The following is a 230,686-nucleotide window of genomic DNA, read 5'->3' on the forward strand; positions in this document are numbered from 1 at the left end:
CGCCGCAGCTGACGGAATTCTGCCGGTGCCGCTTGTCGTCGTGAACAAGCCCGGATCATCGGGCATCACAGGGGCAACCGAGGCCGCAGCCGCGCGTCCCGACGGCAACACGGTCATGGTCACCTCTGCCGGGTCGTTCCTGCTGACATCCATGCTGCGCGAAACGGATGTGAACCCCTTCGATAGCTTCGACATCATTGCCCAGATCGGCAACCTGACACCTGCGATCATCGTGCCCGCCAACAGCCCGTTCCAGTCGGTTCAGGACTTCGTTGATGCCGCCCGCGCAAACCCTGGCAGCCTGCGGTGGGCCCACAACGGGCGTGGCGGGTTTCATCAGGTGGCGGGCCAGAGCTTTCTGAACCGCAACGCGCTTGAGGCTCAGGACGTGCCGTTCAAAGGCGGCGGGCCGACCCGCGCCGCCGTGATCGGAGAGCAGGTCGATTTCGCCTTTGTCGGCATTCAGCAGGCCGCAGGATTCGAGAATGAGTTACGCGTGCTGGCGCTGGTGGCACCCGAGCGTGACCCGATCCGCGACGACGTGCCGACGCTGGAAGAGCTTGGTTTTGACTATGTCGCGGTGTCCTCGCCCATCGTGTTCTTTGCGCCCAAAGGCACCGATCCAGAGATCATCCAAGGCATGGAGGCGGCATTGCAACAGATCACAGAGACGCAGCAGTTCGCCGACCTCATGCGCGAGCGCGGCAATGTGCCGGCCTTTCTGAACGGCGCCGAGACCGAAGCCCGCCTGCGGCAGATGCAGGCAGACACGCGGCCCGTCATCGACGTGCTGAAAAGCCAGGGCTGAAACCAGTGACCCTAGGGTCTTCTCCTGCCCCTCGGGTGGTCGGTATGGCGCTGATCCTCATCGGGATCGGCGCCATGGCGACATCCATGGGCATACCGCTGGATCAACAGGGCCGATGGGGTGCCCGGTTCTTTCCGCTGGCCGGATCGATCACGCTGGTCGTACTGGGCGCGGCCGAACTGCGCAAAACCGCTTCTGCCAGCCAGATGGACCCGCGACATCTGCCCGCCATAGCTGCGTTGCTCGCGCTGGCGGTCGTTTATGTCTGGTTGATCTCTGCTGTTGGATACCTGATCAGCACCGCTCTCGCAGCGCCCGTGGCGCTCTGGATCTTCGGCCTGCGCACCCCCCTTGGTCTGGGCGCGGCGACACTCCTTTGCCCGGCAGCCTACCACCTTGTGTTCTTCAAACTCCTGGGCGTTTTTCCACCCCTTGGTCGATATTTCGACCTGCTGGACGTTCTAGGGGGGTATTGAACGCATGGATATCTTCCCCGCTCTGATCAGCGTCCTGACCGACCCGGTGCTGCTGGGCTGGGTTTTGCTGGCGGCGGTGGTCGGGATGGTCGTTGGTGCGATCCCCGGTTTGACGGCCTCTGCGGCCATTGCCATGCTGTTGCCGCTGACCTTCTACATGGAGCCGCTGCCCGCGCTCGCGTTTCTCTATGTCATCGGCAAATCGGGTCGCTATGGCGGGTCCATCGCCGCGATCCTGTTCAACACGCCCGGCACGGCGGCCTCCGCCGCAACCCAGATCGACGGCTATCCGCTGGCGCGGCAAGGCAAGGCCAGCAAGGCGATGAAGGTCGCCACGATTTCCTCCATCATCGGTGATTTCACGGGTGAGATTCTGCTGATCGTTGGGGTCGCGTGGATCGCAGCCCTTGCGCTCAAGCTTGGCCCGCCGGAGCTGTTCGCCGTTTATTTCGCGGCCTTCATAGTGATCGGGTCGGTCATTGGCAAGTCGGTGACACGTGGTCTGGCGTCTGCGGCGTTTGGCATTCTGGTGGCCATGATCGGCCTTGATCCGATCAGCTCGACCGAGCGCTTCACCTTTGGCAGTTTCGATTTGACCAACGGCATCGGGCTTGTGCCGCTGATGATCGGGATTTTTGTGCTGGGCGAGGTATTTACCCAGATCGAGGAGCGGGGCAACGCCCCCTTAATGGCTGACAGCGGTGATGACGCCGCGCGCAACGGGCTGACCTGGGCCGAGTACAAGCCGTGCCTCCCCCACGTGGTGCGATCATCGTTCATCGGCGCTTTCATCGGCATGTTGCCCGGACTGGGATCGGCCATCGCCGCCTTTGTCGCCTACGGTGAAGGCAAGCGCCGAGCCAGCAACCCTGATGCCTGGGGCAGGGGGGCATTGGAGGGCGTCGCGGCCCCAGAGGCGGCTAACAATGCGGTCAGTGGCCCGTCGATGGCCCCGCTTTTGACCCTGGGAATTCCCGGATCGACCATCGGCGCGATTCTGATCGGAGTGTTCCTGATTCACGGCATCCAGATCGGACCAACCCTGTTCCTCACCAGCCGCGATCTGATCTACGCCCTGTTCGCCTGCGGATTGATCGGCATCGTCATGTACGGCGTGATCGGCTATTTCGGAGCCGCCTTTGTGGGCCGGTTCATCATCCGGCTGCCGACGCATGTGCTCTACCCGATTATCTTTCTGACGTCTTTTGTCGTTGCCTACACGTCCCGTGGCAATCTGTTCGATGTCTACGTCATGGTCGCGGCGGGGTTTGCGGGTTGGGCGATGCGCAAGCTCGATTTTAACCCGGCTGCCTTCGTCATCTCCTTCGTTTTGGCAGGTGGCGCAGAGGAGGCGTTCCGTCAGGCGCTGTTGCTCTCTGACAATGGGTTGATGATCTTTGTAACCCGACCTGTCGCATTGCTGTTCCTGCTGATTGGGGCCGCGGCGCTTTTCATGCGGGTCCGGAGCTTGAACCGACAGGCGCGCGACAATGCTTTGGGGTCTGCGTAATGGTGGCCCCGCTCAACGGTATCCGGGTCATTGACTGGACCCATGTTCTGGCCGGGCCTGCCTGCGCTTACTACCTTGGCCTTTTGGGGGCAGAGGTGATCAAGGTCGAACGGCCCGGGCGCGGCGATGCGATGCGCCACCGGGGCGGGACGGACAAAGCGCGCGCGGCGGAGGGCATGAGCACGGCCTACATGACGCAAGGCGCGGGCAAGCAATCGCTAGCACTTGATCTGTCGAGGGAGGCAGGGCGAGACGTCTTTCATAGGCTCTTGAAAACCGCTGACGTGCTGGTCGAAAACCATCGCCCGGACACGCTGGCCCGCCTCGGCCTGACCGAAAACGCTACGCGCGCGGTCAATCCCCACCTCATCCATTGCGCGATGACCGGTTACGGACGTGGCAACGACATGGAAGGCGCACCGGCCTACGACCTGAATATCCAGGCAATCAGCGGGCTGATGGCCTTGACCGGTACCGAAGAGACCGGCCCCCTGCGCACCGGCGCGCCGATCGTCGACTATGCGACCGGCCTCGCCGCGGCGCTTGCAACCACATCCGCCCTTATGCAGCGCGAGAAGACCGGGACGGGGTCGTTCGTCGATATCTCCATGCTCGAAACCGCTTTCAGTCTCATGAGCTCGACCATTACGGATTACCAATTGACCGGAAACGCCCCCAGACCGCGCGGGAATGCGGCCAACAGCCGGTCGCCGTCATCGGGCGTGTTCGCCTGCGCTGAGGGTAAGATCAGCCTGGGCGTGAACGAGGAAGCGCAGTTCCGCGCATTGGCAAGCGCGCTGAACCGCCCCAACTGGCTGACCGATCCGCGGTTCGCTGACCCCGTGACCCGCGACGTTCATAAAACCGACCTTGGCCAGGCGATCTCGGATATTCTGTGTACACGCTCCGCGCACGAATGGGAGGGCATCCTGATGGCAGCCGGTGTGCCCTGCGCACGATTGCGGAGCCTGCCGGAAGCGCTCGATCTGCCGCCAGCGACGCAACGCGACTTCGCCCGGCGCGGCGCGGCCGGTTTCTGTGGCCTACCGTTCTCAATGACGCATGCGCCTAACCTCGCTGACAGGCTGTCGCCACAGAGGCTTGGCTCAGGAACGTATGAAATACTGCATGAGCTTGGTTACGGTGAGGCCGAGATCGAGACCTTCGCAGAGCAGGGCGTCATTGGACTCACTTAAGCAGGGTAAAGACGGTAGATCGCGGATCAGCAAGAAGGGATTGCCCTCTCTGATTTATCCCAAAGTTGATGGTGATCCCCATCATCACTTCAAGCACATGTGGAAGATTTGGGTGCTGCGGCTCGTCCCTCTCCAAAGCACGGCGTATGCCCGGCCTGATTTCAAAGTATCCGCTGCCGCTCTGCTGCCCCGTGGCAGCCCTGGATGGCAGACACCCATCTTCGGATTAGCTTCATTGTGAACGCTGCCTTTCGTCCTTGGTCAGCCTCATGCGCTTGTCATTGCATGACCAAATCAATAGGGCGATCATCGTTGCCGGATAAGCAGCTTATTAGGGAATGCATGGTGAAACTCTTTTGGCGCGGTCTATTTCTTTTCTCAACCTTTGGCGTGGCCTACCTTCTGTTCTGGCCGATACCGATCGATCCCGAAGCCTATGAACCCGCCCCTGATCCTGGGTTGTCGGGGGCTTTTGCGCCAAATAATCTGCTGGGCAATGCGCAACGTCTGATCTTGCCCGAGGGTGCCGATGGGCCGGAAGACTTTGCGGTTCTCCCAGATGGCCTCTACACCGCTGATGTCAACGGCGGTCTTTTTCGGCTTGAAGGCGAAAATTTCATAAAAGTCGCGGATCTTGGAGGGCGGCCTCTTGGTTTGGACGAAGGGCCAGATGGCGCGCTCTATATCGCGGACAGTTTCCGTGGCCTGATGCGCTGGACCAAGGACGACGGCCTGACCTCGCTGGTCACCGAAATCGATGGTGATCCGGTGGTCTATGCAAACCAATTGGACGTGGCACAGGACGGAACCATATATTTCTCAAACTCCACAGATCGTTTTGATCCCGAAACGTTGGGCGGCACCAAGCCAACCTCGGTCATGACGATTTTTGAACAATCACGCACCGGCTATGTCGCCCGCCGCACACCTGACGGTACCGTGGAAAAGATCGCCTCGGGTTTTGTGTACACCAATGGTGTCGTTCTTTCGCCGGACGAAAGCTATCTCTTGATTGCGGAAAGCGGTCGCGCGGCGATCCACAAGCTCTGGCTGACGGGAGATCGGGAAGGTCAGCTCGAGCCCTTCCTGACCGGCTTGCCGGGATATCCAGACAATCTGGAGCCAGGTAAAGACGGCACATTCTGGGTCGCCTTTGCTTCGCCACGGGTCCCTGCAGAGGCTCTGATGCCGTACCCGTTCCTGCGCAAAGTGGTCTGGCGCTTGGGGCCCTATGTGCGACCCGCGCCGATCGAGCATGGTATGGTCGCGCAATACGATAGCGACGGAAAGGTTCTCCGCGTCTTGCAGGACGCAAACGGCACATTGGGTATCACCACGGGTGCGCGAGTGATTGGGGATCATCTTTATGTCACGATGCTCGAAGGTCGGTTTGCCGCACGTATGGTTTTGGAAACCCCCCGCTGAGAACGAGGTTGGCTAACGGCTATTGGGCTTTCAAGACTTTCCGTCCACGGTATTCCACCAATCTCCTTTCTTAGCAGGTGCCTCTCCTTAAGTAGGCAGCATAGCGGCATCATGGTATGTCGCTGAATGTCTCATGTAGGCTGCCACCTGACAATCGACCAGAGCGGTCAGATGTCAGCCTTAGGACCCTTTTATCTCATTTGACGAACCGCAGCGAAGGACCGCATTATGAGCATATCGATCGTGGTTCCCGGACCTGAACAGGCGTATTCATGAAGCATGCTGGCAGTTGTCACTGCGGAGCAATCCGCATCGAACTCGAAACGTCTCGTGCTCCCCAAGATCAGGTCTTGGGGGCTTGTCAGTGCTCATTCTGTCGCAAACACAACACCAGAGCCTTCTCCGATCCATCGGCAAAGGTGGTGATCACGGCGGACAATCCGCACGCCGTGCAACTCTATGAGTTTGGTCTGAAAACGTCAAAACAGGTTATCTGCAATCGCTGCGGTGTCTACGTTGCCATGATCCTGATTGACGGCGAAAGGGTGTTCAGCGTTCTGAACATCGATACACTTGATGACCGCGCATTGTTTACACAAAGCGTCGAAGCTCGCGTCTACGATAGCGAGAGCGCAACCGAACGAATTGAGAGACGAAGGAAGCGATGGACGCCCACGACGCTGGTTGGTTGGCCAAATTGACCTCTCAGCTGCTCAGCTTCCAAGGTTGCAAAACACCCATGCTGAAAGGGTGCGCGAATGCTGGAAGCGTGGCATCAGACTTATGATTAGCTGTACATGCTGCCGTCTGAGCGATTCAAAAGAGTGTCCCCTTTGGCTATCATGAGAGCGCTCGGTTTTCTGTTGCAGGCATGAAAGGACAGGACAGTTTTGGAGAAGTTCTCTAATGATATTGGAAGCTTATCTCGAAACAGTGATTTGGGCATCTTGGCGGCCGCAACCTCTTGTGTGATTGCCGGGATATAGCTCATACGTTTGAAAACAGAGAAATGCTAGCATCTTATTCACTTGGGCTAGCAATCGATGAGCGGCGCATTAGAAGAGGAAATGGATAGTGCGTACTGCCCTTTGACAGGACGGCTTCGCCAAACCGGTTGACCCAGACTGGAAGTATGTTGGAGGGCAACGGGTCGCTCTTTCTGACCTTGGAGAACAAGTTTATCAGCATAAGTCCGGCCAAATTGGAGCCCTCGCAAACCCCTAGCGCAAAGGGGAGGTGCTTCAAGACATGGATACGCGCGAGAGCAGCTATCCGGAAGCTTCTCTTGGCGTTCTCCACGCGGCGGCGAAAACTCGCCTGAACTCAAACCTCACCGGCGAAACCAGAGTTTTTGGCTATACTAACGTTGCGTAAGGTCTCCTCGGGGACCACCTAGTGTTGATCATCTTTCAAGTTTAACCAGTTTCACGGATAATCCTTTTGTCAACAAAACCAGCAAACTCAGACCCGCCCCTGCACGTGGTCATGCCAGCAGGTCTTGAAATCTCCTTCTTCGGCGACCTACGGGTGGCTCGGAACGGGACAGAAGTCCCTCTCCCGGCGTCACGCAAGGCCCGTGCCCTATTGGCCTTTCTGGTCGAAACCGGCCGCCCCCATCGACGGGAACGCCTGTGCGAGCTTTTTTGGGATCTGCCGGATGATCCCAAAGCGGCCCTGCGCTGGTCGCTCAGCAAACTGCGCAAGGTAGTGGATGCGCCCGAACGCGTTCGGATCCTTGCGGACCGCGAACGGGTCGCCATCGACGGTGAAGGGCTATCGATTGACATTCTGGAGGTTCGCGCACAACTGCGCGGCGGCGGAGAGAACTTGTCGGTTGTCGAATTAGAAGGTCTGGCCCGGCGTCTTGACGCGGTTCTCCTGGACGGCCTTGATGAAGCAGGAGACGGTGCTTTCCGGTCATGGCTTGCAGCAATGCGGGAGGATGCCAGCGCCGCGCGGAAAAAGGTTCTTCAGCTGCTGGCCATGCGTACTGGCGACACGTCCAAATGGATGCGTCTCTGGCGCGATGCCGCGCCAGAGGATGCAAGGGCCTTCGACCAAACGCGGCAAAATCCGGGCTTTGGTGAGGAACAGGATGCGCTCGAAGCGCCCACCGGGCAAACGTCCGACCAGCTTGCACCATCAGACCACCGCTTGGCTCGACCAAGAAACGCCGAGGCGCTGCGCGCGCAACGCATCGGGTTTTGCGATGCCGCCGATGGGACCAAGATCGCCTATGCGCTGATCGGATCCGGCCGCCCCATCCTGAAAGCCGCCAATTGGCTCAACCACCTCGAATTTGACTGGGCGACACCGATCTGGGGCGAGTGTTTCGCAGAGGTCGCGCGGGATCGGACCCTGATCCGCTACGACGAACGGGGGTGCGGCCTGTCGGATTGGGAGGTCGAAACCCTCAGCTTTGACGCATTCGTGGAAGACCTCGAAGCCGTTGCCGACAAGTTGGAGCTGGAGCGTTTTCCACTGCTTGGTATCTCGCAGGGCGCGGCGGTCGCCATCGAATATGCGGTGCGCCATCCCGAACGGGTTTCGGGACTTATCCTTGTGGGCAGCTATGCTGCAGGGTGGCGACACCTTGCCAGCCCCGAGGAGCAAGCGCGTCGCGAAGCGGTACGCAATCTGACCGAGGTGGGATGGGGCACGGAAAACCCTGCGTATCGGCACATCTTTTCCAAGACGTTCATGCCTGATGCAGAGGTTGACGACCTCGCCTGGTTTGATGAATTCCAGCGCCAGACCACCTCGCCGCAGAATGCCGCGCGCTTTCAGGACGCCTTCGGCGAGATCGACGTGCGCCACAGGCTGGATCAGGTCAAGGCCCCCACAATCGTGCTGCATTCCAAGGGGGATCAGCGCATTCCTCTGGCGCAGGGGCGTGCGGTCGCGTCGGGTATCCCGGATGCGCGCTTTGTGCCGTTGGAGAGCCGCAATCACGTTCTGGTCGACTATGAACCTGCGTGGCGCACCGGCATGGATGCGATCCGGGACTTCATGCGGACGCATGGCTTGTGATCATTCATATCGTTTGCGGCAGGTTTCAACGGCGGCGCAAACAACGAGGTCCTATCAAAACCACAGCGACCGTGCTGATCACAGACGCTGGCGGCGAGGATTTTCCTGACCTGGCGGCGACCTGATTAGTTCAGGCCAAAACCGCCTGTGAGCGTCTGAAAGGGCGCTCACTTGATCCAGCTATCCCGACGTCCAAAGTGCAAATTACAACGCTGCCGGGCGCGAATACAACGACATTACAACGGTAACGACAACGCTTTGGCCAAGGCGCTTCGCCTATAAGAGCCCGGGGATAGATTCGCCCCACCGGTACCCTCTCCCTCAATACGGGTGCCGGGCCGAACAGGATTTAGGGTGACCCGTTTGTCACCCGTAATAGTAGTTAACGAGTACGCAAAGTTATTTTTGACCAAAAGGCCCGGTGCCGGATTTTTTGAAAGGCACCGGGCATTACTTTCCCCTTCCACCAACCAGCTTTGCCCCGGCTCTTACTTTCGAGAGGGCCCGGTTCCCGCGCAGTCACTCTTTTAGGAGCATCACAGATGAAAACAATTCTCTCTCTTAGCGCCGCGGCATTTTTCGCCGCCTCCACGGCGCAGGCTGCCCTTGTCGCCAATATCTCGGGTATCCCGGGCAGCGGACAAACCACATGGACCTTCAGCGGAGTGGCCATTGCAGTCGGATCGGGGTTTTTTGAAGACGGAAACGATTTGGCCAATAACGACACATGGCGGAACTTTGGCGAATACACTTCAATCAACGATTTCGAGAACTTTAATGTCTTGGGTGATGCCGGATTGACGATCGACGGAATGACCCGTTTGATTGACTTGGCCTATATCAACGATGGCGCCGGAGGCGCTCCTGACGACTGGGGCGTTGGGGTCGAAGGCGACACGGACTTTGAGTTTTTCGCGGGCTTCGAGATCAGCTGGACGAATAGCCTGACAGTCATTGGCTGCGACATCAACGATCTGAACAACAGCGGCCTGCCGATCTCGTTCCTGACCTCAAACTATGGTTCCAATGGCGACGGAACGCGCGACCTGGAACTGACCATCGCAGCAGCCGACATCGCGCCCGTTCCAATGCCCGCAACCACCTGAGCCAGACCGACGCAGTCATCAGTGTCGCACCGGGCGGAGAGGTTGTCACAACGCAGGCTGAAGAGCCGGGCGACGTGGTGATCGACGATGGCGCGGGCCTGCGGGTCATCCTCAAAGGGGTCGACATCGATGATCTGAGTGCCAGCAACTTCTTTTTCAGAGGGCGCGATCTGCGGTGTCTCCTCTTCGACTGCAGGCCGGATACAACGCCAAAGCCAGACAACAAAGGTCGTGACAACGACCACTTTTCAGATCGCGCAGACGGGTCCACCGACCGGCACAATCCTGTGACTGCGCCACACACTTGCACGACAAAAAAGGAAATTTCAAATGACCACCCCTCAAGTTCTCATCGCCCCGATCTTGACCAATACGACCGCTATCGTGGCCAAGTCGAAAGTCGTGGAGCTTTCGAACGGCAACATCCTTGTCACCTACATCTCCGAGCGGGGCGGTGACCCTGACAAGGACGGGTTCTTTATCCACGGCCAGCAGTTCGATGCCCTTGGCAACAAGATCGGCGGCGAAATGCTGTTCGAGTTTCCAGAGGAAACGGATACCGAAAACTTCGACATCATCGCGCTGCCTCAGGGCCGCGTTGCGATCCTGGCGGATCAGGACAGCCGCCGTGGAGCTAATCCCAACAATGACGACCCTTTCCTCGGTGTTTTTCAGGTCAATGGGTCCGGAACGGCCACCTTCCTGCCAGGAGAAAGTGAGGATGCCTCGGGAACCGGAACCAGAAATTTTGATTTTGCGCTGACAGAGCGGGGGGACGACGGATGGATGGCGCACAGTCTCGCAAGCGATTTTGGCGCTGATAGAATTTTTCAGGACTCCGATATTCAGGGCGTTGAACTTGTTGAAAGGACGGGCTTTCGCGGCACCCGCAACGGCGAGCTTGAATCGACCACATTGGAAAATGGCACCCAAGTTCTGCTGCTTGATCGGGATGCCCGGGACAATAGAGACGGCGATCTCGAATTCAGGATCATCGGGCTCAGTAGCAATGTGGTGAAGAGCGGCCTTGTCGGCGGTAACGCTGACGACCGGAACAATGAAGGGACAGTGCAGGCGTTGAAAGGCGGCGGGTTTGTCATCGCCTGGACCGAGCGGGATGCGGACACGGACGTCGTTTTCAAGATGTTCGACGCAAGCGGCAACCCCCTCAGTGCGTCCGTCACATTCGTGGGCAGCAAGAGTGGAACCACGGACAACAACAACGAGCCCGCGATTGCGGCGCTGCAGGACGGCGGTTTCATCATCTTCTTCGACGACGACACCTCCGGGGGCGGAATCAAGGGGCAGCGATACGATGACCAGGGGGGTGCGGTCGGTGAGATTTTCACCGTGTTCCCTTCCACCTTCCCCGAAGAGATCGACGCGACGCTCCTGTCGAACGGCAATGTCGCGGTCTCCTTCACCATCTTCAATACCATCCATACCACCATCGTAAGTGTGGATGGCGACCTGCCCGATGGCGCGATCATCGGCACCGGTGGCAATGACACGCTGACCGGCACGCGCGATGATGACGTGATCTTTGGACTTGGTGGCGATGATACGATGAGCGGCGAGAACGGTGATGATACGCTCGACGGTGGCGCGGGCGACGACCGCGTGATCGGCAACCGGGGGAATGACATCCTGCGCGGCGGGGCGGGCAATGACAGGCTGCAGGGCTTTGGGCAACGTGACACGCTCGACGGCGGCACGGGAAATGACAGGCTCAGCGGCGGCACGGGCTCCGACACCTTCATCTTTCGCGATGGGGATGGTCGCGATGAGATCACCGACTTCAACCCGTTTGATGCAAACGAAAAGATCGATCTGTCGGATGTCACCGCGATCACAAATTTTGCCGACCTGCAAGCCAATCACCTCGTGCAGGGCGATCAGGGTGCGGAGATCGACGATGGCAGAGACCTGACGATTATTCTGACAGGTGTGGACATCGCCGACCTTGACGAGAGCAGTTTTATCTTCTGAAGGGCAATATCTCCGCGATCTCCACAAAGGTGACAGGGGCGTAGGTGGCGCGCCCACGTCCCGTTTTCACTATGATGTACCCTTCAACTTGAAACGAACGGAGGAGCTAGAAACAAATCGGTAAATCGTCAGCACGTTCGACGCGCAAGACTTTTACATCAGCGTTTCATTCTTGATCATCAGGTGAGGTTGATCGAAAGTCTGAGAGTAATATTGATCTCAAATGGGCAAGCCAAACGAACATGATACCGAGCAACATCCAGCGAATTCACGGCCCGGCCAAAGGTCGCAGCACAGTTTCGATCTTTTCCGGTCTTGTATTCGCAGTTGCTTATGACCCGGATATGGCAGCCGACATTGTCGATCAGACCAGAAATACTCTCGCTTTCCTGGACAAGCACCTTGTCGACGCCGGCAGCGACAAGAGTGCCATCCTGCAGGCGACGGTTTATCTTTGCGATATGTCGATGAAACCCAAGATGGATGCTGTCTGGGAGGAGTGGATTGGTCCGCCTGAGAACTGGCCTCAGAGAGCGTGTGTAGGTTCCGATCTCGGCGAGGGGAGTTTGATCGAAGTTGTTGTGACGGCAGTACAAATCACCTGACGGCCGTACCAAAGTATGAAACGTTGTATCGTTTCATCCGCGACGTGGGGTTTGATCAAGTAGTATCGGGAAGTTTCGACGGCGGAGAGGGTTTGATTTTCGAAAGGCCAGATAGCTAGGTGCGCGGTGACCCCGCCAGTTCTCCGAGGTAGGCCGTCAGAGTTTCTTGGTTGCCGCCCTCCGCACCAAGCATGATTGTCTGCCACGCCCAAGTCTCATACTTGACGATATTGAGCTCCCAGATGCAGCCCACGACCTCCTGAACGCCATCTTTGAAGGTCGTTGGATCGTCATAGCCTGCTCGCATTTGGCCCATTTGCGCCAGAACGCTGCCCCACTGCCAGTAGAATACAGGTGAGACGACGGCGACCTCTGCGAAGTGGATGATCTGGAAGCCAATGCTATGGTTTCCGGCAGAGTTCTCAAGAGGCCCGGCAGCAGGAAGGCGGCGCATTGCCTCCTCGGTCGCTGCTGAAACAACGCCCTCGGCAAAGGCTCTGCCGTCAGCAACAATTGCATAACGCTTTAGACTCCAACCGTGATCCTGCGCCAAGCTCAACGGCAGGACGGTGCGGGGTGCGAACGGTTTCAGATGGTCCATTGATACCTCTCTTTTAAGGGCCGCATCATAGCTCCAGGATCAGCGGGCAGTGGTCCGAAACCTCTGGATCATGGATAACGTCGAACGTCTTCACGGCCTCCACGTCGCTCACGAGCAGATAGTCGGCAAACCGGCCTGGTTTTTTATATTGCGTATTCCGGGTGCTTTCAAAACCGCGCGATGTGACCATTTCGATCAGACCGGCGCCTTTGAGCATATTCAACGTTTCGCTGTCCGGTTCCACGTTAAAGTCGCCGCAGATGATGCGGAGATCGCCCTGTTCCGATACGGCATCCGAAAGCGCGATCAGCCGACGCGCCTGCGCTGCGCGTTCTGGTGTGTCCATCTTGCCGTTCAAGTCCCGAAGACCATGCATATGTGTGATGCTGACGGCACGATCAGACCCATAGTCGAAGACCCGAACCGCATGTGCGCTGCGGGATCTGGGGTGATCGCCATAGCCAACCGGCGAAAAATCTTTGTGAACGAAACCCTGCACCTGACCAATCACCGGCAAGGACTGATGAACGAATGTTGCAAGGCCCCATTGTGAAGGAACTTCCGTTTCCTCGTCCCACAAGACGCCTTGGGCGGCTGGGCAAAAGGTCGGGACATGATCAGGTAGGGCGCGGCAGACATCGCGAAAGAAGTTGGCTCTCTGAGGAAGAATATGGTCGCCATCCCGGTAGGTCAGCCAGTCCAAATCCGTGGCTGGGCTATGAACGACTTCCTGCAGGCATAGGATATCGGGTACCATCTGAGAAACGTAGGGCAGAAGCTCCTGATTGAGCGTACCGCCCCAGCCATTCAGGCACATGACTCTCATTGGTTCGCCTCCTGCAATACCGATACTCCCGCAGCAATGATGGGCGCGGTCTCCGCCCTTACCAATAGATGAGGCTCGATCTTATGCAAATTTGGACTGCCAATTCTGGGTACTTCCTTCGTTGTAGCCCACTCGTGTCTGGGAGAAATGCCAACTCCCTTATATTCGTACATCTAGGTGGTACGAGTTACGGGCCTTCAGCAGGGTTCTTGCTTCTTTTAGCTCACGTTTGATGTGGTCGCGTACTACCAGCATGCGGTCAATCGGGTTTTGGCTTCGATTTACCCATAGCACTTTGAACCGATACGCCTTGGCAGCAATGGTGTCACAACCCTTTGATAAGGCAAAAGGACTTCGGTCCCGTCAGATTGCAAAAAGCTTTCGAAAGATAACATGCACGGGTATCTGGCTTGAAGACACCCGTGCTTTCAACACTCGCGATTGCATCCAAAGCTGTGTCCCATTTTGCGCATTTTACGATCCGGTTCAGCATGTCTTTGCGTGATCGCAGGTAGTCAGGAAGGCTGACGTCACTTTGCTCAAGGCGTCTGCCGAGGCCGCTGCATTTGTGGGCTTTTGCTCGCCCGTGCTGAGAAGCCAGCAACTGCGCTCGGGTGTGAATTAACGGCCCCATTTACCAATGGCGACCGGAATGATGCCTTGCGGTTGAAAGACAGTTTTGTGCTTTTGTTGTCGGGTTAAGCTCAGATAGGGCTGTCGCCTTCAATGATCTTCAGCATTTGCAGGTCTGTTGCCTCGGGGTGCACCCCCGCTGCTGTCAGCATGGCATGCACTTGCCCCCTGTGGTGCGTTTGATGATTGATCATATGGGCCAAGTTGAAGCCAAAATTGGTGACGACCTCCTCGTCGCCTCTCATCCATGACACATCGCTTGCCAGTTCTGCCTCGGTCAGTGCGTTTGCCCAAGCTACGATTTCATCATCCAACGCGGCACGATCAGCAACAAAGACTGACCAATCGTTTGGGTCGTCGGTGTATGGATGGCGAACACCTATCCTTGCTTCATTGCTTCTGTCACCACGAAGCCTCGCCAACCAGATGCGGTCGTCCCAAAGGATATGGTTCAAGGTCTGTGCAATCGATCCAAAGAATGCCCCGCGATTTTTCCACCTTTCTTCATCACAAAGGCTGTCGGCGGCGGTCACCAACGAACGGTTTTGCCAACGATTGTAGCGCGCCATGGTGCGAGCGAATTCAAGGGTGATCATTGCGAGGCCTCCGATAGTCCCAAGACAGAATATGGGACAAACCAAAACCCGTCATTCTTGTTTTGCGTAGCGTCGTTTAAGAACGGCGCGCTCTCGACCCACGCCGCGCGGTAGTCTGACGGTTGGCTCACCAGTCGGAGCTGTCGTTGCATCGGTTCAGCCTAAGCCTCGCAGCCATGGGCAAGATCAAGCCCCATCTGGTCTCCCGGGTTGGCCCCAGCGGTTCGAAGCCTAATTTCTTATAGACCGCTATCGCGCGTTCATTTTCTGGATGCGGATCAGTGGCGATGACGGGCGCGCCGTTATCAAAAAGTGTTTGCATTCTCATGCCGATAAACGCTGATCCATGCCCAACGCCGACCATTTCGGGATCTCCGATGTATTGATCGATTCCCCGCGACCCTTTGGGCAGACTGGCAAAATGGTGCTCTTTCCATCCATGCACTGTATAGTCCTGCATAAATGCAAAGGGCCGTTCTGCGATTGAAACGATCCAGCGAGCCACCCGAGGATCAGCCAAATTCGCTTCGTTATACGGCTCATCTGTGTCCCACCATGCGCGAACATGTGGGTTCGACTGCCATGCTGTAAGCAAAGCGAGATCATCCAGGGCCGCTTTGCGAAAACTGTACTGATTTGTCGCGAACATTTGACGAGGCTAGCACATCATGCTCGGGCAGGGATGGGCTCTCCTACGCTGTTCGCTGCGGTCGCAGGGAATGACGGTTTCGGGGTGGGCGAGTTTCTGTTGCCGTTCGAGGGGTCAGCCGCTGAGCGGGACGCAGCCGACTTTGTTCCCATTGCTATGATTGACCGTTTCGGAACTTCAGAGATATTTCGTCGTAGCCCAATGACCTTGCCACACGGGCTCCGAGACACGCGTGACGGTTTTGTCCTGTGCTATGTGCTGAGAAGAGCGATATCGCAGATGCCACCAGGCTGCCGCGCGCTGCCAGAGCGTTCGACTATCAGGGTATTGAAGGATGATGACGCTGCCCTCTTGCTTTTCGCCCCACGCCCTTTCCTTCAGGTCGAGGTTTCTGAAGACAATTGCTTCGATCTCCTCATTGGGCATCGCGGGAACCGGCATGTCTGACAGGTGTGGTTCAATCTTTTGATGTTTCATGGCTTGTCTCCCGACATCTGCCGATAGATTGACATACCGATATTTAAATTGAAAACTCAGAATCCTAATAGGCTATATTGGAAATACTCATATGCTCACACACCGGCAGGTCAGATACTTCTTGGCTGTTGTCGATGCGGGGCAGGTTTCGGCGGCGGCGCGTGCTTTGAATGTCTCACAGTCAGCGGTGTCTCTTTCGATAAAGGATATGGAATGTGTGCTTGGAACAGATTTGTTCGAGCGCTTGCCAACTGGTTTAAGATTGACCAAAGCCGGGCAGCAATTCCGGCACCATGCACACGACATCGCTGCGTCCTTCGAAGCAGCCGTCAAGAGCGTAGAGACCGGAAGCGATCAGGCCACGGGTGAAGTCCGCCTCGGGATGAGTTGGACGCTGTCCAGCTACTTTGCCTTTCCGGTTATCGAACATTTTGCGCGCCAGCACCCCCAGATCGAGGTTCAGCTTGTCGAAGAAACCCGCGAGACACTTGAGCAGGCACTGGTTGAAGGTCAGCTCGATCTGGCGTTGGTTCTGACTTCGAACCTGACTGGCGGGGCCGGACTGAAGAGCAAAACACTGCACCGATCGCACCGCAGGCTCTGGACAAGTCTCGACCATCCGCTGACCGGACAGAAATACGTATCTCTCGCGGACGTGGCGCAATATCCCTACGCGGTGCTGCGATCGGACGATGCCGAGAAACAGGGATTGGCATATTGGACAGATCAAACAGGTCAGCCGGAAATCAAGCTAACCTCGACCTCCATCGAAGCCGTGCGCAGCCTTGTGGCCTCGGGTCAAGCGGTGACGATCCTGAGTGACGTTGTTTATCGCCCCTGGACACTCGACGGTCGGCGGGTCGAGAAAATTGATCTGGTCGAGACTATTCCGACCATGGACGTAGGCATCGCCTGGTCTTCGCAAGCCGTACTCGATCCTGCCGCGAAACTGCTGCGCGAAACGTTTGATCGATCAATACCAAGGAGTTAGCGTTTTCGATGTGTTGGCCAATGCTTCACTGATGCGCGCACGGGCAAAAGCGAATAGATGGCAGTTCCCGACACATTATATCAGACGCAGCGAAGTCACGATTTGCGTTTTCTGGATGATCGGGTGCCTTGCATTCTCCATCGGCACTACAGTTGCGCCGCGTGAACCGACCTTTATGTCTTTCAGCTGCTTTTTTTCTTGGATCGAAATGCTACGCGCTTCGTGGTGATCCCAAAACGAGTTTGACACACCTTGCTAACCTAATATTAGCGACAACCCTACAAATGCAGCCACGCCAAGGCACATTGTCGCAATGACGTGGTTTGTTGCAATTGCCACGCCAAGAGCAGCAGCTGCTGCCATCCACATGTGCAAGGGTTCTCCCGCCAGGGATGCAGCAATTAGACTGACGATGATCAAGCCGGGCAGGTCATCCAGCATCCATACATGTCGGGAAGCTTTTATCCTGTTCCCCGCAAGAAGTCCTGTGACCCTGATGGCAAAAGCGGCTATGGCCAGAACGAGAATGAGAAGCCAGTGAGAACTGGTCATTGCAGAACACCCTTGGCCTGCCGGATCAGGTGTGCAGCAAGCAGCCCACACAAGGTACCGACAACAATGGCGTAGGCCTTGGGAAGCCCACAACCTATCGCGGTGACTGCCGCGCCAAACGCGACCACCCACGACAACGCATTTGCTTGCCCCGGCCACAATCCTCTCGCCATGGCGATGAAGGCTGCGGTGAAAGCAAATCCTAGACCAAACCTTTCCAGATCGGGTAGGAGCATCCCGACCAAGGCACCGGAGGCTGTGGAAACTGTCCAGACGCTAATCATGACCAGACCTGATCCGATCAGGAACGACGCTCCGATGTCTTTTGACTTCACCCGCTCCGACATCGTGAGCGCCCAATTCTCATCACCGGTGATGTGGATCGCGATCAGCTTTGCCCGAAGGGGCAGAGAGGCTAGAACATCCGACAAGGACGCAACGATCCCAATATAGCGCAGGTTGAGGGCAGCGCCTGCAAGCGCAGCTCCAAAAACCGCTGATGCATCGGCATATTGTTCGACGGCGACGATCTGCGATGAACCGGCGTGAACGGCCGCGCTCATCAAGCCAATGCTCCACCATGAGAAGCCTACCTGGGCTGCCAGCAAGCCAAATGCAAAGCCATAGATTGCAGCCCCGACGGCAAGCGGAATGATTGCGATAGCCCCGTGTTTCATGAAGCCGAAGATAGACAGCTCTGGCAATATGAAATAGTGACAATATGATGTATTTATGATCGGGTTAGGTCGAAAAATCAGCAAAGGTGATACGTACACATCATGGATGCGATTGATAAGAATTTGCTCAGAGCCGTACAGCAAAATGTGAAGCTCTCGATTCAAGAACTATCGGAAAAATCCGGGATTTCTACCGCATCCGTGCAGCGACGCTTGAAAGCGTTACGCGACGCCGAAGTGATTCAGCAGGAAGTTGCGGTTCTTGATCCCAAGAAGGTTGGTCTGGGTGTGACCGCAATTGTCGCTGTGGAATTGGAACGAGATAGGCTTGACCATATTGACGCATTCAAGCGGAAGGCCCGCCACGATCAGCAGGTTACGCATTTCTACTGCATCGCCGGGGATGCAGATTTTCTGATGATCGTGATGGCCAAGGATATTGAAGACTACGAGGCCTTTACCCACCGTTTCTTCTTTGCCGACAAGAATGTACGCAAATTCAGGACTTCTATTGTGGTCTCAACGGAGAAAGCGACGCTTGAGATCCCCATCTGATGACGCATTGCAGACAGCCGCTGTACCGCAAAAATTCGTGCAGGTCGATATTTGCACCGTTGAGGCAATGACGAAATTGCAATTCCGCTTGCAAAACTAAGCTAACGATATCTCTCTGCGGACCGCCCGGGAAATCCCATGGCGTTCCAAGCGATATTCTGAAGGCCCTTCAACGGTCGGCGTTTCCCTTGCACACCATGTCAAGCAGCGTTCTCAAACCAGCGACGTGTTACCTCATCAGCCGGCAACAGCGTCTCGATCCGAAGATCATCAAGCATGGCATCCATGCTCATCCCTATGGTCGCGATCAGCGAGAACAGGCGCAAACGCGCCCCATCGATCAGGAATTCGATAGAGAGCACCGGGGCCGGATGCTCATTCGGGCGGTGTGCGATTGCGTCGGCCACCCCGGGAAGTGACTTGAGTTGCTCTACCAAGGCTTTGCCTTCGCTATCATGCGGGCGGCGTGCGACCTCGAGGTCTAGGAGCCGGAACAATGACCTTGTGACGTCCTCCCAGTTCACGATGTTGTCACGCAGCCTCCCGGGTGACATGACATCCAGGAGGACATTTGGCTGACCGGTTCCACCCGCGACCGCGAAGAATCGCAGCGCACTCTTGTTGGCCTTTTGCAGGGTCCAAACGCGGTCGATGGAGATCGCCGGATAAGGGTCATGCCCTTTGAGCACGTGGTCAATTGAGATGTCCACGGCCATCCGTACCTCGGCATTCCAGCTTGCATCAGCACCCTGTGGCGCAAAGCCCGCGGAAACCAACATGAGATCGTGCTCAGCAGCAGGCATCTCAAGGGCTTCGCATATCTGCCGCACCGCATAGCGGCTGGGCTTTGACCGGCCCGTCTCAAGAAAGCTGATATGGCGTTGCGACAGGCCAGCCTCCATGGCCAAATCCAGTTGGCTGATGTGTCGCCTGCTGCGCCAGGACTTCAGCAGCGCGCCGAACCCGTCCTGGGGTCTGTTCATTGTGAATGTCATTCCCTGTTATCGCATCTCGCGGCCCGTCATTCTATTACATCCGGCGTAATTGAGATGAACCCAGACGCGTGAGATGGATGCCGCGAACACACATGTGAGGAGCAACCATCATGACCGCGACATCAACTGCGCGCCTCTTTCTAAAGCTCAACAGCCAATACTCCGCGTTATGTGGGGTCGTCTTGGTTTTTGCCGCGGGGATGCTCGCGCCGCATTTATTCGCCAATCCTGTCGACTGGGCACCTTTGGGACTGCGTAGCTTGGGTGTCGGTTTGCTTGGTTTCGCGGCGGCGCTGTATTTGCTGGCCAAGAACAAGTTCATCACGAAGGGCGCGGTCATTGAAATCGTTGTGCTCGACGGCCTTTGGGTCTTGGGCAGTGTCGTTCTTGTCGCATTCTTCGCAAACATCTTCACGACCACGGGGATCGCGGTTGTCACCCTTGTCGCGATGGTTGTGGCCTTTTTCGCTGTGATGCAGCACGCCGCAAGTTCAAAAATCGAGCAGCCCATTCCCGTGGTTGACGTACGCCTTGAGGATGGAACCCTCATCGCGACGGTCAAACGCACCGTGAACGCGCCGACCAAGGCCGTTTGGGACGTGATGACGGATCACCCTGCTTATGCCGAGGTCGCCGACAACATCTCAAAAGTCGAAGTCCTGTCAGGCGAGGGTTTGGGTATGAAGCGCCGGTGCTATGGGCCAAAAGGCGAGAGCTGGGAGGAGACATGCGACCTTTTTGAGCCCGGACAATCCTATGGCTTCGTCATTCATACAGAGGCAGAGGATTACCCCTATCCCTTCGCAGAATTGTCCGGTCGATGGCGCGTTGAGCCACGTCAATCGGGATCTGAATTCGACATTAGAATTGTCGCCAAACCGAAGGGAAATGCCTTGGCAAGATGGCTGTTTGTCATGATGGCGAAACAGCAGTTCAAAACCATTCTGATCGACCTTGCGGATGCCTGGGCAGCGCGCATGGAAAACGAGCGACGGACCTAATATAAAAGTGCATGTGGGCGCACTCGTGCGCGCCGCCACCCAGTACTCGCGCCACACAAAATGATGAGATCGCTGCATGCCGATGCCCTGGACATATCACCATGCGACAAAGGAATTCAGGTCCTTCCTATCGGATGCCAAGGAGCGGATGAGCCTTGTGTCCGACAACAGTACCTACACCGCCGTCGACGCTGTGTTTCAGGTCTTCCGACGGCGCTTGACACCCAAGCAGGTGATCGCCTTTGCCGACATCCTGCCGTCCATCCTGCGCGCCATCTTTGTCTACCGTTGGGATCCGGAAGCGCGCCAGGTGCCCTTTGCCAGCGTGGAAGAACACACGCGCGAGGCGCAGGCCATTCGCAAAGATCATAATCTCACCCCAGACAACGCCATCGAAGCCACCGCCTGGGCTCTGCGCAGGCATGTGAATCAACATGACCTGGATCGTGTTCTGGCTCAGTTACCGCAGGGCGCTATTCGCTTTTGGGAGGTTGACGTCTCAGACCCCAAGGAATTGGAACAACGCATTATCTGAAGCCATCGCTAGGGTTTCAAACCCGCGCAGAAACAAGGGGGCACTTGCACGATTGGCACCACCACCGTGGGACCCAATGATCTTTTCAGCGCGATAAAACTATATGATGCGCTATCAGGATCCACTAGCATTCACCCTCTCCGGCGGCGCGGATCGATGGCTGCTAGGGGGTGATTTCCGGATGAAGGGGCACTCTGTGTGGCACAACCTTTAACGGCGAGTTGGCGATCGCAGGAAACGGTGCGATGGTCGTATTGAAGAGGCTCTCAAGAAAGGGCTTGAGTGTTTTGCACGCCAAATACCTGGAAGCCAGTGGGATGGATGCGAGACCACCGGGAGCCCGGGCAGATCAGAGGTTCTATGGCGCCTATTTTCATGATCTGAATACGAATAAGCTCAACGCTTGCGTGCCCGCGCCATGAGGGAAACCACCATGAAGGCAAAACGTATGAAGCCACACATCGTCTTCGCGCGGTTGAACACAATATCGCCTTACGAGATTGCCGCGCACATGTCTGACCCATGCGTCGCCGAACACATGCCTCTTCTCACATCGGCATGGGACGAGACAGCAGCCAATGAATTTATAACCATGAAGGAACAGCATTGGCGCCGCGACGGGCTGGGGCATTGGGCGATATTGGTGGATGACGCGTATGCGGGCTGGGGAGGGTTTCAGAAAGAGGGCGATGAATGGGACTTTGGCCTGGTGCTGAAGCCCAGCTTCTTCGGTCTCGGTATGCGCATTACCGCTAAGGCGATCACTTTCGCGCAAGAAGATGAACGTATCCCCTTCGTAACTTTTCTTCTGCCTCCGTCCCGAACAAATTTGAGCGCCTTGAAGCGGCTTGGGGCCGAGTATGTCGGTCGGGTGACGCATGAAGGCGCTGATTTTCTGAAGTACCGGCTTGAGACCGAATGAATGGTTTCCCGCAAGATCGATAGTTGAGCGAAAACGAAGCTGTCGAGGAGCAGGCCCGTGTCTGCGACGCGTGACGCAACCGCCGTCAGATGAAGATCGGCTGGGCTATGCCTCTGCTCTACCGCGCGGGTTTGAAACTCTTGATCATGCTGGATGCGAGGAAAATCAATGCCGCGACGCAAACGATGGATGGCCCCGCTGGTGTGTCAAAAACATAGGCCGCGCGCAGACCAGTGACGGCCGACAACGTCCCGATGACACCCGCAGCGATGGCCATGCCCTCAGGGGTCCTTGACAGGGGGCGGGCAGCGGCTGCGGGGATGATCAGCATGGCAGCGATCAGCAGAACCCCAACGACTTTGATCGCGACCGCGACGGTGATGGCCAGTGCCAGGGTCAATACAAGTTGTTCGCGCTTGGGGTCGATCCCGCTTGCGTGCGCCAGATCTTCGTTCAGTGTTGAGGTCAACAGGGCTGACCAGCGCCAGCCGACCAAAGCAACGACAAGGGCAGCGCCGCCCCATATGACCGCGAGGTCCCCGCGCGAGACGGCGAGAATGTCGCCGAAGAGATAGGCCATCAGGTCGATCCGCACGCCGGAGATGAAGGACACTGCGACAAGCCCGAAGGCGAGTGCCGAATGTGCGAGCACCCCCAGCAATGTGTCCATTGCGTACCCCCGACCGGATAAGACACTGACCGTAAGCGCCATCAGCAAGGCCACAGCCATCGTCCCGATGAAGATCGACATCGAAAACGCCAGCGACAGCGCAACGCCCAGAATTGCGGCATGGGCAGTGGCATCGCCAAAGTAGGCCATGCGCCGCCAGACCACGAAACACCCCAAGGGTGCGGCAGCAATTGCCACGCCAATCCCGGCCAGAGCGGCACGCACCATAAAGTCATCAAGCATTACTCAGCGGCCTCAGTGTGGTCGTGGGTGTGATCGCCATGATCATGCCCATGGTCGTGTTCATGCCGGTAGAGAGCCAATGCGCCGCCGGTGCCGGTCCCGAACAGGGCGCGATACTCCGGGGCGGATGCGACAACCGCCGGTGTGCCTTCGCAGCAGACATGGCCGTTGAGGCAAATCACGCGGTCAGAGGCACTCATCACCACATGTAGTTCGTGGCTGATCATGAGGACGGCGCAGCCTGTATCCTGCCGCACGCTCTCGATCTGTTGGTAAAAGGAGGCCGAACCACGTTGATCCAACCCCTGCGTCGCTTCATCTAGCAACAGCAGATCAGGCTTCCCGATCAGTGCACGCGCCAGCAACACCCGTTGAAACTGCCCGCCCGACAGCTGCGACAGTTGCGCACCGGAAAGGTCAGGCACCCCTGCCTGTGTCAACGCCTGTTGGATGTCTGCGGCTGCGACGCCCCCCGGCAGCTTCAGGAATCTCGAAACGGTAATCGGCAGCGTTTCATCAATATGCAGCTTTTGGGGAACGTAGCCGACTTTCACCCCATTGCCGCGCGTGACCTGGCCCCGGAACGGCTTCACCGCGCCGATAATCGCGCGTAACAGGCTGGTTTTGCCTGATCCGTTCGGGCCAACAATTGTGACGATCTCACCGGGTTCGACACAGAGCGATACATGGGACAAGACGGTCCTTGCACCATAACGGACGCTGAGGTCTTCCACCCGAACAAGGCTCATACGTCGGCCTTATCGACACAGGCAGGGCAAACGCCCTCGGCTTCAACAACCGTGCGCTCAATGCGAAAGCCGGTCGCGCGGGCGGCATCACCCAACGCCCCGCGTGCCGGGGATGATTGCGTTTCTGCGACGGCATCGCACAACCGGCAAATCATAAACGCAGGCGCATGAGAGTGACTTGGATGGGCACAGGCGATAAATGCATTCAGCCGCTCAATCTTATGAGCCAGCCCATTCACGACAAGAAAATCAAGCGCGCGATAGGCCACGGGCGGCTGCGATCCAAATCCTTCCTCACGTAGTCGATCCAGAATCGCATAGGCACCAAGTGCGCGATGCTCCTGCAACAAAATCTCCAACACCTTGCGACGCACAGGCGTAAAGCGGAGCCCCTCAGTCGCACATCGGGCCTCGGCCGCGGCAAGCGTATCGCTCACACATGCCGCGTGATCATGATGCGCAAACCCAAGCGGGCCGTCGTCAGTATCGCCGTTTTTGGAGTCACTTGTCATGTTATCACATTTTGTCTATCCAGTGCGAAATGTTATACAATCACATGGAGACTTCGATGTCCAGAAAGCGTCTTGCCCTCTCTCTGACGGTCACATTGATGGGAGGAGCCGCTTTCGCAGAGGTGCCTCAGGTCGCTGTTGATATTGCCCCCGTGCACTCATTGGTCGCACGGGTCATGGAGGGTGTCGGAACGCCAGATCTGATCGTTCAACCGGGTGCCAGCCCGCATGAATATAGTTTGCGCCCCTCTGAAGCGAAGGCGCTGCAGGACGCCGATCTGGTATTTTGGATTGGCTCTGGTCTGACGCCATGGCTGACGGATACGATTGCAACGCTGGCGCCAGATGCTGCCGTGACCGCATTGCTGGAAGCGGATGGCACGATTGAATTAGAGTTCCGGGAAAACGCATTGTTCGAGGCGCATGACCACGAAGAACATGGTGACGAAGATCACGCGGACCATGAGGACGACCACAAAGACCATGACGATCACGCTGACGAAGCACATAACGACCACGATGAAAAACACGACGATCATGCCGGCGAAGAGGCAGGACATGACGACCATGATCATGAAGATGAGGTAGCCGGGCACGAAGGACATGACCACGGCGCGCATGATCCACATGCATGGCTTTCACCGAAAAATGCGATGACCTGGCTGAATGTGATTGCCGGTCAATTGTCCGCCGCTGACCCTGACAACGCCGGTACCTATTTTGCGAATGCCGCCGCAGGCCGTACCGAGATCGAAACCCTGATTGACGAAGTGAAGGCAACTCTGGAGCCGGTGCGCAAAGGACAGTTCATCGTTTTTCACGACGCCTACCAGTACTTTGAAACGGACTTCGACTTTCCCGCCGCCGGTGCAATCTCTTTGAGCGACGCGTCCGATCCGAGCCCGGCACGGATTGCCGAAATTCAAGCGCGGATCGCTGAGGAGAGCATCGACTGCGTTCTGGCAGAGCCACAGTTCAACCCTGGTCTCGTGGCCACAGTTCTGGATGGCACAGAGGCTAAAACAGGGATACTTGATCCCCTGGGCTCTGATCTGGAACCGGGATCGGCGCTTTACCCCCAACTTATCGGGAATCTTTCAGCGGCCCTCGCGGATTGTATGTGATCGCATAAGCCCTCCAGAGGCCCTGAAGCTAAATCTGGGGTGTGATGGCGGCGTATTACGCATCTAATGGAGTGTGTGCTTGCTTGCGGTGTCTTGTGAGACGGGGCCAGTACACATCCGCTTGTAGGGGGGCGATACAAGATCGGCATTCATAAAGATATGCGACACACTCTCCCTTCACGTTAAGAGCGTCGGCATCCATCATCTTGCCTCTTCTAGTGTCGGCCTTGCCTTAAACCCACCGCATATCCGGACGTATGCCATAGCTGCGTCTGTTGCCTTCATGTTTTTCCTCAGTTTGTCAGCCCGGCAATGGCAAGCCCAATGCTCGCGGTGCGGGCAGCTTCTTCATCGCAGTGTGGTGGATCGGGGTCGCCGGGTCTGCGCATTGCCATCCAGACCAGCATTTCCAGTGCCGCGCGCGAAGCCGCAGCAATATCGAGATCACGCCGGACATGACCTGACCTGGCGAGACGATCAATGCAGGCTTCGAAATCCCTGAAAAACAATCTGCGCTGACCCTTTGTATAGAGCCGTTCAAGTAATGCGGTCTCCTTGGAACACTTGTCTAGCAAGGCGATAAGCTGGTGCTCGCGCCTGAGCATGTCATAGGTCTCGGACAAGACTGCCGACAGCACGTCAGGGCTCGGCGGTGCGTGCAGCGCGGCCTTCAGCGCTGGCCAATCCAGCCTTTCGTCAAGGGCGCGCGTCGCAGCTTTCTTCAACCGCGCCGCACTGAACTTCACGGGCTTTCCGGCGTCCGGTAGATCGAACCGCGCCGCGTAGAGAAGTGCGAGTTCGATCAGCGCTTCTTTCTCAGCGACATAGACATAAATCGTCCCCGCCGCGACATCAGCGGCGCGCGCGACATCAGCGACCTGGGTCAACCGCGGCCCGTTGGTCGCCAGCACATGGCGCGCCGCACGGGCGATGGCCTTAAGCTTCGCCGGGCTTCGCTGGGGGCCCCGACGACTTGAAGATTTTTTTATTTTCTGCTTATTATGAATGAATGATTCGCTCATTATTTAGGAGTGCCTGAAAGTGATCGCGCTGTCCAGTCCCCCGCGTCGAAATGATGTCGATACGCTGCGCGCCGTGGTGGTATTGCTTCTGGTCCCCTTTCATACAGCCCGGCTTTTTGATGCTGAGGTCTGGCATATGAAAGACATGAACGCGCCATACTGGGTCGCAGACTTTCTGATCCGATCTCTCAATGTCGCGCAAATGTCGCTTCTTTTCCTGCTTGCAGGGATGAGCGCGGCTTGGGCCTTGGAGCGCCGCAGTCGGGTGGCATTTTTGCAAGAACGTTTCGCCCGGCTCATCGTGCCACTGCTGATCGGCACTGTGGTGTTGGTTGCGCCGCAGGTTTGGCTGGAACGGATCACGCCCGATGTGCCACTTCGGATGAGCCCGATCGACCACGAAGGTGGCCATTGGGCTTTCATGGTTACCTATTTTCGCTGCTGTTATCCCGCGGCCAATTTCTCGTGGCATCACTTGTGGTTCCTGCCTTACCTCTTCACGTATTGCCTGCCGCTGGCTCTTCTCGGCAATGCCGCTGTTGCTCAGCGACTTGCCCGATGGATAACCAAAGCGCCTTGGCGGCTGTTCCTGCCGGGCCTGATCCTGATTGGAATCGAGGCCGCGCTGCGCCCATCCTTCCCCAGTACGCACAACCTTGTCTGGGACTGGGCCAACCACGCGCATTACGGTTTTCTGGTGCTCTTCGGATGGTGGCTCGGGCGCAATCCGGATGTGGAGGCATCGATCTGCGACATCCGGCAGATCGCGCTGTTCTTGGCGGCGGGGTTGGTTGCACTTTGGTTTGCGACCCTGCCAGTGGACGCTGGTGGGTTCGGTATGATTGAAACGTCGCACACCATTCGCCATATGATCCGGTTTGCCGCAGAATGGTGTCTGCTGCTGACCCTGCTGGGTTACGGAAGGATCTTGTTCAGCCGCCCAATTCCAATCCTGAAAGCCTTCGCGCCAATTGCGCTGCCCTTCTATCTGTTTCATCAGACGATCATTGTGCTCCTTGCTTGGCTCTGGCTGGATTGGACTGGAATGCCGCTGCTGAAAGCAACCGCTGTGGCAGTCCTGACGACCATCTTGAGTATCCTGCTTGCCTGGGGCGCGGCGCATTCTTCGGTGACGCGATTGGCAACAGGTTTGCCGTTTCGCCGCAAACCTCGCTTCCCACTGAGGTCCTCAGAGGCGATCTGCATACGTTGGCTGGCAAGATGGTAGGTGTTGGTGATCGGTCCCGCGCTGCCAGCGCAGCTGAAGCAGGAAAGGGCCAAATCACCGGATGTTGTGTCTTGCCCAAAGGCCTGCTTACAGGCGTTTTTTGCCGCCATTTGCTTTGATCTGATTTGCACGTGATTTTGGCTAGAACTGCGCAGCAAGGGTCCGCAGCGGTGCCATTCTGTCTCTCGTCCCAGGCTGTGCGATAATCAGCTAGTGGACAAAGCTGATCTTACCCGACAATAGCTGCGCGTTTCATATGTCACTTCAGACCACCCAACCGAAAATATATCCCGCAGAAAGTGATCCCAGAACCGCAAGCGCGAGATAGAGCAAAAATGGTTTCAGTCTGAGAACCGGCGCAATTGCCATCGCGCCCCAGATGCTGACCACACCACCCGAGACCAAGAACGCCATCGCGGCGCCTTCGGACATGCCATTGTCAATCAAGCCGCGTGTAAGCGGAAGTGCTGCATAACCGTCGATGTAGGCCGGAGCGCCAACAAAAACGGCGGCGGGTATGGCCCACCATTGATCTTCGCCCACATATGCTGCAAGCGCCCCTGGGGTCAGCGCGGCATTGAGGGCATATTCTGCGGCAAATGCAGGGATCAGGCAGATCAGGATGAGCCGCGCGGTTGCCGCGAATTGAGTGCCAAAGGACCGCCGACGCGCTTGCGTTCGCCAGACCCATGGATCGAAAGTCTGAACTGCTCCAAATCTTGCAGCGCTCAACTGGCGCGCCAATCCGTTGTCGCGCAGCGCGTTCAGTGCCCAGGGTGTCTTGGCAAACAGTCCAGTGACCGCGCCCCCGAATAGACCCAAGCCGAAGGCTGCGAGAGTTTTGCCAATTGCGAAGCTGAGGCCGAGAGTTGCAGCCGTTGTCGCGAGCATAGCAGGGTCCGTGATCGGGGATGACAACCAGAATGCCATGATCGGCGCAAGCGGCACGCCTGCCGCCAACAGACCTGCCATCAAGGGCAGAACTGTGACACCGCAGACTGGCGTAATGGCCCCGATCAATGATGCGGCCGCCACTGTGCGGAGCGTCCTGCCCTCGAACGCGCCAGCGATATGCGTGTCGGCTCCGCTGGCGATGATCCATGCCGCAAGAAGAATGCCCGGAATGACGATGGGGGCGACAACAACCAAACCCCATATCACGAATTTGGCGGCATTCATGGCATGTCCCGGCCACGCAAGACCAATGCCTATGAGCGTGAGAAGACACACGCCCCACAGCACCGATTTCTTGTTTGATCGCTGGCGGGAAACTGTCTGATCCGTCATGGTCTACTCCTCTGGCCTTGAAAAATAGCGGCTGGAAAGGCATGTGTGAAACGAATAGTATCAATCTCTGGTATTGGAAAACCGAATGGAAAGCCTTGACAGCGACTTGCTTCGCACCTTTGTCGCCGTGGCTGAGGCGGGAAGCGTCACGGATGGCGCCGCTCGCATTTACCGATCGCAATCCGCCACCAGCCTTCAGATTAAACGCCTCGAAACCATTCTCGGCCGACCCGTTTTTGAAAGGCATGGGCGCGGCGTTGTCTTGAGCGATACGGGCCGTCGGCTGCTGCCCGTCGCGCAAGATGTAACCGCCCGCCTAGACGCAGTGTTGCGGGATATTTCCCAAGACGTCGTGACAGGCAAACTGCGCCTGGGCATCCCAGACGATCATGGACAAGCGAAGCTGACGGAAATCATCGCTGCTTTCACGCGTCATCATCCGAAGGTCGAATTGGATGTGACATGCGCTTTGAGCACGGGATTCCCAACTGCGCTCGACAAAGGATCGCTGGATCTTGCGATTTATGAGGTAGAACGTCCAAAGAAACATGAAGAAGTGCTCTTCGAGGACCCTACATGCTGGATGTCATCCGTGCATCGGGACTTCTCAGCCGAAGAGACCTTGCCGGTGGCCGTGTTCGATCATGCCTGCTGGTGGCGCGACGTCGCAATCGCCGCTCTCAAGGCCCGTGGAAAGCCCTATCGGATCGTTTATTCCAGTCAAAGCGTCTCCGGTGTGATCGCAGCAGTTGATGCCGGGATCGCAATTGGCTTGCTGGGCCGCTCATCGCTTCACCCGGGCCTGTCAATTGTGGGGAAGAGTTTGGGCTTCAAAAGCACGCTGGCCTCGAAGCTTGTGATGGCTGAAAATGGAACGCTGGAGACCGGACCACAGAACGCCATGAAAGCAGCTATCCGCGCCGCGTTTCTCGCGAAGGTCTAGGCGTGTAGCCGTTCGAACGGTCCCAGCGCATTGCGTAACTGGGCATTGATCAAGACAGTTGTCGCACAGGTAGCGAATGGCTGCTTCTCTCTTGATTGCGCGGATCCGATCTCGAACGATCAAGCATCTCTTTTGGATGGATGAAGCGAAGGTTGCAAAGCAGCATGTTTCGGAAGCCAGCACATTTACTAAGCCGGTCATGGTCATTTCTGCTTGGAATAGAGATCTGCTTGGGGTGGCTCACGCCCGTCTGAACATCTGTTGTGTGACACCATTGTCTAGAACCCGGAAGTCATGCAGCGCGTAACACATGAATGCTGAATTCTCCCCAAAGAGCCGCTTTCCTGATCCCACCACAACCGGAAATGTCCAGATACGAAACTCATCGATCAGGTCATTGGCCTGCAGTGTCTGGATCAACCTTGCGCTGCCATGAACCTGCAAAAGCGGCCCGACGTCGGATTTTAGGTTTCGGACCCCCTCCACAATATCGCCTGTGAGCGCATAGGAGTTTTCCCAACTCAACGCATTTGACGAAGACGTCGCCACATGCTTTCGCGCAGAATTCAGTATCTCAGCGACATCAGACTTCGGCGCGGTTGGCCAATGGCTTGCAAAGATGTCGTAGGTCTTGCGACCGAACAGAATATCATAGGGCGCTGACATTGCTGTCCGCGCTACTTCGGGCATCACCTCTTCCCAATATGGCGCGGCCCATCCGCCACGCGCGAAGCCGCCGGATGTGTCCTCCTCCGGTGCGCTTGGCGCCTGCATGACCCCGTCGAGGGTCACAAATGAAAGAACTGCAAGCTCGCGCATTTCAACCCCGCGCGCTGGTCATAGACCGGGCCAGTGCGTCCAATTTGTCAAAGGCCTGGTTCCATCCACCTGCGCCAGCCGTGCCTTCGGCGACGCCAACATGGACGATGACCATCCGCGTTTTCTCACCAACGTCACTCAGCTCAACGATGACCTCAGTAATGTCAGGAAAGTTGTCCGGCATTCCCATGGTTTGAGGTGGGATCAGCGTGCCATCCGCGTCACACATGCTTTCGGTGTAGACGAGACGTCGGGGCGCGCTGACTTCCTTGTAGACGCCGGTAAACCACATTTCCATCTGTCGTTCTGGCGTCTGCATCGACATGCAGATTTTACGGGTGCCGCCGACGGTTACATCCATCTCGGCAGTTGGGACAGACATGCCATTTGGTCCGTACCATTGCTTGAACAAGACCGGGTCAGTCCACATCCGCCACACCATATCGATTGTGGCGTCAAATTCCCGTTCAATCCGAACCCATTCTTGTACGTCATTCATGACTGCGTTCCCTTCGTATCGTTGAGCAGCGTCTCCATTACGTCAAAGCGCGCTTCCCAGATGTGTCTGTATTGATCTGTCCAACGCGCGATGTCCTGGAGCGGTCGCGTGTCAATCGTGCACGGGCGGAATTGAGCGTCTTTCCCGCGTGTGATCAGCCCGGCGTCCTCCAATACACGAATGTGTTTGGAGATTGCTGGGAGCGACATGTCAAAGGGCTCAGCCAGGTCATTTACCGTGGCTGTGCCTTTGACCAACTGCGCCAAAATAGCCCGCCTTGTGGGGTGTGCTAAAGCGGAGAACACCGCATCCAGCTTATCACTTTCATCCATAGGATTATTATTAAACTAGTGCGTTAATTAATCAAGAGGTTTAATATCGGTAATAAGAATACAGTCAGTGGTAGCCATGGACGATGCCATTGGGATGAGGGCGCCTTGCGTTTGGGTCGGGCCTGTCGCCCGGTCGCTTTGACGGAGCAATCAAGCGTTTGTTTGCGTCATCAATGTATCTGAAAAGCTTAGGTAGCTTTATGCCCCAACGCTGGTTTTTTGCTTTGCCAGGTTTTGAATGAGGGCCCCAACGGTCATGAACTGATCGCTCAGCGGGCTTGCTTTTCGCCAGATCATGCCAATTGTGCGCGACGGCACCGGCTTTGAGAAGCGCGCGACACAAACGTCCGCCGATCGGGTTTCATAGGGCAAGGCCATCTCTGGGATCAGCGTGGCACCGATCCCGGCACCCACCAGTTGGACAAGCGTGGAGAGCGAGCTGCCCTCCATAATGTGTTTGGGTTTGGCGCCCGAGAGTTCGCAAAAAGACAGCGCCTGATCACGAAAGCAATGGCCTTCTTCGAGAAGCAGCAGTTGCATCGTTTTAAGTGTGGCCGCGTTGGGAACCGGCATGTCTGCTTCAATGCTGGGTCGGACCAGGTAGAATTCCTCCTTGAACAACGCAAACTCGCGTAGGGAAGGCTCGGATATGGGCAATGCCACGATCGCCACATCAAGGTTGGAGGACATCAGGTTTTCAAGCAATGATTGTGTCACGGACTCGCGCGGTTGAAGCTCAAGATCGGGAAAGTACGTGTTGAGGGTCTGAATAATGCCGGGGAGCAGATAGGGGGCCGCGGTTGGAATGATGCCGAGCCGCAGGCGACCGGTCAGCCCGTCTTTGGAGGAGCGCACGAGTTCTTCCAAGTCATCCACACGGACGAGGATGTCCTGTATTCGGCCCAGGAAATCTTCGCCAAGCGTGGTCAGGTGCATTTTGCGCCCGGTGCGTTCAACCAATTGCCCACCAAGCATCGCCTCCAGCTCTTTCATCTGAAGAGACAACGCGGGCTGCGAAATCGCACAGGCTTCCGCCGCCCGCCCAAAATGCAGATGCGTCGCCAGCGATTTGAAGTAACGCATGTGCTTGAGCGTCAGACCGATCATAAGCCTTACTTATCGTTTTGTTTTGGAGATTCAATTGGAATAAATGTTCCTGCCAGCGTAAATGTGTCCCATCGGAAATCACCCAAAAATACAGGAGAGCACAATGGACGGAAGCCACGTACCCCCCGGAACCGGCTGCCCAGTGATGCACGGCGGCAATACCGGTATGGATAACGCAGTGACCAAATGGTGGCCGGATGCGTTGAACCTCGACATTCTGCACCAGCACGACACGCGCACCAATCCTATGGATGCAGACTATGATCATCGCGAGGCGGTCAAGGCGCTGGACCATGAGGCCGTTAAGGCAGACGTTCACGCCCTGATGCGTGACAGCCAGGACTGGTGGCCTGCGGATTGGGGCCACTATGGTGGCTTGATGATCCGTCTGGCATGGCACGCCGCCGGGTCTTACAGGATGGGCGATGGCCGTGGCGGGGCAGGCTCTGGCAACATTCGTTTCGCGCCGCTGAACTCCTGGCCGGATAATGCCAGCCTCGACAAGGCGCGGCGTCTCTTGTGGCCCGCGAAGAAGAAATACGGCAACGCGCTCTCCTGGGCCGATCTGATCATCTTGTCCGGCAATATTGCCTATGAATCCATGGGGCTGAAAACCTTTGGTTTTGGTTTTGGCCGTCAGGACATCTGGGGTCCCGAGAAGGACGTCTACTGGGGGTCCGAGAACGAATGGCTTGCGCCGTCCGAGAAGCGGTACGGGGATCTGGAAACACCATCGACGATGGAGAACCCGCTGGCCGCCGTTCATATGGGGCTGATCTACGTCAATCCCGAGGGCGTCAACGGCAACCCCGATCCGGCTCGGACAGCGCTGCACGTGCGTGAAACCTTCGCACGGATGGCGATGAACGATGAGGAAACCGCAGCACTGACATGCGGCGGTCACACTGTTGGCAAGGCCCACGGCGGCGGTGCGCACGATCAGATCGGAGCGGAGCCGGAAGGCTGCCCGGTGCATGCGCAAGGCCTTGGCTGGTCGAACCCCGGCCATGACGGCAAAGCGACAAACGCATTCACATCCGGCATCGAGGGCGCTTGGACCAAAGAGCCGACGAAGTGGGACATGGGGTACTTCGACTACCTGTTTGACTACGAATGGGAGCTGACAAAATCCGCCGCCGGTGCCAATCAGTGGCAGCCCGTGAACATGCCGGAAAACGAAATGCCGGTTGATGCGACCGATCTTTCGAAGCATGTGAAGCCGATGATGACGGACGCCGACATGGCCATGAAGGTCGATCCGATCTACAACGAAATCTGCCAGCGTTTCCGTGCGGATCCTGACTATTTTGCCGATGCGTTCGGGCGGGCGTGGTTCAAACTGACCCACCGCGACATGGGCCCACGCGCTAACTATCTTGGCCCGGACGTCCCCGCGGAAGATCTGATCTGGCAGGACCCGATCCCGGCTGGGTCTACCTCTTATGACGTGGACGCGGTCAAAGCGAAAATCGCGGCAAGCGGCCTGTCTGCATCCGATATGATCGCAACCGCATGGGACAGCGCGCGCACGTTCCGTGGCTCGGACAAACGCGGTGGCGCAAACGGTGCACGTATCCGTCTGGCTCCGCAGAAAGACTGGGCGGGCAATGAGCCGGAGCGTCTGGCGACAGTGCTTGGCGCGCTGGAACCCATCGCGGCCAACAGCGGCGCGTCGATCGCGGATGTGATCGTGCTAGCGGGCAATGTCGGTTTGGAGCACTCGATCAAAGCTGCAGGTTTTGATGTGGCCGTGCCCTTCACCGCCGGGCGTGGCGATGCCACCGACGCACAGACAGACGCGGACAGCTTCTCGGTGCTTGAGCCCTTGGCGGACGGCTTCCGCAACTGGCAGAAAGAAGCCTATGCGGTGTCTCCGGAAGCCATGATGCTGGACCGGGCGCAACTCTTGGGCCTGACGGCTGCTGAAATGACCGTTTTGGTTGGCGGCATGCGTGTTCTTGGGGCAAACCATGGTGGTTCGTCGCATGGTGTGTTCACTGATCGGCCCGGCACGCTGAGCACCGACTTCTTTGTCAACCTGACGGATATGGCCCTGTCCTGGAGCCCTGCCGAGGATGGCACCTATACGTTGAATGATCGCGCAACGGGTGATGTGAAGTTCACAGCAACAAGCGCGGATCTGGTGTTCGGATCCAATTCGATCCTGCGCGGATATGCGGAAGTCTATGCACAAGATGACAATGCGGAAAAATTCGTACGTGATTTTGTGGCCGCCTGGACCAAAGTGATGATGAACGATCGCTTTGATCTGTTGAGCTAAACAGGATCGGGCACAGCACTTGGCGTGCTGTGCCCATCACACCTCCAAAAATCGGGGAAGCCCAACGTCCCGCCTGCGGTGGGCTCCCTTCCCTTTGTGTCTGCTACAGCCTTCGCGGGTGGACATATCGCAATCGCGCAGGACCCACCCCATCTTCACAGTTTGATGACACGATCAAGACCTATGCGGTCAATGAATGCACTGTCATGGCTAACGACAAGCAGCGCCCCGTCGTAGCCACGTAAGGCGGCTTCCAAGGTCTCCGTCGCCTCTATGTCGAGATGATTGCTTGGTTCATCCAGGAGAAGAAGTTGGGGCGGCTTATTGCGCCCTAATACGCATGCAAGGCCGGCCCGCAGCCGCTGGCCACCGCTGAGCGTTCCGACGATCTGGTTTGCCGCCCCTCCCCGGAACAGGAAGCGGGCAAGAACGGCGCGATGCTCGTTCTCACTGGCGTCGGGGTCCAGGCGCGCGAAATTGTCAAGGACGGTCTCGTTGGGGTCGAGTATGCCGATGTCCTGGTCAAGCAGTTCCGCCGAGACGTGAAGGGAAACCGATCCGTGCCACGGCTTCAACGCGCCCATGATGCAGGAAAGAAGTGTTGATTTGCCTGCGCCATTGGCACCTTCGACAAGCAGGCGCTCCGGGCCACGGACCCTCAGTGATACGCTTTTCAGAATGGGGTAGCGCGGGTCATAGCCGACTGACAAATCCACCACGTCCAAAACATGTCGGCGCGACACAAGCCCGCAGGTTGGCACATCGATGCGCAGCGGTTCCAGGGCCTCGACCTTTTCCCGCGCTTCTTCCATCGCTTTGGCCGCATCGGCCACACGGCTGTCTTGCATACGCGCCGTAGCGCCACCTGAGTTCTCGCTGCGTTCTTTGCGCGCGTCGAGAAGGATTTTTGGTTGTCCGCCAGATGCCCGCAGTTTCCGCCCCTGACGATCTGTCCGTGCCTTGCGCTCGGCAACCACTTGCGCTTGCTTCCTGCTCTCAGTCCAGACGCGTTCCGCATGGGCAAGCTCATGTTCCGCCGCCGCGAGTTCGATGTCCTTCTGTTCACGGTAAGCGTCATAGTTTCCGCCATAACGTTTAGCACCAAGGCCCGTCAGTTCGACGATCGTATCCATTTCGGCGAGCAGGCTGCGGTCATGGCTGGCGACGACCATACCACCTTGCCACGCCCGCAGCGCACCGATCACGTGCTGGCGGCCATCGCGGTCCAGGTGATTGGTCGGTTCGTCAAGCAGAAGCATGTCAGGATCACAGAAGAAAAGCGCCGCGAGGCTCGCACGTGTTCGCTGGCCGCCGGACAACTCGCTGACCGGCACATTGAGGTCGATGTGGTCGAGACCGACACCGGCCAAAGCACGCTTCAGGCGATCTTCCAGCGTCCAGTCGGCCGCCGCAAGATCATCCTCAGTTGCCTCGCCGTCGGCTGCACGTGTCAGGATCGCAAGCTGGGCGCCTACGCCGAACAGGTCTGCGATCCTGTCATCTGGGCGATGTTCCGGGTTCTGACGAAGAAGCCCGACGACGGCCGGCCGCGTGATCGATCCTGAAGCTGGTTCGGCCTCGCCCGCCATCAGGCGCAGCAGGGTCGTTTTTCCGATCCCATTACGCCCGACGAGACCCGTGCGTTCGGGGCCAAAAGTGGCATCAATATCGGAAAGGATCAGGTTACCGGCGGGAGTGGCCCAACTGAGGTTGGCCAAGACGATGGAAGACATGGGTACAGCTCGACATTAGAGAAACCTTGAGGGTTCAAGCGGCGAGCGTGTGATCCATTATTCCAATCCTTGGCCTGCTGGTCTCAAAGAAATAGTAATTTTCGACGAATGTCGCAACCATCTGGAACAAATGCAGCGAACCTTTGCGTGAGTACGGCAAGGGTCGACTTTTGTCCCATGGCTTTGCGGCCCACAGTACGGGCCTCTTTGACGCGCCAACATATGTCGATGTGCCGAAAATATGGAACCGTAGCTTATCGTATCGATCACAGATCGAAATCTTTGCTTGGGTGCTTTCAAAAAGGTCAAATGGCGGGCGGCAAGGCACCTTAATTCAATCTGTTGGGAGGTTGGGGGCTTTACAGCAATTGGATGTTTCAAAGATGCAGGGCATTGCAGCGCAACCCACTACGGAGCGACATCTACGCCCTCGAACAACAAGGCTTTCTTCAGTTTTGCGTCTCGGCGACACAGGGTGAAATCTTCTTCGGTGAGGCGTCCCTCGGGCGCACCCGCAATTTCAAAATGCCCAAATTCGTCATCTCCGCTGACCAGCGCCACTAGAGGCCGACCGCCTGACTGCTGCTTCATCGACGGCTTGATGTAGCGAATGGCGGCTCCGATACGTCGATCATCCGTGGCGTTGGGGCCGGAACTGTGAAACAAATGTCCATGATGCATGGAGGCCTGCCCGGGCTGCAGTTCGGCGGCGACGGCCTCATCCTCATTCACGTCCACTGCGATTTCCTGACCGCGCGACAACAGATTGTCATCGGCGAAGGTGTCCACATGCGGAACGATCTGTTCGTGGTGGCTGCCGGGCACAAATTTCATACACCCGCTTTCGACCGTCGCTGGTGACAAGGCAAACCACAGCGTTGTTTCTTCGGCGTCATCGAGCCCCCAATACGTCAGATCCTGATGCCAGGACACGATTTTGGGCGAGCGCGCCTCTTTGATGAACAGGGCGGCACTCCACACCATGAGATCAGGACCCAGTGCAGCAGAAGCTGCGGAAATCAGCGCGTCGTGACGGATCAGCCGGTCGAATGACGGCAGCACTCGATCTGGATAGCTGTAGAGCAGCGCCAGTTTTTCGGGATCACCCGCCAGTTCGGCTTCGGCCTTTTCCAAGTCGAGGCGCAAGGCATGTGCCGCGTCGGGGTCCACAATATCGATCGGGGCGATGAAGCCATCCCGCTCATAGGTTTCAGCCATGCTTTGAGCGTCGGTCGGCATCACGTGAGCCTGTGTCATTTTATCGATCCCTGTGTTGAGCCACTGTTTCCTGCCAGTTTCGCCAGATTGTATAAATCTGTAAAATGGGTTTTATTTGCATTCAGTCATCGATTTCATGGATACTTAAAATGCGCCTGAATGGGTTCGATCTGAACCAGATTATCTGCCTTGATGCGCTGCTGAGTGAGCGAAACGTCACCCGTGCCGCGGAGCGGGTATATCTCAGCCAGTCGGCTCTGAGTACGGTGTTGGCCCAGCTGCGCAAACACTTCGACGACCCTTTGCTGGTGCGCTCGGGTCGGTCGCTGGTCCTGACGCCCTTCGCCAAAACGCTGGTGGCGCCGCTGCGGGAGGTGCTGGGAAAGGCGCAGGTCTTTTCAGCGATGCGGCCCAACGCAACTACGGATGTCATCGATCGCGAGCTCAAGATCGTGGCGTCAGATTATTCCATGTCCAGTTTTCTGGCCGATGCGATCAGGGACAGCGCGGCCAACCAGCCCAAGCTGCGCTTTGATATCCTTCCGCTATCGGAACGTTCGGCCCAACTGCTCAGTGCCGGAGAAATTGACCTGATGTTCGCGGGTCAGGTGCTGGATGTCGGTGTGCCGCCAAATACATCCCTGTTCGAGGATCATTTTGTCTGTTTGGCGTGTAGCGAGACCTTTGCCGCAACAGAACAGATATCTCAGTCCGAGTATCTGGCACAAACCCATGTGGTCGTCCGTTATTTTGATCACCAACTGGCCTTTGAAGACGAAGATGCGTTGCGCAAGGCAGGCCTCAGGCGCGCGCGGCATATTTCAGTGTGGTCCCATTCCATGGTGCCGTCATTGGTTTGCGGAACATCGATGATCGCGACGGTTCCGTCGCGTATCGCCCATCAGATTGCCCAGCGTTGGCCCGTCAGGATATTCCCGTTCCCAGTAGAGAGTGAGCCCATTCGCGTTTTCGCTTACTGGCATCCCAGTCGCGACGAAGACATTGTGTTGAAACGGTTTGTTGCGTCGATATCAGAGCGCTGAGCCATCTTCGGAGGCGCCCGCGCCCAATTGCCGCGAGATGTCTTGTCCCGCCTGGATCAACAACCCGATGGACGCCTTGATGTCCGGGCTATTCGATCTGGTTAGCCGTTTCACAAACGGGATTGTCAGCGCCGCAATCGCCTCGCCCGAATAGTTGAAGATCGGTGTTGCGATATTGTGGACCCCGACGATCACCTGCGAGGGGCTGTCGCAATAATTCTGCGCGACGACCTGATCGACCAATGTCTCAAAGAAAGCGATCCTTTCGTCGGTTGCCTCAGGTGAGCGCGCGTAGATGTCCGCGCGACGCCTTTTGCTGGTTTGCGCCAACAAGACGGCGCCCGAGGCCGTATAGACAATGGGAATGCGCGCGCCGAGGCGAACAGAGGTATTGTTGTTACAGGGCGCGTCGGTCTGGGCGATCACGAGGATCTCTGCACCGTGAATAATGGCAAGATGTACGGACTGGTCCAGATCGCTGGCCAGCTTGTCCATCACATGTACCGCAACGGAGTTCAGCCGCTTGATCGGCGGGTGACGATGCGCCAACTCGAACATTTTTTGCGTCAGCGAAAACCGCTCTGTAACGGGGTCGTAGGCCACGTAGTTCCGGTCGGTCAGCACCGCCAGCATCCGAAAAATCTCGCTCAGAGATCGATCCAATGCATTTGCAACCTCGGTTTTCTTCATGCCAGTGCTGCGAGAGGCCAAAAGCTCCAGAATATCAAGGCCCTTGGACAGGGCAGGGGCGCTGTATTTTTCTGTCTTGGGGCCACTTTCCGATATGTTGGATGATGTGGGAATTGGTTCGCCTCCTGGGTCGTTTATCCTGGCGATGCCGCGCTCATGACAGCGCGCTTAGATGCGCCAGAGCCGTTTGGCGTTGCCCTGATAGAGGGCATCACGCTCTGAGTGTGACCAGTCATGTGTCAAGGCGTGCGTCACTGCAACCCATGTCTCCAACCCACCGCCCAAATCGCACACCGGGTTGTCGCTGCCCCAGATGATCCGTTCTGGGCCAAATGCGTTGACGGTATGATCAACCCAGGGCCTGATGTGATCCAGCGACCAGTTCTCTGCATCTGCATAGGCGATGACACCCGATATTTTGCCAACGACATTCGGGCGTTGCGCGATATCGGACAGGTGTTCGCGCCAGGGGGACATCTCCCCCTGTGCAATCGCGGGCACCCCGCAGTGATCAAGGATGAACTGAACGTCGGGGCAGTGATCGATCAGGTCGGCCATGAGCGGCAGCTGATGGGGCAGCGCGCACAGATCAAAGGTCAACCCCGTCCCAGACAAGCGTTTGATATTGTCGCGAAACAGGCTGTTTTGGCTGACCTCGTCCGGCACCACATGCAGGACACGACGAAACCCCAGAATCACCGATTTCTCGCGCGCCCAGTCGAGGAATTCAGGGAAATCGGCGGCTTCCGGACGGCAGCTCGAAATGGCACCCAACATCAGGCTGTCGGTCTCGCCCGCGAGCCCTTCGATCAGCTCCGATTCTGCTTTGATCAGGTCCGGCGCGACATCCACCTCCATATGCAGGCAGCCGCTGATCCCCAGCCGTTTCGCCCGACGGGTGTAATCGTCAAACCGGCTGGGTTTGTTCAACGCCTCAAACCCGTCAAGCCAGGGGTAAGACAGCTTTTCCGGGTAGATCAGATGGAGATGCGTATCAATGAACATAGTCGATTTCCGAAGGTTGCATCGTGAATTGACTCTCTGACTATTATATATGAAAGTCAAGTTCACATCCAAAACATCAACGCGGGTAAACCGCGCGGCCAGACGCGACAACAACGTTCCTTGGGAGGACATCATGAGACTATCGGTTCAAATGGCGCTGAAGGGCGCGACGGCCGGGGCGGCCTTGTTTGCGGCCCTGCCTGTATCAGCGGGCGAATTCGACGGCATCACGCTGCAGGCCAAGCTGATCGGCGGCCAGCAATACGAAGCACTTTATGCGCGCATCGCCGAATGGGAGGCCGACACTGGCGCCACCGTTGAGGTGATTTCGAAAAAGAACCACTTCGAACTGGATAAGGAATTCAAATCCGACCTTGCGGCGGGCACGCTAGGCTGGTGCGTTGGGTCGAACCACAGTTCCTTTGCCTCGCAATACCCAAGCCTTTACACAGATCTCACACCCTATCTGACGCCGGAGTTCATTGCGGAATATGTGCCCTCCAACGTAGCCGCATCAAAGATCGGCGATGCCCTGGTCATGCTGCCGCGCGCCCAATTTGACGTCTCGGCCCTGTATTATCTGAAATCGCTTTACGAAGACGAAGGCAACCAATCCGCGTTCAAAGCCGAATACGGCTACGATCTGGCCCCGCCCGACACTTGGGACCAGTACAAGGATCAAGCGATATTCTTCACGGATGCGCCCAACTTCTATGGCACCCAATATGCGGGCAAAGACGAAGCGATTGTCGGCCGCTTTTACGAAATGGTGATTGCCGAAGGCGGTCAGCTTTTCAACGATGACTGGTCGCCCGCTTTCAATTCCGATGCGGGCAAACGCGCGCTGAGCTGGTTTGTGGATCTCTACAAAGCCGGTGCGGTGCCTCCGGGCACAACCTCATATCTTTGGGATGATCTGGGGCAGGGCTTTGCCTCTGGCACAATCGCGCTGAACCTCGATTGGCCCGGCTGGGCGGGTTTCTTCAACGGGGAAGACAGCTCAAAAGCCGCTGGGGATGTGGGCGTCATCGTGCAGCCACAGGGCAGCGCAGGGATCCGCACCGGATGGTCCGGGCACCACGGGTTCTCGGTCACAGAATCCTGTGATCACAAGGACGCCGCCGCGTCACTGGTCGCCTTTCTGACCAATGAAGACAGCCAAAAGCTGGAATCCTCTGCCGGGCCGCTCCCAACCCGCACCGCCGTCTGGGATCACGTGGTCGAACAATCGAGCTCGGACCCCTATCGGTCGGAAGTTTTGGTGGCCTTTCAACAAGCAGCCACTCATGCGTTTCCCGCCCCGCAGACACCCTATTGGATCGAAGCGACCAACGTGATTTTTCCTGAACTTCAAGCCGCGATCTTGGGGGACAAAACCGTCGATGAGGCGCTCGAAACGGCGGCGGAGGCCGTTGACGAGATGATGCAAGAAAACGGGGTCTACTGACCACGTTCTCCCCGGGCAAGGGCGGCTTCGGCTGTCCTTGCCCACCTTTGGGCTGCAATGGAAAATCCATACTCTATGTCTCGTCTGAAATTGCCCCAGTGGTTTGTGTTGTTGCTGCCGGCGATCATCATTTTGTCCGCTGTGGTGCTGATCCCGTTGCTGCTGTCGCTTTACTCAAGCTTCACGCCTTACCGGCTGACGCGTCCGGAAACGCTCTACAAGTGGATCGGGACCTTCAACTATGAAAAAGCCATCACAAACGCCAACTTCTGGGCGGCCTTCGGGCGTACCGTTCTGCTTTTGACGATTGCCCTGAATGTCGAGATGCTACTTGGCCTCGGGCTTGCGCTTTTGGTCAACAGGGTCACCTGGGGCCAGCGCGGGTTGCGCACGCTGATGATGTTTCCAATGATGTTCTCGCCCGTGCTTGTGGGCTTCCAGTTCAAGTTCATCTTCAACGACAATGTCGGCCTGGTGAACAACGCGCTGCAATCGCTGGGCTTTTCGGATGTTGCGATCCCATGGCTTGTCGATGCAAATCTGGCGATGTTCTCGATCATCTTCGCCGAGGTCTGGACCTCCACCAGTGTCTTTGCCATCCTCATCCTTGCAGGTCTATTCGCCATTCCGCGTGACCCGCTGGAGGCCGCTAAGGTCGACGGGTGTACGCCCTGGCAGACTTTCCGCCACATCACGCTGCCCTATCTGATGCCCTTTATCTACATCGCACTCGCGATCCGCAGCCTCGACGTGGCGCGCGCCTATGACATCGTGCAGATCATGACCAATGGCGGCCCCGCGCGCCGCACTGAGCTGATCTGGACCATGATCGGACGCACAGGTTATGTCGATGCCAAGATGGGTTACGCCAACGCCATGGGGTACATCTCTATCTTCCTTGCGATCTTCTTCACCATCTATTTCTTCAAGAAGCTCAATGCCGCGCGCACAGAGCTTGGGATGGGCGGGTAAGCGATATGGATATCAACCTGCGCCACCGCATCCGGGCCCGCCTTTTGAAGGCGGCACAGATGGTCACCCTGTTCATCGCCATGTCGATCATCTGCATTCCAGGGCTTTGGGTCGTGCTCAACAGTTTCCGTCCCACGGTCGAGATCATGGCAAAGCCGCCGGTCTGGATCCCCAATGAGCTGAACCTCGATCACTACCGCGCCATGTTTGGCGGGGTCGGTCAGGGCGGGGTGCCCGTGCTGCAGTATTTCACCAACTCGCTGATCATCTCGATCACCTCGACCCTCATTGCGATCCTTGTCGGCATGGCGGGCGGCTATGCTTTCGCGCGCTATCGGTTCAAGGGCAAGGGCGCGATCTTTATTGGCCTTATGCTGACCCGCGCCGTGCCGGGTGTGGCCCTGTCCCTGCCGCTCTTTATCGTGATGGCCCGGACCGGGCTGATCGACACGCATATCGGGTTGATCATCGTCTATGTTGCTATGAACGTGCCCTTCACGATCTGGCTCATCGACGGTTTCTTTCGACAGGTTCCGCGTGAGCTGGCTGAGGCGGCAGAGATTGACGGCTGCACGCGCTGGCAGGCCTTCTGGAAGGTTGAATTTCCCGTGGCGCGTGCCGGTGTCGCATCGGCCGGTATCTTTGCCTTTCTGACGTCCTGGAACGAATATGCGCTGGCCAGCCAGCTGACGCGCTCGACATTCTCCAAGACCATGCCGGTGGGTCTGCGCGACTTCACGTCTGAATTCACAATCAACTGGGGCGGGATGTGCGCACTTGCCGTGCTTATGATCATCCCCGCGCTCATCCTGACATTCCTCGTACAAAAACACCTGATTGCCGGACTGACCTTCGGCGGGGTGAAAGGGTAGCTATGGCGCAAGTCCATCTGAAAAATGTGTCCAAGAGCTATGGGGCGCTGGAGGTGGTGCATGGCATCAACCTTGACATCGATCACAATGAATTTGTGGTGCTTGTCGGCCCCTCAGGCTGCGGCAAATCCACAACGCTGCGTATGATCGCCGGGCTGGAAAGCATCACGGGCGGCGATGTTCTGATTGGTGAAAATATCGTCAACGACCTGCCCCCACGCGACCGGAACATCTCCATGGTGTTTCAGAATTATGCGCTTTATCCGCATATGACCGTGGGCGAGAATCTTGGCTTTTCGCTGAAAATCGCAGGCAAGTCGCAAGATCAGATCGACGCAGCGGTGGCCGAAGCGGCTGCAATCCTCAGCCTTACCGAATATCTTGAGCGCAAGCCCGGCGCGCTGTCCGGCGGGCAGCGTCAGCGGGTCGCCATGGGACGCGCCATTGTGCGCCACCCGGACGTCTTCTTGTTCGACGAGCCGCTGTCCAATCTTGATGCCAAACTGCGCGCGCAGATGCGGGTGGAGATCAAGAAGCTGCACCAGAAGATCCAGACAACCATCGTCTATGTGACCCATGATCAGGTCGAAGCCATGACCCTGGCAGACCGGATCGTGATCATGCGGGATGGGCATATCGAACAGCAGGGAACCCCGCTTGAGGTCTTCGAAGCCCCTGCCAATACCTTTGTTGCGACCTTTATCGGATCGCCCCCGATGAACCTGCTGGACGGGATCGTTCAACAGGACGGAACGTTGCAGCTGGGAGGGGGCGTGACCCTGAACGTGCCCCAGCAATACACCGCAAAAACGCGCCCCGGACAAAAGGTGGTGCTGGGCTTTCGGGCCGACAACCTGATGCCGTGTGGACATTCCCTGCCGATGGAAGGCGAAAGCGCCGAGATCGAGATGACGGTCGTTCTGTCTGAGCCATTGGGCACCGAGACATTGCTTTTTGGCGCCCTTGCTGGCCAGGAGGTGCAGGCCAAAATGCTCAACCCGCGCCCGGTGAGCAATGGTGAACGCATGATGTTCAACCTGGATCTGACCCGCGTGCATCTTTTCGATGGCGAAAGTCAGAAGAGCCTGAGGTAGCCATGGCCCGTATCGTTTCAGCTGAAATTCTGATGGTTGACCTTGAACCCAAGGTCAAACGCACGGATGCGATTCAGTCTTTTGAAAGCCAGGAAACCCCGATCGTGCGGATTGTCGACAGCGACGGTGCGGAAGGTGTCGGTTACGCCTATACGATTGGGCAAGGCGGGCCCGCTGTCATGTCGTTGTTGCGTGATACGATGGTGCCCCGGCTCATTGGACGCGAAGCCGAGGACATCGGGCGCATCTGGCGGGATCTGTTGTTCGCTACCCATGCGACGGCGGTCGGCGCGATCACCTCGCTGGCCCTTGCGGCCATTGACACCGCCTTGTGGGATTTGCGTTGCCGAAAGGCCGGTTTGCCGCTGTTCCGCATGCTGGGCGGTGCGAAGGACAGCGTGCCGATGTACACCACCGAAGGCGGCTGGCTGCACATTTCGACCGAAGACCTCGTGGCGGATGCGCTGGCCGCACAGGCCAGGGGGTTTGCCGGCTCCAAGATCAAGATCGGTCGACCGCATTTGTCTGAGGACCGCGAAAGACTGAAAGCGGTGCGCGCGGCTGTGGGGCCGGGCTATGAGATCATGGTCGACGCCAATCAAAGTATGTCACGTGCCGAGGCCACGCGCCGCGCGCGCATGCTCGAAGAGTTCGACATTGCCTGGTTCGAAGAGCCGATGCCCGCCGACGATGTGATGGAACATGCGGGCCTCGCGGCCAGCACCTCTGTACCGATTGCGGTGGGCGAAAGCATGTATTCGCTCAGCCAATTCAAGGACTATCTGGTCACCGGCGGCGCCAGCATCGTGCAGGTCGATGTCGCCCGGATTGGTGGCATCACCCCCTGGATGAAAGTCGCGCATCTGGCCGAAGCGCATAACGTACCGGTCTGCCCGCATTTCCTGATGGAACTTCATCTGAGCCTTGTCTGCGCCATCCCGAATGCGCCATGGTTGGAATACATCCCGCAATTGGACGGTCTGACGCGCACACAGATGAAAGTCTCCGACGGGCGCGCTTACCCGTCGACCGCGCCCGGTTTGGGGATCGACTGGGACTGGGACGCGATCGATGCGGCTCGGATTGACGGTTTGACCGCAAAGTTTGGCTAGGGAGGTCTAAAATGCAACGTATGGGCATGGTGATTGGTCTGAATGCTGAAAAGCTAGAGGAATACAAACGCCTGCACGCCGATGTCTGGCCCGGCGTGCTCTCCATGATCACGGCCTGCAACATCCGCAACTACTCGATTTTTCTGCGTGAGCCGGAAAACCTGTTATTCGGCTACTGGGAATACCATGGGACCGATTTCGAGGCGGATGCCGCCAAGATGGCCGCCGATCCGGAAACCCAGAAGTGGTGGGATGTTTGCATGCCCTGTCAGGTGCCACTGGAAAGCAGACTTGAAGGCGAATGGTGGGCCATGATGGACGAAGTGTTTCACTTGGAGTGAGGATGTGATCGAACTTCAGCAGCATTGGCCCAAGGCCACTACCCCCAAGCCCATCGTGATCTTTGGCGCGGGTTCCATCGTCCGGGATGCACATCTGCCTGCCTATGCACAGGCAGGCTACACCGTGCGGGGGATCTACGATCCTGACATCGTGCTGGCGCGTGAGCTGTCCCACGATCATGAGTTTGCTGTCTACGAAACCTTGCAGGACGCGGTCGCGCAGGACGATGTTGTCTTTGACCTTGCAACACCCCCCGACGCCCATGCCGAGGTATTGCGGGCTCTGCCGCGGGGGGCGCCGGTGCTGATACAAAAACCCATGGGCAGCGATCTGGACGACGCGACCGAGATTTTGCGGATTTGCGAGGAGCGCGCGTTGCGGGCTGCGGTGAATTTTCAGCTGCGGTTTGCGCCGATGATGCTGGCGCTTCAGGATGCGATCGCGCAGGGGATGTTGGGCGAGGTGGTGGATTTTGACGCTTGGCTGGCGCTCGATACGCCCTGGGGTCTGTGGAAGTTTCTGGAACCCCTGCCGCGCGTGGAGTTGTCACTGCACTCCATTCACTATCTCGACATGGTGCGCGCGCTTTTGGGGGAACCGCTGGGCATTCATGCCAAGACAATCGGCCATCCCGACAGCAAGATCGCCCAGACGCGAACGGCGGCCATTCTGGACTATGGCGCACGGGTGCGCTGTGCGCTTTCGATCAACCACAACCACGGCTTTGGCCGACGCCATCAGGCTTGCGAATTCCGCATCTGTGGCACCGAAGGCGCGGCTTATGTTCAGCTCGGCGTGAACCTTGATTATCCGAAGGGCGAGGCTGACATTCTTGAGATCAAGACCGGCGATGCGCCATGGCAAACCGTTAACCTGACCGGCGCCTGGTTTCCGGAGGCCTTTGCCAGCCGCATGTCGCAGTTGCAACGGTTTGCATCGGGCGAAGAGGATCAGTTGATCAGTTCGGTTGCAGACGCATGGAAAACAATGGCCGTCGTCGAAGCCGCATTTCAAAGCAGCGCGGCACCGGCAACACCGATCCGATCCATGTCTTAACCCTTCAAGTCAAAAGGTTTTGTTTCTCGGCTCCCAGCGCCCAACGCAGCACTTTTAAACACGTCAAGATATCCCTGTCTGACGGTAACTTGGTGGTTGGAGTTAAGAGCTGTGTCCCGCTGGAAGTATCCGTGCAGTGGACTCGCGGATCACCAAACTACCCTCCAATAGCACGTCCTCCAGGGGGGAGGAGCTTTCGTCCAGCACGCGTTCCACTGCTTTTTTTGCCAGTTTCTCGGTCGGCTGGGCAACGGTCGTCAAGCGGGGGACGACCAGAGACGCAAGGGTCGTGTCATCAAATCCGACGACAGAGACGGATTGCGGGACCGAGATGCCCATATCACGCGCTGCGCGCAACACCCCGATTGCCATCTGATCGCTCGCCGCAGCAATCGCGGTGGGGCGTTCTCCCTCTGATTGCAGCAACAGCTTTCGCGCAAGGATTTCACCACTGTGAAAGTCGAATTGACCATTATGAATCTCAAGCTGCAGCGCAGCGTTCTGCGCATTGTGAACTTCAAATTGTCGGACAAACCCAGCCAGGCGTTGCCGTCCAACCTCGGTATCCTGTGGTCCTGCCAGATATGCCAGCCGTTGGTGCCCAAGGCTGATGAGATATGTCGCGACCTTGGCTGAGCCATCAGCATGGTCCGTGCTGACCAATGGAAAGGAATGAAAGCGGCGATCCAAAGAAAGAACGCGAACTTCGGAGCTTTCCAGCTTTGCGCTGGTGTCATTACAGGCCGCAACGATCAAACCGCGGGGTGACCTGTCCAGCAAGGCCGCGATCTGTCGCCCTTCGGTCACCGTGTCGTCATGCGAATTCGTCAGCATAACCGTGTGACCGCGCCGCGCGGCCTCCGTTTCGATGTTCAAGGCGAGTTGTGCAAAAAACGGGTTGGTTATGTCAGGCACAACAAGTCCAATGATGTTGAATTTGTTGGTGCGAAGGGCGCGTGCGGCCATATTCGGTCGGTAGTTCAGATCTGTAACGGCCTGCAAAACACGCTCACGCAGCGCGACCTTAACGGTTTGGTCTTCGGAAAGTACCTTGGAGACGGTTCCGACTGATACGCCAGCGTGACGTGCAACATCTTTTACTGTTGGCATATTGGACCTAAGGGGCTGTGCAGTTACTCAAGCGAACTCATACGCGGCTGGATTCTAGAGGGTTCGATCCCAAAGTTGTACCGAATTCGTAAAGCTCGTTTGCTGTTGGCGTTGCTTCCGCCGCCCCATGCCGCGTGGTGGCGAGCGCAGCCGCGTAGACAGCGCGCTGAATAGCGTCACATATTTCGGCGCCTTGTGCCAAAAACGTTGCCAACGCGCCGTTAAAGCAATCTCCGGCGGCCACTGTGTCGACGGTTGGCACGGTCGGTGCGGCCATTGAGCCGCGTGACGTTCCGATGCTCCAACCCACGCCTAGACCGCCCATGGTTACGATTGCGCCGCGTGGTCCGAAATCGCGTAGTTCTTCAGCCGCCCTTTGTGCTTCGGAGAGAGTTTGGGGAAGCGCGCCGAGGATCAGATGCGCTTCATGAGCATTGGGGGTAATGACGTCGAAAGCCTGCAAGACATCTTTGGACCAGAAGGGCACCGGCGCTGGCGCAGGGTCCATAATGACACGTACGTCATGTGCCCGCGCAATTTCCGCCGCCCGCAAAGAGGTTTCAATCGACACCTCGTTTTGCAAAAGCAGTATTTTTGCATTCGCAATTGTCTTGGCGTTGGAGTCGATGTGTTCGGGAGAGAGGGTTTGGTTTGCGCCTTCCGCCAACCGGATGATGTTGCCTCCCTCCGGGCCTACGTCAATGAATGCCATGCCGGTCGCTTCGGTCTCTGCAGGCGCCGGTATGAGATGTACATTGGCCCGCCGCAACCGGTCTAGAGCGTCCCGTCCGAAGCTGTCTGAGCCAATTGCCCCAATCAAAGCGACCGAACTGTCCAATCGGGCAGCTGCGACGGCCTGATTGGCCCCTTTGCCGCCCAACCCTATGCGCGTATCGATCGCGGTGACCGTTTCACCGACCCCGGGCCATCGCGCCAGATAGCTCGTCATGTCGACATTAATGCTTCCTACGACGACGACATCGGTCAAAACGGCACTCCGCTTACAAGGATCAGATTGGAATAGGGGGTGAAGTCGCCGGTTCGGATGATGGCCTTCACAGTCTGGCATCGGGTCTTGAAATCCGCATGCGCCAACGTGCCAAAGTTGACCTGCTTGTCCCGCGCGGTCTCCCCGGCTTCCAGCGTTTCAGCCATACGAGTTGCAAGGTCTGCGTCACATTCCTCCGCGCGATGCGCCGCTTGCACAACCATTTCGCTTTTGAGGGCATCCATCACCTGAAAGAGAGTGGGCAGGCCTGGTCGCACAGCAAGATCAATCACCGGAACGCCGCAGGGTGCAGGCAACCCTGCATCTGCCACCACAATTTCATCCAGATGCCCAAGCTCTGCAACCAACGCGCTCAGATAGCGGTTGAGAAGGTGGGTCCTTTTCATGTTGCCGAATACTTTGCACGATAGTGATCAAGGATGACCGCAACCACAATGACGACGCCTGTGATCATCTGGCGGACAAAATCGCTCAACCCGATCAGGATGAGCCCGTTTGCAAGCACCCCGATGATGAAGGCGCCCAGCAAAGTGCCGATGACAGATCCGCGCCCGCCGCTCAGGCTGGTGCCACCGATGATCACTGCGGCAATCGCGTTCAGTTCAAATCCGATCCCAGCGATGGGCGAGGAAATGTTCAATCGCGCCATATAGATGATCGCAGCAATTCCAGCCGTCAGCCCACAGATCGAAAAAGCGGCGACTTTGTACCAAAACACCGGATGCCCGGCGAGGCGCACAGCCTCTTCATTGTTTCCGATACCATAGATCAGACGCCCGAAAACTGTCCGGTTCAGGATAAACCACGCCACCACAACGAGGCTCAGGGCCACCAGGAAGACGACGGGCACGCCAAAGATGAGCTTTGAGCCGAATTCCTCGAAAGCGAAGGGGAAGGAGTAGATCGTCTGGGCCCCCGATATCTGCAAACCTGCCCCGCGCGCAATGTTGAGCATGCCAAGAGTGATAATGAAGGATGGAAGCGACCAGTAGGCACTGACGGCACCATTGATAAAGCCACAGATCATTCCGGCCATGAGGCCGGCCAGGATCGCGAGAATAATCAATTCCGTAGCGCCCATCCCCGGAAGCGTGATGGCTTTGCCCGCAACAACGGCTGCAAAGGCCATGACAGACCCCACCGACAGATCGATGCCACCGATCAGGATGACAAATGTCATACCCACAGCGAGGACCAGGTTAATCGTGATCTGCGTCAGAATGTTGGTGATGTTGTTTGCAGACAGGAAGTGCTCGCTCGCGACCGAAAAGAAGATGATCATGAGCAAAAGCGCGAGTCCGATGCCTGCGTTATTGATGATGGATCGAATGGACAAAGGGCGTCTCCCTGATGCGGCTGGAAGGTTCTCAGCGGTGCTCATGCCGATTTTCTTTCTGATGATTTCTCTTGCCCGTAGGCGAGTTGAAGGATGCGTTCTTGCGAATAATCCGCACGGTTCAACATGCCCTGGATCTGATGCCCGGCCATGACCAGAACACGGTTGGTCAGCGTGATCAGTTCCGGCAGTTCAGACGATACGACGATCATCGAGACGCCTTGAGCTGCCAAATCGCGCAAAATGCTGTAGATTTCGGCCTTGGCCCCTACATCCACGCCCCGTGTGGGCTCGTCTAACAGCAGGACATCCGGTTGGCAGGCCAGCCATTTGGCCAATACGACTTTTTGTTGGTTTCCACCCGACAGACTGGATACCGCGTCAGACAATTTTCCGTACTTCAATCTCAGGCGCGTGCCACCCTGCGTGGCCATCTTGCGTTCGGATGAAAAGTCCAGCAGGCCGCGCCGCGAAATGGATGCGATATCGACCAATGAGGTATTCGCGGCAATGGGCATGTCGAGGATGAGGCCCTCTTCCTTGCGATCTTCGGTGACAAATCCAATGCCAGCGGCGATCGCATCCCTTGGGGTGCTGATTTTCAGTTCGGCAGCGTCTTTTGTGATGTGCCCCGCGATCTTGGGATCGGCACCGAAAATGGCCCGCAGGACTTCTGTGCGGCCTGCTCCAACCAACCCGGCAATGCCCAGAATTTCGCCTTTGCGCAAATCAAAATCGATGCCCTGTGCGGTTGTGTTGGCAGTTGTGACCAGGCCCCGAACCGATAGGGCAATGGCGACATCATCCTCAAATCCAGCACCCGAATCCGATCGTTCTTCGAGGGTGCGTCCTACCATGTAGCGCACGACATCGGGGGGCGCTACATCCTTGATATTCTCGGTAATGATGGTTTTGCCGTTCCGAAAAACTGTAACGCGATCACAGATGCCGAACACCTCGTCCAGGTGATGCGATACAAATACGACGGTCACGCCCTTGATCTTTATCGACGTCACGATTTCAAAAAGACGGTCCGTTTCGCGTTCCGTCAGCGTGGCAGTAGGTTCGTCGAGGATCAGAATCCGGCTATCGCTTTGCAAGGCACGTGCAATTTCCACCAACTGTCTGTGTGCGATGCCCAGACTGCGCACGGGGGCGGTCACATCCACATCGCTGAGCCCGATGGCATCAAGCGCGGTGCGCGCCCGGCGGTTCATTTCGCGTCGGTCCAACAGACCAAACCGGGTGCGGGGAAGCGCTTCAATGGAAATGTTCTCGGCGACGCTCAGATCATTCAGCAGGTTGAATTCTTGATGCACAACCTGAATGCCGGCCAATTTGGCCGCGTGGGGTGATGCGGGTTGATAGACTGCACCATCGATTTTGAGCGCCCCGTCGTCGAACATGTGGACGCCGGACAACACTTTGATCAAGGTGGATTTCCCGGCCCCATTCTCGCCGACCAGCGCGTGAACTTCTCCGGCCACCAAATCAAAGCTGACCCCGTCGAGTGCATGGATCCCGCCGAAGGATTTGCGTAGGCCGCTCACAGAGAGAAGGGGAGAGGTGCGTGAATTCGACATGATCGTCATTCTCCGGTGGTCAGGTTCGCGGGGGCATCCGATGCGTTTCACCAGATGCCCCCGGGGAGAATTATTTCCCGCTGACGAGCTCAATGGGCGTTTTGACCCAACCTTCAAGCGCCGGTCCGCCGGCAACGACTTCCAGCGCAAGGTCGATGGAATTGGCGGCCATCTCTTTGCCGAACTGATCAACAGAGGCGAGCAAACGACCGTCTTCGATCATCGGAAGTACCGCCGGGATTGCGTCAAAACCCACAACCTTGATGTCCGTCCGACCTGCCGCTTCAAGCGCTTTGACAGCACCAATTGCCATTGAGTCATTGGCCGCCATCACACCCTGAATGTCCGGATTGGCGGTCAGCATGTTTGCCAGCAACTGGTTTGCCTCTTCGGTTTCCCAATGGGCTGTGCGGCTGTCCAGAAGCTCCAGTTTGTATTCAGCGACCGAGTCTTCGAACCCCATGCGGCGCTGGGTAGCGTTGTCCGCGCCGGGGTTGCCCTCAATGATGACGACCTTGGCACCTTCACCCAGAGCCTGCCCCAGGGCATCCCCTGCCAATTTGGCACCCCCGCGGTTGTCGGGACCGACGAAGGCCAGTTCGACGCCCTGTTGTTTCTTCGCGCCTTCATCGAGTGCAACGTCGAAGTTCACGACGACAATGCCAGCCTCCATGGCCCTCTTAAGCGGGCGCACCATTGCTTTGGAGTCGGCTGGTGCAACGACGATGGCGTCCACCCCTTGGGTAATGAAGTTTTCCACCGCGTTGATTTGGGATTCAAAGTCGGTTTCGTTTTGCATGCCAACAGCGCGCAATTCGTAGTCCCCGCGCGCTTCAGCGTGGGCTTCGGCCCCCTCCAACATGTTCTGAAAGAACTCGTTCGCCAATGATTTCATGATTAACCCGACAACGGGCTTCTCCTCGGCGATTGCGATTCCAGTAGACAAAAGAATTCCGGTCGCTGCCGCAGCAACGAATTTGATGAGCTTCATGAGAGCCTCCCTGATAACTTTGTTGGCCTTATCTGCGCAGAAGTGCGGCTGTTTTCCGGCCTGCTTTCAGTGGGTCACGGATCATGATTCGTGTCAATATGAAACGTTTCATAAATGAGAAGGGTAAATCTCTGAACTGCATGGATAGGCGAGATATCGACTTATATCTCTGTTAAATATAATAAAAAATTTAGATCGAGGTATTTCTGGAATGGCGATTTGAAGCTGGTCATGGATTTAATTCATCTCATAATGAACCGAATATTGATCCGTTCATTCGATTTGCCATTCCTCGTGCGCTACCGGGATCGCGCTTTGGCGAAGCCATTAAAGAGCGGATCATGCTCAGTTTGGCGCCCAAAAAAGCGCATATTGAAGTACGAGCACTGACGCGCCAAGCTTCAGATCCAGCAGGCCAAGAGTTCCTCACCGTAACGAAACTGTTTCGCGCGCCAGACCGTCGCGACAAGAGCAGGTGCCGTAATCGGCCCAGCACCCCGGCATTTCTGTCTCTTATGGCGCGCGCGCGATCAACCCTTCATAGATGGCGCTGATTTTCGAAACATGTTTGTCCGTGCCGTAGTTTTCCAACACATCCGCCTTTGCCGCAGACACAATCCGTGACTTGAGGTCCGGATTTTCTTTTAGCTTCAATACGGGCTCGACGAAAGCTTCGGGATCATCCTTGTCGACGAGAAAGCCGGTTTTACCGTCTGTAATCGCCTCGGGGTTGCCGCCGTGATTGGTCGCGATAACAGGTGTGCCGAGGTACATTGCTTCTATCAATGTGCGCCCGAAGGGTTCGTTAAGCGCTGGCACCAGCATAGCATCGATGCCCGCCATGTACGCATGTATCGGACTGCGAAAACCCATCAGCTTGACGCGCGCCCCAATCCCCAATTGGTTTGCCAGCGCCGGAACGGTTTCGTCCAGACGGGATTCCGGGCGCTCCACCTCTCCGAAAATGAGGCCGTAGACAGGTGTGTCCGGCACCTGGGCCTGAATGGCGGCCACGGCGCGCACAAAATGGTCGGGCCGCTTTCGGACGATGATTGTGCCAAAATATCCCAGAATGAGCGCATTATCTTCGATACCCAACTCCGCGCACAAGGCAGCGCGTGCAGCGTTCGGGTCGGGCGGATCCATATCAAAATCGAAAGGGCTGTGGACGACGTCACATCGCTTTTCGATGCTGCGAAGTGGGTTGTTCGGCTTGGCATATTCGGACACGGTTACGATCCTGTTTGCCAGGAGTGGCGCAATTTTGTTGATGCCAAAGCCGTCCGGATCCTGTCGGTGGTGCCAGAGATGCGCCCGTCCGGAGAGACGGGTCGGCAGTGACCAGTTGGAATGCATCCGCCCGTCGTTCGTGTGGACAATGTCTGCGTCAATGCGCTTCAGGACAGCGCGCAGGGCTGGCAATGATTGGCGCAGATACCCCACCGCGCCTGTGGAATTGCTGGAAGCCAGCGTTCTCTTGGAGCCGAGAATTGGAATGTCCGGAATGGCATCGAACGTATCTCCATTCTGGGTCAGCATATCAGCGAAAGGCCCGGCAGGATGGTGGATCAGGATACGCGGTTCAAACAGATTGGGGTCAAGGTTGCGGATGAGCATCATGGCAGAGATATGACTGCCGCCGATCTCGTTTCCGCCAACGAACGGAAAAAGAACGCGAATGCGATTGTTTGTTTTGGTCATCGGTCTGATTGTCCTGCTCATTCGGTCGGAGGGGTCGTTGGCGGCTGGGTAACTGTTAGCAGATCGCCTGGCATTGTCGGTGAAGTCGGCTTTGCGACTTCCTTGCTGTCGCCACTATGTCTTGTCATGCGATAGGCGGGCGGGGGTAAAGGCGGAGGTGCAGCAGGGGAAGAGGCAGCCATAGCTAAATGGCCGTGATAGCAGGCTCCGCTGGGCGCAACATGGACCGCAGCAACCGGACCATGCGCGATAGCTTCTACTATTGGTAAACCAGTTCGCGGCAACGTACATTGTACTCTGGTCCGTTGTGGCACAATAAAAACCCTAATTCCGAAACAGCAAAACCGCAGCGCACAACGTGCAAAAAAAATTCCAAACAAACATAAAGACCGTGGTGTTCAAAAATGCAAACATATCCGTCGTTTCATGAGTTTGCGACTCAAAGCTACTGGCCGGAGTGCTGAGACATGTCCCATCCGTAAGAAGCAGGAGCACGTATCATGCTTTGGTGCTGACGGGGCGGCTGAAATCATCAAGCGTCTCTCAGTTAAAACATAGCGATGCAGTATTCGGATCGCCAATGAATTGGGAATAGGTCAAACCGCGCGGGTGGAGCTGCGCGTTTTGCATCCCCTCGGCAAGCTCTGCAGACCCTGTGGGCGTTTCGGGTTCGGTTCAAATCGGACATTTGCATAGCTCACACCGGTCGTTTCGGCGCGTGAACTAGGGCGCGCACTTCTCTATCTCGTCACACCTTGCTGCGCGCGTTTTCGGGAATACTGTCTTCTTGTCGGCGCGTCGGATCGGCGGCATCGTCAAAGGATGCGCGGTCCTCATTCAGGATTGCCCGTGCCGCTTGAATTCCGGAAAGACTGGCCCAGTCAGCGCCTGGCCGATTGACGTGATAAATCGATTTGAGTTTTGAAACTTCGCCGAACAAGGCGGTTCTGTAGGCAGTTTGCTGTTCTCGCCAGCTGGCCGCTGCGTTCGTGCGTGGGAAATGCAAAACCTGTGACCCGATCAAATCGCGTGGGTTCAATATCCCGGCAGTTTCCAGCTCTGAAATCGCAAGTTTTACCTGCTCTTCTTCGGTGTAACCAAGGATGTCCGCTTGACCGGAGCAAAAGAACTCCACACAGTAGGCAGCCTTTCCTTCGGGCACCATCCGGCCCCCAAAAGCCCCGAAGTTCGTGATCCTCCCGCACTTCAAATCGGGATCGTTCACTTCTAGCCACGCATGCGGGAATTGGTGTGGCACACCCAGAAACAAGTAGACAAGAAGAACTGACCGGTCCGCTTCCGCCCCCGGTTTCGGCATTTTGATCGATGCAGTATTGCGCTCGGGTAGCCTGTCCCAAAGCTGCTCAATCGACATGCTTGAAACAACCTGGCGGGCTGTTTGGACGGTTGTTTTGCCGTCAACGGCATAGGTGACCTTCACGCTACCGCATGTTTCGGGCTGCAAGTCGGTAACATTCGCTCCAAAGACAGTTCTTCCACCCAGGGCCGCGTATTCATCGGCAAGCCGTTCAAAAAGTTGCCCGGTTCCTGCTTTCGGATGCCGCCACGCAACCTGACGCGACACGCCGCCTCGCGATGCCATCGCAATGGCGTTTTTCGCGGTCGCCATTAAACCGGTACCCCTGGCTTGACCAACCGGGTTGTCGTCAGGCGGTGGCAAATCAGACCAACGTACGCCGCGAAATTTTTCCCAATAGCCCTGCGCGAGGATGCCGGCGAACGTTTGCCCGACCCGGAACTGCCAGAAGTCTTCGTAGGTTTTGGGAGATCTGAAGGCGCTGGTCATCCAGCCGCGCAGAAGATCGATGCCACCTAGTGCGAGCCAGCCAAGTGGCATGGCCCGCATAGGCCCGTGATACTTGCCGGACATCTCGACGATGCGCCCTTTGTACAGGCTGCCGACCCGATGCGGATATTCCGCATAGTCATCGCCCACGGCATTGCGCCACAGGGCATCGATTTCAGGAAACCGCGCATAGAGCTCCTTACGCCCAAGATCCAAAGTGAAATCCTGCCAGCGCGGAGATCGCATCATCCCGCCAACTTCCTGCCCTTGTTCGAGCAACAGGGGGCTGTGTCCGCCTTTCTGCAACTCCAGAGCAGCACTAAGGCCCGATGGTCCGGCACCGATTACAATTGTCTCGGTGGCATCCAAATTAAAGTTTTGAGAATCCATGTTTCACACACCAAATAAACTTTTCGTTACAATAATCAGTTACAAGAAGACTGCGATTTGCTAGGATTTACAAAGTTAAATTACATAATAGTCCTAGTTACTCGAAATTGCACTAAAATCAATGGTATATGCGCAAGATGATAGTCGATTTTCCAGCGGTGGATTTGTTCTTTCCCTCGATCTGGAACTCATGTGGGGCGTCTACGGCACACATTCCATAGACTCATATGGCCCGAATATTCTGGGCGTGCGTGAGGCTGTTCCCGCATTGCTTGATTTGTTTGACACCAACGGGTTGCATGCAACTTGGGCGACCGTCGGCATGTTGATGTTCGACAATCGCGATGAACTTTTGGCCGCACTGCCGCACCGAAGGGCGCAATTTCGGAACCAGCGAGACAATAACTACGCTTTCATTGATACGGTGGGTGAGGATGAGGCGTCAGACCCCTATCATTTCGGACTGTCAATTGTTCAGGACATTGCTGCTCGGTCGACCCAGGAGCTGGGGACACATACGTTCTCGCATTATTATTGCCTCGAAGAACCGCTGGACATCCCCGCTTTCACAGCAGACATCGACGCAGCCATTGCCGCGTTTCAGCGCCTTGGCATGCGACCTCGGAGCATTGTTTTTCCAAGAAATCAGGTGACACCTGGCGCTTTGGACGTATGTGTGGCGCGTGGCGTCGATGTCTACCGCGGGCCAGGTCCATTTCGTGTGGATCGTCCTGCGGCGCGCGCGCAACAGTCCAAGGCGCAGCGTGGTCTGCGGCTGGCCAACAGTTACGTTCCGCTATGCGGCAGCGCGGTCGTTGATGCCAGTTGGCGTGATGGGATTGGGAATGTCCCCGCGAGCCGGTTCTTGCGGCCCTATGCCGGCGGCTCGGCGGCAGGCGCTAGGCTTCAGCTTGGGCTGATCAGGCGGGAAATGCAGCAGGCGGCCCAGCAGAACCGTATTTTTCATCTATGGTTCCATCCGCATAATTTTGGAACTTATACCAAGGAAAACATATCTGTTCTGAGCGAGATCGTCGCGTTTTCCGGTGAGTTGAGGGACACTTTTGGGTGGCCGTCTCTGACGATGTCCGAAGCGGCAGATGCAGCCAAAAGAGCCTCCGCTCAGATGTCTGGAGCGGCGTAATGCTGCGTTCAGCCACATATCGTCAGACCGTCGATTCCGAGAGCAGGCGAACTTTCCAAGGGCTTGAAGGAAACGAAACGGTCATCGAGCATCGGCGAAAACGTGTCATCGTTTTGGCAAGCCTGACCGCATCGCTTGTCGGGTTCCGCTATGATTTGTTGAAATCGATGGCGAAATACGCGGATGTTTTGGCATGTGGCCCGAATTCTGACCCTGTGTCAGAGGCGCGGCTCGCGGAGATTGGTGTTGCATTCAAAATTGTCCCGATGGACCGAACAGGGCAAAACCCCTGGCAAGATCTGAAGACCTTTTTTGCATTGGTCCGCGTCTTCCGCGACTTCTCCCCGGACATCGTCTTTTCTTACACCATGAAGCCGATCATTTATGGCGGCCTTGCTGCGCGCTGGGCCGGTGTCGAAAAGGTGCTGCCGATGTGCACGGGCCTTGGCTATGTGTTTGTCGATGAGCACTGCAGCCTGCGGAAACGGTTGCTGCGCAGAGGATCGATACAGCTTTATCGGCACGCGTTAAAAAAGGTTGATGAAGTGATTGTCTATAACGAAGCGGACGCCGCTGAGTTTCGCAGGCATCGGTTGGTCAGACAAGAATGTCCGGTCAGTGTTATTCCCGGGTCAGGGGTAAATTTGGATCGATTTGCCCAGCACCCTGTGCCAAAAGGTCCGCCGATTTTTCTGATGGTTGCACGCCTTTTGAAGGACAAGGGAATTTGTGAGTACGTGGAAGCCGCCCGTCGCCTGAAAGCGCGTTATCCCGACGTACGATGTCAACTCTTGGGCCCATTGGATGCCAATCCCTCGTCGATCAACGCTGAAGAGGTCGAGGCGTGGGGAGCTGAGGGCGTAATTGAGTATTTGGGGGAGACGCCGGATGTGCGTCCATATTTGGCGGCCTGCAGCGTTTTTGTTCTTCCCTCCTATCGCGAAGGCGTGTCGCGAACAGTGCTTGAGGCGATGTCGACCGGACGCGCGATTATCACGTCTGATGCGCCGGGCTGTGCTGAGCCTGTAGTCGATGGCACCACAGGTTTTGTGGTTTCCGTTCGCAATGTCGACGAGTTGGCGGACGCGATGGAAAGGTTTGTGACCGATGGCAAACTGGGTATGAGATTGGGCGCCGCGGGGCGTGATCTTGCGACGGCGCGGTTTGACGTCAGAAAAGTGAATAAAATCCTCTTGGCCAAGCTCGGCCTCTCCGCTGAAAAGTCATGCGAAAAAGCGGACTGACATTTGAGAATGTCATTGAGACCCCTAATCATTCAAAACGGGTGGCCTTGATTGGGTTCGAGTGTGTTGGCCCTGGCATGATCGCCTGAACAAATTCGCGAACTGGCGAGTGTCCATCGCTAGTTAGGTCGGTAAAATTGCCGAATTAAAATTTCTGCAGGTTTTAAAATGCTGTTCAGTTTACTTAGCAGGTCCCCTGACGCGTCCTGTTATAGATCATAAATCGAATAGATTCCTTGATTTGCATAGCGGCACAATATCGCTCACTGAGCGCCACGATAGTCAGCAATAATCTCTTTGGCAGAGATCGTGTTTGAGGCTTTCCTGCCCAAAAAGAACACGCCGCTTGCGCCATCGACGGCGTAGCTTTCCGGAATGAGGTGATCCAGGTAACGCAGCCAGAAGAATGCGAGCTTCGCAAGGCTGCCCGCTTTACGGGATCGAAACAGTCCCCGGAATAGGTAGTCGATCGACCAAATCATCTGCGTACCAGGCCCCCCGCTTGAACCGGACTTCACGCGATGGAAGCGGCGGAACAGATAGCGGTGACCGCTCTCCGTAAACCGTGTGAAATCGTAAGGGCCCTCGTGCACCTGCTGCATGAAAGGCGTTTCGGCATAGACCAGCCCTTCTGGTTTTAATACGCGCCAGATTTCTTCAACCACAACCTCGGGTCTCAGGACATGTTCCAGGACCGCTTGAACGACAACACCATCAAAGGTGTCGTTTTGGATCGGGATGTTGTGCGCATCCGCAACGAAGTGGATGTTCGACGAGGGATAGATATCAAAGGCAACCAGCTTGATTGCTGAATCTTCATATACTACGTCCATCCCTTGTCCGACCGTGCCGCCGCCGATGACTAATACAACCGGCTCCGGGTTAAGGGCTTTGAGCGCTTCTATGAAGTTTTCAGAATTCTCCACCGTCGATTTTTTGATGGGGGAAACCAGGCGTTTCAAACGGCTGATGATCCCTGAGTAGGAACGACGCTCGATCTGCCCTGCGTCCTCTCCCTTTAGATCTTCGATGTCGATCACCGAATTTGCGAAATCGACATAGATCGGTAACCCATCGGTTTGTGTTGCTGGGGTGGTGCCTTTGCCTGCGACATTCGTCCGTGCGTCTGGCCATTCAATAAGGTCTTCGACAAATTTACGATCTACTAGTGGCATCTCTTTCTCCAACAGGGCGACTAATTTACGCGGCTGTATCCATTAATTTTTCGGTTCGTGCACGGTCCTGAAACGGGGGGGAAACCTGAAGTTATTTGTGTATGTGACATTGGGGTCTTAAGCCATTCGCGGCAAGCTAAGAGAAGATCGTCATACATTTCGGGCTTCTCAAAGGAATTTTGCAGCTTGGCGCGCGCGAACGATATGCTCTCCCGCAGCGTCCGTGAGAATGACGGCCCGCCCCTACGCGACCCTGGTAGTTCGTGCGACGGGAAAGGACAGTCCTCGTATCGGCTAAAAAGCTCGAAACGGCCGGCAAAGTTCTTGTCCGGTGCCGAAATGGTGTAGTCTAGGTTGGCGATTTGGAACGTCATTTCGGGACTTCTGTAGCCTTGTTCACCTGAATCTGAAGCTTTACTTGCACGCGCGATGAGTGGCATCGCATGTCGTCACCGCTCGGACTTGAAACAGACCCAGTCGCGACGGTGTTAGAAATAGCCAAAGGATAATCGGCGCAGAGAGCGCGCAAAAAGCGGGTTGCAAGGGTCAAGTGAACACCGATCCGTATGCTGCTTTTGCCCTGACCAGATGGCAGCTGGTTGTCGCGTCACTACAATTACTCATATCCAAATACCCTATAAACAAAATACTAGCCCCCTATTCGGGTTGCCAACACTATACAAATGATATGCGCCTACATCGAAAAATCGGAAACTGCTGATACCTGCGCAGAAATTACTCGTTTGTGCTTTGTCTTTCTCATTCGTGCAAAATATGTCCAAAAGCGCTTTGATCTTCAAATTTTGGGCTCACCATCCTATCGTTATTCAAAAGTGTTTAATGATTTCGGCTCCACGCGTCCAAGCAGGCTCCAGCGACCACTTCGCCAGACTCGCTTGGGTAAAGGAAATCTCACTTTGGCCAAGCGCGGCCGGGGACGAAATCTTTGCCATAAACTATATGTAGGATGTTCGACGAGGGAAGTGGTTTATTGGCGTATTTCTGCAATCTGCGTCCGCGTGCAAACTTATGTGTTATTTTTCAGTACTTTAGTGAGCGATCACATTGATGGATGAATGCCCTCTTGATTGGGAAGTGAAAAGCGTTCTCTTTGAAGTTGCGTAGCTCTGTATTGGATTCCCTTATGGAGGGCAGCTTTCGACTCGAACCTTGCCTTCCAAGGCTTAATGCGAATCGCTAAAGCTATGTTTTGGCGTGCTAAAAAGTGATCTGTGTCTATTCCTAAACATTGTTTGCTTTGTCAGAACCTATCAAACTTGTGCTTCATGATTGCGCTTGGATCGCGCGGACCGCTGGGTCAGGGCTGACAAACTCTTGAACGTCCTGCAGGTTCATCGGCTTGCCGAACAAAAAGCCTTGCACAAAATCACAGTTCTCCGCTTGCAGAAAGGAGAGTTCCTGCTCATTTTCAACGCCTTCCGCAAGAACAGGGATACCCAAGGCTTCGCCAAGAAGTAGCGTTGATCGGACAATTGCCGTACGATATCGATCCTGGTTCACGTCCTGGATAAAGCTTCGGTCGATCTTAATCTTGTCAAACGGGAAAGCTTGCAGCGCAGCCAAGGACGAATACCCGGTCCCAAAATCATCCATTGCAATCCGCACGCCCATCGCCTTGATTTTGTGCATTACCTTGAGCGTATAGGCCTGGTCGTCGATAATACTGGACTCCGTAACCTCTAATTCCAGGCGTCCAGGCGGCAGTCTGCTTTCGATCAAAATATCGGACAGCTCCTCAATAAACGAGGGCTGAGCGAGCTGTTGAGGCGCTACATTGACCGCTACGCTCAACGGCTTTGCCCATTTTGCGGCTTCAAAACATGCGGCACGCAAGACCCATATACCAATCTCTCGGATCAAACCGGTTTCTTCGGCAATTGGAATAAACTCAGCAGGCGAGACCATGCCGCGCGTTGGATGGTTCCACCGCAATAAAACCTCAAAACCGATTGGTTCCAGCGTTTTCAGATCGTTCTGAAGTTGAAATGCAAGCTCAAGCTGACTGCTGGATGTCACTTGCCTGAGGTCATTTATCAAAAGCAGCCGATCCCTGCTTTGCCTGTCCATTTCCGCGTCGTAGATGCAAATATTGGCCTCCGTTTGCAGCTTGGCACGGTACATCGCCAGGTCGGAGTTGTGCTGTAGATCGTCAAGATCAGAGCCATCACTTATGCTGGTCGCAATCCCGATGGAGGACCCTATGGATAGCGAGTATTCTTCGGTATCAACAGGTTCTGACGTCAGCGCATGCAACCTTTCCGCGAATGAAACGACTTCCTCTATCGATTGAAAGCCCACTTTCAGGGCAACGAATTCATCCCCTCCCGTGCGCGCAACAAATTCATGTTCTTGGCATGCGGTTTTTAGTCGGTTTGAAATTTCCTTTAGAAAGCGATCTCCCACGGCATGCCCGCGAAGATCATTCACTTCCTTGAATAGGTCGAGGTCGATCGTCAGAACTGCAACCTTTAGGTTTTCATCTCGCGACATCAACTCCTTGCACTCGTCCATTTTCCGGCTGAGCTGCAACCTGTTCGGTAGCTTGGTCAGATGATCATGCGTCGCCGTATACTCCAATTTCTCCAAGGCTTCTCGTTCGAGGTTGGTCTCGATGCTCAGCGCAGCAAAACCCACAACCAAAATCAAAATCGTCACAGCGAATATGAGCAGACCAAGCGTTGCGTCCGGCATGAACTGTTGCGGGACTTCATAGTAGGGGCTCAACTCCACGGAAAATGCTGCCATCCCGGTGAAGTGCATCGAACAGATGGCCAAGACCATCAGAACGGCACCGCCGAGCCAGCAATACCGTGTGATTGGGTAGGCAATTCTATGATAGGCAGCAGCCCCGAGAAGGCAGCCCAGGAGCAGCGACATCAATACCATCGATGGGTCCCAACGGATCTCACCAGGCAAGAGGTACGCCGACATTCCGATGTAATGCATCATTGAGACTGAGAGACCGAAGCCTGCCCCTGCCGCGATAAAATGAAATTTTCCGTCTCCGTAGGCCAGCAGCGCGTTGGCTGCGAGCATTCCGAAAACGGCAACGCCCAGTGAGACACCTGTCAGAACCGGTTCATATCCATGTTCGAAACCGGGCTCATACGCCAGCATCGCAATGAAATGCGTCGACCAAACCGTTGCGCCGCTGATGAGGCTGCTGAGAAACAGCTGTATCCGTCTGCGCAATCCGGTTGCAGAGAACAATCGCCTTGAAACAAGGACAGAGATACACGATCCAATAACGCACACGATCGCAGCCACTGCGACAAGCCAATGGTCATGTTCTTGAGACAAACACTCTATTACGCGATACAATTGATTAGTCGTCCTTGGGCCATTCTATTCGCGGGATATCACGACAGTCGTTAATGATGCGTCCCGTTTGCCTTGAGTATCTGCCTCTTATTCGCGCAATTTTTCAGGAAATTAGAGCGATCCCACGATCTGAACTGGGGCCGGCTTTGCTTCTTAAGGATATGAATATTATAGAATTTTAGTCGTCCTGCCCATTTTGGTTTTCGGCGCTTATGCTCAAAAGGTTTTTGATCATGTAGCGTGTCATGAATTGAAGCTTGTGGGGAGATGGCCGCGTTTCGACCATTGGATTTCTTACAAAATAAATAAGCGCCAGGAGTGTAAGCTGTGGGTCCTATCTGACGAGTAACTTCACGCTCTCGACCGCTTCCTTCGTTCGGTCCAACCCCCGCGCTCAGAATCCTGGTAGGGCAGTGGAAAGTCGCGTTCGAGGCGCGGACGTGTCATTCTGATCGTGCCGCATCACACAGGGCGCCCCAATCATCGCAATCATACGCGATGACTTCCAAGAATGGTCGCGTGCGGGGAGCAAGCTCCCATCTACCAACCGCACAGTGCTTCTGATACCTTCTCAGCATGAGTGCTTGGCATATTCACATCATGAACGCCCGCAACCAGCTGACCGAGTTGCTCGAAACGCTCACCTCTGCAGTTTCAGACGCTCAGAACGGCTGCATAAATGTTCACGACCCCGTTGCTCTCGACCTCACGGTTCGGGGCACGAATTGGCCGATGCCCAAGGCACTTCGCGTGAGCGGGTCGGCATATGGTCCGGGCCGAATTGACATCGTGATTGATATGTCGGCTGGGTTCAGCGGCGAAGAACTCCATCAGGCAATGCTGCGCACGATTTATCACGAGTTTCATCATGTATTGAGATGGGATGGTCCCGGATATGGGCAAACACTTGGCGAAGCACTCGTTTCCGAAGGGCTCGCACAACACTTTGTGCATGAGATGATGACCTGTCCGGCTGAGCCTTGGGAAAACGCTATTGATGGCGCTGAATTGCTGGAGGCGCAAAGCCTCGCCGCGCAAGAATTCGACGCGAAGCCCTATGACCACTCAAAATGGTTTTTTGGCCGCGGCAAGCTTTCGCGATGGGCGGGCTACACCGTGGGGTTTGAAATGGTCGCAAAATACCTTGCTGAACAATCGGATACGACGGCGCTCCATAACGCAACGACTCCAGCGTCAGAGTTTGCGCGATTTCTGAGGTGAATTTGGAAACCAGCTCCCCTGCGACGCTTCGAAGGGGAGCCGATATGACTTGCGATGAGGTGCCGTCTTTCAAAATGCATCCTTTCGGCATGAATGTTGCGCCGAGTAGTCTCTATGTACGTTTGATCGCAGCTTTGCGCCGTTTCTACACGCGATCACCTGTTGAAGTTCCGCGCTCTGCCGTGGGTTTTGTATCGGCGGGGCGGTTGATGCCAAGCCAATCGTTTAGCGGGCGCATCAGCATGCCAAGCGCCACGCCGCAGCAGATCTGGAATACGATATTTGCCAGTTTTGCAGCCGTGGAATCACCTGCCAGACTGCTGAAAACAAAGTCAGCGGCAGAATGGGTCAAATAGATCATCAGCGAAAAGGCAGCCACGGTGACCACAATTTTTGCCAGCAGACGTGGCAGTGGGACATAGGGAAAAACCGTGCACAGAAACAGGGCCAGGATCCACCAGAGTTCCGAGTGATTGGTCAGCAGAGAATGCGTGAGCGCGAGATGGCATAGGACAAACCCGAAGCTGATCACCTGGCGGCGGAAGGTATCTGCTGCTGCGACCAGCGCACCGAGGGCGAGAAACGGCAGCAGCGTCGTTGGCGATCTGAAGAGCAGGCGCGCGCTGGCCAATATCTCTCCGTGATGAAGCGCTGCGACCAGAATTGTGCCGATCGCCACCACCTCGGTCAGCACAAAGAAAATGGCCAGGCTACGCCATGGGTTTGCCGATAGCTGCCGCCGTATACCGGGAAAACAGAGCAACACCCCGATGGCCAGGAACATCTGCAAATAGACATGCAAAAACCATAGCCATTCCAGACGATAGGGGATCCACCTCTGGCCCAGGAAAACAACATCAAAGAAATTGACCAGGTTTCGATAAAACAGCAGGGAGGATAGCTCGACGTTGTTGCCGATATAGAAATGCCAGCTGAAATACAGCAGCGAAACTGGCACTAAGGGCACAAGAAGCCGCCCCAGCAAAGCCCAAACACGCCGGGCGTGGCCGTCTTTTAGCACGGCAGGCAGTTGCAGGTGCCCAAACGAAAACCCGGCGAGTACGAAGAGCACAATCGACATCCCGCCTGTCAGCTTGAAACCTGCATGAAAGGCCACGATCTCAACGATGGCGAGACACCTGAGCAGCACGAAGGTTTCGACCCTACTGATCTCAAAACGCGGCGTCGCCGCCGGAGTTTCTGTTGACGTTGAGGGGGCGAGCGCGGCCAATTCGGTAATGGTCATCCACGGCCAGTTGGTAGGCAGGTTCAGACCAAGCGCCTCAAGATCAAGGCGGGTTTCGATTGTTGACAGGCTATCGGCGCCCAGATCAAAGAGGGACTGATCCCGCGTGGCAAACGCGCGACCGGAGTGTTTGACGAGTATCTCGGCAATCGATGTCTCGGCAGACCCTTCTGGCGCATCGGATGGCGCAGCGGCATCGGATGTTTCGATGTCCTGCGCCAACTCCGCAAGGGCATCCTTGTCGATCTTGCCGTTCGGAGTGAACGGAAAGTGATCCATGACCACGATCCGGGCCGGCATCATGTAGGTCGGCAGATTGCTGAACAGCGCCGCCCGGATTTTCTTTTCCGTGACCTCTGCGACCTCTGACAGCGCAAACAGCAGCAGCCGGTCGTCTGAGATAAGCGCGCAGGCCCGCTCGACGCCCGGCACCGCTTCGGTGGTGGTTTCGACCTCGCCCAATTCCACGCGGAAGCCGTTGATCTTGATCTGCCCGTCCCGGCGTCCAGCAAAGTAAATCAGCCCATCCGGCATCTGGTACCCGATGTCGCCGGTGAAATGTCGGCAGGCCGCGCCGGTTTCGGGCGGGATCCGTTGATTGACCCCCGCCACGGGATCCGCCAGATCGGCGACAATCTCACCCACTTCCCCGACCGAAACCGGGGAGCCGTCGTCGGCGACCAGTCGGACACCGGTCCAGGGCAGGGTGCGGCCGATGGCAATGTCGCGGGTGCGTGCCGCCCCTTCCTCGATTTCATTGATCACAAAGGCCTGGGGCGTTTCTGTCGTGCCAAAAACGTTGAACTGGCGCACGCCCGGCACCAGATCGTGCCACTGCTCGACCACCCGTGGCGGCAGCCTTTCACCGCCCCAAAAAATCGCTTTCAGGCCATCGAACCCGTCCTCTGACGCCATATCCGTTGTCAAAAGGCGCGCCGATGTCGGACTCAGGCGCAACACATTGCAGTGCGTTTTCGCGATCAGGGCACGGAGGCGTTTGGGGTCCATCATCTCGCACGGACTTGGGATGGCGATTGTGCCGCCATGGGACAAAGGCAAAAAGATGTCGCGCGGCGTTGGATCATGCGAGAGCCCGGCCATCATGGTTGTTGTGATGCGGCCTGGCAGCGCAAGTGTGCGCGACTGCCATGAGATGAACCGTTGTAAGGTCTTGTCGGGATGGGTCGTCAGCTTTGGCTGGCCGGTCGTGCCCGAGGTAAAGAGGTGATAGGCCGCATCCCGTGGCGCGCCGTTCACGATGTTGGGGAGCCGATCCGTTTCGCGCATCGGTGTGATGCGCGTCACTTGCCCGGCGATCTCAGCGGGCAGATCGACACCTGCCTCAATGACATAGCGTGTTCCGAGCTGATCCAGCATCCTTTCGATCCGCGACACGGGATAGGTCGCATCGACCAGCGCAAAGGAGGCGCCGCTGGCGGATACCCCCAAAACGGATGCAACCAGATCAGAATTGCGTTGCGCAAAAATGACAACCCGGTCCCTGGGCGTGACCCCAGCGGCGTGCAATCCACCGGTTATGGACCCCGCGCGGTGGGCGAGAGCGCGGTAGGTGAGCGTCTCTTTTGAGGTGATGATGGCTGCAGCATCAGGTTGCCGGTCCGCCCACTCAAAAAAAGCTTCGTGAATCCGCCGGGTCGGTTCAGGCTCCAGCGTGGATTGCGGCACGACGACCTCACGGCCCTTGCGCGCACGCTTGAGTATCTCCCGGCAGGTTTGGTGTGGGTTTTCAAGGGCGGCCTCAAGGATCCTGCCTTGCAGATCAAGGAAGAGTTCCGCGCGTGTCTCTGACAGTTGTGCGGCGTTGTAAAATGCCCGCGCCTTCAGAACGCTCCGGTCCGTCGACCATATGAGGTTCAGATCATATTCCGTCCGCCTGTCAAGAAACTCGCGCGGTCCGACGTCAAGCTCACCTGCCGTGATCCGGGCTGCGGGCGGGAACATATTGATGGAAACACTGGGTGCCTTTTGCTCGGAGATCACAAGGTCCAGAACCGGCTCATTTTCCAGAGCAACAGTGTCGCGCGTCTGCGCCGATACCGCAGTCGAAAAAGCGGCAAATTCCTGATCGAGATCCACGCTGAGGTTCAGGGGCAAGGTGTTGGAAAACGGGCCAATGACCGAATTTGGGGCGCCGAGCGCCTTGCGTCCTTCGGTCTGGAAAAAGCTTGAGACCGCTTCTTCTCCGGAATAGCCGTGCAAACCGAGGGCGTAGGCGGCTGCAAGCACGCCGAACTGCGTGGCACCGATTGATTTGCCCAGTGCGCGAATGGGTTTTTGCACATCCTCGAAACTACGTTCGACGTAACGGCCTGCCGCAGCAGCCTCTTCGTCATGGACGCCGTCACCCACCAGCCGCACCGGTTTTGGCAAGGAGCGCACCAGATCCTTTACGTCGGTTGGCGCGCGGGCATCGTCCATCCCCGTTGCGGCAAATTCGTAGTAGGACCTGGCGGGCGGCAATGTCTCCCCTGCGTAGAGCTTCAGCAATTCCTTGGTCATGACGCCTCGGGAAAAACCATCCGTGACCGCATGGTGCGCCGCAATTGTAAAGCGCCAGCGTTCCCCTAGATCCGCCACAAGAAACCGGATCAAAGAGCCGCTTTTAAGGGGATCAACATCGTCAAACACAAGAGGCAAGGCCCAGCTCCGAAAGGCAGACAAGCTCTGATCGGCCATGTCGCAATGGTGAAGCTGAAGGCTGGGTATTTGTGAGACCACGGCGCTGACATGGCCGCCGGAAATTTCAAATCGTGTCCGTAAGGACTCGTGGCGTTGCACCAGGTTTTTGGCCGCCGCTGAAAAGGCATTTCTGTCAAATGGTCCCTCAACCAGATGACCCAGCGGGATCATATATGACCCTGCGCCCGCGAGTTCGGCTTTTACATATCGGCTCTGATTGTCGCTTGCTGGAACGCGAACCTCTGTCGCGCTTTCCACGCGCAGTGACGTGCCATCGGAAACTAAATACTGTCGCATGTGACCATGCCTTATGAGTTACGAAAAAAATCAGCGTATCGAGAAAAGAAGAAAAATATGTCAATTCTGAGGGACTTATGTAGCAATATCCCAAAAATCTAGGGCGTGTCATCGAATATGGTTTAATTTCAACTCTGGCGTGAGAAATACGCGGAATCAGCGCGAAAATTGTTGATCAGGACCGCGATGGCGTCAGATCGTCGGCCTTCGATCCCGCGTCAGATGCGCGTGACTTGATCGGTTATCGGCGCAGCACGGCCTCTGCTTCTATTTCCACGCGGTACCCGCCAATCAACCCGGCAACGACGACCAGGGTGTTCGCGGGCTTGATCTCGCCAAAGACGCGCCCATGCGCCCGTGAGATCGCCTCAACATCCGCCTCATCGACGATGTAAATCCGGGTGCGTATGACGTCTTCGGCGCAGGCGCCCAGCGCTTCCAGCGCCGCAAGGATCTTGTCGATGACAAAGATCGTCTGCGCCCCCGCGTCCGCCTCAGCGACAATGCGATCTGCCCCCGCTGTCGCTGTCGTGCCCGAAACGAGAATGCGATCGTCGATGCGCTGGGCGCGGGTGTAGCCGGCGATATCTTCCCACTTTGACCCGCTCAGGACGCGTTGCTGATCGTCTCTGCCCGCCACATCTTTGGCGGTGAAGGGCAACGGCATCGTATCCAGGTGATGGCTGAGATCGCCGGAGGCTGTCAGGAAGGGCGGACGCCGGTATTCGTCGCCGCAATCGCCGGGCACCGGGCGGGTGGTTGAAAAAGCCTCCTCAAGGCGCCCGTGATCTTCCGTGTCGAGCTGAAATGAGAAGAGCCGCAGATTGTCCCCGACATGCATCCGCTCGCCCAGTCTTGCGCCAACAATGACACCGGCAACGGCGGAATGCTCTAGCACCCAGCGGGTCGCGACGTTCGCAATTGACACTTCATGCTTTCGGGCAATTTTATCGGCGGCAGCAAGGATGCCCTGAAACGCTTGCCACCCGCCGGTCACCTCAATGAAACGTTTATATTTCATCTTCGACCAGTCGTTGATGTCCTCGGGCTCGGGCTGTCCCAGCCAGCGTTCGGATAAAAATCCACCGCAGAGGGTGCCATAGGCCAGAAGCTTTGTCCCTCTGCGATGGCACAGATCGGAAAGCGCCCCCGCAGCACGCCGGTCGACCAGCGAAAATGAGACCTGATTGGTCAAGAGCGGCACGCCGTCGGCCAATGCCAGATCCAGATGGGCTGCATCAAAGTTGGTCACTCCGAGCTCGGCAATCAGGCCCTCGGCGCGCAGTTGCGTCAATTCATGCAGCGCATCGAGCCAGGCTGGATGCTGAAAGCCCCACCAGTGAAATTGCAGCAGATCGATACGGTCCACCCCAAGACGCTCCAGCCGCGCCTCGACGCCTGCGTGCACCACATTACGCGTCATCGGACCGGGCGCAGGGCACCATTTGGTGAAAGCAAGCGGGCGGGGCGTGTCGGATCGGGCCAGCAGATGGCCCGTAATGATCTCCGCGCTGCCATAGTGGTCCGCCATATCAAAGGTGTCGAAGCCCTGATCGGCATAGGCGGCCAGCCACGCCGCCCCGGTCTCAGGGTCGATGGTGGCGCCGCCTTTCTCAATATCCGCAACCTGCCACAGGCCGGTCAGGACACGGGAGATCTCCAGATGATCAGAGAGACGCAAACGATCCGGTCGTGTCGAGTAGGTCATGTCAGGGCGCATCCTTTTGTCCGGGCGATTGGTCCTTGAGAGCCGCGCCACTTCCGTTAACATGTCCCAGATACTAAGGGCGGCGGCATCCGTCCAGCGGAAGGGACGCAATGGGAACCAGGGAAGGTGATCGGGGCTTCTGGCTTTACGATCTGAAGGTCGAGACGGTTCTGGACGGGCGCACGCCGGTGTGCCGCCACATCGAAGGCGACAGTTTCCGGGTTGAAGGCGAAACGCTAGTGTTCGAGCCGGGGGCGCGGGTGTCGATGTATGCGCTGGCGGGTTTGCTGCCCTTGTTGCCGGTGAAACAGCGCGATACCGACCCGGAAGATTGGGTCAGCACCGATGCCGAGGTCGCCTGTCCTGATCCGCATTGCGGCGGGCGGTTTCGGATCACGCGGCTGAAGGAACGGCGCTGGTTCACGCATGCGGCCACGACGGGGTTGCCTGCTGAACGCGGCACGCCCTACTGGCAGGAAGGTGGTCGCGAATGATCCCTGAGACCGCAACTCTGCGCCCGGGCTACGACATTTCCCGCGTGATCAAGGGCGGCTGGCAGCTGGCTGGTGACCACGGCGCGGTCGACCGCAAGGATGCCGTGCGCGACATGGAAGCCTTTCTGGATGCGGGGATCACCAGCTTCGATTGTGCCGACATATACACCGGCGTCGAGGAAATGATCGGCGATTTCATCGCAGAAGTGCGGCTGCGGCGCGGCGCGGAGGTGGCAAACCGGGTGCACGTGCACACAAAGCTGGTCCCGGATCTTGGGCTGCTGGCCAATATCAAGCCCGAAGATGTCGAAGCGATCATCGATCGCTCGCTGAAACGGTTGCAAATCGATCGCCTGCATCTGGTACAATTCTATTGGTGGGATCTGTCGATGGGTGATCCGCAGGCCGGGCTCGACGTTCTGAAAAGATGCCAGGAAAAGGGTAAAATCGCCTATCTCGGCACAACCAACTGGGATGTGGCGGAAACCCAGCCCTTTATCGATGCCGGGTTCGATCTGGTCTCAACCCAGGTGCAATATTCTCTGCTGGACCGGCGTGCGGCGTGCGGGTTGGCACAATGGACCGCCACAAGTGACATGCAATTGCTGTGCTACGGCACGCTGGCGGGGGGATTCCTGACGGAAAAGTGGCTGGGTCAGTCCGACCCGGGGTTTTCCTTTGCAAACCGCAGCCTCGTCAAATATCGCCTGATCATCGATGAATTCGGGCCCTGGGAGCGTTTTCAACAACTGCTTGGCGTGTTGCAATCGATTGGGGCGAAACACGGGGTCTCTTTATCCTCGGTCGCCACGCGCTGGGTGCTGGACCAACCGCAGGTCGCTGCCGCCATTGTCGGTGCGCGCTACGCACGCCATCTGCCGCAGACGCTTGAGGTGTTCAGCTTCGCGCTGGATGCGGATGACCAGGCCGCCATCGGGTCAGTTCTGGAGGCGGCACCGGGGCCCGCCGGTCCGGTTTTCGCCTTGGAGCGGGACCGTAACGGGCGGCACGGTCGGATCATGAAATACAATCTCAATACACGCCCCGATGATCAGGTGTTGGGGGCAACGGGTGGCTGAAGCGATCCTGACGACGCAGGGCCTGAGCCGCAGCTTTGGGCCGCTCAAAGCGGTGGATGCCGTATCGTTGCAGATTGCCCGGGGGTCCATTACCGGCCTGATTGGCCCAAATGGCGCGGGTAAGTCGACATTCTTCAACCTGCTGACGGGGGCATTGCACCCCGACGGCGGGGCCGTGCATCTGGAGGGGCGGGACATCACAGGCCTGTCCCCTTCCAAACTTTTCGCGCTGGGATTGGGCCGGACGTTTCAGATCCCCCGCCCCTTTGCACGGATGAGTGTTCTGGAAAATGTCATGCTGGCCCCGACAGAGCAAATCGGCGAGACGGTGTCAGGACCGTTTATGTTCCGCAAGCGCATGCAGGAACAGGAAACGCGCATCCGAAAACGGGCCATGGAGGTGTTGGATTTCGTGACGCTGGGTGCTTCGGCGGACCATCCGGCGGGCAAGATATCGGGCGGTCAGATGAAGCTTCTGGAGCTGGCGCGCGTCCTGATGGGCGATCCTGACCTGATCCTGCTGGATGAGCCGGCTGCCGGGGTGAACCCGGTCCTGACCGAAACGCTGATCGGAAAAATCGAGGAACTGAACCGTCAGGGCAAAACCTTCGTAATCATCGAGCATGATATGGATTTTGTGATGCGCCATTGCGATCCAGTGATCGCGCTGGCCGAAGGGCGCGTGGTTTTTCAGGGCAGCGCAGAGCAGGCGCTCGCCGATCCGGTATTGCTGGACGCCTATCTCGGGACATCAGTTGATGCCTGATCCGGTGCTGACCGCTTCTGACATCACGGCGGGCTATGTGCCTGACCTGCCCATTTTGCGAGAGGTTTCGATCACCGCGCGCGCGAGTCAGATCACGCTGATCATCGGCCCGAACGGTGCAGGCAAATCGACGTTGATCAAGGCGATTGCCGGGCTGATCCCGGTCAGTGCAGGCCGGGTTGCGTTTGAAGGGGACGACATCACGAACATCCGTCCCGATCAACTGACCGCCCAGGGCATCGCCTATGTCCCCCAGACTGACAACATCTTTCGCAGTCTGACGATCCGCCAGAATCTCGATCTGGCGCTGCGCCGGGCTGGCGGCGACGCAGGCGCGCGGTTGGCGCGTCTCTTCCAACAATTTCCAGCGCTTGCCGAGAAACACCGTGACAAGGCAGGCACCCTGTCAGGCGGGCAGCGTCAGTTCCTCGCCATCGCGATGGCGCTTGCGACCGATCCGCGGGTGATCCTGATGGATGAACCCTCCGCAGGGCTGTCGCCGAAAGCCACTCAGGAGGTGTTGGAACACGCCCAAGCGCTGGCCGCCACTGGCGTGTCCATCCTGCTGGTGGAGCAGAACGTCAATCAGGCGCTGCGTCTGGCTGATCATTGCTACATCCTGGCGGAAGGGCGCAATCAACTGGACGGGGCGGCGCAGGACCTGCTGGGCAACAAGGTGGTGGGCGAGATCTATCTTGGCGGGCGACGGGTCGGGGCGGCATGATCCAGAATCTGATCGACGGCATTCTCACCGGGTCCTATCTGTCGCTTGGCGCCATCGGGCTGACGTTGGTCATGCATATCCTGCGCTTCGCCAATTTCTCGCATGCGGAGCTTTTGTCGCTCGGGGCCTATTGTGCGCTGGTTTTTGATGCGCTTGTCACCGCTTTGGTTCCGGGCCTGGCGGCAAAACTGGGGCCCTTGTCGCTGACCTGGGCGCTGATCCTGGCAACCCTGATATCGATGGTGCTGACCGGCCTTTCGGCCGCGCTGATCGACCGGCTGGTCTTCAAACGTGTCCGGGAAAAGGGGCAGGAGCTTTCCATGGTCTTCGCCAGCTTCGGCATGGCGCTGGTGATCCGCAACGTGATCGGCTTGATCTTTGGTCTGTCGCCAGAGCTCTATTCCAAGGACATCGCCTTTGCGACCATCCTCAGTCGGGACCCGCTGATCCTGGTCAAACCGGATCAGGTTTTCGTTCTGGTGGCAGCACTTTTGCTGATGCTGATCCTGCATCTCATCCTGTCGCGCACGACCTTTGGTTATGCCTTGCGGGCGGTCGCGGAAAACCCGTCGCTGGCGCAGGTCAATGGCGTCAACCTTGCCCGCACGATCATGGCCGTCTGGCTCATCGGCGGCGGGCTGGCCGCCGTGGCGGGCGTCTTTTACGGGCTCAGTCACCAGATCATACCGGTCATGGGCCGCGATCTGGTGCTGCCGATCTTCGCCGCCACCATCGTCGGCGGTATCGGCAGCGTTTACGGCGCGGTGCTGGGCGGTTTCATCGTCGGGATCGCGGGCAATCTGGCGCTGGTGATCCTGCCGTCGGGCTATACGCCGTCGGTTCCCTTCCTGCTGATCCTGGTTGTTCTGCTGATCCGACCGCACGGGCTTTTTGGCGAGGCGCGGGCATGATTGGTGTGATTTCCTATCTGGTGTTCTTCGCCACCACCGCTGCGATTCTGTCGATTGCGGTGCTGGGGCTGAACCTGCAATGGGGCAATACCGGGCTCTTCAATGGCGGTGTCGTCGCCTTCTTCGGGGCGGGCGCTTACGGGACGCTGATCCTGGGCGGCACGCCGCAGGACGGGCATCTGGGCGGTTTCGGGCTGATCTACCCGGCGGCCCTGCTGGGCGGCATGGCGCTGGCCGGGCTGATGGCCTGGGTCGTCGGGCTGCTGACACTCAGGCTCCGCCATGACTACCTCGCCATCGCCACCTTCGGTGTCGCAGTCGCCTTTGAAAACCTGATGCGCAATGCGGAATGGCTGGCAGGCGGTGCCAAAGGCGTGCGCGGTTTTGAGCGACCCCTGCGCGCCGCCCTTGGGGACGGGTTCCTTTATAATCTGCTCTTTTTCATTGTTGTCCTGCTGCTGCTGATTGCGGTTTACCTGTTTCTGGAACGCCTTGTGGCCTCGCCATTCGGGCGGTTGCTCCGCGCCATCCGCGAAGACGAAGAGGCCGCACAATCGCTTGGCAAGAGCCCCGCACGCATCCGTCTGACCGCCTTTGTCACCGGTTCGGTCATCCTCGGCCTCGCAGGTGGGCTTTACGGCACATTCTACGCTTTTGTCAGCCCGCAAGACGTGTTGCCCACGCTCACCTTTCAGATCTGGGCGATGCTGATCGTGGGCGGTGCGGGCAACAATCGCGGTGCGATCTTTGGCGCTTTCCTCATTTGGGGCGCCTGGACGGCGTCCGGTTGGGCACTTTCGCGTTTCGCGCCGATTGAGGCGCAACTCTACACCGGATCGATGCAGTTTGTGTTGATCGGGGTCGTGATCGTCGGCATGCTTATGTGGCGGCCTCAGGGGCTTTTGCCGGAGCGGCTGGTCGTATCACAGAGGGGAGCAACCCCTTTGGCTAAACAGGGAGAATAACATGTCCATCATGAAACTTATCTGGGCCGCGGTTGGCCTGGCCCTTGGGCTATCTGCGCTGGCGGGTGCCGTTCACGCGCAGGAGTGCACCACCAAGATCGGTGCGGTTCTGCCAACCTCGGTGGATTGGGGCCGCCCGATTGCGGAGACGGCGCAATTTGCTGTCGATCAGGTGAACGCCGCCGGGGGTGCCGCAGGCTGCGCCATCGAGATGGTGCTCCGGGATACGCAGGTGGACCCGAAGGTGGGCGTCGATGCCGCCAAGGCGCTGGTCGATCTGGAGGGGGTGAAACTGCTGTTGGGCGCGGTCTCTTCGGGCGTGTCGATGCCGATCCTCACTTCCGTGACGGTGCCAAGCGGCGTGGTGCAGATGTCGTGCTGCTCCTCCTCGACCGCCTTCACCAAACTGTCCGAAGAGGGCAAGACAAGTGGTCTTTGGTTCCGCACCTTCGCCACGACGGGTGTGCAATCGGCAATCGGGGCGAAAGTCGCCAAGGACAAGGGCTATGGATCGGTAGCAATCCTCTACAAGAATGACGACTGGGGGCAGGATATGGCGCGGCTGATTGCAGCTAATTTTGCCGCCGTCGGCGTTGAGGTCACAGCATCGGTTGCCCTGAATGACGGCCAACCCTCCTACCGCGCCGAGGTGACGGAAGCGCTGACCAGCCAGCCAGATGCGCTCTACCTGGCACTTTACCCGGCCGAAGGCACTGCAGCGGTCCGGGAATGGATCTCGCTTGGGGGCAGCCAGAACATGATCCTGGCCAACTCGCTGAAATCGGATGAATTCCGCGACAATGTCGGCATGCAATATCTTGGTGCAGCGGTTGGCACCGACACGGCCTCACCCCGCTCGGAAAGCGCCGATGCCTTCCGCGCCGCTTATGTGGAGCGTTTCGGGTCTGAGCCGAACGGTCCCGGCCTAGCCAACAGCTATGACGCGACCATGATCGCACTTCTGGCGATGGAAGCGGCGGGCAAAGACGCCACAGGCGCAGACATTGCAGCCGCTATTGCGAAGGTGACCGACGCGGATGGCACGCCGGTCAGCGCCGATACGGCAGGTTTCCAGCAGGCCAGGGAGGTCCTCGCGGGCGGGGGTACGGTGATGTATCAGGGCGGCACGGGTGACGTCCGCTTTGACGCCAATGGGGACGTGTCAGCGCCTGCGGTGGTCTGGTCCTTTACGGACGCAGGTACGCAAGAGGTTGAATACCTGTCCCTGAACGAGGTCGACGCATTCATCGCATCGCTCAACTAGGCGAAAACCGGAGACTTGAAAGATCGGCCGCCACGATAAGGGGGTCGATCTTTTCGTTTTAAGGAGATCAGCGTTCCATCGGGCGCGATCCGCCGAGCACATGATTGACTGACGCCGCTATCTCAGGGCGCGGTTTGCAATGTCCCGTACGGTGTCGGCCAGTTTGGCGGTGCGTTCGGCGTCCCACGTCGTGTCGACAAGGAACGCCAAGCTGGTCTCTCCCAACGCTTGTGCGACAGGCAGCGGTGCCTCTGGCGCCAGTCCCCGGCTAGTGAAGGTCTCTTCGCGGTAAATCTCTGAGCAGCTGCCGGAAAAGGCCGGGAATCCCGCCTTTGATATCTCTGCCAGAACCCGATCGCGTGACCAATCCGCGGCAAGCGCCTCGGGACGCACAAAGGCATAAAACCGATACCAGGCATGCGTGATATCCGAGGGCGGCATCGGCACGCGCAAGGCGTCACACCCCGAAAGCGCGCCGCTGAGAATGCGGGCATTCCGCTCTCTGTGCGCCCGCCAATCGTCAAGATGCGACAGCTGTATGCGCCCGATGACGGCGGCGGGTCCGGCCATCCTGAGATTGGTGCCCGGCCCGGCATTGTGCAACCACCGAAACCCCGGGGGGTGATCGGTGTCAAAGACATTGGCATGGCCCTTGCCGTGATCCTTGTGGCTCCAGGCGCGGCGCCACAGATCATCGTCATTGCAAAGCAGCATGCCGCCTTCGCCGCCTGTGCTGATGATCTTGTCCTGACAAAAGGAGAACGACCCGAAAGTGCCGATGGTACCGACATGCCGATCACCCAACTGCGCCCCATGCGCTTGCGCGCAATCTTCGATGACCCACAGGTTATTCGCCCGCGCCAGATCCATGAAACCGTCCATGTCGCAGGGCCACCCGGCGAGGTGTACTGGCAAGATGCCGCGCGTCTTGGGCCCGATCAGGGGGGCCACGGTTTCCGGCGTGATGTTCCCGGTGTCGGGGTCGACATCGGCAAACACTGGCACGCCACCGGCCAGCAGAACGCAGCTGGCAGAGGCCATGAAGCTCCGGGGGGCGACGATCACCTCGTCGCCCGGTTGCAGATCAAGCACATGCAGGGCCGTATCCAGCGTCACTGACCCGTTGGCCATGGCGATGGAATGGCGGGCGCCTGTGTAGTGACAATAGGCTTTTTCAAAGTCGCCGACATCCGGGCCGGTCCAGGCATTCACCTTGCCGGAGCGCAGCACGGCGGCGACGGCTTCAATCTGTTCGGTATCGTAAACGGGCCACTGGCTCATGCTAGTTCCTTTTTCAGACGACGGTTCTGACGAGGACAAATCCTTCTGCCGCAGGTCTGTGCACGGTAGCCCCCCGCAGCGTGGCCAGCGCGCGCAGCGCTTCAACCGATCTTTCGTGCGGGGCGGGGAAGACCTGGCTGGCAAATTTCCTAAATGCCGCGATTTTCTGGTCCACGGTGTCCGAGATATCGATGAAGACATTCGGCACAAAGGCGGGGGTCAGATAGGGCGCGTTCCAGTTGGTTTCCGACAAGGTTTCATAGGCCAGAATTGTGGCCGGATAATCTGCTTGGTGCGGCCTGCTGGCGACCAGCGTCGACAGGAAACTGAGTTGATGGTCGAGGTGGATGTCGCCTGGATGCGGTGCTAGGATCAGCGCGGGCGCCACCTCGCGCACCAATTTCCCCAAGCCTGCATTGAGCGCGCCATGCGGTTCTTCGGCCAGCGCGGCCGCGGGAAAATCCAGCCAATGTGTCTTTGTCACGCCCAGCAGCTCATGCGCCGCGGCAGCTTCGGCCTTTACGGTGCGGATCTGTTCCGCATCGAATTTTGGCGGCTGACCACTGGTGACAATGCCGATATGAACCTCCCGACCTTCGCTGGCAAAGCGCGCAATTGTGCCGCCCGCCCCCAGCACCTCGTCGTCCGGATGCGGTGCGATGACCAGAACAGGGCCCGTCGAGGACACAAGGTCGCTGGGGTTATGGGTCATGGCCAAAGTCTTTCAGCTTGCTGTGAAGGGGCGGTGGTTTGTCAGAGCCGGACCACTCAAGAATATCGAGGCATTTCCCATCACCACAGGCCACGGTGAAGGATCGTCCGTTGATGTCCTGAATTTGCCCGGGCAGGCCAATAAACCGCCCCGCTTCAGGTGTGTGCCGGACAGCGGTCAGCGTGATCTGCGCGCCGTCCCCTGCATAGGTGAACGCACCGGGGTAGGGGGGACCCACCGCCCGGATCAGGCGGTGAATTTCCGCTGCCGGACGGGTCCAGTCGATGCGCCCGTCTTCGGGCCTGCGACGGGCGCAGATGCTGATGCCGTCGTCTGGTTGCGGTGTGGAGGGAATGTCACCCGCAGCAATGGACGTCAGCAGTGGTGGCAACATTCCGGCAAGCGCCTCCAGCACCCGGTCATAGAGTTCACGCGCCGTCACCGTGTCGGGGTCGATTTGAAACCTGGCCTGTGCAGCGAGGGGGCCATCATCGGCACCCGCGCCCAGCCAGAACAGGCTGGCGCCGACATCCCGTTCACCAAGGAGGATGGTCCAGGGGAGCACGCCACGCCCGCGAAGTTTCGGCAGGGCGGTGGGGTGAAATCCGATGCATCCCAGTTTCGGAATTGCCCTGAAGTCCGGGCCGCAGATTTGCGACCAGCCAATGACCAACGCCAGATCTGGTTCGACACCCTTGATGGCCGCCAGCGCCTCCGGCGCGTTGATCTGCGACGCGTAAAGCACCGGTATGTCATGGGCGGCAGCCACCGGGTCCAGATCGGCAAAATCCGAATGGCGTTGCGCCAGATCAGGGGGCAGGGTGACGATCAGCGCCGGTATGTGTCCCGCGGCGCACATGCTTTCCAAGGCCGCGTGTGATCCTTCCACAGCACCCACAAATACCGTTCTCATGCGGATACTCCGGCGGAGTTTTTCGGCAGATGCGCATTAAGCCAGCGCGTTGCGTCCTCCAGACGCTCTGGCCGACGTTTTTCGCCGAAAAGAGCGACGCCAAGCGTTTCCCACAGAATGCGCAGATCCAGTGCCGTGGACCGGTGGGACACATACCACAGATCCAGCCGCAGCTTTTCTTCGTTCGACAGAGTGGTATTGCCGCTGACTTGCGACCAGCCTGTCAACCCGGGTCTGACAGCACTACGCAGACGTCCCGTTTCGCCAAATTCATCGATGGTTTCCGGCAGCAGCGGTCTGGGCCCGACAAGCGCCATGCGACCGAGCAGGATGAGCCAGAGTTGCGGGATTTCATCCAGACGCAGCCTGCGGACTAGCACGCTTATCCGTGTCTGTCGTTCTGCGTCTGGAAGCAATGTGCCGCTCGCATCCCGTTCTTCCCGCATCGTCCTCAGTTTGGCGATGTCGAAGGTTTTACCGGATTTGCCCGATCTGGTCTGCCAAAACAGAATAGGACGGCCGAGATCGACCCAGACCAAACAGCACGCAAGGAGGAGGACTGGGAACGCAAAAATGCCGACGAAAAGGCAGATCAAGATTTCAAACAGGCGATTCATAACACACAGTGAATACTTTACCCTAAAAACCGCCGAACTCTCTGCCCGACGCGTTCAAAAGAGCGACCAAGGCTGTTTCAACGGCAACCAAAAATGCCAAAATATTAAGCAGCTTTCGCCGCAGAACTTAAGAATTACGTCCGAATCTCAGGCGAAATTACACGTAATTCCGCAATTTCCAAATAGATTCTCGGCATCGGTCAAGTTGGAATTCAATCGGGAATTGCAATAAGTTAGGCGATTTCCCGGAATGGTATGCATTCCTCTTTGTCTCAGGAAAGTTTACTTGTAATGCCAAAAAAAAGTAAGAACACTAACATTATGATTATTGTTCATTTTATCACCAGCACGGGAGTGGGTGGTGCTCAAATTATGTTAAAGAGGTACTTGGCTGCGCTCGGACCGGAGGCCAAAAACCACAGTGTGGTTTCCCTGACCGGCATTGGATCGATTGGGCGAGATATCCAGAATATGGGCGTTCATGTTGAGCCGCTTGGGCTGAAGCCCGGGCGCGTGAGCCTGTCAGCCATCGCGAAAATGCGAAAGATGCTGCGGCAGCAGCCGGTCAGCGTCGTTCATGCCTGGATGTATCACGGATGTCTGGCATCGATCATCGGATTGGCGGGCAGGTTCGGCAAAAAACCGGGACTGGTTTGGGGTGTGCATCACTCCTTGCAGGACATCAAAAAGGAAAAGTTTTCCAGCCAGATGATCATCCGGATCATGGCGGCCTTGTCGGGGAGTGTCGGGCGCATCACCTATTGCTCCGACGTGTCCCGAAATCAGCATGAGGCAATTGGCTTCAATGCAAAGAAATCAGCGCTCATTCCCAACGCCGTCGATACCTCGGAATTCAAACCTGACCCTGCCGCGCGTGACAGGCTGATCGAGGTTCTTGGTATTCCGGGTGATCGACTGATGGTGGGGAATGTATCGCGCAGCCATCCGATGAAAGACCATGTCTCCATGATGCGGGCCACCGCAAAGATGCTGGATGAGGGCCACAACGTTCAGGCTGTTCTGATCGGCGAGGGCCATACAGGCAGTGCCGCTGCGGTAGAAGCGCAGTCTTTGGGAATTGCCGATCGTGTGAGCATTCTGGAGATGCGCCACGACATCGCCAAGCTGGTGCCAGGTCTGGATGTTTTTCTGCTGTCGTCAGCCTGGGGTGAGGCGTTCCCCCTCGCGGTGACGGAGGCGATGTCGGCAGAGGTGCCCTGCGTGGTCACGGATGTCGGGGATTGCGCAAAACTCGTCGGGGATACCGGCACTGTGGTGCCGCCATCCGACGCAAATGCACAGGCATCAGCTGTGGGCGCATTATTGTCCGCGGGTGAAGAAGAACGGGCGCGCCTGGGCAGGGCCGCGCGCCTGCGTGTTCAAGATAACTTTTCGATGAATCAATACGTACAACTTCATAGAGATGCCTACCATTCGGTGCAGTCAGGCCGACCGCAGGCGGCGCATAATATCCGCTCGATGTCTGCCTGAACAAGAATTGTGTTAAGCGCGGCTCAGGCCGCCGTTTGGAATTAGTTTAAGCAAGGGACCCCTGCGCGTGCGCATCGGGAACCGATGCGGGAGTGATGAATATGACAGCACAAGGGCCGATTTCGCAATTGGGTCAGACGGAGCCGGAGGGCAGGGTCGGGCTTGATGGCGCCTGGAGCATCGTTCGCCGCCATTTGTTGATGGTCATCTTGATTGTCACTGCTTTTGTCGGGCTTGCCTATGCCGCCGTCAGCTATTTGCCGGAGGAGTACAAGACCCGGTCGACGGTGATCTTGACCTTGCTGGAGACGAGGGTCAGCGCCACGGAAGTGGAATTGGAGACATTTGAGCTTTCACGCCTGGTGATCGAGACCGAGCTGGATATTCTGCGCTCTCGTGACTTCGCCGTGGAAGTCGCGGAAGCGCTGCAATTCTTTGACGAACCGACGTTTGCGGGCGAGCCGGGCGTTGCCGAGGATCCAAACGATCCGGTTTGGCGTGAAAAGGTCATTGATAAAACTTTGAAATCCTACACTGTTTTCCGCCAGGGGGAGAGTTTGGCAGTTGAAATCGTGGCGGAATCGACCGATCCCCGCATGGCCGCGAACATCGCAAATCAGGTTGCCAGATCGTATATTGAAAAATCCGTTCTCAAACGCCGTGAAGGCATTGTGCAATCCATTGAGTTTCTGCGCGGGCGCGTCGATCAATTGGGCGAAGAGCTTTCGCAGTCTGAGCTGAGCCTTGCAGCCTTCATCCGCGAGAACGATCTTGATGATGAGAACCTTTCCGATCAGCTGCGCGCCGATGTGGACCGGCTTGTTTCCATCGAGAGCATTTTGTCAAAGGATCCAACCGCGCAAGACGAATTCGAAGCGACGACACAGGACCTGCGGGCTGCCGAAGCTGCACTACATGATCGCACGCGGTCGCAGCTGTCGCTGATGCGGATGGAGCGCTCGATGGAACTGCTGCGCGCGCGCTATCAAACAGCCATCGAGAAACTGAACGAGCTTGAAAACCAATTGCAATTTGTGTCCCAGGGTGCTCGGCAGGTGTCTGTGGCGCGGGTTCCGATTGACCCATTCTGGCCCAACAAGCGCACGACGCTTGCGGTCAGTGTGGTGGCGGGTCTGGCGCTGGCCTTCATCGCGGCCCTGCTGCTGGAAGGTCTTAACAACAAGCTTTGGAACGAAGATCAGACGATCGCAGCCTCCGGGGTTCCGAATTTCGGGTTTGTGCCCAAAATCAAGAAGAAGGGTCTGTTTTCCCGAGAGTACTCACCCATCTGGTTTCTCCACGCAAACCCCAACTCGGGATTTGCGGAGGCGCTGCGCAGCCTGATCACCCTGTGGTTCAACCTGGCTGCCGGAGGGAAAGTGGTGATGGTCACCTCTGGTCTGCCAAACGAAGGAAAATCGACATTGACCGTGGCGCTGGCGGCTGCTGCGGCCAATGACGGGATGAATGTACTGGTTCTCGACCTCGACAGCCACCGCCGCGGGGCGTCTAAAATGCTGGGCTCAACTGAAAAACTGGCAACATTTCAGGATGTTCTGTCCGGGAAAACCGTTGGCGTGCCCGCCTATGTGGATGGCGAGGAAGTGACGGGCGTGCAGGTTCTTGGCCTGCAAACGCGGCACAAAACGTCACCGCAGGATCTGAAACAGGATCTGCAGGCTCTGAACAAGAAGCTGAGCGCGGACTATGATCTCGTGTTGGTGGATACACCGCCGGTGCTTGTCGTGGACGAACCCTGCCGTTTTGGTGCGTTGGTTGAATCGACGCTGCTGGTTGTCAGGTGGGGTCGCACGACCGACGAGGTGCTGCGGGATACCGTTGGGAAACTCGCCAGCAACGGTATCGAAGTTTCCGGGACCGTCATCAACAACGTCGACCCGCGCAAACAGCGCAGATACGGATACGGCGGATATGCGCATTACTACAGTTACGGCGCATCAGGGTATCACTGATGTTACACGCCGCCGCTGTTTTATCGGTTCTCTTGCTGATGCCCGAAGCGTCGGGCGCAGGTCCTGCTGACGGGATTGCGTTCCCGGGTGCCGATGGGTTTGGCGCGGTCGCAACCGGCTGGAAAGGTGGCGAAATTCACAGGGTTTCATCTTTGGCCGATGACGGCCCCGGCTCATTGCGTGCCTGTGCGGCGAGCAGCGGGCAGCCGCGAATTTGTGTGTTTTCGGTGAGCGGCACCATCGAGTTGCGCGGTCCGATCAAACTGCCATCCAATATATATGTTGCCGGGCAAACCGCACCGGGGGATGGCATTCAGTTGCGACTGGTTGGTGGCAAGCACGGGCCGCTGATCCTGAAGAATGTGAATGATGTTGTGGTGCGTCATCTCAAGGTGCGCCCCGGGCCGAGCCCGACACCGTCGCCGTCCGTGGATGCGATCACGGTGGAGAACGGGCAACGGATCTATCTGGGCAACCTGTCGATGGCCTTTGCCACGGATGAAACATTTAATGTCCACGTATCGGGAGCGACGGCGGCAGATATTACCCTTGCCGACAGCATTCTGGCTTATAGTTTGGACCGCTCTAATCATCCGAAGGGACGACACTCGAAGGGCGCGTTGATCTGCTCAACCGAGAACGTGAACAATGCTTGCGGGCGGATTTCGCTGCACCGCAACCTGTTTGCCCACCACAGGGATCGGCAACCTGACGTCAAGGGTACCTCCATCGGTCCGGTGGAGGTGATCAACAACGTCTTTTACAACCCGGTCAGCCAGTTCGGCGAGTTTTACGATCTGATCGGGGATGCAAAAATTGCCTATCTTGGCAATGTCGCGTTATCCGGACCAAACACCATTCGGAAAACGCCCGAAGCCGTGCAGGTTTTTGAGTGGGAGGATGCGTTTCACGTTGAGCTTTTGGCCGAGGACAATATCGCGACATCTGCGCAGGGGTGCCGCGTGCGGCAAATGCACGTGCTCGACCCCATTGCGCAGCAGCAACAAGTCGCAGCACCGGGATGGCAGACAAACATTGCGGCCCGGCCCGCAGCGCAGACCCTCGGTGATGTCCTGGGGATAGCCGGAGACCAGATCCTGGGCAGACGGGCTCCCGACGCGCTGGATCAGCGGGTGGTGTCTGATGTCCGAAACTGTGGTGGCGCGATCATTAACGAGGTCACGCAAGTCGGTGGCTGGCCGTCGATTGCATCAGCCGATCCAGCGTCACAAACAGACAGCGACGGTGACGGTTTTCCGGACCTGTGGGAAGCCGGCCAAAGCGGGCTGGACCCAAACGAAGCGGATGATCCCTGGGAGGGTAATCCCCAGACCGGGCTGAGCCATGTCGAAACCTGGTTGGCGGCGCTCGCTGGGGATGGGAGTTAGGTGATGATCGGAATGTATCAGCTGCTGAGCGAAATTAGTGGCGGGACCGATGGCTTAGGCTTGCGCGCGGGTCCCAAGCTTGACAGGGGTTTCGGAGCGGATAGGTCGCGCCGTCAGACATTCAGCGGGCCATTGCATCTGTGTTGCGATGCACAACTCAATGCCCCAAGAGCGGAATTCGTCGGAAACAAATTCCCCGCATTCCAAGTCTTGTCTTCCAAAGTTGCAGGAGAGCTATCGGCAATGCCGACAGTCTCCCAATTGTTCAATGTGTTTGATTTCCGGAGGAAATACCCGTGAAACGTCCTGTGCTGGTACCCTTTCTTATCGCGGTTTTTCTTTGGCTCTCCGCGCCATTTGCGATCGCACAGACATACACGTTGACCGGACAGGACCGTGTCCTGATACGGGCCATGCAATGGGACAGAACCACCGGCTCATATTCACAATGGCCCGGCGTTTCCGGTGAATACGTCGTGTCAACAGAGGGGCTGATACATGTCCCGCTGGCTGGCCAGCTTGAGGCCAAGGGAAAGACGGTCGGGGCCTTGTCCGAGCAATTGCAACTCAGGCTGCACCGCCTGATCGGAACCTCGGAGCCGCCGCAGGTCGCGATGGAAATCATTGGGCATCTGCCGGTGTACGTTTTGGGAGACGTGCAAAACCCGGGAGCTTACCCCTATCGGCCCGGTCTCACATCACAACAAGCGCTCGCGGTGTCGGGCGGTTTGCTCCGGATCATCGATGCAGACGCTCCAGGCAACGCTTCGGAACAGTTGAGGCTGGCAGGCCAGATACGGGTTGCTGAAGACCGGATCAGAGCCCTTCAGGAGGAGCGCAACCGCCTCAACTGGGATCTTGGCGCATTGGGTCGGCAGCTCGAAACGGGTTCGGATGCAGCCTGGCCGACGGGGAGAGAAGGCGAGATCCTTGCTGCTGTGCAGACCGCGCGGGCCGCTCAAAATGCGCGGATTCTCGATCTGCAGGCCGTGCTGAAAGAGCAGATTACCCGCCTAAGCTCTCAGATCGCGCTACGGGATGAGCAGATCGCCCTGACAAAAGCGGAGCTCGAAAACGTCAGTTCGCTGAAAGAGCGCGGGCTGACCGTGAACACACGGGTATCAAGCCTGAACAACGCGCTCAACGATCTGGAGGCGAAGCGCCTGCAGTTGGAGATCGGCCTGCTGACCGCGCAACAACAGCTCAATCTGGCAGAGCGGGAAGAGTTGACTTTGCTGGACGATGCAAAATCGGGCGGCCTGTCACGGTTGAACAACGTCGAGCAGGAAATCGCAGCCCAGCAGATCGGCCTGACAACCCTTCGCTCATTGTATGAAGAGGCGGTTGCAGCCAACCCCTCCGCCGTGGTTGATCCGCTGACCGAGCGGGTGACGAAGTATTTTGTTACGCGCGGGTCGGACCCGACCGTGCTCGAATTGACCGCGACGGGTGAATTGCTGCCGGGCGACACAATCGAAATCCGCCGCGTCTCGATAGGTGAAAAAGCTGCCAATTAGATATGAGCGAAATGAAAATCGAATGCATTGGAGACCGCGACAAACAGCCGTTGTACACCGCTGAAATGATAGTTTGGAGATTACGTTTTTAAGCCACCAACCTTTGCGAGAACTTCGGGATTTCAATGCCCCGATCCGCATAATCGCCCGGAATTTAATGCCAGTATGAACAGATGAGGTTTTGATGCCGACCCCAGATTTAAATGTTGATTTTTTGATAATCGGTGCCGCCAAATGTGCCACAACCTGGCTGCAGCAATCGCTTTCTGCCAACAAATCCCTGTATTTACCCGAACCGGAGCTACACTTCTTCTCACGTGAGTATGACCGCGGGATCGCCTGGTATCAGGACCAGTTTTCCGGGTTCGGACGCGATGTCACAATCGGAGAAAAATCCAATTCCTACCTCACCGAACCGCAGGCCGCCGACCGCATTGCCAAACACTATCCGGATGTTCGCCTGATCGCTCAACTGCGCGACCCGGTGAAACGCGCCTACTCTGACTACTGCATGCTACTGCGCCGCGGTAGTGTATCGACCGACATCTGGCGGCATCTGGATCCCGAAAAAGCGGCCGATGAAAGGTTCCTTATCGACAGCCGGTACGGGCATCACCTGACGCGTTTCAGGAATACCTTTCCCGAAGAAAACCTTCTGATCCTCGACTTTGATGACGTCACGCGGGAGCCTGAAAAGCAGCTGCGCCGTGTTGCGGATCATCTTGGGGTAAAGGGCGCGCTGCATCCGCCCGTGCAGGAGCGTGTTAAAGACAAAAATGCGCCCACTGTGCCGCATAGATTTCGACGTGCGCTGGCCCCCTTGCGGCCTATGCTCGATCCGTTGCGAGACAAATGGCCGGTCCGCGCCATCCGTGACCGGATTGCCCGACCGGTGAAATATCCGCCTTTGCATCCCGATCTCGCCAAAAAGATGAGGGATCACTTCCTGCCAGATATCGAGTTGCTGCAAAAATTTGAGCCAACAATATCAGCGCATTGGCTTGGAGAGAGGTGATGGATCGCAGCGGTATCACGCGCAAGGAGAGAGCGGAAACCGGCGAATCGTCGCCGATTCGGGCTCGAATTCCGGTGAGAATCATCAATGAGGCGCTGTTTGCACGAATTATGTTGCTAAAAAAATCATCACAATTCGTTTTTTTGCGCATTCAATTTATGCGAGAGGTTTTAGTAAATATATGATTTTAAACCAATAAAGTCGAAATTATGTATCTTTTGTGACATCTTCCCGCATAGGTAGACCGCATTATGATGGAAATCAGCGCGGTCATGCATATAATTATTAACAATAGGTTAACACGTCTTAGTTGTAACGATTGCAAAAGTTTTTTTATCCCGGGCGACACTGGGAAAGACGCAATTCAAGCGTTTTTTGAGTACGAAAATGAAGTTTGGTGAAGTGGTGTTAGGAGGCTTTGAATTGAATTTTTTTGAATGTTGCCGGGGTTTGTTCATCCCGTGACAAAATTAGCTTTAGCCGGGGTTGCGCTGGCTGGCTGAGCACAAGGAGCGGTGATCCAAGATTTCCTGGGCGCTCCAACTCTAAAATTTAAGACGTACCGACGAACCAACGAACGTGGAGCGTTGCGCATGACTGATTATATTTCGACCGGTGATGATGACCGGGATGGTATTCATTCGACACCTAGTTTCCGACAAAGCGTTTTGTCAGATTTTGAGTACTGGTTCAAACAGACGATTGCAGAGATCAAGGCCAATTGCCGGTTGGTTGTTGGCGACATTCTGTCTTCCGCTTTATCGGGCGCTTTGGCGCTTTTGCTGGCGTTTGGTGTCGTCGCCCAACCTCATCTGCTCAATGCGCTGTGGCCTGTGGTCCTGATGTCCTGCGTCACCGGCATTCTGGTTTATCCGCTTGCAGGATTTTACCGTCGTCACACGCGGTCCACGTCTCTGCGGGATGTGACGGTGATTGTGCGCGGCGCTGTTTCCATGGTCGCGGTGTTGGCCATTCTCTCCACGTTCCATGCAACAACCGCGGCGGTGCCGGTTGCGGTATTTGTCATTCAATTCTTCCTTCTCGTGCCCGCGCTGGGGGCATTGCGCGTGGTGGCGCGGGGTCGCGAGATGTCACGCCGCGCGCAGCGGCTTGGTGATGTCGCGACCGACAGGGTGCCGGTGTTGATCGTGGGCACGGGCACGTCCAGCGATCTGTTCGTGCGCTCCCTGCGCAACACGCAGACGAAGTACCGGCCCATCGGCATCATCGATGATGCGCGCAATACCAACGGCCTTTATTTCCATGATGTGAAGATCATCGGGTCGCTGCGGGATCCGGAGCCGATCATCGCCCATTTCAAGACGTCGGATGAATTGCCCCAGCGGCTGCTGCTGACCGAACCGGTGACCCATTTTGACGCGGACGGGATCCGCAAGCTGACGGATTGGGCCGAAGCCTACGGCATCAAAGTGTCGCGTCTTGCCGGTCTTGATGAAATGAAATCGGGCGGGACGACCGAAACCACGGAGCTGAAAACCGTCGACCCTGAAGATATTCTCAGCCGCCCGCAAAAAATCGTAGAGAGGTCTTTGCTGCGCAAGCTCTTCGAAGGCCGCCGGGTTCTGGTCACCGGCGCTGGCGGGTCAATTGGCAGCGAGTTGGCACGGCAGATTGCCTCCTTTGAGCCAGCAGAACTGGTGTTGGTCGATAACTGCGAATTCAACGCCTATTCGATCGATATGGACCTGTCCCGGCACTTTCCCGACGTGTTGCGCCGGGTCTATGTGGCCAGCATTCGCGATGAAATGCGTGTCAGGTCCATCTTTGGCAAGCACCGCCCGGAAATTGTGTTCAATGCGGCGGCGCTGAAACATGTTCCGATGGTTGAATTGAACCCGTGCGAGGGTGTTTTGACCAATGTCGTTGGCACCCGGAATGTCGCCGACGCGGCGCGTGATGTCGGCGCGATTGCGATGGTGCAGGTGTCCACGGACAAGGCGGTGAACACCACCAATGTCATGGGCGCAACAAAGCGGGTCGCGGAATTTTATGCTCAGGCGCAGGACCGCATCACCAATGAAACCGATGAGATGACGCGGTTTTTCTCGGTGCGTTTCGGCAATGTGCTGGGGTCCTCCGGCTCTCTTATCCCGCTGTTTCAACAACAGATTTCCAAGGGGGGGCCGCTGACCATCACCGATCCGCAGATGGAGCGGTATTTCATGACGATCCGCGAAGCGGTCCAGCTTACGCTGGTTGCGGCGGCAAGCGGGCTTGAGCTGGAGACAAGCCATGGCGAGATCTTTGTTCTCGATATGGGGCGCCCGATCAAAATCGTGGACCTTGCGAAACGTATGATTGAATTGGCGGGGCTGAAACCCTCCAAGGACATTGCCATTGAATTCATTGGCAAGCGCCCTGGTGAAAAGCTGTTCGAGGAGTTGTTCGACGCCACCGAAGAGCGCAAGGAATGCGGCATTCCGGGTGTAAGTTCGGCCCAACCCGAGGGTGTTCCGATTGCACGGTTGCGTGCTGCGATACTGAAGCTGGAACATGCCGCGCGCCGTGGTGATGAGCTGACGGTCAAACGTCTGCTCAAGAATCTGGTGCCGGGATACGGGATCAACGGTCTGCGATCGGTCGAAATTCCGGAGGGCGACACCGGTGTGTCAAAAGGCCAGGTTCCCGTGGTGCCTGCCAACCAGAACCCCGATGCCGATGAGTTGTTAAGGACCGGTGTATGACAGCCATGCCGACAATTGTGGATGACGCATTTGTGCAGCCTGCGGATGATCGCAAGCTGCACAAACGTCGTGCGATTGTCATTGGCAGTCTGGGGTATTCCCTGGTGAATTTCCGGCTCGACCTGATGCGACGGTTTCAGGAAAACGGCTACGAGGTGCTGGCCCTGGCGGCGGAGATCGACCCTGCGACGGCACAGATCCTCGACCGGCATGGCATTCGGCATCGTGAGATCCCAATGCAAAGAACGGGCACGAACCCGTTCCAAGATCTAAAAACGCTGCGGGCCCTGGTGTCTGAACTGCGATCCGAAAAACCGGATATTGTTCTCACCTACACGATGAAGCCGATCATCTACGGATCGTTGGCGGCACGGATCGTCGGTGTGGGCGCCTGCTTTGCCATGTTCACCGGTCTTGGGTACGCCTTCATGGAAGATGCGCCGCACGGGCGCCGTCGTCTGGTACGCGATATTTCAATCCGACTTCACCGTCCTGCACTCAAGCGGATCAAGGCAGCTTTCTGCTACAACGCCGCGGATCGGCGCGACATTCGCCGTTTTCGCATGATCGACGATGCCACGCCGCTTTATGACGTGCCCGGATCAGGCGTAGATACGGTGCGCTTTGCCCCCAAACCGATCCCTCAAGACAAGATGCGGTTTTTGTTCGTCGGACGTCTGCTGCGCTCCAAAGGCCTTGAGGTGCTGGCAGCGGCGGCGGCGCTCTTGCGTGCTGAAGACCTTGAATTCGATGTTCAGGTTCTCGGGCCACGCGACAGCAACCCCGATGCGATAAGTGATGCCCAATTGGCCGATTGGCAGGCGCGCGGGCTGCTGACCTACGCCGGTGAAACGGATGATGTTGTTCCGTTCCTGCAGTCCTGCGGCGTCTTTGTGCTGCCCACGCAATTGCGCGAAGGTATCCCGCGCTCGATCCTCGAGGCGATGTCCTGTGGGCGCGCGGTGATCACAACGGATGCGCCCGGATGCGGTGAAAACGTGGCCCATGATGAGTGCGGTCTGGTTGTGCCACGCGGGGATGCAGCCTCTCTCGCAGCGGCCATGCGGCGCTTCATTCAACTGCCGGAACTGGCGGTTTCGATGGGCAAGGCAGCGCGCGCGCGTGTGTGCCTGCACAATGACGTCCATGCTGTGAATGGCCGTCTCATGCGTCTGATGGGTATCGAGGATCCCCTTCATGCGGAATTCAAGCCCGACGTTGTCGAGCATAAGTTTCGCGGCGAAGTCGAGTGTGTGTCGACATGATGTGCGATGAAACATCCACAGCGATGCCCCAGGCATCCAACACGCGGACCCGCGCAATCCGGTTCCTGGGAACGGGCGTGGTCAATACGATGTTTGGCTATGGCGTTTACGCCTTGCTGGTCAGTCTTGGCGCCCATGTTCAGGTCGCACTGGCGGCGCAGTTTGCGCTGGGCGTGATCTGGAACTACGCGCTCCACGCCAGATTTGTTTTTGGCGTCAGCGGGTACGACAAGTTGCCAAGATATTGCCTGGCCTATGTCAGCGCCTACCTGTTCAACGCCGTCCTGCTCCAGATCCTATCGAACGCCGGGATGAACCCCTACGCGGCGCAGCTCTTAGCGCTGGTGCCAACCGTGATTTTGTCCTTCGTTCTGGTTTCTTACGCGCTTGGCGCCTCGCTTGATGTCAAGGGAGGTCGCAATGAGCGTCTCTGACATGCATGGCCCTGCCGTCAAAAGACGGAACATGACGGGTACCGATGCCCCGCATCAGCTGTCGCGGATGCTGATTAAGGGGGCCGTGGCGTTTTGCGGGATCATGCTGTTGGCGGGTATCTACGGTCGGCTGATGAACTACGGGCTGCGTCGTGACGAGATGATGTTTGTACCGCCAGCGGCTTTTTTGCCCGGCTGGGACCTCTACCAGGATTTCTTCTATAACCACGTGCCGAACTCAGCCTGGTACTTCAAGGGGGTCAATCTGTTCTTCGGCGAGGCAGGGTTGCTTTTCGCCGCCCGTTTCGGCGTGTTTCTGGGATGGCTGGCCCTTGTGGGCAGTGTTTTCTGGGTAACGCTGCGCATCTCGAAAAACCGCCTCTTTGCGTTTTTCTGTGCGGTTGCGATGCTGACCGCCGATCCTTTGCTGGGTGAGGCGGGAATGGCCGCTTCCAACAACTTGCTGCCGCTTCCCTTTGCCGTATTGGGTCTTGGGCTCTTCATCATGGAGACCCTGAAACAACAGGTGAATGCGCGCCTTCTGTTCTGCGCCGGTGTCTGCCTTTCCATTGCTGCCGGTATGAAAATCAGCGCGGTTATTTTCATCCCACCGGTGGCAATTGCCGCCTTCCTTCTACCTCTGCACATGGGGTTGGCGGATCGCTTCAAACGTGTCGTTTTCCCGTTGCTCGTTGGCGGGCTGATCGGTGCCTTGCCGCTCTTTTGGTATCTGATTTCCGATACTGAGCTTTTCCTGGCGCATGTCATTGGATTTCACCTGGGCCCACACATCGCCTATTGGGACGCCAACGCCTATACGGAACCGAACCTGGCCATGGGGCTCGGCGGTAAACTTCTGCTGGCCTATGGCGGATGGCTGGCAGGTGTGCCGCTGATCATGGGCGTGGTTGCCACCTATCTCGTCTGGGTGGCATTGCGCGACAAAAGCACCGGGCACGTCCGCGAAGAGGGTTACTTCGGCCAGCTGCTGGTGTGTTTCGGCGCGATTTGTCTCGCCATTCTGATGAGCTTCTCTCCGACACCGGGGTTCCCGCAATACTACGTCCTGCCACTGGTGTGCCTGCCCATCTTTTGCGCCGTGGTGTTCCGCCGCATCTCTCCGGACTCGCAGCGCGCGATCGTGCCGCTTCTGGGAGCCAGCATGCTGGTCATGATGGTTCTGGCGGCACCGCGCCTGGGCGCTGGCGTTCTTGCGTTGACCCAGCCCGACAAGCTGACCGTGTCGCGCATCTCCACCGATGCTCAGCGGCTCAACCAGATCATCGTGCAGGATCATGGCCTCACCGGGCCTGTCGCGACCTTTTTGCCAATCTATCCGCTTGAGGCTGATCTGCCTGTCTATGCGGAATTTGCGTCGGGGCAATTTGCCTACCGCATTGTCCCCTACACCGCCCCTGAGCTTGCGGCGCATTACACGATGGTGGGGGAAGACGGGCTCGATGCGCTTTTTGCGCAGACGCCCCCGGCGGCATTCCTGCTCGGATATGCCGAGGCCCTCGAAGGCCCCATGCTCCGCTACGCACAAGCCAACGGGTATCAGCTTCTTGAAGCGGAGCGTTTCGAGAACCGTTACGGTCCGGGTCAGCTCTATATTCGAACGCGGGGAGGGGAGTGATGATCCATCCTTGCCATACCGCCCGGCACGATGTGCCAATTCGGTCAATTCTTTCGACCGGTCACCAGTTAAGCATTTGTAAACATTAGTTACTACGAGGGAGTTTGATATGAAGACGATACTGCTTGCAGGGGGACTTGGGTCCCGCCTTGCCGAGGAAACAGTAAAGATTCCAAAGCCCATGGTCGAGGTGGGCGGGCGCCCGATCATCGCCCGCGTCATGGATATCTACAGCCATTTTGGTCACCGCGATTTTGTGGTCGCGGCGGGGTATAAGGCGCTTTTGCTCAAGCAATTCTTCGCCAATTATCACCTGATTGCGAACAACATCTCGGTCTCTGTCGATACCGGCAAGATGAAGCTGGTGCCGACCACGCCCGGCGGCTGGAACGTCGCAGTTGTCGACACCGGTGCGGATACGATGACCAGCGGGCGCATTCGCAGATTGCGCGACTGGCTGCAGCCGGAAACATTCATGTGCACCTATTCCGATGGTCTGGGGAACATCAATGTTGACGCGCTACTCGACTTCCACCGGTCCCACGGCAAGCTTGCAACGGTTACCGCCGTGCAGCCACCGGCGCGGTTCGGCAACATTGAGCTGAAGGGCGACCGGGTGGATGCGTTCACCGAAAAGGTCCGCTCGGGCGATACCTGGATCAATGGCGGATATTTTGTATTCGAACCGGGCGTTCTGGACTACATGGTCGATGATACGGAGCCGCTGGAGCAATCACCGCTGACGCAGATGGCCCGCGACGGTGAGCTCATGGCCTATCGTCACCACGGTTTCTGGCATCCGATGGATACGATCCGGGACCGCAACACACTGAACGCGCTTTGTGACGAAGACGTGCCGCCGTGGCTCAACTTCGACGAAGAGTTGCCCGCAAGCATGCCGGCGCTGGCGATCTGAAGTTAAGCTAATGGATAGTTTTTACTCAGTGGATTTCGGCCAGGTATTTGCCGGGCGCCGCGTTCTGGTCACCGGGCATACAGGCTTCAAGGGGGGCTGGTTGTCGGTATGGCTGCAGCGGCTTGGCGCGCATGTTACGGGCCTTTCGCTCCCGCCCGACGAGGGGCCGGGGTTCTTTGACCTATGTGGTGTGGAAGGTTTGGTCGATAGCCGCATTGCAGACATTCGCGATGCGGACGCCGTGCATGAGACGCTGCGCGACGTGGATGCAGAGATCGTATTCCATTTGGCCGCGCAACCACTGGTGCGGTATTCCTACCGGCATCCGGCGGAAACCTTTGCAACCAATGTGTCGGGCACAGCCCATGTGCTCGACGCGGCAAAATCGATGGACTCTCTGCGCACGGTTGTCGTGATCACCAGCGACAAATGCTACGATAACCGCGAATGGACATGGGGGTATCGCGAGAACGATCCTCTGGGCGGCACCGATCCTTACAGCGCGTCAAAGGGCTGCACCGAATTGGTGGCGAACGCTTACGCCAACGCCTTCTTCTCCGAACCCGACGGGCCACGCCTGGCCACAGCGCGGGCCGGAAACGTCTTTGGTGGTGGCGACTGGGGCGAGGACCGTCTGGTCCCGGATATCGTGCGCGCTGCGTTTTCCGGAACGCCATTGGACATTCGCAGCCCTAGCAGCATCCGGCCCTGGCAGCATGTGATGGAGCCGCTTTCGGGATATCTGATGCTGGCCGCCGCACTGACCTCGCAAGGTCGGAACTATGCCGGGGCGTGGAACTTCGGGCCCGATGTATCGGGCACGGTCAACGTGCGCGAACTTGCCGGAATGATCCAGAAATTCTGGGGTCCGGAAGCGCCCAAGCTGATCTTTCAGAATGAAGAGCACTCCGCAGAGCCCAAGCTGCACGAAGCTGGCATTCTGCGTCTGGACAGCACCAAGGCGCAAACAGGGTTGGGGTGGAAACCACGCCTGAACCTGCCCGAAGCCATCAATCTGACCACCGAATGGTACAAGGCGCAGTTGGACGGCGCTGACATGCTGAGCATCACCCGGTCGCAGATCGACCATTACAACAGTCTAATGTCCGAAACGCTTTTGAGTGATCAAGTTACCGCGGCCCAATAGCCGCCTTTTATCGAATAGGGAGAATACCATCATGAGAGTCAACTACGGCCAGACGGTTCATGGACAAGAAGAAATTGATGCGGTCGTCGAAGTTCTGCAGACCTCGACGCAAATGGGGCCGCGCGTACGCAAGATGCAGGAACGTGTTTCCTCCCTGTTTTCAAAAGATCACGGCATCATGGTCAACTCAGGATCTTCGGCGAATTATCTGGCCGTTGAGATACTGGACCTGCCCAAGGGCAGCGAGGTCATCACCCCCGCTTTGACCTTTGCCACCACGGTTGCGCCGCTGGTGCGTCACGGGTTGGTGCCGACCTTCGTGGATGCCGCTGAAGGCACCTATAACATCGACGTAGACGCCATTGAGCGGATGATTTCGTCATCGACCTCGGCGGTGATGATCCCCTCGCTGATCGGGAACCTGCCGGATTGGAAGAAGATCCGTGAGCTTGCGGATGCGCATAATCTGAAGGTGATCGAAGACAGCGCCGATACGCTGGGTGCAACCATGTCCGGCACCAGCACCGGGGTCTATTCCGACGTGTCGACAACCAGCTTCTACGGCAGCCATGTGATCAATGGCGCGGGCAATGGTGGCATGCTCTGTGTCAATGACCCCGATCTTGCACGCCGTGCGCTGCTCTTGCGGTCCTGGGGACGCAGCTCGTCGCTCTTTGTGGAATCCGAGTCGATTGAGAACCGGTTCAACGTGCACCTCGATGGCATCGAATATGATGCCAAGTTCCTCTTTGAGGATCTGGGATACAACCTCGAGCCATCTGAAATCAGCGCGGCGTTTGGCCTGGTGCAGCTTGGAAAACTTGATCACAACATTGCCGAGCGGGAAAAGAACTTCGACGCACATGTCGCGTTCTTCTCAGCCTATGAGGACTGGTTCATCCTGCCAAGACAGCTGGAAAACTCGCGCACCGGCTGGCTGGCTTTCCCGCTGACCATCCGCCCCGATGCGCCGTTCACCCGCCGTGAATTGCAGATTTTCCTGGAAAAGGCGGACATTCAGACACGCCCGGTCTTTACCGGCAACATCCTGCGCCAGCCCGCGATGAAAAAGGTCGCCTACCGTGCGGATGACGCGGGCTATCCGGTTTCGGATCACGTGATGCGCGGCGGTATCCTCCTGGCCTGTCACCATGGTCTGACCGATGCGCATGTCGATTACATGCACCGGACCTTCGAAGATTTCGCGCAACAGTTCGGCAGCCGGAAAAAGTCAGCATGATTTTGGCCCGCCGGTAACCCGGCGCACTCTGGTTTCGTTTTACAAAGGAGTTTGTTTCCATGAATTTGCCTTTTAACCCACCGTCATCGCGCACGCAGTGTCGCACGTGCAAATCCGAAAACCTGATGATGGTTCTGAGGATGGGGGATCATCCTCCCGCGAACATGTTTGCGCGCAAGGAAGACGTTGGCAAGCCGCAAACGGCGTTCCCGCTGAACTGTCAGGCCTGCCTGGACTGTGGCCTCATTCAGGTCGCGGATCAGGTGCCACCGGATTTCTTCACCGATTACCTTTATGTTCCGTCAGGCGCTGCGACGATGCACACCCATTTTGCCGAACTCGCTGAGGTTGCCGTGGCCCAGGCGGATGGTGAATTGATCGTGGACATCGGCTGCAACGACGGGCTCATGCTGTCGCATGCCAACCGTCTGGGGGGCCGCACGCTGGGTGTCGATCCGGCGGCCAACCTGGCGAAAATCGCCGAAGAGCGGGGCGTGCGTGTCCATGTCGGTTTCTTCAACGCCGAAACGGCGAAGGGTCTGCGGGAAACTGAAGGTCCCGCACGCGTCATCACCACGACCAACACGTTCAACCATATTGATGACCTGCACGGGTTTACCCGTGGCGTGCTCTCGCTTCTCGCGGATGACGGCGTGTTCGTGATCGAGGTCCCCTGGGGCAAGGAAATCCTGGAAACCAACGAATTCGACAATGTGTATCATGAACACCTGTCCGAACTCAGCTTGCTGTCCATCGTCCGTCTGGGTGAGGGGGTCGGCTTGGATGTGGTCGACGTGACCAAGCTGCCAGTGCACGGCGGATCAATGCGCGTCTTCATGAAGCCTGCTACGGCAAATGCGCCAAAGGCACCGATCGTTGCGCAAATGCTGGCCGAAGAGGCCGCCGCTGGCGTGACCGACCGGGACAGCTATGAGCAGTTTTCGCATCGCGTTCAGAATCTGGGGGAAGACCTCGTCAAGCTGCTGGCGTCGCTCAAGGCAGATGGCAAGACCATCGCGGGCTACGGTGCGCCAGCGAAGGGCAACACGCTGCTCAATTACTTCCGGATCGGGACAGAGACGCTGGATTTCCTGGTGGACCGCAACCCGCTGAAACAGGGGCTCTATTCCCCTGGTATGAACATCCCTGTTCTGTCTCCAGACGTGGTTGCCGAGCGACAGCCAGACTACCTTCTGGTTCTGGCCTGGAACTTCTTTGACGAGATTCGGGAACAAATGGCGGATTTCGAAGCGCGCGGCGGCAAGTTCATCGTGCCACTGCCAACGCCGAAGATCATTCCATAGGGGACACTCATGGCGCGCGTTGTCATCACAGGAGCCACCGGCTTCATCGGATCACATCTCGCCCGCGCCTGTCTGGCGCGGGGGGATGATGTGACCGTGATGGCGCGCCCATCTTCATCATTGGAGCGGCTCGAAAGTCTGGCCGGGCGGCTTGACGTGCGTCGGCTGGACCTTGCGGATACGCCTGCGGTGACCGCCTGTTTGAACGCATCCCGGCCGGAGATCATTTTCCACGCCGGTGCCCGCACACGCTACGCGGCCCCTGCCGATCTGACGGACATGGCGGAAAGCGTTGATGACAACCTGACGCCATTGTTTTCCTTGCTCTCCGCAGCAGCAAATGCGTCGGACCCCCCGCGGGTTCTGGTCCGCACCGGCACAATTGCGGAATATGGCGACACCGAGCTTCCCTATACCGAAACCCAATGTGCATTCCCCAGGAACGCTTATGGGGCATCCCTGCTCGCCGGGACGCAATATATGTCCATGGCCAGATCCCGCCTGCCCTTTGATGCGGTCACTGCCCGCCTGGCATTGACCTATGGGCCCGGGCAGTCACGCGATTTTCTGATACCACATCTGGTGGACCAGTTGCTCAAGGGCGAAGCGGTCACCATCGCGCGCCCGGATGACAGGCGTGACCTTATCTATGTCGATGATGTCGTGGCGGCGCTTCTGCAGATTGCGGAAAACCCAGAACCCGTCGGGCCCATGGTCAATGTCTGTTCGGGTGAGGCTCCAAGAATGGGCGAGGTTGCCTTGATGTTGCTGCGCGCGACCAAGGCGGCACGTGACCTTGTGGAAATTTCGCAACAGACATCCCAGCCCGTGGAACTCGTGTGTGATGGTGGGCACATGGCCGAAACCCTCAGCTGGTCCGCTGGCGTGCCTCTCTTCGACGGTCTTGAAAGGACAGTGCAATGGGCAAAACACAAATCTCAACTGCTGCACCCCTCAGAACAGCGTTTGGCGGCGATATGACGACGGTCTCGATCCTGATCCCGGCCCTCAACGAAGAGGACAACGTTCGCGATGTCTATCAGCGGGTGCTGCGTGTTTTTGAGGGTCTGAACGACTATGAGCCGGAGATCATTTTTACGGACAATCACTCTGATGATCGTACCTTCGAGATCCTGTCAGAGATTGCGGCCGACGACACCCGCGTGCGCGTCATCCGGTTTTCGCGCAACGTCGGATATCAGGCCTCTGTGCTGACGGCCTATCGCTCTGCCAAGGGTGCCTGCGCCATCCAACTCGATTGCGATCTGCAGGACCCGCCGGAGCTCATTCCGCAGATGCTCGATACCTGGAAACAGGGGTATCACGTTGTCTACGGCGTGCGTCGCAGCCTACCGGATGGGCCGATCATTGCAGGTTTGCGTCGGGCGTTTTACGCGCTGATCGACAAGATCAGCAACGATGATCTGCCGCGCAATGCCGGCGAGTTTCGACTGACAGATCGGCGTATACTGGACGAGTTGAAGCGGGTTGATGACCGGTCACCCTATGTGCGCGGATTGATCAGCGGGATGGGGTTCAACCAGATCGGATTTGAATACGACCGACAGGCCCGTACCGCAGGCAGTTCCAAGTTTCCGATGCGGGCGATGATTTCGCTTGCCGTGGATGGGCTGATCAACCACTCGCTGATCCCCTTGCGTCTGGCCTCCATGATCAGTCTTGCGGTCGGATTGATGACATTTCTTCTGCTGATTGGATATGTGGTCGGGAAGGTTGTCTTTGGACAGGATTGGCCAGCCGGATTTGCAACCACCACCATTCTTTTGCTGTTGTCGATGACCTTAAATGCCATGTTTCTCGGCATTCTTGGAGAGTACATCGGACGGATTTTTCTCCAGTCGAAAGATCTGCATAGGCCACTCATTGAGCATGATTTGAACCGACCGGATGATGTCGAGGGCACTCCAACGGTGCGCTCGCATGCCGCTGAGTAGGGAAAGGAAATTCAATTGCGACTTCTACTGATCCAGGGTGGTTTTGGTGCTGGCGGCGCTGAAAAGAACGTCGCCGCCATCGCGGCAGATCGTGCCCGACAAGGGGATGAGGTTCATGTCGCCGGCCTGACAATGCCTGAAAGTGGCCCGTTCTTTTCCTATCCGGATACCGTGACGCTTCATCCGATCATAAACCCGGACACGGCGCCGGGATATGGCGCACAGCATAAGCGATTGCTGCACATTCGCCGCACCATCAAGAAAGTGCGGCCCGACGTGATTGTCTCGTTCCTGACCAAGGTGAATGTGCTGACACTTATTGCGACGATCGGTCAGCGTGTGCCGGTTGTCATTTCCGAACGCAACAATCCGCGGGTTCAAGGTGGCCATCCGCTTTGGTACCATGGACAAAACTGGCTTGGGCGACATGCGACCGCGATAACCGTCCTGACGGAGCGTGCCAGTGAAGATATGCCCAAAGCCTTGCAAAGAAAGGCGGTTGTCATCCCCAACGGCTGCTCGCCTTATCCGGTCAGTGCGGCCTCCAATACAAAGGATAGCATAAAGCTTGTCGCGGTCGGTCGCCTGGACCGGCAAAAGGGTTTTGACATGCTGCTGCAGGCAATGGCCAAGGTGCATGACAAGGTGCAAGGCGCGCATCTCACCATCTGGGGGGAGGGCCCAGAGCGCGCAAGCTTGGAAGCCCAACGAGAGGAACTCGGTTTGACGGATTGCGTCACCATGCCGGGTAATTGCCCGCCCGGAACCTGGATGAGCGATGCGGATATGTTGGTGTTTTCCTCGCGATACGAAGGTTTTTCCAATGTGGTTGCAGAGGCCACGGTGAGCGGACTGCCTGTTGTATCCTTTGATTGCCCCTATGGACCGCGCGAGATGATCCGTGATGGTGACAACGGCATTCTGGTGCCACTCGAAGACGTGGATGCGCTTGCCGCTTCCGTGATATCTCTGTGCCACGACGACGCATTGCGCGGCCAGATGCGCTTGCGTTCAAAGAAATGCCGCGAATGGCTTGATCCCACGCGTGTCCTTCAACAGTGGAGTGAGGTCATTGATCGGGCAGCGCTGAGCGCGAATATCCCGGTGGGACGAAAGGCTCAGCTGGGCAAAGCTGCGTCCAACTCGTCCATACTCTGAATTTCGATCTGAGCGGCATGGTCTAGATCCGGCGCGAGAGGCGAATGAATGGCGCCGGTACGTCGGATCTGAATGGTCAACCATCCCCGTGCCTTTGGCGTGATGAAATCCTTGGCCGGATTGTCCGCGATATACACCATCTGAGCCTTCGGTGGCGCCAGTTGTTCCATTTCTTCGAACGCACGGGGATGCGGTTTTCCGAAGCCTTTGGGCCAGCTACCTGTCGCACGAATGTGCTGAATGCGTTGATCCAGCGCCAAGGCTCGGACTTTGGCCATCTGTGTATGTTCAGGGCCGTCGGTGATTAATCCAAAAGGCGACGCATTTTCTGTTCGCGCCAAAAATTGATCGGCGTCCGGGCATAAAGAAATCTGAGGGGCATGTCCGCGGTACTCAGCCACTAATGCCGCAATCAGACCGGGTGTCGCGGATATCCCATGTGATGCGCAGGCCCGATCAAAAATATTGCGCCGCTCCCCGGAGGCAAAGAGCTCTCGACATGTGGCGCCAAAACCGGGGAGGCCGTGGTTGTCCGCCACCCAGGCGTCGACATGCCGGTAGCCACTGAAAGCGAAATCTCTTTCCAGGTAGAGCGTATCGTCCAGATCAAATACGATCATCAATCAACGTAAACGGCGCTGTCATACCGCATCATGCGAACGCCTTCCCTCCAGTTATCATGGGCTGTGCAGGGGCGCCCCATCGTTTCTTCCAACAGCCACTGTGCAAAGGTTGCGCCCGCATGGTCCGCAAGGGGATAGCCGCCACCGAAGCGAGCATTGATCTCAATGACGCAAGGGCCGTGGATGTCATCCTCAAGGGTTTGGAAACAGGCAACACCTCGCAGATCTGGTAGGGCTGAGACGATGCCTTCGGCAATGTCACGCAGGTCCTGCCGACGCCGCGTGACGCCTTTTTCAACCTCACCGGCTCGAATGCTCTTGCGCAGGTGCGGGATAACGGTGCGTAAAACGCCATCCGCATCCACAAAGATGTTAACCGTGAATTCCGGACCCCTGACCAGATTTTGAAAGATCATCGGCTCGGGGAATTCGGTCGGAACGTCCTCTATTCTGTCAAAAACCTGAAGACCGCGGCTCGCGCTGCCGCCGCTGGGCTTGGCGAAAACGGGCCAATTGAGCCTGTCAGGAGTTGCGCGCAGTTCGTCCAATGAAAGCGTGCTTGGTACCGGAACGCCTGCTGCGGCCAAAACTTCCGCCGTGAGTCTTTTGTCGCGCACGATGTCGAGGACATGGGCAGGTGATACATGCAAACGGGCGCCCGCTCGCGCGAACTCTTCATGGGCCAAAGCCAAAGGTTTCAAATCCGGATCAATTGTCGGGACGACCAGATCAATTGCGTTTTCCTTCACCGCCTGCAGGACCGCCGCCGCATATTCGGGCGCATCCGATCTTGGCATTTTCAATGCAACGTCAGCGATGGCGCAGGCCGCAGCTTCGTCCGGGACAAGGTCGCTGGCGTAGACCTTGAGATCAATGTTCAAGCGCTCGGCTGCAGATCGAAAACACTGGATCAACCCGACCCGCCGTCCTGCAGAACAGACAAGGATACGCATGCTGTTCTGTGACATAAAACTCTCCCGAAACCATACATTAACCAATGCTTCAGACTAACATGGTTTTCACAAGAATGCGTTCAAAAATAAGGTCTTGAGAGTAAATTTTTCCAGCAACATTCACGGCGGATTTTGCTTATTTATAGGCTGTGCGATGTCTTGGAAGTGTGATCAGCGGCGCTTGGGTCGCCTCAAATTGGCACCGCACAAAAATGCGAGGAGGATGGCGGCGCCTAGGGACCTGTCGTGCCCAAGCGTATCTGCCGCCATCCAAACCGTAAGAGTTACGGCGATTTTTTCACGCTCATTACGCGATCAGCGTTCCATCGTTCAGGTCATCCGCCAATAGATCATTCATCCATTCGGCGACTTCGTAGATGGACCGATTGCCGTTACCATCTTCGTCTGCGAGGCGACTGCGTCCAAGCATTTCGAACCCCAGATGATAAATGCCGTCCGCCACCCGATCGACAGCATTTGAACCGTATAAAAGTGTTCTGTTGCCGTTGCCCTGAACAAGGTGGAACCCGGTTTCGACACCGGTCTCGTCGTCACCATGCAATTCCGACCACTCATCAGCATAGTTTCCCAATAGGAACCGATTGAGGGTCACAATATCAGACGATTGAATAGCGCCGTCCTCAGCCACGCCGGTTGAAAGAATGCCCTCGACAATCAGCGCATTCATCGCAGCCGCAGCTTCTGCACCTTCCTCGATGTTGTCCAGCGGCGTCCCCTGTGCGAGCTTCTTGTCGTTCAGAATAATATCGACGAGGGTGTCGAGACCGGTACCCGTCAGCGCAATGTCGTCTGGCACCTGCGGCGGTTCCGGTTCAGGACGGGGGTTATCAACCGCGGGCATTTCGGCAACCGTGGTATATTCGCCATAGTGCGCTTTGGAGTCGTTGTAGATCTCGTCGCCCACCAAAACCGCATTCAAAACCGTGATTGTCCCAAGAACATCTCCGTCATGCGCGCCGTTTGGGCTGCCGGTGAAATTACCATCACGATCTACGCTATAGCCGCCCTGATCCGACCAGACGTTGATGATGGTGTCTTCTTTGCCATTGTTGTCCACGTCATCATAAGACAGCCAGAAGTTGGTGGTATGGCCAACGACCTCGATTGTGTCTCCCTCGTAGGCTTTGAAATCAAGGACGGTATCGTCACCGCCATTGGTGACCCAGTGATCGTGCACATTCCCGTTTTCACCCGCAACATCATGCCAGGCGATGGTGCCGTCAGCCTTCAGGTTTCGGGCCGCGATTTCCGGCGTTGTGTTGATGTTAAACTGGAAACGGAACACATCTGCGCCATCGCTGCCGGAGACGAGGTCATCACCCAAGTCGAGATCATCGTCATAGTAGGGCACGAAACTCGGATCCTGATAGGGGATCGGTTCTCCGGAATTGGACACGGTGAGAACCACTTGGCTGCCACCTTGCTTGTCGCTTTGCAGCGAACCATCCGCCAGATCGTCAGCAAGCAACTTGTTCAACCAACCTGCCACCTTCTTGGTTGATTGATTGGCCTCGCCGTCTTCATTTCCGAGCCGGGACCGACCGATCATTTCAAACCCGAGGTGGTAGATGGAGTCCGCAACCCGATCGACCGCGTTTACACCATAAAGCAATGTCCTGTTCCCGTCGGATTGAACCAGATGAAACCCTGTTTCGACGTCGTCTTCGTCATCGCCGTGGAGATCAGCCCAGGTATCGGCATGATTTGTGACAAGGTAATCGTTGATCGCAACGACATCGCGTTTTGAAAATTTGCCGTCATCGGCAACGCCGGTCGATTTGATGGCTTCGATGATGAGAGCGTTCATCGCGGAGGCTGCTTCCATTCCGGCCGTAATATCGGCTGTCGAAGTCCCCTGCGCCAGTTTGGCGTCACTTCCGATTATTTCAATCAGTTTATCAAGCCCGGTCCCGGTCGGGGCGGGTATGGAGATGTTAGTCAATTTCTTAGTCCTTCAGTTGTATTTCCAGTTTCTTGTCGCGGCGATACTGGCACCTCCTTGAAACAATCATCTGCCACGCACATGTCATACACGCTTAGCGTGTTGTAGCCATTGGGACGGGGGCGGCGAATTTCCTCTTGTTTTCAGCGCGCAACCATACGTCAGCGAATTGTTGCTCGTCAAAACGCCCGCATCGGCGGAAAAAATTCGAATCTCGTGAATTGGTGAAGTGATTTGTTTTCGGTAACCAATTGTTAACCATTTTATTAGTGGTCGTTTTTTAGTTTGTGTTCTGCGCTTAATTTGAGACTTCAGCTGTTTTTGAGAAGCTGTCCGGCGGCAATCGCCACATCATCTCGCCAAAAAAGGTAGACCTAGTGATCGGACTAGGCACACCGGCTCCGTCAATTCGATGCCAAGATCAATGGGTGTGGGCGGACTTGCGCTAAAATGTCGATGTCAAGTATCGACCACTAAGCTTCACCGCCACCAGGGCTTCGGCGTGATTTGCTCTTGTGAGGGGAGACCCACTTTGAAAGCGCAGCGCGCCAGTTTGAAATTCTGAACGCAACAATCTGGGATTGATATGATCTTGGCGGTTCTATCATGCGTTGCTTCAGCGCAGTGTTTAACGTCCAATTCCCAGAAAACCATCGGTTTGCGTGATTTCACGCTACGCACATTTCGCAAAAGCCGATAGAATATAACCCATTGTCAAGAACGCCATTTCTGTCGCGCCCAATTTAGTTGATGAGTTAAAATGACTTTGTTTCGCCCCCAACCCGACCGAGTGAAATGCTAATTTATCGCACGAAAACAACCGTTTTTTCGTCGGAGACAGGCTGTTTATCCATGGCGCCAGTTCACATGGGATCGGTCCAGTGATTGCACGGTTTGTCACGAAACTCCGCGACGAGCCCATTTCCGGGCGGCTGCTTAAAAATCTCAAATGGATTTTCTCGTCCCAAATTATCATTGCTTTGCTGGGCCTTGTTTATTTGACGATTGCGGCACGTGCCCTCGGGGCCGCGGGATTGGGCATGTTGGCCATTCTGGAAGCATACGCTCGTATTGTGGCGCGACTGACGCATCTGGAGCCCTGGCAAGCTGTTATCCGTCATGGCAGCGATGCCTTGGAACAGCAGGATTCACATCGATTTGGTCGGCTGATCGGATTGTCGGTCAAGCTTGATCTCGTGGGCGGTCTCCTCGCCGCTGCGGTTGTTTTGCTGCTGGCCCCTTTGGTCAAAACGCACTTCGGCGTCAATGCGGACTGGATGCCATATGCCGCTGCACTGGCTGTTTTATTCTCGCTGCACGCCACTGGGATTTCATTACTTCGTCTCTTCGACCGATTTGATATTTTAGCCAAAGTGGACGCAGGGATGGCGGCGTTACGCACAGCCCTGGCCGGTGCGGTGCTGTTTCTGGGGTTGGGCCTGCCTGGGTTTGTGGCGATCTTTGTGGGGATCAGCCTCATGCAAGGGGCACTGACCTATGCCGCCGGTGTTCGGGAGATGCGGCGCAAGGGGCATCGCATCGAGATGCATGGCACACGCACCTCGCTCTCGGAAAACCCCGGCTTTCTCAGGCTCATGATCAACAGCAATCTGGCAGTTATTCTACGGCAGACGACGCAGCGTCTGGATGTATTGATCTTGGCGGTGCTGGTGACCCCGACCGCGGTGGGATATTACCACCTCGCACGTCGGTGCGGCGAGGCTGCCTTGCGCATTGGCCGTCCGATCAATCAGGCCGTCTACCCGGAACTGACCAAACTTGCGGTCCGCCGTGAATTCGACCGTCTCGCGCGACTTGTAAAGGGCATCGGACTGGGGTTTGCGGGGGTTCTGGCGGTGGTCTTGTCGGGTGTCATCTGGTTCATCGATGCGATCGTCATCGGTCTTTTTGGAGCCGAATTTGCGCCTGCTGTACCGGTGGTGACGATTCAGGCGGTGGCGGTTGGGCTCTACCTGATTGGCATTGTGCTGGGACCAACTCTCCTGAGCCTTGGCGAAGACAAGGCGCTTGTGCGGGTCGGAGCACTCACGTCCGCATTGTTTTTTGCGTTAATCATTCCACTAACCACGCTCTTGGGCGTGTCCGGTGCCGCGCTCTCGCACCTGATATGTAACGGCGTGTGGTTGCTGCTTTGTGTTTTCCTCGTTCGCCGATCCTTACGCGCCTTGAAAGACCAGACGACATGAAGATTCTGAACTATGAGTGTTCGCAAACTTCGCGGGGCTAAAAACCACCCCGGCAAGTCGTGACTTAATGTTTGGGTGCCGCGCAATTGTCGCGGTCGGTCCATTGCGTCAGCAGACCCTAAATCTCGGAAACATCTTTCGCGTAGATTCTTCGGCTACCTGGGTCGCGACGCCGCGACTAACTGGGATAGGCTCACGCTCATTGCCAAAAGCAAGGGGATCGCCCAAAAGCGTGCATAGATATGCGCGAACCCGTTCAGCGAAAGAGCAAACAAGCAGACATAAGTGATGGTGAGCGCACCTGATAAATGCGTATGTCGGCCAAAGAACGCGCGCCACCCGATGTAAAAAGCTATTGCCGGTAGGCAAATCAGTCCGATAAGCGATATCAACCCACCTTCGGTTAACGTGAGCAGATAGGTGTTGTGGACCGGGGCACCATGCGCGCTCACAACGCGATACTGTTCAATGCCTAAACCGATCCAAATGGTCTCGCGCGCCATTTCCAATGCTTCTTGGTTGAGCGCAAATCGGTCCTCAAAGGTCCCTGCTTGACTGGTGTCGCCGCTTTGTAACGCACCGTATACGCGTTTAACGAAAATTTCTGGCAGGAAGTATTCGCCCCAAAGTGCCACAACTGCCAAAACTGCGAAGGCCACCACGATGGAGGCAGCAAGCAACCGCATCGATCCGCTCAGGAAAATCAATAAAAAACTGCCGATTAGCGCGAGAAAGAACCCCGTGTTGGAGCCGGTGAGCAGAATGCCATAAGCGATTGGCGCGCTGAGCAGCAGCAAGACAGCTACGGATATTTTTCGGGAGAAATACAGCCATTGGCAAAAGACAAGTGCCACCGCTCCCAGCGCACCGGTTGCATTTTCCCGTTCCACAAGACCGTACATGCGACCGCTTCGGCTGACAAACCTCACGTCCTCGGGGTTGAAGGCCATCATGAAAGCGCCGTGCAGCATGATCAACGCGACCGAGACGACGAAGATCTTCACCAGAAAGATGATCTCGCTTTGCGGGCGGGCGCAAATGGCCATCGGAAGCAAAACGAATGAAAAGATATATTGAGCGAAAACGGTTGTCGCCGTTGTCGGATTTCCCTTTACCAGCGAGCCTAGCATCAATCCGAATAGAAAGAGCGCCACCGCCGCGTACCAGCTTGGCGTTTGTCTGCCGAAGGGTTGCGTTGCCAGTCTTCGGGTTGCCAGCATCAAGAGCACGGTTGCCAGCGCAAAAAGGTCGCTCAGGGTAAAATAAATCAGATCTGTGCGCAGATAATTCATCGGCGAAAGAAAGACTGTGGCCGAGATCAGAAACATTTCCAGCCTACCGGATGTGGTGTGGGTAGAGCGGGGTTTTGCCGTTCTGGCGGCGCGCGGAGGCTTGCCAAACACAGCGGAGGCTTTCCCGAATGGGGCTTTCGCGGATGCCATTGAACCTCCTTTAAATTGTCCTAAAACCGCACATGAACCTGCGGCCTGTCACCATTAAATAGTCGTTGTCGTTGAAGCGATCTGTTCTGAACGCGATTTTAGATAATAAAATGAGACCATTGGTAAATTAGGGCGCTGGTGTGTTGATGAGTCAATGACATTATCACGTTTTGGATCAAATATTTAGATGGTCCAAGCAGAGGTTGTATGAACTTCGCCTGCAGCGGGCAGAAAACCTCCCATTTACTTTTTCAGACCGCTGGCCGAAGCCGCTGTTCAGCATCCTCGAACACACAAAACGGTCCTGCGCCTGCCCGCGCGGTGGTCAACCATCCGACGGCCATCACGGCAATTGAGCGATGGTCCCGGCAAGGTTCAAGATACCGTCCCCGTAACGCGCATTCCAGCCCTTGCCCGCGCTGCTATGTGACCCGTCGCGTAGGGCCTTGCGCATCTCGGCGGGCGAGACCGCGTTCATGGACCAGCCCTGGCGCAACGCCGCGACGGCCCCTGCTACCACAGCCGAGGCCCCGGAGGTGCCCGCACTTCTGAGATGCGCATTGGCGTTCTCAACGAACCAGCTTGGCGCGCATACATCCGGTTTTTCAGGTCGGCCAGCCCCGGTGTCAAAGCCGCCTGGTCCCGGGCCTTGCGACGCCGCACCAACCCAAATGCCATCGCCGCGTACGGCACCGACACAGGTTACATCGGGCAACCCGTTGGCGCCCCAAATACTGCGGCCGGGGCCGCGGTCATACCCGCTTGATCGCGGATCGCCACAGAATTGCCCGCTGTTGCCAGCCGCAAAAATCACGTCGTGATGGCACCCAAGCTCGCTCAGATAGCTGTTCAGCGCGTGGTTTGGATCGTCGGTGTAAAAGCCGCGCAGTTTCTCTGAAAATCGGTCAACGATGCCCCAGGCGTTGAGGATGACCCAGGGGCCGTTGCAGGACAAAAAGAAGTAGTTCAGGAATGCGAAGGCAAAAAGCGCGCGCAGCGAAAAGTTTTCAACCTCTGTAATGCGTTGCGGCAAAAGCGGCAGATCGAAATATGTCGCGTCGGGCGCAATATCAACGAGTGATCGTAACAGCATTGCGCCATGCCCCTGGGGGACTGGCGCATGGGGTAGCTGCATTTCCCCCGGCACTTGGGATTTGCCATCAGCTGTCCAGTACATGCCCCCGCCATAGGTGCCCCCGAGGGTTTCGAGGTAGTGCCTGTTGATGCCCTGATCGACGACAAACACATTGACGCCAGCACCGGTGAGTTTGCAGGCCTGTAGGCTTTCCACCTCGATCAACCTGTTTGCTTGTGCGCGTCCAGCAAAGTGACGGCCCATTCCATCACCTGCACACCAATGTTGATTGGGTTTCGCCGATGTCATCGACAGCGGGGTCAGATCGATCCCGAGAATGCGGGCAATATCGGGTCGATCACTGCCAAAGGCGCGCTCGCGGAAGCGCCCCAGAAATTCGCGTGCGACTTTTTCGTTCTCGGCCTCCAGGGGAATGCCGTACCCAAGGCCGGGTTGTCCGGGTTGCGAGAGCCGCTCGCCATACCGGTCTCTGGCTTGCCAGGGGTTGTTGCTCGGTCCCGGGGGAAGCTGATAGTCCTGAGGGCCAAATTCAGCGACCAACCTCTCCAGATCAAAACCAACCGCTTTGAGGTTTTCTTCAAGCCTGCGCTTGCTTGTGTCAAAGAGATAGAGCTTCACTCGCATGTGTATCCGCCTTTCATCACCCACCATTCAAAAAGCACGTCACAGGTTTCTCTGTATCGGGGACGATGTACTGACACCACTTCAGTTCTGAACGCGTATTGGCACAATGATATGTCTCACGTTAACTTTTAGTCCGAATCGCTCAATAATGCACCTGAAAGGTCAGTTAGTGGTGAGATCATTTTGATTGGGGGCGCACCTATGGCGGGACAACCGCCCTGGCAATCGAGCATCGATAGTTGCAGTCAATGATGCGTGGTACGACAGCCCGGCTCTCTGAGAGCGGCGGTGCTCTGCCACCGGGCGCGGGACCGGTGGGACATAAAGAGCGCGGTGATCAGGAGAACGCAAATCATCTGTGCGTCGCCTTTGCGGATGTCGTCGGGTTTTCCGCGATGATGCATGAAGACGAACAGGGGACTTTCCAGCGTTGGACGGGCCTGCGGGAAAAAGTTATCCTGCCCCTTCTGGAAAAATTCGACGGCAAGCTGGTGAAATCAACCGGCGACGGCATTCTTGCGACTTTTGATGATGCTGTTGCGGGCGTGAAATGGAGCCTTGAATTGCAATCGCAGGCACGCAAGCGGCGTCAGGGCCTGTCGCTGCGCGTCTCGCTGAACTATTGCAGCGTGCTGCGGGACGGAAACGATCTGCTCGGCGACGGCGTAAATGTCGCGGCCCGTTTGCAGGAGCATACATCGCCGGGTGGGGTGATCCTGACGCAATCCGTGCAGGATGAAATCGAAGGCCTCGCCACCTATGAAACGACGTCTGTAGGCCCCCTGAAGCTGCGAAAACTTGGGAAGTTATTTTCGGCGTTTCAGTTGAAAACGGATGGTCGTCACCTGCAGGACCCGACGCCCGGGGTTACGGATTTGCCATCGCTTGCGGTGATGCCCTTCGTGAACCTAGGCGGAAATCAGGAGGATGATTATCTGGCGGCAGGCATCGTGGAAGACATCGTGGTGTCTCTGTCAAGTCACCGGGATCTCACGGTAATTTCGCGATCCTCGACGCTTGCATTTGCACGGCAACCGATAAACCCGAAAGAAGTGGGAGAGGTGCTGGGCGTTCGCTATCTGATCACCGGCACGCTGCGTCGGAGCAACGACCGTATTCGGATTTCAGCGCAACTGCTCGACACGGCGATTGGCAAACAGCTCGCCAGCCTCCGACGGGACTTCAAGGCGCGGGACATGTTCTCAGTGCAGGATGAAATTGTCGAAACAGCTCTGGTCCTGTTGCTGCCCGAGATGCATTCCGAAGAACGCCGCCGGGCGTTGCGCAAATGGCCTTCGTCATGGTCCGGGTATGACAATTATCTGAAGGCGCTGGATCTGATCGGGAGCCTGAAACCAAAGTCTTTTGAACTGGCGCGCACCCACCTCAATCGTGCGATTGACACCGATCCGGGGTTTTCATCGCCACTGGCCTGGGCCGCCCGTTGGTACAGTTTGCGGATCGGTCAGGGGTGGTCGAAGGACCCCAGACAGGATTCCTCGACCGCCGCCGATCTGGCGTTGCAGGCCATCAGGATCGACGAAAACAATGCGTTGGCGCATGCCACTTACGGGCATGTGCGCTCATATTTGTTTGGGGATTTCGACACGGCGATCGAACATCTGGATCGGGCGCGCAAGATCAACCCAAACAGTTCCACCGCGTCACTGTTGTCCAGTGTCACACTGTCGAGCATGGGCCGCTGCGACGAGGCGGTCACCGCTGCTGAGCGCGCCTTGCGGCTGTCTCCTTTTGATCAGTGGCTGTTTATGCATTATGTTTTTCTGGGTATCGTTCATTATGACGCGGGCAATTATGAACAGGCATTATCTTGGCTGTCGCGCGGTATCGCGGAGAATGATCGTTATACAACCGCGTTTCGCGTTCTGGCCGTCACCCAGGTTGCTCTTGGCGATGAGCTTGAGGCGCGCCGTACCACGCAGCGGTTGATGCAACGCGAACCGAATTTTCGGTTATCAGACTACAAACACACTCACAAACTCTATCAAGACCCGCATAGAGCTGAGCAATTTAGAATGCGCCTCCGGCAGGCGGGTGTGCCGGATTGATGATGAAACCTATTTGACAGGAGATTTCCCATGGCTGGATCCAACGGACCGATAGGCACTTTTGACGCGCGGGACGCCAGAGATGCGCGCGATGCACGGGACGCGAGAGATGCCCGCGATGCGAGGGGCAGCGCGCAATATGGCGGTGGCCCAAGCTATTTGGGGATCGGCATATCACCCGACACCAAATATGAAGGTGAAGCTCAGGTGCCCCCCAATCCAGCCATATCCGTAGAAGACCGCTGGTGGCCCGGCAATCAGTGGCCAGCAACGTCACCGGAGGCTTTGGACGCAACAGGCGACCCGCAGCGTTTGCACAGTATCTACAAGTATTACAAATCCGCGACGTTCAAGAATTGGTCCCCGGGGAATGAGGCGATTGCCTTTCTGTCCGAGTTCTCCGCCTTGGACAGCACCGCATCGGGCAAACCGGATTGGACCGACATCAGCGTGCCGACCCCGGCCCGGACGCTCACCAACAATACCGACATCACGACATTTCCTTCCGGCGCCTTGTGGGATCTGGATGACGAATTGACGGAGCTTGTTGGACTGATCGAATATCGTCCCGGTGCGATGAGCGAAGCCTTGCAACAGCGCGACACAGTCATCGGGTATTATCAGGCAATCCTGTCGTTCACCTATCTATCGCATCCGCATACTTTCAGGCTCTGCCATGTCGCGCTGGTGGTTGGTCAGTTCCTGGCCATGCATTTCAAAGCGCGGTTCAATCGCCCCAGACCTTCGCAATTGCACCCGGCGCTATTGCCGCCGATTGATGTGCCGCAACACGCCGCTTACCCCAGTGGCCATGCGACCGAAGCCTGGATGATCGCCTATTGCCTTGATGAGGTGATGCGGGATGGGGATGGCGGTGACAGCAAGATCATGGAATTTACCCACCCCAATGGTCAGCTGCGCAATCCGCTACACGATATGGCGAAACGCATCGCCCGAAACAGGGAAGTGCTCGGCCTGCATTATCCGTCCGACAGCGAGGCCGGCAAAACTCTGGCGCTGGATGGCTTCGATGTTTTGAAGCTGTGCCCGTCAATCGGTATGCTTGGTGGCAGCGGCCTTCTTGAAAAAGCGCGCCAGGAGTGGGTCGAAACAAAGATTTCCGTGCCCTAAAGCCGTGGCGCGCCCCAGGACAGGCGATAAGCCGAAAGACATCCGGGAGGCCACCGTCGGCGAGATTGCGTCCACCGGATCGACCGCCGTGTCCGTCAACAAGATCGCCGTGCGCGCGGGCCTCTCGGTTGGCACCCTTTACCGGTATCACGAGACCAAGGATGATCTGCTGTTCTGGGTGTTCCTCGAAGTGAAACGGGACATTCATCGGAGCATGATGGATGCCGCGCGTGAGTGTGTGGGGCCCGCGGCGCGACTTCGTGCAATGTGGTTCGCTCTGGTGGCCTACGGGTTCAAGGCGCCGCAAGAGTTCCTGATGGCCGAGATGATGAGCGCCGAAATCCGCGAGGATATTCGCCAAAGCGGCCAATTACGAGACATGCAGGACGCAGTTTTGGCGGAGATCCAGGCGGGTATCGATCAGAAGGTGCTGGTGCAAACCTCGGTCCGAACCATCGAAACGATACTGGCATCAATAGCGATCACGCTTGCGCGGCGGGCGTCCTTGGGCGGGTCGCCAACAGGGCAGGAGGAACTCGACCGGATTTTCACGCTGATCTGGCGTGGGATCGCGCGGGCTGATGGACTGTCAGATAAGATCTAGGAGTGGTAACCGGGCGTGTGGACGGTTGGTTCCTACACGCGCACCCTCTAATGTCCCGAGATTTGTCACTCATCGTGCGCCATTTGGCGCCCCAGCTGCCAGGTCATCAAGCAACAGAAAACTGCGGCAAGGGCGGATATCAGTAAGGGCAGCCTGAAACTATCGCTCGCGTCGAACATTGCGCCACCCGCCCAGGGCGCGAAAAACCCGGCAACCCCCCAGGCCGTAAAGATGAAGGAGAAACGTTTCTGAAACCCAGCTGCGCCAAACACGGATCTGGTTACAACGGGCACCGTCGATGCAACGATCCCATATCCAGTGGCGATCAGGATCAGGGCGACGCACAGCATCGCGGGTCCGGCGTGAAACACGGCAGACAAAAGACCGCAAAGGGTTATCGCCATTGCCAGAAATAGGCATTGCTCAAGCCGCAGGTGGCTGGAAAGAAAGGCAACAGACAATCGCCCTGAGGTATTGCCAATGGCGATGCCTGCAAGGCCCAAGCTGGCCAAGGTCAAACTGGTTTGCGCGGCGTCCATCATCTTGGAGGCGAGCCCTAATACCATCAACCCGCCGAAGGAGCCGAATGCGAATACCGCCCAAATCACCACCAGATTTTTGCGGGAATGACCTTCGCTGGGGTGTGCCGCTGAGGAGCCAGCGGGCGGCTGTGCCTTTTCCGATATCGCCGGGGCTGCGGCAAATGCGGCGCAGGTTGAGGACATAAGAAGCCCGGCTGCCAACACAGACAACCCGCCCATTCCAACCCCATGTGCGTCCATCACGCGCCACACCGGCCCGAAAACCGCGCCGCCTGTCCCAAAGGCCGCAACCATGGCGGGGGTCGCGATCCTATGCGCCGGTGTCAAAGCCGCGACACCCAGTGCCGCGATGTAGATGCCACCGCTCGCGGCGCCAAATCCGCCACTGAACCAAAGCAAAAAGGGCACATACCCCTGGGCCCGAGCGGCTGCAAAAACACATACCGCTCCAAGGATACCAAAACAGGCGACAGCCCGCGGTGTCGATGTCTGCCAAGGCAGTTGCGGTGTCAGGATAACCGACAGCGTAAAGCTCGCTATGGCCAATGAGAAGACGAGACCAGTTTGCGCGGTCGAAACACCATATGCCGCTTGCAGGGGCGCGATGAGCGCGCTCCAGCCGTAAAGACCGCCAGCGCAGAAACATACCAGGCCAGAGGCCAAAAGAGCGCGCCAGGTCAAAGTGATTTCCTTGCTTGAACATCACTGCGGCACCGCGAAAACCCACACAGGTCGCAATAGCGCAGCGGTAAAATCAACTTGTATCTACAAATATGTTAGGTCAAAGTGAGGGTGCGATCCAGCCAAATGTGGGTGCTCCAGCAAGATGCAAATCAGTGACGTCATGGTGACAGGTGCCGCACTTACGCCATTCAACCGGCGCAGGGATGGGACCGGCTTTCGCGATTGGGTGGTGTCCGCATTTGGAACTGCACTGGAACTGTCTGGGTTGGACAGATCCGATATTCAGGCGCTCTACGTCGCCTCGGAAAGCGATTTCTTTCATTTGCAACTGAACCCAGCCTCCGTTCTGGCGACGGAGCTCGGCTTGACGGGCGTTGCAGCCACCCGCTGCGAAGGGGGCGGTGCGTCCGGTCAGATTGCTGTGCACACCGCCGCGCGCGCGATTCAGGCCGGGGCGGCCAAGCATGTGGCTGTCGTTGGGGTGGACCCATCTGCGTCCAGCCTGTCGGGGGACGCGATCCGTGAACTCTACGGGTTTTCATTTGATGCCTGGACAGACGGGATGACGGGTCTGACCTCGACCGCGCTTTATGCTCTATCCTATCAAGTTTTCGCCGCCGAACATGGAACAACCGAGGCTGATCTGACAACTGTCACCTGCCAGAACCGGTCGAATGCCTGCCACAATCCCGGCGCGCATTTGCACCGTAGGGATGGTCCGCAGGAGATCACAGACAGCCCACCCATCGCGATACCCTATCAGCGGCTGCATTGCTCGCCGCTGTCAGATGGTGCCGCCGCCCTCATCTTATCGCGGCGGGATGCGATGCCTGCCAATCGCGCAACGGCCCCAACGCTTGCGGGTATGGGGGCGGCCTCCGATCACATGCATCTGGGCGCGCGCGAAAATGCGGGCAGTTTCGCTGCCAAGACCCAAGCGATGCAGCGCGCCTGCGCGGAGGTCGGGATTGGCCCCGGTGAAATTGGCATCGCAGAAATCTATGATGCCTATGCCGGGGCGCAGTTGCAGGCGATAGCGGCATTGGGGTTAAGCGCGGAGGTATCGCGGGACCTTCAGGCCGGTGCTTTTGCACCCACGGGGCGTTGCGCGATCAACCTGTCCGGCGGATTGATGGGGCAGGGGGCGCCGGTTGGCGCAACCGGTGTCGGGCAAACTGCAACCTGCGCCTTGATCCTTGAGGGGCGATATCATCCAGAGCTACAGCCGCAAACCCTGCCCCGCTACGCGCTGGCCGATACCCATGGCGGCGTCTGCACCCTGGCGGCAGTGACGATCCTTGAACGCGGGAGTAGCGCGTTATGATTTCCCATCGGCTCACCCTTGAGTATACGCTGCACCCGGGCTGGCTGGCCCCGTTTGTCGAAGGGATTGCAAGTGGCAATGCCATGGCGCGACGCTGCAAGAGTTGTGCCGGCACCAGCTTTCCGCCGCTGCGCGTCTGTCTCTGCAGTGAAACGGAGGGCGAATGGGTAAAGCTATCCGGTATGGCACATATCCTCTTTCGCACCTCAGGGCAGGATGGCGATTTCGGTCTCGTGCAATTCGACGGGGCCACAACCAAAACCACGCTCCGCCTGATTGACATCGCTGACGAAGACACCTGCGGCGTGATTGCAGCGCCGAAAAGCAACCTGCCGATGTTATGCCTGACCCGCCTCCCCTCCGGACGCTCGACATAACCGCCGGGCTCGATATCCCGTCAGCGCTGCTGCCGCAGCTGAACCTGCATCGGGAAGGGGACGGGTATCGGATTCGCTGGCCGGATGACGCCAATATTTTCCATATGACGCTTGGCAAACATCTCGGGGCCGAGACCCGCGATCATCCTGCGCTGATATTTGAGGACACTGCAGGCGAAACCCATGTGCAGAGCTTCGCCGAGGTGGATCGCGCCGCAACAAATCTGGCCGCCATGCTGAAACAGCTGGGGTATGCGCGCGGCAGCCTCATCGGACTTCATACCGGGCAGCATCCCGATACGGCGGTGGCCCATATGGCCATATGCAAGCTTGGCGGTGTCGCCGTGACCCTGTCACAGCTTTATGGGCCTGATACGCTGCGTCATGCCATGAACGATTGCCAGTTGCCGGTGATCCTGACATCGGTCGCTGCCTGGGAGTCCATGCGCTCAACCGCGCGCACCGACTTCCCGCACCTCAAACATGTGCTTTGCCGCGACCCGCAGGCGGGTGATCTCGATCTTGCCGCCGCCTTTGAAACGGACGCTGGCAGCTTTGTCCCCGACTACATGGGGAGCGATGATCCCGCGTTGCTGATGTATACCTCCGGATCGACAGGTAAGCCCAAGGGCATTTTGCACGGGCACCGCATTTTGGCCGCCTATACACCGTCGATCAATCTGTTTTTCAACCTCGCGATGGACGACGAAGACGCCGTCTATTGGTCCCCGTCGGATTGGGCCTGGGTTGGCGGGCTTTTGGACATGTTGTTCCCGGCCTGGATGGCCGGACGACCGATTGCCACCTCTTTGGACCGGTTCACCGCCGAGCATGCCTATGGGTTCATGAGCCGCCACAAGGTGACGCATAGCTTTCTGGCGCCCACCGCAATCAAACGTCTCGCGCAAACGCCGGATCCACATGCGGCCTTCGATCTGTCCCTCAAAGTGATCTGCACCGGTGGCGAGGCCTTGGCCTCTGAAACCCTGAACTGGGCGGAACAGAAGCTGCGCGTCGTCTGCAACGAGTTTTACGGCATGACGGAGGTAAACCATCTGATTGGCAATTGCGCAGCACTTTATCCTCGGCGGCCTGGGTCCATGGGGCGGGCCTATCCCGGACACGATGTTCATCTGGTGGATGCCGAAGGGCATCATGTGGCGGACGGCGAGCTAGGAGAGATTGTTACGCTGAACGCTTCACCAACCCGGTTTCTGGGGTATCTCAACAATCCTGAAAAAACTGCGGAGATGGCACTGGGCCCATACCTGCGCACTCATGACCTGGCGGTGCGCGATGCGGATGGGTATTTCTGGTACAAAGGCCGGTCTGATGATCTGATCAAGTCGTCAGGGTTCCGCATTGGTCCAGCAGAGATCGAGGAGTGCCTGCTGGCGCATCCCAGCGTCGCCGAGGTTGCGGTGATCGGTAAACCGGACGCTGATCGGGGATCGATCGTGAAAGCGGTGATCAAGCTGAAGGCCGGGGTGACAGGCGATGACGGTTTGTCCGAGCAATTGGGCGATCATGTGAAGACCCGGCTGGCAGGCTACAAGGCCCCGCGCGAATTTGCCTATGTCGATGGATTTGAAATGACGTCTTCCGGCAAGATCAACCGCCGGGCGCTGCGTGAAGCAGAAGAGAAGGCGCAGGGAGGCACCGCATGAAGATGATCCCGCTGTTGCCGGAAGTCGCGGCATTCATTGACGCCAGACAAGCCTTGCGGATCGGGGGGCAAACCTGTGATGCACCCGAGAACCTGACCGTGATCAACCCGTCGACCGGTCGGCCGCTGGCAGTGGTCGCTCGCGCTGGCCCCGCAGAGGTGGATCGCGCGGTGCAAGCGGCAACACAGGCCTTTCAGCAGGGGGATTGGGGCCGCATGTTGCCGCAAGACCGGGGTCGTATTTTATGGCGGTTGGCGGATCTTATCGAAGAACGGGCACCTATTCTCGGGCAGCTCGATGCTCTCGACAATGGCAAACCATACGTTACCGCACGGTATGTCGATGCGCATTGGTCAGCCCGGCACTTCAGGTATTTTGCCGGATGGCCAGACAAAATCGAAGGGGCAACCATCCCGGTCGGGACACCGGACCGTTTGAACTACACCCGTGTGGAACCCGTGGGGGTCTGCGGCCTGATCACGCCCTGGAACTATCCGCTGCTGATGGCCTCGTGGAAGCTCGCGCCGGCGCTTGCGGCGGGTAACACAATCGTTCTGAAGCCTTCTGAGGAAACGCCGCTCTCGGCCCTCTATCTGGCGGATTTGGCGCTGGAGGCTGGCATCCCTGCGGGCGTTCTGAACGTTGTTCCCGGATATGGTCGTGATGCGGGGGATGCGCTTGCGTCGCATGCGGGCGTGGCCAAGATCGGCTTTACCGGCAGCACGCGAACCGGACGGGAAATCGTGAAAGCCTCGGCAGGAAACCTCAAGAAGCTCTCTTTGGAATTGGGGGGAAAAGCGGCGAATATCATCTTCCCGGACGCGGAGTTGTCCCGCGCCATTCCCGGTGCCTTCTGGGCCAATTTTGGCAATAATGGCCAAAGCTGCACCGCCGGGTCGCGGCTCTATGTGCATGCGGATGTCTATGATCAGGTGCTTGATGGTCTGACCGGTTTGGCCGCCGGGATCCGTGTCGGCCCGGGCCTCGAAGACCCCGGGCATGATCTGGGGCCGGTGATCAGTGAAAAGCAGATGCAGATGATCCTTGGTCATGTCGAGACCAGTCAGAAAGAAGGCGCAACGGTGCTGGCCGGGGGAGTTCGGGCCTCAGGCGATGGCTGGTTCATACCGCCGACAATCATAAGCGCCGTCATGGATGAGATGATAATCGCGCGGGAAGAAGTGTTTGGCCCGGTTTTGTCGGTGTTGAAATTCGATGATGAGGCGGATGTCTTGGCGCGGGCCAATCATTCAGACTACGGGTTGGCGGCTGGTTTGTGGTCTCAGGATGTCACCCGTGTCCGACGGTTCGCTGACGCGCTGGAGGCTGGAACCGTCTGGGTGAACTGTTGGGGCGAAACCGATGCGGCCTCCCCTTTTGGGGGCGTCAAACAGTCAGGCTACGGGCGCGAAATGGGCAAAGACGCCATCGGGCTATATACTCAGACCAAAAGCGTTTGGGTCGGATAAGGGAACCGTATCTATGCAAGCGGAAACGCAACCGAAATACGAACATGCATACCGGGTGATCCTGCAACGGCTCAAGGCTGGCCGCTATCCTGTCGGGGGCAGGATGCCCACCGAGAGCGAGCTTGCCACGCATTTCGCGGTCAGCCGGGTCACGATCCGTCGGGCGCTCGATATGCTGGTGCAGGACGGATATGTGGAGAGCAAGCAGGGCAGCGGCTACAGGGTCCTGACACTATCGCCTGCCTCTGACACCTGTCTGACGTCTTTCACTGATGCGATGCTGCGCGCGGGTCATGATCCGTCATCCCGGTTCATATCACTGCACCATTTCGCTCCTGGGGCTGCCGAAACAGCGGGCCTTCCACCGGAAATGCAGAACACCGAAGTCAGCCGCGTGGTTCGGCTCCGGCTGGTTGATGACAAACCCAGCATGCTGGTGATGACCTACGCCCCGCGCGCCCTGCTCAAAGATGCCAAGCCGGAGGATTTTCCGGAAAGAGGGCCGGAGCAATCCATTCTGCGCATCCTCAGCGCGCGTTTCGGGCTGGATTGGTCCGCAGCCTGCGAAGATATCAGCCCCATTCTGGCGGATGACAGGCTGGCCGAAACCTTTGAGATCGCGCCGGGGCAACCGCTTTTGAAACAGGCCTGTTCGGCCTTCGATGACACGGGCCGCATGGTGTTTCACGAGGATGTATTCCGCTCTGGTTCCGTCAGTTTCAATTTGTCCCAATCGGCCCGCACGCCGCGTCACGTTTAAGGATTTCCGCTCATGACCTTCACGCCGCTTTCGCCTGACCTGATGCAAGACCGTTTGTCCCTACCGCAGGGCGGTCCGGTCCGGCTCCTGATCGACACCGACGCGGCAAATGAAATCGACGATCAGTTTGCGATCGCGTGGGCACTCTTGTCGCCAGAACATATGACCGTTGAAGCGGTGACGGCCGTGCCATTTTCCTTCGCGCATCACCAGCCGGAATTGCTTGCGGCGGAGCGTGCGCTGGAAGAGGGCGCCACCCGCGCCGAGCATCTGGTCGGCGGGTTTCAGGGGTGGCTGGACCGGTTGCATGCTCAGGGGCGCCGCGCGGCGGATCTGAAATTCGTGGGGACAGCGGAGGGGATGGAGCTGAGCTACCGCGAAATCTGCACCATTTATGACAAGCTTGGGATATCTTCGGATGGGAAGGTTTTCAAAGGGGCATCCCGTTATATGCAAACCCCGGATGATATTGTGGATTCCGAGGCTGTCGAGACCATCATCCGTCTGGCCAAGTCAGGCGACGCACCGCTCTATATCGCGGCGATGGGCTGTGTCACGAACATCGCAAGCGCCTTGCTGAAGGCGCCTGAGATACGCGAGCGTATTGTCGTGATCTGGACATCGGCCTATCCCTCAACGGCGCCGCATTGCAACCGCCCGTCGCTCAATCTTGTGCAGGATGTCCACGCCTCGCGCATCATCTTCGACAGCGGCGTGCCGCATATCTATCTGCCAGGCTACCATGTCGGTGCGCAGCTCAAGATTTCGCGCCCCGAAATGGCGCAGTTTGTCAAAGGACGCGGGGCCATTGGCGACTACCTCTACTATCTTTACACCCACAACCCGTTACATGACATGTTCGCAATTTCGGATGCCGAGCGACGCAGCTGGGTCATCTGGGACATCATCAATATCGCTTGGCTGATCGATCCTGACTGGGTTCCGACGCATCTGACGACTTCGCCCATCCTGGATGAGAATCTTTTTTGGGAGAAACACGCGGAGAGGCACCAGATGCGCGAGGCACATGATGTCCAGCGCGATGAGATTTTTCTCGACTTCTATGACAAGCTGGCCGCTGCGGCTAAGTAAAGTCGCGCCTGTCCAGATGCCCGCGCATCGGGACCCGCCCCAGAACATCCATAGCGGTCCAGGACGCGAATTCCGTCAGAACTCCCGCGATATCTCCGGGTACCAGGACGAAATGATGCTCAAGCCCATGCGCCATGACGCTGGCCACGACGTCTTCGAGGTCAGCGCGCTGCCCGTCGATCTCGAAGTCTTCCAGCCAGCCACGGCATCCGGTGAACCCGCTTGGATTGCGCCCGGAAACCCGCGCGGTCATACCAAAGAATGCGCCAGCGTTGCGGGCGACCCGAAATACCGTGACAGGCCCATCGCGAAACACCAGATCGCTGATCGCCCCGTAGATCGGACCCGCCTCGGTGCCGCGTCCGATCATCGGATGGTTGATCCACTTCGCGCCTTTTTGATCTGCCAGATACAGGGGCCCGCCGCCGCCATGCCACATCAGCAGTTGACCGGTTTCCAGATCGGGTTCGGTCATATCCAGCAGGTATCCGACCCGGCCCGTAAGTGATGTTGCAATGAGTTGCGTAACGGCGCCCAGCACATCGCCCTCTGACGCTATGGGTAGGTTGTGACGCTCTTCCAGCCAGGTGAATGCAGCACCAGGGTGCATGCCGGGATCGTCCTGTAGTGCGGGCCAGTCGCTGACCGCCAGAGCCGCATACTCGCCCGCTTTTGCGATCTCCAAAAGTGCCAAGGCCGCGCGTGCCGTCAGCGCCATTTGATCGTCCGACACGCCGGACACCTCCGCAGCGCTTGCCATCTGGGTCACCTCAGCGGCCACCAGATCTGCGTCCAGTGCCGCCATCCGCCCGGTCAGCTCATGCATGTCGTGATGCGCGACCTCAACGCCAAGCCGCGCGCACAAATCCGAGGTCGACACCTCCATGTTGTAGAAGGTCATGGCCAATCCGCCGATAACACCGATCCGGGCACCGCTCAGGGATTTGGCAGCCTTCAGCGCGCGCAGCGTACAGCGGAGCTTGTTTTGCAAGTCAGTGCTCTCTGGCGTGCCGTGATACCATTGGGCCGGGTGTTTGGAGAGATCGCGTACCTGACGTGCGATTGACATGGACATGTTCAAGGAGACGAAATTATTCAATTGCACATCGCCGATGCGCACCGGTTCCGGTACCGACCAGAAACCACACCGAAATTCTGACGCCGCAACGGTGCGGGCCACGTCGCCCATGGTAAAGCCACCGTGCAGGAGTAGAATAAAATCAACACCTTGCGCTCTGCACGCCGCAAGCGCCGTTTCGGTTTGCCGTGCATCCATCGGGATGTCCGCGTGCACATAAAGCGCCACATCTTCAGCGTCACAAAGGGAACCCAAAGCAGCCTCAGCCGCATCCCAAACCCCGTGCTTTTCCGGGAAATAGCTGGGCAGTGACGCGCGGATCAGTCCTAGTTTCATCGTATCATCCTCAGATCCGCAGATAGCCGCCGTCGACAACCAGCGACGTTCCCATCACATATTTCGCCAAATCGGACGCGAGGTAAACACAGGCATCTGCTACCTCTTCAGGCTCGCCCCACCGCCGCGCCGGGATCATGTCCAGATACCCCTCGCCGGTCTCGGTGCCGATCACAGGATCGTCCTCGATGTTCATTTGGGTGCGCATGATGCCGGGGTTCACATTGTTGACGCGGATGCCCATCGGCCCCAATTCATCGGCCAGCGAATAGGTCAAAAGGCGTACGGCGCCCTTGGACATGTTGTAATGCGAAAACCCGCCAGTGCCGCGCATTCCGGCGATTGAGCACATATTGATGATGACGCCGCTCTTGCGTTTTACCATGGCGCGTGCGGCCATTTGCGATCCGAAAAATACGCTTTTGACATTGACGTCCTGCATGCGGTGAAAGGTTTCTTCGGTTGCCTTCAAGATGGGTTCCTTCTGCAAGATACCGGCATTGTTGACCATGATATCCAGCCCGCCCCAGGCCTCGGCCGTGGCAACCAACGCCTCCAGTTCATCGATCTTGCTGACATCACAAGAAACGAACTTAGCCGCGCCTGGGGACTTTGCGTTTATGACATCTGCCGTGGGGGTGCCGCCTTCGCGACCGACTTCCTTCAGATCCGCGACGATCATTTTGGCGCCTTGCGCGACGAAGGCCTCTGCGATGGCCCGGCCGTTGCCGCTTGATCCACCGGTGACGATCGCGATTTTGTCTTTCAGGAGCATTCAGGCCTTCCTTTCCAATGCAGCAATCAACCGGTGCAGACGATCCCGCCCGGTTTGGTCCAGCCAATTGCGCAGCGCGCGCTCCCCCTCTGCGCCGAAGACCGCGACCCCATCAGACCAGATCGCGCGCCCGCACATGAAGCCTGCAAAGTCGACTTCGGCTTCCACAGCCAGCTTCAAGGAGGCTTCGAACCGGTCAAACGTGACACCGGCGCTGAGATAAACGAGATCGATGCCATTTGCCGCTTCCGCCGCTTGCTGGAAAGCCTCCAGCGCCTGTGTACGAGACATTTGCCCAGTCCCAAACCCTTCGACAAAATTCAGATCGACGGGAACCTCAACTTTCAACACATCCACCTGAAATTTGGGGTCGGCGAACGCTGCCGTCGCGCGCCGCACCAGATCAGGCTTGAGCGCTGCAAAATCCTCGCCACCGGGTGTGACGTCAGGGTGATAGACCAAAGGCTCCATGAGGTACCGGATGCCCGCGTCGCGGCAGCGCTGACCGATATCCGCGACCAGATCATGCTTGCGTTGGTTTAGATCGGGATCATCATCCGGCGCGTAATACATGAAGAATTTCAGCTGCTTGACGCCCATACCGGGATAGTCCGAAACCTGAAAACTATCCGGCAACACTGTGATCCGGTCTGCATCCGAGATGTGATAAACGTCAGCTTCAAACGCGAGCATGCGGTCGCAGCCCGTGGGGTAGTTCTGCAACAGGTCGGGACCGCATGTTGCGTCAACAAGAACCGTGCTGGCGTCGGGTCCGAGCATTTCCAGTACCGCGCGTTTGAACGTCAACAGATCATCAGATTTGGCATCGCTCCCCCGCGCCGCGCGAATGCTGGCCTCCAACCCGCTGCCGGCATCGACAGCCACACCATGAATCCTGTCCGGCATAGCTCAGCCCCCCTGCGCACTGATGTGCGGAAAGTGAGGCGCCTTGTGCGGCGCGCGCCACAGCCCCAGCATCTGCGGCGTTGGCGTAAAGAGCGAAATGGAAAACCCGCCCATTTCCTGCGTGGTGGAATAGGACCCGATCATGGGAGAGACAGGTTCGATCCCCTTCTTGCCCAACTGTCTATGCACCTCGCCATGGATCGTCAGCAGTTCCATCATCGTGGTACCGCCCGCGCCGTTGACCAGAACCACCGTGGGCGTGCCGGGCTTGATCGCGCGGTCCTCCAGCAGTTCACCCAGCATATAGGCCACAAGGTCCTTCACTGGCCCGACCTTCCGGCGACCGACGCCAGGTTCGCCATGCACCCCCATACCGATGAAAACCTCATCCTCGGGCAGGGTGAACATCAGCTCGCCGGTCAGCGGCGACACACCGGGCGAGACAGCCGCCCCCAATGTCCGTGTGGCAGCGCGAACCTCAGCGCCAAGGGTCATCAGATCCTCAATCTGCATCCCCTCTTCTGCCGCAGCCCCAAGGATTTTATAGATGAACATGGTGCCAGCAGCGCCGCGACGCTCATCCTCCTGCCCTTTGGGTGCGGAGGAAATGTCATCGTACATCAACAGGGGTTGCACGTTCAGTCCATCATCCTGCGCCATCATCGCGGCGGCATTGCCGTTGATCACATCGCCTTCGTGACGCGAGATCAGCAGGACGGCGCCCGCATCGCCGCAGACCTCTTCGATCCCCTCAAGGATCGCATCCGGCGAGGGGGCTGCGAAAACATCGCCGACGACATTGGCGTCCAGCAACCCTTCGCCGACGAACCCCATGGCGATGGGTTCATGGCCACTGCCATTACTGATGAGCAGCGCGACCTTACCCTCTTTCGTGCGGAGCATTTTGCGGCGTACCACCCGTGGATCAGCCCCGCGACAGATAACTTCCGGATAGGCGACGACGAAACCGTCGATCATATCGTCCGGCATCCGTTCCTTGGTGTTGAAAAGCTTTTTCACATGCGCCTCCATTCGGCAAAGATCGCCAACAGTTCCGCCACCGATGCGGCACCGGCATCGATATGACCGACGCCCGCGCCCTCTACATGTTTGGCGCGACCACGCTTGGCCGCCATGTCCGGTGTTGCATCCCGGCCTTTGGCCGCTGCCTGCGCGGCTGCGTCTGGCGTTGTCGCGGCGGCGGCGGGGATCAGGGCATCCAGCATCGTCTTGTCACCCGGCTGTGCCTGTCCAAGCATCGTGATCCGTTCCGCCGCCTGTGCAAGCGCCTCTCCGATTGGCGCGCCATTGGCCACCTTTTCCAGCGCCGCAACGATCTGCGCAAAAAGCGAGCCGGACGCGCCGCCTGCAGCCTTGCGAAACGCCTTTTCCGGGGCGGCATCCGCGGTCGCAGCGGCGCGCAGTCCCTTCAGGATCGTTGCCCCATGATCGCCATCGCCCGTTGCTGCATCGAGCTGGTTCAGCTCTTGTTCGAGTGCTTCGAAGCGGGTGACGCAGAGGGCGAGAAAATCCTTCATCCGAAAGTGCTTTTCATGAAGGCCAGCGCCCGGCGGGCCGCGTCGGTTGCATCCGGTTCAATGTGACGCCAGATGTTCAGATCCGCACTGGCGGGGTTGCCGGCGACCACGAACATTTCCGCGACGATCCAGCCATAATAGCCCGCATCCTCCAGACCGGCTTTGACCTGATCCCAGGGGATATGCCCCGATCCCGGCACACCGCGGTCGTTGTCGGACACATGGAAATGCGCCAGCTTTCCCTTGGCACTGGCGATGGCCGCGCGAATATCCTTTTCCTCGATGTTGAGGTGAAACGTATCAAGCAGAACGCAAACACGGTCGGACCCGGACGCCTTGGCGATGTTAACGGCCTCATCCGCCGTGTTCACGAGATCCGTCTCGAACCGGTTGAGCATTTCGATCCCGAGCGTGACATCGTGGGCCGCCAATGTCTCATGCAAAGACCCCAGCGCCTCGGCCGAGCGGGCTGCGCGCACGGGCTTGTTCAGCGGGTCGAACTGCCCCCAGGGCGCAAAAACCACGCCCGCCAATCCGCGCGATCCGATCCGTGCCGTGGTTTCAACGGCCCACTTCAAATAGGTGACGCCTGCCGCCCGAACATAGGCATCATCAGAGGTAATATCCTTGTCCGGTGCCAGCCCGTCGGAACAGGTGACCTGCAACCCGTGATCCCGTAGGGCTTTGCCGAGCGCCGTAGCCTTCTCATCACTCATCCCCAGAAGCGACACCTCGATGCCGTCAAACCCAAGATCCGCTACGGTTTTCAGGATCGGGGCAATCTCATCCGTCCATCGGGCCTGCCAGAGACCGGCGTGAACGCCGTATTTCATGTCACTTCCTCCGTCAGCGTAAGGGCCGCGGCAAATACCGCTTCGTTGCTGATATCCAATTGGGCCAGATCTTCCGGTGTCATCGGATCCATGAACCGGCGGCCCGCTGTCAGCTCGTCCCAGACCACGACCATGGAGACACCGGGCACACCGTATTTGGCGGCAGCAGCAAGCGTTGTCGCGGTCTCCATTTCAACGCTGAGCAGCCCGGCCTTGTGCCATGTCTCATACATCTCGACGCTTTCCGCGAAGAGCGATGAGAAGGTCACATGCGGGCCGATGTGAACTCTGCGGTCTTGGGCGTCCAATGCCGATTTGGCGCGTGTGACCCAATATGGGTCTGCCGCAATTGTCTGGCCGTCCACATAGTGTTCGGCCACGCCATCCTCGCATCGGATGACGTCTGGAATGATGATATCGCCGGGGGCCAGATGGGATTGCAGGCCACCACAGGTGCCGATCTGGATGACCAGTTTGCAGCCTAGGCAGGCAAAAATCTGGCTGAGCTCCACCGCGCGTGGCGCGCCGTATGCCATGCAGAAAACGACTTTCTTTTCTCCGTAGCGCCCCCAGAAGATATCGGGGAAGCCAAGTTCGCGCACGTCGGTCAAATGTGCCAAACGCATCGCTTGGCGTTCGGCCCGCCACCAGGAGCCTTCGAGGATGACCACGTCAGGGATATCCTCCGCGGCAAGGCCGAGGCCGGTGAGCCATTCGTCGCGGGTGACTTCGAACATGGTTCTGAAAGTTACAGCCATCATATAACCCACAGTGTTGACCGAGGCAGGTGAATGGGCAGCGCGTCCCCGACAACATAGCTTTCAATTTCATTGGGGTTCACCACGGCGTCTAAGTTGGTGTCGCCGACCCGCAGCTTGAGCCGGGTTTGTGTGCCAAGGTAGATGACATCGGCGATGATCGAGGTCAGGGAGTTCTGCCCATCCGCGGCAGTGCCGATCCGCACATTTTCGGGCCGAAAGGTGAGTTTGCCAGCGCCGGCCGTGGCTCCCTCCGGCAACGACAGCTTGCCAAGCGCACAGTCAAAAACCTGGCCGTCTGACGTGCCCGGAATGAAATTATGCCCACCGAAAAACCGTGCCGTCGCCTCGTCGATGGGGCGTTTGTAGAAGACATCGGCTCGGTCGTATTGCTTCATCTGACCATCGAGGATCAGCGCCACGCGGTCCGCGAGAACCACCGCCTCTTCCTGATCGTGGGTCACGAAGATCGTGGTGATGCCCATTTCCTGTTGCAACGAGCGGATCAGGTCGCGCATTTCAAACCGCAGATGCGCATCAAGGTTCGACAGCGGCTCATCCAGCAAGAGCACATTGGGCTGCACAATCAGCGCGCGCGCCAGTGCGACACGTTGCTGCTGCCCGCCGGACAGAGCACTGGGTTTGCGGTTGCCCAAATCCGGCAGTTTGACCAGTTCCAGCATTTCGCCCACGCGGCGTTTGATCTCTGCAGGGTCTTTTTTGCGCATCTTGAGGCCAAAACCAACGTTGTCGGCCACGCTCATGTAGGGGAACAGCAGGTAGTTCTGAAACACCATGACCACGCCCCGATCTTCTGGCTTGTCGCGCAGGACGGAGCGGCCATCAAAGGTAACGTCGCCTGAAGTCGGCTCCAGCAGCCCGGCGATCATCTTCATCGTCGTGGTCTTGCCGCAGCCGGACGGGCCCAGCAACGCCGTCAACTCACCGGTGGGAATTTCCAGCGACAACCGGTCCAGCGACGGGGTGGTTGCGCCAGGATAGACCTTTGTCAGCTCTTTGATCGAAACATGGGTCAAATCTGTCCGAAGCCTCCGACAGCGCCGCTGCGACCCGAGAGGTGCTTGGCGGTGAGCAACAGGATGATGATGCCGGGCAGGATGTAGATCATGCCGATGGCACCGGTGATGTCATTGCGGCCTGCGGTCGCGAAGTTGAAAAGCAGGAGCGGCAGGGTTTCGACCCGCCCGCCGCCGATCAGCAGGGTCAGGATGTACTGGCTCCACGACACCAGAAAGGCAAAGAGCCCACCGACGATGATGCCGGGGCGGATGGCCGGCAGGGTGACGTACCAGAAGGTCTTGAGCGGCGAGGCCCCGAGGCTGCGCGCCTGCGCCTCGAACGCCGGATCGTAATTGGCGAAGATGCCCGACATGACCAGCACCATGTAGGGCAGCGTCGGGATCAGATGCACGAGGATCACGCCCCAGACGGTGTTGTTCAGACCCATCGAGATAAAGACCGAGTGGATGCCCAGAACGACGGCGATACCGGGGACAATCGTGGGCGCGAGGATCATCAACTCAACAATCTCCTTACCCCGGAATTTATACATTCCCAGCGCGCGCCCCGCCGGAACACCGACCAGAATGGACAGGGCCGTCGCAGCTAAGGAAATGCCGATGGTCAGCCAAAGGCTGTCCAGCACCCCGGCGGTGTCGGACATGGCGTATTCCCAAGCGCGCAGAGTCCAGGTTTTGGGCAAAAGATCGGGGTAGAACCAGCCGCGCGCGAAGGACCAGATGGCCAGCGGGATCAGCGGTAGGACAAGCCATGTGATCAGGACAACCCCGGTCAGAACCCGGAAGCTGCGCATTGGAATGCTCTCGGCGTTACTCATGCGCTACCCCCTGATCCGGCGGCGCGAATAGCGCATATAGAAGTAGATCATCACCGCAGAGAGCAGGGCGATGACAATGGCCATCGCCATGGCTTCGGGCCGCGCGGCGAGATCGACATCGGTGTATTTGCGGTAGGCCAGCACGGGCAATGCGGCGGGGAAATTCGCGCCCAGAATGGCCGGAATTTCATAGGCGCCGAAGGTGAAGGCAAAGACCATCACGCTTGCGGACAAAACGCCGGGGAAAATCAGCGGCAGCAGCACATAGCGAAAGGTTTGCCACTTGCTGGCGCCCAGCGAGCGCGCGACACTTTCATAATCCTCACCGATGGATTGCATATTCGCCAGAACGATGACCCCGATGAAGGGGATCTCCTTCCAGACATATTGCAGAATGATTCCAATGGCATAGGGGTCGAAAACAAGCGCTGGAAAGTCGCTGGGCCGGGCGATCATGCCGAATTCATGCGCCAGACGCGCGAAGCTGCCGGATTGCGAAAAAAGGTAGAGCATCCCGATGGCACCCACCAGATGCGGCACCGTCAGGTTGAGCTGGAACAGAAAGTTCACGATGCCCCGGCCCACGAAGCTGCGCCGTAAGAGCAGTGCCGCCCCGATGGCGAGGACCGAGGAGATCACCGTGGAGGTGAAGGCGATGTGGAAGGTCAGCAGGAAGGAGAGGTAGAATTCGCGGTCCGTGAAGACGGAGATGTAAGCGCTCAGGTCCGGTTCGGTCAGACCGATCACCGGCATATAGTTGAAGCTGCGCATCAGCCCGATCATCAGCCCGCCAAAGAACAGCACAACGATGATGACCATGGCGGGCAGCAGCAGCAAAAAGATTTTCGTTCGGTCTGACAAATGCCCGACTTCCATTTGGATCGTTTCGGTGGCGAGGGCCCCACGACGCAGGCTGCGTCGTGGGAAGGATCAGCGGGAGACTACTGGCCGACGTTTTCCAGCCATCCCTTTTCGATGGCGGAAATCCAGGAGGCCTGCAGTTCAGGCAGGGCTGCCTTGGCCAGTTCATCCGCCGGAACCACGTTGGGGTGCGCCACGATGGTGCCGAAATCCGCCTGCACCGCCTCGCTGGTGCGGGAGACCTCGATGGCCGGTGCTGCGCCCCAGACGTCCGGGCGGGCCTTTTGATATTGCGCCTCGCCGGACAGCAACAGGTTTTGCAAGACCAATGCGGCTGCCTTGTTTGGCGAGTTGAAAGGGATGATCGTGTAGTTGGTGTTCCCGATGGTGCCATCAGTGAGACCATACCCTTGTGTGGTTGGCGGGAAGACCCCGTTTTCGATATTCAGGCCAACGCCGGAGGGTTCATAGTTGAACGTGAGATCCACCTCGGAGTTTGCATAAAGCTGCTCCATAGCGGAAATCGACGCCGGATAGGTTTTTCCTTCGCGCCAGAGGTATGGCTCCATGTCGTTCAGGATATCCCATGTCTTTGTCGCCACCTCGTCGAACTTGGCCTGGTCGAAGTCTCCCAGCAGAGTGTCCACGCCCCCGGCCGCGTGATAAAACACGTGGCGTACAAAGACAGAGCCGTTAAAATCAGGTGGCGCGGGATATGTGAAACGGCCCGGGTTTTCCTGCACCCAGTCGATCAGTTCACCGATGGATCGCGGCGGGTCGTCAAAGCGGGCTGTGTCATAGGCAAAAGCGAACTGCGCTTTTGACCAGGGTACTTCACAGCCCTCGACAGGCACACCAAAGTCATTGGCAATCGCTGGGTTGTCCCAATCTACAAAGGCGTTGTTGGGCAGAATGTCGGTATAGCCGCAATAGGCCAGCCCACCTTGCTTCATGGTGCGGAAATTCTCGCCGTTTATCCAGATCATATCAACGGATCCCGCATCCATGACACCGGATTCCTTTTCGCCCAGAACGATGTTCACCGCCTCGACCGTATCGCTTAAGCCCACACGGTTCAGCGTGATGCCGTACTCATCTTGCAGGTGACCGCCGATATATTCCGAGACGTATTGGTTGATGTTGTCGGACCCGCCCCACAGGAACCAGTTCACCTCGCCGCCCTTGGCCAGGTCGACAACTTCCTCCCAGGACATGCTGTTCAGCGCCTCACCGTCTGCGGTGTCCGAAAAGCCAACTGTCGGTGCGAGCAAAAGGCTCGTGGCCAGCAGCGCCATTTTCAATTTCTGTCTCATTCTCACTCCCTTGGTAGTGTCAGCGTTTTCTGATCTGTCGCATTTTTGGAGGTCATCAGCTGATGGTTTTAGCGGGCTTTTACAGATGCCATTTCTGATCAGGTCGCCGTGCCGCTCTTCGATCTATCGCATGTACACGGGCCCTGAGTTCTTCCTCCCACCCAAATTTGTATGTACAACTTGATAGTAATGACTCTGATGTGTCAAGGATGACTTTGGACGGGACAATCTAGTGTCATGACGCGTCCATGGGATTGTCGGGGTTTGCCGCCCATGCCTGCAAGGATGCCGCGTAGAGACCGACATCCGGGCCCCCCAATTATACCAGGGCGAGTGCGTTGATCGATGCCAGAATACCCGCGACGCAATAGGTGACCTGCCTTTTTCCCTGATCGTCTTCGACAACGTTCACGGTACAATCGATCCCCAAAAGATCCGGATCGCGCGCGTCTTCAGCCATTCCGCAGTAACCAAGCCATCCATGTTCGAGATAGTTTCCTTGTGATTGTGCCGACTGGTACCACAGATCGCGCAAACCCAGGAGTAATCCAAAACAAATCCTGGTGATTGGAGCACTAGGGCGAGGCCATCCGATGCCCCGCCCCGCTGTCTTTGTCTACTCGATAAAGGTCCGGGCGAGCCGTTCCTTCAAAGGTTGTGTCAGATAACTCAACACGGTTTTTTCCCCCGTATTTACAAAGAGATCGGCAGGCATACCGGGAAGCAGTTCCAGATTGGCGACCGTATCAGGCTGTTCAGTGTCGAGCTTTACACGTGCAACGAAATAAGGATCCCCGGTGCGGTCGTCCTCCAGACTGTCGGCCGAGATATCAACAATCCTGCCATTTGCCTCGGGGATGTCACCCTGGTCAAAGGCCGACAGGCGCACGCGTGTTTCCTGACCGATATGCAGTTTTTCGATGTCGTTGGTGTTCACGCGGGCCTCGATCACCAGAGGTTCGTCTTTCGGGACAATTTCCAGAATAGGCGTGCCGGGCCGGACAACGCCGCCTGTGGTGAAAACGGTCATCCCCACCACATGGCCACTGGAGGGGGCGGTCACCACCACACGTTTGAGCCGTTCCGAGGCGCCCAGAAATTGCGGCTCGACCAGCGCCAGCTGAGCCTCGACAGCGGCAAGTTCCACAGAAATGGCCTCTTCGCGCAACTTCTGTTGGCTCAGACCTGTAAGCTGCAGCTCACCAATCTGATTGGTCGCCTGAGCTTGCTGCGTCCTAAGCGATGCATCGAGCCCGCTGAGCCTTTCGATCTCGATGCGCCTGGCGTTGACCCGCGCCGCGGCGACCAGACCTTTTTCCTGCAGGGACTGTAAATTCCCCAACTCCATCCGCGTGATGTCAAGCTGCCGCGCATTGGATGCGCGCTGCTCTTCCAGCCCTGCGACCTGATCTTTCAGGCTGGTGATGCGCTGGCTGAGGATTTCGGCCTCCGTCGTCCGGGCGCGTTTCTCTGCATCAAACAATTGTCTTTGCGTCAGGTAGGCAGCGGCCCACTCCTGTTGCGGCAAATCGATCAGGCGCATCTCCGACGTCTCGTTGACCACAAAGCTATCCGCGCTGTCGATCTGCGCCAGTAAACGCGCCCGGCGCACCAATAGGTCCCCCAGCTGATTTCCCAAAACGTTCACATCGACGTCCAGATCGGTGCTGTCGAGTTCCAGAAGCGTCTGCCCAGCCTCGACAAAATCACCATCTGCCACAAGGATTGAGCGTATGATGCCGCCATCAAGATGCTCGACAGTCTTCCGGTTGCCTTCCACCACGAGTGAGGCGGGCGCCACGACGGCACCATCGAGTTTTGAGGATTGTGCCCAGAAAACGGAGCCGCCGATAAAGCAGGCCATCACAAGCATGCCGAAGATCACGAAGCGACGGATGCCGGTGTCTGCTGGCTGATCCAGAACCCGGTTATAGTCTTCGAGACGCAGAATATCCGGTGCCGGGCGGTTTGGGATCAGGCGGGTCATTGCGCCGTTCCTTCCTTGATTTTGGGATTTGGTTGATTTGCAATGGAGGGTTGTCGCTGCGCGTCCAGAACGTTTTCGCCGTTTGGCCGCAGCACATCATGTTTGTCGCCGAATTGGGTCTGTGTGCCCTTGTCGAGGATCAACACCTTGTTCACCGCCTGCAGCGTGCTGGGACGGTGGGTCATGACAAAGGTGATGGCACCCCGCCCCCGCGCAGTCTGGATCGCCTTGCGCAAGGCCAGTTCGCCTATGTTGTCCAGATCAGAATTGGGTTCATCCAGCACCAGCAGAAATGGGTCGTTATAGAGCGCACGGGCCAATGCGATGCGTTGCCGTTGTCCGCCGGAGAGGAAAAACCCGTTGCCGATTTCTGTTTCATACCCATCGGGAAAACTGCTGATTAGCTGGTGCACATCCGCTGCCAGTGCGGCCTGTAGCACCTGATTGTCATCGATGGTGGTCGAGAACCGCGCAATGTTTTCGCGCAGAGTGCCATCAAAGAGCTCAACGTCCTGCGGCAGATACCCGATCAGCTGACCGAGGTCTGCGGCGTCCCATTTTGACATTGGTGTTCCATCGAGCCGGATCGCGCCGCGTTGCGGGTGCCAGATGCCCCCGAGCATTTTTGCGAGGGTGGATTTTCCGGACCCGCTGGCACCAATGACCGCAACGACGTCCCCTGCGGAAAGCGAAAAATTGATCCCGCCAATCGTTGCATTGCGCGCCAGCGGCGGCCCCGCCTGTGCGATACTGGCGTCCAGAGACAGCGTAGGGCGCGGCAAATGCAACCGCACCGGATCCTGCGGAAAATCCGCGGTAAGGGTGCTGATGTTTTTATAAGAGCCGCGCGCGGCGAGGAACGTGCGCCATTGTCCGATTAGCTGATCGATCGGGGCCAATGCACGCGCCAGAACGATGGTCGCAGCGATCATCACACCGGCGGTTGCCTCGCCCGTGATCGCAAGCGCGGCCCCGAGGCCCAGCGTCGCGGATTGCAGCCCCATGCGGATCGTTTTTGACAGGACCGAAAACCCGGTGACCCGGTCGCTGGTGCGTGTTTTGAGCTGATGTGCATCCTGTTGCAGAGCCGTCCAGCGCCGGGCGAGATCACCTTTCATACCCATGGCCTGGACAAGCTCTGCATTTCGCTCACCCGTAGTGAACAAGGCATCGGACCGGCTGCGCGCGCGTGCGGCATCTTGCATTACACCTGAGGCGCGGGCGTTGTTGATCAGCGCGAGCGCGGTCAACGTGACGGCACCCGCCAGACCCAATGCGCCCAAAAGCGGGTGCAGAATGTAAAGAACGCCCAGATAGATCGGGATCCATGGCGCGTCGAAAAAAGCGGTCAGAGTGCTGCCGGAAATGAAATCCCGAAAGCCGGTGACATCCGCAGCCGGGGTTTCGCCCGGCACCGTTTTGCCATTGACGCGTCGGCGCATGGCGGCCTGCAGGATGGGCGCGCCGACTTTGAGTTCGAACTGGGCGCCGAGCCGATTGAGGATCCGCATCCGCATCAGATCAAGGCTGCCGGTGACGACAAAAACACCGGCCAATAGCACGCTTAGCGCGATGAGGGTATCGATGTTCTGGCTGGTCAACACGCGGTCATAGACCTGCAGCATATAGAGCGGCCCGGCGAGCATCAGGAAATTCAGGACGAGGCTGAAAAAGGCAACGGCCCAGAAGCCACCTCTGAGAGAGGCCCAGGCCTGTTTTACGGGGGATTTTCTCTGAAACATGGTGTGATCTCTTTTCAGGAAGGGCAGGGTGGCGAAGGATGCCGCCACCCTCTGTTTCGGGTTAGGCGATGAAGTCGTCTTCGCTCAGCTGGGTGCTGTCGATGCCTTCGAAGCGCACGGAGGCGTCTGAGGAGAAGGACAGAACCGCGTCTGAGCCATCCTGCGTGATCGCACTGGCCAGATCGAAGTCCGATCCGAAATCCGACAGCCGGATTTTGTCCACGCCCAACTGGAAGTCTGCGATGACATCGATGCCATCACCGGGGGCGAAGGTGAAGGTATCGCTGCCGTCCCCGCCGATGAGCAGGTCGTTGCCGCCCTGACCTTCGATCAGGTCATCGCCGTCCCCTCCACTCAGCCGGTTGGACAGATCGCTGCCGATGATCACATCACCGTCGTCGGAGCCGATGACGTTCTCGATGGAACTCAGAACATCGGTTTCGATCTGGTTTTCGATCACATCCAGCCCGGTGATGCCCGAAGGCACATCGCCGTCGATGCTGGCGCCTGCGTCCACCAGCGTGTCCTGAACCACTGGCCCGTTGGCACCGGCGGGTGCATTGTGCAGGTGGATCGCCGAGACAACGCCCGGGATCGGGGTTTGCAGGTCTGCTTCATTCAGGCCCACAATGGTCAGCTCGCTGGAGTAGCTCACTTCACCTGTCACCAGGTTCTGCGTGATCACAACAGAGCTTTCGCCCGTGGCTTCGCTGTCCGAGGTCGGCCCCGGTTCCTGGCTTGCATCCAGACCGCCCGAAAGCGTGATAGTGCGGACATCGCCCACCGTGTCATCGCTATCGACCAGCAGTTGTCCGCGGATTTCACCACCGATGAAGTCCGATGTGTGGATGTTGAAGTAGAGGTTGCCCGCCACAGCCTGCTCCACAAACTGCGCACCATCTGCAATGGCAGATCCGAACTGACCCGGTGCCGAGACCACCTGATCGGTCACACGAACGGTAAAACCGGTGTCCCGCGTCGCGGTGCCATTACCGTTTGGCCCGAGGTTCACCGTCATGCCAACATCGAGGTCGGAGAAATCTGCCGTATCGATGCCGTCGCCACCGTCGATGAAATCGTCACCAAGGCCACCAACGATCACGTTGTCACCTTCGCTGGCAATCAGAACGTCATCGCCTGCGCCGCCGTTGACGACACCGTTGATCTGACCAAGGTCTACAACGATGTCGTCTCCGTCACTCAGCACCACATTACCATTTACAACACCCGTATCGTCATTGACGAAGGTAACTGAGCCCGCTTGCGCGGCGTCGATGGCGTTCACGCGACCTGTGATTTCGCCCTCGTTCACGATGGCGCCGAGGATGTTCAACCCACCATCAATGCGGATACCGGCAGCAGCGTCGCTGTCTTCCGATCCAGCAATCAGCCCGTCGTTTTGCACCAGACCAGCGAAACTGGCCTCTTCGACGTTGCTGAAGAGACGCAGGCCGTCGCCAACCTGATTGCCCTCTGTTGCATCGCCGCGTCCCTGAAAGGTGCCTTCGTTTAAGATCGCGGCAGATACGACGTCCCCCGCGACATCACCGGTTTGCAGCGAGACGGCAGAGCCGTTGTTGCCAAGCCCGGCGTCGACTGTGCCGGTGTTGGTGAAGGTATAGCCGTCGGCAGTCCCATCGGCATAAACCGTACCATTGCGCTGGTTGCCCGTACCCAGGATCGTTCCTTCGTTAAGCACATCAAGACCCTCGCCATCGATGTTCAGCGCACGGCTGTCTGATGTGACCAGGCCTCGGTTGACAAAAGAGCCGCCGGTGTGATCGCCGGTGCCAAAGTAAACACCGTTCTGACCGCCCGCGAAGACACCGCTCGCTTCATTGACCAACTCGCCCTTGAAGTTGACGCCGTTGACCGACCGGAACGCGCCGGTGGTGCCCACGAGGCTTTCCGATGTGACCTCGCCGGAGTTGCTAATTGTGCCGTCAAAAAGTGCTGGCGCGAAACCTGCCTCACCCCGCAGGCCCTCCAGGCGGATACCGTCGCCTGCCGTGCCCGCCGCGGCGGAAGCCTGCCCGCGCCCTGCAATGGTGCCTGCGTTGGTGATCTCCACATCGCCGTTGCCATCTTCGGCCAACGACAGCGAGATACCTGCGCCATCATTGTGCTCGCCTGCATCGATTGTGCCATTGGCGAGGTTGTTGATGGAGAAATCGCGCGCGGTATCGTCCGCATAAACAGTGCCGTTGCGCTGATCGTCCGTCCCGAGAATGTCGCCGCCGTTGATCAGGTTCACACCTGTGCCATCAATGTTGACCGCCCGGCTGCCGGACTGAATGGTGCCGAAGTTCAGGATGTCGAGGTCATGCTCGGCCTCGCCGATGTAGACACCGTTGCGCGCACCCTCGATGGTGCCAGTGGCGGTGTTGAGGATACGGCCTTCTGCCGCCACGCCATCGGCCACGCGGATGCCGCCCGCAGTGCCCTGGTTGCTTTCCGAGGAAATCAGACCGGAGTTGACGATGTCGGTCTCGGATACTGTGCCTTCGGCGCCATTGTTGATACGGATACCGTCGCCCGCGCCGGGGGTATTTGACGCTTCTTGTCCACGCCCTTGAATGGTCGCGCCCAAGCCGTTGAAGATTGTGTTGGAGACACGGTCACCGGCCTCATCCCCCACTTGCAGCGAAATGCCTGCGCCATTGTTGCCGGTGCCTGCATCGATGGTCGCACCAGTGAAGTTGCTGATCGAGACGTCTTCGGCGCCCGCATCGCTGTAGATGGTGCCATTGCGCTGATCGCCGGTGCCAAGGATGTCGCCAAAGTTGCGCAGGCTGACGCCTTCGCCCTGGATGTCCACAGCGCGGCTGTCGGAAGAGATCACGCCGCCCCGGAAGTTGTCTAGCGTGCCGGAACTTCCGGCGCCCGCAAATTGCACGCCGTTAGATTCACCAGCGATTTCGCCAAAGTTGCGAATGGACGCGCTGCCGCTGACCTGAATGCCGGTTGCCAATGCGTCAGGGCCGGAATTGGCCTCAATGCTGCCTGAGCGAAAGTTGAAGACCTGCGCGTCTTCGCCTTCGACAGACACCGCCGCCACCGCATTATTGGTTTCAACCTGACCGAAGTTCAGGAACCGGGCAAAATCGTTGTCGAGTAAAAAGGCCGGCGTGTTGTCGACGATAGTGCTTTGAAAAAAGCCGTTGGTCAGGGTCTGACCGTCACGGACGGTTTCCTGTGCCAGTGACGAGGAGGTCAATAATCTGGCGCGCAAACCTGCGAGAAATTCGGATAGCATTTGAAAGCTCCATACTTGAGTTCAGTTGTGCGGATGTCTGATCGGGGAGTGGTTCGATCCGCCTCTCAAGGATTAGGATGCTGTTCCGGGGCGCTGAAATTTCTGCTTTGAATAGGGTTCATAACCAGCGCGAATACTCACGCAGGCCGTGAGGCGGATATTTTCGAAAGTCTTTGAAAACAGGTGCTTACGCGTAGTTCTGGCATATTTATTTTTATTCGATTACGCGCAGTCACAAGAAAGTAACGCAGGGTGATCGGGAGAAGATGCGTTTTGAGCACCAGATGCCGCATGCATTTGGTCAAAGCCTTGCAAGAATTGAGCCATCGCCGACGCTTGGCGCTGTTCCAGCCCCAAAATTCAGGTCAGGTCTGTTTCCGGATCATGAGCTTGTAGCGCTTGCTCAAACGGTATCTTGGACGGTTAGCGGTGCAGGGCGCAGCACATTCTTTGTTGTGCGGGATGCGACCGTCCCGATAGGAGGCGCTTTCAATATGTGATCGCGCATCACCTTGATGACCTCTGGTCGTGGATATTCCGGGCGGGTGAGCACGCCGAGCTCTCTCATGTTGCCTTCGTCATCGAATGGGATAAATTCCAAACCGAAACCATCGCGTTTGAATTGTTCTGCGGCAACGGCGTTGATCATGGTGCAGGCATCGCTTTGAGCGACATGTCGGCAAACCGTTTCAAATCTCGCGGAGCGCACGTCGATCCCGGTCACATCTGATGTCGCTGCCGAGGCCTCAGGCAGTTTTGCCTCCAAATCATATCCGAAGGAAGTGTCAAACCGGATCAATATATTTGCCGGGACCTCATGAGCCCAGATGCTCTTTTTCCGCGCCAACGGATGGCCAATCCGGACACCCAGGTACAGCGGCTCAAGCCAGAGGGATGCGAAATCCATGGGTTGGCGCGATCCCTCGTAGATCGTGTCAAAGCTCTTGCGCGCGATGAACGCCATATCGATCGATTTGTCCTCGACCATCCTGGCCAAGGGAATAGGGTATTCCTCGACAATAACCATACGCACATTCGGAAACGCCGCGGCGAACAGGTCGTTAAAGTAGCGCGACAAATAGGCCGCCAGTGTTGGCGTCATGCCCAACCTCAAAGGCAAATCTTCGACCGCGCGGTGTTTGTGTGCGAGGTCTCTGATGCCATCGACCATGGCGGAGACCTCTTGCGCCTTGACGACAAGTTCGGCGCCGAAATCGGTCAGCCGGACCTCGTTCCTCCCGCGTTCAAAAATGGCCATGCCCAATTCGGCCTCAAGTTTCTTGATCTGATTGGAGAGTGCGGGTTGGCTGACGGCAACAACCTGCGACGCCCGCGTGAAGTTCCGATGTTCAGCGACGGCGATCACATATAGTAAATCTCTTAGGTTCATGGTGTCGAACATCCAAACGGTTTGGTTTGTTGCGAGCGCTGTGTTCCATCGAGCGTCGGTGCTGCCATATAATTCGGGCAGCAGCAGTCCAGGGTCGTCAAGCACCTCGCGAGCCTAATCGTGTCCAAACCAAAGCCCAGCGACAATAACTTTCGCCTTCCATCGCCAATTCGTGAAGGCGCGAGAGGTGAGCTGTGCGAAGCTGCACAACCCGTCGCGGGCGATTTCGAAAGTTCAAATCTGTGCAAGCAAACAGAAAATTACGGCTATTGGCCGATCACCAGACGACCATCCGTCGCGCTGATTTCCTGCATGAATTTGGTGACTGCATCCGTGTCCATCGGGCGCGCCAGGCCAAAACCCTGCAGGTAACAGCATCCGAGCTCCTGCAGTACCGAGACATGGTCAAACGTCTCCACGCCTTCGGCGACGACACTGACATCCAACATCTTGCCAATCCCAATGATCGTTTTGATCAGGTCGCGCTGACGTTTGGACCCAACAATTGGCTCGATCAAAAGCCGGTCGATCTTGAGCCGTTTGGGGGCAATCTGCAGCAGACTCACGATGGAGGCGTGCCCGCTTCCAAAGTCATCGATTTCAATCTCAATACCCAGTTGTTCGATCTGTTTCAGGTTGCGTTCGATGACATCGTTTTTTGAATCGAGAAAGGCCGATTCCAATAGCTCGAAAGAGATCTTTCCCTGGGGCAGGTTCAGGGGTTGCAAGCGTTCGCCCAACGTCGGGTCATTGAGCCGATGCGAGGAGACATTGACTGAAATTCTTGGAATATCAATGCCTTGAGATTTCCACTGTTCCAAATCGTAAAGTGTTTTGCGCAGCACCAACTCATCGAAATGTGCGACAAGCCCCATATCCTCGGCAGTGCTCAGGAACTCTTCCGGCATGATCAGGCCAAAGGCTTTGCTTTCCCATCTGACCAGAGCTTCCAATCCGGTCAGTTCAAGTGTCTTTGCATCGAACTGCGGCTGATAGTGACAGGTAATCTCACCCTGATCGAAACCGGCCAACAGCGCATCAAACGAATTCTTCCGTCGCCGCGCGTCCTGCTTCATTTCGGTGGTGAAAAACCGGAACCGACCGCGGCCCGCCTGTTTGGCTGCGTAAAGCGCGAGGTCGGCATTGATGAAAAGACTGCTGTTCAGCGGCTCGCCATCCTCTGACACCGCGATTCCGATGCTTGTGCCGATATTGCACTGCTGCGAGCCGTAAAAGAACGGTTGCGACATGTCATTGATGATGTTTTTTGCAATGTCTTCCAGAACCTCAGTGCCCGGAACATCCAAGAGCAACGCCGCAAACTCGTCACCGCCGACGCGGGAGACCAATGCGCTCTCCGGCACATTCTTGCGCAGGATTTCGGCCGCATGTTTCAGAGTGGCGTCGCCAGCGTCATGCCCCAGCGTGTCATTGATCTGTTTGAAGTGATCGATGTCGAAATGCAGAACGGCCAGTTTCAAGGCGGCGGCGTCGGACCGCTCCACCAATTCCGTGAACATATCGTCCAGATAGCGCCGATTTGCCAATCCGGTGAGCGCGTCGTGTCGGCTTTCATGTTCCAATCTGGCGCGCGCAAGTTCAAGTTCCTCCGCGCGTTCATAATCGTGTGTGACATCGAAATTGACGCCGTAATACCGTGCGCCATGCTCAGCATCCTGCACATACTTCCCGCGGGTCCGGATGTGCCGCACCGTTCCGTCGCGCTTCAAAAGACGATAGTCGCAGGCAATGTCTTTGCCTTGCTTCAGGCATTCCTCGGAGAGCGCCAGCGTTGCTGCCTTGTCATCGGGATGAATGAATTCAGACCAGGCTGTTGCCCCCATGTGGTTGCTGCTGCCTTCCAGTCCGAACATCTTCAGCAATCGGTCATCCCAGTAGGCATAATTTGCGCCCACATCGAATTCCCAACGGCCCATTTCCGCCGCCTCCATCGCCGTGTCCAAACGCTCGGCCATGCGGTGCCGCTCCAACTCGACCGTCTTGATGTCAGTGATGTCGGTATCGGTGCCAATAATCCGGGCAGGGAGGCCATCCTTGTCGCGCCGCACGACACGTCCGCTGCTCAAGAACCAAACCCAGTGACCAGCTGTGTGTTTCTGTCTGAATTTGTAGTTGATCACATCCGTTTCAGCACACTCCAAGCGTCGGAGCTCCTCCTTGATGTGATCAATATCCTTTGGATGAATCGTCTCCAGCCAAGCCTCGTTGGTTGTCGGGATGGTGTCGTTTTCGGTCAGGCCGCGTAATGCGCGCCAGGTCTTGGAAACAAAATGACGGTCACGCTCAAAGTCATGATCCCAGACTGCCTGATTTGCGCTCAAAACAGCGGTTTTCCAGCGCCACTCGCTTTCGGCCAGGCTCAGCCCTTCCAGGAGAGCTTCGGGATCTGACCCATCTTGGTTCTCCAGCCGAAAATCGCTTGGTGTTTCCGTCGGCGTGGCACGAAAATCGACGTCAAATGGTGCCCCTGGCTCATCACTGTCGACCGCCTCGCTTGAGGCCTGGAAAAGATACCCAAGAGTTGCGTGCTGAGGATCGCTCAATGCCGATACGTGCCATGTTTGGCTTGTGGAATAACCATCTAGCCTCAAGCAGATGTTCGTGATGGGCGCATCGTCGGGCAGTCGAACAACCAGCTGCTCGAAGAGGTTTCTCGCCTCCGTGCCATCCATCAAATTTCGTACGTCCTGCCCGGTGGTGGTGTTCTCTTCTCCACCGAACAAAACAGAGATCGCGCGTTGATTGGCGCAAAGAATAGAGTAGTCCAATCCCACGAAAAATGTGGGTAGCGCCAGTGAGTTCACCAGCGACTCCACAGAAAAGCCCAAACTAATGTTGTTCTTATGGTGCATTGGTACTCTCGAAACACTGGTAAAACGGTTAGCAATGGGCACTTAAAGCCGCGTTATCATATAAAAGTCGAACTGTTTTGACACATTTGGTGGTCGGAAAAGTCTTTCTCCTAAGCAGCGTGACGGCACCCAAGGCATCAAAAATTCGACCACTGGCAAACATGCAGTGGCGCAGACCTGGGGTGATGGCCGTGGTTAATACGTTGCAATACACACAAGTACGGTACTATTTTAAGTTGTTAACATGTTGAACGTAATTTCTTTTATGGAGATCGATACCCAAAGTTGCAGTGCCACAGGTGGCGATCATTTTTCGAAAATTTTGATGGGACGTGAGCTATGTCAATTGAGAATCCTGCCGTCATCACGTGGCGCCCCCTAGGGCTCGATGACATTTCGAAAATCGCCAATTGGTTTTGGGACTTTCAGGATGTGGCCTTGTTTGACCGCACCTTGCCCGTGCCGACCAGCGTGGATGCGCTGCGCGAAAGCTGGTCCAAGTCGATCGAATATTCGAAGTCGCCTTGTGGTTATTGGTTCATTGCCGAGGATGAACAGGGACAGCCTTTGGGGATCGCCGGGCTTGAATCGATTAACTATATTCAGGGGGATGCTGTCCTGCCGTTTTTCGTTGCGGAGGAATTTCGGAAAAGAGGGCTTGCCTCGGCGATGGCGGTTGCAGTGCTGGATTTGGCGTTCAAACGCCTGCGGCTGCACCGGGTCACCACCTTTTATCGGGACGACAACGCAGCAACACAACGGGCTCTGCACAAACTGGGGTTCACGGACGAGGGCAAGTTCCGGGAAGGCTGGTTTGTCGAAGGCGAACGCAAAGATATCGTAATTGCTGGTATTCTTGGTTCAGAATGGTTAGCCAGCAGGGATCAGGTCATTGATAAAGTGATGGAATCCTGCAAGCTGTCGTTTGCGCCAACCTGTTGGAAAGAAGGTCGTGGGTAGCACCGAACAAACATCTGGACCACGCGAGAACCTCAGACGGCGTCTGGTGGCGATTGCTTTTGCTGATGTGGCGAATTTCAGTACGATGATGAGTGTCGACGAAGTCGGGACGACGATTTCTGTCACCAACCGTCTGGAGAAATTCCGCGAGGCGATCCGCGCGTATTCCGGAGAATTCAAGGGGTCGGCGGGTGACAATGCGTTCATGGTGTTTGAAAGCGCCGTGGATGCCGTAACCTTTGCCATCGAGATGCAGAAAATTCTGGCGGCGGAGAACGAAGGCCTGCCGGAAGAAGAGAAGATCTGGTTCCGCTTTGGCATCAACCTTGGGGAAATCCTGGTCAGTGGTGATGAAATCACCGGTGAAAGCATCAACATTGCTGCACGGATCGAGGCCTTTGCCTCGCCCGGTCAGGTCTGTATTTCCGGCGCTGCCTATGATCACGTCTGCAACAAGCTGAAATACGGCTACGAATATCTGGGCGGTCAGGATTTCAAAAACATCGGTCGCACGATCGACGTTTTTCAGGTGCATGAAAATCCGACAACCGCGGCGATGACGCCGGGGCTGCGCCGCAATCTTGAAAACTCCGCCGAGTTCAAGGAGCGACCCATTGCGAACCAATCCATCGTCGTGCTTCCCTTCGGATTTCAGGGCAGCAACCGGGATGATCAGTGGTTTGCCGACGGTCTGACCGAAGACGTCACCACGAACCTGTCGCGGTTTCAGGAGTTCTTTGTCATCGCGCGCGGGTCGGCGAACATGTACGCGGAGCGGTCGAAATCACCCGCACAGGCCGCACGCGAACTGGGCGTGCGCTACGCGGTGGATGGCACCGTGCGCAAGGCCGGGTCGCGCATCCGGATCACATTGCAATTGCTGGACGCTTTGCAGGACAGAACGATCTGGGGTGAACAGTACAACCGCGATGTTGAAGACATATTCGACCTGCAGGACGAGATTACGCAGATCATCGTCTCCGCAACTGCCGCGCGGATCGAAGCCACGGAACGCGACCGGATGCGTCTTTTGCCGCCCGCAAACCTCATGGCTTACGGGTTTGTCCTCAAGGGGCACCGGCATGTTTTGAAGTATACGCAGCCAGAAGTGCGTCAGGCGCGCGACCTCTATGAAAACGCGATTGGCAGCGATGCGCGCTACGCCCGCGCCTATGCTGCGAAATCCAGAACCTTCAATCTGGACTGGCGCTATGACTGGGCGGAAAAGCCGGAAGTCGCGCTTGATGACGCGCTGATTTTTGCCCGCGAAGCCATCGATCTGGATGAGGCCGACGCGCGCGGATTTGGTGAGCTTGGGTTCGCCCATCTCTATCGCAAGGAGCATGAGCCCGCGATCAACGCCTATGACCGGGCGCTAAAGCTTAATCCGAACGATGCGGATTTGATGTCCGACATGGCGGACGCGCTGGCGCACATGGGCCGGTCAGAAGAAGCGGTCGATCTGTTGCTGAAGGCAATGCGGCTCAACCCGTTTTATCCTGATCAGTATATCTGGCACCTGGGCGGCGCGTATTTCAACCTCAAGCGCTACGAAGAGGCGATCAGCACGATCCAGACGATGCAGAACCCAACGGAAGGGCGTCGCATTCTTGCGGCGAGTTACGCGCATTTGGGCAAGGTCAAAGAGGCCGAAACCCAGGCTGATCTTGTGCGCCAGGCACACCCGAACTTTTCAGTGGATCGCTGGGCGTCGGTGCAACCCGACTTGCATGAAGAAGACGTGCAGCACTTCCTGGATGGGTTGAAGCGCGCGGGCCTTTAACTGCCCGCGCCGTGCCTGCTGTTAGTCGTTGGCGCCGCTGATCCGGGCACCTGATACCCGCGCACCGGACACCCGAGCCCCGGAAACGCGGGCCCCTGAGACACGTGCACCCGACACGCGGGCGCCGGAAACGCCGGCTGCGCCGTCGCCGCCCACCATGCCCAACAGCACGTCTTCAAACTTGCCCTGATCGACGTCCAAACGCACGGTTTCTTCGGTCTGCTTCACTGTCCATGCCTTCAGGCTGGCAAAGAATTTCGCGTTTTTCGGGTTTGGCCCCGGAACGGCCACAGTGTCCGCATCGACGCCGTCGTCTTTCACTGTGAACAACACAGGCGTTGGAATTTCGTAGTAGGCACCATCGTAGGTGAACCCGTAAATCCGGGCAAATTGCTTGCCTTCCTTGCTGACTGTTGAGTCCGTTTCCAGCCCCTTTTTGATGACGGCCAAGTCATCAACATTACGACCGAATAATACGATGGACTGGGAAGTATAGAGTGATTCTGACATAATTTGTGATCCTTTGAAGAGCGAAATCTACTCTTTTCAGCCTGTTGTTTCTGTGTGTTAACCTATTCTGCTTTTTCAGTCCATTGGAACCATCGTCCGCACAGAATTTGCATGGCTGTCCTTGCCCAACGGTTCGAGTTGCGGGCCAACATCGACAATCCCAATGTCGCGTATTCTGAAATTGCCGCGGATCAGACGTTCGAAGCGCCCGCCTGTGTGCTCCTGATCCACTTCGAGGAAGATATCGGCAATATCCACGAAATTCAGATCCCGCCGATCGATCTTTTGCCAGGTGTCCGCAAGATAGGTGCCCAGAATATCCCGTGCATCCAGCAGCGCCATTTTGAACTTGTCGGGATGATCGGCGTAGGCTGCGTCGAACATCTCCTGCATCACCGGGGCGTAATCGGCGGTGGCGAGCAATGTGTCGGAAAGATCCTCCATCTCGGGTGAAATGGCCCCGTAGTCCAAGAGCATCTCGTGAAAAAGATCCACCAGAATGTCAAAGAACGCGCCGGTCAGCGGTTGCGACAAATGATGCTCCTTGACCCAGCCTTTTGCGAATTCTCCCAGACGCTTATCGTTGGCGGCGATCCTGATCTGCTTGTTTTCCGACAATTCCGCCACGCGGTTCACCGCGTTGAGCATGTAGAGATTGCCGCTGGTGTTCTCCAACAGCAGATCGACCAGCGAATTGAAATGCAGGGACGAAATCAGTGCAACCAGATCGGCGGCGCTTTCGTGGAAACCGAAATATTCGCCCGTTACGTTGTTGGGGTCGGGGACGCCAACCTCGGAATAGATGATCGCATGGCCCAATTCATGAGCGATGACATCGAAATTCAGGCTGAAGGGTTTCAGGCTGCCGGTGGACCGATCCCCGCCCATTTCGATGAATCCGTAGCCGGAATAGGCGTTTTCCAGCGATGGCAGGATGGTCAGTTCCAGTCGGTCATGGGTCTTGTCGCTTTGCCAGGGGATCACCCGACCGAAATAATCCTCCCAGATGTCCATCACAAAACGAACGGTGCCAAAGAGATGCGCGGTCTCGAACTGCGGGGTCCCAGGCTCCAGGTAGTCGAAGTGGCCCTCGGCGTCCGGCATGGGCATCTCTTCGATCTCACCGGTCCAGGGCGGGGCCTGCACGTCAGAGCCATCAGGCGAGATGCCATAGGGCTGTTCCTTCCCGATCGGAAAGATTGTGTACATCCGGTCATCCGACGGGCCCGGCCCGAGGCTTCCGGCAGGAGATGAAACCTCGATGATTTCCGGCTCGCGGTAAGCTTCGAGAAATTGCGGTTGTGGGAAGAGTTTAAACCGCGTTCCTTGCATATTGTCGTGGCCCCCGCCCAGTCATTCCTGCGACATGGCTATCGCATTCCCGCGCGCCCGTCTATTCATCCAAAAAACTGCAATCGCCAAAAAGCTGGTATGCCTCGTCCCCTGCCTCGGGAATGGCCGCGCGGGGTCGGCTCCAGGTTTTCGTGGCATTCAGCCATAGATTGGTTTCTTCGAAATGATAGTTGGGCTGGGGCGTTTCAAAATCGCCTTTTGCCAGACACGTCAGAAGGGCATGGGCGTCAATGCGTTTCTGATCGACCTCGTTTTGGTCAATCCAGCCGCGTAATTCCTGGCGCAGGGGATCGGGTATTTCCTGCGACGCCGTGGTGGCCAGGACGCTGTCCCACGTGCGGGTTTTGTAGAACTGAGATTTTGCATGGCCCGCGATCCATGCGGCCTGGTTTTGCGTGATCACCCGTGCGCATTGTGCCGCGTCAAGCGTGGCACGCACGTTCACCATCGCGAGGCTCAACTGCGGGTATCCCATCTCCTCAGGACCATGCAAAAGCGCGACTTCATCATCGTCTTCAAGGCTTTCATCGCGGTAGGCTTCGAATATCTGCCCGATGCCGATCATGCCGAAGGCGTGCAATTCCGCTGCCCGAAGCGCACCCATGCTGGCGGCCCCAAACACTGGGATGCCTTGCGTCAGCGCCCAGAGAATTTCCTTGTGCCAGACCGACGGGGCGCCTTCGAAATACCCATCGATGATGCCGATGGCCTGTGGTCGGTCGCGAGTGGCCAGATATACATCCCCCTGTTGCACGGGCGGGCGCAGATCAAAATCCCCAATTGACGCAAGATCGAGACCTGCGATGGACGGGCCGGCAAATATAATCACGGTGCATGTCCCCGCCGCGCGCGTTCGCCCATGATATAGGCGTCATCGTCATGTGGGGCTTCCAGTCCGGGGATGATGACGCGGACCACGGGAATGCCGAATTCCTCTCGCGTCAGATCAACGACGGCAATTTCGTCAATCCCCACTGCAGACAGCCGCGCCTTGAGCCAGGTCAGATCCGCCTGCAAGGTCTCGTTTATCGCGCCGGGCAATGTCTCGAAACGGCGCATCCCGGTCTGGTCGGTCAGAAGGTCCGCAAAGGCGTCGATCTTCTGCTGGCGCCCCTCGCTGCTGAATTCGTCATGAAAGAGATCCTCGCGCGCGCCGGTGATGTAATTGAGCCGGGTTTGCGCCGCCTCATTCAACGCGCGGTTTAGGGCGATGGCGGGATCCGGATGCGTACCGGAGCCGAGACCGAGATGCCCTTCCGGCGACCCCGCTTCGTGGATGACGCAGAGCAGGCTCGCCACGCCAACATCGGTGGTCACGTCCCACAGCGCGCACCTAAAACCAGCCTCGTGGAATTTGCCAAGTGTTTTGCGCGCGACGGCCTCGGTGACCGACGCAGGGTCAAGCCGCGTTGCGCGTTGCGCGTCCTGCGGCAAATGGTGCCAAACCGCCAGGGCATCGCGTTCAATCACCTCGCAGATGGCGTGGCAGATCGCCTCCAGCGGATGGTTCCCGGAGGCCAGCCCATTGGTGCTCGCCGGGAAATATCCGGTGTCCTGTGACGCGGGATGGGTGTAATCGGCGTGCACCATCTCAAGCGGCACCAGCTTTTGCGTATCGCTCATTAGATCGGTGGCCATCACCCAATGCATCCGCAGGGTTCGCCGTGGGATTGGCCCGGGCGTTTGGGGCAGGCGTGCTAGATCAATGAAATCGTGCTTGTCCGAAAGATCGACCGCGCTCGCGTAGAACACGGCACGATCAAAATGCTCCGCATGCCAAATTTCAATCGCTTCCATGAGCGCGGATGCCTTGGCGTGATCGTATGTCGCCCCCTTGCCTTGCGAGATCGCAATGGAGCGTGCGTTGGGGCGGATGGCGATGGCAACCGGCACGGAGATCCGGTCCAGCCCGGTGACATTGGCGACGCGCGTGATCCCGAAGTCATGCATCATCGGAACGATGCGTGCGAGTGTTTCCTGAGCGGTGCAAATGCGATGCGATCCCTTCAGCAATTGTTTGTCACTGCTGTCCTGGAAATCCATATGTGGCACGCTCGCTTTACCCTTTTTGATATTCAAACCACACTTATCGAGGGACTGGAATGGCCTTGTTTCGCGATGGTCTGACAGATGAGGCAAGAGTGCAGACCGGATAGACCCCGCGCGCGCGATCCTCTAACATCGACGCGCAGGGCCATGTCAGGCCCCTGAAAATACGGCTCAAATCGCCCATGAATATCCGGCAAATGCGCATTCTTATTGCGGTGATCGACACTGGCTCATTCGCAGCGGCAGGAGATGCCATCGGGCGGTCGCACTCCGCGATCAGCCTTCAGATCAAAGCGCTGGAGGCGGAGCTTGGCGTAGTCCTTTTTGACCGCGTCGCGCGGCCACCCCTTCCGACGCCCAAAGCCCGGGCACTCGCCGATCACGCGCGCAAAGTCATCGCCCTTTTCGATGCAGCCGAAGACGTCGTGACGGGTCAGCTGGTGCGTGGGCGGCTGATTGTGGGCGCTGTGCCGACGGTATTGAGTAGTTTTCTGCCCAGGGCGCTGGCTGAATTGAAAGCGCTGCATCCTGAATTATCCTTCGACGTGCGCAGTGGCAGTTCCGACAGTCTGGCGGATCAGTTGGGGCAGGGCTTGTTGGATGTGGTCGTCTGTACCAAACCGCCGCGCCCGATTGCGGGGTTGGAATGGCACCACATCGCGCAGGAGCCCCTCGCCGTGATTGCGCCCAAAGATGCAGAGGGGGATGAAAAGGCGCTGCTGACGACGCAGCCTTTCATCTGGTTCAACCGCAAAACCTGGGCGGGTGGCGGCATCGAGGCCCGTTTGAAGAAACGTGGAATAGCCGTGAATGCCACAATGGAAATCGACTCGCTGGATGCCATTCAATCTATGGTACGCGAAGGGCTCGGGGTTGCGATTGTCCCCGTTTGCAGGGGCAGCTCAGGCGCCTGGCCCGGCCTCCGCTCCGTCCCCTTTGGTGACCCACCCTATGCTCGGGATGTGGGTGTGCTTGTAACAGATGGTGTCTCTTCAGATCCTTTGATCCGGACATTCCTGCAAGCGCTCTGATCATTTGCAAAACTCACGTAATTTGCAAGTTAAACTCGATATCTTGCTAAATGCTAATGTCGTAGACTGTTCGTGATCCCGCCGCACTGGAGCTTTGCGATGTTTGACAGATCCTTTCAGGACGCCCTGTCGAGTTTTCTGACGGAAGAGCAATCTGCATTGCGCGCCCGCGCCCGTGCTCTGGCCGAAGAGGTGGCGCGGCCCTTGGCGGCGGAGACGGATCGTTCCGAAACCTATCCCACTGAGGTGGTGCATCAGCTGACCGACGCGGGTTTCATGGGCATGTCCGTGCCGCAGGATCTTGGCGGGCCCGGAATGTCCTGCTTTGAGGTTGCATTGGTTGTCGAAGAATTTGCCCGCTGTTGCGGCGTTTCCGGCCGCATTGTGGTTGAGAGCAATATGGGTGCTGTGGGTGCGATCATCGCCTATGGCACGCCGGCGCAGCGTCACATTGCTGCCAAGCACGTTTTATCCGGCGACAAGCCGGCCATTTGCATCACAGAACCGGAAGCGGGCAGCGCGGCGACCGACATGACGACAACCGCTGTGCGCGATGGTGACAGCTGGGTGCTGAACGGGGAAAAACACTGGATCACCGGCGGCGGAGTATCCCGGTTGCACCTGGTGTTCGCGCGCGTGGTGGAAGACGGTGTTTTCAAGGGCATCGGCGGGTTCATGGCCTACCTTGGAGAGCCCGGGTTGGAGATCGGCGCCCGCGAGCCCACCATGGGATTGCGCGGCATTCCGGAAACGCAAATACGCTTTGTGAACATGCGCCTGCCACTGGATCGGCTGATCTCCCCGCCCGAAGGGATCGAGCGCGGCTTTGCTGGATTGATGAATGCCTATAATGCTCAGCGGGTGGGGGCTGCGACGGTCGCCTTAGGCATCGCGCAGAGTGCCTTTGAGGCTGCTTGCGCCCATGTCAAAACGCGCGAGCAATTCGGCCGCCCCATCGCCGAATTCCAGGGCTTGCAGTGGATGCTTGCGGATATGTCCATCCAAATCGAGGCGGCGCGCATGATGATTTGGCGTGCGGCCAAAAGCGCGGAAGCCGGAACCTCGGGTTTTCCGGACCCGATGCTTGCGGCCCAGGCCAAGGTTTTTGCCTCGGAAATGGCGGTCAAGGTCACGAATGATGCGCTGCAACTGCACGGGGCGACCGGGTATTCTCGTAACAATCCGGTCGAACGTATGGTGCGGGATGCGCGGATGTTCACCATTGGCGGCGGGACCGCACAGATGCTGCGCAACCTGATTGCGGGTGGGGTTTTGGATATGAAAACCCCACAAACACGGGATGGCTACGCCTCTTTGGCGGCGGAAAATCACAGAAAACCGTCGGGCTGAAAATCCTCGCGCGCGTTGACGAAACGATAGATTTTTCGTGAACGCGGCGATCCTAAGTGCAATTTTTGCACAAGCGACTAGGTTACGAGCATCCGAAACCGCCAAGGGCAGCCTGCAATGCGCACACAGACCGTCGTCGATACTCCCACGTCCTTCAAAGATTTGCGCGGCGTGCCGGTTTCTTACCGAGACCGCAACGCCATCGACGGGTTGGAACGCGCGATTTTGATGTCTCTGTCCTTTCGTGGGGACGCCATTGCCGAGATTGATGAGGTTCTGGCGGCGCATCCTGATTTCATGATGGGATGGCTCTTCAAAGCGGGCTGGCTGACGCAGGCGATGGAAACGCGCATCTACGATGTGATGGTCGAGAGCCTGGGTCAGGCGGAACGTCTGCTGCCAAGTGCAAACGACCGGGAGCGCGGGCATTTTGAGGCGGTCCGGGCCTGGGTGCAGGGCGACTTTTTCGGTGCCGTGCAAAAGTGGGAAGCGGTTCTGACGCAATATCCGATGGACCTGCTGGCGCTGGAACTGATCCATTACACGATGGTGTTGCTGGGCGATGTGCCGGGCCAGCGTGACGTCGTCGCCCGCGTTTTCAACCTTTGGGATGAAAGCATTCCGGGGTATGAATTCGTCTTGGGGTTTTATTCCTTCGGGCTTGAGGAAAACCGTGATTTCGCCCGCGCGGAGGAGCTCGCGCGGCAGGCCTTGGCCATTCGGCCAGACAACCCCTATGCGGTGCACACGGTCAGCCACGTGATGGAAATGCGCGGTCGTCAGGCGGGCGGTATCCGGTTCATGCAGGATCATGCGGGCATGTGGGGCACCTCAAATTTCGCCAATCACCTGTGGTGGCATACCGGCCTCTATCACCTTGATTTGGAACAATATGATCAGGTTTATGGCATCTTCGACACGCATCTCGATTCCCGGAACAAGGACGGCCATAAATACGAGGAGCTGGATGCCGCAGCCCTGCTGTGGCGCATGAACCTGGTCGGTCAGGATGCAGGGGACCGCTGGACGCATCTGGCCAATAAATGGGAACCGGCGGCTCAGGATACGCTTTATGCCTTCAACGATGTGCATGCGATGCTGACGTTTGTATCCGATGACCGGGTGGATGCGCAAAAGGCGCTCCTGTCCGCGAACGAACGCTATCTGGAGAACGCGTCCGACGCGAATGTGGCGATGACCCGTGAAATCGGGCTACCATTCTGTCTGGCGATGCAGGATTTCAAACAGGAAAACTATACCCGTTGCGTCGACCGTCTGCTGCCCATTCGCTATATGACGCACCGGCTGGGGGGCAGCTACGCGCAGCGTGACATCATTGGCTGGACCTTGCTGGAGGCGGCTTTGCGGGCCGGGCAATTCGATCTGGCGCTCGCGCTGGCCAACGAGCGGACGGGGATCAAGCCGACCTCCGCGCAAAATTGGCGCGCCGTTGCCCGCGCCTTCAAGGGGCTTGGGGACCACGGGCAAGCGGACCGCGCCACCGCAAAAGCACAATCCTTGATCGCCGCATGACCCTCCTGAGCCACGATGCCGTCAGGCGCATCTGTGGACGTCGCTTGCAATAGCGCGATGTTTCGGGCCTTCTTTGTGTATTGTGACGGTGCCTTGCGCCGGAATATTGCATTGGAGCGTTTTTGACCGACCCGAATACCAAATCCCCATCCAATGCGCAGCGCGCGCTGCAGGCTCTGCGTGAGATGATCTTTTCAGGCCAGTTGGCAGCAGGATCAAACCATCTCGAATCCGAACTGGCGGAGCTTTTGAACATGTCGCGCACGCCGGTTCGCGAGGCTGTCTTGATGCTTGAGGGGCAGGGATTGCTGGAATTGCGACCGCGCAAAGGGGTCCGCATCCTTCCGGTTTCCCCCGATGACATGCGCGAGATCTACGATGTTCTGACCGAGCTGGAGAGCCTTGCAGCAGAGCAAGCCGCCCAAAAAGGGTATGGCATTTCGGAGTTAGCGGAACTGGCCCGCGCCATTGAGGATATGGAAGTCGCCGTTGCTTCGGAAGATTTGGAAAAATGGGCCGAAGCGGACGACCGGTTCCATACGGAACTGGTTCGGTTGGGGCGTAATCGGCGCATCGAAAACATCGTCATGATGATGCGGGATCAGGTGCGCCGCGCCCGCATCACGACCCTATTCATGCGCCCGATGCCGCTGAAATCCAACGAAGCGCACCGCCGGGTCTATCAGGCGATTGAACAGGGGGATGCGAATATCGCCCGCGCGGCCCACCGGGCGCACCGTCAGCAAGCCCGCGAAATGCTGGTGGATCTGCTGGAGCGGCACCGGCTGCGGGCGCTGTAACATCCAGGCAATCTGGGGGCTGGTATGGGAACCGCTTCCTCGCTAGTTTGCACGCCTTCGCAACCCTCTGATACAGCAGGAATTCATGCACGACCGTCTTAGAATTGTCTCCGTCACCTTTAACAGTGCCGAGGTCATCGGAGCATTTCTGGCGTCTGTCCCTGAAGGCATTGAAGTGGTCGTTGTGGACAACAACAGCCAGGATACTTCGCGTGATATTGCAGCAGCGCATGGCGCCAGGGTCATCGCATTGCCACAAAATGCCGGGTTTGGAACGGCGTGCAATCGTGGCGCGGAAGGGAACCAGAAGGAATTCGTCTTCTTCTGCAATCCGGATTCGACGCTCACACCCGACTGCTGCGCGCTCTTGATCGCGGCGGCAGAAAAACACCCGCAAGCGGGTGCGATGAACCCGGCCATCCTGAATGGCAAGGGGGACTTGCGGCTGGACCGTCGCTCGGCCCTGATTTCGCGCGCGGAATATACCGACCGGCGGTATGCGGCGCCGGGAAACAAGGACAGCGTGCAGGTCAATATTCTGACCGGGGCGGCGCTCTTTTGCAGGCAGGCGGCTTTTGACGAAGTTGGCGGTTTTGACGAGAAGATTTTCCTCTACCACGAAGACGATGATCTGGTGTACCGGATGCGGCAGGCGCGCTGGACGCTGCGGATCGAACATGGCGCCACGGTCACGCATCTGGGGGGGAAGTCTTCTGGCAGCGCGATCAAGGGCGCCGCGCTCAAGGCCTATTTCATTGCGCAATCGCGGATGTATGTGGAGCGGCAGCATGGCGTTTCCATGCCGGGCTTGCGGGCAGCTGTCCGGGCAGTTGCAAAGCTGCTTTCGCCTTTGACACTTTTGTCCGCGCGCAAACGCGCTCAGGCGTTTGCCTACCTGAAGGGCACGCAACGTTTCGATATGACCCGGTATCAAAATGGCGACTACATGCCTTAGGGTGTCGAAGATCTATGGATCGAGCATGAGGCACACCGTCGATACATGCCGCGCGCGCCGCATATCGACAGCGGATTTGTAATGCTTCTGGCGCAGGATGGTGTTGAAGGGTGCAGGCGCGGATTCGGACGGGGGATTGGGTGACTGTTCCCCAAAAGAGGGCGCCCTGGCGGTGAATTTCGGAAAATTGCTGCAGCGCTGGACGGGTGGCGCCTTTCATGTGACAGCAAAAGTGCGGCGATGGACGCCAGATACCCTCGCCGATGACACGTGTCCCGATCCCTCCGACCCTTGAGAAAACGCCGTTGGGCAGAAAACACGTGACAACATGCTTGAATGCGCCCGGTTTCTGGCCTTCGGTGCCTTGACTTCCCGGTGCTCAAAAGGTGTATCTGGCGCGAAATTTGACCCCGAAGGGAAACATCCATGCATGCCTATCGCAGCCACTCCTGCGCCGATCTGACCGCTGATAACGTGGGCGAAAAAGTTCGCCTGTCGGGCTGGGTGCACCGTGTGCGAGATCACGGCGGCGTTCTGTTCATCGATTTGCGCGATCACTACGGTATGACGCAGGTGCTGTGCGATCCGGACAGCGCGGTTTTTGCGCAAGTTGAGAATGTCCGCGCGGAGTGGTGCATCCGCATCGATGGCGAGGTCAAGGCACGGGATGCATCCCTCGTAAACGCGAAAATCCCAACCGGTGCCATCGAAGTCTATGTCCGCGACATCGAAGTGCTGGGCGCCGCCGGTGAATTGCCGCTTCAGGTCTTCGGCGATCAGGAGTATCCCGAAGAGACGCGGTTGCGGTATCGCTATCTCGATCTGCGGCGCGAAAAGATGCAGGCCAATATGGTCCTGCGCTCTGACGTCGTATCATCGATCCGCCGTCGCATGTGGGACACGGGCTTTCGCGAATTTCAGACACCGATCATCACCGCGTCCAGCCCGGAAGGGGCGCGTGACTTTCTGGTGCCGTCGCGCTTGCACCCCGGCAAATTCTACGCGCTGCCGCAGGCCCCCCAGCAATTCAAACAGTTGTTGATGGTGTCCGGTTTCGACAAGTATTTCCAGATCGCGCCTTGCTTCCGCGACGAAGACCCGCGCGCAGACCGGTCGCCGACCGACTTCTACCAGCTCGATCTAGAGATGAGCTTTGTCGAGCAGCAAGATGTATTCGATGCGATCCAACCCGTCCTGACCGGTATTTTCGAGGAATTCGGGGGTGACAAAACGGTGGATCAGGAGTGGCCGCAGATTTCCTACAAGGACGCGGCGCTCTGGTATGGATCGGACAAGCCCGACCTGCGCAATCCGATCAAGATGCAAGTGGTCTCGGAACACTTCGCGGGTTCCGGTTTTGCGATTTTTGCCAAGTTGCTGGAACAGGAAGGTACCGAGATCCGCGCCATTCCGGCCCCCACCGGCGGTAGCCGCAAATTCTGCGACCGGATGAATGCCTTCGCGCAAAAGGAAGGGTTGCCCGGCATGGGATACATCTTCTGGCGCGATCAGGGCAACGGGATGGAAGCCGCGGGTCCGTTGGCCAAGAACATCGGGCCGGAGCGTACCGAGGCGATCCGCCAGCAGCTTGGCCTTGAGGTCGGCGATGCCGCGTTTTTCCTCGGCGGTAAACCCAAAACCTTTGAGGTCATTGCCGGCAAGGCGCGCAATGTCATCGGCGCTGAGCTTGGTTTGACGGATGAAAAACGCTTTGCCTTTGCCTGGATTGTGGATTTCCCGATTTATGAAAAGGATGCCGAGTCCGGCAAGATCGATTTTGAGCACAACCCTTTCTCCATGCCGCAGGGCGGCATGGCGGCGCTGGAGGGCGATCCGCTGGATGTGCTGGGCTATCAGTACGACCTTGCCTGCAACGGCTATGAGCTGGTGTCGGGGGCCATTCGGAACCACAAACCGGAGATCATGTTCAAAGCCTTTGAAATTGCCGGATACGGTGAGGATGAGGTACGCAAGCGTTTTGGCGGTATGGTCAACGCATTCCAATATGGCGCGCCGCCCCACGGTGGATGTGCGGCCGGGATCGATCGGATCGTGATGCTGCTCGCTGAAGAGAACAACATTCGTGAGGTCATTCTCTTCCCGATGAACCAACGGGCCGAAGATCTGATGATGGCGGCGCCGTCCGAACCAACGAGCGACCAGTTGATGGAGCTTGGGTTGCGCGTCATTCCGCAGGACTGAATGTGAATGAATTTTGGTTGGCCAGCGGCCCGCCCCGTTCTAACGTCTGAGCATGACTGTGTCCGACCGCCCGCAACCCTTCCTCGGAACACCGGTTCCTGATTGGACGCCGCCCGCGGCACCCCTGGGTGCGCCGATGGCAGGTAACTATGTGGCCATGGAGAAGTTGGACGCGGACACGCATGCCGCGTTGCTTTATCGGTCATACGAGGGGCAGGACCACGTCTGGGACTATTTGCCCTACGGTCCGTTTTCCGCCTCGGCACTCTATCATCGCTGGGTGCGTGAGACGGTGCAGGATCCGGCAACACTGTTCTATGCCATCCGCAATCTCGAAAGCGGGAATTGGGAGGGTGTCGCGAGTTTTCTGCGGATTGATCCAACGAACGGGTCCATTGAAGTTGGGCACATCAATTACAGCCCGGCCTTGCAACGCACGCGCGCTGCGACCGAGGCGATGTACCTGATGATGGATTGGGCGTTTTCGCAGGGCTACCGGCGTTATGAATGGAAATGCAATGCTTTGAACCTTGGCTCGCGCAGAGCGGCACAGCGCTATGGCTTCAGCTTTGAAGGTGTCTTTCGGCAAGCAACCATTGCAAAAGGCCACAATCGAGACACCGCGTGGTTCGCAATGATTGACAGTGAATGGCCAGCGCTGCGGGCAGCATTCGATGCCTGGCTGGCACCGTCGAATTTTGATGCGCAAGGCGTGCAACGCGAACGGCTGGGCGATTTGACCCGATTGGTCAGGGCGGCGAGTGACCCCGCGCTCTAGATCGCGAGCTTTTGGGTCAGCCGTTCCTGAATGAGGCCAGCAATCTTGGCGGTTTCCGTGCTGGCCGGTTCGCCTGCAGCGCGTCGTTTTGCCAACGCCTTGGCCGCTTTTTCCAGCACGTCATCCTGCGCCGACCGCGCGACACCCCCAAGAAATTGCGCAACATAGTCGAGCGCCTGATCATCGGCGGGATCTTCCAGAACATCCGCGATATGGGCCATGTCGTCCTGGAACGCCATGCGGTCGGGATGAATGACCTCATCCGGCAGTTGGCGCAGCCCGCTGGGCTGGCGATCTGCGGGCAGATTGGACAGCACCGCTTGTTGGAACGCCGCCAGTGACGTGATCGGTTTTTCCAGAAAACCGTCGGCGCCCGCGGCAAGGGCCTGTGTTTCACCATCAAGATCGCCGGAGGTGCCCAGAAGGACATCGACACGCGGTTCGGTTTGGGTCAGTTCGGCGATCAAATCCACGCCATTTCCATCTGGCAACCCAAGATCAACAATGACCACCGAGGGGCGATAGACCTGCAGATGGCGGCGCGCAGAGCGCAGGCAATCGGCGCGACGGATACGCGCCCCGCTGCGCAGGCAAAGCAACCGCATCGCCTCGCAAGCAAATCGACTGTCTTCGATCACCAATACCGTCAAGCCCAGTAAAGGACGCGTGGCAGTTGGCGCAGGTATTGTCGCGGCAAAGGGGTCAGTTTTTTCCATGATCGCCTCCGGGGTGACTCGGGTTTCGACTCAGCATGGCGCATATATGGCTAACAGCGCGTTAATGGGCCTGCGGCGGTGCGTCACTTGCATCGCGCAGGCCATAACAGCATAAGCGCAGTCAGAAACTTGGGTGGGAGACCGTACCATGATTGGCCGTTTGAACCATGTCGCCATTGCTGTTCCTGACTTGGAGGCTGCGGCGGATCAATATCGTACCGCCTTAGGCGCAAATGTCGGCGCACCCCAGGATGAGCCGGACCATGGCGTCACCGTCATCTTTATCGAACTGCCCAATACCAAGATCGAACTGCTATACCCATTGGGCGAAAACAGCCCGATTCAGGGGTTTCTGGACAAGAACCCTTCGGGCGGCATCCACCATGTCTGCTATGAAGTGGACGACATTTTGACAGCGCGCGACCATCTGCTGGAAACCGGGGCACGGGTTCTGGGGACGGGCGAGCCGAAGATCGGGGCGCATGGCAAGCCGGTATTGTTCCTGCACCCCAAGGATTTCAATGGCTGTCTGGTGGAACTGGAACAGGTCTGACACCGGATAGGGAGGGGACGTAATGGGCATTACATCTGCAATGGTGCTGTTTGCGGTGATCTGGTCGATGACCTTTCTCATCGTCCTGCCCATCCGTGTTCAGACCCAGGGTGACCTTGGCGAGATCGTTCCGGGCACACATGCAGGCGCGCCCGAAGTGCATAATCTGCGCAAAAAGGCCTGGATCACCACAGCGATCAGCGTGGTGCTCTGGATCATCATTACCTCAATCATTGTATTTGAAGTGATCACCGTGCGTGATCTGGACTGGTTCAACCGTGGGACGCCTGCCGCTGAAGCAAGTGAAACAAGTGGGTAAAGGTTGCCGCGCCCAGAATCGGAATGATCAGGTTCAAGAGCGGGATTGACAGCGGGATCGCCATTAGGAACCCTGCGATCCAGATCGTCGGCATGTGACGCGCACGCAGTATCTTGGCCTCTGCCCGACCCACGCGCCTTATGGCTGCCAGCGTGAAATATTCACGACCCAGCAGGAAACCGTTCAACGCCCAGAAGATCAGCGGCGCGGCCGGGGCGAAGATCAGATACAGAACAAGTGCCAGAATGTTGGCCCCGATCAAGACGCCAAGGAAATTCACGGTATCCCGAAGGGCGTCACCGATGGGCACCGGCGTGGCCTTGGGCAGCGCGGGGTAGTGCTCGTCTTCGACGGCCTGCGCCACGGTATCCAAAAACATCGACGTGATGGCCGAGGCGACCGGCACCATCAGGAAGGTCGACAAGATCGCCAGCAAAACCGCAGACCCCCACCCGACCAGATCATTGAGCCAGGTCACCTCGCCGATGAAGGGAAGGGATGTCTGATCTCCGACCAGACCGCCCAGAAACCACACGAAAACTGCAGAAATCGCGATCAACAACGCCAGCGTCAGAGCCACCCCAATGAGCAGCACACGGCGAAACCGCGGATCCGTCATCTGCCCCAGCGCTGCAAAGAAGGCGGTCAAAATCATTCGGGCATCCAGGTTGTAATGCTGTCCAGATCGGGTCTGGGCCGGTCCGGCGGGGTGGATGTTTCAGTGCCGATGTGGATCAAACCTGCGATCCTTTCATGGTTGTCGAGACCCAGGGCCTCTTGCATGAAGCCCCGGTCATGGCTGGGCCAGCCGCTGAGCCAGTTTGCGCCCCACCCCGATGTAAGCGCTGCATTCAAAAGCGCAAGGCAGACCGCCCCGGCGGAATAGGTCTGCTCCAGCGGCGGGATTTTCTCGGAGGGTTTCTGGACTTCGATCACAGCAACCGCCAGATGGCCCTGATCGAACTGACCCCGGCCTTTATCGACCTGTTCTTCTGCAAGGCCAAGCTGTTTTCCACGGGCTTCGGCGATATCGGCCAGCCGCGCCATGGCCGCTTTTTCGATGACGATGAAACGCCAGGGTTCGAGCTTGCCATGATCGGGCGTGCGCGCTGCGGCCTGAAGTAGGGGCGTGAGTTCTTCGGCGGTGGGCACCGGCGTGGTCAGCGTTTTGGCCGGACGTGACCTGCGCGTGCTAAGAAAGTCAAAAGCTTGGGGGTTCGGTGTGGGCATGAGATCAGGTCCTCAAGATCAAAGAAGCGTTGCAAGATGGTCGATTTCACCCTTGAGAAAAGCGTCAAATCGAGGACCTGGCTGTCGCACGTCGAGGGCTGGGCCGAGCGGGTCGGGGGCGGTGATGGTGCTGCCGGAAAGCGCTTCGAGCGTCGCATGACCGCAGAACGGCACATAGACCTCGGAATAACCGCCTTCGTGCACCAGCACGAGGCGACCATCACATAAGCTTTCGGCGGCGTCTTTGACCCGCTGCGTCATCTGGCGGAAGGTTTCCGCGGTCGCCAGCATGCGGGCCAGCGGATCGATGGCGCTGGCGTCAAATCCGCAGGCGACGATGATGATGTCCGGCTGGAAGGCTTCGATCTGCGGCAGCACAATCGTGTCCATCGCATGCAGATAAGCGCTGTGCCCGGTCCCGGCGGGCAGGGGCAAGTTAATGTTATACCCTTCACCCGCACCTTTGCCACGGTCCGCGATGGCGCCGGTATCCAGCGGGTAGTTGCCTTCCTGATGCAGCGAGATCGTCAAGACATCATGGCGGTCATAATAGATGGCCTCTGTGCCATTGCCGTGGTGCACATCCCAGTCCAGCACGACAACGCGTTGCGCCATGCCCTTGGATTGTGCCGCCTCAATGGCAATGGCGATGTTGGCCAGCAGACAGAAGCCATTGGGGAAATCCGGCAGGCAATGGTGACCGGGGGGACGCGACAGGGCATAGGCGTTCTGCAATTCACCCGTCAGGACCGCGTCCACGGCGGCCACGGCCAGGCCCGCGGACAGGGCCGCGATCTCGTATCCGCCCGAAGCAAAGGGCGTCCGCCGCCCCAATTCGCCACCGCCTGCGTCCGAGAGGCGTTTGAACTCATCAAGATAGCTGTCCGGATGCACCCGCAAAAGCGCCTCACGACTGGCCTCAGGTGCGCTGCGCATGTCAAGTTCTGTGGAAATCCCAGTGACATCCATCAGGTTTTTCAGGCGTCTTTTTGTCTCCGGATTCTCCGGCAGCCCCCCGGCGGCAAGGGGTTGGACGTGGCCGCCTATGGGCAGCGTGTAGGAATAGTTTCCACCCGCGTGCCAGAAACATTTTTCGTCCCAGAAAAATCCGGTTGCCATGATCGCGGTCACCCCATGCTGTGTCGCGGGGAAGGTGCCGCAGCACCGCGCGATTGTCCATGCGGTGCTGTCATGAGGGGCCGCATCGGATGATGCGCCTAATCCGCCTCGGCCAATAACGCGGGTACGTCCAGCGGATCATTGACCATCGCCAGATTGCCCTGTCCATCGCGCGGCCAATCTTCGCGCACACGGTCGCGGTAAAGCTCGACGCCATTGCCATCGGGGTCGCGCAGGTAGACAGCCTCGCTGACCCCATGATCCGCGGCACCCTCGAGCGCGATACCGGCATCCGCTACGCGTTTCACCGCCGCAGCCAGGCTTTTGCGATCAGGATAGAGGAAAGCCGCATGATAAAGCCCGGTATGTCCATCCGGTGCCGGGGCGCCACCCTTGCTGTGCCAGGTGTTCAGCCCGATGTGGTGGTGATACCCGCCGGCACCCAGAAACGCAGCGCGATCACCGTACCGCTGTGTCACGTCAAAGCCGAGAATGTCGCGGTAAAACGCAATGGCGCGATCAAGATCCGCGACCTTCAGGTGTACGTGCCCGATGCTGGCATGAGGAGGGTGAGACATGTCCTGTTCCTGTCATCTAAAATTATAAAGAGAACATAATCTTGGGAACAGTTTCACGCCAGATGCGCATTTGCGCAGCAACTGTGCGCCATCTGCACGCAACAGTCGGCGAAGTTTTGCCATTTTAGGACGGAAAACGAGACAAATTCCGCCACCTATGGTAGCATATGCGTTGGGCTACGGGTGATAACTGCATGACACGCATTGCAAATTTTCTAACGTCGCAGGATTTCCTGCAAAGGCTAATCGTGTCGCCGCGCCACGCGCTGGCCGCGCTCTTTGGCTTGGTCATCGGACTTGTTGCGATCTTCTTTCCTAAGGAATTCTTCGTGATTCTGGCCGGATTGACCGGGACGGCGGCTGGATATGCACTTTATAACTTTCCCAAATCTGACAATCCCGTTGCCACCTTGCGGCCGCTTTGGAAGATGCGCCGCCTGCATGCGATGATATTGGGCAGCCTGACGACGGCCTGTCTCGCTGTGCTGCTGTTTCTGCAAGGCATCGGGGCATTCGATGACCAATCAACCGGCAGCGCTGTCTACACCGCTTTGGCCTATGCGTTCTTCGCGTTCAGCGTGTCATCGTATCTCTTTGGGCGCCAAAGCCTGTCACAGGCGCGGCGTAAAATGGCGAAGGCCAGCGTGGAGGAGGTGCACGCATGGCAAATGCGCGCGGATGCGGCGCGCAAAAGCTCCCTGCTGGACGTTTTCTAGGCGCTTTAGCGGACCATCCCGACAATCTCGTAGGTTTTCTCCAGAATAGGCACGGTGATTTCGCGTGCCTGCCGCGCGCCGCGGGCCAGGATGCGGTCAATCTCTGCCGGATCCGCCATCAGACGCGCCATCTCGCTTGAAATCGGCGAGAGCTTTGAGACCGCCAGTTCCGCCAGCAGTGGTTTGAACGCACCAAACTGCTGACCGCCAACCTCGCGCAAAACGTCATCTACGGGTTGTTCGCTGAGTGCGGCGTAGATGTTGATCAGATTGCGCGCCTCGGGCCGCTCAGACAGGCCTGCGGCTTCGGACGGCAGGGCGTCGGGATCAGTTTTGGCCTTGCGGATCTTCTTGGCAATGGTGTCCGCGTCATCGGTCATGTTGATCCGGGAGGCATCCGAGGGGTCCGATTTCGACATCTTCTTGGACCCGTCCCGCAGGGACATCACGCGCGTCGCTGCCCCCTCGATCACCGGTTCCGTGATCGGGAAGAAATCGACGCCGTAGTCGTGGTTAAATTTGGTCGCAATATCGCGGGTCAGCTCAAGATGCTGCTTCTGGTCCTCGCCCACCGGCACGTGGGTGGCGTGATAGACCAGAATGTCGGCCGCCATCAGCGCCGGATACCCAAAAAGGCCCAGCGAGACGTTCTGCGTGTTCTTGCCCGCCTTATCCTTGAACTGTGTCATGCGCTGCATCCAGCCCATGCGCGCCACGCAGGAAAAAATCCACCCCAGCTGCGCATGCTCCGGCACCTGGCTTTGGTTGATCAGGATCGATTTTTCCGGGCTGATCCCGCTGGCGATGAACCCCGCAGCCAGTTCGCGCGTGTTGTGCTGCAGATCGCTCGGATCCTGCCAGACGGTGATCGCATGCAGGTCGACCATGCAATAAACCGTGGGCATTCCAGCGTCCTGCATCTGCACGAAACGCTTGATCGCCCCCAGATAATTGCCCAGCGTCAGCCCGCCCGACGGCTGAATGCCGGAAAAGACACGTGGCGTAAAAGTCGGGGTTGTCATGTCGGTCTCCGTTCGTGCTGGAAAAGCAGTTTGCGCTGGCTTACCCATGGGTCAGAGCATCGTCAAGGAATGAGCCAATGCAGGACCACAAAGAAGCCTCGCCCGTCAATCCGCTGCCGCCCGTGGTGGTGATTCTGTTTCTGGCGATGGCCCTGCCGGAGGCCGCTTTCAGCCTTGGCGCCAAGGGTCTGCTGGGCGGCGCAGAGGCGGTGGGCTGGCGGCTGTCTGCGGTGCAGACTTATGCCTTTTCAGGCGACATCTTCGACTGGATGGTGAGCAACGGGCGCTGGCTGCCCGAACATCTTTTGCGGTTTTTGACCTATTCGTTTGTGCACACAAGTTTTACCTCCACGCTCTTTGCCATCGTCTTCCTGCTCGCTTTGGGCAAGCTGGTGGGCGAGGTCATGGGGCAGGCTGCTGTGCTTGTGCTGTTTTTCGGCAGCGCGATTTTCGGCGCTCTGATCTATGGGCTGCTGTTGAACGACCAGACCTGGCTGGTGGGCGGCTTTCCCGCCGTCTACGGGCTGATCGGAGGCTATTCCTTTGTCATGTGGCAAAGCCTCGGGGCCAAGGGTGAGCAGCAATTGCGCGCTTTCACCCTGATCGCGATGTTGATGGGATTACAGCTGATCTGGGGCGTCTTCTTTGATGTTGGCAACGGTTGGGTCGCTGATCTCGCTGGGTTCACCTTCGGCTTCGGCGCGTCTGCTGCCTTGGTGCCGGGCGGGATTGCCCGCGTGCTGGCCGCCATGCGCCGCGATTGACCGCGACGCTCAGCGTGACCGGCCCAAAGCCTGACGTACTTCCGATATTTTGATCGCGCCAATCAGATGGGCGACCCCGAAATAGCTGATCATGCCGATGGCGATCAGCACGACCAGGGCCAGTGCCCGCCACCAATCCAACCCCAGAAACGGGCTGAGCGCGACATTGGCCCACCACAGGGCCAGTCCCATCACCGCAGAGGCGATCACCATGCGCCAAATGCGGCTGTGGAAACGCCCATCGAAACGCGCAACGTCGCCATATTGCCGCGCGCCGACGCGCAACAGCGCCACCATCAACCAGGCGGCGACTGTGGTGGCAATCGCGGGCGCGATCCACCCGATGACCGGGGCCAGACCAATCGCCAGCGCCGCATTCACCACCATCGACACAACCGCGTAGTGAAACGGGCGGCGGGTGTCCTCGCGGGCAAAAAAAACCGGTTGCAGGATTTTCTGCAACACGAAAGCGGGCAGGCCAAGGCCGTAGATGGCGACCGCCACGGCGATGGCGGCTGTGTCATCCACCGTCGCGGCCCCGCGTTCAAAAAGGACCGAGACCAGCGGGAAGGGCACGATCACCAAGGCCACAGCAGCCGGGATCGTCAGGGCCAGCGACACCTCGGCAGCGCGGCTGAGCGCGGTTTTGGCACCGGCTTCGTCGCGGGCCTGCAGCCTGCGGGACAGGTCTGGTAACAGCACCACACCAACTGCAATCCCGACCACGCCAAGGGGCAATTGGTAGAGCCGGTCGGCGGCAAAGAGCCAGCCCACGGCCTTGTCAAAATAGCTGGCGACCTGTTGGCCGACCAGCAGATTGACCTGCACCACGCCACCGGCCAGGGCGGCCGGGATCGCGACCTTGATCAGCCGACGCATGTCGGGCGTCAGCCGGGGGCGTTTGAGTTTCAGAGCAAACCCGGCCCGCCGCGCGGCGATCCACAGCAGCGCGAATTGCACGACGCCCGCCACCGGGATGGCCCAGACCAGCGCGCGCGCAATGTCCCCCCCGATCCAGGCGGCACCCGCCATGGCGCTGACCAGCAGGATGTTGAGCAGAACCGGCGCCGCGGCGGCGGCGGCAAACCGACCGGCGGCATTGAGCATCCCCGACAGGAGCGCTGCCAGCGAAATGAACAGGATGTAGGGAAAGGCGATGCGGCCGAATTCCACCGAAAGGCCGAATTGTTCCTGCCCGGCAAAGCCGGAGGCCAGCCCATAGATCAACCAGGGCATGGCGGCCATCGCCAGCAGGGTCAGTATGATCAGGACCGTGGCCAACCCGGCAAAGGCGTCGGAGGCAAAGCCATCTGGGTCCTGCTCTCCTTCAAGACGCTTGGAGAACATCGGCACGAAAGCCATGTTGAACGCGCCTTCGGCAAAGAACCGGCGGAACATATTGGGCAGGCGGAAGGCCACGACATAGGCCTGATAAAGCGGTCCCGTGCCGAGATAGGCGAGGATCATCGCGTCGCGGACAAAGCCAAGCACACGGCTCATCAAGGTCCAGCCGCCCACGGTGAAAAAGCCGGACATCAGGCGGATGGGCGTCACTCCTTGGCCCTTTCGACACCTTCATCGATGGCTTGCCGCAGCTTCTTCTCCAGCGAGCGTTGTTTGCTCTCGGCGTAGTATTTCAACCCGAACATGTCCTTGACGTAGAAGGTGTCCACCACCTGCTCGCCATAGGTCGCGATGACGGCATTGGCGATATAGACATTGGCCGCCGCCAATGTGCGCGCCAGATCATAGAGCAGACCGGGGCGGTCGCGGGTATCGACCTCGATGATCGTGTAGATTTCCGAGCCTTCGTTGTCGAAGGTGATATGCGTGGGCACCTTGAAAGCGCGTTCGCGTTTCTTGACCTTGTCGCGGGATTTCAGCGCGTCGCGGGCCACCACCTCGCCGCGCAGGGTCTTTTCGATCATCTGGCGCAAGCGCGGCAGGCGCGCGGCGTCATAGGGGTTTCCTTCGGCGTCCTGGATCCAATAGGCATCCGTGACCATGCCGTCCTTGGTGGTATAGCTGCGCGCGTCGACCACATTTGCGCCCACAAGCGCCAGCGCCCCGGCCAGACGGGCAAAGATACCCGGGTGATCGGCCATGACAAAACAGGCGCGGGTGGCGTCGCGATCCTCATCGGGATGCAGGTCGATCAGGATCTCGTCGTCCTTCACATCCCGCAGCATTTTGGCAAAGGTGACATGGGCGGTAACGTGCAGGGCCTGCCAATAGGGATCGTAATGGCGCGCGGTTTCCTTTTGCAATTCCCTGCGGGGCCAATCGCTGAGCGCATCGCGCAGCGCGCGTTTTGCCTCGGCACCGCGGTTTTCGCGGTTGAGATCTTCGAGACCGGTCTCCAACGCGCGCTTGGTCTGGCGATAGAGCGCGCGGATCAGCACCGCTTTCCAGTTGTTCCAGGTGTTGGGGCCGACGCCGCGGATGTCACAAACCGTCAGCACGCAGAGCAGATCCAGCCGTTTCACGGTCTGTACGGCCTTGGCAAAATCGCGCACCGTGCGCGGGTCGGCGATATCGCGTTTCTGCGCCATATCCGACATCAGCAGGTGATAGCGCACCAGCCATTCGACGGTATCGGTATCCGCCTGGTTCAAACCCAGACGCGGGGCGATCTTGCGCGCCATCTGCGCGCCCAGGATGGAATGATCCTCGGGCCGCCCTTTGGCGATGTCATGAATGAGCAGCGCTGTGTAGAGCACCTTGCGGTCGACACCCCGTTTCAGGATCGATGAGGCAACGGGCAGGTCTTCTTCCAATTCGCCGCGTTCGATCTGGGCCAGGTTCTTGATGCACTGGATGATGTGCTCATCCACGGTGTAGCTGTGGTACATGTTGAACTGCATCATCGCGACGATCGGTTCGAATTCCGGCACGAAAGCAGAGAGCACGCCCAATTCGTTCATCCGGCGCAGCGCGCGCTCGGGATTGCCGTGTTTCAGCAGCAGGTCATAGAATAGCCGCCGTGCTTCGGGGTTGGTGCGCATCTCGTCGTCGATCAGATGCAGGTTGGATTTGATCAGCCGCATCGCGTCGGGGTGGATCAGCATGCCCGTCCGCAGCGCTTCTTCAAAGAGGCGTAGAAGGTTCAGTTTGTCCGACAGAAATGCCTGATCATCCTGCACGCCGATCCGGTTGCGCACAACGACGTACCCCGGCTTCATCTTGGGCCGACGGCGGAAAATCCGCTCCAGAATGGGCTCGGCCTTGACGTGATCGGCCTCCAGCTTGGTCAGGAAGATGCGCGTCAGATCGCCAACTTCGGTGGCATGCAAAAAGAACTCCTGCATGAAAATCTCGACGGCGCGGCGCCCTTTCGTGTCCTCATACCCCATGGCCTCGGCGACCATGACCTGCATGTCAAAGGTCAGCTGTTCAGAGGCGCGGTTGTTGATCAGGTGCAGATGTCCGCGCACGGCCCAGAGGAAATCTTCGGCGGCGACAAATCCCCGAAACTCGTCTTCGGTGAAAACCCCCAGCCCAACGAGATCCGCGGCATCGTTGACGCTGTGCACATATTTGGCGATCCAGAACAGCGACTGCAGATCGCGCAGCCCGCCCTTGCCTTCCTTCACATTCGGCTCAACCACATAACGCTGCCCGTGTTTGACATGGCGGGTTTCGCGTTCGGCCAGTTTGGCTTCGATGAACTCGCGTCCCGAGCCGGAAAAGAGATCCTTGCGCAGCTGGTGCGCCAGATTATCTGCCAGTGCGGCATCCCCGGCCAGAAAGCGTTGTTCCAGCATCGCGGTCCTGATCGTGAAATCCTCTGCACCCAGGCGCAGGCATTCCTTGATCGTCCGACTAGCATGCCCAACCTTCAGCTTCAGGTCCCACAGGATGTAGAGCATGGATTCGATGACGCTCTCCGCCCAGGCGGTGATCTTGTAGGGCGTCAGAAACAGCAGATCGACATCGGAAAACGGCGCCATCTCGCCGCGCCCATACCCGCCCACGGCGATGACGGCCAGATGTTCGCTGGCGGTGGGGTTTGGTTTTGGGTGCAGCACGTTTTGTGCGACGTGAAGGGCGGCCTTCACCAGATGATCCGTCAGATAGGTATAGGCCCGCGTCATCGGGCGGGCATCAAAGGGGTGTTCGGCAAATGCCTTGGCAATCTGCGCCCGCCCGTCTTTTTGCCGCTTCCGCAAAAGAGCAACGACCGCTGTGCGGATATCACCAGCTGTGTGCAGATCCGCAATCGCCTCGGTCAAGTCCCGGGCAAAACGCGCATGATCGAAGATCAACGATGGGGCGCAGATCAACGCCGCCGTTTGGGGGGCGTCAACCTGCTGAGCGGAAAGCGACATTCTTTTTCCTTAGGAACCGGCGCCGCCAAATGATTGCGGTGCAGGGCTGAGGATCGAGACCTGCGCATCGATGATTGTCGCCACGGCCAGACCCCGCTGATTGGTGCCATTGGGCAGCAGTCGGAATATGCCGCTGGCCCCGCGGAAACCGGCCCCCTGGGTCAGGGCCGCACCGCTGAGTGCGTTAGAATTACCTTGGCTCACCAGTGCGCCGATGGCGGCGATCCCGTCGAACGCCAGCCCGCCAATGGGATGTGGAACGCCGCCGTAGGCGCTCTGATATTTTGCGCTGAAGGTGGCGGAGGCGGAGGGGTCGGGTACTGCGAACCACCCCCCCTGGACGCCGGGCAGGCTGAGCGTTTGTGCCGGAATATCCCAGCGGGTCAGGCCGATAAACTGTGACGTATCGGTGGAAACCCCGGCCTCAGGCAGGAGTTGCGACAGGAGCGGCAGGGCGGATGCGGTATCGGTGGTCATGAACACCGCGTCCGCGGCATTGCTTTCCACAGCTGATTTGATTTGCGGGATCGCTGCGATCACATCCTGTTGCGACAGGGCATAACTTACGGAGGAGACAAGGAATCCCCCCTGCGACAGCACCGCGCTGCTGATGGCGTCCCGTCCTGCGGTTCCAGCAGAATCCTGCCCATGTACCACGACGAAACGCTGTTTGCCCTGCGCCCGCGCATAGCTCACCATGCGGTTGGCCGTGTTCTGGAACGTCGGCCCCAGAACGAAGACGTTGCCCCCTGCGATCGCCGCGTTGTTGGAGAAGGACAGGACACTGATGTTTTTCCCGGCCACGGCGTTTCCGACGGCATTTGCAGATGCGGCATAGACCGGACCAAGAATGATTTTGGCCCCTTCATCAACCGCCTTTGTGGCCTGCGCTGCAGCAGTGGAGGCATCGCCGCCGGTCTGATACACCCGCAGATCAATGGAGGCACCATTAAGGTCGCGCATGGCCAATCGTGCCGCATTCTCAAGGCTTTGCGCCAGAAGTTCGTCCGTGGTTTGGCCGGACCCGCCGGGCACCAGAAGGGCCACCGGCACTGCTTCGCCGGAATTGAGGTTCGGGCCGCCGCCAAAGCCCGCACCGGGCACGGCGTCACAGGCCGCCAGTGTCAACGCGATCAGGGGTAAGGCGAGGGCGCGCAGCACCTTGCGGGCGGATGGGAAAACGGCAAACATATGCAGGTACTCCAGCAATCAAAGTCAAAGCGCGGGTCGGCGCGGTTGCGGCAATCATAAACGTCACGAAAGGCGGGTCCAGCGTTGAATTTCCAAAAGGTGCCTCTTGATGCGGGCCTCTACTTTGTTGGCGTGCCCATTGGAACGGCGCGGGACATCACATTGCGCGCGCTGGATATCCTCGCCTCCGTTGATGTTCTGGCGGCAGAAGACACGCGCAGTCTGCGCCGGTTGATGGATATTCACGGCGTGCCTTTGGCGGGCCGCGCGATGATCGCGCTGCATGATCATTCAGGCGACGGTGTGACCAACCGGCTGCTGGCTGCTGTGGCAGAGGGCAAATCCGTTGCCTATGCGTCCGAGGCGGGAATGCCGCTGATCGCGGATCCGGGGTTTGAATTGAGCCGTGCGGCCGCAGCGGCGGGATGCATGGCGACCTGTGCGCCGGGTCCCTCTGCCATTCTGACCGCCCTTGTTCTGGCGGGACTGCCGACAGATGCCTTCCATTTCGCGGGTTTCTTGCCGAGCGCCAAGGCAGCGCGGCGCACAGCGCTTGAAGGGCTTCGGGACGTGCCGGGCACCCTGGTCTGTTACGAATCCCCCAAGCGATTGGGCGCCATGCTCGCAGATGCCAGCGCGGTATTGGGGACCGGGCGCAAGGCCGTGGTCTGTCGTGAGCTGACCAAGAAGTTCGAGGAAACCCGGCGGGGATCTCTGGAAGAATTGGCAAATGCCTATGCCGGGCAATCGGTCAAAGGGGAAATCGTGGTGCTGGTGGATCGGAACCGTTCAGAGTCTGTTAGCCAAGACAATCTAAAAGAGGATCTTGTAAAGGCCCTGAAGTCGACCACCATGCGCGATGCGGTGGATATGGTGTCCAAGGCCCACAATCTGCCCCGGCGCCAAGTTTACCAAATGGCTCTGGAGCTTGCCAAAGGATAATCACATGGCGGTTCAAGCGCACCGCGTGGCTCAAGGCCAAACATCATATCTGGCGGGAAGTGCTGCGGAGGATGCCGTTGCAAGACACTATCGCGACCAAGGCTATGCCATATTGGAAAGCAGATGGCGTGGTGAAGGCGGCGAGATCGATCTGATTGTCCAAAACGATGCATTTGTCGTGTTTGTCGAAGTGAAACAGAGCAAGAGGTTCGCGCAGGCCGCGACCCGCATCAGTGCGCGGCAAATGCAACGCATCCACAATGCCGCCGGGGAATACCTGGGGCAACTGCCGATGGGGCTTTTGACGGACGCGCGTTTTGATGTGGCGCTGGTGGATGGCCAGGGTGCCATTCAAATAATCGAGAACGCCTTTGCGGAAGGTTGATCTGGCGAGACCCGGCCATTGCACCTTTGGGGCGGCTGCGCCATTTAGGGGGGACCAAAGCAGGAGTGGCCATGAAAATCGCCTTTCAGATGGACCCGATCGGGGACGTGAACATCAACGCTGACAGTTCGTTCCGGCTCGCGGAAGAGGCACAGGCCCGTGGGCATGAGCTGTTTTTCTACTCACCCGACCATCTGGCCTATCAGGAAGGGCGGATCACGGCCCGTGGCCATGACCTTCGGGTGCAGCGGGTGCAGGGGGATCATGCCCAGCTCGGCCATGCGCGCGAAGTGGATCTGGCAGATTTCGATGTGGTCTGGCTGCGGCAAGATCCGCCTTTTGACATGCACTACATCACATCGACACATCTGTTGGATCGCCTGACACCGGAGACGCTTGTGGTCAATGACCCGTTTTGGGTGCGCAATTACCCCGAAAAGCTGCTGGTCCTGGATTTTCCCGATTTGACGCCGCCCACCAGTATTGCGCGCGACCTGATGACCATCAAATCCTTCAAGGAAAAGCATGGGGACATCATTCTGAAGCCGCTTTACGGCAACGGTGGTGCTGGTGTGTTCAGGCTGGATGCCAATGATCGAAACCTCAGTTCCTTGCATGAACTTTTTACCGGTTTTTCCAGAGAGCCCCTGATCGTGCAGAAATTCCTGCCTGCGGTGTCAAAAGGCGACAAGCGCGTGATCCTGGTGGATGGCGAAGCCGTTGGCGCAATCAACCGCGTGCCTGCTGCGGGCGAGACGCGGTCGAACATGCACGTGGGGGGTCGGCCGGAGAAAATTGGTCTGACGGATCGCGACCGGGAGATTTGTGCGGCCATCGGGCCGCTGCTGAAGGAAAAGGGGCAGATTTTTGTCGGCATTGACGTGATCGGCGATTATCTGACCGAAATCAACGTGACCTCGCCCACCGGTATCCAGGAATTGGAGCGGTTCGATGGTGTGAATATCGCGGCCAAGATCTGGGAGGCGATTGAGGCGCGCCGCGGTTAAGCATCCGTCGCACTGGCCAGACGGAAACTGATGGCTTCTGCGACATGCGGGCGCTGCACCCGCTCTGACTGATCCAGATCGGCAATGGTACGGGCCACACGCATGACGCGGTGGTACCCGCGCGCAGAGAGGTTGAACCGCTCTGCGGCACGCAGCAGTAGATCGCGCCCTTCGGCATCCGGGGTTGCGATCTCCTCTAGAGCCTCGCCTTCGGCATCGGCATTTGTGCGCATGTCTGACCGACCATCAAACCGATGCTGTTGCACCGCCCGGGCTGCTGCGACACGTGCGGCAATCGTTGCAGATTTCTCCCCATTGGCGGGCAGATCAAGGTCGGTATAGGTCACGGGGGGAACATCTACCCGCAAATCGAAGCGATCCATCAGGGGGCCGGAGATGCGACCGAGATAGTCCGCACCGCAGTGCGGCACCCTTGCGCAGGCGCGTTCCGGGTCCGACAGGTAGCCGCATTTGCAGGGGTTGGCCGCCGCGACCAGCATGAACCGGCAAGGATATCTGACATGGGCGTTTGCGCGGGACACCATGACTTCGCCGGTTTCAACGGGTTGCCGTAGCGTTTCAAGCACATTGCGTTGATACTCGGGGAACTCATCCATGAAGAGCACACCATTATGCGCCAATGAGACCTCACCCGGTTTTGCCATACGCCCCCCGCCAATGATCGCGGCCATGGACGACGTGTGATGCGGATCGCGAAACGGGCGGTCACGCGAAATGCCGCCTTCATCCAATTCGCCTGCGATGGAGTGGATCATCGAGGTCTCCAGGGCCTCCATGGCGGTCATGGGCGGCAAGATGCCCGGAAGGCGCTGGGCGAGCATGGACTTGCCGGACCCGGGCGTGCCCACGAAAATGAGGTGATGGCGGCCCGCCGCAGCGATCTCCAAAGCGCGTTTCGCCCGTTCCTGCCCCTTGACCTCTGAGAAATCCTTGGTCAGGGGCGACGCAGGAACCTCGCCGGGCTGCGCCGGAGAAATTGGCACCTGCCCACTGAAGTGACGGACGACATCGCCCAGCGTTTTGGCTGCGATCACCCGCGCATCACTGACCCAGGCGGCTTCTTTTCCGCAGGGCTCCGGACATAACAGGCCATACCCTTCGGCGGCCGCCGTCATGGCCGCGGGCAGCGCACCGGTGACCGGCACGATTTTCCCATCCAGCGACAATTCTCCCAAGGCCACGACCGATTGGGTGATGTCGCGCGGAATGATGTCCAGCGCGGCCAGCAGAGAAACGGCAATCGGCAGGTCAAAATGACTGCCTTCCTTGGGTAAATCGGCGGGGCTGAGATTGATGGTGACTTTTTTGGAGGGAAAGGCAATGGCCATGCAGGCCAAGGCGGCGCGCACGCGTTCCTTGGCCTCTGATACGGCTTTGTCCGGAAGCCCGACGATGCTGAAGCCGGGCAACCCTGGCGCGAGCGAGCATTGCACTTCGACCAGACAGGCTTCGACGCCGCGAAAAGCAACAGAATGTGCCAGTGATACCATGGTGACCCCTCCAACCAATAATGGTTAATCGGTACGTCACCGGTGTTTATGAAAGGTTAATGATCGCGATCAGGCAGGCCAGTCGCGTGTCGCGCCCGCCATGGGATAGGGAAAAGGGTCATAGGTGATTTTGAGCCCTTCGGCGCGCCAGGTCCTGAAGGCAGGGTCCTCAATCGTTCTTATGCAATACGCGCGTGCAGCTGTGGAAACCGGCAAATCGTACCCGATGATCCGCGCGGCCACAGGGGCATAGAACGCGTCAGCCAGAGAGTAATTTCCTAACAACCAGCCGGTCTCGGACCCTGCAAGCAGCCAGGCACTGTTCCAGATCTCTTCAATGCGATTGAGATCTGCCAGGACATCTTCCGCAGGTGCAAACCCTTCGTTCACATGCTGCAGCTGCATGGGGCACGCACCGCGCAAGGCGACAAATCCAGACGCCATTTCAGCGCAGAGCCACCTTGCCCGCGTGCGCAATGAGGCGTCTGTTGGCCACAACCCGGCATCGGGATGCCGTTCCGCCAAGGTTTCCGCCATGGCGAGCGATTCCCCGATGACGTCGCCCTCGGGTGTCTTCAGAACCGGGACCAGGCGTGCGGGCGCAAGCTTAGCCAGGTCATCCGCCATTGTGCCACTGTAGAGCCCGACCATGTGGGTGCGATAGGGCAGGTTGAATTTTCCCATCATCAGCCAGCCGCGCAGGGACCAGCTGGAGAAAGTGCGATCACCGATGTACAAATCATATGTCATGCTCGCACGCTAACGGGTGCTGATGTTGCCCATCAAACGATGATTTGTGACCGGATGGATCACGGACAATGATTAATCGTTTCGACCCTTGCCTGACCGCCTGACCAGACGATCCGCGTGGTTGAAAGATTGTCGATAGAGTGTGATAGGGCTTCATATGCTGAGACGCCGAGACCGCGCTGCACCTGTGTCAGGATCACGCCGATATGGGCCACGGCGATGATGTCGGCGCTCGGATGTGCAGCATTGATGCGGTCCACGAAACTGTTGACGCGCTTGGCCGCCATGTTCCAGCTTTCGCCCTGCGGCGGGGCGACGTCACCCGGGGTTTCCCAATAGGCGCGGCTTAACTCGGGGTCGCGCTCAGCCACTTTGCTGAAATGCAGGCCATCCCAGACCCCGAAATTGAATTCCCGGATATCGGCGACATGTGGCAGACGCGTATGGGCGGAGGCCTGCACCGCATCGGCGGTTGCCGAGGCTCGGATCAAATCGGATGACACCATCAGCGCAGTGTCTGGCAGATACGCGCGCAGCCGCGCGATCTGATCCTTGTTCGACAAATCTGCGGGCACATCACGCCAGCCGACAAACGCCTTCTCATGTGTCGGACCGTGGCGCACCCAGTGCCAGATGGTCATGGCAGATGCCCTTTCAACGCCATTGGCAGCCCCGCAGTGACCATGACCGCACGATCGGACTGTACCGCCAGTGCAATATTGAGCCGCCCCTGCGCCTCGCGGAAGTGGCGCGACAGCGCATTATCCGGGACAATGCCATGACCCACTTCATTGGAAACGATGACGATTGGCGCCTTGCAGGTGGCGAGCGCGGCAAGCAGCTCATTCTGAGCTGCCGGCACATCGCGTCCATCGAGCATCTGATTGCTCAACCACATTGTAGCACAATCGACCAGAACGGCCTGCCCCGATTCCATCGTGGACAGGGTGGCGCTGAGGTCTAAATCTGCCTCAAAATTAAGCCACCGGTCACTTCTGCGCGATTTATGCACCGCGACGCGCATTTTTATTTCGTCGTCAAACACCCGTGAGGTGGCGAGGTAAACAGGCTCTAAACGACTGCTTAACAAATAGTTTTCCGCCCAAACGGACTTTCCCGAAGCGGCACCGCCTAGCACGAAGGTCAATTTTGGCAACATTTTGGTAACCTTTGAAGTGAACCAATCCGGTGTATGGTGCGTACCTATATCAATTGTACACGGCAAGGTGTGCTTCATCTGACTGGGAGATGTCGCTATGGCTTTGGATACGGCAAGAGATATGTCATTGTCTCGGAAGGCAATGAAGGCGGAACTGCTGGACGCAGAAACAGAGTTACGACTGGCCTATGCCTGGCGTGATGATCGCTGCGAGGAATCACTACACCGACTGATCACCGCCTACATGCGCCTTGCGATTTCGATGGCATCCAAGTTCAAGCGCTACGGCGCGCCTATGAACGATTTGATTCAGGAAGCGGGTCTGGGGCTGATGAAAGCCGCAGATAAATTCGACCCGGATCGCGGCGTGCGATTCTCGACATACGCCGTGTGGTGGATCAAAGCTTCCATCCAGGACTACGTGATGCGTAACTGGTCGATGGTGCGGACAGGGTCGACGTCGTCGCAAAAATCGCTGTTTTTCAACATGCGTCGCGTGCAGGCACGTCTTGAGCGGGAAAGTGCCGCGGCGGGTGAAACGTTGGACCGGCACCAGTTGCGCCAGATGATTTCGACCGAGATCGGCGTGCCGCTGCATGATGTCGAGATGATGGAAGGGCGTCTGTCCGGGTCCGACTATTCGCTGAATGCGACCCAATCGACCGAGGATGAGGGGCGCGAATGGATTGATGCGCTGGAAGATGACAGCGAACAGGCCGCCGAAACGGTAGAACACCAGCATGATACCGAACAGTTGCGGGCGTGGTTGCTGCAAGCGATGAATGACCTCAACGACCGGGAGCGTTTCATCGTGAGGGAGCGCAAGTTGCGTGATCAGCCGCGTACGTTGGAAAGCCTGGGGCAGGAATTGTCTCTGAGCAAGGAACGTGTGCGCCAGCTGGAAGCCGCCGCTTTTGGCAAGATGCGCAAATCGCTTGAAAACCAATCGCGCGAAGTTCATCACTTCTTGATGTGACCCCAGGCATTCTAAAGTCCATCGTATGTTCTGGAGCGGTCCTTCTGGCCGCTCCATTTGCGTTTGCCGAAGCTTTGCCGGATGCGGCGCGTGGTGCGGACGTCGTTTTTCTGGGCGAGCAACATGACAACCCCGAACATCACGCGCGACAGGGTGACTGGACGGCGGCACTGGCACCCAAGGCGTTGGTCTTCGAGATGCTGACGCCGGAGCAGGCAGAGGCCGTCACGTCGGATAACCGTAAAGACGAAAACCTGCTTGAGGCGGCGCTGACCTGGACGGACTCCGGTTGGCCGGATTTCGCGATGTACTACCCGATTTTTGCTGCGGCACCTGACGCGCGGATCTATGGGGCCGGGGTTCCGCGAGATCAGGTCCGGGGTCTCATGGAGAAACCGCTGACCGAGGCTTTTGGCGCAGCGGATGCCGCGCGTTTCGGATTGGATCAGCCGCTTCCGCCTGCACAGCAAACCGAGCGCGAAGCTTTGCAGCGTGCCGCCCATTGCGACGCTTTGCCCGAGGACCTGCTGCCAATGATGGTCTCTGTTCAGCGGTTGCGTGACGCAACATTGGCGCGTGCGGCGCTGGCGGCGTTTGAGCAAACCGGCGGACCGGTGGTGGTGATCACCGGGAACGGTCACGCGCGGGCTGATTGGGGCGCGCCCTTTGTACTGCGCACGGCCCAGCCAGACATCAACCTCTTTTCACTGGGGCAGGGCGAGGCGGGTCGCATGCCGGAGGGCGGTTTTGATGAGGCGGTGGATGGTCCCGCCGTAGACCGCGGCGACCCCTGTGACGCATTCAACTGATACCGGGGGGCTGGCAGTCCCGCAGCGGGCGGCATATGCTCTGCGCGAACATCGACCGGACAAGGGCGCATCATGCTGACCGGAAAACATATTTTGCTCATCATCGGGGGCGGTATTGCCGCCTTCAAATCGCTCGACCTGATCCGGCGCTTGCGGGAACGTGGTGCGACGGTGACACCGGTCCTGACAAAGGCGGGGGAAGAGTTCGTAACGCCGCTGTCTGTCTCCGCTTTGGCGGGGCGTAAGGTCTATCGCGATCTCTTCGATCTGACCGATGAGGCCGAGATGGGCCACATCCAGCTCAGTCGCGTTGCCGATCTGGTGGTCGTCGCCCCGGCCACCGCGGACCTGATGGCCAAAATGACCAGTGGTGCGGCGAATGATCTTGCCAGCACGCTTTTGCTCGCCACCGACACGCCGGTTCTGATTGCGCCAGCGATGAATGTGCGCATGTGGCAACACCCCGCAACGCAGCGTAACCTCACTGTGCTAAAGGCCGATGGTGTCACCGTGGTTGGGCCGAACGATGGCGACATGGCCTGCGGTGAGTTCGGGCCCGGGCGTATGGCGGAACCCCTCGAAATCGTCGCGGCCATTCAGGCGCATCTCGCCGCCGGGCCGTTGGCCGGAAAACGGATTCTTGTCACCTCTGGGCCGACGCATGAACCTATCGACCCTGTGCGCTACATCGCCAACCGATCCTCCGGCGCGCAGGGCACGGCAATCGCGCGCGCCCTGTCGGCGTCGGGTGCGACGGTGATTTTTGTGACCGGACCGGCGGATGTCCCGCCCCCCGAAGGGGTTGAGGTCCTGCGGGTGCAGACCGCTCAGGAAATGCTCGACACGGTCATGGGGGCGCTGCCGGTGGATGCTGGTGTCTTCACGGCAGCCGTGGCCGATTGGCGGGTCGCCGAGGCTAGTGACCGTAAGTTGAAAAAAACCAAGGATGGCCTGCCCAGTCTGGAATTTGCCGAAAACCCCGACATCTTGCAGCAGGTGGCCCAGATGAAAGAGGGCCGCCCGGAATTGGTTGTTGGCTTTGCGGCTGAAACGAACGATGTGATTGAGAACGCCACGGCCAAAAGGCAGCGCAAGGGGTGCGACTGGATCGTGGCCAATGATGTCTCCACCGCCAGCGGCGTCATGGGCGGCACCGACAATACTGTCGTGGTGATCGACAGCAAGGGCGCGGAGAACTGGCCGAAAATGGCCAAGGCAGAGGTCGCCAGACGGCTGGCGGCGCGCATCACGCGTGCGTTGGTCTGACACACCGCGGCGGTCAAAGGGTTGAGAGATTGGTTCAGATCAAACTGACATGGCTCAAGGGAGCGGACCAATCGGTGTCCTTGCCGGGCTATCAAACCGCGGGGGCCGCGGGGGCCGATGTGCGCGCCAATCTGCCGGACGGTGACGCGCAAATTGCGCCGGGCGACAGGGCCTTGATCCCGACCGGTCTGCAGATGGAGATCCCCGAAGGCTATGAGGTTCAGGTCCGTCCACGCTCCGGCCTGGCGCTAAAACACGGGATCATGCTGGTGAACAGCCCAGGCACGATCGACAGCGACTATCGTGGTCCCGTGGGCATCATCGTGATGAACGCGGGTCAGGAACCCTTTGTGGTGACACATGGGATGCGCATCGCACAGCTTGTTGTCGCCCCCGTTGTTCAGGGTGATTTTTCGATTGCTGGCAGCTTGAGTGAGACCGACCGGGGCGCCGGCGGCTTCGGGTCGACCGGGAGAGGCTGATGCTGCTGGTTTTCATTCTGGCGGCCGCGTTCTGGGCGCTTGGTGCGTCCATGGGGGTGCCACGGACAACCCGCGCCGCCGTGATCGCGGTGCTCTATGTGGGTGTTCTGATCATCCAGGTGACCCTGCCCGCTGGCACCCCACTGCGCATGGCAACAGGGGAAAGCCCCGCCCCCTGGTTGATCCTTGGCGGCTTTGCCTTGCTCATCTTCGGGTATCGTCGCGGTCTGCGCGCTCTGCGTGCCCGCGCAGATAAAAACGAGGCCGCTGCTGAGGCAGTCGCGCCAAAACCGGGATTCAGCGAAACCGAGTTGAACCGATATGCACGGCATATTGTGCTGCGCGAGATCGGCGGCCCCGGCCAGAAGAAGCTGAAAGAGGCGCGGGTTCTGGTGATCGGTGCGGGCGGTCTTGGCGCGCCCGCCCTGCAATATCTGGCGGCCACGGGCGTCGGTACAATCGGGGTCATCGACGATGATCTGGTGGAGAACGCCAATCTGGCCCGGCAGGTGATCCATAAGGATAACGCGATTGGTACGCCGAAAGTATTCTCTGCGCAGGCGGAAATGCTGGCACAGAATCCACATATCGTGGTGCGCCCCTATCACCGACGGCTGACGGATGAGATCGCAGCGGAGCTTTTTGCGGATTACGATCTGGTGCTGGACGGCACCGACAATTTCGACACACGCTATCTGGTCAACCAAACGGCGGTGGCACAGGGCATCCCGCTGATCTCCGGGGCGCTCAGCCAGTGGGAAGGGCAATTGAGCGTTTTTGATCCAAGCGCAGATGCGCCCTGCTACCAATGCGTTTTCCCGCAAGCGCCAGCGCCGGAGTTGGCCCCGTCCTGTGCCGAGGCCGGTGTCCTGAGCCCATTGCCCGGTGTTGTCGGGGCGATGATGGCCGCAGAGGCGGTCAAAATCATCACCGGCGCGGGCACGGCCTTGCGGGGTCAGATGGTGATTTATGATGCGCTCTACGGTGAAAGCCGGACCATTGCGATCACCCGCCGCGCGGACTGCCCGACCTGCGGCGGTGCCGAGGCGCAGACCGGATAAGCGCGTTCACGGCCAGTGTGACACCACTGCGGGTTGTGCATCCTGTGGTGCAGACCTAGCTTGTCAGGCAAAGGAGAGCCGCCATGACCAACCCATTGCTCCAGGACTGGAACACCCCTTTTCAGATCGCGCCTTTTGATCAGATCAAGGACGAGGATTTCGCGCCCGCTATGGAGGAGGCGCTGGCACAGCACCGTGTAGAAATTAATGCCATCGCAGGTGCGGATGAGCCCGCCAGCTTTGCCAATACGGTTGAGGCGCTGGAAGCTGCGGGCAAAGCGCTGGACAAGGTGTTGGGCGCGTTCTTCACCGTCGCGGGGGCCGACAGCAACCCCGCCCGCGAAGAGCTGCAACGGCAATTCTCTCCGAAACTGGCGGCGCATTTTTCCGAGATTTCGGGCAACAAGGCGCTTTTTGCGCGGGTGGCGCAGGTTTGGGAAAGCAAAAGCACATTGAATCTCACGGATGAAGAAGAACGGGTTCTGATGCTGACACATCTGGGGTTTGTTCGGGCCGGGGCCGCGCTGACCGGCACGGACGAGGCGCGGATGAAGGAGATCAAGGCGCGGCTGGCCGTTTTGGGCACTGAGTTCACCCAGAACCTGCTCGCGGATGAGCGCGATTGGTTCATGCCGTTGGGTGAGGATGATCTGGACGGCCTGCCGGAATTTGTTGTCAGCGCGGCCCGTGCTGCCGGTGACGAAAAGGACGCGGACGGGCCGGTTGTGACCCTGTCGCGTTCCTTGATTGTGCCGTTTCTGCAGTTCTCGAACCGGCGCGACCTGCGCGAGAAAGCGTTCAACGCCTGGACCGCACGGGGGGCCAACGGTGGGCAAACCGACAACCGTGAAATTGCGACGGAGATTTTGGCCCTGCGCGAGGAGCGTGCCAAGCTTTTGGGGTATGACAGTTTTGCCGCCTACAAGCTGGAACCTGAGATGGCGAAGACACCGGAGGCTGTGCGTGACCTTTTGATGGCGGTCTGGGAGCCCGCGCGCGCCCAAGCTAATGCGGATGCTGAGATCCTGACCCGCATGATGCAGGAAGATGGCGTGAACGGCCCATTGGCCCCCTGGGATTGGCGCTATTACTCGGAAAAACGCCGCGTTGCGGAGCATGATCTGGATGAGGCGGCTCTCAAGCCATATTTCCAACTCGATCGGATGATTGACGCCTCTTTTGCCTGTGCGACGCGGCTCTTTGGTTTGGCGTTCCGGCCGCTGGATGTGCCGCTTTACCACCCGGATTGCCGGGCTTGGGAGGTCACACGCGACGGTGAACATGTGGCGGTTTTCATTGGCGATTACTTCGCGCGCGGCTCGAAGCGGTCCGGTGCCTGGTGTTCTGCGATGCGGTCGCAGGCGAAGTTTCCACAAAAACAGGCGCCAGTCGTGATCAATGTGTGTAATTTCGCCAAGGGCGACCCTGCGTTGTTGTCCTATGACGACGCGCGCACGCTTTTTCACGAGTTTGGTCACGCCTTGCACCAGATGCTGTCGAATGTGACCTATGAAAGCATCTCCGGAACGTCCGTCGCGCGTGATTTCGTGGAATTGCCAAGCCAGCTTTATGAGCACTGGCTCGAAGTGCCACAGGTGCTGTCTGAATTTGCCACCCATGCGGACACCGGCGCGCCAATGCCACAGGAGATGCTGGATAAGGTTCTGGCCGCGGCCACTTACGACATGGGATTCCAAACCGTCGAATATGTGGCCTCTGCGCTGGTCGATCTGGCGTTCCACGATGGCCCTGCGCCCAAGGATCCGATGGCGAAACAGCGCGAGGTGCTGGAGGCGCTGGGGATGCCCGCCGCCATCACGATGCGTCACGCCACGCCGCATTTCGCCCATGTCTTTGCGGGCGACGGGTATTCCAGCGGCTACTACAGCTACATGTGGTCCGAGGTGATGGATGCAGACGCATTCGAGGCCTTTGAGGAGGCGGGTGGGCCGTTTGATCCCGAACGCGCGGCAGCCTTGGAAGAACATATTCTCTCCACTGGTGGCAGCAGGGATGCCGCCGAGCTTTACACCGCGTTTCGCGGGCGTCTGCCGGGCGTTGAGGCCTTGTTGAAAGGGCGGGGCCTGGCGACAGCGTAAGTCAGTAGCCGCTGGTGCGGTCTACCAAATGCAGGAATGGCTCCCCGATTTCACCCCGGCGGATGTTTTCCGCGATCACCTGAGAGGCGGTATGAGGCCGCGTATCCGCCGCAACATGCGGCGTTACGGTGACACCGGGATGGGCCCAGAACGGGTGATCTGCGGGCAGCGGTTCGGTGCGGAAAACGTCCAGCGTTGCCTGCGCGATCTGACCTGTGTTCAACGCATCAATCAGTGCTTGATCGTCAATGAGCGGCCCGCGCCCGGGATTGATGACAAAGGCCCCTTTGGGCAGGTGCGCGATGGCCGCGGCATCAAGGATGTTTTCCGTGGCGGGCGTGTCAGGCAGCAGCAGGATCAGGATTTCGGCCTGAGATAGCGCCAATTCCAGCCCGTCCTCGCCATGATGCATCGCAACACCGGGAATGGATTTTTCGCGCCTGCTCCACCCACGCACTTTGAAACCAAGCGTCAGCAATACCTCTGCCACAGCGCTGCCAAGCGCGCCCATGCCCAGAATGCAGACCGTTCTTTGCGCGGCGAGCGGTGGTGTCCGCGGTGCCCATGCGTGATCGGGATTGACGATGTAGCGGTCCAGCCCCAGATGATAGCGCATCACATGGCCCACAACCCATTCCGTCATGGATTTGGTCATGCCCGGATCAACCATACGTGCCAGCGGGATCTTCAGAGTTGGGTTGTTGACGACGGCTTCGACCCCAGCCCAGAGGTTCAATACGGCCTTGGCCCGCGTGTAGGGTGCGAAATCCTGCAGCGGTGAATTTGGGGCATAGACGATGTAATCGACATCCTCGGGCCGGAAATCGGTGGCCAGTTGAACATCCAGATCCAGCGCGGCAAAGGCGTCGGTTAAGGGCGCGCGGTATGTTTCCCACCTGTCGACATGGGCCGCGAACAAGACGTTAATGGGCATTGGCTACCTCAACCGGTGAACATGGGCGCTTTGCATCAGGCCAAAGGCCAGCATCAGCACCAGCATCGCAGAGCCGCCATAGCTGACCAGCGGCAGCGGGACGCCCACAACCGGCGCCATGCCCATGACCATGGACATATTGACCGCGAAGAACAAAAAGAAGTTCAGCGCGATGCCGAGGGTCAGCAGCGAAGAGAAGCGATCCTTGTTCATCAGAGCAGACCAGACGCAGAAAATGATGATTAGCGCATAGAGCCCCAGCAACCAGACGCCGCCCAGAAACCCGAACTCTTCGGCGAGCGTGGTAAAGATGAAATCGGTGTGTTTTTCAGGCAGAAAGTTCAACCGGCTTTGGGTGCCTTGCATGAACCCGCGCCCGGTCCAGCCGCCCGAACCCAACGCGATTTTGGATTGCGTGATGTGATAGCCCGCGCCCAGCGGGTCGGAACTGGGGTCCAGAAAGGTGTCGATGCGGCGGAACTGGTAATCCTTGATCAATTGCCACGGCGTGCCGCGCGACTGAAAGACCGTCGCGATCAGCCCGATGACGCTGGCCAGGACAGCCGCGAAATAGGCCCAATGCACGCCAGCCAGGAACATCAAACCGCCACCAGCGGCGAGCAGAAGGATGGACGTGCCAAGGTCCGGCTGGCGCAAGACCAGGAATGTGGGGATGATGATGATCAAAACCGGCAGGATGACCCAAAATGGATGGGATGTCTTTTTGACGGGCAGCCAATCGTAATAGGCCGCCAGAAACATCACCAGCGTGATTTTCATCAATTCGGACGGTTGCAGGCGCATGAACCCCAGATCGATCCACCGCTGCGCGCCCATGCCAACGGTGCCGAAAAGTTCAACCGCCACCAGCAGGGCCACTGTGCCGAGATAGGCGATGCCCGCAAGCGACCGCCAAAACCAGATTGGCACCATGGCGACACCGATCATCAGCACAAACCCCATCACGAAACGCTTCATTTGCGGTTCGGCCCACGGGCTGAAAGAACCGCCCGCAACGGAGTAGAGCATCAGGAAACCAGCGCCTGAAATCGATGCCAGCAAAATCGCCACGGGCCAGTTCAGATAGAGTATCTTGCGCAACCCGGTTGGTGCGGTTTTGACGGCATATTCAAGATAGCTCATGCTTGATCCTGCCCCGAAAAGACGGCCTGCGGCTGGATCTGGCGCAGTTTTTCCTGTTGTGCTTCAATGCGTTCGCGATCTTTGGCGGGATAGGCTTCGAGTGGCGGTGGCCCACCGGCCAACGCCTGGAGCGTGATGTCACGCGCGATGGGGGCTGCTGCCTTCGACCCGCCGCCGCCGTGTTCCACAACAACCGCGACCGCATATTTCGGGGTCTCCACCGGTGCGAAATTCACAAAAAGCGCATGATCGCGGCGTTCCCATGGCAGGTCCTCGTTGCGGATCACGCCCGCGCGGCGTTCTGCTGCGGTGATGTTGCGCACCTGGCTGGTGCCGGTCTTGCCCGCCATGCGCATCGTGTCGTCAATGATGCGTGATCCGTAAGCCGTGCCCCGACGGTCATTGACCACCGCATTCATCGCGCGCCGCATCTTGCGCAGGTTGTTTTCGTTCATCCCGAGGTTTTCGCCACCGCGTTCGGGGGTTTCGACGCCATCGACAGATTTAATCAGCCGCGGTTCGACCGACCGACCCGTGGCCAGTCGTGCGCTCATCACGGCCAATTGCAGTGGCGAGGCCAGCATGAAGCCCTGTCCGATCGAGACGTTGACCGTGTCGCCGACCCGCCAGCTTTGTCCGTAGGTCGAGGATTTCCACTCCATCGTGGGCGCCAGGCCCTGCGCCACCGCAGACATGGGCACATCGTGCTTGATGCCCAGCCCAAACCGTTTCGCCATTGCGGAAATCTTTTCAATCCCAATTTTGACGGCAAGATCATAGTAGTAAACGTCGCAGGACCGCTTCAGCGAGGTTTGCAGATCCACCCACCCGTGGCCCGCGCGTTTCCAACAGTGGAACCTGCGGCCCGACACCGTGAGGTGCCCCGGGCAGTACACGGTTTCATCCGGGCCGATCAGCCCTGCCTCAAGGGCCGCCATCGCCGTCATCATCTTGAAGGTGGATCCGGGCGGGTAGAGACCCTGCACCGTTTTACTGGCCAGGGGGCGGTATTTGTTTCCGGTTAGGGTGTTGTAATCCTTGACGGAAATGCCGCGCACAAAAAGGTTGGGATCAAAGGTCGGCGCCGAGGCGCAGGCGACCACATCGCCGTTGTCGCAGTCGATCACCACGGCGCTGGCGCTCTCTTCGCTCAGCCGTGCCTGGACATACCCCTGCAGATTGGCATCGATGGTCAGCTGCAAGTCCGATCCGGGCGTGCCTTCGCGGCGGTCCAGCTCGCGCATGACGCGCCCCGCTGCGTTGACCTCGACGCGTTTCGCACCTGCCTTGCCACGCAGCAAAGGTTCCAGTTTGGTCTCGACCCCCACTTTTCCGATCTGAAACCGCGGAATGCGCAGCACCGGTTCAGGGTCCTCGATCTTTTCAAGGTCATAGTCAGACACGGGGCCAACATACCCCAAGACATGCGCAAAATCAGAGCCCTGCGGGTAAACACGGCTCAACCCGACCTCAGGCGTGACGCCGGGCAGGGCGGGCGCATTGACCGAAACGCGGCTGATGTCGTCCCAACTGACATCCTCGGCAATGGTAACCGGCAGGAAGGAGGGGGAGCGCTTCAACTCCAGCTTGGTCCGTTCGAGTGTCTCTGCGTCCAAGGGGACAATCGTGGAGAGCTTTTCCAGGACCGCATCGGTATCACCTGCGTCCTCCCGCACAATAACGATGCGGTAAGAAGGCGCGTTCTGGGCCAGCCGCACGCCGTTGCGGTCGAACACCTCCCCGCGCGAGGGCGGGATCAGACGGACGTTGATGCGGTTTTCTTCAGCCAGCAGGCGGAATTGATCGGCCTGATCCACCTGCAAAAAGCGCATGCGCGCCGCCAGGCCGCCAATAAACAGCAACTGCGCGCCACCCAAGAGGGCCGCGCGCCGCGAAATGCGGCGGTGACTGTAATCTGTTTCTGCGCGGGTTTTTTTCATTTCCAGCCTCCGGCAGGGACATCAGGATGGGTCACGCGCGCCCTCCCGATGCATCAAGGTCACCCGGTGTCGTTTTGCGCACCCCCATCAGGCCATGGGTGATTGCGACAACCAGTGGGTAAAACAACATTGTCATCACCGTCTCGAAGACCGTCAAGCCAAAGGGTGGCAATTCCACCAGTGTGATGATCAAACCCGCACGATAGCCGACCGTTATGCCTGCGATCAGGATGCAAACGCTCAGCCATTCGCTGGCAAACCCGGTGTCGCGCAGCCCGCGGGCGCGCCCTTTCAGGCTTTCACAGGCCAAAAGGGCCAGAACGGCCCAGAGCCCGGGGGGGCGTTGCAACAACAGGTCTGCCAGCAGAAACATGAGGGCGAGCAAGACGGATGGCACATATTCCGGGCGCCGCAGTGACCAGGCGAAGGCGAAGGCCAGCAGCAGATCCGGCCCCACCCACCTGCGGGGGGTGGTCTCCAGCGGCAGCAGGTGGAAAAACAAAATGATACAGACCAGCATGGCAAAGCCCAACCGCATGGTCCACAAACGTGTCAGGGGCAACCCGGTCACTGGCTCACCTCGTCCTGCGCGATTTGAGGTTGTGGCGGGAGCTGCGGCCCGATGATCCGCGCCGTGTCAGAAACGGGATCGGTTCCATGATGGCGTAGGACGCGAAGGAATTCGAGGCGCTGATAGTCTGCGGCGAGCCTGACGCGCAATTTCCCGCTGGGGTCCGCCGCCACCTGGCCGATGAGCAATCCCGCCGGAAAGACACCGCCGTCCCCGGAGCTGATAACCCGGTGCCCCGGGCGCACCACATCGCTGTCTTCCAGAAACTCAATCGGGGGCGCTGCGGAGTTGTCACCCGAGACGATGACACGCTGACCTGAGGGTTGAATGACTGCCGGAATGCGGCTGGAGGCATCGGTGAGCAGGATCACCCGGGCGGTGTTCTGGCCCACGCCGGAAATGCGGCCCACAACCCCAATCCCGTCCATGGTCGCCCAGCCGTCAACAATGCCGTCGCGGGCGCCGACGTTCAGCAGGACGGACTGGCGGAAGGGCGAGCCGCTATCGGCCAGGACCACGCCGGTGATATAGGTCAGCCGCGGGTCGAGCCGGACATTGTTGAGATCCAGCAGCCGAGCGTTTTCCTGTTCCAGCTGAAGCGCGGCCTCTTTCCAAGCCTGCATCCGGCGCAGCTCTGACCGTAATTCGCTATTTTGCTCGGCAAGCCTCTGATAACTCTGGAAATCCTTCAGCAGGTTGATGGTGCCAGTCACCGGGGCCATCGCCCAATCGAGGCCCGGCACAAAGCGATCGGTTACCTGCGCCCGAAACCGCTCCACCCGGGGGCTGTCAATGCGCCAGACCAGAAATATTCCGAGCAGACACAGCACCAGAACACCCAGCAGCAACCGGCGAACAGGGCCGGTGTAGTCGCTGCTGTTAGATCGGTCCTTTGCCATTCTCGCTGTCTCCTGCCCTCGAACAGGCAGGGCAAACCTGCCGCTGATGAGGGTGCTATCCCGTGCCGCGTTCAGCTATCGTAATCAATGGCGTGCCGTAGTTGCTTTTCAAACTCAAGCGCTTTGCCCGTTCCCAGAGCCACACAATTGAGCGACTCGTCCGCAATCGACACCGCAAGACCCGTCTGTTCGCGCAGCGCCAGATCCAGATCGCCCAGCAGCGCGCCGCCGCCCGTGAGCATCACACCGCGATCCACGATGTCAGCGGCCAGATCGGGCGGCGTTGTTTCCAGTGCGGTCATCACCGCTTCGCAGATTTGTTGCACCGGTTCGGCCAGGGCTTCGGCAATTTGCGCCTGCGTAACTTCGATCTCTTTCGGCACGCCGTTCAGCAAGTCGCGGCCTCGGATTTGCATCGAGGTGCCGCGCCCGTCGTCGGGCATCCGCGCGGTGCCGATGGATGTTTTCACGCGTTCAGCGGTGGTTTCACCGACCAGAAGGTTCTGCTGACGGCGCAGGTAGCTGATGATGGCCTCGTCCATCCGGTCCCCGCCGACGCGCACGGAGCGCGCATAAACGATGTCGCCGAGGCTCAGCACCGCCACCTCGGTCGTGCCGCCACCGATGTCGACCACCATGTTGCCCGTGGGATCGGTGATCGGCATGCCCGCGCCAATGGCCGCCGCGATGGGTTCGGCGATCAGGCCCGCGCGGCGCGCCCCGGCGCTGAGCACCGATTGCCGGATCGCACGTTTCTCAACCGGGGTGGCGCCGTGCGGGACACAGACGATGATCTTGGGCTTGGAGAAGGTCGAGCGCTTGTGCACCTTGCGGATGAAGTGCTTGATCATCTCTTCGGCGGTGTCGAAATCGGCGATCACGCCTTCTCGCATGGGCCGAATGGCTTCGATGCTGCCGGGCGTACGCCCCAACATCAGCTTGGCGTCTTCGCCCACCGCCAGCACCTTTTTCACGCCGTCCTTGACATGATAGGCGACCACAGAAGGTTCCGACAGGATCACCCCGCGGCCTTTTACATAGACCAGCGTATTGGCCGTTCCGAGGTCGATGGCCATGTCCGATGAAAACAGCCCACGAATTTTATCAAACATTGCGATTAACCTTGCCCGAATTTCTCTTGGCCCGCGCTTTTCCAAGGCAGGCTTTCCTGTCTTATAGGCTTAGGCGCTAAAGGGTGAAAGGGGCGTTAACGTTGATCGTGGCGACATGTTGCTTTTTCGAATCTTTTATGATTCCGGTCTGATCGTCACATCTCTCATAAACCTGAAGCGATGCAGTCAATGCGGTTCAGTGACAACCGATCCCGATTGCATCGCAAAACGTGGATTACATCCAATGACAAACCGAAAAATGACCCTGCTCGCTGTTTTGGCTGGGTTGACTGCTTGCGCGCCTGTTGACGCTCCGCCAAAGGCGCCCGCGTCGACGCCTCCCGGACCTGATGCGCGACCTACCCTGCCAGCCGAATTGCCTGCCGCAAGGGTCACAAACCTGCCGTCCTATACTTATACGTCGCGGAAATTCCGAAATACTGGCGTTCCCAAGAGTGAACGGGATGCGGCGAACCTGGCTCCGGAAGTGGGGGATAAGACATTCAAGCCAGCGGAGATGAAAATCATTCAGATTGATGACTACCGCATCGGCCTTAAACACGTGCGGTCCGACATATACGACTTCATTGTTGTTCAGCATCGCGGTGCAGATACCTTTGGTGCCGGGAACCGCGGCAATCCATGGCACTATGTCGCGCCGCCCTATGTTGAAGCGGCGACTGATTGCGACATATCCGATTCCTATTTCAGGCGCGGCGGTGGTCTGCCCGCTTCAAGAATCTTTGTTCTGGATTGCTAGAGCTTCCTAGAGCCCGTCCGACGAACCGTTAGGGCAATGCCCAGCGGTCCGTCGTCTAAATGAGCCTCAGCTTACGTCTTTATAGCTGATCTCGCGTTTGTCCTTGCCGCCCTTTTCGCGACGGACGAGCAGCCGATTGAGCGCGTGGATATAGGCCAGCGCCGAGGCGACAACGGTATCGGTATTGGCCGACTGGCCGGTCACGATGCGCCCGTCTTCTTCCATGCGTACGGATACCGTCGCCTGTGCGTCAGTTCCTTCAGTGACGGCGTGCACCTGGTAAAGCTGCAGGCGCGCGGTATGCGGCACCAGGGCCTTGATGGCATTGAACGACGCATCGACGGGGCCATCGCCGGTTTGCGCGGTCGAATGCGTGTCGCCGTCGATCTCCATCACCAGATCGGCCTGTTGCGGCCCGTCCGTGCCACAGATCACCTTCAGCGACTTGAGCTTCAACCGGTCGTTTTCCGGATCTGAAGATGTGCGCATCAGCGCGATCAGGTCATCGTCGTAGATTTCCTTCTTGCGGTCCGCCAACTCCTTGAAGCGCACAAACACGTCCTTGAGCTGGTTGTCGCCCAATTCAAACCCGAGGTCTTCAAGCTTTGACCGCAACGCCGCGCGCCCCGAATGTTTGCCCATCACCAGGTTCGTTTCAGACAGCCCCACGTCCTCGGGGCGCATGATCTCGAAGGTCTCCGCGTTTTTCAGCATGCCGTCTTGATGAATGCCGGATTCATGGGCAAAGGCGTTCTTGCCGACAATCGCCTTGTTGAACTGCACCGGGAACCCGGAGACGGTCGCGACGCGGCGGGAGATGTTCATGATCTTGGTGCTGTCGATGCCGGTCTGGTAGGGCATGATGTCGTTGCGCACCTTCATCGCCATGACGACTTCTTCAAGCGCTGTGTTGCCCGCACGTTCCCCCAGGCCATTGATCGTGCACTCAATCTGGCGCGCCCCCGCTTCGACGGCGGCGAGGCTGTTGGCCGTCGCCATGCCGAGATCGTTGTGGCAATGGGTGGCAAATGTAATCTCATCCGCGCCCGGCACACGCCGCAGCAACATGGCGATCAGCTCTGCACTTTCGCGCGGCGCCGTATAACCGACCGTATCGGGGATATTGATTGTCGTGGCGCCGGCCTTGATGGCAATCTCGACCACCCGGCAAAGGTAATCCTCTTCCGTACGTGTCGCATCCATCGGCGACCACTGCACATTGTCGCAGAGATTGCGCGCATGGGTCACCGTTTCATGAATGCGATCCGCCATCTGATCCATATCGAGGTTGGGAATGGCGCGGTGCAGAGGCGAGGTGCCGATAAACGTATGAATACGTGGACGGCGCGCGTGTTTCACCGCTTCCCAACACCGATCGATATCGCCGAATTGCGCGCGGGCAAGCCCGCAGATCACCGATGTCTGCGCCATCTTGGCAATCTCGGAAACGGCGGCGAAATCGCCTTCGGAAGCAATGGGGAAACCGGCTTCGATGATGTCGACGCCCATCTCGTCCAGGAGCCCGGCGATTTCGAGCTTTTCGGCATGGGTCATGGTCGCACCCGGGGATTGTTCGCCATCGCGCAACGTGGTGTCAAAAATCAGGACGCGGTCCTGTTTGGATTTATCTGTCATGTCTGGTTCTTTCGATTTTCTGCTGTTTTTGCCTGGCGCGCTGCACATCCCTCTGAGCGGGCGCGCCGAAGGGCACGCTCAGAGGCGGGTTAGCAGCAGAGCGGCGGCAGGGCGCAAAAAGGTGCGCGGGCAGGGTGCGATATGTGAAATCGGTGCCATGCGCCCGTTTATACCGCCCCTTGCGTAAATGGGAAGGTGGTTTTTTTGGCATTTGCAATCCGCGGCCCTCCGCTCGGACTTGAAGCAGGGCCGCCCTCTTCTAAGTCGCTCAGGATGAATAGAGTTTTGATTATCGGGGCCTCCGGTGGCATTGGCAGTGCGGTGGCAGCGACCTGCCGCCTGCGCGGCGATGAGGTGGTGACATTATCGCGGTCGGAAGATGGGTTCGACATCACGGATGAGCCGTCTGTTTCCGCGCATCTGGAGGCGGTTCAGGGGGTGTTCGACCTTGTGCTGGTTGCAACCGGTGCCCTTGAAATTGGGGGCGCGGCCCCCGAGAAATCCATCAAGTCAGTCACTGCAAAGGCGATGATGGATCAGTTTGCGCTCAATGCGCTGGGGCCTGCATTGGTGCTGCGCCATGCGGCGGCTTTGTTGCCGCGCGACAGGCCTGCCGTGATGGCCGTGCTGTCGGCGCGGGTGGGGTCCATCGGGGACAATCGGATTGGCGGATGGGTCAGCTACCGCAGCGCCAAGGCGGCGGTGAACCAGATCGTCCATACCACCGCCATTGAGCTGACACGCACGCATAAACACTCGATTTGCGTGGCCCTTCATCCGGGCACGGTCGCCACGCCTTTCACCGAGAAATATCTGGGCCGGCACCCTTCCGTGCCTGCTGAGGAAGCGGCTGAAAACCTATTGCGGGTGATCAGCGGCCTGAGCCCCGATCAGACCGGCGGGTTTTATGATTGGGCGGGTAAGGAGGTGCCGTGGTGAGCCGTCTGGTGCTGGTGTTGGGCGACCAGTTGAGCATGGGGTTGAGCGCGCTTCGTCAGGCGGACCGGGACAGCGATATTGTTGTCATGGCTGAGGTCGCAGAAGAGACCGCATATGTGAAGCATCACCCCAAGAAGATCGCCCTGATTTTCGCTGCGATGCGCAAGTTTGCCGCGCGGCTGCGCGAGGACGGTTGGGACGTCCGCTATGCGCAGCTGGACGACACGCAGAACGCAGGCTCCATCGTTGGCGAATTGCTGCGGCGGGCCGAGGAGACCGGCGCATCGGAAGTGCTGGTCACCGAACCCGGCGAGTGGCGGTTGATCGACAAGCTCAAACACGCACCGATTAAGACCCATATCCTGCCGGATGACCGTTTCATCGCCTCACATCAGGAGTTTGAAGACTGGGCGCAGGGGCGCAAACAATTGCGGATGGAGTATTTCTATCGCGAGATGCGGCGCAAGACGGGGTTGCTGATGCAGGGCGCCGACCCGGTCGAAGGCAAGTGGAATTTCGATCATGACAACCGCAAACCCGCGCCGGATGAGGTGGATTTCAAAGGCCCCATGGAATTCCAGCCAGATGAGACGGTGGAGGAGGTGCTCGACCTGGTCGAGGCGCGGTTTGACGGGCATTTTGGCCAGCTACGACCCTTCTGGTTTGCGACCACCGAGGGGGAGGCCCGCCGGGCGCTGGCGCATTTCATCTCCAATGCTCTGCCGAAATTTGGTGATTATCAGGATGCGATGCTGGCGGAGAACCGGTTCCTGTATCACGCGGTGATTTCGGCCTATATCAACATCGGTCTGCTGGACCCGCTGGAGGTCTGTGAGAAAGTCGCAGCGGCTTATGCCGCGGGTGACGTGCCGATCAATGCCGCCGAAGGGTTCATCCGGCAGATCATCGGCTGGCGTGAATACATGCGTGGCATCTATTTCCTGGAAGGACCTGACTATCCGGCGCGCAATGAATTGGGGCACGACCGCGATCTGCCGGATCTGTTCTGGGGGGCTGAGACGCAGATGCAGTGCCTGTCGAAAGCGGTGGCGCAGACACGCGATGAAGCCTACGCACACCACATCCAGCGCCTGATGGTCACGGGAAATTTCGCGCTTCTGGCTGGTATTGATCCGGGGCAAGTGCATGAATGGTATCTGGCGGTCTATATGGACGCGTTTGAATGGGTGGAAGCGCCCAACACCGTTGGCATGAGCCAGTTTGCCGATGGTGGGATCATCGCGTCGAAACCCTATGTGAGCAGCGGCGCCTACATCAACCGGATGTCTGACTACTGCAAAGGCTGCGCCTATAGCGTGTCGAAGAAAACGGGGGAGGGTGCGTGCCCGTTCAACCTGCTCTACTGGCACTTTCTGGATCGCCACCGGGACCGTTTCAAGAGCAATGCGCGCATGGGCAACATGTACCGCACCTGGGACCGGATGGACGCGGACCGGCGCGAGACCGTGCTCGCGGAAGCGGAAGGTTTTCTGAAACGCCTGGAGGCGGGCGAAACCATCTGAACGGGGCGCGCGGTCGGATATTGGCCCAGGCGCGCCGAAGCGAGGTTAACGTCCGCGTCTCATGGCAAAAGCGACGTCGGTATCACGTCGGTGCGGGTGTCGGTATCGGGTGAGGTCAACGAAGCGTGCTTAACTCTTTCGAAGCGCGTATGAGGCATCGCTTGGGCGTTCCCGGCGTCGTAGTCGATCTCAGGGCGGTCCTGTCAACAACCCTCAGTTGAGAAAATTCGGAATCCGTGCTAATTCTCATTCTTTTTGGGATTTTGAACATGAGCATTGCAGAGCTATTGGCGACTATTAGTCAGACAGAAGCCGGAATGGCCCTCTTTTCAGCGGGGCTTGGCGGCGTTTCGATCATGGTATCCAACCTTTACGGAGGCGCGAAGACGCGCCTTGAACGAAAGCGAACGGCCAAGCTGCAGGATCAATTTGACGGATTACTGGACTCCGTCGGTGGCCAGAGGGTCAGCGCCATCAGATCGTCCCTGCTCATGATAAAGACCTTCGATACATTTGCGGACAGCGTCTCGAAGGGGGAGAGAAAACAGGTGTCGCTGGTGTCGGCAGGCGGCGGGGCGGTGTTGGTGTTTTTGGGGCTGATCGTTCGGGGGCCGTCACCCACAGAAGACGGGGGTGGGTCAGACGGCCAGTCGTGGACGCCGCTCGTGCTGAAGACGGCTGATGCGTGGTTGCAGAGCGACGTTGTCCTTCCGCTGCTTGCCATTGCCTTGGTGTTTGTGCTCCTCACCCAGGTCAGCGGTGGATTGTACCTTTGGTTCTCGGGCAGAGTGAGGGAGCAGCTTGACGTATTCTTGCCAGCCGACGTCGATCCGGCGAACGACTTCCTCAGCGACCTGCGCAAGCTCAAAAAAGACAAGATGAGCTACAAGCAGGCCAAGATCGATGTCGAATGCCGATTGATGGCCAGCATGATCGAGGTGATGGAATCGGAAAGTGTGCGCAGCAGACTGGCGCCCAAACGCTTTGTCGGCGCTGCCCCGAAAAATCCCGAGGAACCTTCCGAATGGGAAGAGCGCGCTAGCAAGATCGTGGATCAATTCCCCGCGCTAGACGAGGTCCGTGCGCACCTGGCCGACATCGAGAAGAAAATGCACGGCCGCACGGACGGCCAATCCACTTTTGGCATTGCCACCAAGCGGGCCTTTCACAAGCTCTATTTTGATTCAGATGGCATGTTTGCGTGGTCGGAGACCTTGTTACGTGAGGATGTCATGGCTCCGATAGAGGAGTTTGAACGAAAAAGCCTTTGGAAGCGGGGATGGTTGAAACTCACCGGGCGGGCCCCGTCCAGTGAAGACCGCAAGCGATTGGAACAGCAACGCATCAACCTGGATCTGAGGCCGGGACAGGCAAAGGATGCGGCTGTGCCCGAGACGGAGGCGTCCAGAGAGACGCTGAAGAAAGCCGGGGCACCACGATCTTCAGGTCTCGATACGCGAGAGTAGGTGGTTTGGCAGATGCGGGCGCGCGTATGTCAGCCGCCGTCGGTCAGTGCACCGTTTTCCCAGTCGCCCGTCGCTTCTTCGCCGGTGGCATAGCGCATGGTGCCGGTGCCCTGGCGTTTGCCCGCCTTGAACGTCCCCTCGTATACGTCGCCATTGGCATAGGTGGCGATGCCCTGGCCCTCGATCTCGCCGTTTTGCCATGCGCCTTCATAGACAAAACCGCTGGGCATGGTGATCTTGCCGATGCCGTGGCGCTGCCCATTCTCAAAAGACCCGACATAGATTGTGCCATCTGGGTAGGTCGCAGTGCCCTCGCCCTGGCGCTGACCGTCGACCCAGTTGCCGTCGTATTTGTACCCATCCGCGTAGGTCATGACGCCCTGACCGTGGTTGCGGGCGTTGCGAAATTCACCCTCATAGACCACGCCATTGGTATAGGTCGCCTTGCCGGTGCCATCGATCACGCCGGTTTTCCACGCCCCTTCATAGGTCGAGCCATCCGGGTAGGTGATCAGACCTTCGCCATCGGCCAGCCCATCGGAAAACGCACCGATATAGACCGAGCCATCGGGATAGGTCACGCGGCCCTGTCCCTCGATCTCGCCCGCGACCCAGGAGCCGGTGTAGGTGTATCCGTCCTGTGCCGTAAAGGTACCCTGACCTTCGCGCAGGTCATTGGTAAACTCGCCCTCATAGGTGTCACCATTGGCGTAGATCACCTTGCCGACGCCTTCGCGCCGGCCACTGGACAGCTGACCTTCGTAGACATCGCCATTGGCCTGCGTCAGCTTGCCGGTGCCGTCGATCTGCCCATCCCGCCAAAGCCCGACATAGATCAGCCCGTCCGGCATCGTCAGCGTGCCCTCACCCGCGCGTTTGCCCGCACGGATTGCCCCTTCATAGACCGCGCCGTCGGGATAGGTAATGGTCCCGATACCCTCTTTGACACCATCTATCCAGTCGCCTTTGTACTCATAGCCGCCGGGGCTCTGCATGGTGCCCTTGCCATGATGCTTGGCATTGCGGAACTGACCTTCGTAACGCACGCCATTGGCATAAAGCGCGATGCCCGATCCCATGATCGCACCCGACTGCCATTCACCCTCGTAGGTACCACCGTCAGCAAAGGTGATCTTGCCGAACCCGTCCGGTTTGCCCTTGGCAAAAATCCCCTCGTAGACCGACCCGTTGGGAAAGCGCGCGATGCCTTCGCCCTTGATCTCACCATCCATCCACTGGCCGGTGTATTCGTACCCGTTCGGTAGCTTGTAGGTGCCGGTGCCGTGCTGGACCCCGCCGCGGAACGTACCTTCGTACACACCACCATCGTCATATTGTTTGGTGAGCACCTGCCCGTCCTGCGCCAAAAGTGGTGCAGGAAGGAAGGCAAGGCAAAAGATCAGGCGTCGAATGAACATGAGTACCCTTGGGTTTGTCTTTGCGAATAAACACATGGCCGAACCCCCGAACGGCCCTTTCCGGAACTTAGGCAAAGGGCGCTCCGGGGGCAACGCTCTTTTGTCGCAATAGGTGGGGATGGGCTTTCCACCAACGCCCAATCTGCTACATCACAGCTATTCAGGCAAAAGGGCCGGGCACATGTCGGATCGTTTTCGTATCACTTTGGGGCAGTTGAACCCGACGGTTGGGGACCTGAAAGGCAACGCGGTTCTGGCGCGCAAAGCCTGGGAAGCGGGGCGCGACGCGGGGGCGCAGCTGGTGGCGTTGCCGGAGATGTTCATCACCGGTTATAACGCGCAGGATCTGGTGATGCGGCGCGCGTTTCAGCTGGATGCCGCACGGGTCATCGAAGAACTGGTGGCCGAATGTGCCGACGGCCCCGCCCTGGCAATTGGCGCGCCCTGGGTGGAGGGCACGAAGCTTTACAACGGCTATCTGATCCTCAAGGGCGGCAAAATCTCAAGCCAGGTGCTGAAACATCATTTGCCGAATGAGACGGTTTTCGACGAGGTGCGTATCTTTGATGCGGGTCCATTGGGTGGCCCTTATTCCGTGGGCAATTCGCGCGTCGGATCGCCGATCTGCGAGGATGCCTGGCATGAGGACGTTGCGGAAACGCTTGCGGAGACAGGCGCGGAATTCCTTTTGGTTCCAAATGGTTCACCCTACTACAGGGGCAAGTTCGAGACCCGGTTGAACCACATGGTCGCGCGGGTCGTCGAGACGGGTTTGCCGGTCATCTACCTCAATATGGTGGGGGGGCAGGATGATCAGGTGTTTGACGGTGCCTCATTTGCGCTCAACCCCGGCGGGGTGTTGGCGGTGCAACTGCCGGTGCTGGAGGAAACGCTTTCGCACATCGATCTGGAGCGCACAGGCGAAGGCTGGCGCGTCGTTGCCGGAGAAAAAGCGGCACATCCCGACGTCTGGGAGCAGGACTACCGCGTTATGGTGACATCGCTACGGGATTATTGCCGCAAAACCGGGTTCGGCAAGGTGTTGCTGGGGTTATCGGGCGGGGTGGACTCCGCGCTCGTGGCGGCCATCGCGGTGGACGCATTGGGTGCCGATAACGTGCGCTGCGTGATGCTGCCTTCTGAATATACTTCCAAAACGTCGCTTGAGGATGCCGAGGCCGTGGCAAAGGCACTGGGCTGCCGGTACGATTATGTTCCGATCTCAGAAGGGCGTGCAGCCATCACCCAAACGCTGGCCCCTTTGTTCGAGGGGCTTGAGCCGGATTTAGCCGAGGAAAACATCCAATCGCGCCTGCGTGGGCTGTTGTTGATGGCGCTGTCGAACAAATTTGGCGAAATGCTGCTGACGACCGGCAATAAATCCGAGGTCGCGGTGGGCTATGCCACCATCTATGGCGACATGGCGGGCGGCTATAATCCGATCAAGGACCTCTATAAGACGCGTGTGTTCGAGACCTGCCGCTGGCGCAATGCCAACCATCGCGACTGGATGATGGGGCCTGCGGGTGAGGTGATCCCGCCGCGGGTCATCGAAAAACCGCCCTCTGCGGAATTACGTGCCGACCAGAAAGACAGCGACAGCCTGCCTGATTACCCCGATCTGGATGCCATGCTGGAGATTCTGGTGGATCAGGCCGGGTCGATCGAGGATTGCGTGGCCGCGGGGTTTGATCGGGATGTCGCCAAGAAGGTCGAGCATCTGATCTATATCTCCGAATACAAACGCTTCCAATCCGCGCCGGGCGCTCGGCTGACCAAAGGGGCGTTCTGGCTGGACCGACGGTACCCGATTGTGAACCGCTGGCGCGATCCATCCTGACGCACCAGGCGCCCTCGATGCTTACGCGGATGTGATTTGTCTGACGTGGCGCGACGCGCCACAGTCCGCTTGAATTTTGAGAGGACAGTTCATGCGATTATTGCCAGTGCTTGGCGTAACCCTTGGCCTTTTTGGCGCGCCTGCTGTGGCGTGCGGCCCGGATACGGATTGCCAGTTGGGCGACCGCCACTACCGCATTGCCATGCCAGAGGGCCACGATGGTGCGACACCCGTCCCGGCGCTGGTTTTCTCCCATGGGTATCGCGGATCGGCTCAGGGCGTGATGCGCAATGGCTCGCTGCGGCGCATGGCCTCAGAGATGGGGGTCGCCTTGATTGCCGTGAAGTCCCAGGACGATGATTGGGTGATCCCGAATGCGCCGCGGCATCTGGACACCGATGGTGCGGTCGAATTCGACTATTTCGATGCGGTGTTGGAGGATGCTACCAATCGTTTTGCCATCGATGCGTCGCGGATCGTGGCCACAGGGTTCAGCGCGGGCGGCATGATGACCTGGAACCTGGCCTGTTCGATGAGCGACCGCTTTGCGGGCTTCATCCCGATCTCGGGCACTTTCTGGCTGGAGCCGCCCGAGACCTGCGCCGGGCCTGTCGCCAGCATCATCCACATCCACGGCACGAGCGACCGGACGGTGCCGCTGAACGGGCGGGTGATCGGCCCTACGAAACAGGGCGAGGTCAGCGCGGCGCTGGAGATGTACCGCGACTACGGCAAGTTCGAACCGCTTGGGCAGGCGACCTATGGCGACCTGGCGTGCACCGAGGAGGACAACCTGGCGGGCGATACGCTGAAATTCTGCCTCTTTGACGGCGGGCATTCATTTCGGACGGAATTCGTCCGTTTCGCCTGGGAGCAGTTTGAGAAAGTGGGGCGGCTCTAAGCCACCGCCCCAACAGAAATCACAGCATCAGTTGGTAGCTGTGCGGCGCATAGGCGAAGCCGTCGCCGCGTTTTTCGACATAGCCGATCCCGGGCCAGGGCATGTGATAGCCGATAAAGGCGGTCTTGTCGGTCGCCATCATGTCGAGAATCCGGCGCCGGGTTGCGGCTGCTGCCGCTTTGTCCATGTCGAATTTCACTTCCCAATCGGGATGCGCGAGCGACCACACATAGTGGTTGGCAAAATCCGCACCGATGACCAGCTGGGTGCCGCCGTCTTCGACCATATAGGTCATGTGCCCGGGCGTGTGCCCAAAGGCCGCCATGGCGGTCAGCCCTGATGCCACATCACCGCCATCCTCAAGGAAGGTAAACTGATCCGCGAAGGGCTCGATCTTGGCCTTGAAGTTGTCGTTATCCGCTGTGGCCCAGGCGTCAAATTCCGCGCGGCCGGTCACGAGACGTGCGTTGCTGTAGGTCGCGGCGCCATCTTCTGTGGTCATACCGCCAATGTGGTCGCCGTGCATATGGGTGATGACCACCGCATCCACCTGATCGGCGGTGTAGCCTGCGGCCTCCAGCGCCGAAGTTGTGCCCGCAGCGGAGAGCCCGGTGTCAAAAAGCACCAGCTCGGACCCGGTGTTCACGACCGTGGGCGTGAAGAAGAACTGCGACACATCGGTGGGCAGATTGGCCTCTGCCGACACCTCGGCGAATGTATCGGCATCCACGTTGAGACCAAAGATATTGTGCGGGCCTTCGACAGCACGGGTGCCCGCAAGCAGCGTGGTGACTTCGAAGCCACCGACTTTGACCCGATTGAACGGGCTCATGCCCACGCCCTGCATCGGCGCTTCGGCGCGGGCGATCCCGGTTGTTGCAGCCGCAAGGGGCAGGGCAGCCGCACCCGCGAGTGCCGCGCGACGGGAGAGGTTGATCTGATCTGACATGATCACTTTCCTTTTGTGTTGGACTCTTCGCAAGATAGTGTGCCGTTGTATCCTGCCCATGTAAAACAGGGACAACCCGATCATTTTTTCGCGAGGAGGACCGATATGACCGACGCGCAAGACGTCCCGCGTTTCCTGAACGACGTGACACCGGAGCGGCGTCATCGCGAAGCCGCGGTCCTGAACGCGTTGTTTCAGGAGGTCACCGGCTGGCAGCCGAGGCTCTGGTCGGGCAGCATTCTGGGCTATGGCACCTATGACTACACCTATGCATCCGGTCGCTCGGGGACCTTTCTTGCGACGGGCTTTTCACCGCGCAAAGCCAGGCTTTCGGTCTACATCATGCCCGGCTACGCCGATTTCGGGCAGATTCTGGCCGATCTGGGCAAACATAAGACCGGAAAATCCTGCCTCTACATCAACAAGCTGGAGGATGTGGACATGCAGGTTCTGAAAACGCTGATCCGGGCCGGTCTCGACGATCTGGCCACCCGCTGGCCGGTGGTGCCGACATGAGGGGATCGCTGGACAATTGCACGCCCCTGTGACACCACGCGCCCCAACAGGAGACACCAGATGACCACCACCCGTTTTGCCCCGTCGCCCACCGGCTACATCCATATCGGCAACCTGCGCACGGCACTGATGAATTACCTCATCGCGCGCAAGGCGGAGGGGACATTCATCCTGCGCATCGACGACACCGATCCGGAACGCTCCAAGGAAGAATATGTTGACGGGATCAAGCAGGATCTGGAATGGCTGGGCCTGCATTGGGACCGAGTCGAGCGGCAATCCGAACGGCTTGATCGCTATGCGGCGGCGGCGGACGAACTGCGCGACAAGGCCCGGTTTTACGAGGCTTTCGAGACGCCCACCGAGCTGGACCTGAAACGCAAGAAACAACTGAACATGGGCAAACCGCCGGTTTATGATCGCGCGGCCCTGGCCCTTTCGGATGCCGAAAAGGAAACGTTGCGGGCAGACCGTGGCAATGGCGTGTGGCGGTTCAAACTGGATCACGAACGGATCGAATGGCACGACGGTATCCTGGGCGATATCTCCATCGATGCCGCCTCTGTTTCCGACCCGGTGCTCATTCGTGGGGACGGTCAGGTGCTTTATACGCTGGCCTCCGTGGTCGACGATACCGAGATGGGGGTGACCCATGTGGTGCGGGGATCCGATCACGTCACCAACACCGCCACGCAAATTCAGATCATCGAAGCGCTCGGTGGCACGGTGCCTTCTTTTGCGCATCACTCGCTGCTGACCGGACCGCAGGGCGAGGCGCTTTCCAAACGTCTGGGCACGCTTGCCTTGCGCGACCTGCGCGAACAAGGCGTCCAGCCCATGGCGCTGCTGAGCCTGATGGCGCGGTTGGGGTCGAGCGACCCGGTAGAGCTGCGTGCGGAGATGGCCGAGCTGATCGACGGCTTTGACATTGGCCGTTTTGGCTCAGCGCCGACAAAATTCGACGTGGAAGATCTCTTCCCGCTGACCGCCCGTCACCTTGCGGGCCTGCCATTGGAGGCCGTGCAGGACACGCTCACCGACGCAGGTGTGCCCGCCGAGAAAGCCGCGCAATTCTGGGCGGTCACCCGCGAAAACATCACGACGCTGAAAGACCTCGCCCCCTGGTGGGTGATGATGCGCGACGGGGCGGAGCCGGAAATTGACGCCGAAGATGCCGAGTTTGTGGCTGAAGCGATGAAACTGCTGCCTGAAGCGCCATTTGACGACCAAACCTGGGCCAGCTGGACGGCGGAGGTCAAAGCGGCCACCGGGCGCAAGGGGCGTGGTCTTTTCATGCCGCTGCGCAAAGCGCTCACCGGGCAGGCGCAGGGGCCGGATATGTCTGCGCTGATGCCGCTCCTGCAAGTGGTCAAGGCGCGGGGATGAGCACACGGCCCGCACGACAGGCTGCGGGCCATGGCTGACGCTCAGGCAAAGTTCCTGACCGGCAATCTTTTTCGCCACATCACCGTGATGGCGATGACCTCCTCCCTGGGGCTCATGGCGATCTTCGCCGTTGATTTCATCGACATGATTTTCATCGCGATGCTGGGCAAGGCCGAATTGGCCGCTGCTGTGGGCTATGCGGCGGCGATTTTGTTTTTCAATACGTCCTTTGGCATTGGCATGGCCATTGCGGCGGGCGCTCTGGTGGCCCGCTCGCTTGGGGCCGGAACCCCGGAGCTGGCTGAAGAGCGTAAGACCCACGCGCTGATCTACGGCGCGGCCTTCGGGATCATGTTCGCCGGTGCGGTCTGGATAAACCTTCCCGCGCTCGTTGCGTTGATCGGCGCGCGTGGTGAGACCGCCGCGCTGGCGCTGTCTTATCTGCAAATCACGGTACCGGGCCTGCCATTTTTGATGGTCGGAATTATGGGGGGCGCAATCCTGCGCGCGCATGGAGATGCGCGTCGTGCGATGATGGCGACCATCTGGGGTGGGCTGGTCAATGCCATTCTCGACCCGATCCTGATTTTCGGACTGGGTCTGGAACTGACCGGGGCGGCCCTTGCATCGGTGTCCGCGCATATTGTGATCGCGATCACGGCCCTTGTGCCCATCATCAAACACTATGGTGGTGTCAGGCGTCCGAAACCCGCTGGCATGGCGCGTGACTTTCTGCCGATTGTGGCGATCGCCTTTCCGGCCATTCTGACCCAACTGGCAACCCCGGTGGGCCAGGCCATCGTCACCCGCACGATGGCCCAATTCGGCGAGGCTGCCGTGGCCGGCATGGCCATTGTCGGGCGGCTGACCCCGCTGTCTTTCGGGATCATATTTGCCCTGTCAGGCGCGGTGGGTCCCATCCTGGGCCAGAATTTCGGAGCCAAGGACCACCAGCGTGTGCGCAAGGGGTTCAACAACGCTGTCCTGTTCACGGGAATCGTTATTGTGCTGGTCTCCACGATCCTCTTTGCGCTGCGGTCGCAGATTGCAGACCTCTTTGATGCGACAGGTGTGACGCGCGATCTCGTATTTCTCTTTTGCGGGCCGCTGTCGCTGCTCTTTTTCTTCAACGGTGTGCTGTTTGTCGGCAATGCCGCTTTCAACAACATGGGCCGCCCGTTCTATTCCACCTTCCTGAATTGGGGGCGCAATACTGTTGGGTTGGTGCCTCTGGTCTTGCTGGGCGCGGGGCTTTTGGGGCCTGCGGGTGTGCTGATCGGCCAGGCCGTGGCCGGGGTGATCTTTGGGGTGATCGCCTGGGCGCTTGCACGGCGGGTCATTGCGCAGGCCATGGCGCGCCCGGAGCCTGTCGAAAAATCAGAATTCGGGCGGCAGGGGCGCCTCATATCGCTGCTTCACCTGCGCCGATAACCGATCCAGATGATCGTCGACCAACGCGGTTTGCGCCTTGGTCAGAACCTGATGGCGGGGGTAGATCGGATCTGCACGGTCGTTGACAATGGGGGTATCCCACCCGTCCGTCGTGTCGAAAAAGGCTTTGACGCCGGTTTCGCCAAAGACCTCATGGAACCCTTGCACAACGACGTCGAGATAGCTAAGCAGGATCATGTGGCTGTCGCGTTCAAGCTGGTGCTCGGGCGCTACCGAATAGATCGCGATATCCGGCTGAAGCGGGTGGTCATGATCCACCGCATGGCTCGCCGCGACACGGGCATATCCGCTTTCCCGCGCATCGAGCGCGGCCCAGTCCGCGCCCGGCACCGCCGCAATCAACCCCTGAATGCTGTGTCCGGGGGCGCGCACGCCGGTCAGCAGCACCACACCGAATCGCGGCGTGGCCACCCAGGCCCTGCGCCAGCCGTTCAATGTGGCCGGGCGCGGGTCCGGGTAGTCATGGCTCTTTGTGTTAACAAGGCTACCGTAGCCAAAGAAATAAGGGTCTTCCATTAGAGTCTCATACCGGATTTTCGCGCAGTCAAACATTATGGTGAGGGCGGCACAAGAGACCTTGACCGATCCGCATACTTGCGCATACCGTCTGCGCACATCCCGCCCGGGAGAACCGGCTGCAAAGCCGGTGCCGAAGGAGCAACCGCCCCGGAAACTCTCAGGCCACCGGACCGTGCGGGACTGCAAAACTCTGGAGAGAGGTGCCCGATGAGGTGCCCGCCGAAGGGATAACGATCTCAGGCGAAAAGACAGAGGGGGCATCGAAGCGTGCAGATCGCACGTGTCAGATGCCGGTGTTTTAATCACACAATGACCGGCGCAAGGGAGAGGCCGGATGAGTGAGTTGCTAAAGACGCCGCTGTTTTCGCTGCATGAAAGCCTGGGCGCGAAAATGGTGCCCTTTGCGGGCTATGCGATGCCGGTGCAATACCCGATGGGCGTGATGCAGGAACACCTGCACACCCGCAGCGGGGCGGGGCTCTTTGATGTGAGCCACATGGGGCAAGTGATCCTGTCCGGTCCGTCCTGGGAGGCGGTGGCCCTGGCGTTTGAGGCGCTGGTGCCAATGGATGTGCTGGGGCTGGCCGATGGGCGTCAGCGCTACGGTCTTTTCACCAATGAGGCCGGGGGCATTGAGGATGACCTGATGTTCGCGCGTCGGGGCGACACGCTTTTTGTGGTGGTGAATGCGGCCTGCAAGGGCGCGGATATGGCGCGGATGCGCGCGGGTCTGCCGGATGAGATTACCGTTGAGGAATTGACGGATCGGGCGCTAATCGCGCTTCAGGGTCCGGGTGCCGCCGACGCGCTGGCCGGTCTGGATGCGCGTGCGGCGGACATGCGTTTCATGGATGTCACCGACCTCACGCTGGGCGGTCATGAGGTCTGGGCGTCACGCTCCGGATATACCGGTGAAGATGGGTATGAGATCTCTGTCGCGGCGCAGGATGCCGACGCCCTGGCGCGAACCCTGCTGGCGCTGGAGGGCGTTGCGCCCATTGGTCTGGGCGCGCGGGATTCTCTGCGGTTGGAAGCAGGCCTCTGTCTCTATGGAAACGACATTGATACCCGTACCGACCCGGTTTCCGCCGGTCTCAGCTGGGCCATTCAGAAGGTGCGGCGGCGCGGCGGGGAGCGTGAGGGTGGCTTTCCGGGCGCTGCGCAGGTTTTGGAGGCGTTCGCAAACGGACCCGACCAGCGCCGTGTCGGGCTGAAACCAGAAGGCCGCGCGCCGATGCGGGCAGGTGTCGAAATTTTCGAAACGGCAGAAGGTGGCGCACCGATTGGTGCCGTGACCTCAGGCGGGTTTGGACCAACCGTAGAGGGCCCGGTTGCCATGGGTTATGTGATGGCCAACCATGCAGTGCACGGCACGCAGCTCTTTGGCGAGGTGCGGGGCAAGCGTTTGCCGGTCGAGGTGGTCAAACTGCCGTTTGTTCCGGCCAATTTCAAACGATGATCAACAGGAGATGAAGCAATGAAATTCACCGAAGAGCACGAGTGGCTGCGCGAAGAAGACGGGGTCATGGTTGTGGGCATCACCATCCACGCAGCCGAGCAGCTGGGTGATGTCGTGTTTGTGGAACTGCCCGAAGAAGGCACCACGGTCAGCAAGGATGATGAGGTTGTGGTGATCGAATCCGTCAAGGCGGCCAGTGATATTCTGGCGCCCGTGGATGGCGAGATTGTCGAGGTGAATGCGGCGCTGACGGATAACCCGGCCATGGTGAATGACGACCCGCAGGGCGAGGCGTGGTTTTTCAAGATGTCGGTGAGCGATGCCAGCCAGATGGACGAATTCATGGATGAAGCGGGCTATCAGAAGTTCATCGCGTAGGCGCGTGGTGAGAGGGCCGGAGCCTCCGGCGGGGATATTTTAGGCCAGAAGAAACCTGCGTGTCAGGGAAGGGAGCCAAGCCATGGTGTATAAGCCGACCGAATACTTGCCATACGATTTTGCCAACAGGCGGCACATCGGGCCGTCGCCCTCCGAGATGGCGGAGATGCTGGGGGTTGTGGGCGCCGAGACGCTGGACGCGCTGATGGATGATACCTTGCCGCCCGCGATCCGGCAGAAGGACCCGTTGGACTTTGGCAAGGCGATGTCGGAGCGCGAGGTGCTGGAGCATATGCGCAAGACGGGTGCGCAGAACAAGGTGCTCACGTCGCTGATCGGGCAGGGCTATCACGGTACGGTCACACCCCCTGCGATCCAGCGGAATATCCTGGAGAACCCGGCATGGTACACCGCCTACACACCGTATCAGCCTGAGATTTCACAGGGGCGACTGGAGGCGCTGTTGAATTTCCAGACCATGGTCACGGATCTGACCGGGCTGGAGATCGCCAATGCGTCCTTGCTGGATGAGGCAACAGCCTGTGCCGAGGCGATGACGATGGCGCAGCGCGTGGCAAAGTCCAAAGCGAAGGCGTTTTTCGTGGATCGCGATTGCCATCCGCAAAACATCGCGGTGATAAAAACGCGGGCGGCCCCCCTGGCGATCGAAGTGATTGTCGGAAAGCCCTCCAGGATGGACGCCACGGCGGTCTTTGGTGCGATCTTCCAGTATCCCGGCACCTACGGCCATGTGCACGACTTCACGGATCACATGGCGGCATTGCATGCAGCGGGGGCAATCGGGATCGTTTCCGCGGACCCGCTGGCGTTGACGCTGCTGAAAGAGCCCGGCGCGATGGGGGCGGATATCGCTGTGGGCTCGACGCAACGGTTTGGTGTGCCGGAAGGATATGGCGGACCGCACGCGGCCTATATGGCCTGTCGGGATGCTTATAAACGCGCCATGCCCGGTCGGATTGTGGGCGTTTCCGTGGATAGCAAGGGGAACCGCGCGTATCGGCTGTCGCTGCAGACACGGGAGCAACATATTCGGCGGGAGAAGGCGACCTCGAATGTCTGTACCGCGCAGGCTTTGCTGGCGGTGATGGCGTCGATGTATGCCGTTTTCCATGGGCCGGAGGGGCTGAAAGCGATTGCGCAGCGCATCCACCGCAAAACCGTGCGGTTGGCTAAAGGGTTGGAGGCTGCGGGCTTTAAGGTCGATCCGCGCGCTTGTTTCGACACGATTACCGTGGATGTGGGGCCCTTGCAGTCGGCGGTTCTGAAATCGGCGGTGGATGAGGGGATCAACCTGCGCCGTGTTGGCGAAACCCGCGTTGGGATCACACTGGATGAGCGCTGCAAGCCGGCGACGGTGGAGGCCGTCTGGCGGGCCTTTGGGGTGGTGCGCGAGGACAAAGATTTCAAGCCGGACTACCGGTTTCCTGAGGAAATGCTGCGCAGCTCGGGTTTCCTGACCCATCCGATTTTCCACATGAACCGGGCAGAGACCGAGATGATGCGCTATATGCGGCGGCTGGCGGATCGTGATTTGGCGCTGGACCGGGCGATGATCCCGCTGGGGTCTTGTACGATGAAGCTGAATTCTGCCGCCGAGATGATGCCCGTGAGCTGGCGCGAGTTTTCCCTTATCCATCCCTACGCACCCGCTGATCAGGCCAAGGGGTACAAGATCATGATCGACGATCTGAGTGCCAAGCTCTGTGACATCACAGGGTATGATGCGATCTCCATGCAGCCCAATTCCGGGGCTCAGGGGGAATATGCGGGGCTGCTGACAATCGCCGGATATCATCGCAGTCAGGGCGAGGCGCACCGCAACATCTGCCTCATCCCCATGAGTGCACATGGGACAAATCCGGCCTCGGCGCAGATGGTCGGGTGGAAAGTGGTTGTGGTGAAATCTGCTGACAATGGCGACATTGACCTTGAAGATTTCCGCAGCAAGGCGGCGCAGCACAGTGAGAACCTTGCTGCCTGCATGATCACCTATCCCTCCACCCATGGCGTTTTCGAAGAGACGGTCACCGAAGTTACCAAGATCACCCATGATCATGGCGGTCAGGTCTATATCGACGGCGCCAATATGAATGCGATGGTCGGCCTTAGCCGGCCGGGCGATCTGGGTGGGGATGTGAGCCACCTGAACCTGCACAAGACCTTCTGCATCCCGCATGGCGGCGGTGGTCCCGGGATGGGGCCGATCGGGGTGAAATCGCATCTTGTCCCGCATTTGCCCGGCTCTCCAACAGAGGGCGAGGGCGCTGTTTCGGCGGCACCCTTCGGGTCACCCTCCTTGCTGCCCATCAGCTGGGCTTACTGTTTGATGATGGGCGGGGATGGTCTGACCCAGGCGACCCGGGTTGCGATCCTGAATGCCAATTACATCGCCAAGCGGCTCGAAGGTGCATTCGACGTTCTCTACAAGGGGCCGTCCGGGCGCGTGGCGCATGAATGCATCATCGATGTGCGCCCGTTTGAGGCCAGTGCCCATGTGACCGTCGAAGACATCGCCAAACGCCTGATCGACTGCGGCTTTCACGCGCCAACAATGAGTTGGCCGGTGGCGGGCACGCTGATGGTCGAACCGACGGAAAGCGAGACCAAGGCAGAGCTGGACCGGTTCTGCGATGCAATGCTGGCCATTCGTGCCGAAATCGCTGCTGTTGAGGCGGGTCAGATCGATGCGGAAAACAATCCGCTGAAGAACGCACCGCATACGGTCGAAGATCTTGTCGGGGATTGGGAGCGGCCCTACAGCCGTGAGCAGGGGTGCTTTCCGCCGGGTGCTTTTCGGGTAGACAAGTACTGGCCTCCTGTAAACCGTGTCGACAATGTCTACGGCGACCGGCATCTGGTATGTACCTGCCCGCCCATGGAAGACTACGCCGAAGCTGCGGAATAGGGGGCGCTGCCCCCGACCCTTTGGGTCTCCCCCGGGATATTTTGGCCAGAAGAAACGGCTTTTTAACCATCCTTGGGCAGCATCGATATGCGGAACAGGCGGGGACGCCGATGGCCGTGCCAGGAGAAGCAACATGTTTCTCGAGCAGGGAGCGGTTCGCGCCACTCCCTGTTTCTTCTGGCTCTAAATATCCCCGCCGGAGGCATTAATTCTCTTTATTCCTTTGCCCTCAGAACGCGAGCCGGTTTGCTGTTTACCGGCCCCCATGCAAAGGCGAGGCTTGCGAGCAGGGTGCTGAGAATGCCGCCGCAGATGATCGCCAGGGCGTAGGACCAAATGATGGTGAAATCCGTATCCATGATGTAGGTGCTGACGGCCCATCCCCCCGCAATACCCGCGGCCAATGCCACAAGTCCCGCCAAGAGGCCCAGAAGCGCGGAACGCAAAGCAAAACTCACCAGGATATTGCGGCGTGTGGTTCCCAGTGTTTTCAGCACTGCGGCCTCATAGACGCGCGCATTTGTGCCTGCGGAGGCTGCGCCGATCAGGACGAGGAACCCGGTCAAAAGGGTAGCTGCCGCGCCATAAGAGGTGGCGGCGGCCAGCCCGCTGAGCACATCGGCAACGCGGTCGATGGCGTCGCGTACACGTACGGCGGTAATGTTGGGATAGCGGCTGCTGAGATCGCGCAAGATCTGAGCTTCGGCCTCTTCTTCTGCGTAGACGGTTGAAATGAAGCTGTGGGGTGCGCCGGACAGGGCGGAGGGGTTCATCGCCAGGATGAAGCCGATCCCGGCGGTGGAGAAATCCACTTCGCGAAAGCTGGAAATCGTGCCGGTGATGTCGCGCCCGAGAATGTTGATGGTCAGCGTATCGCCGATGTTCAGGCCCATCTCTGCGGCTTCTTCTGCGGCAAAGCTGATCAGCGGGGGGCCGTTGTAATCTTCTTCCCACCACGACCCGGCGGTCAGGCGCGTGTTTTCCGGCATCGGGCCAGCGTATGTGACCCCCCGATCGCCCTGAAGTACCCAATGATCGCCCGCAACATCGCGGGCCGGTTGATCGTTGATGCGGGTGATGATGCCGCGCAGCATCGGCGCGGATTGTATGCGTTTGACCGCCTGGTCGTTGGCCAGACGGTCGGTATAGCCATCGATCTGGTCTTTCTGGATGTCGACAAAGAAGTAGGAGGGGGCCACGGCAGGCAGGTTCCCTGTGATGGCATTGCGCAGGTTGCCGTCAATTTGACCCACCGCGGCCAGCACCGACAGGCCGAGACCAAGGGACAGAACAACGGAAGCCGCCCCTTCACGCGGATCGGCGATGGCGGCCAGAGCCCACCGCAACTGAGGTTTGCCGCGGGCGACCCGTCCGCCCCGCCGCGATAGCATCCGGATCAGAAAGGCGGCCCCGGTCAGCAATAGCAGTGCGCCCGCAATGCCGCCGGCGGTCCAGAGTGTCAGCCACCAGGATCCCGAAAACCAACCGGCAAAGCCGAGCAGCAAGACAAGCGCCGCCGCAGTCATAACCAGATATCGAAGGGCCGGTAGTTTGCGCCCGGCGCTCAGCGCATCCCGAAAAAGTGTCGCGGCCCGGATGTCTTCCGCACGGGCCAGTGGCCAGAGGGTGAAAAGGAACGCCGTCAGCAGGCCATAAAGAACAGCCTCCAGCAGCGGGGCCGGATAGAGCGCAAAGGCGGCGGGAATGGGGAGGCGCGCCTCGATCAATGGTGCCAGCACAAGCGGCGCAACCCCGCCCAAGAGCACGCCGATGCCGACGCCCAGCACCGACAGCAGCCCGATTTGCAGGAAATAGGTCTCAAAGATCGTCGCGCGGTCGGCGCCAAGCGTCCTGAGTGTGGCGATCACATTGGTTTTGCTGGCCATGTAGGCGCGCACGGCCGAAGATACGCCCACACCCCCGACGGCGAGACCGGAGAGGCCGACAAGCACCAGAAAGGCCCCCAGACGGTCTACGAACTCGGAGATCCCCGGCGCGCCATTGCGGGCATCGGTCCAGCGCATCCCGGTGTCTTCAAACCGGGTCTGGGCCTCTCTCTTGAGCGCGGCCAGATCAGCGTTTTCCGGCAGTTTCAGCCGGTATTTGGTTGAAAATAACGTGCCAGGTGCAAGGAGCGTCGAGTTCTCGAGGCTGGGGGTGCGCACGATGGTGCGGGGGCCAAGGGCAAACCCACCCGCTGCGCTGTCGGGTTCGCGCGCCAGCAGCGCGGTCAATCGGAAGGTCTGTGTGCCAAGGCGGAAAGTGTCGCCAACGCTGATGCCCAGACGGTCCACCAGAACCCGCTCCATCACCGCGCCGGGTAGGCCACCTTGATCCGCGAGCGCTGCTTCCAGTGGGATGTCCGGCTCCAGCACAACGCTTCCGACCAGGGGGTAGGCGTCGTCCACGGCTTTGATCTGCGTCAGGCCGCGCTCTGCCGTGTCCCCGTCACCCACCACGGCCATGGAACGAAAATCCACGATTTCGGACAGGCGCACGGCGGTCTCAGCCATCCAGTCTTGTTCTTCCTCCGTGGCAAAACGGTAGGTGAAATCCATCTCGGCATCCCCGCCCAGAAGGGCTGCCCCTTCCCGTTCAAGGCCCGCCTCGATGCTGGAGCGGACCGATCCGACGGCGGCGATGGCCGCGACCCCAAGGGCAAGACAGGCCAGAAAAATGCGAAAGCCCCGCAACCCTCCGCGCAACTCGCGCCGGGCGAATTTCGACGCGATGCGCAGGCTCATTCGGCGGCCCGTTCCAGAGGGGCGATCCGGCCATCGGTGAGGCGGATGACACGATCACAGCGCGCGGCAAGGCTTTGGCTATGGGTGACCAGCACCAGCGTGGCACCATGCCTGTCCCGCAGCCCGAAAAGCAGATCGATGATCGCTGTGCCGTTCGCGCCATCGAGATTGCCCGTAGGTTCATCCGCCAAAAGGATGTCGGGGCGCGGGGCTGAGGCGCGGGCCAGAGCGACACGCTGCTGTTCGCCGCCGGACATTTGCGACGGGTAATGATCGGCGCGGTGTGCCAGACCGACCTCGGCCAGCTCCGCCTGGGCCTTGGCAAAGGCATCTGCGTCACCCGCCAGTTCGAGCGGGGTGGCCACGTTTTCCAACGCGGTCATGGTCGGGATCAGATGGAAGGATTGGAACACCACGCCCATGTGATCGCGGCGAAACCGCGCCAGCGCATCCTCGCTCATATCGGTCAGGTCGTGGCCCAGAGCCGTGACCGTGCCGCCGGTGGCACGTTCCAGTCCGCCCATCAGCATCAGCAATGATGACTTGCCGGAGCCGGAAGGGCCAATCAGCCCCAGGCTCTCGCCCTTGTGAACTTCCAGCGAAATGCCATGCAGAATATCCACCCGCCCGGCATTGCCATCCAGCGATAATGCCGCATCATTGAGAGAGAATACTGGATCGGTCATAAAGCAAGTCACCTTTGGTCGGTATACGTGTGGCATATGGAGGCTGGATCAAGATGCACAAGGTTGTGATGGGGATCGCGCTGGCATGGCCTGTGGCGGCGCATGCGGATGAGGTGGTGATTGCGGCGCTTGGCGATAGCCTGACGCAAGGCTACGGGCTGGTCGCCGAGCAGGGGTTTGTGCCGCAACTGCAGGCCTGGCTCGACGGGCAGGGGGCCGAGGTGCGCCTGATTAACGCGGGCGTCTCTGGTGATACCACAGCGGGGGGCTTGAGCCGGGTGGCCTGGACGCTGACGCCGGAGGTGGACGCAATGATCGTGGCGCTGGGGGCGAATGATCTGCTGCGCGGGATCGATCCTACGGTCAGCCGCGCCAATCTCGATGGTATTTTACAGGCCGCGGATGCGGCACAGGTTGATGTGTTGCTTGTGGGCATGGAAGCACCGGGGAATTTCGGGCCGGAATACAAGGCGGAATTTGACGCAATGTATCCGGACCTCGCGCGCGATTACGATACGCTTTTCGCGGCGCGTTTCTTTGACGGATTGGCGGCAGAGGGAAGCGACCTGGCCTCTGTGCGCGATGATATGCAGCCCGACGGTATTCATCCGAATGCGGAGGGCGTGGCCAAGATCGTTGCAGCCCTTGGGCCGGAAGTCTTGAAATTGATTGCAAGGGCAGAGGAGTAAGCCGCGATGCCGGGACGCTTCTTTCTTACGTCGCCGATCGCGGATGTGGCCCGCGCCCTGGATCAGGATGTGCGTCCGGTTGCGGATGAACCTGTCCGGCATAACGTGTCCCCGGGGCAGGATATTGTGACCCTGACGCAGAAGGGATTGCAGCGCATGCGCTGGGGCATTGTCCCGGTGGGTCGGGTCGATGCACGCGGGCGTCCGGTGATGCAGACCCTGATCAACGCCCGCAGCGAAACGGTATTTGAAAAAGTCACTTTCCGCGGCACGGGCCGGGCGGTGGTGCCTCTGGACGGATGGTACGAATGGACCGGCGAGAAGCGCCGCAAAACCCCATGGGCCATCACGCCAAAATCGGGTGGATTCCTGTTTTTTGCCGCGATCACCGACCGCTGGCAGGGACCGGGCGGCGTTGAGGTGGATCAGGTGGCGACCCTGACCTGCGCGCCCTCTGCGGATGTAGTGGACATTCATCACCGCATGGGCGTGATTTTGGAAAAGGACGACATCGGAGCTTGGCTGACCGGGTCACAGGACGCGGTGAAGCCCCTGTTCAAACCCTGGCCTGCCGGTCGTCTGCGGGTCGAAGAAGCTGTTGGTGTGGATTGGAGTGGACCCTGAGCCCACAAAAAACGGGCACCAGAGCGCCCGTTTGCATAAGTCATGATGGGGGTGATCAGGCCAGAGCGAGGTTTCCCGCACTCTCGCGACCATCCCGGCCGGCTTCAACGTCGAATGTGACTTTCTGGTTGTCGGCGAGCCCTGTCAGGCCTGCGCGTTCCACTGCAGAGATATGCACAAAGATGTCTTTGCCGCCACCGTCAGGGGCGATAAAGCCGTAGCCTTTGGTTGTGTTAAACCATTTCACGGTGCCTGTGGCCATTCCCGTGTCTCCTATAAAATGCTGCCCGCGGAATGCGGCAACCTGGCTCGGTCGAAAGCAGATCGAATGACTGGCCGGAAGGAGCTAGTGGTCGATAGTTCGTCGCGTCGCGGTTTCGATATTGAAGCAGGTGCCCCCAAAATCAAGTCAATTTCTGATGACAGCGGCGCACACGATTGCATCGGCAACTTCCCGCCAGCCGTGTATTGCCCGGCTTTTGTGCAGGGCAGTATTTTGTGCGGGCGGAATTAAATTTTACCAGTTGATAAAAAAATGATTCCGTGAGAGCGTTTTAATAAATGACAAGCCAGAATGGGGAAAACCATGTCCAGCGATACATTTACACCCGGAATTGTGCCCGGACGACTGGATGACGCGGCCTATGCCGAGCAGTTTTCCGATCTGCACCCGCCCCTCGATCCGCATGAGGCGCTGGTGGCCGCGGACCGCTGCTATTTCTGCCATGACGCGCCCTGTATCACGGCCTGTCCCACAGACATCGATATCCCACTGTTTATCCGTCAGATTGCGACAGGCACCCCGGATGCGGCGGCCAAGACGATTCTGAGCCAGAACATCATGGGCGGGATGTGTGCCCGGGTCTGCCCGACCGAACAGCTATGCGAAGAGGCCTGCGTCCGCGAGCTTGCCGAGGGCAAACCAGTGTTGATCGGACAGTTGCAGCGCTATGCGACCGATCATTTGCAGGATCAGGGCATTCACCCTTTCTCCCGAGCCGCGGCGACCGGTAAAACGGTTGCCGTGGTGGGGGCGGGGCCAGCTGGCCTGAGTTGCGCGCACCGTTTGGCAATGTTGGGCCATGATGTCGTGGTCTATGACGCCCGGCCCAAGGCCGGCGGGCTCAACGAATACGGGATTGCGACCTACAAAACGGTTGAGGGCTTTGCGCAGGCTGAGGTGGACTGGCTGTTGCAGATCGGCGGTATCCGGATCGAATATGGCAAGGCATTGGGCCGCGAAGAGACGCTCGAGAGCCTGCGCAGCGGGTATGACGCGGTGTTCCTCGGCATGGGCCTGGGCGGCGTGAATGCATTGGGAGCCGATGGCGCGCAAAAAGAGGGCGTGGTGAACGCTGTCGATTTCATCGCCGAATTGCGTCAGGCCGAGGACGTCGCACAGGTGCCCGTAGGGCGCGACGTGGTGGTCATCGGCGGTGGCATGACGGCGATTGATGCAGCCGTGCAAGCCAAGCTGCTGGGCGCGCTGAATGTAACGCTGGTCTATCGGCGGGGCCGTGATCGGATGAACGCCAGTGTGTTTGAACAGGATCTGGCCGCCAGCAAGGGAGTGCGGATCGTCACCCATGCGGTGCCCACGGCGGTCATCGGCAATGGCGCGGTGCGGGAGATTGAATTTGACTACGTGGATGACGCGATGACCCCCACAGGCCAAACCTTGAGGCTGGCTGCGGATCAGGTGTTTCGGGCCATTGGCCAGACGCTGGTGGGTGACGGATTGCCCGCGCTGGACGGGCGCAAGATCCAGGTGGATGCGGCTGGTCGGACATCGGTCGAAGGCGTTTGGGCGGGGGGTGATTGTGCCGCTGGGGGAGATGATCTGACGGTCACAGCGGTGGCCGAAGGACGTGATGCGGCCATGGACATTCACGCGACACTGACAGGAGCGGTGGGCTTGAACCCCGCTCTACGAAAGGAAGGCATATGGCTGATCTGACAAGCGAATTCGTAGGCATCAAGAGCCCAAATCCGTTCTGGTTGGCCTCCGCGCCGCCGACGGACAAGGAATACAACGTGCGGCGCGCCTTTGATGCGGGCTGGGGCGGCGTGGTCTGGAAGACGCTCGGGCTTGACCCGCATGTGGTGAACGTGAACGGGCCCCGCTATGGCGCAATTTATGGCGCAGAGCGGCGGCTTTTGGGGCTCAACAATATTGAGCTGATCACCGACCGACCGCTGCAGACCAACCTTGATGAGATTAAGGTTGTGAAGCGCGATTATCCGGATCGGGCGATGATTGTGTCACTCATGGTGCCTTGCGAAGAGGAGCCTTGGAAATTCATCCTGCCGCTCGTGGAAGACACTGGCGCGGATGGCGTCGAGCTGAACTTCGGCTGTCCGCATGGGATGTCAGAGCGCGGGATGGGTTCCGCTGTGGGACAAGTACCGGAATACATTGAGATGGTAACGCGGTGGGTCAAAGCCAACACGCGGATGCCGGTGATCGTGAAGCTGACACCCAACATCACCGATATTCGCAAACCTGCCGAGGCGGCGATGAAGGGCGGTGCCGATGCGGTCTCGCTGATCAACACGATCAATTCGATCACGAGCGTTGATCTGGACCTCTTTGCGCCGGAGCCGACGATTGACGGCAAGGGCGCGCATGGTGGCTATTGCGGGCCTGCGGTGAAACCTATTGCGCTGAACATGGTGGCAGAAATCGCACGTGACCCCGCGTTGGGGCAGGTCCCAATCTCAGGCATCGGCGGGATCACCACCTGGCGCGATGCGGCGGAGTTCATGGCGCTTGGGGCTGGCAATGTGCAGGTCTGCACAGCGGCCATGACCTATGGGTTCAAGATCGTGCAGGAGATGATCAGCGGATTGTCCGATTACATGGACAGCAAGGGTCTGAGTTCAGTCGATGAGATCGTCGGCCGCGCTGTGCCCAATGTCACGGACTGGCAGCATCTGAACCTGAATTACATCGCCAAGGCGAAGATCAATCAGGACCTGTGTATTTCCTGCGGGCGCTGCTTTGCGGCCTGCGAAGATACCTCGCATCAGGCGATCGCAATGTCCGAAGATCGGACATTTACCGTCATCGACGAAGAATGCGTGGCCTGTAACCTCTGCGTTAATGTGTGCCCGGTAGAGGCGTGCATCACGATGGAGGCCATGGCGCCGGGGCTGGTCGACCCACGCACCGGCAAAGTGGTGGAGCCTGACTACGCAAACTGGACCACCCATCCGAATAATCCCGCGGCCAAAGCCGCGGAATAGGCTCAGCCGTCATCGCGTTTGAGAATGGGCGCGGTGGGCAGCGGATCAGGCATGGCCTGCGCACGTTCCTCGGCGCGTCGCATCGCAGCTTCGGCGGCACGTTCTGCTATGCGGTCGGCCTCACGGGCGGCTTGTAACTCCTTGGATTCCGCTTTTAGTTCAGCCTGTTGGGCTAGGTATTCAGCGGTTGGCCCTGACTGAGCCTGCGCGTCGACAACCGATTTTGGCGCTGCCTCGACAGGCAGCATGGCGACGCGACCGCGCTTGAGGAGGGCTGCAATCTGCGCGCCCCCTGTGCCGGTTCCATTGCCCGCGCCCTGACCGGAATGATCAGATGTCATATTGGTGGATCCGCCGGATTTTGCGTCAGAAACGGGTTTGCTGACGGCGAGGCCGGCGTCTTGCCCCTCTTGCGTGGCCGGCACGGGCTGGGGCGCATATGGGCTGATCAGGGATATTGCACTCATGGTTCGCTCCGATCTTTAACGTCATCTGAAGCCGCCACCCGTAACTATTAATGCGAAATGAATATTAACGAGGCTTTAACGTCCGCGCCCAATTTGGTTTGCGGTTAACAAGTGTTTAAGGGCGCAGCAATCGGGTGAACATCGCCTCAAGATACTGCGCGGCACCCTCGTGGCCATTGGGGTCATCCCGCAGCAAAACCTGCACCTGTGCCGCAAAATCGGCGTAGTGCTGGGTTGTTGCCCAGATCGAGAAGATCAGGTGGCGCGGGTCCACGGTGGTCAAGGATCCCTGATCCATCCACGATTGGATGACAGCGCATTTTTCTTCGAACAGGGGCTGCAAACCGGATTGCAGATGCGGGGCCATACGCGGCGCACCCTGCAGGATTTCCCCGGCAAAAAGACGGCTCTCACGCGGCAGATCGCGCGCCATGTCAAGCTTGCGCTGCACATAGCTGAGGATTTCCTGCAAGGGATCGCCATCGGGGTCGAGCGTCACCAAGGGTTCCAGCCAGGTTTCCATCAGCTGATTGAGCAGGGTGACGTGGATCTCTTCCTTGCCATCGAAATAGTAGAGAATATTCGGCTTGCTCAGCCCCGCAGCCTCGGCAATCTGGTCCAGCGTCGCGCCGCGATAGCCGTGCATGGAGAAGACATCGAGCGCGGCATCAAGGATCCGCCGCCGATTGCGTTGCTGGATGCGGCTGGGTTTCTTGTCGGCGCCGTCAGGCAAGGGCGGTATCTCCGGAAAGGGGCTGCTGCAAAAACTGGCATTTTGGAATGTGAAGATACACTCCCACGGGAAACCCGCAAAAGGAAGTCTTGACTTGGCATACCCTAATCGCAATCGTGTCTTTACCAAATGGTAAAAATTATCATTGGTCAAAAAAAGCACCGCCAGGAAGGACCCCAGCCATGCCCGCGCCCGGACAGAACCTGAAGATCAATCCAGACAGGCTCTGGGACAGCCTGATGGAGATGGCAAAGATCGGGCCCGGTGTGGCAGGTGGCAACAACCGCCAGACGCTGACGGATGAGGATGGCGAAGGGCGCGCGCTGTTTCAAAGCTGGTGCGAGGCAGCAGGCTGCGAGATGGGGCTCGATCAGATGGGCAACATGTTTGCGTGGCGTGACGGTGCAGACCCCAATGCGCTCCCCGTTTACGTGGGCAGCCATCTCGATACACAGCCCACGGGCGGCAAATATGATGGCGTTTTGGGGGTGCTTGGCGGGCTGGAGATCATCCGCACGCTGAACGATCTGAACGTACAGACCAAGCATCCGATTGTGGTGACGAATTTCACCAATGAGGAGGGCACGCGCTACGCCCCCGCGATGCTGTCCTCGGGTGTTTTTGCGGGCATTCACACGCAGGACTGGGCCTATGATCGCGTCGACGCGGAAGGTAAAAAATTCGGCGATGAGCTGCAGCGGATCGGCTGGCGCGGTGAAGAAGAAGTGGGTGCTCGCAAGATGCACGCGTTCTTCGAGCTGCACATCGAACAAGGGCCTATTCTGGAAGCCGAAGGCAAGGATATCGGTGTGGTCACCCACGGGCAGGGGCTGTCCTGGACTGAAGTGACGATCACGGGCAAAGACAGTCACACCGGCTCGACCCCGATGCCGATGCGCAAGAATGCGGGCCTGGGCATGGCGCGGGTCTTGGAAAAGGTGGACGAGATTGCCTGGTCGCATAAACCCCACGCGGTGGGGGCTGCGGGGCATATCGATGTCTACCCGAATTCGCGTAATGTGATCCCGGGCAAGGCGGTTTTCACTGTGGACTTCCGGTCCCCCGATCTGAGCGTGATCGAAGATATGGAGGCGCGGCTGCGGGTCGAGGGTCAGAAGATCGCGGACGACATGGGCCTGGAAATTGCCTTTGAAAAAGTAGGTGGTTTTGATCCGGTGGCCTTTGACGAGGGCTGCGTCACCGCGATACGCTCGGCGGCGGAGCGGTTGGGCTACACCCATAGGGACCTGATTTCCGGTGCCGGACATGATGCCTGTTGGATCAACCGCGTGGCGCCCACGGCGATGGTGATGTGCCCCTGTGTTGATGGCTTGAGCCACAATGAGGCGGAGGAAATCTCCAAGGATTGGGCCATGGCGGGCACCGATGTGCTACTGCATGCGGTGGTCGAAACGGCGGAGATCGTGGGGTGATTGCGCCTGATATGACAGTGCGGGATCGCATTTCCGCGCTGATTGAAGCAGAGCTGCAAGAGGCTGAAGCTGGCAGTGACGAGATGTTGCGCAAGACCGCGCATGCGCTGCGTGCCGTCCTTTGTACCCCGCGTGAGACACAGGTGAATTTCTCCGGCGGGCTTGTGCAGCGGTGTTGGAGTGTGACGCGGGGCGATGGGGACTATAGCGTGATCTACATGCCGGTTGCGGGATATTTCGCGCTCTGCGTGGAGAGTGATTTCGGACCGTTGGACATTGGGGTGCATGGGTCTGCTTTGGGATGTTTCGGGTCTGTCTGAGAGCCGGACATTGGCGTATTCAGGGCCAAGAGAACTGGTCCGCTGATATGGGAGAGACAAGATGAGCAAGGTGATCAAGGGCGGTATGGTTTGTACGGCGGATCGCACGTGGAAAGCGGATGTGCTGATCGAAGGCGAGACCATCAGCCAGATCGGCGAAGACCTGAAAGGCGATGACTACATTGACGCGGAAGGGGCTTACGTGATCCCCGGTGGGATCGACCCGCACACGCATCTCGAAATGCCGTTCATGGGCACCACCGCTGCCGAGACCTTCGAGAGCGGCACTTGGGCGGCGGCAGCGGGGGGCACCACGATGGTGGTGGATTTCTGCCTGCCGGGCGAGGATGGCTCCATCAAGAACGCGATCAACGAATGGCACCGCAAATCAGCCCCGCAAATCTGCTCGGATGTGGGTTATCACATGGCGATCACCGGCTGGGATGAGAGCGTTTTCAACGAGATGAAAGACGCGGTCGACATGGGGGTGAACTCCTTCAAGCACTTCATGGCCTACAAGGGCGCGCTGATGATCGAGGATGATGAGATGTTCGCCTCCTTCAAGCGCTGTGCCGAGCTGGGCGCATTGCCGATGGTGCATGCGGAGAACGGTGATCTGGTGGCCGAGATGCAGCAGAAGTATTTCGACCAGGGGATCACCGGCCCGGAAGGCCATGCCTATTCGCGCCCGCCGGAGTTCGAGGGTGAAGCGGCCAATCGTGCCATCACCATTGCCGACGCAGCGGGCGTGCCTTTGTACATCGTGCATGTCTCCTGTGAGCAGGCGCATGAAGCGATTAGGCGCGCGCGGCAGAAGGGCATGCGGGTGTATGGCGAGCCGCTCATTCAATTCCTGACGCTCGATGAGTCCGAGTATTTCAACAAGGATTGGGACCACGCCGCGCGGCGGGTGATGTCGCCGCCTTTCCGTTCGAAGGATCATCAGGACAGTCTTTGGGCCGGGTTGCAGGCGGGATCATTGCAGGTGGTAGCCACCGATCACGCGGCGTTCAATACCGAACAAAAACGTGCCGGTCGCGATGATTTCCGGATCATTCCCAACGGGTCGAACGGGCTGGAGGAACGGCTCGCCGTGCTCTGGACCGAAGGGGTGGAGACGGGGCGGTTGACGCCAAATGAGTTTGTCGCGACGACCTCGACCAATGTGGCCAAGATCCTGAACATCTATCCGCGCAAAGGCGCAATCGTTGAAGGGGCGGATGCGGATATCGTAGTGTGGGATCCGAAAATCACCAAAACCATTTCACCTTCGAACCACCATTCTGTGTTGGATTACAACGTCTTCGAAGGTTTCGAAGTGAAGGCGCAGAGCCGGTATACGCTGAACCGGGGAGAGGTGATCTGGGCTTGGGGGCAGAATTCGCAGCCCAATCCGGGCCGGGGGCGTTTCATCCCGCGGCCCGCGTTTTCCTCCGCATCGCAGGCGTTGAGCAAGTGGAAAGCGCTGACCGCACCGAAGATGATCAAGCGCGACCCGATGAATATTCCGGCGGGGATCTGAGTTTTGATGCAGGACGCCGCATTGCGACTGCCGGATGAGGGTGAAAGGCGCAGCGTGATTTCTGCCCGCCATCTGGATTTGACATTTCAGACCAATGACGGGCCGGTGCATGCGCTGAAAGACGTGTCGCTGGAGATCGAAAAAGGCGAGTTTGTCAGCTTCATCGGGCCCTCGGGCTGTGGGAAAACCACGTTCTTGCGCTGCATGGCGGATCTGGAACATCCGACGGGCGGGGAGATCACCGTCAATGGGATCAGCCCGGCAGAGGCGCGGGCCTCGCGGGCCTATGGATATGTATTCCAGGCGGCGGGGCTTTACCCTTGGCGGACGATTGCGGGCAACATCCGGTTGCCGCTGGAGATCATGGGGTATTCCAAAACCGATCAGAACGCGCGGGTGTCCCGTGTGCTGGATCTGGTGGAATTATCGGGGTTTGAGAATAAATTCCCTTGGCAACTCTCCGGCGGGATGCAGCAGCGCGCCTCGATTGCCCGCGCGCTGGCCTTTGATGCGGATATTCTGCTGATGGATGAACCCTTCGGCGCACTGGATGAGATCGTGCGGGATCATCTGAATGAACAGCTCTTGAAGCTCTGGGAAAGGACCGAGAAGACCATCGCCTTTGTCACCCATTCGATCCCGGAGGCGGTCTATCTGAGCACCAAGATCGTGGTGATGTCGCCGCGGCCCGGGAGGATCACGGATGTGATCGACAGCCCGCTGCCGAAAGAGCGGCCCTTGGATATCCGCGACACACCTGAATTTCTGGAGGTGGCGCATCGGGTCAGGGAAGGCCTGCGGGCCGGGCATCTGGATGAGTGAACGGCAGGCATTTTGTGAGCGGCCCTCCGGGGGGGATATTTTGGGCCAGAAGAAGCGGGAGGGGCGCGCGTGAGGCAGAGTGTCGTGCCGGTCCTGACGGTTGTCTGTGGCATTTTCCTGGTGTGGTATGTGGCTGCGATCTGGCTGAATGCGCCCTGGGCTTATGACAAGGCGACGCGCACCGGTGATGTTCTGACGACACAGACCCTGATTGCCGATACCTGGTCTCAGGAGAAGCCGAAGCTGCCCGCGCCGCATCAGGTGGGCGCCGAGATCTGGGAGACGACGGTGGAGAAGAAGATCACCTCCAAGCGGTCGCTGATCTATCATTCCTGGGTGACGCTGTCGGCAACCTTGCTGGGCTTTGGGCTGGGCACCGGGCTTGGGATAGCGCTGGCGGTTGGGATCGTCTACAACCGCACGATGGATATGTCGGTGATGCCTTGGGTCATTGCCAGTCAGACCATTCCCATTCTGGCGATTGCGCCGATGATCATCGTCGTGCTGAATGCGGTTGGTATTTCGGGTTTGCTGCCGAAAGCGATGATTTCAATGTATCTGTCGTTCTTTCCGGTGGTCGTGGGCATGGTGAAAGGGCTGCGCAGCCCGGATGCGATGCAGCTTGATCAGATGCGCACCTGGAATGCTTCGCCGTCCCAGATGTTCTGGCGGCTGCGCTTGCCCTCGTCGATGCCCTATCTCTTTACCTCACTGAAGATCGCGATGGCGGCGTCGCTGGTGGGGGCCATTGTTGGTGAATTGCCGACCGGTGCTGTTGCCGGTCTTGGGGCGCGGTTGCTGGCGGGCAGTTACTATGGTCAAACGATCCAGATCTGGTCTGCGTTGATCATGGCGGCGGTGCTGGCGGCGGCCTTGGTGGCCTTGATCGGGCTGGCGCAGCGCGTGACCCTGAAACGGATGGGCATGGCATGATCTGGCTGGTCTTTGCGTTTGGCATCTGGGCGCTGGGCTGGTGGGTCAACACGCGATTGGCGGCATTGCCGCGGACGCGCGCCACGGGGCTTGCGATCCCGGTGATCTTTGGCCTGACGCTGATCGCGATTTGGGAAGGGGTCGTGCGCGGGTTGGAGATCAGCCCGGTGCTGCTGCCGGCGCCCTCGATGATCGCTGCCCGGTTTGCGGCCTCGACTGGCATCCTCTGGGAAGATTTCGTGCAAACGGTGATCAAGGGAGCGCTCAGCGGCTATGTATTGGGCTGCGGCGCGGCCTTTCTGATCGCCATTCTGGTGGACCGCTTCGATTTCCTGCGCCGGGGGCTTCTGCCGGTTGGCAATTTTGTCGCGGCGCTGCCGGTGATTGGTATGGCGCCCATTCTTGTCATGTGGTTCGGTTTTGACTGGCAGTCCAAGGCCGCCGTGGTCGTGGTGATGGTATTTTTTCCGATGCTGGTGAACACGGTGCAGGGGCTATCGGACAGCTCTGCCATGCAACGCGACCTGATGCGCACCTATGCCGCGGGCTACTGGGCGACGCTCCTGAAGCTGCGCTTGCCTGCGGCGATGCCCTTCATCTTCAACGGGCTGAAAATCGCGAGCACATTGGCTCTGATCGGTGCCATCGTTGCTGAGTTTTTCGGCTCTCCCATCCGCGGGATGGGCTTTCGGATTTCCACATCGGTGGGACAGCTTGCGCTTGATCTGGTCTGGGCGGAAATTGTTGTTGCGGCGGTGGTGGGATCAGCGTTCTACGGGCTCGTGGCGCTGATCGAACGGACGGTGACTTTCTGGCACCCGTCCCAACGAAACCAATAAAATGACCAAACAAGGAGAGTATCATGGAAACGATGAAAACACTGGCGGCCGGTGTCGCCGTTGGGATGTGGGGGATGGCTGCGCAAGCGGCAGATGAGGTGACGTTGCAGCTCAAATGGGTCACGCAGGCGCAGTTTGCGGGCTACTATGTTGCGTTGGACAAGGGATTTTATGAGGAAGAAGACCTGGACGTTACCATCAAACCCGGCGGGCCGGACATCGCGCCGACACAGGTGCTTGCGGGTGGCGGTGCCGATGTAACCGTGGAGTGGATGCCCGCGGCGCTGGCGGCACGCGAGAAGGGGCTGGGCATGGTCAATATCGCGCAGCCGTTCAAGTCTTCGGGCATGATGCTGACCTGTCGCAAGGATGCGGGTGTGACCAGCACGGACGATTTCGCGGGTAAAACACTGGGCGTGTGGTTCTTTGGCAATGAATTTCCCTTCCTCAGTTGGATGAGTAAACTGGACATCCCCACCGATGGGTCCGACAATGGCGTGACCGTTCTGAAACAGGGGTTCAACGTGGACCCGCTGTTGCAGGGGCAAGCGGCCTGTGTGTCGACCATGACCTACAACGAATACTGGCAGGTGATTGATGCGGGCCTGAGCCCGGATGACCTGACTGTCTTCAAATATGAAGAGCAGGGCGTGGCGACGCTGGAAGACGGGCTCTATGCGCTCGAAGAAAACCTGGCGGATCCGGGGTTTGAGGACAAGATGGTGCGCTTTGTGCGGGCGTCGATGAAGGGCTGGAAATACGCCGAGGAAAACCCGGATGAGGCGGCAGAGATCGTGCTGGACAACGATGCCAGCGGTGCACAAACCGAAGAGCATCAAAAGCGTATGATGGGCGAGATCGCCAAATTGACGGCGGGCAGCAATGGCGCGCTGGATCCGGCGGACTATGAACGCACCGTCGCATCGCTGCTGTCGGGCGGGTCCGATCCGGTGATCACAAAGGCACCGGAAGGGGCATGGACACATGCGGTCACCGACAAAGCTTTGAACTAAAGCGTTTCGGGAAACCCTAAGACACCAGACCCCGTTTTCGCGTTTGAGAAGAAAGCGAAAGGGGAGGCACGGGTGATCCGTGTATTTCCCGAAACGCAATAGGCGGGCTGTCAGCCAGTTGTTGCTAAAGGCCGGTGGTTGCATCGGCCTTTTTCAGCGCGTGTCTCTGGACTTTCCACGCATCGGCCCCATGTCTTGACCGTAGCCTAGGGAGTAGTTGGAACGATGAGCAATATGGAAAGTCTGGAAAGCCAATTGACAGAAAAGGAGCGTCAGGCGCGTGTGAACGCTCAGGCGTTGTCATCGATAGAAGCGGAGAACACCAAACGCGAAGCGGGTGGCTATGCCGTGATGGCGGCGGCGCTCGGCTATGGCGAGGGTGCGTTGGGCGACGGCCGTTTTGGCAAGGTGAGCCATGCGGCTAAGCTGTTCTGCATTCTCTTTGCCATGCTGGTCCCAAGCCTGCTGGTCTGGCACGTTCTGCTCTGACCGGAACAACCACGTTTCACGAGCGCGTGGCGCAGAAAAAAACCGGCCCACTTGGAGCCGGTTTTTCTATGTGTTTTTGAAAGTCGCTTATGCGAGGGCGATGTTGGTCGCGCTTTCACGGCCGTCACGGCCTGCTTCGATGTCGAAGGTCACTTTCTGGTTGTCGGCCAGACCTGTCAGGCCTGCGCGCTCAACAGCGGAAATATGAACGAAAACGTCCTTGCTGCCGCCGTCTGGTGCGATGAAGCCGAAGCCTTTTGTGGTGTTGAACCATTTCACGGTGCCTGTGGCCATATCCGTGGTCTCCTATATAGATGCTATCCGCGTCGTTGCGATAGCCTGGCGTGGTCGGTCTGGATCGAAGACTGACCGTCCGTAAGAGACAGCAGGTCGAAAAAGAAAAACGTATGCGAAGCGGCATATGACAGATGACCGCCCTTCTGACAAGGAAAAGCTTCAACCGGAACGAGCGGGTTTCCGCAGATTTCGCTGTGGGTTCCGGTGCTTCCATGCATCCGGACATGTCTCGGACGGCCTCGGGTCTATGCGCAATGCGTCGGGGAATACTGCTGCGCCGGGTGTGATATCTGGCGCCAGATTGCAGTCGATGCGATGATGCAGGCGGATATGCTAATGCCGGTCAGCGCGTAGAGATTTAACGCGGTGAGAATCCCGACATCGAAGACAAGTGCCGCGCAAATGAACGCGACAAATCCGCAAATTCCGCCGAACAAGGTCGAAACGATAGCCATTTCACTTTCCTCCTCAGTCCCATTGGAACGTGTTTCCAGTACCGTCCGAACGGAAGGCAGAATTATGGCGGCTGCGGGGTCATTATGTGTATCCGAACCCAGGGGCAGCGCGGCCAAAGCGCAGGGGTAGCAGCGATATATTGAGCGCCAACAAGCGGTCAGTTGGTGAGATCAGGGGGTCACGGTGAGGCGGGTAACGGTTCGGGGGTCCGGGCCGTTCAGCTTGATCACACCAATCTCGCCATATTCTTGCGGCGCCTCCCCGGGTGCCGTTAATTCCGCCCAGATGGTGCGCAGATTGCCCTTGTTGCCTACCCATATCACGGTGCCGTTCGAGTGGTCCCGGGTCATCCTGCTGCCAGCGTATTCCTTGGGAATGATGGTGACAGGCAGACCTGTAGCTGCGGAAAGTGGCTCGGCAGTTTCAAGGTTGCGCGCAATGTCCGGGCTGTAGATCGCATCGATCTGATAGTCTGAAAGGGCGGCGGGCAGGTTTTGCGCCCGTGCGCGCCCCCGATCATTGAGCGCATCCCCAATGCGGTCCGCGTGGCGCAGCATGATCACGGTGGTCTGCGCGGAAGTAGCGATTCCCCTGGCAACGCAACCGGCAAGCGGCGCGGCGATCAACAGCGGTAAGATGGCGCGACGGGTGAACATAACATCTTTGTCTCGCTGCCGGCGTTTAAAATCAAGCAAATCCATGCTTGTCGACGCGTTTGCTCTCATCGGGGAAGATCAAAAAACAGCAAAAAACGCGAAAAAGTTAAACAAGTGTGAACCGCTTCACATACCGGACCCCGCTATTGGTGTTGAATGAGGTTGTGAGCCGGGGTGATTTTACCTCCTCGGAAGTGGAGTAACGATTATGACTTATGTAACAGATTTTTATGAAGACCGCCGGGATATTGCCCCGGAAATCTCCCCGGTTCCGCGCACCTCTTCCTGGCGCGCAATCGGGCGCAGCCCAGTCAGCCGTCGTCCAGGCCCGAAATGTCCCTCCAAGTGGCGTTTCACCGACTGGGCTGCCCTTTAGCTCCGGCAACGCGGTTTTCTCCCCCCGCGTTGCCTCTTCCCTCTTCGGGCCGGTCTTGTACCGGCCCGTTTTTTTGCGCGGCATGCTGGCTCGGACAGCTGTGGGGACTGGCAGCCTGCTCGAGGTCAGGCGCTGTTCAGAATCGACGCAATTTCATCCTTGATCCGCATCCGTTGCTTGCGCAGCTCAGCCTCATTCAGGGAATCTGTCGGTTCCAGATTGGTCTCCGCGCGATGCACGGCGCGGTTGGCCTCGTGATAGGCGTCAGCCAGCTTTCGGAAGTGCGCATCGCTCTCGCGCAGGGCGTGAATGCGATCAGCATGCTCCGGAAAATCTGCGCTGAGCTCATGGGGGGTGTGGGACATTTCAGGCTCCTTACGTGATGTCGAACAGACGGTGGCATGGCCCCTTTGCAGCGGCATTGATGTGGGTCAAAACGGGCCATCGGATTGACAATTTCACCAGTTTTTCGGGCACGTTCCGGTAGGCGCACCTTCGACGATCCAGTCCAAACCGCGGCGCGGGATGTCGCAAGAAAACGCATCGGTCCATGCATAACCGCTCTGGCGTCGACTGCGCAGAGGTGTCAGGACTGCGGTAGTCAGGCGAAGGAGTGACATGTGGCAGAGAGTGTCGTGATGACCGGGGTGGTGATGGGTTTGGTTGCAACGGTGGCGATGGACCTTTGGGCGCTTGTGTTGAAGCATCTCGCGGGGCAGCCGACGCCCAATTGGGGCATGGTGGGGCGCTGGGTGGCGCATATGCCGAACGGCCGCTTTGCCCATGACGATATCGCAGCGGCACCCCCCGTAGTGAGCGAATTGGCCC

The 230,686-nt window shown here is 58.4% G+C and carries 207 protein-coding genes, 1 pseudogene and 1 riboswitch (2 of these 209 only partly in view); of the genes and pseudogenes, 111 read left to right on the forward strand and 97 right to left on the reverse strand.

From position 1 onward, the window contains the following. The 10 genes from Q1A63_RS03420 to Q1A63_RS03465 form a co-directional block, all read left to right on the forward strand. Nucleotides 1-808: the 3' portion of a tripartite tricarboxylate transporter substrate binding protein gene (locus tag Q1A63_RS03420; RefSeq protein WP_298969284.1), read on the forward strand. Its footprint begins 155 nt before the window's first position; the window shows 808 of its 963 coding nt (coding positions 156-963); its start codon lies off the left edge, out of view; its stop codon occupies nucleotides 806-808. A 44-nt stretch (nucleotides 809-852) separates the two neighbouring features. Further along, complete coding sequence (locus tag Q1A63_RS03425; protein WP_298969285.1) at nucleotides 853-1,284, forward strand: tripartite tricarboxylate transporter TctB family protein; 432 nt, start codon at nucleotides 853-855, stop codon at nucleotides 1,282-1,284. A gap of 4 nt (nucleotides 1,285-1,288) precedes the next feature. After that, nucleotides 1,289-2,794 (forward strand): tripartite tricarboxylate transporter permease, encoded by a 1,506-nt coding sequence (locus Q1A63_RS03430; RefSeq protein ID WP_299630650.1) that lies wholly within the window; start codon nucleotides 1,289-1,291, stop codon nucleotides 2,792-2,794. Then, complete coding sequence (locus Q1A63_RS03435) at nucleotides 2,794-3,990, forward strand: CaiB/BaiF CoA-transferase family protein (RefSeq protein ID WP_298969289.1); 1,197 nt, start codon at nucleotides 2,794-2,796, stop codon at nucleotides 3,988-3,990. The genes Q1A63_RS03430 and Q1A63_RS03435 overlap by 1 nt, the downstream gene beginning before the upstream one ends. A 390-nt stretch (nucleotides 3,991-4,380) precedes the next feature. Beyond that, nucleotides 4,381-5,415 (forward strand): SMP-30/gluconolactonase/LRE family protein, encoded by a 1,035-nt coding sequence (locus tag Q1A63_RS03440; protein WP_299630653.1) that lies wholly within the window; start codon nucleotides 4,381-4,383, stop codon nucleotides 5,413-5,415. A gap of 272 nt (nucleotides 5,416-5,687) precedes the next feature. Beyond that, a complete protein-coding gene (locus tag Q1A63_RS03445; protein WP_298969293.1) occupies nucleotides 5,688-6,116 on the forward strand; it encodes a hypothetical protein in 429 nt (142 codons plus the stop codon). 739 nt (nucleotides 6,117-6,855) lie between these two features. After that, nucleotides 6,856-8,445, forward strand: a complete 1,590-nt coding sequence (locus Q1A63_RS03450; protein ID WP_299630655.1) for an alpha/beta hydrolase — start codon at nucleotides 6,856-6,858, stop codon at nucleotides 8,443-8,445. A 542-nt stretch (nucleotides 8,446-8,987) separates the two neighbouring features. Then, entirely contained in the window at nucleotides 8,988-9,551 is a 564-nt protein-coding gene (locus tag Q1A63_RS03455) for a hypothetical protein (RefSeq protein WP_298969295.1), read from the forward strand. Nucleotides 9,552-9,881: 330 nt separating this feature from the next. Continuing rightward, complete coding sequence (locus Q1A63_RS03460) at nucleotides 9,882-11,540, forward strand: hypothetical protein (protein ID WP_299630657.1); 1,659 nt, start codon at nucleotides 9,882-9,884, stop codon at nucleotides 11,538-11,540. 242 nt (nucleotides 11,541-11,782) lie between these two features. Continuing rightward, complete coding sequence (locus Q1A63_RS03465) at nucleotides 11,783-12,145, forward strand: RidA family protein (protein WP_298969299.1); 363 nt, start codon at nucleotides 11,783-11,785, stop codon at nucleotides 12,143-12,145. A gap of 115 nt (nucleotides 12,146-12,260) precedes the next feature. Here the strand turns inward: Q1A63_RS03465 and Q1A63_RS03470 are convergent, their stop codons facing one another. The 5 genes from Q1A63_RS03470 to Q1A63_RS03490 form a co-directional block, all read right to left on the reverse strand. Beyond that, nucleotides 12,261-12,746: a hypothetical protein gene (locus Q1A63_RS03470; RefSeq protein WP_298969301.1), complete on the reverse strand. Its 486-nt coding sequence runs from the start codon at nucleotides 12,744-12,746 to the stop codon at nucleotides 12,261-12,263. A 25-nt stretch (nucleotides 12,747-12,771) separates the two neighbouring features. After that, nucleotides 12,772-13,572 carry an endonuclease/exonuclease/phosphatase family protein gene (locus Q1A63_RS03475; protein ID WP_298969302.1) on the reverse strand — a complete coding sequence of 267 codons (801 nt, stop codon included), beginning with the start codon at nucleotides 13,570-13,572 and terminating at the stop codon, nucleotides 12,772-12,774. A gap of 704 nt (nucleotides 13,573-14,276) precedes the next feature. Beyond that, nucleotides 14,277-14,801 (reverse strand): DinB family protein, encoded by a 525-nt coding sequence (locus Q1A63_RS03480; protein WP_298969303.1) that lies wholly within the window; start codon nucleotides 14,799-14,801, stop codon nucleotides 14,277-14,279. 127 nt (nucleotides 14,802-14,928) lie between these two features. Then, nucleotides 14,929-15,450: a GNAT family N-acetyltransferase gene (locus Q1A63_RS03485; RefSeq protein ID WP_298969305.1), complete on the reverse strand. Its 522-nt coding sequence runs from the start codon at nucleotides 15,448-15,450 to the stop codon at nucleotides 14,929-14,931. Nucleotides 15,451-15,627: 177 nt separating this feature from the next. After that, the gene (locus tag Q1A63_RS03490) at nucleotides 15,628-15,927 is read right to left on the reverse strand and encodes a hypothetical protein (protein ID WP_298969307.1); all 300 of its coding nucleotides are present in this window, start codon (nucleotides 15,925-15,927) and stop codon (nucleotides 15,628-15,630) included. Between the two features lie 91 nt (nucleotides 15,928-16,018). On the opposite strand from Q1A63_RS03490, the gene Q1A63_RS03495 reads away from it, so the two are divergent. Beyond that, complete coding sequence (locus tag Q1A63_RS03495) at nucleotides 16,019-16,918, forward strand: LysR family transcriptional regulator (RefSeq protein ID WP_299630661.1); 900 nt, start codon at nucleotides 16,019-16,021, stop codon at nucleotides 16,916-16,918. Nucleotides 16,919-17,173: 255 nt separating this feature from the next. Here Q1A63_RS03495 and Q1A63_RS03500 read toward each other — a convergent pair whose 3' ends face one another. Both Q1A63_RS03500 and Q1A63_RS03505 read right to left on the reverse strand, forming a co-directional pair. Further along, nucleotides 17,174-17,470 carry an AzlD domain-containing protein gene (locus Q1A63_RS03500; protein ID WP_299630663.1) on the reverse strand — a complete coding sequence of 99 codons (297 nt, stop codon included), beginning with the start codon at nucleotides 17,468-17,470 and terminating at the stop codon, nucleotides 17,174-17,176. Next, nucleotides 17,467-18,291 carry an AzlC family ABC transporter permease gene (locus tag Q1A63_RS03505; protein ID WP_299630665.1) on the reverse strand — a complete coding sequence of 275 codons (825 nt, stop codon included), beginning with the start codon at nucleotides 18,289-18,291 and terminating at the stop codon, nucleotides 17,467-17,469. Before Q1A63_RS03505 ends, Q1A63_RS03500 begins: the two co-directional genes overlap by 4 nt. A 3-nt stretch (nucleotides 18,292-18,294) precedes the next feature. Between Q1A63_RS03505 and Q1A63_RS03510 the strand changes: the two genes are divergently transcribed. Further along, a complete protein-coding gene (locus tag Q1A63_RS03510; protein WP_299630667.1) occupies nucleotides 18,295-18,702 on the forward strand; it encodes an Lrp/AsnC family transcriptional regulator in 408 nt (135 codons plus the stop codon). Nucleotides 18,703-18,902: 200 nt separating this feature from the next. Here the strand turns inward: Q1A63_RS03510 and Q1A63_RS03515 are convergent, their stop codons facing one another. After that, complete coding sequence (locus tag Q1A63_RS03515; RefSeq protein ID WP_298969316.1) at nucleotides 18,903-19,685, reverse strand: helix-turn-helix transcriptional regulator; 783 nt, start codon at nucleotides 19,683-19,685, stop codon at nucleotides 18,903-18,905. 122 nt (nucleotides 19,686-19,807) lie between these two features. Between Q1A63_RS03515 and Q1A63_RS03520 the strand changes: the two genes are divergently transcribed. From Q1A63_RS03520 to Q1A63_RS03530, 3 genes are all read left to right on the forward strand, one after another. Further along, a complete protein-coding gene (locus Q1A63_RS03520; RefSeq protein ID WP_298969317.1) occupies nucleotides 19,808-20,698 on the forward strand; it encodes an SRPBCC family protein in 891 nt (296 codons plus the stop codon). Between the two features lie 82 nt (nucleotides 20,699-20,780). Next, nucleotides 20,781-21,233 carry a DUF2267 domain-containing protein gene (locus Q1A63_RS03525; protein ID WP_299630670.1) on the forward strand — a complete coding sequence of 151 codons (453 nt, stop codon included), beginning with the start codon at nucleotides 20,781-20,783 and terminating at the stop codon, nucleotides 21,231-21,233. Between the two features lie 433 nt (nucleotides 21,234-21,666). After that, nucleotides 21,667-22,155: a GNAT family N-acetyltransferase gene (locus Q1A63_RS03530; protein WP_298969321.1), complete on the forward strand. Its 489-nt coding sequence runs from the start codon at nucleotides 21,667-21,669 to the stop codon at nucleotides 22,153-22,155. 118 nt (nucleotides 22,156-22,273) lie between these two features. Here the strand turns inward: Q1A63_RS03530 and Q1A63_RS03535 are convergent, their stop codons facing one another. The 3 genes from Q1A63_RS03535 to Q1A63_RS03545 are packed head-to-tail and all read right to left on the reverse strand — an operon-like array spanning nucleotide 22,274 to nucleotide 24,329. After that, on the reverse strand, nucleotides 22,274-23,068 hold the full coding sequence (locus tag Q1A63_RS03535) for a metal ABC transporter permease (protein WP_298969322.1): 795 nt from the start codon (nucleotides 23,066-23,068) through the stop codon (nucleotides 22,274-22,276). Then, entirely contained in the window at nucleotides 23,068-23,817 is a 750-nt protein-coding gene (locus Q1A63_RS03540; protein ID WP_298969324.1) for a metal ABC transporter ATP-binding protein, read from the reverse strand. Before Q1A63_RS03540 ends, Q1A63_RS03535 begins: the two co-directional genes overlap by 1 nt. Further along, nucleotides 23,814-24,329, reverse strand: a complete 516-nt coding sequence (locus Q1A63_RS03545) for a transcriptional repressor (RefSeq protein WP_298969326.1) — start codon at nucleotides 24,327-24,329, stop codon at nucleotides 23,814-23,816. The genes Q1A63_RS03540 and Q1A63_RS03545 overlap by 4 nt, the downstream gene beginning before the upstream one ends. A gap of 56 nt (nucleotides 24,330-24,385) precedes the next feature. On the opposite strand from Q1A63_RS03545, the gene Q1A63_RS03550 reads away from it, so the two are divergent. Then, nucleotides 24,386-25,453 carry a zinc ABC transporter substrate-binding protein gene (locus tag Q1A63_RS03550; protein ID WP_298969328.1) on the forward strand — a complete coding sequence of 356 codons (1,068 nt, stop codon included), beginning with the start codon at nucleotides 24,386-24,388 and terminating at the stop codon, nucleotides 25,451-25,453. 293 nt (nucleotides 25,454-25,746) lie between these two features. On the opposite strand, the gene Q1A63_RS03555 is transcribed toward Q1A63_RS03550, so the two are convergent. Continuing rightward, entirely contained in the window at nucleotides 25,747-26,475 is a 729-nt protein-coding gene (locus tag Q1A63_RS03555) for a TetR family transcriptional regulator (protein WP_298969330.1), read from the reverse strand. A gap of 19 nt (nucleotides 26,476-26,494) precedes the next feature. Between Q1A63_RS03555 and Q1A63_RS03560 the strand changes: the two genes are divergently transcribed. Next, nucleotides 26,495-27,703, forward strand: a complete 1,209-nt coding sequence (locus Q1A63_RS03560; RefSeq protein WP_298969331.1) for an acyltransferase family protein — start codon at nucleotides 26,495-26,497, stop codon at nucleotides 27,701-27,703. A gap of 264 nt (nucleotides 27,704-27,967) precedes the next feature. Here the strand turns inward: Q1A63_RS03560 and Q1A63_RS03565 are convergent, their stop codons facing one another. Then, nucleotides 27,968-28,990 carry a permease gene (locus Q1A63_RS03565; RefSeq protein WP_298969332.1) on the reverse strand — a complete coding sequence of 341 codons (1,023 nt, stop codon included), beginning with the start codon at nucleotides 28,988-28,990 and terminating at the stop codon, nucleotides 27,968-27,970. Between the two features lie 85 nt (nucleotides 28,991-29,075). On the opposite strand from Q1A63_RS03565, the gene Q1A63_RS03570 reads away from it, so the two are divergent. Continuing rightward, nucleotides 29,076-29,933: a LysR substrate-binding domain-containing protein gene (locus Q1A63_RS03570; protein WP_298969333.1), complete on the forward strand. Its 858-nt coding sequence runs from the start codon at nucleotides 29,076-29,078 to the stop codon at nucleotides 29,931-29,933. Between the two features lie 240 nt (nucleotides 29,934-30,173). Here Q1A63_RS03570 and Q1A63_RS03575 read toward each other — a convergent pair whose 3' ends face one another. The 4 genes from Q1A63_RS03575 to Q1A63_RS03590 all read right to left on the reverse strand — a co-directional run bounded on the left by Q1A63_RS03575 (nucleotide 30,174) and on the right by Q1A63_RS03590 (nucleotide 32,690). Next, nucleotides 30,174-30,752 carry a dihydrofolate reductase family protein gene (locus tag Q1A63_RS03575; protein ID WP_298969334.1) on the reverse strand — a complete coding sequence of 193 codons (579 nt, stop codon included), beginning with the start codon at nucleotides 30,750-30,752 and terminating at the stop codon, nucleotides 30,174-30,176. Nucleotide 30,753: 1 nt separating this feature from the next. Further along, entirely contained in the window at nucleotides 30,754-31,251 is a 498-nt protein-coding gene (locus Q1A63_RS03580; protein ID WP_298969336.1) for an SRPBCC domain-containing protein, read from the reverse strand. After that, complete coding sequence (locus tag Q1A63_RS03585) at nucleotides 31,248-31,583, reverse strand: metalloregulator ArsR/SmtB family transcription factor (protein WP_298969338.1); 336 nt, start codon at nucleotides 31,581-31,583, stop codon at nucleotides 31,248-31,250. The genes Q1A63_RS03580 and Q1A63_RS03585 overlap by 4 nt, the downstream gene beginning before the upstream one ends. Before the next feature lie 198 nt (nucleotides 31,584-31,781). Continuing rightward, nucleotides 31,782-32,690 (reverse strand): hydrogen peroxide-inducible genes activator, encoded by a 909-nt coding sequence (locus tag Q1A63_RS03590; RefSeq protein ID WP_298969340.1) that lies wholly within the window; start codon nucleotides 32,688-32,690, stop codon nucleotides 31,782-31,784. Between the two features lie 103 nt (nucleotides 32,691-32,793). Between Q1A63_RS03590 and katG the strand changes: the two genes are divergently transcribed. Beyond that, nucleotides 32,794-34,971: a catalase/peroxidase HPI gene (gene katG / locus Q1A63_RS03595; RefSeq protein ID WP_298969342.1), complete on the forward strand. Its 2,178-nt coding sequence runs from the start codon at nucleotides 32,794-32,796 to the stop codon at nucleotides 34,969-34,971. A 155-nt stretch (nucleotides 34,972-35,126) separates the two neighbouring features. On the opposite strand, the gene Q1A63_RS03600 is transcribed toward katG, so the two are convergent. After that, nucleotides 35,127-36,704 carry an ABC-F family ATP-binding cassette domain-containing protein gene (locus Q1A63_RS03600; protein ID WP_298969344.1) on the reverse strand — a complete coding sequence of 526 codons (1,578 nt, stop codon included), beginning with the start codon at nucleotides 36,702-36,704 and terminating at the stop codon, nucleotides 35,127-35,129. A gap of 408 nt (nucleotides 36,705-37,112) precedes the next feature. Next, nucleotides 37,113-37,961, reverse strand: a complete 849-nt coding sequence (locus Q1A63_RS03605; RefSeq protein WP_298969346.1) for a phytanoyl-CoA dioxygenase family protein — start codon at nucleotides 37,959-37,961, stop codon at nucleotides 37,113-37,115. Nucleotides 37,962-38,071: 110 nt separating this feature from the next. On the opposite strand from Q1A63_RS03605, the gene Q1A63_RS03610 reads away from it, so the two are divergent. Continuing rightward, nucleotides 38,072-38,965, forward strand: coding sequence for a LysR family transcriptional regulator (locus tag Q1A63_RS03610; RefSeq protein WP_299630678.1), 894 nt, complete (start codon nucleotides 38,072-38,074; stop codon nucleotides 38,963-38,965). Here the strand turns inward: Q1A63_RS03610 and Q1A63_RS03615 are convergent. Continuing rightward, a complete protein-coding gene (locus Q1A63_RS03615; RefSeq protein ID WP_366524281.1) occupies nucleotides 38,954-39,802 on the reverse strand; it encodes an IclR family transcriptional regulator in 849 nt (282 codons plus the stop codon). The genes Q1A63_RS03610 and Q1A63_RS03615 overlap by 12 nt on opposite strands. Nucleotides 39,803-39,823: 21 nt before the next feature. Then, on the reverse strand, nucleotides 39,824-40,660 hold the full coding sequence (locus tag Q1A63_RS03620; protein WP_298969348.1) for an amidohydrolase: 837 nt from the start codon (nucleotides 40,658-40,660) through the stop codon (nucleotides 39,824-39,826). A gap of 133 nt (nucleotides 40,661-40,793) precedes the next feature. Between Q1A63_RS03620 and Q1A63_RS03625 the strand changes: the two genes are divergently transcribed. The 7 genes from Q1A63_RS03625 (at nucleotide 40,794) to Q1A63_RS03655 (ending at nucleotide 47,555) form a co-directional block, all read left to right on the forward strand. Beyond that, nucleotides 40,794-42,107, forward strand: a complete 1,314-nt coding sequence (locus Q1A63_RS03625; RefSeq protein WP_298969350.1) for a sugar ABC transporter substrate-binding protein — start codon at nucleotides 40,794-40,796, stop codon at nucleotides 42,105-42,107. Between the two features lie 75 nt (nucleotides 42,108-42,182). Next, nucleotides 42,183-43,079, forward strand: a complete 897-nt coding sequence (locus Q1A63_RS03630) for a sugar ABC transporter permease (protein ID WP_299401983.1) — start codon at nucleotides 42,183-42,185, stop codon at nucleotides 43,077-43,079. Between the two features lie 5 nt (nucleotides 43,080-43,084). Further along, the gene (locus tag Q1A63_RS03635; protein ID WP_298969352.1) at nucleotides 43,085-43,951 is read left to right on the forward strand and encodes a carbohydrate ABC transporter permease; all 867 of its coding nucleotides are present in this window, start codon (nucleotides 43,085-43,087) and stop codon (nucleotides 43,949-43,951) included. A 2-nt stretch (nucleotides 43,952-43,953) separates the two neighbouring features. Beyond that, a complete protein-coding gene (gene ugpC, locus Q1A63_RS03640; protein ID WP_298969353.1) occupies nucleotides 43,954-45,045 on the forward strand; it encodes a sn-glycerol-3-phosphate ABC transporter ATP-binding protein UgpC in 1,092 nt (363 codons plus the stop codon). 2 nt (nucleotides 45,046-45,047) lie between these two features. Continuing rightward, the gene (locus Q1A63_RS03645; RefSeq protein WP_299630682.1) at nucleotides 45,048-46,157 is read left to right on the forward strand and encodes a mandelate racemase/muconate lactonizing enzyme family protein; all 1,110 of its coding nucleotides are present in this window, start codon (nucleotides 45,048-45,050) and stop codon (nucleotides 46,155-46,157) included. Nucleotides 46,158-46,168: 11 nt separating this feature from the next. Beyond that, nucleotides 46,169-46,498 (forward strand): L-rhamnose mutarotase, encoded by a 330-nt coding sequence (locus Q1A63_RS03650; RefSeq protein ID WP_298969356.1) that lies wholly within the window; start codon nucleotides 46,169-46,171, stop codon nucleotides 46,496-46,498. A 4-nt stretch (nucleotides 46,499-46,502) separates the two neighbouring features. Further along, nucleotides 46,503-47,555: a Gfo/Idh/MocA family oxidoreductase gene (locus tag Q1A63_RS03655; protein WP_299630684.1), complete on the forward strand. Its 1,053-nt coding sequence runs from the start codon at nucleotides 46,503-46,505 to the stop codon at nucleotides 47,553-47,555. A 102-nt stretch (nucleotides 47,556-47,657) separates the two neighbouring features. On the opposite strand, the gene Q1A63_RS03660 is transcribed toward Q1A63_RS03655, so the two are convergent. The 9 genes and pseudogenes from Q1A63_RS03660 to Q1A63_RS25595 all read right to left on the reverse strand — a co-directional run. After that, nucleotides 47,658-48,665: a LacI family DNA-binding transcriptional regulator gene (locus Q1A63_RS03660; RefSeq protein WP_298969358.1), complete on the reverse strand. Its 1,008-nt coding sequence runs from the start codon at nucleotides 48,663-48,665 to the stop codon at nucleotides 47,658-47,660. 37 nt (nucleotides 48,666-48,702) lie between these two features. Next, nucleotides 48,703-49,653, reverse strand: a complete 951-nt coding sequence (locus Q1A63_RS03665) for a ribokinase (RefSeq protein WP_299630687.1) — start codon at nucleotides 49,651-49,653, stop codon at nucleotides 48,703-48,705. After that, on the reverse strand, nucleotides 49,650-50,060 hold the full coding sequence (rbsD, locus tag Q1A63_RS03670) for a D-ribose pyranase (protein ID WP_299630689.1): 411 nt from the start codon (nucleotides 50,058-50,060) through the stop codon (nucleotides 49,650-49,652). Before rbsD ends, Q1A63_RS03665 begins: the two co-directional genes overlap by 4 nt. Then, nucleotides 50,057-51,010: an ABC transporter permease gene (locus Q1A63_RS03675; RefSeq protein WP_299401991.1), complete on the reverse strand. Its 954-nt coding sequence runs from the start codon at nucleotides 51,008-51,010 to the stop codon at nucleotides 50,057-50,059. Before Q1A63_RS03675 ends, rbsD begins: the two co-directional genes overlap by 4 nt. 41 nt (nucleotides 51,011-51,051) lie before the next feature. Then, nucleotides 51,052-52,560: a sugar ABC transporter ATP-binding protein gene (locus Q1A63_RS03680; protein WP_299630691.1), complete on the reverse strand. Its 1,509-nt coding sequence runs from the start codon at nucleotides 52,558-52,560 to the stop codon at nucleotides 51,052-51,054. A gap of 103 nt (nucleotides 52,561-52,663) precedes the next feature. Further along, nucleotides 52,664-53,584 carry a sugar ABC transporter substrate-binding protein gene (locus Q1A63_RS03685; protein WP_298969367.1) on the reverse strand — a complete coding sequence of 307 codons (921 nt, stop codon included), beginning with the start codon at nucleotides 53,582-53,584 and terminating at the stop codon, nucleotides 52,664-52,666. A 513-nt stretch (nucleotides 53,585-54,097) separates the two neighbouring features. Further along, nucleotides 54,098-55,285, reverse strand: a complete 1,188-nt coding sequence (locus Q1A63_RS03690) for a glycosyltransferase family 4 protein (RefSeq protein WP_298969369.1) — start codon at nucleotides 55,283-55,285, stop codon at nucleotides 54,098-54,100. A 748-nt stretch (nucleotides 55,286-56,033) separates the two neighbouring features. Continuing rightward, on the reverse strand, nucleotides 56,034-57,242 hold the full coding sequence (locus Q1A63_RS03695) for a hypothetical protein (RefSeq protein ID WP_298969370.1): 1,209 nt from the start codon (nucleotides 57,240-57,242) through the stop codon (nucleotides 56,034-56,036). A gap of 66 nt (nucleotides 57,243-57,308) precedes the next feature. Beyond that, nucleotides 57,309-57,482, reverse strand: a pseudogene (locus Q1A63_RS25595) (FAD-dependent oxidoreductase); the annotation flags it as partial. A 121-nt stretch (nucleotides 57,483-57,603) separates the two neighbouring features. Between Q1A63_RS25595 and Q1A63_RS03700 the strand changes: the two are divergent. After that, complete coding sequence (locus Q1A63_RS03700; protein WP_298969372.1) at nucleotides 57,604-58,626, forward strand: polysaccharide deacetylase family protein; 1,023 nt, start codon at nucleotides 57,604-57,606, stop codon at nucleotides 58,624-58,626. Nucleotides 58,627-58,793: 167 nt separating this feature from the next. Beyond that, nucleotides 58,794-59,870, forward strand: a complete 1,077-nt coding sequence (locus Q1A63_RS03705; protein WP_298969583.1) for a glycosyltransferase family 4 protein — start codon at nucleotides 58,794-58,796, stop codon at nucleotides 59,868-59,870. A 263-nt stretch (nucleotides 59,871-60,133) separates the two neighbouring features. Here the strand turns inward: Q1A63_RS03705 and Q1A63_RS03710 are convergent, their stop codons facing one another. Continuing rightward, a complete protein-coding gene (locus tag Q1A63_RS03710; RefSeq protein WP_298969373.1) occupies nucleotides 60,134-61,045 on the reverse strand; it encodes a class I SAM-dependent methyltransferase in 912 nt (303 codons plus the stop codon). A 1,284-nt stretch (nucleotides 61,046-62,329) separates the two neighbouring features. Next, a complete protein-coding gene (locus Q1A63_RS03715; RefSeq protein ID WP_366524264.1) occupies nucleotides 62,330-64,276 on the reverse strand; it encodes an EAL domain-containing protein in 1,947 nt (648 codons plus the stop codon). Nucleotides 64,277-64,963: 687 nt separating this feature from the next. On the opposite strand from Q1A63_RS03715, the gene Q1A63_RS03720 reads away from it, so the two are divergent. After that, complete coding sequence (locus Q1A63_RS03720; RefSeq protein ID WP_298969377.1) at nucleotides 64,964-65,608, forward strand: DUF2268 domain-containing putative Zn-dependent protease; 645 nt, start codon at nucleotides 64,964-64,966, stop codon at nucleotides 65,606-65,608. A 145-nt stretch (nucleotides 65,609-65,753) separates the two neighbouring features. On the opposite strand, the gene Q1A63_RS03725 is transcribed toward Q1A63_RS03720, so the two are convergent. Then, on the reverse strand, nucleotides 65,754-69,851 hold the full coding sequence (locus tag Q1A63_RS03725; protein ID WP_298969379.1) for an AMP-binding protein: 4,098 nt from the start codon (nucleotides 69,849-69,851) through the stop codon (nucleotides 65,754-65,756). A gap of 241 nt (nucleotides 69,852-70,092) precedes the next feature. Further along, nucleotides 70,093-71,559 (reverse strand): aldo/keto reductase, encoded by a 1,467-nt coding sequence (locus Q1A63_RS03730; protein WP_298969380.1) that lies wholly within the window; start codon nucleotides 71,557-71,559, stop codon nucleotides 70,093-70,095. Between the two features lie 110 nt (nucleotides 71,560-71,669). Here Q1A63_RS03730 and Q1A63_RS03735 point away from each other — a divergent pair, with 110 nt between their 5' ends. Genes Q1A63_RS03735 through Q1A63_RS03765 form a run of 7 tightly spaced genes read left to right on the forward strand, consistent with a single transcriptional unit; the run spans nucleotide 71,670 to nucleotide 77,762 of the window. Continuing rightward, nucleotides 71,670-72,053, forward strand: a complete 384-nt coding sequence (locus Q1A63_RS03735) for a TIGR04076 family protein (protein WP_299630697.1) — start codon at nucleotides 71,670-71,672, stop codon at nucleotides 72,051-72,053. After that, nucleotides 72,050-73,132: an aldo/keto reductase gene (locus Q1A63_RS03740; protein ID WP_299630699.1), complete on the forward strand. Its 1,083-nt coding sequence runs from the start codon at nucleotides 72,050-72,052 to the stop codon at nucleotides 73,130-73,132. The genes Q1A63_RS03735 and Q1A63_RS03740 overlap by 4 nt, the downstream gene beginning before the upstream one ends. Continuing rightward, entirely contained in the window at nucleotides 73,125-73,898 is a 774-nt protein-coding gene (locus tag Q1A63_RS03745) for an ABC transporter ATP-binding protein (protein ID WP_299630701.1), read from the forward strand. Before Q1A63_RS03740 ends, Q1A63_RS03745 begins: the two co-directional genes overlap by 8 nt. Continuing rightward, complete coding sequence (locus Q1A63_RS03750) at nucleotides 73,891-74,622, forward strand: ABC transporter ATP-binding protein (protein ID WP_298969387.1); 732 nt, start codon at nucleotides 73,891-73,893, stop codon at nucleotides 74,620-74,622. The genes Q1A63_RS03745 and Q1A63_RS03750 overlap by 8 nt, the downstream gene beginning before the upstream one ends. Next, the gene (locus Q1A63_RS03755; RefSeq protein WP_298969389.1) at nucleotides 74,619-75,533 is read left to right on the forward strand and encodes a branched-chain amino acid ABC transporter permease; all 915 of its coding nucleotides are present in this window, start codon (nucleotides 74,619-74,621) and stop codon (nucleotides 75,531-75,533) included. The genes Q1A63_RS03750 and Q1A63_RS03755 overlap by 4 nt, the downstream gene beginning before the upstream one ends. Beyond that, nucleotides 75,530-76,498 carry a branched-chain amino acid ABC transporter permease gene (locus tag Q1A63_RS03760; RefSeq protein WP_298969391.1) on the forward strand — a complete coding sequence of 323 codons (969 nt, stop codon included), beginning with the start codon at nucleotides 75,530-75,532 and terminating at the stop codon, nucleotides 76,496-76,498. The genes Q1A63_RS03755 and Q1A63_RS03760 overlap by 4 nt, the downstream gene beginning before the upstream one ends. Before the next feature lies 1 nt (nucleotide 76,499). Continuing rightward, complete coding sequence (locus Q1A63_RS03765) at nucleotides 76,500-77,762, forward strand: ABC transporter substrate-binding protein (RefSeq protein ID WP_298969392.1); 1,263 nt, start codon at nucleotides 76,500-76,502, stop codon at nucleotides 77,760-77,762. A 117-nt stretch (nucleotides 77,763-77,879) separates the two neighbouring features. Here Q1A63_RS03765 and Q1A63_RS03770 read toward each other — a convergent pair whose 3' ends face one another. From Q1A63_RS03770 to Q1A63_RS03785, 4 genes are read right to left on the reverse strand one after another with little or no spacing between them, the layout of a single operon-like run. Continuing rightward, the gene (locus Q1A63_RS03770) at nucleotides 77,880-79,043 is read right to left on the reverse strand and encodes a DegT/DnrJ/EryC1/StrS aminotransferase family protein (RefSeq protein ID WP_298969393.1); all 1,164 of its coding nucleotides are present in this window, start codon (nucleotides 79,041-79,043) and stop codon (nucleotides 77,880-77,882) included. A gap of 13 nt (nucleotides 79,044-79,056) precedes the next feature. Next, nucleotides 79,057-79,755: a PIG-L deacetylase family protein gene (locus Q1A63_RS03775; protein WP_298969394.1), complete on the reverse strand. Its 699-nt coding sequence runs from the start codon at nucleotides 79,753-79,755 to the stop codon at nucleotides 79,057-79,059. Next, nucleotides 79,745-80,668, reverse strand: a complete 924-nt coding sequence (locus Q1A63_RS03780; protein WP_298969395.1) for a formyltransferase family protein — start codon at nucleotides 80,666-80,668, stop codon at nucleotides 79,745-79,747. The genes Q1A63_RS03775 and Q1A63_RS03780 overlap by 11 nt, the downstream gene beginning before the upstream one ends. Then, nucleotides 80,665-81,285 carry a sugar transferase gene (locus Q1A63_RS03785; RefSeq protein ID WP_299630706.1) on the reverse strand — a complete coding sequence of 207 codons (621 nt, stop codon included), beginning with the start codon at nucleotides 81,283-81,285 and terminating at the stop codon, nucleotides 80,665-80,667. The genes Q1A63_RS03780 and Q1A63_RS03785 overlap by 4 nt, the downstream gene beginning before the upstream one ends. A gap of 255 nt (nucleotides 81,286-81,540) precedes the next feature. Here Q1A63_RS03785 and Q1A63_RS03790 point away from each other — a divergent pair, with 255 nt between their 5' ends. The 16 genes from Q1A63_RS03790 (at nucleotide 81,541) to Q1A63_RS03865 (ending at nucleotide 102,429) form a co-directional block, all read left to right on the forward strand. Beyond that, nucleotides 81,541-82,776, forward strand: coding sequence for a glycosyltransferase (locus Q1A63_RS03790; protein WP_299630708.1), 1,236 nt, complete (start codon nucleotides 81,541-81,543; stop codon nucleotides 82,774-82,776). Between the two features lie 101 nt (nucleotides 82,777-82,877). Continuing rightward, on the forward strand, nucleotides 82,878-84,749 hold the full coding sequence (locus tag Q1A63_RS03795; RefSeq protein ID WP_298969398.1) for a P-loop NTPase: 1,872 nt from the start codon (nucleotides 82,878-82,880) through the stop codon (nucleotides 84,747-84,749). Beyond that, nucleotides 84,749-86,137: a hypothetical protein gene (locus tag Q1A63_RS03800; protein WP_298969399.1), complete on the forward strand. Its 1,389-nt coding sequence runs from the start codon at nucleotides 84,749-84,751 to the stop codon at nucleotides 86,135-86,137. Before Q1A63_RS03795 ends, Q1A63_RS03800 begins: the two co-directional genes overlap by 1 nt. A gap of 296 nt (nucleotides 86,138-86,433) precedes the next feature. After that, the gene (locus tag Q1A63_RS03805; protein WP_299630711.1) at nucleotides 86,434-87,654 is read left to right on the forward strand and encodes a polysaccharide biosynthesis/export family protein; all 1,221 of its coding nucleotides are present in this window, start codon (nucleotides 86,434-86,436) and stop codon (nucleotides 87,652-87,654) included. Between the two features lie 214 nt (nucleotides 87,655-87,868). Beyond that, nucleotides 87,869-88,669 carry a sulfotransferase gene (locus tag Q1A63_RS03810; protein ID WP_298969401.1) on the forward strand — a complete coding sequence of 267 codons (801 nt, stop codon included), beginning with the start codon at nucleotides 87,869-87,871 and terminating at the stop codon, nucleotides 88,667-88,669. A gap of 593 nt (nucleotides 88,670-89,262) precedes the next feature. Continuing rightward, nucleotides 89,263-91,374 (forward strand): nucleoside-diphosphate sugar epimerase/dehydratase, encoded by a 2,112-nt coding sequence (locus tag Q1A63_RS03815; RefSeq protein ID WP_298969403.1) that lies wholly within the window; start codon nucleotides 89,263-89,265, stop codon nucleotides 91,372-91,374. Continuing rightward, complete coding sequence (locus tag Q1A63_RS03820; RefSeq protein ID WP_299630713.1) at nucleotides 91,371-92,639, forward strand: glycosyltransferase family 4 protein; 1,269 nt, start codon at nucleotides 91,371-91,373, stop codon at nucleotides 92,637-92,639. The genes Q1A63_RS03815 and Q1A63_RS03820 overlap by 4 nt, the downstream gene beginning before the upstream one ends. Nucleotides 92,640-92,662: 23 nt before the next feature. Next, the gene (locus Q1A63_RS03825) at nucleotides 92,663-93,073 is read left to right on the forward strand and encodes a GtrA family protein (RefSeq protein ID WP_299630715.1); all 411 of its coding nucleotides are present in this window, start codon (nucleotides 92,663-92,665) and stop codon (nucleotides 93,071-93,073) included. Then, nucleotides 93,060-94,709, forward strand: coding sequence for a hypothetical protein (locus Q1A63_RS03830; RefSeq protein WP_298969406.1), 1,650 nt, complete (start codon nucleotides 93,060-93,062; stop codon nucleotides 94,707-94,709). Before Q1A63_RS03825 ends, Q1A63_RS03830 begins: the two co-directional genes overlap by 14 nt. A gap of 109 nt (nucleotides 94,710-94,818) precedes the next feature. After that, nucleotides 94,819-95,625 carry a glucose-1-phosphate cytidylyltransferase gene (gene rfbF / locus Q1A63_RS03835; protein ID WP_298969407.1) on the forward strand — a complete coding sequence of 269 codons (807 nt, stop codon included), beginning with the start codon at nucleotides 94,819-94,821 and terminating at the stop codon, nucleotides 95,623-95,625. Between the two features lie 10 nt (nucleotides 95,626-95,635). Next, a complete protein-coding gene (rfbG, locus tag Q1A63_RS03840; RefSeq protein ID WP_298969408.1) occupies nucleotides 95,636-96,772 on the forward strand; it encodes a CDP-glucose 4,6-dehydratase in 1,137 nt (378 codons plus the stop codon). Nucleotides 96,773-96,803: 31 nt separating this feature from the next. Continuing rightward, complete coding sequence (locus tag Q1A63_RS03845) at nucleotides 96,804-98,012, forward strand: aminotransferase class I/II-fold pyridoxal phosphate-dependent enzyme (protein WP_298969409.1); 1,209 nt, start codon at nucleotides 96,804-96,806, stop codon at nucleotides 98,010-98,012. A gap of 59 nt (nucleotides 98,013-98,071) precedes the next feature. Then, nucleotides 98,072-99,316, forward strand: a complete 1,245-nt coding sequence (locus tag Q1A63_RS03850; RefSeq protein WP_299630719.1) for a class I SAM-dependent methyltransferase — start codon at nucleotides 98,072-98,074, stop codon at nucleotides 99,314-99,316. A 9-nt stretch (nucleotides 99,317-99,325) separates the two neighbouring features. Then, entirely contained in the window at nucleotides 99,326-100,297 is a 972-nt protein-coding gene (locus tag Q1A63_RS03855) for an NAD(P)-dependent oxidoreductase (RefSeq protein ID WP_299630721.1), read from the forward strand. Further along, complete coding sequence (locus Q1A63_RS03860) at nucleotides 100,237-101,271, forward strand: glycosyltransferase (protein ID WP_299630723.1); 1,035 nt, start codon at nucleotides 100,237-100,239, stop codon at nucleotides 101,269-101,271. The genes Q1A63_RS03855 and Q1A63_RS03860 overlap by 61 nt, the downstream gene beginning before the upstream one ends. A 15-nt stretch (nucleotides 101,272-101,286) precedes the next feature. Then, nucleotides 101,287-102,429, forward strand: a complete 1,143-nt coding sequence (locus Q1A63_RS03865) for a glycosyltransferase family 4 protein (RefSeq protein WP_299630725.1) — start codon at nucleotides 101,287-101,289, stop codon at nucleotides 102,427-102,429. On the opposite strand, the gene Q1A63_RS03870 is transcribed toward Q1A63_RS03865, so the two are convergent. The 3 genes from Q1A63_RS03870 to Q1A63_RS03880 form a co-directional block, all read right to left on the reverse strand. Then, nucleotides 102,390-103,049: an HAD family hydrolase gene (locus Q1A63_RS03870; protein ID WP_299630842.1), complete on the reverse strand. Its 660-nt coding sequence runs from the start codon at nucleotides 103,047-103,049 to the stop codon at nucleotides 102,390-102,392. The two genes, Q1A63_RS03865 and Q1A63_RS03870, sit on opposite strands and share 40 nt — an antisense overlap. Continuing rightward, nucleotides 103,049-104,020 (reverse strand): ATP-grasp domain-containing protein, encoded by a 972-nt coding sequence (locus Q1A63_RS03875; RefSeq protein ID WP_298969414.1) that lies wholly within the window; start codon nucleotides 104,018-104,020, stop codon nucleotides 103,049-103,051. The genes Q1A63_RS03870 and Q1A63_RS03875 overlap by 1 nt, the downstream gene beginning before the upstream one ends. Before the next feature lie 292 nt (nucleotides 104,021-104,312). Beyond that, nucleotides 104,313-105,968: a hypothetical protein gene (locus tag Q1A63_RS03880; protein ID WP_298969415.1), complete on the reverse strand. Its 1,656-nt coding sequence runs from the start codon at nucleotides 105,966-105,968 to the stop codon at nucleotides 104,313-104,315. A gap of 881 nt (nucleotides 105,969-106,849) precedes the next feature. Between Q1A63_RS03880 and Q1A63_RS03885 the strand changes: the two genes are divergently transcribed. Then, nucleotides 106,850-108,175 carry a lipopolysaccharide biosynthesis protein gene (locus Q1A63_RS03885; protein WP_298969416.1) on the forward strand — a complete coding sequence of 442 codons (1,326 nt, stop codon included), beginning with the start codon at nucleotides 106,850-106,852 and terminating at the stop codon, nucleotides 108,173-108,175. A gap of 155 nt (nucleotides 108,176-108,330) precedes the next feature. On the opposite strand, the gene Q1A63_RS03890 is transcribed toward Q1A63_RS03885, so the two are convergent. After that, nucleotides 108,331-109,503 carry an O-antigen ligase family protein gene (locus tag Q1A63_RS03890; protein ID WP_299630729.1) on the reverse strand — a complete coding sequence of 391 codons (1,173 nt, stop codon included), beginning with the start codon at nucleotides 109,501-109,503 and terminating at the stop codon, nucleotides 108,331-108,333. A 457-nt stretch (nucleotides 109,504-109,960) separates the two neighbouring features. Continuing rightward, on the reverse strand, nucleotides 109,961-111,337 hold the full coding sequence (locus Q1A63_RS03895; RefSeq protein WP_298969418.1) for a S8 family serine peptidase: 1,377 nt from the start codon (nucleotides 111,335-111,337) through the stop codon (nucleotides 109,961-109,963). Nucleotides 111,338-111,588: 251 nt separating this feature from the next. Between Q1A63_RS03895 and Q1A63_RS03900 the strand changes: the two genes are divergently transcribed. From Q1A63_RS03900 to Q1A63_RS03910, 3 genes are read left to right on the forward strand one after another with little or no spacing between them, the layout of a single operon-like run. Then, entirely contained in the window at nucleotides 111,589-113,406 is a 1,818-nt protein-coding gene (locus Q1A63_RS03900; protein ID WP_299402056.1) for a tetratricopeptide repeat protein, read from the forward strand. Between the two features lie 30 nt (nucleotides 113,407-113,436). Continuing rightward, nucleotides 113,437-114,537 carry a hypothetical protein gene (locus Q1A63_RS03905; protein WP_298969420.1) on the forward strand — a complete coding sequence of 367 codons (1,101 nt, stop codon included), beginning with the start codon at nucleotides 113,437-113,439 and terminating at the stop codon, nucleotides 114,535-114,537. Between the two features lie 4 nt (nucleotides 114,538-114,541). Then, a complete protein-coding gene (locus Q1A63_RS03910; RefSeq protein ID WP_298969421.1) occupies nucleotides 114,542-115,141 on the forward strand; it encodes a TetR/AcrR family transcriptional regulator in 600 nt (199 codons plus the stop codon). A 65-nt stretch (nucleotides 115,142-115,206) separates the two neighbouring features. Here Q1A63_RS03910 and Q1A63_RS03915 read toward each other — a convergent pair whose 3' ends face one another. After that, nucleotides 115,207-116,364, reverse strand: coding sequence for a hypothetical protein (locus tag Q1A63_RS03915; protein ID WP_299630732.1), 1,158 nt, complete (start codon nucleotides 116,362-116,364; stop codon nucleotides 115,207-115,209). Between the two features lie 145 nt (nucleotides 116,365-116,509). Between Q1A63_RS03915 and Q1A63_RS03920 the strand changes: the two genes are divergently transcribed. From Q1A63_RS03920 to Q1A63_RS03945, 6 genes are read left to right on the forward strand one after another with little or no spacing between them, the layout of a single operon-like run. Then, complete coding sequence (locus tag Q1A63_RS03920; protein ID WP_298969423.1) at nucleotides 116,510-117,691, forward strand: thiolase family protein; 1,182 nt, start codon at nucleotides 116,510-116,512, stop codon at nucleotides 117,689-117,691. Then, nucleotides 117,688-118,068 carry a hypothetical protein gene (locus Q1A63_RS03925; RefSeq protein ID WP_298969424.1) on the forward strand — a complete coding sequence of 127 codons (381 nt, stop codon included), beginning with the start codon at nucleotides 117,688-117,690 and terminating at the stop codon, nucleotides 118,066-118,068. Before Q1A63_RS03920 ends, Q1A63_RS03925 begins: the two co-directional genes overlap by 4 nt. Beyond that, a complete protein-coding gene (locus tag Q1A63_RS03930) occupies nucleotides 118,032-119,735 on the forward strand; it encodes an AMP-binding protein (protein ID WP_298969425.1) in 1,704 nt (567 codons plus the stop codon). Before Q1A63_RS03925 ends, Q1A63_RS03930 begins: the two co-directional genes overlap by 37 nt. Continuing rightward, entirely contained in the window at nucleotides 119,732-121,204 is a 1,473-nt protein-coding gene (locus tag Q1A63_RS03935; protein ID WP_299630735.1) for an aldehyde dehydrogenase family protein, read from the forward strand. Before Q1A63_RS03930 ends, Q1A63_RS03935 begins: the two co-directional genes overlap by 4 nt. Before the next feature lie 13 nt (nucleotides 121,205-121,217). Then, entirely contained in the window at nucleotides 121,218-121,964 is a 747-nt protein-coding gene (locus Q1A63_RS03940; RefSeq protein ID WP_298969427.1) for a GntR family transcriptional regulator, read from the forward strand. 12 nt (nucleotides 121,965-121,976) lie between these two features. Then, nucleotides 121,977-123,056 carry a nucleoside hydrolase gene (locus Q1A63_RS03945; RefSeq protein WP_298969428.1) on the forward strand — a complete coding sequence of 360 codons (1,080 nt, stop codon included), beginning with the start codon at nucleotides 121,977-121,979 and terminating at the stop codon, nucleotides 123,054-123,056. Here Q1A63_RS03945 and Q1A63_RS03950 read toward each other — a convergent pair. The 17 genes from Q1A63_RS03950 to Q1A63_RS04030 form a co-directional block, all read right to left on the reverse strand. Beyond that, nucleotides 123,049-124,470 (reverse strand): hypothetical protein, encoded by a 1,422-nt coding sequence (locus tag Q1A63_RS03950; protein ID WP_298969429.1) that lies wholly within the window; start codon nucleotides 124,468-124,470, stop codon nucleotides 123,049-123,051. The genes Q1A63_RS03945 and Q1A63_RS03950 overlap by 8 nt on opposite strands. Nucleotides 124,471-124,480: 10 nt before the next feature. Then, on the reverse strand, nucleotides 124,481-125,245 hold the full coding sequence (locus Q1A63_RS03955) for an SDR family oxidoreductase (protein ID WP_298969430.1): 765 nt from the start codon (nucleotides 125,243-125,245) through the stop codon (nucleotides 124,481-124,483). Beyond that, entirely contained in the window at nucleotides 125,246-126,151 is a 906-nt protein-coding gene (locus Q1A63_RS03960; protein WP_298969431.1) for a tagatose 1,6-diphosphate aldolase, read from the reverse strand. Nucleotides 126,152-126,154: 3 nt separating this feature from the next. Continuing rightward, a complete protein-coding gene (locus Q1A63_RS03965) occupies nucleotides 126,155-127,171 on the reverse strand; it encodes a dihydroxyacetone kinase subunit DhaK (protein ID WP_298969432.1) in 1,017 nt (338 codons plus the stop codon). Beyond that, nucleotides 127,168-127,689: a DAK2 domain-containing protein gene (locus tag Q1A63_RS03970; RefSeq protein WP_298969433.1), complete on the reverse strand. Its 522-nt coding sequence runs from the start codon at nucleotides 127,687-127,689 to the stop codon at nucleotides 127,168-127,170. Before Q1A63_RS03970 ends, Q1A63_RS03965 begins: the two co-directional genes overlap by 4 nt. Continuing rightward, complete coding sequence (locus Q1A63_RS03975) at nucleotides 127,686-128,522, reverse strand: sugar phosphate isomerase/epimerase family protein (protein WP_298969434.1); 837 nt, start codon at nucleotides 128,520-128,522, stop codon at nucleotides 127,686-127,688. The genes Q1A63_RS03970 and Q1A63_RS03975 overlap by 4 nt, the downstream gene beginning before the upstream one ends. Next, nucleotides 128,519-129,259 (reverse strand): hypothetical protein, encoded by a 741-nt coding sequence (locus Q1A63_RS03980; RefSeq protein WP_298969435.1) that lies wholly within the window; start codon nucleotides 129,257-129,259, stop codon nucleotides 128,519-128,521. Before Q1A63_RS03980 ends, Q1A63_RS03975 begins: the two co-directional genes overlap by 4 nt. Before the next feature lie 20 nt (nucleotides 129,260-129,279). Beyond that, nucleotides 129,280-130,317, reverse strand: coding sequence for an ABC transporter ATP-binding protein (locus Q1A63_RS03985; protein ID WP_298969436.1), 1,038 nt, complete (start codon nucleotides 130,315-130,317; stop codon nucleotides 129,280-129,282). Further along, complete coding sequence (locus tag Q1A63_RS03990; protein ID WP_298969437.1) at nucleotides 130,314-131,138, reverse strand: ABC transporter permease; 825 nt, start codon at nucleotides 131,136-131,138, stop codon at nucleotides 130,314-130,316. Before Q1A63_RS03990 ends, Q1A63_RS03985 begins: the two co-directional genes overlap by 4 nt. Before the next feature lie 3 nt (nucleotides 131,139-131,141). Then, nucleotides 131,142-131,999 (reverse strand): ABC transporter permease subunit, encoded by an 858-nt coding sequence (locus tag Q1A63_RS03995; protein ID WP_299630741.1) that lies wholly within the window; start codon nucleotides 131,997-131,999, stop codon nucleotides 131,142-131,144. Between the two features lie 80 nt (nucleotides 132,000-132,079). After that, nucleotides 132,080-133,312: an ABC transporter substrate-binding protein gene (locus Q1A63_RS04000; RefSeq protein WP_298969439.1), complete on the reverse strand. Its 1,233-nt coding sequence runs from the start codon at nucleotides 133,310-133,312 to the stop codon at nucleotides 132,080-132,082. A gap of 319 nt (nucleotides 133,313-133,631) precedes the next feature. Continuing rightward, nucleotides 133,632-133,772 carry a hypothetical protein gene (locus Q1A63_RS04005; RefSeq protein WP_298969440.1) on the reverse strand — a complete coding sequence of 47 codons (141 nt, stop codon included), beginning with the start codon at nucleotides 133,770-133,772 and terminating at the stop codon, nucleotides 133,632-133,634. A gap of 156 nt (nucleotides 133,773-133,928) precedes the next feature. Then, nucleotides 133,929-135,299: an HlyD family type I secretion periplasmic adaptor subunit gene (locus Q1A63_RS04010; protein WP_299630742.1), complete on the reverse strand. Its 1,371-nt coding sequence runs from the start codon at nucleotides 135,297-135,299 to the stop codon at nucleotides 133,929-133,931. Further along, nucleotides 135,296-137,041, reverse strand: coding sequence for a type I secretion system permease/ATPase (locus tag Q1A63_RS04015; protein WP_299630743.1), 1,746 nt, complete (start codon nucleotides 137,039-137,041; stop codon nucleotides 135,296-135,298). Before Q1A63_RS04015 ends, Q1A63_RS04010 begins: the two co-directional genes overlap by 4 nt. A gap of 61 nt (nucleotides 137,042-137,102) precedes the next feature. After that, on the reverse strand, nucleotides 137,103-140,297 hold the full coding sequence (locus Q1A63_RS04020) for a CHRD domain-containing protein (RefSeq protein ID WP_298969443.1): 3,195 nt from the start codon (nucleotides 140,295-140,297) through the stop codon (nucleotides 137,103-137,105). Between the two features lie 403 nt (nucleotides 140,298-140,700). Continuing rightward, nucleotides 140,701-141,687: a LysR family transcriptional regulator gene (locus Q1A63_RS04025; RefSeq protein WP_298969444.1), complete on the reverse strand. Its 987-nt coding sequence runs from the start codon at nucleotides 141,685-141,687 to the stop codon at nucleotides 140,701-140,703. A gap of 266 nt (nucleotides 141,688-141,953) precedes the next feature. Continuing rightward, nucleotides 141,954-144,512, reverse strand: coding sequence for a GGDEF and EAL domain-containing protein (locus Q1A63_RS04030; protein WP_298969445.1), 2,559 nt, complete (start codon nucleotides 144,510-144,512; stop codon nucleotides 141,954-141,956). Nucleotides 144,513-144,899: 387 nt separating this feature from the next. Between Q1A63_RS04030 and Q1A63_RS04035 the strand changes: the two genes are divergently transcribed. Both Q1A63_RS04035 and Q1A63_RS04040 read left to right on the forward strand, forming a co-directional pair. Further along, entirely contained in the window at nucleotides 144,900-145,520 is a 621-nt protein-coding gene (locus Q1A63_RS04035) for a GNAT family protein (RefSeq protein ID WP_298969446.1), read from the forward strand. Further along, nucleotides 145,513-147,303, forward strand: coding sequence for a tetratricopeptide repeat protein (locus tag Q1A63_RS04040; RefSeq protein ID WP_298969447.1), 1,791 nt, complete (start codon nucleotides 145,513-145,515; stop codon nucleotides 147,301-147,303). The genes Q1A63_RS04035 and Q1A63_RS04040 overlap by 8 nt, the downstream gene beginning before the upstream one ends. A 21-nt stretch (nucleotides 147,304-147,324) precedes the next feature. On the opposite strand, the gene Q1A63_RS04045 is transcribed toward Q1A63_RS04040, so the two are convergent. The 4 genes from Q1A63_RS04045 to Q1A63_RS04060 all read right to left on the reverse strand — a co-directional run bounded on the left by Q1A63_RS04045 (nucleotide 147,325) and on the right by Q1A63_RS04060 (nucleotide 151,209). Further along, entirely contained in the window at nucleotides 147,325-147,813 is a 489-nt protein-coding gene (locus Q1A63_RS04045) for a pentapeptide repeat-containing protein (RefSeq protein WP_298969448.1), read from the reverse strand. A 75-nt stretch (nucleotides 147,814-147,888) separates the two neighbouring features. Continuing rightward, nucleotides 147,889-149,145, reverse strand: a complete 1,257-nt coding sequence (locus Q1A63_RS04050; protein ID WP_298969449.1) for a hypothetical protein — start codon at nucleotides 149,143-149,145, stop codon at nucleotides 147,889-147,891. A gap of 61 nt (nucleotides 149,146-149,206) precedes the next feature. Then, nucleotides 149,207-149,995 carry a TfuA-like protein gene (locus Q1A63_RS04055; RefSeq protein ID WP_298969450.1) on the reverse strand — a complete coding sequence of 263 codons (789 nt, stop codon included), beginning with the start codon at nucleotides 149,993-149,995 and terminating at the stop codon, nucleotides 149,207-149,209. Beyond that, nucleotides 149,992-151,209 carry a YcaO-like family protein gene (locus Q1A63_RS04060; protein WP_298969451.1) on the reverse strand — a complete coding sequence of 406 codons (1,218 nt, stop codon included), beginning with the start codon at nucleotides 151,207-151,209 and terminating at the stop codon, nucleotides 149,992-149,994. The genes Q1A63_RS04055 and Q1A63_RS04060 overlap by 4 nt, the downstream gene beginning before the upstream one ends. Nucleotides 151,210-151,397: 188 nt before the next feature. Between Q1A63_RS04060 and Q1A63_RS04065 the strand changes: the two genes are divergently transcribed. From Q1A63_RS04065 to Q1A63_RS04095, 7 genes are all read left to right on the forward strand, one after another. Beyond that, nucleotides 151,398-152,246: a LysR family transcriptional regulator gene (locus tag Q1A63_RS04065; RefSeq protein ID WP_299630745.1), complete on the forward strand. Its 849-nt coding sequence runs from the start codon at nucleotides 151,398-151,400 to the stop codon at nucleotides 152,244-152,246. A gap of 99 nt (nucleotides 152,247-152,345) precedes the next feature. After that, nucleotides 152,346-153,596 carry a 3-sulfinopropanoyl-CoA desulfinase gene (acdA, locus tag Q1A63_RS04070; RefSeq protein WP_299630748.1) on the forward strand — a complete coding sequence of 417 codons (1,251 nt, stop codon included), beginning with the start codon at nucleotides 152,346-152,348 and terminating at the stop codon, nucleotides 153,594-153,596. Nucleotides 153,597-153,713: 117 nt separating this feature from the next. Then, nucleotides 153,714-155,129: a tetratricopeptide repeat protein gene (locus tag Q1A63_RS04075; RefSeq protein WP_298969454.1), complete on the forward strand. Its 1,416-nt coding sequence runs from the start codon at nucleotides 153,714-153,716 to the stop codon at nucleotides 155,127-155,129. A 122-nt stretch (nucleotides 155,130-155,251) separates the two neighbouring features. After that, a complete protein-coding gene (locus tag Q1A63_RS04080) occupies nucleotides 155,252-155,929 on the forward strand; it encodes a GntR family transcriptional regulator (protein ID WP_298969455.1) in 678 nt (225 codons plus the stop codon). An 85-nt stretch (nucleotides 155,930-156,014) separates the two neighbouring features. Further along, nucleotides 156,015-156,884: a glycosyltransferase family 2 protein gene (locus tag Q1A63_RS04085; RefSeq protein WP_299630751.1), complete on the forward strand. Its 870-nt coding sequence runs from the start codon at nucleotides 156,015-156,017 to the stop codon at nucleotides 156,882-156,884. Between the two features lie 426 nt (nucleotides 156,885-157,310). Then, the gene (aspS, locus tag Q1A63_RS04090) at nucleotides 157,311-159,086 is read left to right on the forward strand and encodes an aspartate--tRNA ligase (RefSeq protein ID WP_298969457.1); all 1,776 of its coding nucleotides are present in this window, start codon (nucleotides 157,311-157,313) and stop codon (nucleotides 159,084-159,086) included. Nucleotides 159,087-159,138: 52 nt separating this feature from the next. After that, nucleotides 159,139-159,864 (forward strand): GNAT family protein, encoded by a 726-nt coding sequence (locus Q1A63_RS04095; RefSeq protein WP_298969458.1) that lies wholly within the window; start codon nucleotides 159,139-159,141, stop codon nucleotides 159,862-159,864. On the opposite strand, the gene Q1A63_RS04100 is transcribed toward Q1A63_RS04095, so the two are convergent. Continuing rightward, nucleotides 159,861-160,580, reverse strand: coding sequence for a response regulator (locus Q1A63_RS04100; protein WP_299630754.1), 720 nt, complete (start codon nucleotides 160,578-160,580; stop codon nucleotides 159,861-159,863). The two genes, Q1A63_RS04095 and Q1A63_RS04100, sit on opposite strands and share 4 nt — an antisense overlap. A 148-nt stretch (nucleotides 160,581-160,728) precedes the next feature. Between Q1A63_RS04100 and mce the strand changes: the two genes are divergently transcribed. Beyond that, entirely contained in the window at nucleotides 160,729-161,133 is a 405-nt protein-coding gene (mce, locus tag Q1A63_RS04105) for a methylmalonyl-CoA epimerase (protein ID WP_299503452.1), read from the forward strand. Nucleotides 161,134-161,155: 22 nt separating this feature from the next. Next, entirely contained in the window at nucleotides 161,156-161,452 is a 297-nt protein-coding gene (locus Q1A63_RS04110; RefSeq protein WP_298969461.1) for a DUF1467 family protein, read from the forward strand. Here Q1A63_RS04110 and Q1A63_RS04115 read toward each other — a convergent pair. From Q1A63_RS04115 to Q1A63_RS04130, 4 genes are all read right to left on the reverse strand, one after another. Continuing rightward, on the reverse strand, nucleotides 161,406-162,107 hold the full coding sequence (locus tag Q1A63_RS04115; protein ID WP_299630757.1) for an EI24 domain-containing protein: 702 nt from the start codon (nucleotides 162,105-162,107) through the stop codon (nucleotides 161,406-161,408). The genes Q1A63_RS04110 and Q1A63_RS04115 overlap by 47 nt on opposite strands. Further along, nucleotides 162,104-162,682: a nitroreductase gene (locus tag Q1A63_RS04120; protein ID WP_299630759.1), complete on the reverse strand. Its 579-nt coding sequence runs from the start codon at nucleotides 162,680-162,682 to the stop codon at nucleotides 162,104-162,106. The genes Q1A63_RS04115 and Q1A63_RS04120 overlap by 4 nt, the downstream gene beginning before the upstream one ends. Before the next feature lie 18 nt (nucleotides 162,683-162,700). Next, nucleotides 162,701-163,801, reverse strand: coding sequence for a class II histone deacetylase (locus tag Q1A63_RS04125; RefSeq protein WP_299630761.1), 1,101 nt, complete (start codon nucleotides 163,799-163,801; stop codon nucleotides 162,701-162,703). 98 nt (nucleotides 163,802-163,899) lie between these two features. Beyond that, nucleotides 163,900-164,379: a VOC family protein gene (locus Q1A63_RS04130; protein ID WP_299630763.1), complete on the reverse strand. Its 480-nt coding sequence runs from the start codon at nucleotides 164,377-164,379 to the stop codon at nucleotides 163,900-163,902. A gap of 194 nt (nucleotides 164,380-164,573) precedes the next feature. On the opposite strand from Q1A63_RS04130, the gene Q1A63_RS04135 reads away from it, so the two are divergent. Continuing rightward, nucleotides 164,574-165,095 (forward strand): hypothetical protein, encoded by a 522-nt coding sequence (locus Q1A63_RS04135; protein ID WP_298969466.1) that lies wholly within the window; start codon nucleotides 164,574-164,576, stop codon nucleotides 165,093-165,095. 5 nt (nucleotides 165,096-165,100) lie between these two features. Here the strand turns inward: Q1A63_RS04135 and trpS are convergent, their stop codons facing one another. Next, nucleotides 165,101-166,117, reverse strand: a complete 1,017-nt coding sequence (gene trpS / locus Q1A63_RS04140) for a tryptophan--tRNA ligase (protein WP_298969467.1) — start codon at nucleotides 166,115-166,117, stop codon at nucleotides 165,101-165,103. Between the two features lie 77 nt (nucleotides 166,118-166,194). Between trpS and Q1A63_RS04145 the strand changes: the two genes are divergently transcribed. After that, nucleotides 166,195-166,881, forward strand: coding sequence for a rhomboid family intramembrane serine protease (locus Q1A63_RS04145; protein ID WP_298969468.1), 687 nt, complete (start codon nucleotides 166,195-166,197; stop codon nucleotides 166,879-166,881). Nucleotides 166,882-166,890: 9 nt separating this feature from the next. On the opposite strand, the gene murJ is transcribed toward Q1A63_RS04145, so the two are convergent. From murJ to Q1A63_RS04160, 3 genes are read right to left on the reverse strand one after another with little or no spacing between them, the layout of a single operon-like run. Beyond that, a complete protein-coding gene (gene murJ, locus Q1A63_RS04150) occupies nucleotides 166,891-168,435 on the reverse strand; it encodes a murein biosynthesis integral membrane protein MurJ (protein WP_299630766.1) in 1,545 nt (514 codons plus the stop codon). Further along, a complete protein-coding gene (locus tag Q1A63_RS04155; RefSeq protein WP_298969470.1) occupies nucleotides 168,432-171,209 on the reverse strand; it encodes a [protein-PII] uridylyltransferase in 2,778 nt (925 codons plus the stop codon). Before Q1A63_RS04155 ends, murJ begins: the two co-directional genes overlap by 4 nt. A gap of 9 nt (nucleotides 171,210-171,218) precedes the next feature. Continuing rightward, nucleotides 171,219-172,400: a penicillin-binding protein activator gene (locus Q1A63_RS04160; protein WP_298969585.1), complete on the reverse strand. Its 1,182-nt coding sequence runs from the start codon at nucleotides 172,398-172,400 to the stop codon at nucleotides 171,219-171,221. A gap of 84 nt (nucleotides 172,401-172,484) precedes the next feature. Here Q1A63_RS04160 and rsmI point away from each other — a divergent pair, with 84 nt between their 5' ends. From rsmI to gshB, 3 genes are all read left to right on the forward strand, one after another. Beyond that, the gene (rsmI, locus tag Q1A63_RS04165; protein ID WP_298969471.1) at nucleotides 172,485-173,342 is read left to right on the forward strand and encodes a 16S rRNA (cytidine(1402)-2'-O)-methyltransferase; all 858 of its coding nucleotides are present in this window, start codon (nucleotides 172,485-172,487) and stop codon (nucleotides 173,340-173,342) included. Nucleotides 173,343-173,346: 4 nt separating this feature from the next. Then, nucleotides 173,347-173,727, forward strand: a complete 381-nt coding sequence (locus tag Q1A63_RS04170; RefSeq protein WP_298969472.1) for a YraN family protein — start codon at nucleotides 173,347-173,349, stop codon at nucleotides 173,725-173,727. 71 nt (nucleotides 173,728-173,798) lie between these two features. After that, nucleotides 173,799-174,734 (forward strand): glutathione synthase, encoded by a 936-nt coding sequence (gene gshB, locus Q1A63_RS04175; protein ID WP_298969473.1) that lies wholly within the window; start codon nucleotides 173,799-173,801, stop codon nucleotides 174,732-174,734. Here the strand turns inward: gshB and Q1A63_RS04180 are convergent. From Q1A63_RS04180 to cobU, 4 genes are all read right to left on the reverse strand, one after another. Continuing rightward, nucleotides 174,731-176,245 (reverse strand): YifB family Mg chelatase-like AAA ATPase, encoded by a 1,515-nt coding sequence (locus Q1A63_RS04180; protein ID WP_298969474.1) that lies wholly within the window; start codon nucleotides 176,243-176,245, stop codon nucleotides 174,731-174,733. The two genes, gshB and Q1A63_RS04180, sit on opposite strands and share 4 nt — an antisense overlap. 69 nt (nucleotides 176,246-176,314) lie before the next feature. Next, complete coding sequence (locus Q1A63_RS04185; RefSeq protein WP_298969475.1) at nucleotides 176,315-176,995, reverse strand: glutathione S-transferase; 681 nt, start codon at nucleotides 176,993-176,995, stop codon at nucleotides 176,315-176,317. Nucleotides 176,996-177,054: 59 nt separating this feature from the next. Then, nucleotides 177,055-177,636, reverse strand: coding sequence for a histidine phosphatase family protein (locus Q1A63_RS04190; RefSeq protein ID WP_298969476.1), 582 nt, complete (start codon nucleotides 177,634-177,636; stop codon nucleotides 177,055-177,057). Next, nucleotides 177,633-178,154 carry a bifunctional adenosylcobinamide kinase/adenosylcobinamide-phosphate guanylyltransferase gene (gene cobU, locus Q1A63_RS04195; protein WP_298969477.1) on the reverse strand — a complete coding sequence of 174 codons (522 nt, stop codon included), beginning with the start codon at nucleotides 178,152-178,154 and terminating at the stop codon, nucleotides 177,633-177,635. The genes Q1A63_RS04190 and cobU overlap by 4 nt, the downstream gene beginning before the upstream one ends. A gap of 97 nt (nucleotides 178,155-178,251) precedes the next feature. Between cobU and Q1A63_RS04200 the strand changes: the two genes are divergently transcribed. The 6 genes from Q1A63_RS04200 to Q1A63_RS04225 all read left to right on the forward strand — a co-directional run bounded on the left by Q1A63_RS04200 (nucleotide 178,252) and on the right by Q1A63_RS04225 (nucleotide 184,847). Continuing rightward, a complete protein-coding gene (locus Q1A63_RS04200) occupies nucleotides 178,252-179,130 on the forward strand; it encodes an RNA polymerase factor sigma-32 (protein WP_298969478.1) in 879 nt (292 codons plus the stop codon). Nucleotides 179,131-179,204: 74 nt separating this feature from the next. Continuing rightward, the gene (locus Q1A63_RS04205; protein ID WP_299630771.1) at nucleotides 179,205-179,939 is read left to right on the forward strand and encodes a ChaN family lipoprotein; all 735 of its coding nucleotides are present in this window, start codon (nucleotides 179,205-179,207) and stop codon (nucleotides 179,937-179,939) included. Nucleotides 179,940-180,011: 72 nt separating this feature from the next. Beyond that, entirely contained in the window at nucleotides 180,012-181,205 is a 1,194-nt protein-coding gene (gene coaBC / locus Q1A63_RS04210) for a bifunctional phosphopantothenoylcysteine decarboxylase/phosphopantothenate--cysteine ligase CoaBC (protein WP_298969480.1), read from the forward strand. A 29-nt stretch (nucleotides 181,206-181,234) separates the two neighbouring features. After that, nucleotides 181,235-181,687 (forward strand): dUTP diphosphatase, encoded by a 453-nt coding sequence (dut, locus tag Q1A63_RS04215; RefSeq protein ID WP_298969481.1) that lies wholly within the window; start codon nucleotides 181,235-181,237, stop codon nucleotides 181,685-181,687. After that, the gene (locus tag Q1A63_RS04220) at nucleotides 181,687-182,748 is read left to right on the forward strand and encodes a HesA/MoeB/ThiF family protein (protein WP_299630774.1); all 1,062 of its coding nucleotides are present in this window, start codon (nucleotides 181,687-181,689) and stop codon (nucleotides 182,746-182,748) included. The genes dut and Q1A63_RS04220 overlap by 1 nt, the downstream gene beginning before the upstream one ends. An 83-nt stretch (nucleotides 182,749-182,831) precedes the next feature. Next, the gene (locus tag Q1A63_RS04225; RefSeq protein ID WP_299630776.1) at nucleotides 182,832-184,847 is read left to right on the forward strand and encodes a M3 family metallopeptidase; all 2,016 of its coding nucleotides are present in this window, start codon (nucleotides 182,832-182,834) and stop codon (nucleotides 184,845-184,847) included. Between the two features lies 1 nt (nucleotide 184,848). Here the strand turns inward: Q1A63_RS04225 and Q1A63_RS04230 are convergent, their stop codons facing one another. The 6 genes from Q1A63_RS04230 to Q1A63_RS04255 all read right to left on the reverse strand — a co-directional run bounded on the left by Q1A63_RS04230 (nucleotide 184,849) and on the right by Q1A63_RS04255 (nucleotide 191,452). Further along, nucleotides 184,849-185,781: a glyoxylate/hydroxypyruvate reductase A gene (locus Q1A63_RS04230; protein WP_298969484.1), complete on the reverse strand. Its 933-nt coding sequence runs from the start codon at nucleotides 185,779-185,781 to the stop codon at nucleotides 184,849-184,851. A gap of 3 nt (nucleotides 185,782-185,784) precedes the next feature. Then, a complete protein-coding gene (rodA, locus tag Q1A63_RS04235; RefSeq protein WP_298969485.1) occupies nucleotides 185,785-186,924 on the reverse strand; it encodes a rod shape-determining protein RodA in 1,140 nt (379 codons plus the stop codon). After that, nucleotides 186,921-188,864, reverse strand: a complete 1,944-nt coding sequence (mrdA, locus tag Q1A63_RS04240) for a penicillin-binding protein 2 (RefSeq protein WP_298969486.1) — start codon at nucleotides 188,862-188,864, stop codon at nucleotides 186,921-186,923. Before mrdA ends, rodA begins: the two co-directional genes overlap by 4 nt. A 31-nt stretch (nucleotides 188,865-188,895) precedes the next feature. Next, nucleotides 188,896-189,402: a rod shape-determining protein MreD gene (locus Q1A63_RS04245; RefSeq protein WP_298969586.1), complete on the reverse strand. Its 507-nt coding sequence runs from the start codon at nucleotides 189,400-189,402 to the stop codon at nucleotides 188,896-188,898. Between the two features lie 29 nt (nucleotides 189,403-189,431). After that, nucleotides 189,432-190,334: a rod shape-determining protein MreC gene (gene mreC / locus Q1A63_RS04250; protein WP_298969487.1), complete on the reverse strand. Its 903-nt coding sequence runs from the start codon at nucleotides 190,332-190,334 to the stop codon at nucleotides 189,432-189,434. Nucleotides 190,335-190,405: 71 nt separating this feature from the next. Further along, nucleotides 190,406-191,452, reverse strand: a complete 1,047-nt coding sequence (locus Q1A63_RS04255; RefSeq protein WP_298969587.1) for a rod shape-determining protein — start codon at nucleotides 191,450-191,452, stop codon at nucleotides 190,406-190,408. Nucleotides 191,453-191,705: 253 nt separating this feature from the next. On the opposite strand from Q1A63_RS04255, the gene Q1A63_RS04260 reads away from it, so the two are divergent. After that, nucleotides 191,706-192,206 carry a hypothetical protein gene (locus Q1A63_RS04260; RefSeq protein ID WP_298969488.1) on the forward strand — a complete coding sequence of 167 codons (501 nt, stop codon included), beginning with the start codon at nucleotides 191,706-191,708 and terminating at the stop codon, nucleotides 192,204-192,206. A 66-nt stretch (nucleotides 192,207-192,272) separates the two neighbouring features. Here the strand turns inward: Q1A63_RS04260 and Q1A63_RS04265 are convergent, their stop codons facing one another. Continuing rightward, the gene (locus Q1A63_RS04265; protein WP_299630780.1) at nucleotides 192,273-193,841 is read right to left on the reverse strand and encodes a 2-isopropylmalate synthase; all 1,569 of its coding nucleotides are present in this window, start codon (nucleotides 193,839-193,841) and stop codon (nucleotides 192,273-192,275) included. Between the two features lie 273 nt (nucleotides 193,842-194,114). On the opposite strand from Q1A63_RS04265, the gene Q1A63_RS04270 reads away from it, so the two are divergent. The 3 genes from Q1A63_RS04270 to Q1A63_RS04280 all read left to right on the forward strand — a co-directional run bounded on the left by Q1A63_RS04270 (nucleotide 194,115) and on the right by Q1A63_RS04280 (nucleotide 197,769). Beyond that, entirely contained in the window at nucleotides 194,115-194,780 is a 666-nt protein-coding gene (locus Q1A63_RS04270; protein WP_299630782.1) for an SDR family NAD(P)-dependent oxidoreductase, read from the forward strand. Continuing rightward, a complete protein-coding gene (locus Q1A63_RS04275; protein ID WP_299630785.1) occupies nucleotides 194,777-196,303 on the forward strand; it encodes a cryptochrome/photolyase family protein in 1,527 nt (508 codons plus the stop codon). The genes Q1A63_RS04270 and Q1A63_RS04275 overlap by 4 nt, the downstream gene beginning before the upstream one ends. 236 nt (nucleotides 196,304-196,539) lie before the next feature. Then, a complete protein-coding gene (locus Q1A63_RS04280) occupies nucleotides 196,540-197,769 on the forward strand; it encodes a hypothetical protein (protein ID WP_298969492.1) in 1,230 nt (409 codons plus the stop codon). A gap of 29 nt (nucleotides 197,770-197,798) precedes the next feature. Here Q1A63_RS04280 and Q1A63_RS04285 read toward each other — a convergent pair whose 3' ends face one another. Next, nucleotides 197,799-199,187, reverse strand: a complete 1,389-nt coding sequence (locus tag Q1A63_RS04285) for a 2-isopropylmalate synthase (protein ID WP_298969493.1) — start codon at nucleotides 199,185-199,187, stop codon at nucleotides 197,799-197,801. Between the two features lie 181 nt (nucleotides 199,188-199,368). Between Q1A63_RS04285 and Q1A63_RS04290 the strand changes: the two genes are divergently transcribed. Together Q1A63_RS04290 and Q1A63_RS04295 are read left to right on the forward strand one after the other, a co-directional pair. Then, the gene (locus tag Q1A63_RS04290; RefSeq protein WP_298969494.1) at nucleotides 199,369-201,027 is read left to right on the forward strand and encodes an NAD+ synthase; all 1,659 of its coding nucleotides are present in this window, start codon (nucleotides 199,369-199,371) and stop codon (nucleotides 201,025-201,027) included. 91 nt (nucleotides 201,028-201,118) lie between these two features. Then, nucleotides 201,119-201,928, forward strand: coding sequence for a prolyl oligopeptidase family serine peptidase (locus Q1A63_RS04295; RefSeq protein WP_298969495.1), 810 nt, complete (start codon nucleotides 201,119-201,121; stop codon nucleotides 201,926-201,928). A gap of 19 nt (nucleotides 201,929-201,947) precedes the next feature. On the opposite strand, the gene Q1A63_RS04300 is transcribed toward Q1A63_RS04295, so the two are convergent. Then, complete coding sequence (locus Q1A63_RS04300; RefSeq protein WP_298969496.1) at nucleotides 201,948-202,877, reverse strand: MBL fold metallo-hydrolase; 930 nt, start codon at nucleotides 202,875-202,877, stop codon at nucleotides 201,948-201,950. Nucleotides 202,878-202,982: 105 nt separating this feature from the next. On the opposite strand from Q1A63_RS04300, the gene Q1A63_RS04305 reads away from it, so the two are divergent. The 3 genes from Q1A63_RS04305 to Q1A63_RS04315 are packed head-to-tail and all read left to right on the forward strand — an operon-like array spanning nucleotide 202,983 to nucleotide 206,210. After that, complete coding sequence (locus Q1A63_RS04305; RefSeq protein WP_298969497.1) at nucleotides 202,983-203,393, forward strand: DUF1801 domain-containing protein; 411 nt, start codon at nucleotides 202,983-202,985, stop codon at nucleotides 203,391-203,393. Nucleotides 203,394-203,453: 60 nt separating this feature from the next. Next, complete coding sequence (gltX, locus tag Q1A63_RS04310) at nucleotides 203,454-204,779, forward strand: glutamate--tRNA ligase (RefSeq protein WP_298969498.1); 1,326 nt, start codon at nucleotides 203,454-203,456, stop codon at nucleotides 204,777-204,779. A 30-nt stretch (nucleotides 204,780-204,809) separates the two neighbouring features. Continuing rightward, the gene (locus Q1A63_RS04315) at nucleotides 204,810-206,210 is read left to right on the forward strand and encodes an MATE family efflux transporter (protein ID WP_298969499.1); all 1,401 of its coding nucleotides are present in this window, start codon (nucleotides 204,810-204,812) and stop codon (nucleotides 206,208-206,210) included. Here the strand turns inward: Q1A63_RS04315 and Q1A63_RS04320 are convergent. After that, nucleotides 206,157-206,747: a gamma-glutamylcyclotransferase family protein gene (locus tag Q1A63_RS04320; RefSeq protein WP_298969500.1), complete on the reverse strand. Its 591-nt coding sequence runs from the start codon at nucleotides 206,745-206,747 to the stop codon at nucleotides 206,157-206,159. The two genes, Q1A63_RS04315 and Q1A63_RS04320, sit on opposite strands and share 54 nt — an antisense overlap. A gap of 97 nt (nucleotides 206,748-206,844) precedes the next feature. After that, nucleotides 206,845-206,933: riboswitch (glycine riboswitch) on the forward strand. Between the two features lie 151 nt (nucleotides 206,934-207,084). Between Q1A63_RS04320 and gcvT the strand changes: the two genes are divergently transcribed. The 3 genes from gcvT (at nucleotide 207,085) to gcvP (ending at nucleotide 211,513) form a co-directional block, all read left to right on the forward strand. Next, nucleotides 207,085-208,209, forward strand: a complete 1,125-nt coding sequence (gcvT, locus tag Q1A63_RS04325; RefSeq protein ID WP_298969501.1) for a glycine cleavage system aminomethyltransferase GcvT — start codon at nucleotides 207,085-207,087, stop codon at nucleotides 208,207-208,209. Nucleotides 208,210-208,227: 18 nt separating this feature from the next. After that, complete coding sequence (gcvH, locus tag Q1A63_RS04330) at nucleotides 208,228-208,587, forward strand: glycine cleavage system protein GcvH (protein ID WP_298969502.1); 360 nt, start codon at nucleotides 208,228-208,230, stop codon at nucleotides 208,585-208,587. Between the two features lie 82 nt (nucleotides 208,588-208,669). After that, on the forward strand, nucleotides 208,670-211,513 hold the full coding sequence (gene gcvP, locus Q1A63_RS04335; RefSeq protein WP_298969503.1) for an aminomethyl-transferring glycine dehydrogenase: 2,844 nt from the start codon (nucleotides 208,670-208,672) through the stop codon (nucleotides 211,511-211,513). Nucleotides 211,514-211,728: 215 nt separating this feature from the next. Here gcvP and Q1A63_RS04340 read toward each other — a convergent pair whose 3' ends face one another. Together Q1A63_RS04340 and Q1A63_RS04345 are read right to left on the reverse strand one after the other, a co-directional pair. Next, complete coding sequence (locus tag Q1A63_RS04340; protein ID WP_299630792.1) at nucleotides 211,729-214,257, reverse strand: FtsX-like permease family protein; 2,529 nt, start codon at nucleotides 214,255-214,257, stop codon at nucleotides 211,729-211,731. Continuing rightward, nucleotides 214,254-214,943 (reverse strand): ATP-binding cassette domain-containing protein, encoded by a 690-nt coding sequence (locus tag Q1A63_RS04345; protein WP_298969505.1) that lies wholly within the window; start codon nucleotides 214,941-214,943, stop codon nucleotides 214,254-214,256. Before Q1A63_RS04345 ends, Q1A63_RS04340 begins: the two co-directional genes overlap by 4 nt. A 53-nt stretch (nucleotides 214,944-214,996) precedes the next feature. Here Q1A63_RS04345 and Q1A63_RS04350 point away from each other — a divergent pair, with 53 nt between their 5' ends. Both Q1A63_RS04350 and Q1A63_RS04355 read left to right on the forward strand, forming a co-directional pair. Next, on the forward strand, nucleotides 214,997-215,632 hold the full coding sequence (locus tag Q1A63_RS04350; protein WP_298969506.1) for an arylesterase: 636 nt from the start codon (nucleotides 214,997-214,999) through the stop codon (nucleotides 215,630-215,632). Nucleotides 215,633-215,638: 6 nt separating this feature from the next. After that, nucleotides 215,639-216,256: an SOS response-associated peptidase gene (locus Q1A63_RS04355; protein WP_298969507.1), complete on the forward strand. Its 618-nt coding sequence runs from the start codon at nucleotides 215,639-215,641 to the stop codon at nucleotides 216,254-216,256. A gap of 55 nt (nucleotides 216,257-216,311) precedes the next feature. Here the strand turns inward: Q1A63_RS04355 and Q1A63_RS04360 are convergent, their stop codons facing one another. Further along, nucleotides 216,312-216,518 carry a cold-shock protein gene (locus tag Q1A63_RS04360; RefSeq protein ID WP_159977586.1) on the reverse strand — a complete coding sequence of 69 codons (207 nt, stop codon included), beginning with the start codon at nucleotides 216,516-216,518 and terminating at the stop codon, nucleotides 216,312-216,314. A 324-nt stretch (nucleotides 216,519-216,842) separates the two neighbouring features. On the opposite strand from Q1A63_RS04360, the gene Q1A63_RS04365 reads away from it, so the two are divergent. Then, nucleotides 216,843-218,213, forward strand: coding sequence for an NAD(P)-dependent oxidoreductase (locus Q1A63_RS04365; RefSeq protein WP_298969508.1), 1,371 nt, complete (start codon nucleotides 216,843-216,845; stop codon nucleotides 218,211-218,213). After that, nucleotides 218,201-219,502 (forward strand): NAD-dependent dihydropyrimidine dehydrogenase subunit PreA, encoded by a 1,302-nt coding sequence (gene preA / locus Q1A63_RS04370; protein WP_298969509.1) that lies wholly within the window; start codon nucleotides 218,201-218,203, stop codon nucleotides 219,500-219,502. Before Q1A63_RS04365 ends, preA begins: the two co-directional genes overlap by 13 nt. A gap of 2 nt (nucleotides 219,503-219,504) precedes the next feature. Here the strand turns inward: preA and Q1A63_RS04375 are convergent, their stop codons facing one another. Continuing rightward, nucleotides 219,505-219,969 carry a hypothetical protein gene (locus tag Q1A63_RS04375; protein WP_298969510.1) on the reverse strand — a complete coding sequence of 155 codons (465 nt, stop codon included), beginning with the start codon at nucleotides 219,967-219,969 and terminating at the stop codon, nucleotides 219,505-219,507. 115 nt (nucleotides 219,970-220,084) lie between these two features. Continuing rightward, complete coding sequence (locus tag Q1A63_RS04380; protein WP_298969511.1) at nucleotides 220,085-220,702, reverse strand: TetR family transcriptional regulator C-terminal domain-containing protein; 618 nt, start codon at nucleotides 220,700-220,702, stop codon at nucleotides 220,085-220,087. Between the two features lie 182 nt (nucleotides 220,703-220,884). On the opposite strand from Q1A63_RS04380, the gene Q1A63_RS04385 reads away from it, so the two are divergent. From Q1A63_RS04385 to Q1A63_RS04420, 8 genes are all read left to right on the forward strand, one after another. Continuing rightward, nucleotides 220,885-222,135, forward strand: a complete 1,251-nt coding sequence (locus tag Q1A63_RS04385; protein WP_298969512.1) for a Zn-dependent hydrolase — start codon at nucleotides 220,885-220,887, stop codon at nucleotides 222,133-222,135. Nucleotides 222,136-222,146: 11 nt separating this feature from the next. Then, nucleotides 222,147-222,455 (forward strand): hypothetical protein, encoded by a 309-nt coding sequence (locus tag Q1A63_RS04390; protein ID WP_299630797.1) that lies wholly within the window; start codon nucleotides 222,147-222,149, stop codon nucleotides 222,453-222,455. A 61-nt stretch (nucleotides 222,456-222,516) separates the two neighbouring features. Continuing rightward, nucleotides 222,517-223,977, forward strand: coding sequence for a dihydropyrimidinase (gene hydA / locus Q1A63_RS04395; protein ID WP_298969514.1), 1,461 nt, complete (start codon nucleotides 222,517-222,519; stop codon nucleotides 223,975-223,977). Between the two features lie 6 nt (nucleotides 223,978-223,983). Continuing rightward, nucleotides 223,984-224,799 (forward strand): ABC transporter ATP-binding protein, encoded by an 816-nt coding sequence (locus Q1A63_RS04400; protein ID WP_298969515.1) that lies wholly within the window; start codon nucleotides 223,984-223,986, stop codon nucleotides 224,797-224,799. Between the two features lie 69 nt (nucleotides 224,800-224,868). Further along, a complete protein-coding gene (locus Q1A63_RS04405; protein WP_298969516.1) occupies nucleotides 224,869-225,732 on the forward strand; it encodes an ABC transporter permease subunit in 864 nt (287 codons plus the stop codon). After that, complete coding sequence (locus Q1A63_RS04410; protein ID WP_299402200.1) at nucleotides 225,729-226,571, forward strand: ABC transporter permease; 843 nt, start codon at nucleotides 225,729-225,731, stop codon at nucleotides 226,569-226,571. The genes Q1A63_RS04405 and Q1A63_RS04410 overlap by 4 nt, the downstream gene beginning before the upstream one ends. Nucleotides 226,572-226,603: 32 nt before the next feature. Continuing rightward, a complete protein-coding gene (locus tag Q1A63_RS04415; protein ID WP_299630846.1) occupies nucleotides 226,604-227,584 on the forward strand; it encodes an ABC transporter substrate-binding protein in 981 nt (326 codons plus the stop codon). 225 nt (nucleotides 227,585-227,809) lie between these two features. Beyond that, entirely contained in the window at nucleotides 227,810-228,073 is a 264-nt protein-coding gene (locus tag Q1A63_RS04420; RefSeq protein ID WP_298969518.1) for a hypothetical protein, read from the forward strand. A gap of 87 nt (nucleotides 228,074-228,160) precedes the next feature. On the opposite strand, the gene Q1A63_RS04425 is transcribed toward Q1A63_RS04420, so the two are convergent. From Q1A63_RS04425 to Q1A63_RS04435, 3 genes are all read right to left on the reverse strand, one after another. Beyond that, entirely contained in the window at nucleotides 228,161-228,367 is a 207-nt protein-coding gene (locus Q1A63_RS04425) for a cold-shock protein (protein ID WP_007117950.1), read from the reverse strand. A 248-nt stretch (nucleotides 228,368-228,615) separates the two neighbouring features. Continuing rightward, nucleotides 228,616-228,942: a hypothetical protein gene (locus tag Q1A63_RS04430; protein ID WP_299630802.1), complete on the reverse strand. Its 327-nt coding sequence runs from the start codon at nucleotides 228,940-228,942 to the stop codon at nucleotides 228,616-228,618. Nucleotides 228,943-228,996: 54 nt separating this feature from the next. After that, entirely contained in the window at nucleotides 228,997-229,383 is a 387-nt protein-coding gene (locus Q1A63_RS04435) for a histidine phosphatase family protein (protein ID WP_299630848.1), read from the reverse strand. On the opposite strand from Q1A63_RS04435, the gene Q1A63_RS04440 reads away from it, so the two are divergent. After that, nucleotides 229,382-229,642 (forward strand): hypothetical protein, encoded by a 261-nt coding sequence (locus Q1A63_RS04440; protein ID WP_299630805.1) that lies wholly within the window; start codon nucleotides 229,382-229,384, stop codon nucleotides 229,640-229,642. The genes Q1A63_RS04435 and Q1A63_RS04440 overlap by 2 nt on opposite strands. A gap of 341 nt (nucleotides 229,643-229,983) precedes the next feature. Here the strand turns inward: Q1A63_RS04440 and Q1A63_RS04445 are convergent, their stop codons facing one another. Beyond that, on the reverse strand, nucleotides 229,984-230,223 hold the full coding sequence (locus Q1A63_RS04445; RefSeq protein WP_299402206.1) for a DUF465 domain-containing protein: 240 nt from the start codon (nucleotides 230,221-230,223) through the stop codon (nucleotides 229,984-229,986). Between the two features lie 255 nt (nucleotides 230,224-230,478). Between Q1A63_RS04445 and Q1A63_RS04450 the strand changes: the two genes are divergently transcribed. Next, nucleotides 230,479-230,686, forward strand: the start of a protein-coding gene (locus tag Q1A63_RS04450) for a DUF2938 domain-containing protein (protein WP_299630807.1). It continues 272 nt past the right edge of the window; the window shows 208 of its 480 coding nt (coding positions 1-208); its start codon is at nucleotides 230,479-230,481; the stop codon falls past the right edge of the window.

It is taken from the genome of uncultured Roseobacter sp. (assembly GCF_947499265.1).
Classification (GTDB): domain Bacteria; phylum Pseudomonadota; class Alphaproteobacteria; order Rhodobacterales; family Rhodobacteraceae; genus Roseobacter.

Bases quoted from the DNA above. Each gene is read 5' to 3' on its own strand.
- Q1A63_RS04290 (WP_298969494.1), top strand. From the start codon at position 199,369: ATGTCGGATCGTTTTCGTATCACTTTGGGGCAGTTGAACCCGACGGTT.
- Q1A63_RS04420 (WP_298969518.1), top strand. From the start codon at position 227,810: ATGAGCAATATGGAAAGTCTGGAAAGCCAATTGACAGAAAAGGAGCGT.
- Q1A63_RS03465 (WP_298969299.1), top strand. From the start codon at position 11,783: ATGATACCGAGCAACATCCAGCGAATTCACGGCCCGGCCAAAGGTCGC.
- Q1A63_RS03445 (WP_298969293.1), top strand. From the start codon at position 5,688: ATGAAGCATGCTGGCAGTTGTCACTGCGGAGCAATCCGCATCGAACTC.
- Q1A63_RS03890 (WP_299630729.1), bottom strand. From the start codon at position 109,503: ATGTTTCTGATCTCGGCCACAGTCTTTCTTTCGCCGATGAATTATCTG.
- Q1A63_RS03730 (WP_298969380.1), bottom strand. From the start codon at position 71,559: ATGACCTACTCGACACGACCGGATCGTTTGCGTCTCTCTGATCATCTG.
- katG (WP_298969342.1), top strand. From the start codon at position 32,794: ATGGACGGAAGCCACGTACCCCCCGGAACCGGCTGCCCAGTGATGCAC.
- Q1A63_RS04230 (WP_298969484.1), bottom strand. From the start codon at position 185,781: ATGCCCATTAACGTCTTGTTCGCGGCCCATGTCGACAGGTGGGAAACA.
- Q1A63_RS03530 (WP_298969321.1), top strand. From the start codon at position 21,667: ATGAAGGCAAAACGTATGAAGCCACACATCGTCTTCGCGCGGTTGAAC.
- Q1A63_RS03535 (WP_298969322.1), bottom strand. From the start codon at position 23,068: ATGCTTGATGACTTTATGGTGCGTGCCGCTCTGGCCGGGATTGGCGTG.
- Q1A63_RS03905 (WP_298969420.1), top strand. From the start codon at position 113,437: ATGGCTGGATCCAACGGACCGATAGGCACTTTTGACGCGCGGGACGCC.
- Q1A63_RS03520 (WP_298969317.1), top strand. From the start codon at position 19,808: ATGACCGCGACATCAACTGCGCGCCTCTTTCTAAAGCTCAACAGCCAA.
- Q1A63_RS04050 (WP_298969449.1), bottom strand. From the start codon at position 149,145: ATGCAAGGAACGCGGTTTAAACTCTTCCCACAACCGCAATTTCTCGAA.
- gcvP (WP_298969503.1), top strand. From the start codon at position 208,670: ATGGTGTATAAGCCGACCGAATACTTGCCATACGATTTTGCCAACAGG.
- Q1A63_RS04085 (WP_299630751.1), top strand. From the start codon at position 156,015: ATGCACGACCGTCTTAGAATTGTCTCCGTCACCTTTAACAGTGCCGAG.
- preA (WP_298969509.1), top strand. From the start codon at position 218,201: ATGGCTGATCTGACAAGCGAATTCGTAGGCATCAAGAGCCCAAATCCG.
- Q1A63_RS03875 (WP_298969414.1), bottom strand. From the start codon at position 104,020: ATGTCACAGAACAGCATGCGTATCCTTGTCTGTTCTGCAGGACGGCGG.
- Q1A63_RS03780 (WP_298969395.1), bottom strand. From the start codon at position 80,668: ATGAGAACGGTATTTGTGGGTGCTGTGGAAGGATCACACGCGGCCTTG.
- Q1A63_RS04110 (WP_298969461.1), top strand. From the start codon at position 161,156: ATGGGCATTACATCTGCAATGGTGCTGTTTGCGGTGATCTGGTCGATG.
- Q1A63_RS04270 (WP_299630782.1), top strand. From the start codon at position 194,115: ATGAATAGAGTTTTGATTATCGGGGCCTCCGGTGGCATTGGCAGTGCG.
- Q1A63_RS04295 (WP_298969495.1), top strand. From the start codon at position 201,119: ATGCGATTATTGCCAGTGCTTGGCGTAACCCTTGGCCTTTTTGGCGCG.
- Q1A63_RS03690 (WP_298969369.1), bottom strand. From the start codon at position 55,285: ATGACCAAAACAAACAATCGCATTCGCGTTCTTTTTCCGTTCGTTGGC.
- Q1A63_RS04035 (WP_298969446.1), top strand. From the start codon at position 144,900: ATGTCAATTGAGAATCCTGCCGTCATCACGTGGCGCCCCCTAGGGCTC.
- Q1A63_RS03980 (WP_298969435.1), bottom strand. From the start codon at position 129,259: ATGTTCGAAGTCACCCGCGACGAATGGCTCACCGGCCTCGGCCTTGCC.
- Q1A63_RS04385 (WP_298969512.1), top strand. From the start codon at position 220,885: ATGCCCGCGCCCGGACAGAACCTGAAGATCAATCCAGACAGGCTCTGG.
- Q1A63_RS03600 (WP_298969344.1), bottom strand. From the start codon at position 36,704: ATGTCTTCCATCGTCTTGGCCAACCTCAGTTGGGCCACTCCCGCCGGT.
- Q1A63_RS03515 (WP_298969316.1), bottom strand. From the start codon at position 19,685: ATGAACAGACCCCAGGACGGGTTCGGCGCGCTGCTGAAGTCCTGGCGC.
- coaBC (WP_298969480.1), top strand. From the start codon at position 180,012: ATGCTGACCGGAAAACATATTTTGCTCATCATCGGGGGCGGTATTGCC.
- gcvH (WP_298969502.1), top strand. From the start codon at position 208,228: ATGAAATTCACCGAAGAGCACGAGTGGCTGCGCGAAGAAGACGGGGTC.
- Q1A63_RS03610 (WP_299630678.1), top strand. From the start codon at position 38,072: ATGCGCCTGAATGGGTTCGATCTGAACCAGATTATCTGCCTTGATGCG.
- acdA (WP_299630748.1), top strand. From the start codon at position 152,346: ATGTTTGACAGATCCTTTCAGGACGCCCTGTCGAGTTTTCTGACGGAA.
- mce (WP_299503452.1), top strand. From the start codon at position 160,729: ATGATTGGCCGTTTGAACCATGTCGCCATTGCTGTTCCTGACTTGGAG.
- gcvT (WP_298969501.1), top strand. From the start codon at position 207,085: ATGAGTGAGTTGCTAAAGACGCCGCTGTTTTCGCTGCATGAAAGCCTG.
- gltX (WP_298969498.1), top strand. From the start codon at position 203,454: ATGACCACCACCCGTTTTGCCCCGTCGCCCACCGGCTACATCCATATC.
- Q1A63_RS04200 (WP_298969478.1), top strand. From the start codon at position 178,252: ATGGCTTTGGATACGGCAAGAGATATGTCATTGTCTCGGAAGGCAATG.
- Q1A63_RS04075 (WP_298969454.1), top strand. From the start codon at position 153,714: ATGCGCACACAGACCGTCGTCGATACTCCCACGTCCTTCAAAGATTTG.
- Q1A63_RS03555 (WP_298969330.1), bottom strand. From the start codon at position 26,475: ATGAGCGAATCATTCATTCATAATAAGCAGAAAATAAAAAAATCTTCA.
- Q1A63_RS04375 (WP_298969510.1), bottom strand. From the start codon at position 219,969: ATGAGTGCAATATCCCTGATCAGCCCATATGCGCCCCAGCCCGTGCCG.
- Q1A63_RS03785 (WP_299630706.1), bottom strand. From the start codon at position 81,285: ATGAATCGCCTGTTTGAAATCTTGATCTGCCTTTTCGTCGGCATTTTT.
- Q1A63_RS03770 (WP_298969393.1), bottom strand. From the start codon at position 79,043: ATGAGCCAGTGGCCCGTTTACGATACCGAACAGATTGAAGCCGTCGCC.
- Q1A63_RS03545 (WP_298969326.1), bottom strand. From the start codon at position 24,329: ATGACAAGTGACTCCAAAAACGGCGATACTGACGACGGCCCGCTTGGG.
- Q1A63_RS03920 (WP_298969423.1), top strand. From the start codon at position 116,510: ATGCAAATCAGTGACGTCATGGTGACAGGTGCCGCACTTACGCCATTC.
- Q1A63_RS03970 (WP_298969433.1), bottom strand. From the start codon at position 127,689: ATGAAGGATTTTCTCGCCCTCTGCGTCACCCGCTTCGAAGCACTCGAA.
- Q1A63_RS03705 (WP_298969583.1), top strand. From the start codon at position 58,794: ATGGCGAAATACGCGGATGTTTTGGCATGTGGCCCGAATTCTGACCCT.
- Q1A63_RS04445 (WP_299402206.1), bottom strand. From the start codon at position 230,223: ATGTCCCACACCCCCCATGAGCTCAGCGCAGATTTTCCGGAGCATGCT.
- Q1A63_RS04015 (WP_299630743.1), bottom strand. From the start codon at position 137,041: ATGTTTCAGAGAAAATCCCCCGTAAAACAGGCCTGGGCCTCTCTCAGA.
- Q1A63_RS03435 (WP_298969289.1), top strand. From the start codon at position 2,794: ATGGTGGCCCCGCTCAACGGTATCCGGGTCATTGACTGGACCCATGTT.
- cobU (WP_298969477.1), bottom strand. From the start codon at position 178,154: ATGTTGCCAAAATTGACCTTCGTGCTAGGCGGTGCCGCTTCGGGAAAG.
- Q1A63_RS03800 (WP_298969399.1), top strand. From the start codon at position 84,749: ATGTTACACGCCGCCGCTGTTTTATCGGTTCTCTTGCTGATGCCCGAA.
- Q1A63_RS03755 (WP_298969389.1), top strand. From the start codon at position 74,619: ATGATCCAGAATCTGATCGACGGCATTCTCACCGGGTCCTATCTGTCG.
- Q1A63_RS03725 (WP_298969379.1), bottom strand. From the start codon at position 69,851: ATGCGACAGTATTTAGTTTCCGATGGCACGTCACTGCGCGTGGAAAGC.
- rodA (WP_298969485.1), bottom strand. From the start codon at position 186,924: ATGAGCTATCTTGAATATGCCGTCAAAACCGCACCAACCGGGTTGCGC.
- Q1A63_RS04000 (WP_298969439.1), bottom strand. From the start codon at position 133,312: ATGAGACAGAAATTGAAAATGGCGCTGCTGGCCACGAGCCTTTTGCTC.
- Q1A63_RS03570 (WP_298969333.1), top strand. From the start codon at position 29,076: ATGGAAAGCCTTGACAGCGACTTGCTTCGCACCTTTGTCGCCGTGGCT.
- Q1A63_RS04415 (WP_299630846.1), top strand. From the start codon at position 226,604: ATGAAAACACTGGCGGCCGGTGTCGCCGTTGGGATGTGGGGGATGGCT.
- hydA (WP_298969514.1), top strand. From the start codon at position 222,517: ATGAGCAAGGTGATCAAGGGCGGTATGGTTTGTACGGCGGATCGCACG.
- Q1A63_RS04065 (WP_299630745.1), top strand. From the start codon at position 151,398: ATGAATATCCGGCAAATGCGCATTCTTATTGCGGTGATCGACACTGGC.
- Q1A63_RS03590 (WP_298969340.1), bottom strand. From the start codon at position 32,690: ATGATCGGTCTGACGCTCAAGCACATGCGTTACTTCAAATCGCTGGCG.
- Q1A63_RS04360 (WP_159977586.1), bottom strand. From the start codon at position 216,518: ATGGCCACAGGCACCGTGAAATGGTTTAACACAACCAAAGGCTACGGC.
- Q1A63_RS04130 (WP_299630763.1), bottom strand. From the start codon at position 164,379: ATGTCTCACCCTCCTCATGCCAGCATCGGGCACGTACACCTGAAGGTC.
- Q1A63_RS03855 (WP_299630721.1), top strand. From the start codon at position 99,326: ATGGCGCGCGTTGTCATCACAGGAGCCACCGGCTTCATCGGATCACAT.
- Q1A63_RS03460 (WP_299630657.1), top strand. From the start codon at position 9,882: ATGACCACCCCTCAAGTTCTCATCGCCCCGATCTTGACCAATACGACC.
- Q1A63_RS03950 (WP_298969429.1), bottom strand. From the start codon at position 124,470: ATGAAACTAGGACTGATCCGCGCGTCACTGCCCAGCTATTTCCCGGAA.
- Q1A63_RS03580 (WP_298969336.1), bottom strand. From the start codon at position 31,251: ATGAATGACGTACAAGAATGGGTTCGGATTGAACGGGAATTTGACGCC.
- Q1A63_RS03480 (WP_298969303.1), bottom strand. From the start codon at position 14,801: ATGATCACCCTTGAATTCGCTCGCACCATGGCGCGCTACAATCGTTGG.
- Q1A63_RS03660 (WP_298969358.1), bottom strand. From the start codon at position 48,665: ATGCCAACAGTAAAAGATGTTGCACGTCACGCTGGCGTATCAGTCGGA.
- Q1A63_RS04355 (WP_298969507.1), top strand. From the start codon at position 215,639: ATGCCGGGACGCTTCTTTCTTACGTCGCCGATCGCGGATGTGGCCCGC.
- Q1A63_RS03525 (WP_299630670.1), top strand. From the start codon at position 20,781: ATGCCCTGGACATATCACCATGCGACAAAGGAATTCAGGTCCTTCCTA.
- Q1A63_RS04440 (WP_299630805.1), top strand. From the start codon at position 229,382: ATGATCACGGTGGTCTGCGCGGAAGTAGCGATTCCCCTGGCAACGCAA.
- Q1A63_RS03710 (WP_298969373.1), bottom strand. From the start codon at position 61,045: ATGCCACTAGTAGATCGTAAATTTGTCGAAGACCTTATTGAATGGCCA.
- Q1A63_RS04435 (WP_299630848.1), bottom strand. From the start codon at position 229,383: ATGCTGCGCCACGCGGACCGCATTGGGGATGCGCTCAATGATCGGGGG.
- mrdA (WP_298969486.1), bottom strand. From the start codon at position 188,864: ATGAAAAAAACCCGCGCAGAAACAGATTACAGTCACCGCCGCATTTCG.
- Q1A63_RS03425 (WP_298969285.1), top strand. From the start codon at position 853: ATGGCGCTGATCCTCATCGGGATCGGCGCCATGGCGACATCCATGGGC.
- Q1A63_RS04005 (WP_298969440.1), bottom strand. From the start codon at position 133,772: ATGGCTGAAGACGCGCGCGATCCGGATCTTTTGGGGATCGATTGTACC.
- Q1A63_RS03750 (WP_298969387.1), top strand. From the start codon at position 73,891: ATGCCTGATCCGGTGCTGACCGCTTCTGACATCACGGCGGGCTATGTG.
- Q1A63_RS03830 (WP_298969406.1), top strand. From the start codon at position 93,060: ATGAGCGTCTCTGACATGCATGGCCCTGCCGTCAAAAGACGGAACATG.
- Q1A63_RS04020 (WP_298969443.1), bottom strand. From the start codon at position 140,297: ATGCTATCCGAATTTCTCGCAGGTTTGCGCGCCAGATTATTGACCTCC.
- Q1A63_RS03495 (WP_299630661.1), top strand. From the start codon at position 16,019: ATGCTCACACACCGGCAGGTCAGATACTTCTTGGCTGTTGTCGATGCG.
- Q1A63_RS03455 (WP_298969295.1), top strand. From the start codon at position 8,988: ATGAAAACAATTCTCTCTCTTAGCGCCGCGGCATTTTTCGCCGCCTCC.
- Q1A63_RS04260 (WP_298969488.1), top strand. From the start codon at position 191,706: ATGACCCTGCTCGCTGTTTTGGCTGGGTTGACTGCTTGCGCGCCTGTT.
- Q1A63_RS04135 (WP_298969466.1), top strand. From the start codon at position 164,574: ATGACACGCATTGCAAATTTTCTAACGTCGCAGGATTTCCTGCAAAGG.
- Q1A63_RS03930 (WP_298969425.1), top strand. From the start codon at position 118,032: ATGCCTGACCCGCCTCCCCTCCGGACGCTCGACATAACCGCCGGGCTC.
- Q1A63_RS03860 (WP_299630723.1), top strand. From the start codon at position 100,237: ATGGGCAAAACACAAATCTCAACTGCTGCACCCCTCAGAACAGCGTTT.
- Q1A63_RS03540 (WP_298969324.1), bottom strand. From the start codon at position 23,817: ATGAGCCTTGTTCGGGTGGAAGACCTCAGCGTCCGTTATGGTGCAAGG.
- Q1A63_RS04340 (WP_299630792.1), bottom strand. From the start codon at position 214,257: ATGAGCCTGCGCATCGCGTCGAAATTCGCCCGGCGCGAGTTGCGCGGA.
- Q1A63_RS04100 (WP_299630754.1), bottom strand. From the start codon at position 160,580: ATGGAAAAAACTGACCCCTTTGCCGCGACAATACCTGCGCCAACTGCC.
- Q1A63_RS04350 (WP_298969506.1), top strand. From the start codon at position 214,997: ATGCACAAGGTTGTGATGGGGATCGCGCTGGCATGGCCTGTGGCGGCG.
- Q1A63_RS04315 (WP_298969499.1), top strand. From the start codon at position 204,810: ATGGCTGACGCTCAGGCAAAGTTCCTGACCGGCAATCTTTTTCGCCAC.
- Q1A63_RS03765 (WP_298969392.1), top strand. From the start codon at position 76,500: ATGTCCATCATGAAACTTATCTGGGCCGCGGTTGGCCTGGCCCTTGGG.
- Q1A63_RS03720 (WP_298969377.1), top strand. From the start codon at position 64,964: ATGAGTGCTTGGCATATTCACATCATGAACGCCCGCAACCAGCTGACC.
- Q1A63_RS03990 (WP_298969437.1), bottom strand. From the start codon at position 131,138: ATGAGTAACGCCGAGAGCATTCCAATGCGCAGCTTCCGGGTTCTGACC.
- Q1A63_RS04390 (WP_299630797.1), top strand. From the start codon at position 222,147: ATGACAGTGCGGGATCGCATTTCCGCGCTGATTGAAGCAGAGCTGCAA.
- Q1A63_RS04060 (WP_298969451.1), bottom strand. From the start codon at position 151,209: ATGGATTTCCAGGACAGCAGTGACAAACAATTGCTGAAGGGATCGCAT.
- rfbG (WP_298969408.1), top strand. From the start codon at position 95,636: ATGGATAGTTTTTACTCAGTGGATTTCGGCCAGGTATTTGCCGGGCGC.
- Q1A63_RS03470 (WP_298969301.1), bottom strand. From the start codon at position 12,746: ATGGACCATCTGAAACCGTTCGCACCCCGCACCGTCCTGCCGTTGAGC.
- Q1A63_RS04410 (WP_299402200.1), top strand. From the start codon at position 225,729: ATGATCTGGCTGGTCTTTGCGTTTGGCATCTGGGCGCTGGGCTGGTGG.
- Q1A63_RS04160 (WP_298969585.1), bottom strand. From the start codon at position 172,400: ATGTTTGCCGTTTTCCCATCCGCCCGCAAGGTGCTGCGCGCCCTCGCC.
- Q1A63_RS03925 (WP_298969424.1), top strand. From the start codon at position 117,688: ATGATTTCCCATCGGCTCACCCTTGAGTATACGCTGCACCCGGGCTGG.
- Q1A63_RS03845 (WP_298969409.1), top strand. From the start codon at position 96,804: ATGAGAGTCAACTACGGCCAGACGGTTCATGGACAAGAAGAAATTGAT.
- ugpC (WP_298969353.1), top strand. From the start codon at position 43,954: ATGGCGCAAGTCCATCTGAAAAATGTGTCCAAGAGCTATGGGGCGCTG.
- Q1A63_RS03820 (WP_299630713.1), top strand. From the start codon at position 91,371: ATGACAGCCATGCCGACAATTGTGGATGACGCATTTGTGCAGCCTGCG.
- rfbF (WP_298969407.1), top strand. From the start codon at position 94,819: ATGAAGACGATACTGCTTGCAGGGGGACTTGGGTCCCGCCTTGCCGAG.
- Q1A63_RS03500 (WP_299630663.1), bottom strand. From the start codon at position 17,470: ATGACCAGTTCTCACTGGCTTCTCATTCTCGTTCTGGCCATAGCCGCT.
- Q1A63_RS04010 (WP_299630742.1), bottom strand. From the start codon at position 135,299: ATGACCCGCCTGATCCCAAACCGCCCGGCACCGGATATTCTGCGTCTC.
- trpS (WP_298969467.1), bottom strand. From the start codon at position 166,117: ATGACAACCCCGACTTTTACGCCACGTGTCTTTTCCGGCATTCAGCCG.
- aspS (WP_298969457.1), top strand. From the start codon at position 157,311: ATGCATGCCTATCGCAGCCACTCCTGCGCCGATCTGACCGCTGATAAC.
- Q1A63_RS04300 (WP_298969496.1), bottom strand. From the start codon at position 202,877: ATGTCAGATCAGATCAACCTCTCCCGTCGCGCGGCACTCGCGGGTGCG.
- Q1A63_RS04095 (WP_298969458.1), top strand. From the start codon at position 159,139: ATGACTGTGTCCGACCGCCCGCAACCCTTCCTCGGAACACCGGTTCCT.
- Q1A63_RS03685 (WP_298969367.1), bottom strand. From the start codon at position 53,584: ATGAAGCTCATCAAATTCGTTGCTGCGGCAGCGACCGGAATTCTTTTG.
- Q1A63_RS04190 (WP_298969476.1), bottom strand. From the start codon at position 177,636: ATGACCATCTGGCACTGGGTGCGCCACGGTCCGACACATGAGAAGGCG.
- Q1A63_RS03565 (WP_298969332.1), bottom strand. From the start codon at position 28,990: ATGACGGATCAGACAGTTTCCCGCCAGCGATCAAACAAGAAATCGGTG.
- Q1A63_RS03955 (WP_298969430.1), bottom strand. From the start codon at position 125,245: ATGCTCCTGAAAGACAAAATCGCGATCGTCACCGGTGGATCAAGCGGC.
- Q1A63_RS03635 (WP_298969352.1), top strand. From the start codon at position 43,085: ATGGATATCAACCTGCGCCACCGCATCCGGGCCCGCCTTTTGAAGGCG.
- Q1A63_RS04170 (WP_298969472.1), top strand. From the start codon at position 173,347: ATGGCGGTTCAAGCGCACCGCGTGGCTCAAGGCCAAACATCATATCTG.
- Q1A63_RS03585 (WP_298969338.1), bottom strand. From the start codon at position 31,583: ATGGATGAAAGTGATAAGCTGGATGCGGTGTTCTCCGCTTTAGCACAC.
- Q1A63_RS03620 (WP_298969348.1), bottom strand. From the start codon at position 40,660: ATGTTCATTGATACGCATCTCCATCTGATCTACCCGGAAAAGCTGTCT.
- Q1A63_RS04120 (WP_299630759.1), bottom strand. From the start codon at position 162,682: ATGCCCACACCGAACCCCCAAGCTTTTGACTTTCTTAGCACGCGCAGG.
- Q1A63_RS03485 (WP_298969305.1), bottom strand. From the start codon at position 15,450: ATGTTCGCGACAAATCAGTACAGTTTTCGCAAAGCGGCCCTGGATGAT.
- Q1A63_RS03760 (WP_298969391.1), top strand. From the start codon at position 75,530: ATGATTGGTGTGATTTCCTATCTGGTGTTCTTCGCCACCACCGCTGCG.
- gshB (WP_298969473.1), top strand. From the start codon at position 173,799: ATGAAAATCGCCTTTCAGATGGACCCGATCGGGGACGTGAACATCAAC.
- Q1A63_RS03940 (WP_298969427.1), top strand. From the start codon at position 121,218: ATGCAAGCGGAAACGCAACCGAAATACGAACATGCATACCGGGTGATC.
- Q1A63_RS04125 (WP_299630761.1), bottom strand. From the start codon at position 163,801: ATGGCAACCGGATTTTTCTGGGACGAAAAATGTTTCTGGCACGCGGGT.
- Q1A63_RS03850 (WP_299630719.1), top strand. From the start codon at position 98,072: ATGAATTTGCCTTTTAACCCACCGTCATCGCGCACGCAGTGTCGCACG.
- Q1A63_RS04115 (WP_299630757.1), bottom strand. From the start codon at position 162,107: ATGATTTTGACCGCCTTCTTTGCAGCGCTGGGGCAGATGACGGATCCG.
- Q1A63_RS04185 (WP_298969475.1), bottom strand. From the start codon at position 176,995: ATGACATATGATTTGTACATCGGTGATCGCACTTTCTCCAGCTGGTCC.
- mreC (WP_298969487.1), bottom strand. From the start codon at position 190,334: ATGGCAAAGGACCGATCTAACAGCAGCGACTACACCGGCCCTGTTCGC.
- Q1A63_RS04220 (WP_299630774.1), top strand. From the start codon at position 181,687: ATGCTGCTGGTTTTCATTCTGGCGGCCGCGTTCTGGGCGCTTGGTGCG.
- Q1A63_RS03700 (WP_298969372.1), top strand. From the start codon at position 57,604: ATGGTATATGCGCAAGATGATAGTCGATTTTCCAGCGGTGGATTTGTT.
- Q1A63_RS03945 (WP_298969428.1), top strand. From the start codon at position 121,977: ATGACCTTCACGCCGCTTTCGCCTGACCTGATGCAAGACCGTTTGTCC.
- Q1A63_RS04365 (WP_298969508.1), top strand. From the start codon at position 216,843: ATGTCCAGCGATACATTTACACCCGGAATTGTGCCCGGACGACTGGAT.
- Q1A63_RS03430 (WP_299630650.1), top strand. From the start codon at position 1,289: ATGGATATCTTCCCCGCTCTGATCAGCGTCCTGACCGACCCGGTGCTG.
- Q1A63_RS04225 (WP_299630776.1), top strand. From the start codon at position 182,832: ATGACCAACCCATTGCTCCAGGACTGGAACACCCCTTTTCAGATCGCG.
- Q1A63_RS04265 (WP_299630780.1), bottom strand. From the start codon at position 193,841: ATGACAGATAAATCCAAACAGGACCGCGTCCTGATTTTTGACACCACG.
- Q1A63_RS03775 (WP_298969394.1), bottom strand. From the start codon at position 79,755: ATGACCCATAACCCCAGCGACCTTGTGTCCTCGACGGGCCCTGTTCTG.
- Q1A63_RS04155 (WP_298969470.1), bottom strand. From the start codon at position 171,209: ATGTCGCTTTCCGCTCAGCAGGTTGACGCCCCCCAAACGGCGGCGTTG.
- Q1A63_RS03935 (WP_299630735.1), top strand. From the start codon at position 119,732: ATGAAGATGATCCCGCTGTTGCCGGAAGTCGCGGCATTCATTGACGCC.
- Q1A63_RS03735 (WP_299630697.1), top strand. From the start codon at position 71,670: ATGGGAACCAGGGAAGGTGATCGGGGCTTCTGGCTTTACGATCTGAAG.
- Q1A63_RS03630 (WP_299401983.1), top strand. From the start codon at position 42,183: ATGTCTCGTCTGAAATTGCCCCAGTGGTTTGTGTTGTTGCTGCCGGCG.
- Q1A63_RS03475 (WP_298969302.1), bottom strand. From the start codon at position 13,572: ATGAGAGTCATGTGCCTGAATGGCTGGGGCGGTACGCTCAATCAGGAG.
- Q1A63_RS04145 (WP_298969468.1), top strand. From the start codon at position 166,195: ATGCAGGACCACAAAGAAGCCTCGCCCGTCAATCCGCTGCCGCCCGTG.
- Q1A63_RS04180 (WP_298969474.1), bottom strand. From the start codon at position 176,245: ATGGTATCACTGGCACATTCTGTTGCTTTTCGCGGCGTCGAAGCCTGT.
- Q1A63_RS03625 (WP_298969350.1), top strand. From the start codon at position 40,794: ATGAGACTATCGGTTCAAATGGCGCTGAAGGGCGCGACGGCCGGGGCG.
- Q1A63_RS04400 (WP_298969515.1), top strand. From the start codon at position 223,984: ATGCAGGACGCCGCATTGCGACTGCCGGATGAGGGTGAAAGGCGCAGC.
- Q1A63_RS03870 (WP_299630842.1), bottom strand. From the start codon at position 103,049: ATGATCGTATTTGATCTGGACGATACGCTCTACCTGGAAAGAGATTTC.
- Q1A63_RS03790 (WP_299630708.1), top strand. From the start codon at position 81,541: ATGCATTCCTCTTTGTCTCAGGAAAGTTTACTTGTAATGCCAAAAAAA.
- Q1A63_RS03645 (WP_299630682.1), top strand. From the start codon at position 45,048: ATGGCCCGTATCGTTTCAGCTGAAATTCTGATGGTTGACCTTGAACCC.
- Q1A63_RS03490 (WP_298969307.1), bottom strand. From the start codon at position 15,927: ATGAAACATCAAAAGATTGAACCACACCTGTCAGACATGCCGGTTCCC.
- Q1A63_RS03900 (WP_299402056.1), top strand. From the start codon at position 111,589: ATGCGTGGTACGACAGCCCGGCTCTCTGAGAGCGGCGGTGCTCTGCCA.
- Q1A63_RS04025 (WP_298969444.1), bottom strand. From the start codon at position 141,687: ATGAACCTAAGAGATTTACTATATGTGATCGCCGTCGCTGAACATCGG.
- Q1A63_RS04245 (WP_298969586.1), bottom strand. From the start codon at position 189,402: ATGCGGTTGGGCTTTGCCATGCTGGTCTGTATCATTTTGTTTTTCCAC.
- Q1A63_RS03550 (WP_298969328.1), top strand. From the start codon at position 24,386: ATGTCCAGAAAGCGTCTTGCCCTCTCTCTGACGGTCACATTGATGGGA.
- Q1A63_RS04425 (WP_007117950.1), bottom strand. From the start codon at position 228,367: ATGGCCACAGGCACCGTGAAATGGTTCAACACCACAAAAGGCTTCGGC.
- Q1A63_RS04045 (WP_298969448.1), bottom strand. From the start codon at position 147,813: ATGTCAGAATCACTCTATACTTCCCAGTCCATCGTATTATTCGGTCGT.
- Q1A63_RS03815 (WP_298969403.1), top strand. From the start codon at position 89,263: ATGACTGATTATATTTCGACCGGTGATGATGACCGGGATGGTATTCAT.
- Q1A63_RS03605 (WP_298969346.1), bottom strand. From the start codon at position 37,961: ATGACACAGGCTCACGTGATGCCGACCGACGCTCAAAGCATGGCTGAA.
- Q1A63_RS03650 (WP_298969356.1), top strand. From the start codon at position 46,169: ATGCAACGTATGGGCATGGTGATTGGTCTGAATGCTGAAAAGCTAGAG.
- Q1A63_RS04320 (WP_298969500.1), bottom strand. From the start codon at position 206,747: ATGGAAGACCCTTATTTCTTTGGCTACGGTAGCCTTGTTAACACAAAG.
- Q1A63_RS03975 (WP_298969434.1), bottom strand. From the start codon at position 128,522: ATGAAATACGGCGTTCACGCCGGTCTCTGGCAGGCCCGATGGACGGAT.
- Q1A63_RS03960 (WP_298969431.1), bottom strand. From the start codon at position 126,151: ATGCCGGACAGGATTCATGGTGTGGCTGTCGATGCCGGCAGCGGGTTG.
- Q1A63_RS03795 (WP_298969398.1), top strand. From the start codon at position 82,878: ATGACAGCACAAGGGCCGATTTCGCAATTGGGTCAGACGGAGCCGGAG.
- rbsD (WP_299630689.1), bottom strand. From the start codon at position 50,060: ATGAAAAGGACCCACCTTCTCAACCGCTATCTGAGCGCGTTGGTTGCA.
- Q1A63_RS03740 (WP_299630699.1), top strand. From the start codon at position 72,050: ATGATCCCTGAGACCGCAACTCTGCGCCCGGGCTACGACATTTCCCGC.
- Q1A63_RS03825 (WP_299630715.1), top strand. From the start codon at position 92,663: ATGCCCCAGGCATCCAACACGCGGACCCGCGCAATCCGGTTCCTGGGA.
- Q1A63_RS04285 (WP_298969493.1), bottom strand. From the start codon at position 199,187: ATGTTCATTCGACGCCTGATCTTTTGCCTTGCCTTCCTTCCTGCACCA.
- Q1A63_RS03895 (WP_298969418.1), bottom strand. From the start codon at position 111,337: ATGCGAGTGAAGCTCTATCTCTTTGACACAAGCAAGCGCAGGCTTGAA.
- Q1A63_RS03575 (WP_298969334.1), bottom strand. From the start codon at position 30,752: ATGCGCGAGCTTGCAGTTCTTTCATTTGTGACCCTCGACGGGGTCATG.
- Q1A63_RS04305 (WP_298969497.1), top strand. From the start codon at position 202,983: ATGACCGACGCGCAAGACGTCCCGCGTTTCCTGAACGACGTGACACCG.
- Q1A63_RS04345 (WP_298969505.1), bottom strand. From the start codon at position 214,943: ATGACCGATCCAGTATTCTCTCTCAATGATGCGGCATTATCGCTGGAT.